Genomic DNA, 222,114 nt, shown 5'->3' with positions numbered 1-222,114 from the left:
TAGCCGGCCTGCTGGCCCGCCTGCAGGTGTACCGGCGCGGCGTTGTCTTGCGATGGCTCCAGGGCGACTGCGCCCTGGAACACGGCAACACGGCTCTCGCCGTCATCGAGGCGCACGCTAAAACGCGTGCCCAGCGCCGTGGCCGTGCCTTGCGGCGTTGCCACCAGCAGCGGACGGTAGGGGGACGTTGCTTCGTGGGCGCTGGTGACGAGGATGGCGCCCGCGCGCAGCACGATGCGCCGTTCTTCAGCGCCGTACGCCACGTCGATGGCGCTGGCCGTGTCGAGCACCACTTGCGTGCCGTCGGCCAGCGCGATGGCGCGCGTCTCGCCGACAGATGTGCGGTAATCGCCGGCGGCGCGCTGCCACAGGCCCGTTTCGTGCGCCAGCAGGGCCGTGCCGCCGCCCGCCGTGATCAAGCCCAGCAGCTGCAAGGCGCGCCGGCGTCCGACTGTGTGACGCGGCGCTGGTGCCAGAGTGCCGCGCGCCACTTCGCGCGGTAACGCTTCGAATTGCCGGGCAAAGCGCTGCAGCCGGGCCCAGGCCCGTTCGTGTTCGGGATGGGCGGCGCGCCAGGCGGCGCAGGCGTCGGCATCGGCCGCGCTGGCGTCTTCCGCCCACAGCCGCGCCATCCACTCGGCGGCGCGCTGCAGCACGGCGGGGGCGATGGGCGCGCTATCGAGCTGGGAACTCATGCGAATTGCGCCGCGCAGCAGGCCAGCAAGGCGCGGGCGATGTATTTTTCCACCGACGAGACGGAAACGTCGAGGCGCGTGGCGATGTCGGCGTAGGCCATGCCTTCCAGTTTGCACAGCAAGAAGGCCTCGCGCACTTTATGCGGCAAGCTGGCCAGGATGGCGTCGATTTCCATCAGCGCCTCGACGATCAGCGCGCGCATTTCCGGCGTGGGCGCGGCCGCTTCCGGCTGCGCGGCGATGGCGTCCGCGTAGGCTAATTCGATATGCCGGCGGCGGAACAGGTCAACCACCAGGCCGTTGGCGATCTGCGCCAGGTGCTGGCGCGATTCGTCCGGCTCGGGTGCGCGGCCGCGCGCGAGGATGCGCAGATAGGTGTCGTGCGCCAGGTCGGCCGCATCGAAAGCGTTGCCCAGCTTGCGGCGCAGCCAGCCCTGCAGCCAGCCGTGGTGGTCGCTGTAGAGCACTTCGATTTGCCGGTGCAGTTCCAGTTCGGGGCCTAGCATGCCACCTTTCCATGCCATGGTCCGCGGGACAGTCCGGCCTTGATGCGATTGAGAATTGTTCGTATTGTAGCCCGATTGCGCGCGTTTGTGGCTGGCTAGTGGCCGTCCAGCAACGCTGTCAGGCTGAAATCAGCTTGATATCGGCCACCCGCTCCACCAGCCAGACGCACGCCACCAGCGCGATGGCCAGCGAGCCGACGGTCAGCACTTGCCGGTACAACCATGTCTTGCGCAGCAGCCAGGCGAGGGGCAGGAAGGCGGCGACGATGGCCAGTTGGCCGATTTCCACGCCCACGTTAAAGCCCAGCAGGCTGGCCAGCAATGAACCCTGCGGCAAGCCCAGGTCGCGCAGCACGCTGGCAAAGCCGAAACCGTGGATCAGGCCAAACGCGAAGGCGGCCACCGGGCGCTTGCCACGGAACAGCGGCAGCAGATTGTTCAGCGCGGCCAGGATCACGGAAGCGGCAATGGCCGATTCCACCCAGCGCGAGGGCAGTGACACGAGCGAGAGGCTGGCCAGGCTCAAGGTGATGGAGTGGGCGAGTGTAAATGCCGTGATGACTTTGAAAACGTCAAAAAATGCCGCATTCAAACCCAGATGCGAGGTCTGGGGTCGGACCCTCAGGGTCCGACCCCGGTTTTCTGCCGTGGGGTTTAAGCGCTTTTGTTGCTCGCTTATACCAGGCAGCAGCACGGCCGGCAGCAGCAGCGACAAGAGAAACAAAATATGATCGTAGCCGATCCAGATATGCCAGATGCCGTGCTTGACGTAGGCGCCGAACTGCGCCAGGCGGTCGGGCGCGGCAAGGGAAAGCGTCTGGCGCGGGCTGTCCGGGTCGAAGATGGCCGTTTGCGTGGAACCATTGCTATCAATCTTGAACAGTCCCTTGTGCTGCGGATCGAGGTCCGCGAACAGGGTGTAGCCGATGGTGAGGCTGGCCGGGGCAGCACCGGGACAGCTGGCCTGGAAGCGCAGCACGCTGTAGGCGCCGTCCGTATGATGGTCGATCAGCTGCTCGACGGCTTTCAAGGGGCACACGCCCTGGTCGCTGGCCACTTGCAGGCGCTGCAAGGCGTAGGCGGCGATGGCGGCGTGGCGCGCGCGGATTTCATCCCACGTCAGCGCGCCGTCGCCATTGCCATCGAGGCCGATGGCGAAATCGAGGTCGCGCAGGGCGATATCCCATTGCCCGTCGATCTGCTGGCCGTGCACGGCCAGGCTCAGGTAGCTGTCGCTGGGCTTGTGGGCTTGCGCGGGCGCGAGCCACATCCACAGGAGCAAAACCATGCAAGGCAGGCGCAGTTTCACAGGGCACCCACTTTCTTTGCACTACTGAGTTTCTGCCCATCCTGCGGCCCCAGCTGCCTGACGAGCCGCTGCAGGGCCACGTCTTCCACACCATTCGCTGTGATCCAGGCCAGTACGGGCTGTGCCGCCGAATAGTTGCGCGCGGCCAGCGCTGCTTCCAGCAAGATGCGCATGTCGGGCACTTCCTTCTGGATGGCCCAGTTTTTTTGCGCCAGTTGCAGGGCGGCCGGCACATCCTGTTGCACAAACAGGGCGAAACGGGCTTGCTCGCGCTGGTGCACGGTGTCGCCGCGCTGCATGGCGGCGTTGAAGCGGGCCGCCAGTTCCGCTTTCGCCGCCAGGAAGGCTGCCTGCTGGCCGGGCAGCGCTTGCAGGGCCAGCGCGTAACGCAGCAGCAGGGCGTCGATGCGCTGCTGCTCTTTCAATAGTTTGACGACTTCCTGCGGGCGCTGGCGGTCGAGCAGGAAATCCGCGTAGGCGCCCAGCAGATAGCTGTCGCGCGGCTGCTGCGCCAGCGCCCTGGTGTAGCGCGCTTCGGCCAGCGCCCACTCTCCGCGCCGCGTGGCCATTTCCGCCAGCAGGGTTGCGGCCCAGCTTTCCAGTTCGGGCGCCGCGCCGGCGCTTCTTTGCAGGGTCAGATCCAGCAATCGCTCGCTGGCGGCGGCGCGGCCCGTGACGCTGGCGATATTGGCAAGGCAGGTGACGGTGACGAGCTGCGTTGTCAAGGCCGACAGCCGGGCGCAGCTGGCCGTCGCCTTCGCGTAGTCGCCCTGCACGGTGAGGACTGTCGCGCGCGTCAGCCAGGCCTGGCCGTTTTGCGGCTGCTGCGCGATGACGGCGTCGAGGTCTTGCAGGGCGGGGCCGAAATGGTGGGTGCTTTGCAAAATGGTGGCGCGCAGCAAACGCACGGGGACGGGCGGCGCAGCCTGCCGCCACCACGGTGCCAGCGCCGCTTGCGCATAACCGAGGTAACGCGGATCCGTGTCGCTGCGCGCCAGGGCAATGTAGCGCTGCGCCAGGCCGCTGGCCAGGGCCAGGTCTTGCGGGGTGGTATTCAATTGCTGGCGCAAGGCGCGCAGTTCAAGTTGCGTGGCGTCGGCGCGGCGCGGCAGCTGTTCGATGACGGCGCCGCCATCTTTCGGCGTGTAGGGCGCGGCCCATGCCAGCAAGGGCAGGCAGGCGCACAACAGGGAAATCGGTGTTTTCATCGTGGACGCCATCGACGGTGATTGGTATAGGCGCCGGAGAGCTCACTCGCCGGCGCCCGCACGTTACAGTGGTACCGGCTCCGTATTGTCCGGAGACGTCGCCATGATGGCGTCGATGCCCACGCCATCCTTGTCATCGCTGGTGGTCAGGATGACGTTGCTGACGGCCACATAAAATGCGTCGAGCAGGACGACGGGAGGGGGATTGATGCCACCGCTATCGCCGCCGTGGCTGCTGCTACCGCCGCCACCGCAGCCGGCCAGCAAGGCCGTGAGCGCCAGGGCGCCGCATGCATAGAGCTTTTTCATCGCGTTCTCCTGGTTACAGCTGCGGCGAACCGGCCACGGGATTTTTCAGGTAGGGGAAGCCTGCCGTGAACGACGTTTCGTCAAGGAAGGCGCCATCCGTGAAGTGCAGGCCGCCGGCCGGTGCGTCGGCCGGGGCGCAGCCGATGTTCAGGGTGCACAGCTTGCCCATGGCCACGCGCAGCACCACGTCCACCACGTCGTCGCCGGGGCGGCGGCCGTTCGGGAAGCCCGCGTTATCGCCGCCGATGACGCCGAGGCGGTTTTGCGCACCGACGTTGGTGGCGGCGATCGAGGTATTCAGGCGCAGCATTTCGGACGCCGTCACGGTGACGGGCTGGTTCACGCCCTTGATGCCCGTCAAAAAGGTGGCCACCAGGTCGTTGCGGGGGAAGTTGGTGGGCGCCTTGGCGCCGGCCGAGCCGTACAGCACTTCCACCAGGGCTGGCGCCGTGGGGTTGGTGACGTAGTCGGCAAATTGCGCGTCGCCCGACGGCTTGCTGGCGTTGAAGCGGTCCTTGTCCTTCAGGCCGATGACCAGTTCATTTACCAACGGCATACCCAGGCGCGACACTTGCACCCACGCGCCGCCTTCCTTCGAGGCCGCGGTGGCCGTGCCGGGAGCCGGGTTCAGCAAGCGGCCCTGGCGCAGGCTGGCCGTGGTCCAGCCGCCGATGACGGGGTCGGCGCCGGCGGTCAGGCAGGCGGTCGGCACTTCCATCTCGATGGCCGTGACGTTTTTCTTCGCCAGGTCATCCTTGGCAGCGGACTCCGCATTCGCGGCAAACTCCGTGGCGGGCGCCTTGATGTTGATCAAGTCGAACGTTTCGCCCAGGTTCACCACGAACGGGTCCTTGCGCTGGCCGACGAACAGGCGCGCCGGCGTGGCGCAGCCGGGAATGTTGACGGCGTACACATGCTGCGCGGCATACGCGGCGTAATTGGGGATGGCCTTGTTGCCGATATTGTCGACCGGCTTGTCGAAGGTCGTGCCGCCGCCGCTGGCGTTGGTGACGCTGCTGCGCGTGCCCGTGCGGCGGTCGCCCCGCACCACCGTCACGCTGTAGGTTTCGCGCACGTTCAGGCCGGCCGGGTTGACGGAATCGATGGCGCCGCCGTTGATGACGAGCGGAATCGAGACTTTCTTGCCGCCTACGGTGAACTGGCCATCCTTGATGGTGTTGGTGAAGCGGAACTGGAAGGTGAGGTCTTCCTTGCCGTCGCCGTTGTTGTCGATATGGATTTCATACAGGGCGTTCGGGTCCATGGCGAAGTAGTTCGGGCCGCCGTACGCGTCTTGCAGGGGAATATAGTCGGCCACCAGGGTGGTGTAGGCGCCGCGCCCCGTTTCATAGCTGCGGAACATATAGAAGTCGGTGGCGTCGACTTTGGGGTTTTGCGTGATGAACGGCGCTTCGCGGTGGCTGGAAGCGAAGGCCGATGGCGCGATGGCCAAAGCCAGCAGGTTGCCCAGGAGGGCGGCGCCCAGTGCGGTTTTCGAGTGTAACAATGACATGTCGATTCTCCCTGATTGTTATGTGCATACGTAGGACTAGCGGGAATTACGGGGCTGCATCAGTTGTACGGAGCGCCAGCGCGATCAGATTCATTCCTTGCAAATTAATTTTGGGCAGCGGAATGAACGGCCGTCGATCGCCAGGGGCTGGCGCACGAGGTCGAATCTACGTGGATATTGCACGTCAGTAAGAAAAAATATTTTGTGGACAAGAAGAGACGCCGCCACCAGTGATGGCGATAGCCTGTTGCGCTATGTCGCGGCGTTTGCGAAGGCGTGTACGGGGCGCGTGGGAATGCGTGAGTATGCGGATATGGAGACGATAGACGCTCGAAACCCGCTTGACCGGCGCCCCGCTTGCGGGGAGAGTGTGTTTACCAGGCCAGCACTTTGGGCCCGATGGCCGCGCCGATGGCGGTCGGCACCAGCATGCCCAGCACGTACCAGAAGCCGACGAAGCTGGCCGCCAGTTCCGGGCAATGCAGGCAATACACGAGCGCTGCCATTGCGCCGGCGGCAAAGCCGGCCGCAGCGCCGGCCAGGCGCAAGCGCGTGGGCGCCAGCTGGCGCATCAGGCGCAGCACGGCGGCAAGGATGGGCAGCGACAGCAGGGCGATGAGCAAGGGGCAGCTGCGCCAGGTGGCGCCCCAGAACAGTTCCGCCCGTTGCTCGGGTGGCGCTTCGCTCAGGACGATGGCGCCCAGCGCCCACATCAGCAGCAAGGGCATGGCGAGCAGCAGGAGCAGGGCGCGGGTGGTGGCGCCCGGCACGCACAGGCGGCGGCTGATGTGCCAGGCCGCCAGGGAGAGGCAGATGACGAAACCGACCTTGATCCAGAAGTCGGGCAGCAGGGCCAGCTGTTCCAAATTGGGCCGTACGCCCAGCAGCATGGCCATCAGCGCCACGCTGGCCAGCAGCCCGGCGCCCAAGGTGGACGCGGCGCGCCAGTGCGTGCCCGGCGGCGGCGCGGCCGCCACGTCGGGGCCGCTGGCCAGCATGGTGATCAAGTCATCGGTTTTCATGGTGTCGTTATCCTCAAGTTGGCTGCCAGTGCTTTCAAGCCGCGATGCACGGCCACTTTGACGCTGGCTTCCGAAATCCGCATGGCGGCGGCCGTGTCGCGCACGGACCAGCCGTCGAGCTTGGTGTGCACGATGGCGTCGCGCTGCTGCGCGGGCAAGCTGGCCAGCAGCTTGGCCAGGTCGCGGCTGGCCTCGGCCGCCTCCGCATCTGCGCTGGAAAACAGTTCCTGCGCGCTATCTTCTTCGTCGTACGGCAAGTGCTGCGCCTCGCGCCGCCCATGCCGGCGCAGCCAGTCGATCAATTTATAGCGCGCAATCGCATGAATCCACGACGTCAGCGGCACGCCCGTGTCATACGTCAGGCGCTGGTTGTGGATGGCCAGCAAACATTCCTGCACCAGGTCTTCCACCTCATCCGGCCAGCGCTGCAGGCGTCGCCGCAGGAACGCGCGCAAATGGCCGCTGGTGGCTTGCAAGAAACTGCGGTAAGCCGCCGCATCGCCATCGAGTCCGCGCAGCATCAAGCCATGCAGCCGCAGTTCCGTGCCATGCAGGTGTTCGCTTACAGGTATTCGTTGCATGCAGGCCTTTGGTGACAGGCGTTGAAAAAAATAAATTCAAAAATAATGGAGGGTGGCTGTAACCAATCCGGCCATCGCGGCGAATTGACAGGCAAGCACGTTTCTTCATTCACGCTTCTTATTTCAATATACCGGGTAACGACCATGGACATCAAGCACCGCCTTGCAACACTGCTTTTACCCGTCCTGAGCGCGGCCGTGGTCGCCCCGGCCATGGCGCAAATGGCGGCCGGCCAGCGCTGCGCCGTGCAAAGCGGGCCACAGACGGCGGCGCTGGTGGAGCTGTACAGCAGCGAAGGCTGCTCCAGCTGTCCGCCTGCCGACCAGCGCCTGAGCGCCTTGCGCAAGGAAGCGGGAGCGGCCAGCCTGATCGTGCCGCTGGCCTTGCACGTCACCTACTGGGACCAGATCGGCTGGACGGATCCGCTGGCGCAGGCGCAATTCGACGCGCGCCAGGCTGAATTGCTGCGCCACCAGCCGCGCCACGTGGCCTACACGCCGCAGTTTTTCGTCGGCGGCACGGAATTGCGCAGCTGGGATACGCAACTGCCGGCCGCCATCCGCCGCATCAACGCCACCGCCGCGCCCGTCAAGATTGACCTATCCGCCACGCCGGGGCCAGGTGGCAAGCTGCTGCTGGAAGCCCATGCCAGCGCGCCGGACGCACAGACGGGCGGCCAGCTGTACGTGGCCATCAGCGAAAGCGCGATCGTCTCGAAAGTGCTGCGCGGCGAAAACCGCGGCGCCACCCTGCAGCACGATGCGGCCGTGCGCCTGTGGCTGGGACCGGTTGCGCTGGCGCAAGGCCGCGCCCAGTTGCGCCGAGAAGTCAAGCTGCCCGCTAGCTGGCGTCCGGAGCAGCTGCAAGTGGTCGCCTTCGTGCAGCGCAGCGACAGCAGCGCCATCCTGCAAGCCGTCAGCACGGCATCCTGCGCGAAGGGAGCGATGTGATGAACGGACAAGCAAACGTGATCCACCCCGCCTGGCTGCGCATCACGCACTGGCTCAATGCCGTGGCCGTGGTCGTGCTGGCCACCAGCGGCTGGCGCATTTATAACGCGGCGCCATTCTTCCCGTTCGAACTGCCGCGCGCGCTGACCCTGGGCGGCTGGCTCGGCGGCGCGCTGCAATGGCATTTTGCCGCCATGTGGCTGCTGGTGGCCAATGGCTTGCTGTATCTGATTATCAATATCGTCTCGGGACGGCTGCGGCGCCAGTTCTTTCCCCTGTCGCCGCGCCTGCTGCTGGCCGATTTCGCCGCCGCGCTGAAGGGCAAGCTGGCCCATGCTGACCCGCGCCACTACAACATGGTGCAGCGCGCCGCCTACCTGTTCGTCATGCTCGACTGCATCGTGCTGGTGCTGTCCGGCCTGGTGCTGTGGAAATCCGTGCAATTCCCCCAGCTGCGCGAGCTGATGGGCGGCTACGAGAGCGCGCGCCGGGTCCACTTCATCGCCATGGCGCTGCTGACGGGCTTTGTCGGCGTGCACCTGCTGATGGTGGCGCTGGTGCCGCGCACCCTGGTCGCCATGCTGCGCGGCCGCTAAGGAGATGAGCATGAAAAAAACCATCCTCGTGCCAAGGCAGGGCCAGGCCATGCTGGCCGACGCCTTGCGCCAGATCAAGCAGCCGTCGCGCCGTTTGTTCCTGCAGCGCAGTTTGACCCTGGGCGGCCTGTCCTTGCTGACGGGATGCAACGCCAGCGACCCGTCCGCCATCGAGACGGCCCTGACGGCGGTGTCGCGCATGAATGACACGGTGCAGGGCTGGCTGTTTGATCCGAACAAACTGGCGCCGACCTACCCGGACTCCATGATCACGCGGCCGTTCCCCTTCAACGCCTATTACGGCGAGGATGAAGTGGAAGAGGTCGATGGCGACGCCTGGCGCCTGGAGTTGAGCGGCTTGATCGCCGACAAGAAGCCGTGGACCTTGCCGCAGCTGCGCGCCTTGCCGCAGGAAACGCAAGTGACGCGCCACATTTGCGTGGAAGGCTGGAGCGCCATCGGCAAGTGGGGCGGCGTGCCGTTTTCCCACTTCCTGAAGCGGGTCGGCGCCGACACGACGGCCAAATACATCGGTTTCAAGTGCGCCGACGATTATTTCACCAGCATCGACATGGCCACGGCCCTGCACCCGCAAACCATCATGGCCCTGACGTATGACGGCCAGGAATTGCCGCCCAAGTATGGCTATCCGATGAAATTGCGTATGCCGACCAAGCTGGGCTACAAGAATCCCAAGCACATCCAGGCGATTTTCGTGACGAATTCCTACCCGGGAGGGTATTGGGAGAATCAGGGCTACAACTGGTTCGGCGGATCTTAGGAAGACCGGGGAGCCGGCCAGTGCGGCGTTGCATTGCCTTGTCGTACTAATCGTACTGCCTGCGCCAATGCGCCTGGCCCTGACCACCTCCCGGCCTTCCTGTTATTTAGCAGCAAGCAACACCTGTAGCACAGCAACAGCTTTACCACCGGGCAATCTCGCCCATCCAACATTGAGACAAGGACATATCATGAAAACCACCATCACCGCCATTATCGCTTCCGCCATCTTCATGTCGGGCGCCGCTTTCGCCCAGGACGCCATGAAAAAAGATGCCATGGCCAAGGATGCTTCGGCCGACGCCATGCACAAGGATGCGATGGGCAAGGACGGCATGAAGAAGCCGATGGCCAAGAAGCACATGAAGAAGGATCACATGGCCAAGGATGGCATGGCAAAAGATACCATGGCGAAAGACGGCATGGCCAAGGGCGAGATGAAAAAGGATGAAATGAAAAAGGATGGCATGGCGAAGGATGCGATGGCCAAGTAAGGTGGAAGCCCGGTGCCGTCAACGTGACGGCGCCGGGCCTGGTTTGCGCTCCCCCTGCGTTTGCGTCAGACCAATCTTGCAATAATATTATTCTTGCTACGCTTCAAGATGCGAAGTTGCCAATTGGTGTAAGCTGGCTGTCTCGCGTTTTCCCCGCTTGCAGAATCATGAACGAACCATCGCTTGCCGCGCTGTCCCCCGAAGCACCTCCCTCCGACAAACCGATACGCCGCCGCTCGCTGTTCGCCGCCTGCAGCGCGCATGCCGTGCATGACGGCTTGACGGACGTCATTTACGTGCTGTTGCCCATCTGGCAGGCGCAGTTTGCCATCAGCTATGCCATGGTAGGCCTGTTGCGCGGTTCCTACTCGGGCATGATGGCCGGTTTCCAGCTGCTGGCCAGCCGCATGGCCAGGCGCTGGGGGCGCGAACGCCTGCTGGTGGGCGGCACGGCGCTGGCCGGGGTCGCCTACCTGATCGCAGGGCAGGCGGGCGGCTTGGGCGTGCTGCTGTTCGCGCTGCTGCTGGGAGGCCTGGGCGCCAGCACCCAGCATCCGCTGGCCTCGTCCATCGTCACCGATACGCACGAGGCGGGCGGCGGCGTGAAGGAGGCACTGTCGCACTATAACTTTGCCGGCGATATCGGCAAGACCCTGATTCCCGCGCTGGTGGGCTTGCTGTTGCTGGTGTGCAGCTGGCAAGCCAGCGTTTCGCTGCTGGGCTTGCTGGGGCTGGCTGCGGCGGGCTTGCTGTGGTGGCTGCTGCCGAAACCGGGCGAGCTGCAAGCCGGCGCAAAGAAGGCGGGCAAGATCATCGTAGGCAGCGGCTCGAAAGGCAGCTTTCGTGCGCTGCTGGCCACGGGCACCCTCGACAGCGCCGTGCGCATGGGCTTTCTCACCTTTTTGCCATTCCTGCTGAAAAGCAAGGGCGCTGGCACGGCCGGCATCGGCGTGGCCCTGTCTCTGCTGTTTGTGGGCGGCGCCTTCGGCAAGCTGCTGTGCGGCTATCTGGGTGCGCGCATCGGCATGATGAAGACCGTGTGGCTGACGGAATCGATGACCTCGCTGCTGATCGTGCTGGCCCTGTGGCTGCCGCTGGCCGGCGTCATGGCCATGCTGCCCCTGCTGGGGCTGGCGCTGAACGGCACCTCGTCCGTGTTGTACGGCGCCGTGCCGGAACTGGCTGAGCCCGGCAAGCGCGAGCATGCGTTCGCGCTGTTCTACACGGGCAGCATCGGCGGCGGCGCGCTGTCGCCCGTGCTGTTCGGCGCGCTGGGTGACCATACGAGCGTGCCGACGGCCTTGCTGGCGCTGGCGGCCGTGTTGCTGCTCACTTTACCGCTGGCGTGGAAAGTGCAGCGGGGCCTGGCGCACGGCGGCACCACATGACACCACGCATGACGCTGCCATTGCCGCGCGATAAACACGATACGCAGCATGCGCAAGCCCTGATCGCATTGCCATGGGACGACATTGCTCCAGCCATGCCGCAGATCCTGGAATGGGTGCAAGACGCGAACTGGCCCGTGGCCGCCGTGCTGCTGCCGTATCTGGCCGGCATCGGTCCGCGCTTGGCCCCGGATGTGAAAACGGTGCTGGCCGGCAATGACGAACAATGGAAGTATTTTATTTTGCAGGGCATCGTGCGCCATTCTCCCGGGCTGGCGGCGGCCTTGAATGGGGAATTGACCCGCCTCGCCCTGATGCCAACGCCAGGTGAGGTGGAAGAGGGCGTGGTCGAGGTGGCCCGGGCGATTTTGGGGATATCCAAGGATTTTTAATGAATTGTTCAGATAATGTATCGACGGCCACGGCGGACGCGGCCAGCCTGATTGCCTGCATTGAACGCGAGTTCGCTGGTACGCAGCGCGCGGAAACATCTTTGCGCCAATTTCTCTTGACGGATAAATATGGTATGTCGGAGGACATCAGCGAGAGGGAATGGGTTGCAAGCGGCAAGGATCGAGTCGATTCGATCTGGCAAGAGATTCCCGATGCTGAAATCGAGGAGGGCGAAGGTTTGCTCGCCCATATGGAGGCTGAGGAATTTCTGTATTACTTGCCGGCATACATGCGCTACGCTGTGGCATATCAGCATCGGGCAAGCTGGGAAACAGATGTGCTCGGAATGACAGTGCATGCGCTTTCACCGTCTGAAAAGAACCGGGATTCGCGCGCCTATGCGATCGCGAAGTACGCTGGCTTCAATGCGGCGCAAAGACAGGCCGTCGTGCAATTCCTGACGTTTGTCGCACAGGTGGATGAGAGCCTGCCTGGACAGTATGCCCTGGCCGCCCTGGCAAATTACTGGCAAGCCGATACTGCGTGACTTGCCCGCCAGCACCACCATCGTCTACACTCGCCGCATGAAAAATTTTGAAAAGCGGCGCGACCGCTATGACTTGTTCCGCGCGTTCGACAATCCCCTCGTCAACATCAACTTCCAGCTCGACGTGCCGGACTTCCGACCGTACTGCAAGGCGCAGAATATCCCCGTGTTTCATTTTTTCCTGTTTTGCCTGCTCAATACGGTCAGGGAAATCGACAACTTCATGTACCGCATCTACCAGGGCGAAGTGATACGCATCGACGATTTCCCCGCCTCGTACACCGTCATCAACGGCGATGATAACCTCAACTACACGCGTTTCACGATGACGGACCAGCTCGATGTATTCATCGCGCGCAGCCTGGAAGCCAAGCGCCTGGCCGAAGCCAGTTCCGCGCTGATCAATACGGGCGAGGGCGAGACCGAGCGCGAGCAGCGCAACAATATTTTCATCACCTGCCTGCCCTGGTTGGAACTGGCGGCCATCGAGCACCCGATCTACCGCCACCGCGATGCCGACATCCCGACCTTTACCTGGGGCAAGTTCGGCCCCGCGCAGGACGATGGCCGCATGCGGATACCGTTTTCCGCGCAAGCCCACCATGGCTTTGTCGATGGCTACCATGTGCAGAAACTGGCGCAGGCGCTGGCGCGGCGTATCGCCGCCATCATTGCCTAAGCTAGATAATCGCTGGGCGCCTGGCCCAGCACGCGGCGGAAGGCGGCCGTAAAGGCGCTGGGGCTGGCATAGCCGAGGTCGAGCGCGATCCTGGTGACGGCTTGTCCGTCGGCCAGCCGCGTGATGGCCGCCAGCAGGCACGCTTGCTGGCGCCATTGGGCAAAGGCGAGGCCCGTCTGGGCGCGGAATTGGCGCGTAAAGGTGCGCCGGCTCATGCCCGCCTGCGCCGCCATCGCATCCAGGCTGCTGTCCAGGCTCGGTTGCCGTAGAAATTCCGTGCACAGCCGCGCCAGCCGGGGCTCCTGCGGCAGGGGCGCGCTCAGGGGCAGCGGCTGGGCGGCGGCAATCTCATCAAGCAGCAAGGCCATCAGCCGCCCCGCCCGCGATTGTTCCGCATACAAGGCCTCCACAGTCACGGCCTCGGCCAACAACTGGCGCAGCAGAGGCGAGGCGTCCAGGACCTGGCAGTGGGACGGCAAGCCGCTTCCGGCGATGGCGGGCGCGTCGATAAACACGTTGTGCATGGTCACGGCGCCGTGCATGCGCATGCCGTGGACGAGCTGGGCCGGTACCCAGCAAGCGCGCTGCGGCGGCACCAGCCAGTTGCCTTGCGGCGTGTGCACGCTGATGACGCCCCGCGCCGCATACGCAAATTGCCCACGCGCATGGTTGTGGCTGGGAAAGACGGCATCAGCCGCATAGTCGCGCGCCGTGGCGATCAAGGGCCGCGGCACTTCCGTATAAAAATCATCCATGGCCCATACTCTACAGTATTTGACCTGGCATCGAAGGCGGGCCGTTTAAAGACCGCTTACCATGCACTCTTTTTCAGGAGTGAGCATGCACAATACTTATCACCGCGTGGGCCATGGCCCGCATGCCGTCATCTTCCTGCACGGCTGGTTTGGCGACGCGCACGCATTCGCGCCGATGGAAGTGGCCCTCGATGGCGCCAGTTTCAGTTATGTCTTCATGGACAATCGCGGCTATGGCGGCATGCGCGGCGCGGCAGGAACATACTCGATTGACGAGGTCGCCCGCGACGCCCTGACCCTGGCCGATGCGCTGGGCTTGGACACCTTCAGCGTGGTGGGGCACTCGATGGGCGGCATGGCGCTGGAACGGCTGGCCTTGCTGGCGCCCTTGCGCCTGCGCAAACTGGTGGCCGTGGCGCCCGTGCCCAGCTGCGGCGTGGACTTTGACGCGGCGGCTCGCGCGACGTTTCTCGCGGCCGTTGATAGCGTGGCGGCGCGGCGCGCCATCATCGACCGCAGCACGGGTGGGCGCTTGCCTGCCGCCTGGCTGGACTGGAAGGCGCAGTATTCGTGGGAAAGGTCGGATCCAGCCGCGTTTGGCGCCTATTTCCTGGCCTGGAGCGGGACGGATTTTAGTGAGGAAATCAAGGCAGCGCGCGTCGAATTGCCCTTGCTGGCGCTGGTGGGAGAGCACGATCCCCGTTTCGATGCGGCCCTGATGCGCCGCACGTATCTGGCGTGGTACCCGCAAGCCCGGCTGGAGGTGCTGGGCAATGCGGGACACTATCCGATGAATGAAACGCCGCTGGCCCTGGCGGCCAGCATCGAGACATTTTTACTACAGTAATTACGCTGCCTTGCTGCGCAGGCGCAGCAGGCTCAGGCCCAGCAAGACGAAAGCGCCGCCCGTGATGCGGTTGAACAGCTTGGCGCGGCCCGGCGTGGCCAGCTGGGTTTTCAGCAGGCGCGCCAGGTTGGCGTAGAACAAGTGGGCCAGCATGGCGCAGGCGACAAACGAGGTCGTCAGCACGGTGAACTGGATGGCCACCGGTTCGCCCGGCGTGATGAATTGCGGGAACAGTGCCGAGAAGAACAGGATGGCTTTCGGATTGGTCAGCGCCACCGTCAAGCCCTGGCGGAACAGTTTCCAGAACGAATTTGGATTCGCCGCGCCGGCCACCACAGGGGCATCGGCCACGACGCTGGTCTTGCTGCGCCATTGCTTGATGCCCAGATACACCAGGTACAGGGCGCCAGCCAGCTTCAGCAGCATGAAGGCCGTGGCCGAGGTGGCCAGCACGACGCCCATGCCGGCCATGGCCACGCCGGAAATGATGAACAAGCCAAAACCATTGCCCATGCTGCTGATCATCGCGCGGCGCGGGCCGACAGCGATGGCATTCGAGATAGCCAGCAAGACGGCCGGGCCGGGAGAAAACGTGACGAGCAGGGCGACGCTGCAGAAAAGCAGCCAGTTCGAGAGATGCATGGGTGTTCCTGGGTGGGGCCGAAGCCGGATTGAGAGTCAAAACACCTGTATTGTACGAAGTTTTCGGCTCCCGCGTCAGCGGCCCCGGCTTGGATCAAGCTCAAAGTCAGGCAAACAGGCTGGCGACGACGTGGTTGATGGCGGCGCCACCGGCGATCAGCCAGCAGAACAGCAGGCCGGCCAGCAGCAGCGGCTTGATGCCGGCGCGGCGGATGGCCGACATATGCGTCGTCAAGCCCAGGGCCGCCATGGCCATGGCCAGCAGGACCGTATCGAGTTCGGTAATGGTGGCGACGGTGCCCGCTGGCAGCAGGCCCAGCGAATTGACGGCCACCACGCCGATGAAGATGAAGGCGAACCAGGGAATGGCCAGCTTGCTGGATTTATCGTGGCTGCCGCCTTTGGACTTGCCACGCGCCAGCACGGACGACAGGATGACGAGGAACGGCGCCAGCATCATCACGCGCACCATCTTGGCGATCACGGCCGCATTCGCCGCCTCTTGCCCGATCGACTTGCCGGCAGCCACCACTTGCGCCACTTCATGCACAGTCGAGCCGATGTACACGCCAAACGCGGTGGGCGTGGCGCCCAGCACATGCCAGCCTTGGTTCAACTGGTACAGCAATGGGTACAGGAAAATGGCGATGGTGCCGAACACCACGACGGTGGAGACGGCGACAGTCACATCTTCGCTGCGCCCCTTGACGACGGGTTCCGTCGCCATCACGGCCGCCGCGCCGCAGATCGAGCTGCCCGCGCCGATCAGGATGGCGCTGTTGCGTTCCAGCTTGAACACCTTGGTGCCAAGGAACATGGCCAGGCCAAACGTGGACGCCAGCACCAGCGCGTCGATGGCGATGCCGGCCAGGCCCACCTGGCCAATATCCTGGAAGGTCAGACGGAAACCGTACAAGATGATGCCAAGCCGTAATAATGTCTGCTTGGAAAAAGCCACGCCCGCGCCGCAGGTGGGTGCCAGGCGGCCATACACGCTGTTGCCTAGCACAATGCCCAGCATGATGGCCAGGGTCAGGGCGCTCATGCCGTGGCTTTGCATCCATTCCAGTTTGCCCAGTTGAATGGCGCCATAGGCGAGCACGCCGCTTAGCAGCAGGCCGGGTAGAAGGCGGCCGTAGCGGTCGCTGAAATTGCTTGTGTTCGTCGTTGAGAGGGATGCCATGCCGTACTCCATATTCTTGTTGCGTATGGCTCGACTGTACAGTTCGCGGATTAAATGGTAAAACGGATTGTTTTTGTATGATTAACCTGATAAATAGGTAGATGGAATGTCGCTAACTTTGCGCCAGTTGCAAATTTTCCTTGCCGTGGCGGACACGGGCAGCACCAGCGCGGCTGGCGAGCTGATTGCGCTGTCGCAATCGGCTACCAGCGCGGCCCTGAATGAACTGGAAACCTTGCTGGGCGCGCAACTGTTCGACCGGGTGGGCAAGCGATTGCTGCTCAATGACAATGGCCGCCTGCTGTTGCCCCAGGCGCGGCAGATGCGCGACGGGGCTGCCAGCATCGAGCGCCAGTTCGCGGGCGCGGACCCGTCCGTGCCCGTCAGCCTGCAAATCGGCGCCAGCACGACGATAGGCATCTATCTGTTGCCGCAGATTCTGGCGCAGGCGGCGCAGCAATACGGGCGCAGCATCCCGCAAGTGACGATTGCCAACACTGCCGACATCGCGGCTGCCGTGGCGGAATTCCGTGTCGATATCGGCCTGATCGAAGGGCCGTGCCACGAAGCGGGTTTGCTGGTGGAACCGTGGCTGACGGACCAGATGTTGATCGTGGCCGCGCCCACGCATCCGCTGGCGCAGCTGCGCCATCTGCTCAGCTTTACGGAACTGAACCAGGCGGGCTGGCTGCTGCGCGAAACGGGCTCGGGCACGCGCGAAGCCGTGGAGCAAGCCTTGGTGCCATATCTGCACTATCTGCGCGCCGCTGGCGAGTTCAGCAATTCGGAAGCCATCAAATATGGCGCTGCGGCGGGCTTGGGCATCGCCTGCCTGTCGCGTGTTGTCGTGGCAGATCTGCTGGCCAGCGGGCAACTGGTGGAACTGGAGACCATGCTGCCACCATTGGAGCGCAACTTTTATCTGATCCGCCAGTCCAAGAAGATACTTTCACCGCGTCTGGCTGGTTTCCTGGAATTGTGCCGCCATGCCTCGCGCATGGCTTGACTGTTTTTCATATATGGAATAAATTCCCGTATATGGAAAATTTGCTGAGCATAGAGAACGATACGGAACAGCGGCTGGCGGCGCGCCTGAAACAGTTGCGTGTGGAGCGGGGCTGGTCGCTGGACCAGCTGGCCACTGCCAGCCAGGTCAGCCGCGCCACCCTGTCGCGCCTGGAAAATGGCGAAGTCAGCCCGACAACCGTCGTGCTGGGCAAGTTGTGCGCCGCGTATGGCTTGGCCATGTCACGCCTGTTGCGCATGGTGGAAGACGATTTCCCGCCGCTGCTGCGGCGGGCCGAGCAAAGCGTGTGGACGGACCCAACCACGGGATTTATCCGCCGCTCCGTCTCGCCGCCGGCGCGCGCGCTGGCGGGCGAAGCGCTCGAATGCGAGCTGGGCGCTGGCGTGACGATCAGTTATGCCGCCTCGCCCCGGCCCGGCATGGAACACCATCTGTTGCTGCAGGATGGCAAGCTGAACGTGACGGTCGACGGCCGCTCGCACGACTTGCTGGCCGGCGACTGCCTGCGCTACCAGTTGCACGGCCCCAGCGCATTCATGACGCCGCCAGACAGCGGCGCCCGCTATTTTCTCTTTCTTGTCTGAGGTCAGCATGCGCGCATCGCTACGCCACTTTTCATCCACCGATATTCGTGAGCGCCTGCCGGAATTGGGCGCGCTGCTGCAGGCATGCGTGCACGACGGCGCCAGCATCGGCTTTATCTTGCCCTTTGACACGGCGGCCAGCCAAGCGTTCTGGATGGATAACGTGTTGCCGGCTGTCACGCGCGGCGTGCGCCTGCTGCTGGTGGCCGAAGTCGATGGCCGTGTGGCTGGCGCCGTCCAGCTGGACTGGGATACCAATCCCAACCAGGCGCACCGGGCCGAAGTGCGCAAGCTGCTGGTTGGGCCTGCCTTCCGCCGCCAAGGCCTCGCGCGCCAGCTAATGCAGGCGCTGGAAGAGCAGGCGCGCCTCTTGCCGCGCAGCCTGCTGACACTGGACACCCGCAGCAGCGACCATGCGGAACCGCTGTACTTGTCGCTCGGCTATGTGGTGGCCGGCAGCATCCCCGGCTATGCGCTGGCGCCGGCCGGCGACCGGCTGGACGCCACCACGGTCATGTACAAGCAGCTATAAGTTGGGGCGGCGCAGCGATAGGTGGGGAACTCAGGCTTTCAGCCGCGCTCTAACACCTACGTCAGGCCGGCTTGCCGGCGCTGTGACAGCGTGAGTGGTCTGTGCTACCAGGCTGATGCCGGTCGCGGCCTGGGCGGGTGTCTGGTCACGGCTCAGCTTGAAGATACCCACCGTGCCCGACAGTAGCGTGGCGCGCTGCTGCATGCTGGCCGCCGCCGTCGATGCCTGCTCCACCAGGGCCGCGTTTTGCTGCGTTACCTGTTCCATCTGCACGATGGCCGCATTGACTTGTTCGATGCCGGACAGTTGTTCGCCGCTGGCCATGCTGATTTCGCCCATGATGTCCGTGACGCGGTGCACGCTGGCCACGATCTCGCGCATGGTGGCGCCAGCCGTGTCGACCAGGCGCGCGCCCGCGTCGACCCGCTCCACGGAGTCGCCGATCAGCTGCTTGATTTCCTTGGCCGCATTGGCCGAGCGTTGCGCCAGAGTACGGACCTCAGCGGCCACGACGGCAAAACCGCGCCCCTGTTCGCCGGCCCGCGCCGCTTCCACGGCCGCGTTCAGGGCGAGGATATTCGTCTGGAAGGCGATGGCGTCGATGACACCGATGATGTCAACGATCTTTTTCGACGAAGCGTTGATCGAGCTCATGGTATCGACCACTTGCGCCACCACCGTGCCCCCTTTGCCGGCCACAGCGGCCGCCGATTGCGCCAACTGATTGGCTTGCCGTGCGTTATCGGCATTTTGCTTGACGGTGCCAGTCAGCTCGTCCATCGAGGCGGCCGTGCGCTCCAGCGAACTGGCTTGTGCCTGCGTGCGCTGCGACAAGTCCAGGTTGCCGGCGGCAATCTCGCCCGAAGCGCCCGCGATGTCGTGCGTGCCGCCGCGCACCTCGCCCACGATCGTGATCAAGCTGGCATTCATGTCTTTCAGCGCTTGCAGCAGTTGCCCCACTTCATCGCTGGAATCGACGCGGATATGCTCGCTCAAGTCGCCGCCAGCCACCTTGCGGGCCACTTTGACGGCATGCCGCAAGGGCCGCACGATGCCGCTGCTGATGAACCAGGCCGTCGCCAGGCTCAGCACGCCGCCGACCAGGCCCAGCACAATGATCAGCACGCTGGTATCGTGCGCGCGGGCCATGGCCGCCTCGGCCGCCGAGCGCATCTGCGCCGATTGCGTGGCGATCTGTTGGTCGAGCTCGCGCAGGGCAGGCTGTTCCTGCGTGCTGTTGCGCGTGGCCTGTAATTGCGCGATGCGCGCATAGCGCTGGTTCACGCTGCTGTCGATTTCCCCGCTCACGGCCGACAGCTGCCACGTGCTGATGATCACCACCACGGCCAGTAAAAGCGATGCGAGCAAAAAGCCTGTGGTCAGGCGCACACCGATACGTATGTTTGAAATATTCATGTCCCCTCAGCTGTTGTCCCATGGTGGCCGTCTTCCATGCCTGCGGCATGAGGCGGCGCTTGCCCCTGAAGTTGCTGGGGTGAAATGAGTGTAGCAGCGCGGTACTAAGTAATCTATAAATATTTCCATATTGGAATTAGTCACTGCCTGTTTAGCAACAGCGGCACGGCCTGTTGCCAGATAAAATCACCCGTCTGATTACAGACGCTTCCTACCTCAATAGCCGGCATCGTCCGACTGGCATGTGCCGGTGTTCCGCCTACACTGTTACTTGTACAGACCCTTGACGGGGCATTTCTTCTCACAGGAGGCTGATATGGCGAATATCCAGGCAGGATCGGACGGAGCGGCAAAACAGGAAATGACGGCCAAGCGCCTGAACGTGGTCGACTGGATCTCGATGATCCTGTTGATCGTGGGCGGCTTGAACTGGGCGCTGGTGGGCTTGTTCGACATCGACATCGTGGCCCGCATCCTGGGCGCCATGTCGACGGCGTCGCGCGGCGTGTACGTGCTGGTGGGGCTGGCGGCGCTGTATTCCATCTATCTGTGCGTGCGCAAGTTGCCAGCCAAGCCCTAGACGGGAGGTCGCATGCCTGTTGGTGCCAGCCCCAAGCGCGAACGCGAATTCAAGCAGCTTGAAAAAGAGTTCAAGCAGGAAGGGCGCTATCCAGGCCGCGAGGAAGAAGTCGCCGCCCGTATCGTGAACAAGCAAAGGGCGCAGGCGGGTGAAACGCAGAAGGCGCAAGGCCGCCAGCGTGATGAAAAGCCTGCGGCCAGGGTTGCCGACGCAGCGGCGGCGCGCGACTTGCCGATTGCCGGATACCAGCACCTGACGGTGGCGCAGATACGCGATAAGCTGGACGGCCTGTCCGCCGCCCAGTTGCACCGCCTGCGCGACTATGAAGCGGCGCACAAGAAGCGCAAGGGTGTGCTGCAAGCGCTGGGAGCTCTGGCGTAATGGGCTTGAGGAGGGCTTGAGGCGGTGTGCCTGTGTGCTTACTGCGTGCGCAGATAGGCCAGCAGGTCGGCCACTTGCTGGGCGTTGCCGATGCCCCAGAAACGCATGTTATTGCCAGGAATGAAATCGCTGGGGGCTTTCAGGAAGCCGGCCAGGTTTTGCTCGGTCCAGACGATATTCGCGTTTTTCATGGCCGCCGAGTATTTATAGTCGGTGGTGGCTCCCGCTTTGCGGCCGATCACGCCTGTCAGCTTGGGACCGAAGCCGCCGCGCGCCGATGGCCCCACCTGGTGGCAGGACGCGCACTTGCGAAACGCGGCCTTGCCTGCTTCGGCATTGCCCGTGAGGGCGACCGCAGCGGCTGGCGCGGCCGCGTTGGCCATGGCGATTGGCGCCAGCAGCAAGGCTGCAGCGCTTAAAGGGGAGAGCCAGCGAAAAAGATATATGGATGTCATCGGTGAGGCGGAAGTGCGCAATATGGATATGGCGAGCGATGACGCATTTTACAGGCGGGCATCAAAAGCTGCCTGTCAGCTGGGCAGCGATGCCAGGACGCGGCACAGGCTACGCTGCAGGAGTTGCTGCCGGGTAGAGTGAATTCCGCTAGCGCTTGCCGCCCTGTGCGCCTAGCGCCGCCATAGCCGACGCAAACACGATGCAGGCGATGGCCAGCCACTGCGTCAGACTCAGCAATTCTCCCAGCACGGCCATGGCAGCCAGCGCGCTGACGGCGGGCGCCGCGCTGCTGAACATTCCAAATACGCCTTGCGGCAAGCGGCGCAGGGCAAAGATTTCCAGCGAATACGGCAGGGCGCTGGACAGCATGGCAATGGCCAGGCCCATCAAGGCAATCGATGGCGCCAGCAAGGCCGTGCCCGAATACGCGACACCGATGGGCACCGTCACCATGGCCGCCACCGTCATGCCCCAGGCCACGGCTTGCCCGCCCTGCAAGGTCGAGGCGCGCTTGCCGAAGATGATGTACAACGCCCAGCACAGTGCCGCCCCCAGCGCGTAGGCCACACCGACGGGGTCCAGGCTGCCCGGGCTGCCTTGCAGGGGCAACAGCAAATACAAGCCGAACACGGCACAGGCCACGGCCAGCAAATCGCGCGGCCGCCGCGACGACAGCATGGCCACAGCCAGCGGCCCCGTCACCTCGATGGCCACCGCAATGCCGATCGGTATCAGCGCAAACGCCCGGTAAATCAGCAAGTTCATCAGCCCCAGCACGGAACCGTAGACCAGCAAGTTCAGCACATCCTTGCGCGTCAGGCGGTAGCGCCACGGTCGGAAGATCGCCAGCAATATCAGCGCCGAAAACCCCACCCGGTACGCCGTAATCCCTTCCACGCCAATGACAGGAAACAGATTCTTCGCAATCGCCGCCCCCAGATTGACGGAAATCTGCCCTCCCAATACGGCCAGGGAAGGGAGCAAAATGCTGTCGGGGAGGGAAGAGGTCGAGGCGGGGGAGGTCATGGGACGCCATTTTAATACGCAACGGGCCGCCAGTCGCTGGCAGACATGCAAGCGACCGTAATTTATTGGCCTGTACTGGCAGCCGATATTGCAGATGGATGGAGATGCCAGTCGTTTTGGTGTTTACCGCCGGCATGGCAGGGTATTTCCATGTGGGCGAAACGCGTTCTCCTTCATTAAATATCGACATAGCGAGGCAGCAAGTCCTGCTCGACCAAGCCAATCTCAATGGCGTTGGCGATCCTGACATGCTCGGGGTTCTCATCAGAAAAAGGCTCGTCGGTGACGCTGACGATAATGGTGCCGATCTGTTGGTCATCACCTTGCTCGTCTATCGCCATCACAGGGATCAAGGCGCGGGCTTCTGGCACTTGCTGGACCGTCAGTACACGCGGCAAGTACAACATCCAGCCCGCACCCGGACGATCCTTGAAGACTTGTTTTTTAAAATACTGATTACGTGCAACCGTGATCAAGACCGGCCGTAGGGAGCCACCGATAATGGACAGCAGTTCTTTCACGCCATCAATGCCGAGCCGTCTGGCGGCTTGACCATAATCGCTGATCTTGAAAGTCCGTGAGGGCCAGTCACTGTCGCTGAACCCAAGCGCCATACTTGCGCCCTCACCGTCTCCGAGCTCGCCATTCCAGGCACTGAGATATCGAAATTGCTCATCCTTGAACTCGGCCTCGAGTACGGCTTCGGCCGCAGTGGTGAGTTCTCCCGAAGCATCGAAAACCGGATACAGAAACGACTCTGCTTCTGTCTCCTGCGACAGAAACCAATTCTTTCCAAACGCCTCCGTTTTTTGCAAGAAGCGGATAATCGTCGCGATTTTCTGGACGGAAGGTCGGAACGCAATGGATGGGTTTGCTGCATCGCGTTTGAACAAGGATTTTATTATCATAATATTATTTTGTGTAATAAGTGGTAATACCCAGTGCACTTAAATTGGGCAGCTTGTGTTCATACGCGAGCGGCGTGTGAAAGTGCCAAGTCTGCGAGGCAGGCGGGTTACAAGTCCTGCTATCAACCCCATTTCGTGCCAATCAGGCAGCCATTAATCCTTGCTTGCAATCGCGTGCGGCAGGCGACAGTTTGCGAGAGTCGCTCTCGTGGCGATATTTATCCTTTAATATTGTCACAATGCTTGCAATTGAGAAAGATATATTGCAAAATTGTTTTTTGAAAAAGTCTAACACCTCATGCTCAAGCTGTGGTGCGCCATTTGCATTATTCGGAGCACCCTTTTCGCTGCTGCACTGGTCGTCGGGACGGCTGTGCATGTGTCATGCTATTGTAAAAAAAGGAGCAGTAAAATGAGTAAGGTTGGAAAAATTGCCGTGGGTCTCGCTGTTGCCATCATTTGCGTTAACTCGTTTGCGGCTCAGGGGCGGTGGACTGAAGGTTTTGGGCAGGGAAATCTCGAGTACTTTATCGATCAGGATGGAATGCGGCTGTATATTGGCTGTCCAACGCAAGATGGCAGTGCAGATTCCCAATCGAGCGTATCGCTTTCGCAATTGAATAATAATAAGGAAGTTGAGAAATTTACCGTTGACGTCAATGGCGTTTCTTATGATGGGCCATTCAGCGCCGACAGCCGCGCAGGTGATAATAACTTCATTTCTTTGCTGGAGAATCTGAGGAAAGGAAATGCCGTTGTGAAGTTTAATGGGAAGGCAATAAAAATTCCTAAAAGTAACGCAGCCAAGATTATTCCTGTTTATGGCAAGAAATTTAGCTGCAATCTTTCGATGTAGACTGTTACTGTCCAGTCCCATTTGATCATGTCCTGCGTCGCGCTCAGCGTGGTATGCAGTGTATGGGCCCGGTGCGAATGGTTTTGTACATCGTCCCGCTTGAGCCACTTGGCAGTCGTGCACGGGTGATATTGAAGACCTTGGCGGCTATGCGCTCGGACAGTCCGGAGTCCTTGATTTCCTGCCGGATCTTCGGGGTGGTGCGGGCTTGGGGATGAATGCGTGAGCTCATGGACTGAAGTTTATGCGATGTGCTGCAAGCGATGGGACGATCTTGGTGGCAAACCGCCTATCAACTCGTCAAGCACAGCTCCGGCACGGAACAGGGCCATGCTGCGACGAGGAATATGATCACATGGAACTAAACAGCTGGCGCATGTCACGGCATGGATGCCGTATGGAATCGGGACCATTTCGCTCGGCAAGACGCGCAGCGAAGAGCTGCTTGCCTATTGCAAGGCCTATGCATTGAACGCTGATGCCGATCTCAGCGAAATGTGACCATATTGGCAGAGCGCTTCGCTAATCTGCTGGCCTGTCGAGCAGAGCATTAACGTGTCAATCAGGAGTAGAAGGGCAATGCATATATTTAGTATCGGCGACACCAATTTTGAAGTGGATGTCGCGAAATCCCGGATCAGCCTTGAGGCGCGCGCCGATGGCATGTGGGAAATCAATATCACGATCGAGGCCGACGACGACGTGTTCATGCGGCTGACGGAAGACGACGATGCGCCTTGGTCGTGGGCGTTGTATCCGCCGTCCTTCATTTTGCACGGTTTGTTCGTGGAGGGAACGGATGCCGCGCCCGTGCATAGGCTTGCCGTCGATGCAGGCAATACGCAGTGTGAATCCGCTCTTTACATGATGGAATACCGTGACGTAGCTGATCTGCGCCTGGAGGAATTGTCGGCGCAACGCCTGGCAGTGACGGGCAGCGTGGACTTTTTTGGCAAAAGTCTGCCTTTTGCCATCGATATGCCGCGCACAAGATAGCGGCAATTTTTAATATCGCTATCGGACATGGGGCAGCCTTGACTGGCCGCCCCATGCTCATTACTCCAGCTTCAAGGCCTTCGCCACATCCCCCCACGCCACATATTTGAAATTTTGCGGCCCATCGGGCAGGCGCTTGTAGCCGTCCTGGATCACCAGCATGCCTTGCGCATACGCGCCGCCCAGGTTGGCGGAGGTGACGTCGAGGCCGTCCGTTTCCGAGGTGCCGTCGATGCCGGCGGGCAGGTTGAAACCTACCTTGAAGCGGCCGCGCACCTTGTACGGCGCTTGGGTGTCGAGCACCACGTAGCTGCTGTCGCCCTGGCTGGAGACGATCAGGTAGCCGCTGTCCGGCTTGGCGCCCGGCTTGCGGTAGATGGCCATGCCTTCCACGTCGGCCGTCAGGATCGCTCCCACGGGCAAGACCATGGTGAGGGCGTCCGGCTTGGCGGCGTCGGCCGAGGTGGTCCAGACGCCGCGCGTTTCCTCGCCCAGGAACAGGCGGGCGTTGGCATCGTCGGCCACGCAGCCTTCCGGTTGCGTGGCGACCTTGAAGCTGCGCAAGAGGGTGGCGCTGAACTTGTTGCCGCTCATGCCGCTCATTTCAACCTTGTATTGCTGGAAGGTGCCGTCCTTGTCGTTGATGAACGCTTGCACGCCGCCGCTGGCCGGCTGGTACAAGCACATGCCGTAGATGCTTTTCAGACCGGTAGGGAAACGGCCCGCTTCCGCCACGATGCCATCGGCGCTGATGGTGAACAGCATCATGCTGTTGTCGTCGCGCTGGGTGGCCACGGCCAGGTCGACCTTGTTGCCATTCAATTGGATATTCTGCCGCACATCGACATTGTTCAGGCGGCCTACTTCCAGCAGCTGCGTCTGCTTGCCTTGCAGGTCGTAGACGAGCAGTCCTTGCTTCTTGTTGGTGCCGAGGATGCGTGCATTGGCGGGGTTGCTGGACAGCCAGATGGCCGGATCATCGGCCGCGTCGCCCTGGCGCGCCATCGGTTCCGTCTGCGCTTGCGGGGCGATGATGTCCACCGCAGGCTGCGTTTCCGCCTTGCCCGTCCATTTCAAGGGCCGCGCTTGCCAAGCGTTCTTGCCGCGCAGCAGTAGCGAGTCCTTGTCCAGCGCCAGCTGGCTGTCACCCTTGCGCACGTTCAATGCGACGGCTTGCGGCGGCAGGGCGGTCCAATTGCCGCCCTGGCGTGCCAGCAGGTGCAGCTTTTCCGCCTTGCCGTCGAGCACGGCCACGCCACCCGGCAGCACGGCCAGCGCGCCAGCACCGCCGTCCAGCTGGCCATACGGCTTGCGCAGCGCCACCACTTCGCGCTTGCCCATGCCTTCGGAATCGGCGTCATACGCCCACACGCCCATGTTGGACTCGCTCACCAAGAGGCGCTGAGCGCCATCGTCGACCCGGCAATGTTTGGCATGCGGCGGCAAGGCCAGCTTGCGCACCAGCTGACGCTGCTCGCCCTGCATCACCCACTGTTCCGCTTGCCCATCCTTGCCGATCAGGAACAGATGATCGAGCTGCTGGGCGTCGCGGTACAAACACGACGCTTCCACGGAAAAGGTGGGGACGGGAAACGGCGCCAGCTTGACCAGCTTGCCAGCCTGCACGTCCACGGAGACGGGCAGCGGGCGCTGCGTGTCAGCTTCCAGGAACACGGCCAGTACTTTATTGCCGTCGCTGCGCGTGTCGAGCTGCTTGGCGCGCACGGCGATGCGGTCCTGTTCCTGGCCGCTTGCATTGAACAGGCGCAAGCCATGCTTGTCGAGAAGCAGCCAGCCGCCGCCGGGCAGACGCGCCAGCTCTTCCGCTTCCTGCGTGAAGGAAGGAACAGTATGGACAGGCGCGGCTTGCGCCGTAGCCGCGAGGCAAAAAGCAGCCAGCAAAGCGCTGCAGAGTACGGTTTTTTTCATGGTAGGTAAAATCATCATCAGAAGGCGCTGGCTTTCAGGCTCACTTTGAAAGTGCGGCCGTATTGTTCGTTCTGCACGTTGTATTGCTTCGTGCCCTGGTAGACATAGTATTTCTCGTTGTTCAGATTAGCCGCCTCGAACATCAGCTGGAATTGCTTGTTGATCTGGTACGACAGCGAGAAATCAAGTTGCTTCTGGCCGGCGACGATATGGTCCTGGCTTTGATCGAGGATGTCGTTGCCCATTTCCAGCAGATACGGCGACTTGTAGTTGAGGGCCAGGCGGGCGCTCACCGGTCCCGTTTCATAGCCCAGCATCAAGTTCATCACCTGGTTCGACTGGCCCGGCAGGCGGATGTCGCGGTTCATCTGCTGCTTGCTCGCCTTGTCGAAGCGGCCGATTTGCGCGCTCGACGTGCTCAGGGTGCCGTTCACGCCGACGAGGAATTTATTGAACGGCGCCGGCAGCATGCGCAGCGGCTGCATGTAAGCCAGTTCGATGCCTTTGACTTTGGCCGCGTCGCCATTCGCATACGAGGTGGCCGTCGTGTAGCCCGTCCATTGACCCGTGCCGGCCAGGTTGGTCGTGTACGTAAAATTCTTGATGTCCTTGTAGAAACCGTAAGCCGACATCACGCCGTCGTTGCCCAGGATTCTTTCAATACCGAGGTCCAGATTGTTTGCTTTCAAGGGTTTCAAGTCCGGATTGCCGATCACGGCTTCCGTGTTGCTGGCCAGGCTGATGCCCGGTGCCAGCTGGCTGAAGTTGGCGCGCACCACGGCTTGCGTCCACGCGGCCCGCACGCTGGTCTTTTGATCGAGGTCATAACGGGTTTGCAGGTTCGGCAGCCAGTTGGTGTACGAGCGTTCGCGCGTCAAGGCCTTGGCAATCCCCGTGCTGTCCACCTGCGAGCCGGCCGCTTCAAAGCTGGTACGTTCGGCGCGCACGCCGCCGAGGATGTGCCAGGCGTCGAAGTCGTAGCTGTTTTGCACATACATGGCGTTGATGTCTTCATGCATGCGGTAATCATTGATGATCGATTCCGTGGCCAGGCGCGCCTTTGCGCGGTCCAGGCCGGCGACTCTGGCGCGGATCAGGGCCGGGTCCAGGGCCACGCCGATGTTGCCCAGGTCGTAGTCGAGGGTATGGCCTTGCACGAAATTGCTCATCGACGTGGAGCCGGCGCCCCAGTAGTTGCCGCTCGATGCCTTGCTGCTGTTATACGCCCATTGATCCGTGTCGTTGGTTTTTTCGCGGCGGCTGACTTTCGCGCCGAATTTCAGGGTGGCGATGTCGAACTTGCGCGCCAGGTCGATGCGTGCATGGTGTTCATTGTCCTTCGAGTAGCGCTTTTGCAGCGTGATGGCATTGAGCGCGTAATTGGCCGGGTCGTACAGCGATGCGGGGCCGCTCAACAATGGTTGCTCGGTGCCATTGAAACTGATGCTGGCGAAATTGCTGGTGCCCCGGAAACGGCCGTCGTTCAGGGATTCCGGCGTGTCCTCGGTGGCGCGGCTCATGCCGCCTTTCACGTCCAGCGTCCAGTCGCCCGATTTCTGTTGCGTGCCCAGCACGAGCGAGCGTACTTGCTGCGTGTATTTGCGCTGGCGGATGCGGCGCTCGGCGCGCGCGCTGGCCGTCTGCTCTTCGGCCAGGCTGCCGCCCGCGATATTGCTGATGGTCAGGCGGTCGCGCACTTCATTGTCGGAAAATTCGCTCACAAAAGAGCGCAGGAACCAGCTGTTGCCCGCTTCGGGGCGATAATCGAGATTGACGGCCAGGGCGCCGCGCTTGCGCACGGGCAGGTAGTCGCGCAATTCCAGGCCCGACAATTTTCCCTTGCTCCAGGCGCCGCCCGTTTCCACGTCATCGGAACCGAACGAGCGCTTTTCCGCGCTCAGGCCGGCTGCGACGCCCAGCTTGCCGTTGAGGAAACGCTGAGCCCACAGAGCGCCGCCGCTGGGGCTGGTTTTGCCCGTCTTTTCGTCATAGCTGGCGCCCACGTTGGCCGACAGCAGCTTGCCCGGCAAGTCGAAGGCGGACAGCGATTTGACTTCGACGGTGGCGCCCAGCGAGTTGGCGTCCATTTCCGGCAGCAAGGTTTTCGAGACTTCCAGTGTGCGGATCAAGCCGGCAGGCAGGATGTCGAGCGCCACGGCGCGGCGGCCCGCTTCCGGCGACGGCACCAGCGCGCCGTTGATGGTGACGGCGTTCAAGTCCGGTCCCAGGCCGCGCACGGTGATGTAGCGGCCTTCGCCCTGGTCGCGCTGGACGGATACGCCGGGCAAGCGGGCCAGCGCTTCGGCCGCGTTTTTGTCCGGCAAGCCGCCGATATCGTCGCTGCTGATGACGCTGATGATGTTGTCGGCTTTCTCTTGCGCGGCGATGGCGTTGCGCAGACTGGCGCGCTGGCCGCTGACGACCACGGTGGCGGCCGGCTGACCATCCTCACCTTGCGCTTGCGCATGGCTTTGACCGCTGAAGACGGCCATGATGCCGAGGGCCACGGCCGTCAGGCGCAGCGGAGAGGGGAACGAAGTGTGCATGGTTTTCATGAAGGGCTCGGTTAGGGGAAGGAACCGGGCGGATTCTAGGCAGCAAATATGACGGTTGCGTGACAGGCAAGGGCTAGCCACCCTGAAAACAACGGCATGCGAACGCTTTGCGGCCGGAATGCTGCCGCCATGAGCTGAAATGACCTGCCGGCGCAGGGCGCATGGGATGCGGCTTGCTAGATTTGCAGCAGCTGCACTGCTAATGATGAGCCGTTTGCACCTGCCGCACGGGCGTGGGGCATGTCATCGTGCCGTCATGGGCGGGCGCTATCGTGGCGACAGCACCACTTTTAAAGGTTTCCCCACATGCTGCCATTGCACCGTAACAGCCTGATTGCCGCCGCACTGGCCTTGCCCCTGTTCTTGTTCCTGTACGCCACACTGGGGCACCTCAAACCGATTGCCATCTGGAAGTGGATGGATATCGTCTGCGAAGGCGGCACGGCCGTCATGGCGGGGGTCTGGTTTTTGTTTACCCTCAGCAGCCGTCCGCGCGGACTGGTGACGAGTTTGATCGCAGGCGGCCTGTGCGCCATCATGCTGGGCTCCTGGGCCGATTGCCTCGATGAATTCTTTGCCGTCGATAAGAGCGCCGTGTGGGATAACTGGCTGGAAGCCTTGATTCCGTTTGGCATGCTGGTGCTGACGATCGGCATGTATTACTGGCGCCAGGAACAGTTCCGCCTGAACGAGCACCTGCAAAAGCGCGAACGCCTGTTCCGCGACCACCGCGCCTTCGACCGCATCACGCAGCTGGCCGACGCCAGCTATCTGCGCACGCAGATGCGCCTGGAGCAGGAGCGCCGGCCCGGCCTCGATTGCGCGCTGGTCTTGCTCGACATCGACAGCTTTCATTTGATTAACCGCGAATACGGCCACCGCGAAGGCGACCGCGTGCTGCAAGCCGTCGGCCACATGCTGCTGTTGAACTTGCGCAATGACGATTTGCTGTGCCGCTATGCGGGCGACCGCTTCGCCGTGCTGATGCCCGGCGTATCGCGCGAGGATGCGGCCGTGAAGGCGCGCCACCTGTGCGCCATGGTGGGGCAGATGCGCCACCACGCCAACGACAACCGTGAAATCCGCCTGAGCCTGCGGCATGCCTGCTCGCTCACCGATGGTGTGCCGGAAGTGGTGCTGGCCGAGCTGAGCCGGGCAGTGGAAACGCCGCGCTCCGGTGCCGGGATCAGTGCCGCCGCGCCTGCCTGATGCCGCTGAACCAGCAAGGCGATCCCAGCATCGCTGCCCACCATCAGCCGGCGCTGGTGCTCGATTACGCGCGCAGCCGCGAGCTGGCTGTGGCGCCGCTGCTCAAGGGTACGGGTCTCGATGGCGGCGAGCTGCCGTCTGTGGAAAGCCAGGTCAGCGCCGCGCAATACCTGCAATTGCTGGCCAACGTGGCGCGCGGCCTGGACAGTGCCGACACCAGCTTCATGCTGGGCCAGCAAATGCTGCCTGGCCATTACGGCGCGGCCAGCCACGCCTTGCTGCAGGCGCAGAATCTGCGCCAGGCCTTGAGCATCCTGTGCGATTTCCATACCTTGCTGTGTCCGCTGTTACAGCCGCGTTTGCGCGAAGCGGGCGACATGCATGTGCTGTACTGGGTCGATGCGTTCGGCGCGCCGAGCCAGCTGCCTTTTCTGGTGGAGATGCACATGACGGCGCTGGCGGCCATGTGCCGCTGGCTGGCCGGAGAATCCCTGCCGTGGCGCTTCTGCTTCAACCGCGCGCGGCCCCGCCACGTGGAGCAGCATGAAGTGCACCTGGGCCAGGCGCTGCGTTTCGATTGCCAGGTCGACGCCATGCTCATCGACTCCAGCTGGCTCGACAAGCCCTGGCCACGCGGCAATGCCACGGCTGCCGCGCTGGCCTTGCGCGCGGCGGCGCTGGCGCCCGTGCCCGCCGCCAGCCTGCTCGGCGCGCTGTACGACTATCTGCTGGCGAACATTCGCTGCGCGCCCACGCTGGAGCGCACGGCGCAGGAATTCGGCGTCAGCCCCGCCACCCTGAAGCGCCACCTGGCGCGCCATGGCACGCATTTTCAGGCCGAGCTGGACCAGGTGCGCGCGCACAAGGCGATTTATCTGTTCCAGGCGCATGGCTACGACAACGATGCCGTGGCCGCCTACCTTGGCTTTCATGATGCCACCAACTTCCGCCGCTCGTTCAAGCGCTGGACGGGGCAAACGCCGCAACTATTGCGTCACGCGCTGGCCCTGTTCGTCGCTGGATGAGAACGCCGATCAAAACCTACTGCGCGTCGTGACTTACGGCCTGCGATGCTCACTGTGCTAGAGCACAGTTGCGCTTCTCGGCCGCAATTCACTTCCGCTCGCTACGGTTTTGATGGGCGTCGCCCATTCCATGTGGGGCGCGCGGGTTTTGTCGGGCGTTGCGCGCCAGCGCCACGGACAGTCGTTCCTGAGGGAACAATTGCCCGTTCTGCTACATCCATAGTACACTCGATCAGAGAGCGAACAGACGCGCTTTGAGGCGCTCCGGCACGGCGTCACGCGACGCCGCAATACCGCCATTTTGATGGCGGTGCCGGCGGCAAACGACCGGTGTGCCGTGCCTTAACCCAGCCTGGAATCTGGTGTCACCAGTGTGGTGCGCCGGGAACCGGGCAACTTGATAATGCTCAATCGTGTATTCACAATCGCAGATCGATCCAGTCGTCAGTTTCCGCAACACCCAGGGTGAGGCGGTGCGTGGCACGATTTTCAACTTGCAGCGCAATTCGCTGGTCATGGAAATCTACAATCCATACTCGATTGTGCAGGTCAGCGAAGTGCTCAATGACGTGACGGTGCGCATGGGGGCGAAAAACGCCTACGTCGGCAAGGCCGTCGTCATCAGCAGCGTCAATACGGGCCTGACCGCCATCGTTTCCGTGACCCTGATCGACGAGTGGCGCGAATTGAGCGACGTGGTCGTCGTCAAGGGCGCCGTATTGAAAGAGTCCAGCGCCTTTGTCGCCGGTTGGGGCGAACGCTTCCGCATCCGCCGCGACTACCAGATCGTCGTCAACGAAATGCGCGCCTTTTTGTCGGAAGTGTCGCGCTGGGTCGAGCAAGTCGACTTGTCCGACTCGCTGCCGAAGGAAAACGGCCGCCTGCGCCCCGACATCTTTGACGAGCTGGCCCTGCCGCTGATGGAGCAGACCCAGCTGTACCTGCGCCAGCTCGAGGTGGAAGCGTCGCTCGTCGAGGAAGAGCGGGCGCCGGCCCACCGCGCCTTCGCCCAAGCCGCGCTGCACCCCTTGATCCTGCGCGCACCGTTCGTCTTCCGCACGTTTACCAAGCCGCTCGGCTATGCGGGCGACTACCAGATGGTCAACCAGCTGCTCGACGATCCACGGCAAGGGCCGAGCACCTATTTTCAGATCGTCAATGCGGCCTTCCTGCAGGCGGCCGTGGCCACGGCGCACCGCAACCGCATCGATATCCTGACGGAATTCCTGTCGCAAAAGGCGGCCGCGGCGCGTGCGGCAGGGCGTGTGTATAAAGTGCTCAACGTGGGCTGCGGCCCGGCCATTGAAGTGCAGCGTTTCCTGGAAACTTGTCCGGACGCGCAATGGCTGGCCTTCGAGCTGGTCGACTTCAGCAGCGAAACCCTGGACTGGACGCGCGCGCGGTTGACCACCATCATGCAGCGCACGGGAAGAGTGGTCGAGATCGATTATGTGCACGACTCCGTGCACAACCTGCTCAAGCGCCGCCATGGCTCGGGCGTCACGGGCTTGCCCGGCAGTTTCGACGCCGTGTATTGCGCCGGCCTGTTCGATTACCTGTCCGACAAGGTCTGTGCGCGCCTGCTGATGCACTTCGCCTCGCGCGTGGGGCCGGGCGGACGTTTGCTCGTCACCAATGTGCACGCGAACAATCCGGGCAAGTTCGGCATGGAGCATTTGCTCGAATGGCATTTGATCTATCGCAATGAAGAGGGCCTGTCAGCCTTGCTGCCCGAGCACGCGACGGATCCGCTGATCTACGTCGATCCCACGGGCGTGAATGTGTTCGCGGAAGTGAGCATTCCTTGATGGACACTCCAGGCCTGCACGCTGGCTACACGGCCGTTTTGCGCGACTTCCGCCTGGAATTCAGCCGTGGCGGGGCCTACACGGGCATCGTGCTGATCCTGCTGGGCATGGGCCTCGATTCTGCCCTGTATCCGGACAAGCAATCGGCATTTACCAGTGCGCGCATCCTGGTGTCCGTGCTGATTTTTTGCGTCGTGCTGGCCATGCGCACGCGCTGGGCGCAAGACCGCATCCAGGGCCTGACCTTTGTCTGGCTGATCCTGCCGCAAATCATGATCGCCTGGATGATCGCCGTCACGGAAGGCGCCACCTCGATCTATTATGTGGGCATGACCCTGGCCATCTATTCCTCGGGCATCGTGCTGGCTTTCGGGCTGTGGCAAAACATGGTCTTCGGCGCCATCTCCTGCCTTCTGTACGTGGCTGCCTGCGCCTGGCATGCGGGCGGCTTCGACCTGGCCGGCACGTTTGTCGTCAACTGTCTGTTCCTCATCATGTCGGCCAGCATCAGCGCCGTATTTACCTATTTTAACGAGCGCGCCCGCTTCATGCTGTTCCAGCTGAAGGCGGAAGTGGCGCAAAAGAATACGCAACTGGAAGAAACGAATAAGAGCCTGGCCGATATCAAGGGGCAGATGCTGCAGCAAGAGAAAATGGCCGCCATCGGCACCCTGGCCGCCGGCATGCTGCATGAAGTCAATAATCCCGTGAATTTCTGCATGATGGCCATCGAGGTGGCCATCGAAGACCCGGCCGCCAAGCAAAGCGCGCTGGTGAGCGAATGCCTGGCCGACGCCAAGCAGGGCATGCTGCGCGTGCAGCACATCGTGTCCGACTTGAAAACCTTTGCCTATCGCAAGAGCGGCAACCAGCTGGAGACGGGACACTTCCAGTTTCGCAGCGCGCTCGACGCGGCCATCCGCCTGGTGGGCCATGAAACGAAAAATGTCAGCATCAGCCACGACTTGCCGGTCGATACCCTGGTGCGCGGCGACGAGGCGGCCATCGTGGGCGTGCTGATCAACTTGCTGGGCAATGCCGTGCTGTCCATGCGCAAGGGCAATGCGCCGCCGTTCGAGATCCGCATCACGGCTCACTGGGACGACAACCGCCTGCGCATCAGCGTGCGCGACAATGGCCCCGGCATCGCGCCGGAAAACCTGGCGCGCGTGTTCGAACCGTTCTTCACCACGCGCGAAGTGGGGCAGGGCCTGGGCCTGGGCCTGAGCATCAGCTATGGCGTGATCGAGCGCCACGGTGGCACTCTCAGCGCCGAAAGCGAGCTGGGCGTGTGGGCCAGCATGAATTTCGACTTGCAGCGCTCCGATTGGGAGGGCCGCTAGCATGGACAGCGATAGCCGCGCCAGCGTCCTGTACGTGGACGACGAAGCGCTTGCCTGCAAGTATTTCGAGCGCGCCGTCGGGCCCCGCTACCGGGTGTTGACGGCGCAGAGCGTCGATGCGGCGCTCGCTCTGCTGCAGGACGAGGCCGGCCAGATCGACGTGCTCGTCACCGATTACCGCATGCCGGACCGGCTGGGCAGCGAGTTGCTGCAGGAAGTGGCGCAGCGCTATCCGCACATCGTCTGCATGCTGGTGACCGCGTATGCGGACAAGGATGTCCTGCTCGAACTGATCAACGGCGGCTCGCTGTTCCGCCTGCTGGAAAAGCCGCTCGACCTGGCCGCCATGCAAACGGCGCTGGAACTGGCCGTGCAGACGGGACGCGAGCGCGCCGCGCGCCGCCAGGGCCTGGTGGCGATGGAAGAATCGCTGGCCTTCCTCGCGCATGAATTGAACACGCCGTTGGCGGCCATCGCCAATTTTGCGCGCGGCATCGCGCGCCGCGCGCAGGCGGAGTCCGCACCGCAGGCCGAGATCGGCGAAGCGGCCGCCTTGATGCATGACAATGCGCGTTATTGCCTGTCCGTGCTGGCCAGCTTTATCGACACGGTGCGCCTGGCCAGCGCCGGGCCCGGCATGCAGGGCGGACGCCGCGCCGGCAGCGCGCGCCAGTTGCTGGACGCCTTGCTTGACAGCTATCCCTTGAGCGCGGCACAGCGCGCCGCCATCACGGTCGACGTGGGCGACGATTTCTCCATCGCCGAGTCGCCCAATTGCGTCGCCCTGATTTTATCGTCCGTGCTGGCGAATGCCTTGCGTTCGGCCGGCGAGCAAGCCCATCCGGCGATCGGCATCCGCATCGACGCCGGCCGCATCACGGTGCGCGACAACGGCGCCGGCATCGCCCCCGAGATCGTCGAACAGCTGTTGATCGACCCCGTCAGTGCCAGCGGCGGCGAAGGCAAGGGCTGGGGCATGGTGTTTTGCCACCGCATGATGCAGTCGTTCGGCGGCAACCTCGATATCGCCACCGAGTTTGGCACTTCCACCACGGTAACCCTGAATTTTCCAGTACATATAAGGAACGAGCATGATTGACGCCAATCTGCGTTTGCCGGCTCAGCGTGAGTCGGCGCAAGGCTTGCCGACGATACTCTATGTCGATGACGAGGCCAACGCCCTCAAATACTTCCAGCGCGCCATCGCGCCGCTGGCCGACGTGCTGACGGCCACCTCGGTCGAGGAGGGCAAGCGCATCCTCGACGAGCAAGCCGACCGTATCGCCGTGCTGGTGTCGGACCAGCGCATGCCCGGCGCCTACGGCAACGAATTGCTGTCGTATTGCTGGGACCGCCATCCGCACATCGTGCGCATTTTGACCACCGCGTATTCCGAGCTGGAGCACACGGTGGAAGCCGTCAACCAGGGACAGATCCACCGCTACATCCAGAAACCGTGGGATATCGCGGCCCTGCGCATGGAACTCAAGCAGGCACTGGAACTGGCGCGCTTGCGCAACGAACACGCCCAGTTGCTGCGCGAAAAGCTGATGGTGCGCCAGCGCCAAGCCGTCGCCAACCGCATCGGCACCCTGTACGCCCTGTGCGCCAGCCTGGCCGGTCCGGAACAGCAGTTGCCGGTGGAAGCGTATTTGTCGGCGGCCCTGACGGCCGGGGTCACGCCGCCCGAGCCGGACTGGCTGTTGATGGACTATGCCGACCTGGTCAGCTCGGAAGCCTTCCGCGGCACGGCGTTTGCCGCCGCCGTGCGCCAGCAGCTCGACACGCTCGAGCGCGAGCATCCGGGGCGCGGCGTGGAGCATGTGATCGACATGCTGCTGCCCGTGGTGGGCGCGGCCCTGCAAAACCAGGGCGGCACGGCGCTGTTTCTCGACGGCCGGCTGCTGACGGAATTCCTGGAAACGCCGACCACGGCGCCTGTCTCGGCCCTGCACTCGTTCTGGCTGGCTACCTTGCTGTGGCTGGCGCGGCGCGGCTGGTCCTTGCAGCTGAGCAAGACGGAACTAGGTTTGCAAGGCAAGATGGTGCAGGCTGAACCGGCACTCACGCCGGACCACCTGGCGGCCTGGATCGAGCAGTTCTGACCGGATGTCAAGTAAAACAGGGCCGCGCGGGCCCTGTTTCTGGTGGCGGTGAGCGGGCTTAGCGCTCCGCCGCCGCCTTCAGGCTGTTCAATCCTTTTTCAAAATCTTTGCCGATCATGGTATCCATGCTGACGAAGACCGTCATGACCTTGCTGACGTAAGGGCTGGGGCCTGTCATGGTCCAGTTCACCCTGGTGCCGTCGCCTTCTGGCGTCATGGTAAAGGTGGTGGTGTTGTGGCTTTCGAACGGTTTCAGGAAGTCGAGCTTGATGACGGTGCGTTCGGGCTGGGCCGCTTCCGTGATTTCCATGCGGCCGGCGCCCACCTTGTCATTGCCCGTCCAGGCATATTGCGCGCCCAGGCCGTTGGCCGGACCCGTAAACGTGCGGCGCATGGCCGGATCGAGCTTTTCCCACGGCGACCAGGCGGCCCAGTAATGGAAGTCCGTGATCAGGGCGGCGATTTTCTCGGGCGGTGCCTTGATGGTGATTTCGCGCTGGACACTGAAGGTGTCGGGTTTGGTGGTGGCATAGCCGAGGATGGCGGCGACGACGACAACGATCAGCAGCAGGGTTTTTTTGATCATATGCTCTCCAAATCTTGAATGGTCGATGCGAACGAATCAAGGCAATCTTAGCAGATATGAATGGCTGTGCGCGGCCTGTTGGCCTTTATTTGCGCCAGCGCGTGGCAGGGCCGCATGCGGCCTTGCACAGGGGCGCACGGCAGGATTGTGGTAGGGCGCCCGTGTCCGCTAGAATGCTGGCCTGCAAAGATTTCAGAGGGAAATATGATTCAACGATCGATCGCCAGGCTGACTCTGGCGTGCGGCTTGCTGGCGTCCGCCTTTGCCGCGAACCTGGCGCATGCCGATGCCTGTCCCGCCCATTACGTCGATGGCCGCAAGCCGGAAATCACCAACCCCAAGCTGGACGTGGCAACCAAGGAACTGTGCTACAACGTGTTTGGCGTGATGCACTCGGGGATTACGCGCACGCCGCTGTGGTCGGCTGAGCACTTGACGGCGAACAACCTCGAAGCGGCGCAGGATTTGTCGCGCGAAAATTCCTTCCATGCCGAACGCAAGCTGCCCGCCGCCCAGCGCGCGGAACTGGCCGACTATGCGCGCAGCGGCTTCGACCGTGGCCACATGGCGCCCAACGGCGACATGCCGGATCGCCAGAGCCAGCGCGACAGCTTTACCCTGGCCAACATGGTGCCGCAGGATGCGCGCAACAACCGCTATGTATGGGCCGGCATCGAGGGCGCCGTGCGCAAGATGGCAAAGAAAGAGGGCGATCTGTACGTGATCACGGGGCCGGCTTTTATTGGCGGCAACCTGCGCAAGGTGGGAAGAGTCATCGTGCCCAGCCATTTGTACAAGGCCGTGTACAGCCCGCGCCAGCGCGCTGGCGCCGCCTATTTCATAGAAAACGTCGATACCAAGACGTATGAGGTGCTGAGCATTGCGCAACTGGAAGACAGGATAGGCATCGATCTGTTACCGTCGCTGACGCGCCAGCAAAAACTGCGCATGCTGAGTTTGCCCAAGATCAATAGCAAGTCCAGGAAATAACAAGACCGTCGAAAAGGAAATACCATGTGCGCAAAGAAATTCGTCCCGTATGCCAATGAAAGCGATGTGCTGGAGATTGGCAACCTGAGCATCGAAAACCGCATCGACCGCATCAGCATCAGCGGCGACATCGACCTGACCCTGGACAAGCCGGGCCTGGCTCTGGCGAAACAGCTGCAAAAACTGCTGGCCGACGTGGTGGCCCAGCTGGAAAAGCAGGAACTGCCCGACCAGCTGCCGCCGCCCGAGGTGACGTCGGTGGCCAATCCCTTCGAGTGACGCTGGCGGGAAGGTCTACTGTGCCGCTTTGGCGGCGCGATAATAGCCTTTCCTGCTGATCTCTTCCGGCGCGTTCGCCACTGCATACGCGCTCAAGGCGATGGCGATGGCCGAGTATTGCTGCGCCGCGCTGAAGGGCAGCACCTTGTCATACGTGTCGAGCAGCGTGTGATGCACGCGCGCATAGTCGAAATCGCCGAGCACGGTAAATTTCGGCGTCGGCACGCCATGCAGGCTGAAGACGGCGTCATCGCTGCCGGCCCGCGCGTTCATTGCCTTGCTGGCATCGCGCGGCACGTCATTGATGCTGGCGGCGAAGCCGAACACGGGGTGGATGTCTTGCAGCGCCCGTTCGACCCGGCCAAACACGGGTTGCCAGACCGTGGGAATCGCGATGCCGTCGATGGCGCCGGGCCGGCCGTCGCGGTTGAGCATCATGACGATATTCTTCAATTCACCCGCATGCCGCTCGGCGAACGCGAACGATCCCTTGCGGCCGATTTCCTCCGCGCCGAAGGCGACAAACATGATGGTGCGGCGCGGCTTCGCTTCCGATAACGCCAGCAGGCGCATCGCTTCGAGCATGGTGGACACGCCGCCGCCATTGTCGGCCGCGCCCGTGCCGCCATCGTAGCTGTCGAGGTGGGCGCCGATCAGCACGATTTCCTCGGGCTTGTCCGTGCCGGGAATGCGGGCGACGACGTTGTGATACGTCACCGGGCCAGGATAGAACCAGTTGCGGATGTCAAATTCCAGCGTGACGGTTTCGCCGCGCGCCAGGCGCTGGCGCATGTCCGTGTACTGTGGCGCGGCCAGCTTGATGTCGGGCAAAGTCGGCAGGGCCGCCCAGGTGGCGGGCGCGGCGCTGGCGGCATACAGCGGTTCTTCGCCGGACTGGATGGTGCCGAGGGCGCCAGCAGCCATCAGCACTTGCGTGATGGCCCTGGGCTTGTGGATGGTGCTGCCATCGCGCCCGCCGCCACCGTTTTCGCCGCCCGTCAGCACCCATTTTCCCTTGAATTGCGCGGCGCGTTGCCGCGCTTCTTCCACGGTAGACGGACCCACGATGGCCAGTCCCTGCTGCACGCCACCCGTGCCGGCCGTGTAGGCGGGTGTCGCCAGGCGCAGGGGCTGCACCTGGGGCGCCAGCATCGTGCCCGACCAGGGGCCGCGGTTGAAGCCGACGGGCATCTGGCCCGCTTCTTCCAGCTCGGCTTGCACGCCCCATTGCCGCAGTTGCATGCGCGCCCATTGCGCCGCATGCGTGTAGGCATCGCTGCCGGCCATGCGGCCGCCAAAGCGGTTGCTGAGGATGTCGAGCCACTCCATCGCGCGCGGCTCGCTGGTGCCCAGCGCCACAATCCGGCGCGCCGTGGCGTCGCCCGATGGCGACGATGCAGGCTGGATGACGGCATCCCTGCCGGACAGCGCGGTCAGGAAGGCGGGCAGCCTGTCGTGCTGGCGCGCCGCCAGCGCCGCATCCAGCTTGGCGGAACGGTGCCGCTTATCCTGGCGCAGCAGTGTTTCATAGGCGCCCAGCACGCCCTGCATGCCCGCCAGGTCGCTGGCGCCTTGCTGCCCGGCCTGGTCCGGATGTTCGATCTGGAAAGCCATCACGCTGGCCAGGTATTGAAACACCAGCGCCTCGCGGATAGTCGCCTGGCTGGCGATGGAGAGCCAGCTTTCCAGCGCGCTGGCCGGTAGCGTGAAGTCGGGAATTGCCTCGATCCATTCTGTTAGCCAGGCGCCGTCGCGCCGCTGCACGGCCAGGGGATCGCGCTGCGCCTCTGTTGCCATCCGCAGCACGCGCGCGCGCTCGGCCGGCGTGGAAGGACCGCGCGCGCCGCCATTGGCCACGGGCGGCGCGGCCAGCAGCGCCGGCGGCACATAGCGTTCCTGCAGCCGCGTGCCGCTCACGGGCTTGGGTTCGTTCTCATCGGTTTCGACCAGGCGTTCGCCGCTCAGCACGTCGCCCTTGGCTTGCAAGGTCCAGCGTATCGTCACCTCGGTGCTGACCTCCTTGCCGTTGCGCCCAGTGCTGACGCGCTTGCCGCTGTGCCGGAAGATGGTGCCGGCGGGGCCGGCCGTGCCATGCACCGTGCGCGGCGGCGTGAGCTGGCCCCGTTCGTCGAGCCACGCGATCGTCGCGCGCAAGCCGCCTGGCTCTTCGCTAATGTCGAGTATGCCCGTGTCGATCAGGTCGGCCTCGACGCCATTTGTCGTGGTCGTGCCCGTCGCCGTCTGGAATTGCCACTGTCCGGCGAGGGCCGGCGTTTGCGCGTACAGGGTGCCCGGCAGGGCGGCAACAGCGAGGACGCAGGTGGCGTAAAGGCGGGGAGGGAACAGGTGCATGGATATCCTTGTCGTGGTTTTCGCTCGGGAAGAGTCGAAAAACAGTATGCGGATAAGCAGATTGCCAAGATGCTACTTTCCGACCAAGGCCGGGATTGGCAGACTGAAGGCGGGTTTGGCCGGGCCGAAGAATAGATCAACCTCATCCGGCAAGCTGCGTCGGACGAGGTTGATCTGGCACAAACTTACTTGGCGAAGGCCTGCGCCGCCGGTGTCACGGTGACGGCTGACGGCTGGATGTTCAGCTTCATCGCGCCGATGACCTTGTCTTCATCGAGCAGGGCCTGCGGCTTGTTGCCGTCGTACTTGATGGGAGAAAACGCGTCACTGACGAGCTTTTCCTTCAAGCCGGCCCCATCCTTGGCAACGATCACCACGGACAGGTTTTTCGCCGACAGATGTTGCTTGATGGCGCGGTTGACGTCTTGTACCGTCAGCTTCGACAAGCCGTCACGCATCAGCTTGGTAAATTCCGGCGTGCCATACCATTGCGAATCGAGCGCATAACCGAGTTGCTGGTCCTGCGTCGACGTCATGACGAAGACGTTCTTCATCAGGTAGTCGCGCGTGGTGGCGAAGTCATCCTGCGTCAAGCCGTTGTCGATGAGTTTGCCCAGTTCCGTCAGGGCCACGCGCAGCGCGAAGTGGGCGTTGTCCGGCGCCACGGGGCGGATCCAGATTTCGAACAGCTGCGCCTTGCGGCCCAGGTTCGGGTTCGGGAAGAACTGATACATGCCGCGCGGGAAGGCTTCGATGTATGCATAATCGCCATAGTTCATGCCGCGCAGCTCACGGATGCGCTGGTACAGATAGGAATTCGAGGCGCGGTGCTCGCCCAGCCACGTTTTCGCCAGCCACAGGGCCGGGAAGTCCGGGTGCGTGCGCGTCACGTCGAGCGGCAGGCCGAAGGAAATCGCCGTGGCGCGCGTGTTTTTCTCGATGATTTCCACTTCCAGGCCGTTTGCCTTGCGGCCCGCGGGTTTCACCGTGGCCGGCAAGCCGGAGCCGGCCGGCAAGCTTGCCAGCGCCTGCGTCAGCGACGCCGTCATGGCGTCGGAGACGTCGCCGGAAATGCCCACCTTGACGGCGCCTTGCGCATATGCGCTCTTCCAGAACTGTTTCACGTCGTCCAGGGTGATGGCGTCGATGCCGGCAAGCGTGCCCAGCACAGGGTGGCCGTACGGCGTGCCCGCGTACACATTCGTTTGCAGGCGTTCCTTGGCGAATTCTTCTTCGTTATTGTCCTTCAGGTCCAGCAGCAATGCATTCTTTTGCGCATCCTTCAGGCGGCGGAAGTCGTCTTCGCGGAAACCCGGCGAGAGCAGCAGCGGCAGGGCGATGGCGTTGAACTGCGTCCAGTTATCCCGGTGGATGGAGCCCGTAAACGTCGTCATTTCCTTGTCCGTCTGCTGGCTGAAACTGCCGGCCAGCGGGAACAGGGCCTGGTTGACCTCGTCTATCTTGCGTTCGGACGAACCACCGGACGCCACCATGGCGGCCGTCAGCGCGGCCAGGCCTTCCTTGCCTTGCGGATCTTGCGCGGAACCGGCCGTAAACAGCAGCTTGTAGCGGATCTGCGGCAGCGCGGATTTTTGTACGAGCACGTCGAACTTTGCGGTCGAGACGGCCGGCAGCAGGCTGGCCAGTTTAGGCGTGGTGGCGATGGCGGCCGCCATCGGCTGGTGCGACAGGGTCGTCACCACCAGGCCCTCATCCGTCAGGTATTTGCGCGCGGCCGCCTGCAGGTCGGCTGGCGTGAGCGTATCGATCAGGCGGTAGTACTGGTTGATGGTGGCGTACGAGCGGTCGAAATGCACGAACGACGCCAGGGTGCCGGCGATTTGCTCCGTGTTGTCGAGCGAGCGTATCAAACCGTATTTTTCGGCCGACTTGGCGTCCGCCAGGTCTTTTTCGCTCACTGGCGTATCGCGCAACTGGGCCACGGTTTTCAGGATGGCGTCGCGCACATAGACGGCGTCGTCGATGTTTTTCACGCGCGCGCCCAGCACGGCCAGGGTCGGGTCGACCCGGTCCGGCGTCATGTCGAACAATTGGTCGACCTTCTGCTCGTTTTGCACCAGGCGTTTATACAGCGGCGAGGTGCGGCCGAACGACAGCGACAGCAAGGTTGCCAGCGCGGCCTGGTCCTTGTCCTTCACGGAAAACGCGGGCGCGTGGAAGCCCACGGCCACCCACGGCAGGGTCGGCGTGGGCCAGGCCACGTGTTTGTAGACGGGGCCGCGTGGCGCGGGTTCCACGGGCACGGCCGTCTGCTGCTTGCCACGCTGCCAGGTGCTCCAGTATTTTTCCACCAGCGCGATGGCTTGCTGCGGCTCCACGTCGCCGGCGATGATGATGGTGGTGCGCTCGGGACGGTACCAGCGGTCGAAGAAGATCTTCGAGTACGCGTACTGGTTCGGCATGTCTTCGATGTCCTGGATAAAACCCATCGTCGTGTGCTTGTAGGTATGCGTCGTGTAGGCGCTGTCGCGCATCACTTCGAACAGTTTCGAGACGGGATTGGCGCTGTTCTTGTTGTATTCGCCCAGCACGGCCCGCGATTCCGTCTTGAACGCGTCTTCCGCATAGTCGAGGTGCTGGAAGCGGTCCGCCTCCACCTTCAGCACGGTTTCCAGGTCTTGCTTGGCAAACGTCGTGTGGTAATTCGTCAGGTCGTCGCTCGTGTACGCGTTCTGGCGCGCGCCGGCGCGGGTGATGACTTCCTGGTATTTTTCGGGCGGATAGGCCTTGGTGCCGCGGAACATCATGTGCTCGAAGAAGTGGGCAAAGCCGGACTTGCCCGGCTCGACTTCATTGCGCGAACCCGTCTGCACGGGAATCTGCAGCGAGACCAGGTTGGGGAAACCGGTCGGCACGATGATGATCTTTAATCCATTGGCCAGGGTCTTTTCCGTCGCCTTGAACGGCAGCAAATCGGCTTTGCTGGCGGTGGCGCTGTGGGCGGCGGCCGGTTTGACGGGCGCGGCGCCCAGGTTCGACGCGGCCATGGCCGACAGGGCCAGGGCGAAAGCAGGTAATAAAGCAGGCATGATTCTTGACACGGGGGCTCCTTCTTTTCTTGGAATGTGGAAAGTGCAACGCCGCAGCATAGAATATTCACGCCGCCCTGCATAGGGGCTAAAAGTCGGGCCGCAGGATGCGTGTCGTGAGATGGCTGAGAAAATCGCGCCGGGTGGGCAGGAACATGCGGATATACACGATGCCGTGCGCGCGGTCATGGTGGTAGATCACGCGGATCTCCTCGCACAGGCGTTGCCGCACATCCATGCCGACTTCGCGGGCGGCCTCGACGGGCGTGCCACTGTCGGGAAAGGCTTTCAGATCAGCGAATAATTGCCGGAAAGCGGCGCTGAACTGCGCCTGGGCGGCGGTCGTATGGCGCGCCTTGAAGTCGCTGCGCAGCTCATTGAAATCGGCTTGCGCGCTGTTCAGCACGACGATGCGCGCCATCTCAAGCCTGGTCAAGGCTGGACAGGAAGTCTTCTTCGGACACCACGTCGCCGCGCGCGATTTCCTGGTTACCCATGGCGATCAATTTCATGAACGCATGCTGTTCCTGCATCTGCCGCGCTTGCCGCTTGCCTTCCTGGTAGGCGTGCATGGACAGCACGACCATCTTCGCCTCGCCATTTTGCGTGATGATGATGGGCTCATCCTGGCCAGCGTCAAAGCCGTTGACGATTTCCGTCGTATTTGCCTTGAGATAGGAGATCGGCTTGATGCGTTCCTTGAGGTTCATGGCGGCTCCGAATGAGATAAACTGCGATACGACCAAATATACACCAAATTTGGTCGTGTTACTTGGACGCGAATTTGTTGCTTACGTCAGCGTCGTTTCCGGCAGGCTGATGCGGTTGCGGCCCAGGTGCTTGGCGCGGTACAGGGCGCAGTCGGCCGTGTGGATCAGCTGCCCCAGTTCCGTGCCGGGGCCGGGCAGGGCAGTGGCGGCGCCGATGCTGACGGTGACGCAGGCACTGGCACTGGCGCCATCGGCGCGCTTGCGCGGAAGTTGCAGCCGCTCCACGCGCTGGCGGATGCGTTCGGCCACGATGGCCGCGCCCTTGAGCGACTGGTTCGGCAGGATGACGGCAAATTCTTCACCGCCGTAGCGGGCCACCAGGTCGTTCGTGCGCATTTCGCTGGCCACGGCGCCGGCCACCTTGCGCAGGCACAGGTCGCCGCCCTGGTGGCCGTGGTTATCGTTATATTCCTTGAAATTATCGACATCGACCATCAGCAGCGACAGGGGCTGGCCCTGCCGCTGGGCGCGCTGCCATTCGGCCAGGATGGTGTCGTCGAAGCAGCGCCGGTTGGCCAGGCCCGTCAGGCCGTCGCGCGTGGCCAGGCGCTCCAGTTCGACGTGCGCGCGCTTTTCATCCGTCATGTCGCGCAGGGTTTCGACGACCGCTATCAGTTCGCCGTGATTGCCATAGATGGGGCTGGCATCGACGGCCAGGTAGCGCCGCCGTCCCGTGCGCGGCATGTCGCACCAGTTTTCCGCGCACAGATTGCTGCCCGTGCTGCTGCGGTATTGCTGCTGTGCATGCAGCGCGCGCATGTCGCCGCCGCGCCCGGCCAGCAGCAGGTCGGCCAGGGTGGGGCGTTCGTCGTTGTAGAAGCAGCGGCCCGGCTCGCGCGTGCGCAGCACTTCGGCCGCGGGCACGCCCGTCAGCTGCTCGCAGGCGCGGTTCCAGATCATCACCTGGCCATGCACGTCGAGGACAAAGGTGGGCACCACCAGCAATTCCATCATCTTGACGGCGAAACCCTGGGCTGCATCGCAGGGTGCAGCGCTGGCCTGTGCATGGCTATCCGGCATGTAAACATCCTTCTTGGGGTGAATGGGGCTGGCTCGCTGGCCATGATGCAGCGCAGCGAGACGGGAGATGTTGATATTGAGCAATATTTTCAGCGATGCGCCATCGCTTCGTCGTGGCAGCCAGGCAAAGGCAGCGACACGCGCAAGGTGGTGCCGGCGCCGCTGAGGCTTTCGATGTGCAGGCTGCCGCCGGCGGCGGCCACGCGCTCATGCATGCCGGACAGGCCGCAACCGAGGCGCGGTGGAGAACCCGACAGCCCGACGCCGTCGTCGCTGATGCGGCATGCCAGGGTGGCGCCCGTTTGTTGCAGGCTCAGCTGGACATGCGTGGCGCGCGCATGGCGGGCGATGTTCGCCAGCGCTTCCTGCAGCGCGTGGTACAGCAGGGGGCCATGCGCGTTGCCGGCGGCGGCGTCGAGTTGGTAATCGCAGTTGCAATCGATACCTGTGGTGCGCTTGAAGTCCGCCAGCAAGCCGTCGCACGCCGCCTGCAGGCCTGCGTCGAGGGCGGGCGGGCGCAGGTCGTGGATGACGCAGCGCAGCGCCGCGATGCTGAGGTCGACATTGCGCGCCATCACGGCCAGTTGCCGCGCCAGCAAGGGCGCCGCGTCATGCGTGCTGGTCTGCAGCATGGCCAGGTCGAATTTCAGGGTCAGCAGATGCTGGCCCAGGTCGTCGTGGATGTCGCGCCCGATGCGCAGGCGTTCCTGTGCGCGCGCCTTGTTTTGCTCAGCGGCCAGGCGCGCCTGTTCGGCGTCCGCACGCAACTGTTCCAGCGCCTGCAGGCGCAGCGCCAGGCGACGCTGGCGCCACAGCAGCAGCGCCAGCGCAGCGAGCAGGATGGCGCAGGCCAGCATCAAAGGGCCGGGCCTGCCATCCAGCGGGCGCGGCCCGGCGGCATGGCCGGCGTGCAGGGAAGCGACTGCGATGGCCGCCAGGCAGACCAGAATGCTCAGGCGGTACGGCGGACGTATCCAGCGTTGCAGCATCTCCATGCTCCCCAAAAATGTTTTCCATCAGGCAATGTTATTACAGAAAATATATTAACTTGGGGCTATTTATATTGTCTAAACGCAAAAGCTACGCAGTTATGCCCGCCAATGTGGCTTTCTGGTCCGCTGGATGCCGCGGCGGCAGGTGGCGGGCACGGCATTTGCACGGGAAGTGTCGTGGCGGCATATAATAGAGGGTTGTCAATCGGCTTTTGCGGTGACGGCGCGCTGCGCCGGCCTCGATGCGTTCGCCCTGCGCGATGACGCCAGCCAGCTCTTAGGAAATACAGTGACTTATAGCATCAAAGAGATTTTTTACACCCTGCAGGGCGAAGGCGCGCACGCGGGCCGTCCGGCCGTGTTTTGCCGCTTTTCCGGCTGCAACCTGTGGACGGGCCGCGAAAGCGACCGCGCCACGGCCGTGTGCCAGTTCTGCGACACGGATTTTGTCGGTACCGACGGCGAACTGGGCGGCAAGTTCAAGACGCCGCAGGAACTGGCCGCGCTGATCGACAGCCTGTGGCCGGCCAGCTACGCGCCGAGCAAATACGTGGTGTTTACGGGCGGCGAACCGCTGCTGCAACTCGACACGGCCCTGATCGCCGCCATGCACGCGGTGGGCTTTACCATCGCCATCGAAACCAACGGCACCTTGCCCGTGCCGCCAGGCGTGGACTGGATCTGCGTCAGCCCGAAGATGGGTTCGACACTGGTCGTGCACAAGGGTAACGAAATCAAGGTGGTCATTCCCCAGTTCCAGCAAGACCTGGCCGCCTACGAACAACTGGACTTCGAGAACTTCTTCGTGCAGGCGATGGATGGTCCTTTGGCCGCGCACAACATGAAGCTGGCCATCGAAACGTGCAAAAGCAACCCGAAGTGGAAGCTGAGCCTGCAAACCCACAAACTCCTGCAAATTCCTTAAATACTAGTATCAATACAATAATATGCTGACTATCACACGCAAGCTCGAATTCGACGCGGGCCACCGCATTCCCGACCACAAAAGCCAGTGCCGCAACCTGCACGGCCACCGCTACACAGTGGAAATCACCCTGGTCGGCAAGGTCATCGAAGCGGAAGGCAATTCCGATAATGGCATGATCATGGACTTTTCCGACGTGAAAACCCTGGCCAAGCAGCACCTGGTCGACGTCTGGGACCACGCCTTCCTCGTCTACGAAAAAGACACGGCCGTGCGCGACTTCCTGGCCAGCCTGCCCGACCATAAGACCGTCGTCATCGACCGCATCCCGACCGTGGAAAACCTGGCGCGCATCGCCTTCGAGATCCTGAAAGCGGCATTTACCGACCACTTCGGCACGGGCTTGCACCTGCATAAGCTGGTGCTGCATGAAACGCCGAATTGCTGGGCAGAAGTGACCGATGACTGAAACGCACGCTGGCGCGCAGGACGCGCGCTACATGCAGCTGGCCCTGGAGCAGGCCCAGCACGCATGGGACCTGGGTGAAGTGCCCGTCGGCGCCGTCGTCGTCAAGGATGGCGAAGTCATCGCCGTCGGCTACAACCAGCCCATCGGCCGCCACGACCCCACGGCGCACGCGGAAGTGATGGCGCTGCGCGCGGCCGCTGAAAAGCTGGGCAACTACCGCTTGCCCGGCTGCGAGCTGTACGTGACCCTGGAGCCGTGCGTGATGTGTTCGGGCGCCATGCTGCATGCGCGCCTGGCGCGCGTGGTGTACGGCGCGGGCGACCCGAAGACGGGCGCCTGCGGTTCCGTGCTGAACCTGTTCGAGCAGCCGGCCCTGAATCACCAGACGGCGATACAGGGCGGTGTGCTGGCGGACGAGTGCGGCGCTTTCCTCAAGCGTTTTTTTGCCGAGCGCCGCCGCGCGCAGGCGGAAGCGCGCAAGCTGGCCAATCCGCCGGCCTGCTAGCCAGGTCTTGCCAGCCATGCCAGCCATTGCGGCTGGCATTTTTTATAACTGTTGCGAAATAACATCTGTATAGACCACTTTGCCATTCTCAAATGAGAATGATTCGTGTTACAGTATTGTTTTCGCCAGCAAACTTTCCTTATGTATCGTTAACACTTTCGTTATCGATCCGGGTTCAAGAGCCAGCCTTTACTCTTAGACCGGATCATCATGACTACTGTGCCTACGCAGCGCCTCGCTGCCCCCGTTGTTCCTGCCGCCCAACTGCCTGCCCGCCGCCATAACCTGGTGCTGCGTGCCGCCTTGCTGGGCCTGTTCGCCGCGCCGCTGCTGCCTGCCATGGCGCAAACGGCCGCCATCAACGCGGGCACGGCCGCCCAGGAACCGGCCAAGCTGCCTGTCTTCCCGGAAATCGTCGTCAATGCCAAGCAGGATTACGAGCGCCGCGCCGGCACCAAGACGGTGATCCGCAGCGACTACCTGGAGCGCCGCAACGTGACGGACATGGCCGGTATCGTGCGCTATCAGCCGTTGATCAGCACGCCAATGGCGGCCTCGGGCGGTGGCGGCATCTGGGATGGCGCGGGCAATACCGGTTACAACATCCGGGGCCTGGAAGGCAACCGGGTCAGCCTGGAACTCGATGGCATTTCCCTGCCGGATGCCGCACCGAAGCCGGACAGCACTAACATGAACGCCTTCGGCATGGGCCGCGATTATTTTGATCCAGAAACTTTCCGCGAAGTGCGCATCGATTCGGGCACGACGGCCGTCAGCGGCGCCAATCCCGGCCTGGGTGGTGGCGTGGCTTTCATCACCAAGTCGCCCGAAGATTACCTGGGCGACGGGGTGGATCATTACGTGGCCTATAAATACGGCCGCGCGACCGCCGACCGCAGCAATGCGCACACCCTGACGGGTGCGGCCAAGATCGGCACCAGTCTGCAAGGCCTGGCCGTGTACGTGCACCGCGACGGCGAGCAGCTGGACAGCCGCGGTAGCGCCGCCGTCAACCCGGATGACTGGCATTCGAACGCCTTGCTGTCGAAGCTGGTGTGGACCTTGCCGGGCGAACAAAAGCTGGACTTGACGGTCGACATGTTCGAACGCAAGAACAAGCGCGACCTCAACAATAAAGTCAGCGCCATGTACCCGGACGGCGTGCAGCAGGATTCCACCACCAAGCGCACCCGCGTCAGCCTGGGCCACGAGGTGGTGCTGAAGGATTTCTCCCTGTTCGACCGCCTGACCTCGAAAGTCTACCTGCAGAACGCGAAGATCGAGGACAAGAGCAAGGGGCGCTATGTCTACCGCGGCAACTCCCTGCGCGCCATCGACACCAGCTTCAAGAATGACAGCATCGGCTTGAGCTCGGAAGCGTTCAAGCAGCTCAACGCGGACAACGCGCTGCTGTACGGCGTGCAGCTGGAACAGGCCAAATCGCGCCGGCCCTGGATGGAAGACCGCACCCTCATCGCCACGGGCGAGCACCAGATCACGCGCAAGAACCGCATGGCCGACATGGATGTCACCAAGCTGGCCCTGTACGTGCGCGATGACCTCAGTTTCGACCTGGGCGGCAAGAAAGCCGTGCTGACGCCGGGCCTGCGTGCCGACTACCGCAAGCTGGAGCCGAAAAACCTGCAGAACTACCTGATCGGCGTGCCGAATGCGGCCAAGGAAGTGCGCAAGGAAAGCGACACCTACTTCACGCCGAGCCTGAGCCTGTCCGTGGAAGTGCTGCCGCAAATGCAAGCCTACGCCACGTTCACGCGCGGCACGCGCCTGCCGACGGCGATCGAACGCACGGGTACCTATGATTCCATCAGCTATACGGGCACGGGGAATGGCTATGCCGTGCTGGGTAATCCGAATCTGGGCAAGGAAACCAGCAAGGCGTATGAACTGGGCCTGAAAGGCGACGTGACCAGGGGCTTGAGCATGCAGGCGTCCGTCTACCAGACGGAGTACAAGAACATGATCGAGTACGTGGCGCAAGAGCTGGATCCGGTGAATTACCCGACCCTCACCCAAGGCCTGTTCCGTCCGGAAAACATTGGCAATGCGCGCACCTGGGGTGCCGAGCTGAGCCTGCACGCGGAGCTGGGCACCTGGTTGCCAGCCATGCAGGGCTACCGCGTCGACCTGGCCACGGGCGTGGCTAAGGGCCGCTCCTTCAATACCCTGACGGGCGAGAGCGGCGGCCTGGCCTCGGTGGCGCCGGCCAAGACGGCGCTGACCTTCGGCTATGACCATACGAACAAGTTGTTCGGCCTGGAACTGACGGCGCTGCATGCCGGCGAGAAACAGGCGCCGAACGATTTGCTGACGGGCGGGACCGCGCCGCGCTTCAAGGTGCCGTCGTACACCATCTTCGACCTGTCGACCTACTGGAACGTGCACAAGAACGCCAAGATCATCGTCGGCGTGTACAACTTGACGGATCGCAAGTACTGGGATTACGCCGCCGCGCGCAGCCTGGCCGCCGGCACCACGGTTGCCAGCCGCGCCGAGATCGAGCGCTACACCAAGCCGGGCCGCAACGTCGCCGCCAGCCTCAGCGTGAACTTCTAAATTTTTACCGGGGAGGGGTGCTTGCCCCTCTTTTTTTCCATGTTTGATTGAATGGTCTCTCTATGAAGTTATCCAAACTCGTTCTATCCCTGCTAGGCAGCCTGCTGATTGCAAACGCATATGCGGCCCCAGCCACCTTGGCGGAACGCTGGTCCACCTTGCGCACGGAGCAGCCGAAGCTGCAGATCCGCGACGCGGCGCGCGCGCTGGGTGTATCCGAAGCGCAATTGCTGGCAACCAACATCGGCAAGGGCGTCACGCGCCTGCAGGCCGACGGCAACCAGCCGCGCGAAATCATGCGCGCCGCGCTGGACTTGGGGCTGGTGCAAGCGATCACGCGCAATGAAAACGGCGTCATCGAAACGACGGGCGTCGCCAGCAAATTCAAGCAGGCGGGCGACAAGTCCGAGCAGGCCGACGCCAAGGACCCGGAAACGGAAGCGCGCCAGCGCAATATCGCCGGCGGCTACCTGGGCGGCCAGATCGACCTGCGTTTCCACTTTGAAAACTGGAAATACGCATTTGCCGTGGAACAAGCGGGCCGCGATGGCAAGCCGACGCGCAGCCTGCAATTCTTTGACGCCAACGGCACGGCCGTGCACAAGATCTACCTGCGCAACGAGCCGGGCGTGGCCGTCTACGATAAATTGGTGGCGACCTTCCGCCTGCCCCAGCAAAGCGCGGAGCTGAACGTGCTGGCCGTGGCGCCGAAAGCGGCGGAAAAGCCGGATGCCGAGATCGACGTCAAGGAATTCCAGCTGGCCTGGAAAGACATGACGGACGTGCACCAGTTCGCGCAAATCATGCGTGAATTCCACCTGACGCGCGAACAGGCGCTGCGCCTGGCGCCGGCCGGCGTGGTCGAGCGCGTGACGCCGCAAGCGCTGCGCACCCTGCTGGAAAACGCGGCGAAGGACAAGGTCGCCATCATGGTGTTCCTGGGCAATGAAGGCTTGACGCAGATCTACAGCGGCAAGATCGAAAAAACCATGGCCGCCGGCGGCTTCTTCAATGTGCTGGACCCGGATTTCAACCTGCACATCCGCGACACGGCCCTGCGCAGCGGCTGGGTCGTCAAGCGCGGCGGCGTCACTTCCGTCGAATTCTTCGACAACGACGGCACGCAAGTGGTCTCCTTCTTCGGCGTGCGCGAGCGCGGCAAACCGCAGCCGCAAAGCTGGGTTGACCTGGCCGATTCCTTGCCTAAGGCAAAGTAAGCAGCACCGTTGTTCAACACAGTTGCCGCGCGCCGTACCGGCGCGGCAACACTTCAGTGTGGGTGCCGCGTGCCGGTCTCATGTCTGAAGCACAATAGTGGTATGCTGATTGCAAGGCCGCAGCGATCGTGTCTGCGTGCTGGTTCCTGGAAGAGAGGCAATCATGGCAACCATCATGGCGAACGGCCTCAACATAGCCTATGAAAGCCACGGCGACCCCGACGATCCGTGCGTGCTGCTGGTCATGGGCCTGGGCATGCAACTGATCGCCTGGCCGGCGGACTTCGTCGAAGGCATCGTCGAGCAAGGCTTTCGGGTGCTGCGTTTCGACAACCGCGACAGCGGACTGTCGAGCAAGATGGCGCTGGCGGGCAAACCGTATCTGCCGCTGGCCTACGTGAAAAACCTGCTCGGCTGGCCCCTCAAAACTTCCTATACCCTCAATGACATGGCGGACGACGCGCTGGGCTTGCTGGCGGCCTTGCGCATTGCGCAGGCGCATGTGATCGGCGTGTCGATGGGCGGCATGATCGCGCAAGTGATGGCGGCGCGCGCGCCGCAGCAGGTGCTCAGCCTGACCTCCATCATGTCGAGCAGCGGCCGGCGCGGCTTGCCCGGCCCCACGCGGGCGGCGCGCAATGCGCTATTGCAACGTCCGAAACGCAATGCCAGCCGCGCCGAACTGATGGCGCACATGGCAGCCACCGTGCGCGTCATCGGCAGTCCCGCCTACCCGGTCTCGGAAAAATTGCTGTACCAGCGCATCGAAGCGGCGTTGCAGCGCGGCAGTTGCCCGGAAGGCGTGGCGCGGCAGATGGTGGCCATCGCCGCCTCGGGCGAACGCACGGCCTTGTTGCCGAGCATTAGTTGTCCGGCGCTGGTGATCCATGGCGCGGCCGACCCCTTGATTCCCGTCGCCTGCGGCATCGATACGGCGGCGCTGATTCCGGGCGCCCGGCTCGAGGTGATCGAAGGCATGGGACACGACATGCCGCCCCAGCTGATCGAGCGCCTGCTCGCCTTGATCGATGTGCATCTGCAAGGTAAGATGGCGCCCCAGATGCGCTCCCAGCCAGCTTAAAAGTAACTCGGCGCGCCCACAACTTTTGAAGGCACGGGCATTTTGAAGACACCTGAGATTGGCATCGCCATCGTCGCACCGGGCGGTTATGCGCCCGACGCGGCGGCTTTGGAGCGCGGCATCGCCCGCTTGCAGGCGCAAGGCGCCACCGTCCACAATTACTACGACCACGAGCACATATTCCAGCGCTTCGGCGGCACGGATGCGGGCCGCCTGGCACAGCTGAACGCGGCCGCTGCCGACCCGGACGTGCAGGTGGTGCTCGCCTTGCGCGGCAGCTACGGCATCAGCCGCATCCTGCCCGACATCGATTTCGACCGCATGGCGGACAGTGGCAAGCTGTTTGTCGGCTATAGCGACTTCACGGCCTTCCACATGGGCTTGATGGCGAAAACGGGCCGCGCCAGCTTTGCCGGCCCCATGCTCTGCGACGATTTTACGCGCGACGAACCCGAGCAATTTACACTGGATCAACTGTGGTCGTGCCTGGCAGGTCCCACGCACACGGTCACGGGCACGGCGGCGGGCAATCCGCAGGTCGAAGTCAGCGGCAAATTATGGGGCGGCAACCTGGCGATGCTCGTGCATCTGCTCGGTACGCCGTACTTCCCGGAAATCGATGGCGGCATTTTGTTCCTGGAAGACGTCAACGAACACCCTTACCGGGTCGAGCGCATGCTGCTGCAATTGCTGCACGCGGGCGTCATCGGACGCCAGCAAGCCGTGGTGCTCGGTGATTTTTCCGCCTATAAATTGAGCCCCATGGATAACGGTTATGATTTCGACGCCATGCTGGCCTATGTGCGCCAGCGCCTGCCCGTGCCCGTGCTGACGGGGCTGGAATTTGGCCATATCCGCCGCCGCGTCACCTTGCCGTTCGGCGGCCACGCGCGCCTGCAGTCGGATGCGTCCGGCTTCAGCTTGCAGGTGACCGATTACCCGACCCTGGCGCGCCCCTGAACTCCCTGAACTCCATTAGCGCCAAGCCCGGCAGGTTGCTGCAGCTCGACGTGCTGCGCGGTCTTGCCGTGTTTGGCATCCTGCTGGTGAATATCTGGGGCTTTGCCTGGGGCACGATTTCCTTGCGCTACGGCACCTTGCCGGCGCAGCCGCCTGTGCTCGACCAGCTCGTCATTTTCGGGATTGCGGCGCTGGCGCAATTCAAGTTCTATCCCATCTTCGCGTTTCTGTTTGGCGCCGGTTTTGCCCTGCAGACACGCTCCCTGCAGCGTCAGCTGGGCAGCTGGGAGCAGGCGCAAGCTGCCTATCGGCGCCGGCTGCGCTGGCTGCTCGTGGTTGGTCTGCTGCACGGTTTCCTCATCTGGAGCGGCGACGTGCTGACCTCGTATGCCGTGGCCGGCATGCTGATCCTGCCGCTGGCATCCGCCAGGCTCAGCCGCATACGCAACCGCGCCTGGCTGGTGGCCGCCGGTTTTCTGCTGTTCATGTGCCTGTTGATTCCCGTGGGCCAGCAGGGCGGCGCGCCGGACATCGCGCGCGACCTGCAAGGCTTTGCGCAGCGTTACGCCACCTACACGCAAGGCAGCGTATGGGCCGTGGCCAGGCTGCGCGCCAACGATTTCCTCGTCTCCTTGCTGTACGCCACCGTCATGCTGCCGCATATCATCGTGCTGTTCCTGCTGGGCATCTTGTCCGTGCGTTGTGGCTGGCTGACGCAGCCGCAGCGCCACCAGCGGCTGTGGCGCCGGGTGCGCGCCGTGGGACTGGGCCTGGGCTTGCCGTTCAACCTGCTGGCGGCCGGGGCCGTCGCCTGGCAGGTAGTCGATCCGTATCAAACCGTGTTCGATACGGCCCTGTTCGAAGTGGGCCTGTTCGCCGGCGGCCCCGTGCTGGCGGCCGGCTACGTGGCCGCGCTGATGCTGGCCGGCCCCTTCATGCTCCGCTGGCTCGGCGCATGGCTGGCGCCCGTGGGACGCATGGCGCTGAGCAATTATCTGCTGCAATCCTTGATCGGCACCTGGTTGCTGCAGGGGCCGGGCCTGGGCTGGGGCGCCCGCTTGCGTCCGGCCGAGATGCTGGGCCTGGCCGTGCTGATCATGGCGGGGCAGGTGCTGCTCAGCCGCTACTGGCTGCGGCATTTCCGCCAGGGGCCGATGGAAGCGCTGTGGCGCCGTCTGGCGCGATTGCCCGCCTGAGTTAGTCGCCCCAGTCGAACGCGCTTTGCGCTGCGGCCGGTGGTGGCGGTTTGGGTTTGGCCGACGGCACCAGCGGATTGTCGACGGCATGCCACTCGAATAGTTCCACGTCCAGCATGCAGGTGCGCGCCAGGTGCAGGGCTTGCTCGGGTGTCAGGGCGGGATCGAGCCAGCGGTGCGCGTCTTCCTGGCTGACGGCCACGGGGCGGCGGTCGTGGATATCGACCATGCCGCCCAGGCTGTCGGCCGTCACCAGCACGAAGCCCGCTTCCTCGCGATTGACCTTGTATGGCCCGAACTGGGCCAGCGCCAGCAGGAACAGGGGCGCGCGGTCCTTGCGGTGGATGTGCCACGGTTGCTTGCTGCCTTTCTCTCCCGTCCATTCATACCAGCCATGTACGCAAACGATGCCGCGCCCCGCGCGCAGCAAGGGTTTCCAGTAGGCGCCGGCGAGTTTTTCCAGGCGGGCATTGATGGCGATGGGGATTTTTTTCTTGCCGGGAGCGGGTGTGGCCGCGGCTGCCCAGGCGGGCCGGTAGCCCCAGAAGACATCGTCGACCCTGTGCACGCCATCCTGGATGTGCAGCACGGGCCGGTACGTGCCGGGCGACACGTTCAGGTGCGGCTCGGCTTCGCTGTCGAATACGGCGTCGGTCCAGCCGAAGGACGACGCCAGCACGCGCGCCGTGTCATTTTGATCGAATCGTCCACACATGGCGAAATCATACCCGATCGCCGGGCGCTGCGCGGGCAGGCGCGTGCGCGCTTCCTGTGTGTGATCAAACGTACAGACTGCCAGCGGCGCGTGGCGCACAGTAGGGACCAGTCAGCTTCCTGACGCTTCTTGCACCGGAGGAAATATGTCTTTTGAAAATCCCACCATCCATAAAGGCTTTATCATCAGCGCCACGGCCAGCCAGCGCCGCGATGGCCGCTGGGTCGGCTCGTATGTGAGCCAGAACCAGGCCTGCGGCGCGTATGCGGACACTTGCGACTACGACGATTGCAGCAATGAAAAAGAGGCGCAGCAACTGGCGCTGTCCATCGGCTGGCGCCTGGCCGATGGCGTGTCGGCACGTTGAAACGGCCTTAGCGCTTGCCCCGCAGGGCCAGCAGCAGGCCGGCCAGGGGGAAGAGCAGGGTAGCGCCCAGCCGTACGGAGGTCAGTGAAGCGGTCTCCACACCCAGCACATGTGGCAAGGCCAGCAGCAACAGTGGGACGGGCACGGCAATGGCAAAGAAAAACAGGTACCACGAATAGCCATTCTTCTTGGCCAGCAAGGCGATCAGCGCGCAGCCGACGAGGAAGACCAGCGGCAAGTTCACATATTCCATTGTTCTGTGTTTTCATCCGGGAAAGCGCGTCATTATACGCGCCGCCAAGGCGTCCGGATGGGCATGCCGGCGTCAGTTGCCGACGAAATCCGGCGGCTGCGGTGCCTGCTTTCCCGCGAGCGGCGCATCAGCCGGCAGCAGCGCCTTGATGGCACCGTTATAGATGAGTTCCTGGGCATACGCCGAGGCCTCGATCAAGGCCGCATGCACGGACTTGAAACTGCTGGGCGTTTCAACCAGCACCGGCTTGGCGTACACCTGCTGCGTATCGCCGCGCTTGCTGATCAAAATCATGCCCCGGTAGCGCCCATCCTTCTCCAGCGCCCCCGTCACATGAAATTCATAGCCCCTGATCTGGTGTTTTTGTCCCTGATCCATGTCTCCCGCCTCCAGACCTGATTGTCGTGGCCCGGACCTTTTTATGCGTATTGAACAGCTGAGTGTTTGATTTGGCTCAAGACCGCCAATTCAAGCAACGGTTCAACTAACGTCTCGACGGCCGCCGCAAGCGTAGCGAGCGGAGGGGATGTGTGGCTGAGAAGCGCAACCGCACTTTGGTGCGGTGAGCATCGCCAGCCGCAAAGCCCCCCGCGCAGTAGCTTGCGGCAGCCGTCATCACCCCGCGCGAATGGCTCGGATCTGCTGGGCGGTTTCCTCGATCTCCCGATACGCTTCCTGGATATAGCCATTGATCGGATGCTCATCCATCCACTCGAAATAGGCGCGCTCGTCGTGTTTGATGGCAAATGGGATGTGGTGGTCGCGTATCGATTCAGCCGTTTCGCGCACCAGCGAGGCAAAAAGCAGCTCAAGAGTTTCCATGATGGTCACCTTGCGAGACAGGAATGCAGAGCCTTGAATGTAGCACAAAGCGCGTCGCCAGCCACGCTGCTGCCTGTGGCGTGCGCGCCCGTTGCCCGGCCCGTCATCAGGCCGGATGGCCGATATGCTCGTACAGGATCACGCAGCCGATGACGATCAGCACCAGGCCGCCCACCAGTTCGGCGCGCCGGCCCGCCACCGTGCCCAGCACGCGGCCCAGCATCACGCCCAGGGTCACCATGACGAAGGTGGAAAAACCGATGGCGGCGGCAGTCACGACAATATTTGCGCCCAGCAAGGCCAGGCCAGCGCCCACCACCATGGCGTCGATGCTGGTGGCCAGGCCCGTCACGGCCAGCACCCAGAACGAGTGCGACTGGGCCGGCGCCTCTTCCTCGTCGGCATCGGACAGCGCGTTGCGTATCATCAGCAAGCCGATGATGCCCAGCAGGCTGAAGGCGATCCAGTGGTCCCACGCTTCCACGTAAGGTGCGGCCACGCTGCCCAGGGCCCAGCCGATGATGGGGGTGATGGCTTCGATGACGCCAAAGATCAGGCCCGTGCGCAGCGCCTCGCGCCATTGCGGCTTGTGCAGGGCGGCGCCCTTGCCCACGGCGGCCGCGAAGGCGTCGGTGGACATGGCAAGCGAGAGGGCGGCGGTGGCGGCGAAATTCATCGTTGGCTTTCAGTAGAACCTGGCTGGGATGTGTGTATAAACTGCAAACCCGGCGATTTTACCCCAGGTACAGCACTACCAAGGAGGCCAGCAGGCAATACGCGCCAAAGAAATGCCAGCGCCCTTGCTCGAGCCAGCGTGACAGCCAGCGCAGGGCCAGCAAGCCGGCCAGGAAGGACAGCAGCATGCCCAGCAGGCTGGGGCCGAGCAGGTGCAGCAGGCTGTTGCCGTGTTCCAGATGGTCCAGGCTGCCATTTGCCACGGCCTGGTAAAAGCGCCAGCCTTCCTTGACCAGCACGGCCGGGGTCAGCACGACGGCCAGGGCAAAGCTGAATTCCTCGGCGCGGCGCTGCGGAACGCCCATGGCGATGCCGGCGGAAATGGTGGCGCCCGAGCGGGAAAAGCCGCGGAAAGGCAGGCACAGGCCTTGCACGGCGCCGATCACCATCGCCTTGCCGATGGACAAGGTGCCATGCTGGCGCGCCTGCAGGCGCGACGACACAATGATCAGCACGCCGGCGGCAGCCAGCGCGGCGGCCATCAGCTTCGCGTTGCCAAACAGGTGTTCGATTTCAAAACCGGGCGCATCCTTGCTCATGACGTGCGTAATGCCCTTCAGCAATCCGAAGCCGACGATGCCCGTCAGGGCCGTGGCGGCCGCGAGCAGCAGGACATTGCTGCGGAAGGCGCTGGCCGAACTGAAATACGTGGCGCGCCAGGATTTCCAGAAATACACGATGACGGCGAACATGGTGCCCGTATGCAGCATCACCAGCAGCATGGTCAGCTCCGGCGAGGTGGGATCGAGGCCCATCCATTTTTCCGCCATGATGACGTGGGCGGAACTGGATACGGGCAGCAGCTCGGCGAAGCCCTGGACGATGGAAAGTATAAATAATTGCAAGAAGCTCATGGGTATCGGACTCGGGCGGGGAAAGCAGGGCCGCCGATTTTACCCGCCCGGTCCTGCGGCTACGTCCCTCGCCAGATTACAGTTTGTCCATGTTTTATTGCCCAGCCGGCGCCTGCGGCTTGAAAACGCTGCGGAACGCCTTCAGGGCTGCCGGGTGATAGATCGTGCCGTGGGTTTCTTCCGGCATCTTTTCCAAATGCCATTGCAGGCCGCGCGGTGCCTGTTTCTCCAGCACGTCGGACAGGCGCTGCACTTCGATGGCGATGCCCGCTTCGCTGCTGGACGCCAGATACAGGCTGTGCTTGCCTGGTTTGCCCTTGGCTATCAGCCCTGCCGCCTGGCGCGGCAGGGCGCCGTGGTTCCACCACAGGCTGGGGTCGAAGGCCAGGTAATGGTCGAACAGCTGCGGTTCCAGCAGATAGGTTTCCACCACGAACAGGCCGGCCAGCGATTCGCCGACGATGGCCGTTTCGCCCGTCGTGCGGTAGCGGCGCTTGACTTCCGGCATCAGTTCGTCGCGGATGAAGGCCCGGTAGGCGGACGCGCCACCCACGACGGGGGCGATCTTGCGGTCTTCGGCGCTGTCCGTCGGGCCCGTCAAATCGCGCCGGCGCTGCGTGTTTTGCATGCCGACCAGCATGAAAGGGCGCATCGTGCCATTCGCTACCGACACTTGCAGCAAGCCGGCCACGTGCAAAAAATCTTCCGCGACGCCGCCGTCCGGCATGTACAGCACGGGCAGCGGTGCATCGGGCGGCGTATCCCAGGCGCGCGCCATGTACACATTGATGTGGCGCTTTTCTTTCAGCGCCAGCGAATCGATGCTGAAACTTTCGCCGATGACGAGCGGCGTGGCCGCGCTGGAGGAAGCGGTGGCGGCGGGCGCGGCATTGGCGAGGTGGAAGGGGCTGGACAGCAGCAGGGCGGCGGCGAGGTGCAGTGCAAGGCAGGAGCGGCGCATGGTTTCCCGTGATAAGTAGTGGAAAGATGGCATGTACGTGTATGGACGTGCCATCGGGCAATTCTATCTTATCTTTGATGCAGCATTACTTGATCGTCAAGAGTTTCCGCTCGCGCACGATACCGGCCTTGTCGATCGTGTAGGCGACCAGCAGGGCGCCATCCTCGGCGCAGGCATGGCAGGTGATCAGGGGCGTGGAAAACAGCACGCTCTGGCCGCCATCGCTGGTCGCCGTGCTGCCGACGAAGTCGGCGGGCGCAAACGGGACAGCGTCCGGATGGGCGGCGGCAAACGCGCGCCAGGCCGGCGTGGCGCGGTCTTCCTCGCTCACGGAGCCTTCGTCGACGTCGATGGCGGCGCCATCGCTGCCGATCAGCAAGGTGCCTTCATTCGTGTTGGCGCGGAATGGATAGGTGACGGTGGCCAGGGCCGCCTTGCCCAGCGGGCGCCAGGCGGAGATGAAGCCGGCGTTGTTTGCCTTCACCAGCATCCTGGCGGCGGCGATGGCTTGCGGACGCGCACCGCTGCGCTGCATGGTGCGCAACAGGCACACGTCGGGTGCGGTGGAAGATTGTTCGCTGCGGCAAGCCGATAGCGAGCGTTCCTGCCACACGGCGCGCGCATCGATGGGGCCGATGTGCTGGGGGCTGGCCGCCTGCGCGCTTGCCAGAGCCGAGAAAGCAAGTATGGCGCAGCCAAATACATGGCGGGAAAACTGTGTGGGCATGGGGAACTTTCTGTAGCGGAAACAATAGAGCCTCCGATTATAGGAGGGGGCCGGCGAGCTTGCCCACACGAAACGGCCTTGCTGGCAGCCGGCTTGCGCCTCGATCAGCGCTTTTTTGCCGCTGCCTGGCGCAAGGCCTTCGCTTCCTGCTTGTTGGGGATGTGCGGGCGCGTGGCCAGCTCCGCCTTGACGGCGGCGATGGCGGCGCCGAATAGCTGTTCAGCCTGCTCAACGCTGGCGCCCGCATAGTGCTGCTGGTTGGATTGGGCGGCACGCAGCCGGCGCAGCAGTGCCAGCAATTGCTTGCCGTGCAGGGCAGGCAAGTCCTGCGCCAGCACTTGCGCGCCCAGTGTGACCTCCACATGCTCGGGGGCGAGCAGGTGCAGCAAGGCCAGGCCTGCGGGCTGTGGTACGGGTATCAACTTATCCATCCGACCATTCTAAACGAGGTCAGGATTACAGGTAATCCCAGATTTCATCGAAGGTTTCGCGCGCGAAATCGTTGCGCCACGCTTCCGAGTTCTTTTCGCGGCTGACGCCAAACACGGCGCGCCACGTCTGCTTCGGCGAGCTCGTGTAGGTTGCGGCGATCTTTTGCAGGCCAGCCTTGCATTGCTCGACCTTGCAGCCGCTCTTCGCCAGTTGCTGGGCGGCAGGTGCCCATGCCACAGGCACCTTGACGACCTGGCATTCGAAGCTGACGGCGGCTGTCTGCATGCCGTTTTCCACCGTCACCGGGTCCGCCTTGGTGGCCTGGCAGGCGGCGCCATTCTTGGCGGCGATGACGTTCGCGGCCAGCTGTTCGGCGGCCGGCGTCAGGGCTGCGCGCATGGTCGCGGGGAACAGGTCGGCGATCAGTTTGCCCGTTTGCGTTGGGAATTTGGCATCCGCTTCCTTCAAGCCGCTGTACGACGCGTATTCGGCGCTTTGATGGCCCGCCAGGCGGGTCGGGCGCAGGTAGGCGTTGAGTTTGGCGACGCTGGCTTCATCCTGGTTGATGATGGTCTTGATGTACAGATTGGCTACGTCCAGCGGAGCCAGTTCCACGGCGTCGGCGGCGATGGCGGGCTGGGCCAGCGCCACGGCGGCGGCCATGCTTGCCGCCAGCAGGGCGGTGCGCGAGCTTACTTGTGTTTGTTGCATGTATTTTCTCCACGATTCAATGTAGGCGCCAAAAGATGCTTTAAAGAAATTTTGGCGCCCGCATTATAAATGGTGAAAGTCATAACGTTGCACACATTAGGCTTACGCCTTGCTGGCCGCTTCAAGCAAAGCCAGCAGCAGCTCCTTGCGCCGGCCTTGCGCCTTGCGCGCCAGGGTGGCCAGTTTTTCCAGCTTGCCCCAGACCGGATACAGCATGTGTTCCACCTGATAGTCTTCCAGTCCTTGCAGTTGCTGGCAGAACAGTTCCAGTTTCTCGACATCTTCCAGTTCCGCCTGGATTTTCACTTTGGCGTTATCCGTGCATGCGCGCAGGCAGGCCGCCAGCACGGGAACGGAGTCTGGCGTGACGCCATGCTTTTCAGCGAAGGCCGCCGTGAACTGATCCTGCACGCACTGATGTTCCTCGTCGACGTTCGCCATGTAGTGCTGCACCAGCGGAAAATAGCGAGCGTCGAGCAAGCCCAGCCCAAATGTGGCGTAGCTGCCTGGCATGCAGTTCTTTTCGCCTTCCGTATCGGCATAAAATTCGAATTGCTCGATGGCGGCGCGCGCATACGCTTCCAGCTGCGGCTGCAGGGCGGGCCAGGCGAGGGCGTTGGCAAAGAAGCGGTGCGTGTCGGATTTCGCCAGTCCCTTGAGCGGCAGATATGCCTTGACCTTCGATTTGAGCTTGATCTGGTAGCTTTTCGGAAAGCCGTTGTTCAGCAAATGCGTGACGAACGCCAGCGCCTGCGCATACGCGTCTTCCTCTTCCTGGACGATGGAGATGTTGATCGTGGCAAACACATCGTTGGCGCGGCATTCCAGCTGGGCATTTTTCAGGTGGATGGCGTCGGGCGCGAAAGTGCCGCTGCCTTCCTTGAGCATGCGCACGGCCCGTTCGCTGCCCAGTTCGCGCGCGATTTCCAGGAATTTCAGGCCCGTCGATTTGGCGTAGCTCGGTTCGTGGCGCAATATCATCACGGCGCCATACAGCAGCAAGTCGATCGGCGCCAGCACCTGCGCGTCTGGCGCCGCATCCGGCTTCAGGGTGTATTCCGCGCTGCGGTAGCTCGATTTCTGCACGTCATAGAACTGCGGCAGGAACTGCTTTTCCGCCCAGCCCGACACGGCCTGGATGATATCGCTGCGGTGTTCGGCCAGCGCTTGCGGCCGTGACTTGTTCAGTTGCTCGATGCGCTCGAATAGGGCGATCGTCCAGGCGATATCGGGCTGTGGAAACAGGTGGGGATCGAGCAGGTGGCGCGCCAGGAAAAACGTTTCCAGTTTTTTTGTCGGCCGCTTGCCGTGCTCGAGTTTTTGCGTGACGTAAGTATGTATGCGTTCGAGCAGGGTTTGGCGCTTGCCTTCGTTGACGTATTCCAGCAAGGTCAGGTGCAGCTTGCCCTGCGCCGTCTGGAATTTGCCGCGCAAGGTGAAGCGGTAGTCGATCATCGGCGTGTCCACCAGCGGTGCCAGACGGGCTTGCACCAGCGCCGTCAGCTGCGGCGCGATCAAGTCGCGCACTTGCGCATCGTCGAGGCGCGCCGGCGTGCGGGGCCGCACGTCGGCGTCCAAGCCCAGATCGATATCGTCGGCGGTGGTGCGGCCCGGTTTGTAATCGAGCAATAAGTCATTGAAGACACCGATTTGCAAGGTGGTCCGGTTCACGGCCTCTTCCAGGTCGGTGCGCTTCAGTCGCTCATCGAACCAGGCGTGGATGGCCGCCGTCATTTCTTGTGTTGCCTGCTCTAACAGTGTGCTCATTGACTTCCTTGCATTGCGCGCGGCAGCGCCATCGGTTGCCGTCACGATCATGTTTAATATAAAGCACTATTTTAGGTGGCCGGACCTGATCGCAACAAGGGCCGCACGGTTGTCAGGAGGGGGCGGTGAGGAAGCGCGCGTCGATTTCGTTGGACTGCGGTCCCACGGTGATCGTGGTATGCCAGCCGGAAGGCTTGTCGTTGCCATCAAACAAGGCGATGCGCGTGTGGACAAACAGGACCGAATACACGCCGGATTTCATGTCGCGGTTCAAGTCCCAGTGCATGAGTTCGATCGCTTCGCCCATGCGCGGCAGATGGGCGCCCGGCGGCAGCAGAATGTTCTGATTGATGAATTCCCTGCTCGGACCCGGTTCCTTGTGGCGCGGATCGATGTAACGGAACGAGACGCTGGTAACGATGTTGCTCATGCATGGCTCCTGCCTGGTGATGTATCCGATGACAATAGCACAGGGCATGGTCGGCGCGTGCACGGCGCCGGCACGCGCGCAAATGTGTACGGTAACAGACGGTAGCTTGCGTGTGCTACCGGTAGTCTTGTTGCTTGTCACTCATTATAGATTGCAGGAAACGTCATGATGCATTTATTCCTAGCGGAAAATCGCGCCGAGCTTGAGCGCCGTTGTCGCGAAAACGTCGCCAAGAGACCTCTGCGCTTGCCGACCGAGCGTCAGTTGCAACATGGCGTTCCCATCTTTCTCGATCAGCTGATCCGTACCCTGAGGGCGGAAGAAGCCGGCAAGATGGCGCAAAGCCTGGTCATTTCCGGTCCCGCCGATGGCAGTGCGCATGGCACATCGGAACTGGCCCACAGTGCAATGACGCACGGCGGGCAATTGCTGGCGCTCGGCTATTCGATCAGCCAGGTAGTGCACGACTATGGCGAGCTGTGCCAGGCTGTCAGCGATCTTGCCGTGGTCATGGAGGAGCCGTTCGCCGTCGAGGAATTCAGAACGCTGAACCGCTGCCTCGACAACGGCATCGCCGAAGCCGTGTCCGAATTTATCCAGCGGCGCGATGTGCTGGTCGCCAATGAACAGGCATTGGCACTGAACCAGCGCATCGGTCACTTTACCCATGAACTGCGCAATCACCTGGGAACGGCCAGCCTCGCCGTCGCGGCGCTCAAGCACGTTGGCATGGGTCTGTCGGGCGCGACTGGTGCCGTGCTCGACCGCAGTCTGGTGGGCTTGCGTACCCTGGCGGTGGGCGTCTCAAGCGCGAGGTGGAGGATAATGGCGCCGGCCTGCCGCCGGAGGCTGCGGACGATATTGCTGTGTCTTCATCATCGACCTGCCACAGCATGCCGATCCTGCGCCCACGTTTGCCACATGAACGGGAGCCACGGCCATGCCCTATGAAATCCTGCGCGACAGCATCGCGCTCGAGCAGGCGGGTGACGCCATCCGTTTCCATTTGACTGTTTTCGGGGCGGAAAAGACCTGCCGCATCACCGTCACCGCATTGCACAGCCTGGACCAGGGACAGGGCGGCGACTTGCTGGCCATCTTCGACACCCACCGCCTGCGCATCGGCCAGCGTGCCTTCGCGTACCTGAGCCGCGATCTGCTGGTCAGCGCCGTGGTCTTGCGTGCACTTGATTTCTAGTCACTTTTTCCTGTACCGATGCCCGTGTCCTGGCCAGGTATGGTATTTCCGCACAGATCGTCAAGTAAATGCAGGTATGGCTGGACGGAAATGTTACATCTGGGTATTCTGCGCATGATACTTATTTCTATACAGTTATTTCTATACAGAAAAAGGTAAGAGGGCGATTCGTGCCGGCGGGAACGCGGCGCGCGCTGCCACGCAAGGTCAGGCATGCAAAGGTGAAGTCGTCCGCCTGCTGAGCGAAACGGTCATGTTTCGGCTCGCGGCGGGCAGGGAACGGTGCTGTCATCTTTAAAATAGTAGGAGAGGTTGCTCATGGATGCAGAAAAGGATGTTGTGTACGGTACAGAAGATTTGTTGATGAGTTTGTGCAACTCGGTGGTTCGGGTGCTCAACGTTGCAACACAAAGTAAAGTCAATTATTCAGGCATGGTGCAGCGCATTACGAAGACTGGCCTGAAGCCGGACATCGGCTGTTTCGTCATGTTTGATGGTGGTTTCACGGGCCTGGTCGTGCTCAATTTTGCCGCCGATACGGCGATGGAAATCTACGAGCGCTACATGTTGCACATGGGTATGCCGAAGTCGGAGCTGGCCAACTTCTACACGTCGGACGAAGTGTCGAACATCATGGGCGAGCTGATGAACCAGATCGTGGGCGACTTCACGGGCAAGGTGCGGCGCGAGCTGCAAACGAACATCACCCAGAGCCAGCCGAAGATGCTGGTGCTGAACAAGCAGGTGATGCTTAGCGTCGACACGCCGCTGGACCGCCCGGAAATGCGCCGCGTCACTTTCTATACGGAAAAGAACAATATTTTCTATCTGGAACTGGCGATCGACCGTACCGAGTTCATCAAGTTGCACGATTTCGATTCGCGCGAAGTCGACGCCGACTCGCTGATGGATGGCGAATTCGCGAACCGCGAACGGGACGCCGCGCCAGCGCCTGCGGCGGAACCGGAAGACGACGACAACGCCGACCTGCTCAAATCGCTGGGCATGTAAGCCGATGTCGCTGACAATGGCTGGCGACAAGTTTACCGTCAGCCATTGTCGCATGCAGCCTACAAGGTCTTGCTCATGAATACCCGGCTCGTGCCTTCCGGGCTGCAGGCGATGTCGCCGAAGCGGCGCCAGCCGTGCCGCTCGTAAAATTCGGGCGCCTGGAAACTGATGGTGTACAGTACCGCCGAAGCGCAGCCGCGCCGGCGTCCTTCCTCTTCGAACTGCGCCAGTATCTGGCTGCCCAGTCCCCGCCCCCGCAAGGCGGCGGGCAAATAAAACAAATCGAGAAACAGCAGGCCCAGCGAGGTCCGGCCCATGGCGCCGCCCAGCACACGCTGGCTGTCGTGGTCGCGCACGACCACGCTCAATACCTGCCTGTCGCTATAGCCGGTGATGGTATCGTTGTAGGCGTTCAAGCCCTCGAGGATGGTTTGCTCGGCCTCCGCGTCGATCGTGGCGCTGACGCAGATGGTGTAGGGTAAGTCCTTGTGCGAATGTGCAGGCATACTGGGCAGGATAATAGTAAGTAACTGTATAAATATACAGTATTTCCCCTGTTCTCGCCCGTCTTATTGCGGCAATATCAATGTTTCCATCCGGCGTATGCCGACCATGCCCCTTTGCTGGCTGGCATCGAGCGACCAGTACTCGAGCGCATACGCATAGCTGCCATTGATGATGGTCAGCGATTCCTTCTGGCGTCCGTTGGGCGCCTTGTAATACAGGCGCCGCGCGGGCCTGCCGTCGACCGTGTGCTTGAACGACTGCGCCGACATACGGGCGCGCTTGCCCGTCTTGCCCGCCATCGACATGGCCGTGATCGTCACATAGGCCCGGTCCGGGCAGCGGGCCAGCAGGTGCGCGCCGCTGAGGATGGCGGGCTGCGCTTGTTCCAGCGGGAAACCGAACGGCTGCACGCCGACGATATCGTGACACCCCATCTGCTGCGCCAGGCCGGTCAAAGCGACCGGATCGAGCGCGCTGGTATAGTGTTTTTCAGCGGCCTGCGCCTGGCCCAGCGCCAGGCGGCGCTCCAGTTCGGCCAGCGAAATGTCGCTGGGCACGGGCAGCGGCGCGGGGGCGTCGGGATCGGCGGCCGTGGATGTTTCCGCCTGCATGCGCGCGGCAACGGAGTGGCTGCGCTCGGCGGCAGCAATCCCATCGTGGGCTGGGGTGGATAGCGCGGCGCAGGCAAGGCTGGTCGCCATGGTCAGTATAAAAGCATGTTTTGTGAGCATACAGCCTCATGAAGTTGAGCTGGTGCGTCAATTAGTTCTGCGCAGCAGCATGGATTAAGATTATATGCGTTCTGGCTTTGAGTGAAGTAAGGCATGTTAAAAAGGAATGAATTTAATGAAAAATGGAGCGAGTTTTGAAAGCTATGTCCACTTTGTATATCAGTCCATCTTAAACCTTAGAGGTGAGCGTATCCAGGTTTCAAAAAACACGAAGTTTAGGGTGGGTGAGCATGAATCTTATGAGATCGATATTTACTATGAATTCATTCACGCCGGAGTGCGACATCGCGTCGCTATTGAATGTAAGGATTGGAAGAAACCTGTCGACCAAGGACAGGTTTTACTCTTTCATCAGAAGATAAAAAATATTGGTGACGAATTAGTGGGCGTTTTTATATCAAAGAAAGGGTATCAGTCCGGAGCAATTGATGTTGGCAGCCGGCATGGAATCCTCATGCTCACGGAGAAAGATCTCCCTACGCTTGGACAGTTGGTTGGTAAACGGATCTTAGCGGCATTCATCCCTGAGGAAAATTGCGTTGGGGAGCCATTTTGGTATATTGCCGTACTTGATCAACACAACCAAGCTCCGGATGGTGACTTCTATGCCTTTCCTGAAAGTTTTCCCGTAAAACTGCCATTATTTATATCAAAGAAACATGCCGATGCGTACTTGGAATTGCTTCCGAATAGAAATGAACTAAAAGTCTACGGTATGCCGCAATATAAGTTGCGAGGTTTTCTTGCAGCCGCATTATTGCGCAACATGCCAATCGGACTTGTCATAGACCCTCCGGAGGCTGATGGCAAGCTGTGCCTACATCCAACCGATGCGGAAAGTATCAACCGTGATTTTTTAATGGAGCCGATCGTGCGGCCAGTAGAGCCGAAGGGGCTTCATCGATGGATTGCGATGTTGCGCCCGAATCGCCACTAAGCTTTTCTCCTCCCTTGTTGCTATCTTAATTGCATGAATTCAACATTGGGGATATTAATTATGTGCGATACCAATCTATTGAAGTTGCTTTTTTGAAGTTGAGAAATGGAAGTGAGATCAGCCGCAGTTATTGTTGTGATCGTGCCCAGCCTTCTTTACCTCCTCAGTCACTTTCCAGCCATCGCCGACGCAATCTCGATTGAACTGAGTTTCCAGCCCCATACGCCATGGCGCAGCAGGACCAGTGCGCCGTCCTGCGCATTACCGTCTTTTGCACGCACGACAAAGGTGTTCACGCCAGCATAGCCTGCCGAATACTCGGCCTTTTTCTGCGCGCCATCGGCGGGCGCGTCCGCCGTGTCGCTTGCTTGCGGACTGACGGCGCTCTTGTTGACCAGCGCGACGACGCCTGCCGGTGAAACCATGGTATCGACCATCTTGCCCAGCATGGCACTGGCAATCGACTGGCCCAGGGCGGCGAGCGGGTTGCCGCTGCCGGCAGTCGCTTCGATGCTGCGCGCCATGCTGGCCTCCAGCTGCGTCTTGACGCTGGCGCGCAAGGCGGGGAAGTCCACGTGTGCGGCCAGGGCTTCGGCGTTGCGTTCGGCCAGCGCAGCCTTGATCTGGTGCAAGGCGTAGTAGGGCGAGGCATAGGCGGTGGCGGCGATGGCAACGGCGGCCAGAGCGGCGGCGATGGTGATTTTTTTCAAGTGAGGCCTGTAAGGTGGAGGGAGAAAACGGATGCCGCGCAGCGTATCTGCTAAATGGGAATACGGCAATCGTATTTTCTTGCCATTATTTCTTTGCATTGATTTCCAACGTCCTGGCTGGCCCCCTATAGAGGGAAGAGGGTGGGTGCTGTATAATGGGTGCAAAGTACCTAACTAGCTGTTTTAACTGAATAAAGACCCAATATCACATGCTATCTACAGCAAATATTACGATGCAGTTTGGCGCCAAGCCATTGTTTGAGAATATCTCCGTCAAGTTCGGCGACGGCAACCGCTATGGTTTGATCGGCGCGAACGGCTGCGGCAAGTCGACGTTCATGAAGATCCTGGGCGGCGATCTGGACCCGTCGGGCGGCAACGTCATGCTCGATACCAACGAACGCCTGGGCAAGCTGCGCCAGGACCAGTTTGCCTTTGAAGATATGCGCGTCCTCGACGTCGTCATGATGGGCCACACGGAAATGTGGGCCGCCATCCAGCAACGCGACGCGATCTACGCGAACCCGGAAGCGACGGACGACGACTACATGCAGGCCGCCGAGCTGGAAGGCAAGGTCTCCGAATACGACGGCTACACGGCTGAATCGCGCGCCGGCGAACTGCTGCTGGGCGCCGGTGTCGCCATCGACCTGCATCAAGGCCCGATGAGCAATGTCTCGCCAGGCTGGAAGCTGCGCGTGCTGCTGGCGCAGGCGCTGTTCTCGAACCCGGACATCCTGCTGCTCGACGAGCCGACGAATAACCTCGATATCAACACGATTCGCTGGCTGGAAGACGTGCTCAACGAGCGCAACTCCACCATGATCATCATTTCCCATGATCGCCACTTCCTGAACCAGGTCTGCACCCACGTGGCCGACATGGACTACGGCACCCTGAAGATTTACCCAGGCAACTACGACGAATACATGTTCGCCTCGACCCAGGCGCGCAATCAGCAACTGGCCAACAACGCGAAAGCGAAAGACAAGGTTGCCGAGCTGCAGGAATTCGTGCGCCGCTTCGCCGCGAACAAGTCGAAGGCCCGCCAGGCCACGTCGCGCGCCAAGCAGATCGAAAAGATCAAGGTCGACGACATCAAGCCATCGTCGCGCGCCTATCCGTTCGTGCGTTTCGACGGCGAAAAGAAATTGCACCGCCTGGCTGTGGAAGTCGAGAACATCTCGAAAGGCTTTGACCGCCAGCTGTTCAAGAACTTCAGCATCATGGTCGAGGCGGGCGAACGCATCGCCATCATCGGCGCCAACGGCGCCGGCAAGACCACCATGCTGCGCTGCATCGCGGGCGACATCGCCGGCTTGCAGCCTGACCAGGGCCGCGTGAAGTGGGCGGAAAACGCCAACGTGGGCTACATGCCGCAAGATCCGACGGAAGATTTCGCCAAGGACACGAACCTGACCGACTGGATCGGCCAGTGGACGAAAGAGGGCGACGACGACCAGGCCGTGCGTTCCATCCTGGGCCGCTTGCTGTTCGGCGGCGACGATGTCAAGAAGGCCGTCAAGGTACTGTCCGGTGGTGAAAAAGGCCGCATGATGTACGGCAAGCTGATGCTGGGCCGCCACAACGTGCTGATGCTCGATGAGCCGACCAACCACATGGACATGGAATCGATCGAATCGCTGAACATCGCGCTGGAAAAATACGCTGGCACCCTGATCTTTGTGTCGCATGACCGCGAATTCGTTTCTTCGCTGGCGAACCGCATCATCGAGATCAAGGAAGATGAAGTGGTCGATTACCGCGGCAATTACGAAGACTATTTGAAGAGCCAGGGTATTGATTAATTTGTAGGGTAACGTTGCGTCGGATTACGCGCTGTGCGCTAATCCGACCTACGTCAGGTTGAGTTGGTCGCGTAGGTCGGATTAGCGGGGCCGCCGAGGTGGAGCGTAATCCGACAATCCAAGCCGGCGTTGCCAACCGCCAGCCACCCAGCACCACACCGACGCGCCGCGGTCCTTTCGTTCCGGCGCACCTGCTTTATTGCAATCGTGCCGGTCTATCCCGTTTTTGTTTGACACAGCCATGCAAACTTTAGCCATCAAATCCGTCGAGTACGAACATCCACAAGACGGAGCCAGCTGCACTGCCCACGCCTGGGCACGCACGCCAGCGACGCCTTCCCCGGCTGAAAAAGCCGAACTGATCACGCGTATCAAGCGCCTGCTGATCGAGCGCGAAGCCGTGCTCGTTGCCCACTACTACGTTGATGCTGACCTGCAAGACCTGGCCGAAGCCACGGGCGGCTGCGTCTCCGACTCGCTGGAAATGGCCCGCTTCGGGCGCGACCATCCGGCCAAGACCCTGGTCGTGGCCGGCGTGCGCTTCATGGGCGAAACGGCAAAGATCCTCAGTCCCGAGAAAACCGTGCTGATGCCCGACCTCGACGCGACCTGTTCGCTCGACCTCGGCTGCCCGGCCGACGAATTCACGGCCTTCTGCGACGCCCACCCTGACCGCACGGTCGTCGTCTACGCCAACACCAGCGCGGCCGTCAAGGCGCGCGCGGACTGGATGGTGACGTCGTCCATCGGACTCGATATCGTTGCCCACCTGCATGCGCAGGGCAAGAAAATCCTGTGGGCGCCCGACAAGCACCTGGGCGGGTATATTCAAAAGCAGACGGGTGCCGACATGCTGCTGTGGCAGGGTAGCTGCCTCGTGCATGACGAATTCAAGGGCATCGAACTCGATTTGCTCAAGGAAGAGTATCCGCAAGCCAAGGTGCTCGTGCATCCGGAGTCGCCCGCGAACGTGGTGGCGCTGGCCGATATGGTCGGTTCCACGTCGCAAATGATTGCGGCAGCGCAAACCATGGACACGGACACCTTCATTGTCGCCACCGACAACGGCATCCTGCACAAGATGCGCGCGGCTGCGCCTGGCAAACGTTTCATCGAAGCGCCCACGGCCGGCAACAGCGCCACGTGCAAAAGCTGCGCGCACTGCCCGTGGATGGCCATGAACGGCTTGCTGAACCTGGCGCAAACGCTGGAAAACATGCATAACGAAATCCACGTCGATCCCGCCGTCGGCCAGCTGGCCGTGCGCTCGATCAATCGCATGCTCGACTTCGCCGCCGCCAAGAAGGCGGGCCTCAAGCCGGGTGCGGACCTGGCAAAAGAAACCACATTGTTCCAAGGAATCGGTCCAGCATGAGTACCCTCGTTAATTCTTTCGCTCCTTTCGATGCGGCCCTGGCGCGCGCGTTCGAAGGCAATTTGCTGGCCGCCTTGCTGGAAGACGTGGGCCAGTGCGACCTGACGGGCGAGCTGGTGCCGCCCGACCATATCGTCACGGCACGTGTCATCGTGCGCGAAGCGGCCGTGCTGTGCGGCGCGCCGTGGTTCGAAGGCATCATGAAAAGCCTGGACCGCAGCATCGACATCGTTTGGCATTACGCCGAAGGCGACCTGATGACGGCCGACAGCGTCGTCTGCACGATTCAAGCGCCGGCGCGCGCCTTGCTCACGGCCGAGCGCAGCGCCCTCAATTTCCTGCAGTTGCTGTCGGCCGTGGCTACGGCCACGCGCCAGTATGTCGATGTGGTCGCCGGCACCAAGGCGTCCATTTTAGATACGCGCAAGACCTTGCCTGGCCTGCGCCTGGCGCAAAAGTATGCGGTGCGCGTCGGCGGCGGCAAGAATCAGCGCCTGGCCCTGTACGACGGCATTTTGATCAAGGAAAACCATATCGCGGCCGCGGGCGGCGTCAGCCAGGCCCTGGAAAACGCGCGCAACCTCGACGCGGGCGTGCCCGTGCAAATCGAGGTGGAAACCCTGGCGCAATTGCAAGAAGCGCTGGATGCGGGCGCCGTCTCCGTGCTGCTCGATAACTTCAGCAACGACATGATGCGCGAGGCCGTGGCCATCACCAACGGCCGCGCCTTGCTGGAAGCGTCCGGCGGCATCAACGTCGACACCGTGCGCGCCATTGCCGAAACGGGCGTGGACCGCATCTCGATCGGCAGCCTGACCAAGGATGTGCGGGCTACCGATTACTCCTTGCGCATCGTCGGCTGATGAAAAAAGCAGGGCGGCGCCTGCTGGCCCTGGCGCTGCTGTGGCCGGCGCTGCTTGTGCCATCGCAGGCGCCAGCCCGGGAGCTGCTGGCCGTGGGCGCGCAGTTCGAGCGCGTGTTCGAGTATCAAAACAGCGGTGAATATGGCGGACTGGGCGCGGAACTGCTGCGCCTGATGGCGGCGCGCACGGGTCACACCGTGCGTTTTCGCATGGTACCGTGGGCGCGCGCGCAAGCCATGCTGGTGCAGGGCCAGGCCGATATCCTGATCGGCCCCTACAAAACCCCCGAGCGTATCGCCAGCATGGCGTTTTCCGACAAGCCTTTTTACCAGGACCAGATGGTGTTTTATACGCGCCAGGACGCCAGCTTCGGCTGGGATGGCGACTACGCGGTGCTGAAGAACCGCCGGGTGGTGCTGCTCAATGGCTGGGCCTATGGCGCGGACTGGGAGCGCGTGCGGCCCGGCTTGCAGGCCAGCGTGGCCAACAACGTGGAAAATGGTTTGAAGATGCTGGTGCACAACCACGTCGACGTGTTCGTCAGCAACCGCCGCAATACCGATCCCGTCATCGCCCGTCTGGGCTACGGCCGCCAGGTGAAACCTCTGCCCAAAGTCATCGAGATACAAAACGGCTATTTCGCCTTCCCCCGTTCGCCCACTTTCGACAAGCTGCGCCTGCAGTTCGACCAGGAACTGAACAGCCTGATCGAGACGGGCGAGCTGAAACGACTGGGCAAGCGCTACGACGTCGGCGTGCCCTGATGGATGCGCATGCCGGCCCGCGCGGGGCGGCATGCGTGGATTCATTTACAGCTGGCGCGCCTCGAACGTATTGCACTGGGCAATCTGGCCGCTTTCAATGCCCTTGGTAAACCAGCGCACGCGCTGTTCCGAGGTGCCGTGCGTAAACGAGTCGGGCACGACGTGGCCTTGCGCCTGGCGCTGCAGCGCATCGTCGCCGATGGCCGTGGCCGCTTTCAGGGCCGCTTCCACGTCGCCCTGTTCCAGGATCTTGCGGTCGGCGTTCGCGTGGAAGGCCCACACGCCGGCAAAGCAGTCGGCCTGCAATTCCAGGCGCACGGACATGGCGTTGGCCTGGCGCTCCGATTGCGTGCGGCGCGCCTTGTCGACCTTCTCGGACAAGCCCATCAGGTTTTGCACGTGGTGGCCCACTTCATGCGCGATCACGTAGGCTTCGGCAAACTCGCCCGACACCTTGAAGCGTTGCTGCATCAGATTGAAAAAATCGAGGTCCAGGTAGACTTTTTGGTCGCCGGGGCAGTAGAACGGCCCGCTGGCGCTCTGGCCCGTGCCGCAGGCGGTCGGAATGCTGCCCGAGAACAACACCAGCTTGGGTTTCACATAGCTGCCGCCCTCGGCCTTGAACAGGGCGCCCCACGTGTCTTCCGTATCGGCCAGCACGGTTTTCACGAAACGGGCCATGTCGTCCGATTCCGGCGGCTGGCGCGCCGGTGCCTGGCTTTGCTGGGTGCTGATCTGGCCGCCACCGCCGCTGAGCAGGTTCAGCAAGGTCAAGGGATTGACGCCCAGCACATATGAACCGACGAGGGCGATGACGATGGTGCCGATGCCGATCGAGCGCCCGCCAAAACCAAAGCCGCCGCCACCGCCGCTCCCACCACCGTCTTCGCCACGGCGATCTTCCACATTGTCGCTTTCGCGATTGCCTTCCCATTTCATGATATCTACTCCTGCTGCGATTTGCGATTGATTGGTGACGCCGCAAGATGTCTCTTGCGGTGAATCTTATAACGAATCTTACGATTATCGCAGCAAACTGCGCCGCGACAGGAGCGACAGTGTTACGCTTTGCAACTTTCCAACCACATCACAACAGGTGCACGCATGGCGCTTGCCAACGATACACTTATTTCGCCAACGGCGGTGGTCCAGGCCCAACTGGACGCCTACAACGCCCACGACGTGCCGGCCTTGCTGGCCATCTACGCCGATGACGCACAGCAATTCCAGCATCCCGATACCTTGCTGGCGCAAGGCAGCGCGCAGATCGGCCCCCGTTTCACGGCACGTTTCGCCGCCAGCCGGCCGCGGGCGCAGTTGCTCAACCGCATAGCCTGCGGCAAGCTGGTGATCGACCATGAAATCGTCCACGGCGACACGGACGATGGCGTGTCGGCCCAGGAACTGGTGGCGACGTATGAAGTGGAGCAGGGCCGCATCAGCCGTGCCTGGTTCAGCTTTGGCGCTTTGAGCCGCTTGCGCGTGGCACTGCCGGCCGATGTACCCGCCATGAATGCGCTGATCGCCCGTTCCGGCGTGGAACTGAGCGCGGGATTTTATACGCAGGAACAGGCCGAGTCCGTCACGCGCCACGTGTTCGGCGTCGATACGCAGCTCGTTGCCGACCGGACGTATTTCGTCATCGAACGCGATGGCGCCATGCTGGCCTGCGGCGGCTGGAGCCTGCGCGCCACCCTGTATGGCGCCGACCGCGCCAAGAGCGGGCCGGACCCGCTGCTCGATCCGGCCAGCCAGCCGGGCCGCATCCGCGCCTTCTTTGTGGAGCCCAACGCCGCGCGCCAGGGACTGGGCAGCATGCTGATGCGCCATTGCGAACGGCAGGCCCTGGCCGCCGGTTTTACCGCCCTGGAACTGGCCGCCACCTTGCCCGGCGTGCCGCTGTACCTGGCCAGCGGCTTTGCCGTGACGGAAGAGTTTCATCTGGATTTGCCCGATGACATCAAACTGCCGCTGGCGCGCATGCACAAGCAGTTGTAAAACCATGTTTTACCAGGGCAGCGGCGCCTTTTCCCCGTTGGCGTGCTCGCCGTAGTATAGCGACGGCAGGAAGCGCGACAGATAGGTAAATTCGCTGTAGCAATGGCGCAGCAAATTGAGGCCCAGCACGTCGGGCACGTCGCGCACGGGATTCAGGCTATTGCGGCCCAGCAAGAAGCGGCTGCGCAGCACGCAGCCCGTGGGCGTGTCGCGCGTCAGGTGCAGCATTTCGCCATCGAGCGGATCGCCCTGCGGGTCCAGCTGTACATGTTCGCCAAAGCCGATGCGCGCGCAGATGGCGGCCGACAGGGCGCCGCTGTCCTGGGCCTGTTGCAGTTGCGCCGGATCAAATACTTCCTTCGGGTCATGGAACTTCAGCTTGGCTTTCACGGGCGGAATGTCGCCCAGCGATTCCACCGCCTCGATCGAGGCGCCGTAGTAATTTGCTCCCTTTTTCCACGCGCTGTTCCAGCCGTGATGGGCCACGTGATCGTGCGGGTGCCACCATTTGATGTGCTGCGTCGTCTCGAAAAACGTGAACCACCAGTCCAGCATGCGCCCGCTGCAGCCGTGCAGTTCCGTGCGCGCCGCCACCAGCAGGCAACCGTCGGGCAGGCGCGTGATGCCCGTTTCCAGGTGCAGGGGAAACGGGTCGAGCAAGTCGCCCGTGTTGGTGATGCTCCATGGGAATTCAATATGCTGCGTCATGTCCTTCTCCTTTGTTGGGGTGAGCCAATTATATATTAAAGAAACGTAAAGCGTTTCCAAAATATGTTTCAGTGTAAAATTGCTTATCGATCAAGCTGGGAGATGGCATGCAGGAAGAAGAGAGCAAGGCTGTGCGCGGACGGGGCCGTCCGGCGCGGCCGCCCGGGGAAGCGCGCGAGGCGGCCGTGCAGGCGGCCACCTGGCTGCTGCTGCAGGAAGGCTATGCGGCCACGACGATGGAAGCGGTGGCGCGCCACGCGGGTATGGCCAAGAAGTCGCTGTATCAGTACGCGGCCAACCGCGAGGAACTGGTCGCTCTGGTGGTGCGCGGCTGGACGGACGCCTTTTTGCCGGCCATGGCGCACGATGCGACCGCGCCCGCTGAGGTCTTGCCGTTATTGAAGGAGGTCTTGCAGACGATGGCGGCGCGCGTGCTGACGGCGGACGCCGTGGGCCTGTTCCGCCTGCTGTGCACGGAGTTTCCTGCGCGCGCCGATTTACTTGCCGTGTATCAGCGCAACGGCATCGAGCGGGGCACGGCCATGCTGGCCGAGTGGCTGCAGCGCCAAGCCACGCGGGGCCACGTGATGCTCGGCGATGCGTCGGAGCTGGCCGGCTTGCTGCTGGCGATGGTGATTGCTGAGCCCCTGCGGCAGATGGCGCTGGGTTTGCTGGCGCCCGTGCCGGCCTGGGATGCCGGCCCCCGCATCGACGCCGCCCTGCGTCTGCTGGGTGGATCGGCGTTCAAGGTGGCTGGTGCTTCAGCGCTTCGCGGTAGCTGAGTGCCGACAGTTGCTGGCGGTGCGCGTTGGCAAACGCCGTCACGGCCTCGGGCGCGTGGCGCGCATAATCGCGCAGGGCCCAGCCGATGGCCTTGCGGATGAAAAACTCGTCTTCATGGGCCAGCGCGAGGGCCGCGTCAAATAGCCAGCCGGCATCCGTGTCGGCGCGCCAGCCCAGCTGGTGCAGCATGGCGATGCGGCGCAGCCAGAAGTCTTGGTGGCGCAGCGCGTCATCCATGTGCGCATGGCCGTCGCCGCCGCGCTGGTGCGCCGCCTGCAACACCTCGCCGATGATGCCCGCCATGCCATCGACGCTGTCCCACCAGGCCCTTTGGCGCGCCAGTGCCAGCAGGGCGGGGAGGTGGCAGGCATCCAGTTGCCGCCGGTGCAGGGCCAACATGTCGAGCGCCACGTGCTGGTATTCGCGCTGCGGCTGCTGCCACAGCCGTTGCGCGTGTTCCAGCAAGGTCCCGGCATCAATGCCCTTCAAGCCCGCCAGCAAGCCCCTGGCGGCCATCCGCCGCTGCGGCGCGGCCACGCCAAGGAATATGAACTGGTCGCGCATGTAAGCCTGCATGGGCCCGGCACGAGCCGGGTCGGAGGCCGCTTCCAGCGCGATTTTTAATTCTTGATGTAGATTCATGGCATCTCCAGGCGTAAAAAAGGCGCTCCGTGGAGCGCCTTTTCATCTTCATCCGATATTACTGGATTTTTGCCTTCTTCATCAACTCATCGCGGTAAGCGGCGAGCTTCTTCTGTTGCAGCGACTCGGCTACTTGGCCCTTGACTTCTTCCAGTGCCGGCAGCTTCGTCGGACGGGTCTCTTCCAGCTTGATCACGTGGAAGCCGAATTGCGATTGCACTGGCGTTTGCGTGACCTGGCCTGGTTTCAGGGCAACCATGGCGTCGGAGAATGGCTTGACGTACGAAGCTGGGCTAGCCCAGTCCAGGTCGCCGCCATTGGCTGCGGAACCGTCTTTCGATACTTTCGCCAGTTCTTCGAACTTGGCGCCGCCTTTCAGCTTGGCGATGATGTCTTTCGCTTCCGCTTCGGTGGCCACCAGGATGTGGCGTGCATGGTATTCCTTGTCGCCGGCCTGTGCCTTGAACTTGTCGTACTCGGCCTTGATTTCAGCGTCCTTGACAGGGTTTTTCTTGACGTAGTCGGCCAGCAGGGCGTTGATGATGATGCTTTGACGGGCATTGTCGATCTGCGACTTGACTTCCGGACGCGTGCCGTAGCCTTGCTTGTCGGCTTCCTGGATCAGCACTTCGCGGCCGATCAGGTCTTTCTTGATGGCTTCGCGCAATTGCGGCGAATCCGCTTGCTTGCCTTGGGCGACGACTTGCTTGACGACCTGGTCGACGCGCGACGAAGGGATGGCCTTGCCATTCACGGTGGCCACGTTTTGCGCGAACGCAGGGATCGCTACAACGGCGACCAGGGCTAAGATCAGGCGGGCTGGCTTCAAAATCATGTTCATTCCTAATAAATATACTAAAAATCGATACGCGCGACTGCCGTGCAGTGCGCATTCAGGCGCAGAATACACGACCGGCGCCGAAAAGGGCGCCGGGGAGGTCAGTTCTTACTGAACTTTCGCTTTTTTGATCATTTCTTCCTGATACGCTTGCAGTTTCTTTTGCTGCAGCGCTTCGGCGATCTGTGGCTTGACTTCTTCCAGGGTCGGCAGTTTTGCCGCGCGGGTGTCGTCCAGCTTGATCACGTGGAAACCGTTAGGCGTTTGCACCGGGGTGTCGGTGACCTGGCCTTTTTGCAGTTTCACGAAGGCGTCCGAGAAGACTTTCGGGAAGGACGATGGGGCTGCCCAGTCCAGGTCGCCGCCGTTGTCGGCCGAACCGGCATCTTTCGATTGCTTGGCCAGGTCTTCGAACTTGGCGCCGCCTTTCAGCTTGGCGATGATGTCTTTCGCTTCCGCTTCGGTGGCCACCAGGATGTGGCGCACGTGGTATTCCTTGTCGCCGGTCTGGGCCACGAACTTGTCGTATTCCGCCTTGATTTCAGCGTCGTTGACCGGGTTCTTTTTCAGGTAGTCGCCGACCAGGGCGTTGATGACGATGGCCTGGCGTGCGTTCTCGATTTGCTGCTTGACGGCTGCATCTTTACCGAAACCTTTGTTTTCCGCTTCTTGCATCAGCACTTCACGGCCGATCAAGTCCTTCTTGATCATTTCGCGCAGTTGCGGCGAATCCGGTTGCTGGCCTTGGGCGACGACTTGTTTGACGACTGCATCAACGCGCGACGATGGGATAGGCTTGCCATTAACAACGGCAACATTTTGCGCAAAAACAGGTACCGCGACAACGGCGAGTAGTGCGATCAGCAAGCGGGCTGGCTTAAAAGTCATTATTAAATCCTGTTAGGGAAAGTTTCGTAAAAAACGCATGGAAAGAATCTATAACATGGCTCGGGTACGCCAAAACGCCATCCTTACACTACTTCGGACGGCGCCAGGGCCACAATCGCCAATGCATGTATCTCATTATGCATCATATCGTGCACGGAATCATACACCAGTCGATGGCGCATGACGAGCCTGAGCCCCTCAAATTGACTAGAAATTATGCGTAGATTGTAATGGCCTCCGCCCGAGGCGGCGCCAGCATGGCCCCGGTGGCGCGCCGAGTCGTCTTCCAGCACGCATTCCACAGGAGAAAGTGCCGTTTCCAGGCGGGTACGAATGCGCTCCATGCGCGTTGTCGTGTCGTTTGTCATCATGCGTCTTCCTTGATATGTTTGGCCAGGAACAGGGTTTGCGCCACGATGAAGGCAAAGAAAATGCCTGTCGCGCCAAACGCCTTGAAGCTGACCCAGGCGGCCATGTCGCCCTGGTACAGCACGAAGGCCACGAACAGGTTCAGTGCGCCCAAAAGGCCGAAGAAAATGATCCATGCGGCCAGCAGCTGGTTCCATACGGCATCCGGCAATTGCACTTGCGCTTCCATGGTCTTGCGGATCAGGTTTTTCTTGAAGCCAACATGCGCGATCAGCAGGGCCAGGCCGGACAGCCAGTAAATCAGGGTCGGCTTCCATTTCAGGAAGAAATCGTCATGCAGGTAAATGCTGGCGCCGCCGAACACGACAAAGATGAACAGCGACAGCCACAACATGCCGTCCACCTTGCGTCCGCGCAGCAGCAGATAACTGACCTGGCAGGCGGTGGCGATGATGCCGACGAGGGTGGCGAGTATCCACGGCGCCTGGTCGGCCTTGATCAGGCCGCCGGACACGAAGCCGGACAAATATTGCTGCACGAAATCGTGCGTGGCCGCTTCATACATGCCGCCCAGCTTGAAGGCGGCGAAGAAGGCGATCAGGGGGAATAGGTCGAATAGAAATTTCATGGCGAGACTTTACACTGGTCTTATTAAAATCATCTTAGGAATGGCTTAGGAGCAACCGAATCGCTCCCAAGCATTCCTGTGTCTCATGGCTGCGGATCGAAGCGCAAGGAGGCCGAATTGATGCAATAGCGCAAGCCGGTCGGCGGCGGGCCGTCCGGGAAGACGTGGCCCAGGTGGGCGTCGCAGACGGCGCAGATAATTTCCGTGCGCAGCATGCCATGGCTGCGGTCGGTGATTTCCGTCACGTTGGCAGGGTCGAGGGCCTGGAAATAGCTGGGCCAGCCGCAGCCCGAGTCGAACTTCGTATCCGAGGCGAACAGGGGCGTGTTACAGCAGACGCAGGTATAGACGCCGTGTTCATGGTGGTCCCAGAACTTGCCCGTGAAGGCCCGTTCCGTAGCGGCGTGGCGCGTGACTTCGTATTGCATCGAGTCGAGCATGGCGCGCCATTCGGCGTCGGTTTTCTTGACTTTATTCGTGGTCATAATGACTCCTCAGGATGAGCAACTGACTTCAAGGTGGCTGGCCCAGTCGGGCGGCAGGGCCGCATAGTGCTGGTGTTCCGGCTGTTCGTCAAATGGCTTTTGCAATATTTCCAGCAATGTCGCCACTTCCGTGTAATCGTGCTGCTGGGCTTTCTCGATGGCCACTTGCGCTAGGTAGTTGCGCAGCACGTATTTCGGGTTGACCAGGTTCATCGCCGCTTGCCGCTCGGCATCGATGCTGTGCTCTTGCAACAGGCGCGCGCGGTATTGCGCCGCCCATGTATCGAAGGCGGGGCGGTCGATGAACATGTCGCGCAGCACCGTGTCGTGCTCGGGAGCATCTACTTGCAGTGTCGACAGGGCGCGGAAGAAGTTGGTGAAATCCACGTGATTGGCTTGCATCAGCGCAAACATGCTGTCGAACAGCACCGTGTCGTCGTCTTGCACCGTGCGCAAGCCCAGCTTGGCGCGCAGCAAGGCATTCATCTTGTCCGCAAAGGCCGGCTGGTAGCTGTCCAGCGCCGCCTGCGCCAGTTCCACTTCTCCGATCAAGGGCAGCAGTGCCTGGCCCAGCGCATAGCAGTTCCAGTGGCCCACCTGCGGCTGGTTGGCGTAGGAATAGCGGCCTTGCTGGTCCGTATGGTTGCAAATGTGCTCGGCATCAAACGCTTCCATGAAGCCGAAGGGGCCGTAATCGAGCGTCAGTCCCAGAATCGACATATTGTCCGTATTCATGACGCCATGCATGAAGCCCACGGCTTGCCAGTGCGCAATCATGTGCGCCGTGCGCACGCACACTTCGGCCAGCAAGGCTTGATATGGATTTGATGCAGCGCGCAAGTGGGGGTAGAAGCTGTCGATGACGTAATCGGCAAGGATTTTCAGCTCGTCCGGCTGCTTGCGGTAAAACCAGTGTTCGAACGAGCCGAAGCGAACAAAACTTGGCGCCATGCGCGTCACGACGGCGGCAGTCTCAACGGTTTCGCGCATGATGCCTTGCTGCGAACCCATGATGGACAGCGCGCGCGATGTAGGTATGCCGAGCGCCGCCATGGCTTCCGAGCACAGGAATTCGCGTATGGACGAGCGCAGCACGGCGCGGCCGTCGCCCATGCGCGAATACGGCGTGGCGCCGGCGCCTTTCAGCTGCAGCTCCATGGGGCCGTGTTCGGTGGCGATATCGCCCAGCAGGATGGCGCGGCCATCGCCCAGCTGGCCGGCCCAGACGCCGAACTGGTGGCCCGAATACACGGCCGACAGGGGCATCGAACGCTCGGCAACGGCATTGCCGCTCAGCAGCGCCACATAGTCCGGCTCGGCCAGACGCGCCGCATCGAGGCCGATGAGGGCTGCGGCTGGCGCGCTGGCGGCCACGAAATACGGGGCGGGCAGGGGCGTGGGCATCAAGCGCGTATAGAACGCGGGCGGCAAGGCCGCAAAGGCGTTATCCAGTGGTAAGGTATGAGCGGTGATGGCAATTCCAGTCAAATTAGATGTGGCGGCAGGTAGCGCCAGCCTGGAGTGCGATTTTACCGCACGGCGCCAAGGCGCGTGGCGGGCGCTCTTGCAGGTGTTTGCATAGCAAGAAACGGAATCAAGAATTCCATGTTGCATCGCAATATCGAAATGCGTTGACGATTTCCGCACGACCGTACGAAACTAAGGAAAGTCTTTAAATTCCAACAACAAGCAAGTATTCACCCAGGAGAGACGATGTCGGCATTCCCCTTGAGTCCAGTGATGGGCCAGATGATGAATCAGCCCCTGCTGATTTCCAGCATTATCGAGTTTGCAGCGCGTCATTACGGGGGCAGCGAAATCATTTCGCGGCGGGTGGAAGGCGATATGCACCGCTACACCTACCGCGATTGCCACCAGCGCGCGCGGCGCCTGGCCAACGCCTTGCATGGCCTCGGCGTCGGCATGGGCGACCGCGTCGCCACGCTGGCCTGGAATGGCTATCGCCACCTGGAAGCATACTATGCCGTGTCCGGCTCGGGCGCCGTCTTGCACACGATCAATCCGCGCCTGTTTCCGGACCAGATCGCCTACATCTCGAACCATGCCGAAGATCAGGTCTTGCTGTTTGACCTGACCTTTTTGCCCGTGGTGGAAAAGATCGCCGCCGACTGCACCTTCGTGCGCCATTTCGTGCTGATGTGCGACCGCGAACGCATGCCCGCCAGCAGCACGATTCCCGATCTGCTGTGCTATGAAGACTTGATCGCCACGCATTCCGACGATTACACGTGGCCCTTGTTCGACGAGAATGCGGCCGCTACCCTGTGCTACACGTCGGGCACGACGGGCAACCCCAAGGGCGCCCTGTATTCGCACCGCTCGACCGTGCTGCACGCGTATGCCTCGGCCATGCCCAGCGCGCTGAACGTGCGCGCTTCCGACACCGTCTTGCCCGTCGTGCCCATGTTCCACGTGAATGCCTGGGGCTTGCCGTATTCCGTGCCCTTGTCCGGCGCGCGCATGGTGTTTCCCGGCGCGGCGCTCGATGGCAAGTCGCTCTACGAACTGTTCGAGGCGGAAAAAGTGACGTTTTCGGCCGGCGTGCCTACAGTCTGGCTGGGCTTGCTGAACCACGCCTTGCAGAATAATCTGCAATTTTCCACCTTCCGCCGCACGGTGATCGGCGGCGCGGCGTGCCCGCCGGCCATGATGGATACCCTGATCGACAAGTTCGACGTGGAAGTCATCCACGCCTGGGGCATGACGGAAATGTCGCCGCTGGGCACGGCGGGCGGCTTGCAAACCAAGCACCTGGACTTGCCGAAGGACGAGCAGCGCAAGATTTTGCAAAAGCAGGGCCATGCGATTTATGGCGTGGACATGAAGATCGTCGACGACGACGGCAAGGAATTGCCGTGGGACGGCATCAGTTATGGCCATTTGCTGGTGAAAGGGCCGTGGATCATTTCCTCGTATTACAAGAACGAGGGTGGCGAGGTGCTGCAGGATGGCTGGTTCCCCACGGGCGACGTGGCCACCATCGACACGGACGGCTACATGCAGATTACGGACCGCAGCAAGGACGTGATCAAGTCCGGCGGCGAGTGGATCGGCACCATCGACCTGGAAAACCTGGCCATGGCGCACCCGGCCGTGCTGCAGGCGGCCTGCATCGGCGTGTTCCACCCGAAATGGGACGAGCGCCCCGTACTCGTCGTCGTGCTGCGTCCCGGCATGACGGTCACGCGCGACGCCTTGCTGCAGTTTTTCGAGGGCAAGATCGCCAAGTGGTGGACGCCGGACGACGTGCTATTCATCGACGCCTTGCCCATGGGCGCCACGGGCAAGATCCAGAAGAACAAGCTGCGCGAGCAGTTCAAGGGGCACCAGTTGCCGGGGATGTAAAGCAGCCTAGGCAGCCTGCGGCAGCGCCGCCCCCAGTTTTTCCAGCAGATGATCGCACTGGAAGACGGACAGGGTCTGGCGCTGCGCCTCCGTGCCGATATCGATCATCTCATCCATTTCGCTGCGCAAGTCGTCGTGTTCACCCGTGCGGATGATTTGCGGCGCGGCAAAGCGCTGGCTGTCGGAAATGGTCATGATGTTGTCGACGTGGTCGACGAGAAAGCCGTAGCGCTCGTTGCCCCGTTCCACTATCAGAATCTTGCCGGTGCTATCGTCCGGCAAGGCCGGCATGGCGTATAACTGGCGCAAGTCGATGATGCTGATCATTTGCTGGCGCAAGTTGAGCATGCCGCGCATGCAGGCCGGCATGCCCGGCGGCGTGGTGATGGCGCCGCTGAAATCGATGATTTCGCGCACTTGCCCGATTTCCACGGCGAAGCGGGTTTCCACCGTAAACGTGATGTAGACGCGGCGCTGCGCCTTGCGCGTGGTGGCCGCCGTTTCCGTCTCGGCCGGATACAGGCGCGCGTGGCCGTCGCGCATCTCGACAATTTCCGCCTGCGACAGGATGCCCTTGTGGTCGAGGAAAATGATGTCGCCCAGCCCTTCTTTCGTGATGCAGCCGGCGAACATGGCGGCGCGCGCCTTGCTCAGCAGGGGAATCGGCAGCACTTCGTCGCCAAAGAAATGCACGATGCTGTCGACGGAATCGACGAGGAAGCCCACGGTCGTGTCGTCGAGGCGCACGACGATGACGCGCTGGTCGCCTGTTGCAGCCGTGCCGGACGCGGGCGCCTGCAGCAGGGCGCCGAAGTCGATGACGGCCACCTGGCTGCCGCGAAAATGCATGCGCCCCAGGCACAGCTCGCTGTTCAGCAGGGAGCTGTGCAGCTCCGGCACCCGGATGATTTCCTGAATGGCCAGCATTTCAAAGGCAAACGTGGCGCCAGCCGCATGGAAACTGACGCATTGCCGGCGTTCGCTTTGCGCATGGTAGCGGGCCGTGCTCAGCTTGGCGCCCGTCGCCTGCAGGGCCAGCACATGGGGCACGTTTTCAATGCGCAGCAGGGCGTGCGGGTCGAGCACCTGCAGCAGGCGCGCGCCGCCATCGAGCAAGATCGTGCCGGCGATGACGGCGTGGCTGTCGCCGGCCGCATATTGCAGGGCGCTGCGGGCGCTGGCGGGCACGCGCAGGATTTCGCCCGTATCCTGGAAGACGATGCCGATCAGCACTTGCTGGAAGTCGAGGATGGCGATCTTGTCCGTGGCGACGGCGCGCGGCGCCTCGGCACGGAACAAGCGGCCCAGGTTGACCACCGGAATGACGCTGCCGCGCAAGGTGAACATGCCTTCCAGATACGCGGGCGACAGGGGCAGGGCCGTGACTTTCGCCGGGTAGTTCACCACTTCGCGGATGCAGCTGGCGGGCAGGGCGAATTCATCGTCGCCCAGGTGGAAGGAGCCGAACAGTTCGGTGGCCGTGTCGCTTGCGCCCTGCGCTTGCAAGCCCGTCGCTTCATGCATATCCATATGCGCCTTCCTTGCGTGGAATTAATTCGGGTGGCGCCACCACATCGGTGACGGCATAGCTGTGATGGGCGCAATCGATCAGCAACTGGCGCCCGTGGCGGCCGCCCAGCGCGCAGAAACTCACCGCCAAGCCGCACTGGTCCAGGTATTTTTGCGCCGCTTGCGCGTTTTGCCGGCCCACTTGCAATCTCCCGTTGCGCGGACCAAACATGCTGGCGCCGCCCGCCAGCACCACTTCGATGTCGGCGTAATCGGCCTGGCGCACGCCCATCAGGCGCAGCAGCGAAGGCACCGCCTGGCTCACGTAGCGTGCCCCCAGGCCGCTGTCGGCGCCCGGCGCTTCCGGCAGCAAACAGTGGGCCAGGCCGCAGCACGGGCCATTCTTCCAGATGAAACCGATGCCGATGCACGAACCCAGCAAGGCTTGCAGCTGCTCGCCATGCGTGCCCACGCTAAGTTGCCCCATGCCAACATGGTGCAGCGGCAAGCCAGGGTCGATGATGATGCTCATGCGCTACCTGCCTTATAAATCATGGGAAACTCGAATTGATAGCCGGTACCGAGACGGGCGATGGTTTCCGACTCGCCCAAGATCAGCCGGCCTTCATCCTTCAGGCTCAGGCGCGCCTGGCGCAGCACGGTTTCCTGGTGCTCGGCATCGAAATAAATCAGCACATTGCGCAGGAACACCAGGTCGAACTGCCGTGCCGGACGCAATGCTTCCAGCAAATTATGCTGCGCAAAGCTGACGTGTTGCCGTAGTTCTTCATTGACCTGGACGCCATACGGTGCGGGCGTGAAATATTTTCGCAGCAAGTCCGGGTGCGACAGACGGATGCGCTCGACGGAGCGCCCGCTGTACTGGCCGGCCCGTGCCGCGCCCAGGATCTGCTGAGAAATGTCGCTGGCCAGGATCTGGTAGCGGAAAGCGGGCGTTTGCAGCTTGAATTGCTCGCACAGCATGGCGATCGAATACAGTTCCTCGCCGCTGGCGGCCGCCGCCGACCAGATGGCCAGGCAGCCGTCCGGATGCGCGCGGGCCCAGGCGGGCAGGTAGCGGTCGCGGAAGTAATCCCAGATCGACGGCGTGCGGAAGAACAGGGTGTCGTTGGTGGTCACCAGGTCGATGAAATGGTCCACCTCGTCGCGGTCGCTGGCCACGCGTTCCAGGTAAGCCTGGTAGCTGTGCAGGGACAGCGCCTGCAGCCGTGGCTGCAAACGCCGTTCCAGCAAGACGCTCTTGCGCGCCGTCATGGCGATGCCCGTATGCTGGCGCACCAGCGCGATCAGCGTCGTCAGCACCTCGGGCGTCAAGCTGGCCGCGTGGCTCATGGCCTACACCACGAAGCCGGAGACAGTCTGGTTCAGGCTGCCAGCGCGCTCGTTCAGTCCGTCCGTCGAGCGGGCGATGCTGTCGCAGTTGGCGGCCGACTTTTCCGTTTCCTCGGCGATGTACTGGATCGCCGTCGACACTTCGCGCGCCGTCAGCAGCTGCTCGTTGGCCGCGTTCGAGATATCGGAAATGGCCAGGGTGGTCTTCGCCACGCCCGAGACGATCTTGTCGAAGGCGTCGCTGGCCTGGCGCGAAATCTCGCTGCCGGTGGAAACGCGCTTGACGGATTCGTTGATCAGCTTGGAGATTTCCTTGGTCGCCTGCGACGAGCGCTCGGCCAGCTTGCGTACTTCGTCGGCAACGACGGAAAAGCCCAGGCCGTGCTCGCCCGCGCGCGCCGCCTCGATGGCCGCGTTGAAGGCCAGCATATTCGTCTGGTTGGCGATTTCGCTGATGACCTTGACGATTTCGCCGATGTCTTCCGACGAGCGATTGATCAAGTCCATCGCCTCGATCGACTTGGCGACGGCGCGCGCGCCCGCTTCCGCTTCCTGCTGTGTGGCTTTCGCCAGGGAATCGGCATTCGAAGTGTTTTCCGCGATGGAATTGATGGAAAACGTCAGGCCGTCGATGGAAGCATTCATTTCTTCCACCGTGGCGCCCAGCGCCTGCGTGCCCACGGCCACGCCCGTGGCCCGTTCGGCGATGGCGTGCGAGGCGTCGGCAAAGCCGTTGGCGGCCGACACCACGTTGCCGATCACGCCGCGCAAGTCGACGATCATCTTGCTGATGCCGCCGGCCAGCAGGTCGATCGGCTCGTCGCCCTCGGGCACGATATTGCAGGTCAGGTCGCCTTGCGCCGCGCGCGCCACCGATTCGAGCAGGGCGTTGACCTTGCGGCTGTCGTTGGCGGCCTTGGACTGGATGCTGTTTTCCAGGTTCACCTGTTCGCTGATGTCGATGGCGAACTTGACCACTTTATATGGCTTGCCGTTCAGGTCGAGGATGGGGTTGTAGGTGGCCTGTATCCACACCACCTTGCCATGGTTGCCCAGGCGCTTGTAGCGGCCCGCGTCGAATTCGCCGCGGTTGAGCTTTTGCCAGAATTTCTTGTACTCGGCGCTGCTCTCATACTCGGGCTCGCAGAACATGCGGTGGTGCTCGCCCTGGATATCGCTCAAGTCGTAATCCATGACGGCGAGGAAATTCTCATTCGCTTCCAGCACATTGCCCTGCATGTCGAATTCGATCACGGCCTGCGCCTTGCCGATGGCGCTGACCTTGCCTTCGTATTCGACATTGCGCTTTTTCAGGGCCGTGATCTCGGTAGCGAACTTGATGACTTTATACGGCTTGCCGTCCGCGTCAAGGATGGGGTTGTAGGAAGCGTTGATCCACACTTCGCGCCCATCCTTGGCGCGGCGCTTGTATTCGCCCTGGTCGAATTCGCCGCGTCCCAGCTTGGCCCAGAAGTTGCTGTATTCGTCCGTTTTGACATACTCGGGGTCGCAGAAGATGGCATGGTGCTTGCCTTGCACTTCCGCCAGGGTATAGCCGACGACACGCAGGAAATTCTCATTCGCATGCAAGATGGTGCCGTCGAGCTCGAATTCGATGACGGCCTGGACACGGTTCAATGCAGTGTTTATCGCTTGTAAGTCCAGATCCTGGGAGTGGCTGACATGGCTGGCTGCGTCCATAGTATTTCCTTCGGGGTGAGAAGAGGAATGGGAGCGATAAGGCTGCTGTTATTATTTTTTCTGCTATCGGTTTAAGACAAGGATTAAGGCAAGGATTAAGGTCGCGGTGTTATTGCATCAGCCGGCATCCGGTGATAATCGGTGAGAATGTGCGCGATGAACCGCGCCGATGTTCGCCATACGCATTGCCTATAGTAGATAAATTGTAGAGTATTGATTTGAATCAATAATTTATTATTCCCCAGCATCTGGCGAAAAACAAGGGGAGGGAATAAATAATCTAAAAAATGTCGCAATTGACCCCTGGCCGCATATAACAAACGCATTCTTTCACATAATAAAACGATGTTATTATTATTGTGCTTTTATTATTTAAATGAATATCCAAGTGATAGCTTCTACAGGAGCTTGCCGCTTGCAGCAGAATCTTCCCGCAAACGATGTTGTACCATGGCGTACCATGCTGGCACCGGACGCGCCACGACAAAAATAATACGAGCGTTCTTTTATGCGGTATAGTGAAGCTTCATCCCTTGCAACCACCTCATCGCTGAGCAAAAATCAATAAGGAAGAGACATGAGTGCTGAATATCAAGTGAACGGCGCCGTTGCCGTCATTACCCTGGCCAACCCGCCCGTCAATGGCCTGGGCCTGGCGACGCGCACGGCCGCCGTGGCCGGCATCCGCCAGGCGCTGGCGGACGAGGCCGTCAAAGCCATCGTCATCACGGGCGCCGGCAAGGCCTTTTCGGGCGGCGCCGACATCAAGGAATTCAATTCGCCCAAGGCGCTCACGGAACCGACCCTGCATACCCTGATCAACGTTGTCGAGCAATCGACCAAACCGGTCGTGGCGGCCATCCACAGCGTCTGCATGGGTGGCGGCCTGGAGCTGGCGCTCGGCTGCAACTACCGCGTGGCCGCGCCGGGCGCGCAGATGGCCTTGCCGGAAGTCAAACTCGGCATCTTGCCGGGCGCGGGCGGCACGCAGCGCCTGCCTAGAGTGCTGGGCCTGGAAATGGCGCTCAACATGATCGTTTCGGGCACGCCCGTCGCATCTGAAAAACTGGCCGGCACGGCCCTGTTCGACGAAGTCATCGCGCCTGGTGCCGATTTGCTGGCCGCCGCCGTGGCCTTCGCCACGAAAGTGGCCGATGTGCGCCCGCTGCCGAAAGTGCGCGAGCGCAAGGTCGATTACCCGAATCACGAAGCGTTTTTGCAGTTTTCGCGCAATACGGTCAAAGCCATGTCGGGTCCGTTCCCCGCGCCGCTCAAATGCGTCGACGCCGTGGCGGCCGCCGTGACGATGAAATTCGACGAGGGCTTGAAGTACGAGCGCGACCTGTTCATGCAGCTGGTGCAGTCGCCGGAATCGAAAGCCCTGCGCCACGCCTTCTTTGCCGAACGGGTCGCCAGCAAGGTGCCCGACGTGCCATCCGACACGCCCGTGCGCACGATCGCCAGCGCGGCCATCGTCGGCGCCGGCACCATGGGCGGCGGCATCGCCATGAACTTCGCCAACGCGGGCATCCCCGTGATGCTGCTGGAAACCAGGCAGGAAGCGCTGGACAAGGGCCTGGCCACGATACGCAAGAATTATGAAAACACGGTCAAGAAGGGCAAGCTGACGCAAGAGAAGGCCGAGCAGCGCATCGCGCTCGTTTCCGGCACGTTGGCGTATGCTGACATTGCGCAGGCGGACATCGTCATCGAAGCCGTCTTCGAGGAACTGGGCGTCAAGGAAACCGTCTTCAAGCAGCTCGACGCCGTCATGAAGCCGGGCGCCATCCTCGCCTCGAACACGTCTACATTGGACCTGGACAAGATCGCCGCGTTCACCCAACGCCCGCAGGACGTGATCGGCACGCATTTCTTCAGCCCGGCAAATGTGATGAAGCTGCTGGAAATCGTCCGCGGCAAGGAGACTGGCAAGGACGTGCTGGCCACGGCGCTGGCCCTGTCGAAAAAGCTGAAGAAAACCGGTGTCGTCTCGGGCGTGTGCGATGGGTTCATCGGCAACCGCATGATCGAGCAATACAGCCGCCAGGCCGGTTTCCTGCTGGAGGAGGGTTGTCTGCCGGAACAGGTCGACAAGGCGGTCGAGAAATTCGGCTTCGCCATGGGCCCGTTCCGCATGGGCGACCTGGCCGGCAACGACATCGGCTGGGCCATCCGCAAGCGCCGCTACGTGGAAAAACCGGAAGTGACGTATTCGAAGACGGCCGACCTGCTGTGCGAATTGAATCGCTATGGCCAGAAGACGGGCGCCGGCTGGTATGACTACAAGGCGGGCGACCGCAAGGCCTATCCGTCGGAACAGGTCAACGCCATGATCATCCAGCACTCCGCCGACATCGGTGTGGCGCGGCGCAAGATCAGCGACCAGGAAATCGTCGAACGCCTCGTGTATGCGCTCGTCAACGAAGGCGCGCGCATCCTGGAAGAGGGCATCGCCCTGCGCGCCTCGGACATCGACATGGTGTATTTGACGGGCTACGGCTTCCCGCTGTTCCGCGGCGGCCCCATGTTCTACGCGGACACGGTCGGCTTGCCGAACGTGCTCGACACGATAGCCGGCTACGCCAAGGGCCGCCACGGCGAAGCGTGGACACCGGCGCCGCTGCTGGTGACGCTGGCGGGCGAGGGCAAGGGCTTTAACAGCTGATGAGGCACGGTTGAAAAGATGTAGGTCGGATTAGCGAGGCTCGCCTCGCGTAATCCGACAACATTGTTGGCCGTAGCGGTGTCGGATTACGCGGCATGCCGCTAATCCGACCTACGTTGTTATTTCTTCTTCGCTACCATCTTGACCGCCTCGTTGACGATGACGGGGTTGTCTTTTTGGATGTAGTAGCCGGCGCCCGTGATGCGCTCGATGGCTGGCGCGCCGGACAGGCGCTGCCAATCTTTTTCCTGGGCCCGCACCACGTTCTCGAACGAACCCATTTCCTCGATGCCGAACTTGTCGCGCACCAGCAGCATGGCGGGCACGCGCAGCGGGCTGCTCATGTCGACGTGCTGCAGGCACTGCGTCTGGGCATCGAATTCGGCCGATTCCGTACTGTTGAACATGAGTTTGCGCCGCGTTTTGACGAGCATGGCGTAGGCGGACGCGTCCGTCTGCAGGCGGTTCCATTGCTGCGGGTGCGTGGGGTCGAGCAAGACCAGGCCGGCCACGTCCTGCGGGTACAGCCTGGCATACACATACTGGTACAGCCCGCCCAGGCCATGGCCGACCAGCACATACGGCGGCTTCAGGCCCGCTTGCGCCAGCAGGGCGCGCTGCTGGGCGGCAATGGTGCACGGGTCGCGCGGCGTGGTGGTTTTTTTGCTGTCGCCGTAGCCGGGACGGTCGTACACGAGCACGCGGTGCTGCCTGGCCACTTCGGGCACCACCTTGGCCCACACATCCTTGCCGTCGCCCATGGCCGACTGGAACACCACGGGCAAGCCGCTCTGGCCGCTCAGGGTGTAGGCGATGCTGGCGTCAGGCAGGGCGGCCGTGGCCGGCACGCCGGGCATGACCGGGGTCGATGGCAACAGGGAGCAGCCGGAAAAACAGCCTGCCAGCAGCAAGCCGGCGCTGGAGAGGAGCATGGTGCGCGCGGGGCGGCCGACGAATAGATGATGCATGAATCTCCTTCTTGGTGCACGGACCGGGGACGGGTATGGCTTGCCAGCCATTATAGGCAAAACGTATCGAAGTGGAAATGCCGAACAGAGGCGTATTTCCCGTCCTGTCAGCCGGCGTCGGCGCGATGGCAGACGGCTTCGATGCGGTTGCCGTCCGGATCGAACAAAAAGGCCGCGTAATAGCTGGCGTGATAATGGCGCAAGCCGGGCGCGCCCAGGTCGATGCCGCCGTGCGCCAGCCCCGCATGCCAGAACGCTTCCACGGCCGCGCGCGAGGGCGCCTTGAAGCAGCAATGACGGCGCGGCGCGTCGTCGGGCGTGGGGCCGAGGCGCACGGAAAAATAGCTGCGCCCGGGATGCTGCGCATCGCTGCGCTCGCCATAGCCTATCCATGCATCGGCATGGTCGCTGCCCACCTTGGGCACGGCGAGGGCGGCGAAGATGGCGTCGTAGAAGCGCTCGGCGCGTTCCAGGTCGCTGACGGTGAGGGAAACGTGGTCGAGCATGGGTACTCCGCTATAAAAACAAGGACGGCCATAGCATAGCCCGGATCAGGGCGGCCGTGGGCGGGAGTGACCGAGTGATACTGTTGCTGGCCGACTGCCGGTTAAGGGCGGCTGGCGAGCCGGGCCACGATGCTGCGGCTGAACAGTTGCACGCGGGGCGCGAACAGCATCACGGCGCAAAAGGCCACGGGCCAGGCGGCAAAGAAGGCATGGCGCCAGCGGGGCAGGAAGTCGGCCTGCAGGCCGATATTGAGCCAGGTGACCCAGGCGCTCATCAGCAGGGTCATGAGCAGCGACATCAGGAAGGCAAATACGCAGCGCAGGCGCAGGGCGTCGGACATGGTGCACTTTCAAAGTGTAAAGATACGCCAGCGTAACGACTTGCAGCAATCTATACTAGAGCCATATTTTTAATTTCAAATCCCGAAAATGCAATCATGCTCGACGATTTAGCCTTATTTGTCGCCATTGTCGAGGCGGGCAGCCTGCATGCGGCGGCCGTCAAGGAAAGCTTGCCCGCCGCGACCGTCACGCGCCGGCTGCAAAAACTGGAAAGCCAGCTCGGCTACCGCTTGCTCAACCGCAGCGCGCGCCGCCTGCAGCCAACGGCGGAAGGCTGGCAGTACTACGAGCAGTGCCGGCCCCTGGTCCATGCCTTGCGGCAAGCGACGCAGCAGCTCGACGCCAGCTTGTCGGCCGTCTCGGGCAGCATCCGCGTGCTGGCGCCCGTCAACTTCGCCAGCGGCTTGCTGACGCCGGCCTGGGTCAGCTTCATGCAGAAGTATCCGGACATCCGCCTGGAGCTGGAACTGTCGAACCTGCTGCAAGACCTGGTGGGCAGCGGCGCCGACCTGGCCATCCGCGTGGGCGCGCTCGACGATTCCTCGCTGATGCAGCGCCGGCTGGGCAGCGCCGCGCTGGTGATGGTGGCCGCGCCAGCCTACCTGGCGCGCGCCGGCGTGCCGCGCGACTTGCAGGAACTGGAAAAGCACGAGCTGATCGTGGCCGAGCCGCTGCGCAGCTGGCGCTTGCGGCGCCCTGGCGACGGCGCCGAAATGGTGATCGAACCGCAGGCGCGCCTGCGCGTCAACGAGATGCGCCTGGCCGTGGAGATGGCCGACGCGGGCATTGGCATCTTGCTGTGCCCACTGCTGCAATGCCGCGACGAAGTGGCCAGCGGCAGCCTCGTGCGCGTGCTGCCCGACTGGATGCCGCAGCCGCGTCACGTGTACGCCGTGTGGACGCAGCGGCGCTACCTGCCGGCCCGCGTGCGCGTCTTGCTTGAGCACCTGGCGGCGTTTGCGGCCGGCAATCCGCTGTTGAACGAGGAGGCCGGCGCCGATCAGCTCCTTGCGCCGGGTATCCTTTCCAATAAGTAATACCGAGCGCTTGTACTTTTCGTCAAGATCGCGTTAAGATAAAGCAGCCCGCTTATCCAGTGGGCAATCTGGTGTTTTTTCGCGCAATCCCGTCCCTATCCATGAGAGTAGCAATGAAATATCTGATCATTCCCTTCTTGCTGGCCATCACCGGCTGCGAAGTACTGTATGACGCGAACCGGGACAAGATCGGCGAGTACTGCAACAGCCTCAATAATTTTGACGACCGCAACGCCTGCCGCAAGCGCAACCAGACCAGCTACCAGGAATACGTGCAGCAGCGCGACCAGGTGAAAAAGAGCAAGAGCGACAAATAAGTTCGCCGCAGCAGACGCCACATACGCGGTACAAAAAAACAAACGCCGCTGACCAGTCAGCGGCGTTTTGCATTGCGGACCCCGGTCTTGCGACCGGGGCTTGCTTCAGATTAATCGTCAGCGTAGATATTGTTATCCTTCGTTTCCTTGACGAACAGGGTGCCGATCACGACAGTCGCCAGGGCGACGACGATCGGATACCACAGGCCGTAATAAATGTCGCCCTTGAAGGCCACCAGCGCGAAGGCCGTGGTCGGCAGCAAGCCGCCGAACCAGCCGTTACCGATATGGTAGGGCAGGGACATCGAGGTGTAGCGTATACGCGTCGGGAACATTTCCACCAGCATGGCGGCGATCGGGCCATACACCATGGTTACGTACAGCACCAGGATGAACAGCAGCAACACGACCATCGGCTTGTTGATCTGGTCCGGATCGGCTTTCGCAGGGTAGCCCGCTTCCTTGATGCCGGCGCCCAGTTCTTTCTTCAGCGCCACTTCGTGGGCCTTGCTTTCCGCATCGAAGTTCAGGCCGTCCGGCGTCATGACGGCGTTAAACGACGTAAATTCCTTCGTACCGATGCGCACCTTGGCGATGCTGCCGGCTGGCGCGTCTTCCTTCGTGTAGTTCACCGAGCTGTTCGACAGGAAGCCCGTGGCGATGTCGCACGACGAGGGGAATTTCTTGGTGCCCGTCATGTTGAACTGGAAGTGGCAGGAAGCAGGATCGGCGACCACCACTACTGGCGAGTTCTTCAGAGCCGCTTCCAGCTGCGGGTTGGCGAAGTGGGTCAGGCCGTTGAAGATCGGGAAGTAGGTGGCCGCGGCGATCAGGCAGCCGCCGAGGATGATGTACTTGCGGCCGATGCGGTCGGACAGGCTGCCGAAGAACAGGAAGAACGGCGTGGCCAGCAGCAGGGCGATGGCGACCAGCACGTTGGCCGTTGCCAGGTCCACTTTCAGGGTCTGGATCATGAAGAACAGGGCGTAGAACTGGCCCGTGTACCAGACGACTGCCTGGCCGGCGGTCAGGCCGATCAGGGCCAGGATGACGATCTTCAGGTTTTTCCACTGGCCGAATGCTTCCGTCAGCGGGGCTTTCGAGGTCTTGCCCTCGGCTTTCATCTTGGAAAACGCCGGCGATTCATTCATGGCCAGGCGGATCCACACGGAAATACCCAGCAGGATGACGGAGACCAGGAAGGGAATGCGCCAGCCCCATGCTTCGAAATCCTTCTCGCCGGTCGCCAGGCGGGTGCCCAGGATGACCATCAGCGACAGGAAGAAGCCCAGGGTTGCCGTCGTTTGTATCCACGCTGTGAACGCGCCGCGCTTGCCTTCAGGCGCGTGCTCGGCCACATAAGTGGCTGCGCCGCCGTACTCGCCGCCCAGCGCCAGGCCTTGCAGGATGCGCAGGATGACGAGGATGATCGGTGCGGCGATGCCGATGGAGGCGTGGCCCGGAAGCAAGCCGACGATGAAGGTGGAGCCGCCCATGATCAGAATCGTGATCAGGAAGGTGTACTTGCGGCCGATCATGTCGCCCAGGCGGCCGAAGACCAGCGCGCCGAACGGACGCACGATAAAGCCGGCGGCAAACGCCAGCAGCGCGAAGATGAAGGTGGTGGTAGGGTCGCCGATGAAGAATTGCTTGGCGATGATGGAAGCGAGCGAACCGTACAGGTAAAAATCGTACCATTCAAAGACGGTGCCGAGCGAGGATGCAAAGATGACCTTGCGTTCCTCGGGCGTGATAGGCGTGCCTTTGGTGGAAAATTTCCGTACGTCGGCCGGGCCGGATGGTGATGCCATGGTTTGTCTCCCTATGTTTTATAGTGAACTGGTGCCGCGGTCTTTTTGACCATTCTTGCAACAGCTGGAGGCGAGTGTGTTCTCCGAACCTTACGTCATGCTTGCTTGAAACTTACACCAAGCTTACAAATCGTTGTTCGTCCGAACTTTGCGAACGACCGTACTTAAATGTGCTATTCTCATTGCGCAGATACCTCACCCCATAATATCCCCACAAGGAGACACAGCATGAATGAAGCCGTCATCGTATCGACCGCCCGCACGGGCCTGGCCAAGTCCTGGAAAGGCGCGTTCAACATGACGCATGGCGCCACCCTGGGCGGCCACGTGCTGGCCGCCGCCGTCGAGCGCGCGCGCATCGAGGCGGAGGAAGTGGAAGACGTGCTGGTCGGCTGCGCCTTCCCTGAAGGCGCGACGGGCGGCAATATCGCGCGCCAGGTGGCGCTGCGCGGCGGCTGCCCCGTGACGACGGCCGGCATGACCGTCAACCGTTTTTGCTCGTCGGGCTTGCAGGCCATCGCCCTGGCGGCGCAGCGCATCATCGCAGGCGAAGGCGATATCTATGCGGCGGGCGGCGTGGAATCGATTTCTTGCGTGCAAAACGAAATGAATACGCATATGTACCGCGACGTCTGGTTGCAGCAGCACAAGCCGGAAGTGTACTGGCCCATGCTGCAGACGGCCGAAACCGTGGCCAAGCGCTACCAGATTTCACGCGAGCGCCAGGATGCCTATGGCGCGCAAAGCCAGCAGCGCGCAGCAAGCGCCCTGGCTGCCGGCCTGTTCGATGCGGAAATCGTGCCGATGACTACGATCATGGGCGTGGCCGACAAGGCCAGCGGCATGCTGGTCTCGCGTGAAGTGACGATTGCCGCCGACGAAGGCATCCGTGCCGACACGACGTATGACGGCGTGGCGAAGATCCGCCCGGCCATTCCTGGCGGCGTCATCAGCGCCGGCAACGCCAGCCAGTTTTCCGATGGCGCTTCGATGGCCATCGTCATGAATGCGAAAGTGGCCGAAGCGAAAGGTCTACAACCGCTGGGCATCTTCCGCGGCTTTGCCGTGGCCGGCTGTGAACCCGATGAAATGGGTATTGGCCCCGTCTACGCGATTCCGAAACTGCTGAAAAAGGCGGGCTTGACGGTGGCCGACATCGGCCTGTGGGAACTCAACGAAGCGTTCGCCGTGCAAGTGCTGTACTGCGCCGACACTCTGGGCATCCCCATGGACCGCCTGAACGTCAATGGCGGCGCGATTGCCGTCGGCCACCCGTACGGCGTGTCGGGCGCCCGGCTGACGGGCCACGCCTTGATCGAAGGCAAGCGCCGCGGCGTCAAATACGTGGTCGTGACCATGTGCATCGGCGGCGGGCAGGGCGCGGCCGGGCTGTTCGAAGTACTGTGATTTAAATTAAACCCAGTCTGCGGGCGGCTTCCAGGGCCGCCCGTTTGCATTGCGCGCCCGCTTCCTGCAAGACCTGCCGATAGCGGGTACAGTAATGCTTCATTAATAAACAAGCAGCCTGCCACCATGATCAAGCACATCGTTTTCTGGAAACTGTTAGACCACGCCGAAGGCGCCGACCGCGCCACGAACGCCTTGAAACTGAAAGCCTTGCTCGATTCCTGTTCCGACCTGGTGCCCGGCATATTGAAATTCGAAGCAGCCGTGGCCCAGCCGGGCCTGGAAGCCACCTACGACATCGTCCTGTACAGCGAATTCGCCAGCCGCGAAGCGCTCGATGCCTACCAGAACCATCCCGAGCACGTGAAAATCAAGCCGTTTTTTGGGGCAGTGCGGGAAGCGCGGCAATGCATGGATTACGAGATTTAGTCGTTACGCAACAGACACCCGGGGTCAGACCCGGCGGGTCTGACCCCAGCCTTCCGCTGATCTTCTCTATCGTCAAGGAGCATTCATGACCACCTATCAACGCATCGTCCTCGCCTCGCGCCCCGCCTCCACGGAGGAAGTGCAGCCGGCACATTTTCGCCTGGAAACTCAAGACCTTCCCGCCATGAAGGATGGTGAATTGCTGGTACGCAATCAGTACCTGTCGCTCGATCCTTACATGCGCGGGCGCATGAGTGCCAATAAAAGCTATGCGGCGCCGCAGGCTTTGAATGAAACCATGATCGGCGGCACGGTGGGCGTCGTGCTGGAATCGAAGCATCCGAAGTTCGCCGTGGGCGACACGGTGGTGGGAACCCTGGGCTGGACGGAAGTGGCCGTGTCGGACGGCACGATGCTGCGCAAGGTCGACACGACGCATATTCCTGCCTCCGCCTACCTCGGTTCCGTCGGCATGCCGGGCATGACGGCCTGGTATGGTTTGAATCAGATCATGGCGCCGAAAGCGGGCGAAACCGTGGTCGTGTCGGCCGCCAGCGGCGCCGTGGGCAGCGTCGTGGGGCAACTGGCGAAATTGAAAGGCTGCCGCGTCGTCGGTATCGCCGGCGGTGCGGACAAGTGCGCCTATGTGGTGAATGAACTGGGTTTCGATGCCTGTGTCGACTACAAGGCGGGCAATCTTGAGGCCGATCTGGCGGCGGCCACGCCGGACGGCATCGACGCCATCTTTGAAAACGTGGGCGGCGCCATCTTCGATGCGGCGCTGGCGCGCACCAATGCCTTTGGCCGCGTGGCCGTGTGCGGCTGGATCGCCGGCTACAACGGCGAACCGACGCCCCTCGACAATGCGCGCCTGATCCTCACCAACCGCCTGAGCGTGCGCGGCTTCATCGTTTCGGAACAGCCGGAATTCTGGCCGCAGGGACTGGCGGAACTGGGAACGCTGGTGGCGACGGGCAAGCTGAAATTCCGCGAATCCGTGGCCGACGGCCTGGCCAGCGCACCCGAGGCCTTCATCGGCCTCTTAAAAGGGCGCAACTTCGGCAAGCAGCTGGTGAAGTTGTAACCGGGCCGTCCTGAAAAGTGACCGGGCGCGCCCGGTAGCGCAGCAATGCTTTCAATAGATCGGGAGCGTGAAATCCTCGTCGATCCTGCGCACCTTGCTCGTGGCGTTCGCTTGCAACAGCGACTGGATCAGGGCGCTGCCGAAGCACCGTTGCAGCAGGTGCGCGATGGCGATGCCGAACCGCGTCCGCACGTGCATGAGCCGGATGAGGCGAGGGCTCAGCTCCCGCTGCGACCGCTCGGCATACGGGCGCAGGATGCGTTCGTATGCCTCGAAAGCCTGGGTGTGGGTCGCGCACCTCTTGATTTCCCCCGCCAGCACGTAGGCTCCCACCAGCGCCAACGCCGTGCCCTTGCCCGTAAATGGCGTCGGGCAGTGCGCCGCATCGCCCAGCAAGACCAGCCGGCCTTTTGACCAGGTGGAAGCTTGTACCTGGCTCATCGGCCCGAAGTAGAAGTCCTGGACGTTATCAAGCTCGGCGATGATACGATCGGCCACCTTGCCCCGGCCCACCAGTGCCGCCCGCAGCGTCTCGCGCGGCGACGGCGCCGTTGGACTTCGCAGGCCAGGCTCAGCGGCAGGAAAGGTCATCAGCACGGTAGTGTGCGTCAAGCCACCTGGCCTGAGGTTGATCATCGTCCCGCCTATGCCATTGACGGAGCAGGCCCAGAAGTCGTCTTCCGGCCGCCGGGGAATGTTGAAAAAAGCCATGTAGGCACCGAGGTAACGCATGCGCGTTTCAGCAGCCAGCGCCAGGTCTCTGGTCGGCGAGCTCACGCCGTCGGCGCAGATCACCAGTTCGAAGTCCTCTGCCGTGCCATCGGCAAAGATTGCCCGCACGCCATTTTCAATCTCTTCAACGGCACTGACGGACGTGCCAAAACGGTATTCGCAAGTGCCGTGGGTAGCATCGAACAAAATACGGGCGAAATCGCCGCGCAGGATTTCAAAATCGCAGGTCAGTCCGCCGATACTACCTTTGGGAAAAACAGCCACCACCTTGCCGGCCGCGTCGAGCCACTTCTGGCCGCACTCCAGCGTGTCGCGCGCCTCGACCTGTGATGTCAAACCCATGAGCTTGATGACCTGCTGCGCGGCATCCTTCACATCGATGTTCTGCCCGCCGACCCTGAGCGCGCCAGCCTTTTCGACAAGCACCACGGAGTAGCCGTACCTGCTCAGCCACCAGGCACACGCAGGGCCGGCGATGCCGCCGCCGCAGATCAGGATTTTCTTCGTTTGTTCCATGTGACAGCTTTCGTGGTTGTGATGTCAGCGTCCATGTTAGGCGCGCCACGTGTTGGTCACAATGAGCCAACAGGCCATGTTATATTGAATTCTTGCCACTGATACTGACCCTTGAAAGGTGCCTGATGCCTGTTTTCAGCGAAGACTCATCCGTCGAGTGGGAAGACCCCGACTGCGTGCCAAGGCCGGTGGTCACGCTTGGCGCCGTTGGCCGCGACATGGATAGCCGCAAGGAGAGGGATTTTCATCAGCATCGAAAAGGCCAATTCCTGCTCTGGATGCGCGGCGTGCTGACCTGCGAGGTGGACGGCGGCTTCTGGCTGGTGCCGCCAGGAAGCGCCATTTGGGTACCCGGTGGCACACAACATCGAATGGATGGGGCCGGCACGGTCGATTGTTACGTGGTGTATGTCGATCCTGCGGTGGGCGGCGCGTTGCCGCGGGAGTGCTGCACCTTGTCGACCACGCCGCTGCTGCGTGAATTGGTGATCCGTTCAGCGGCATTGCCGATGCGCTACGAAGAGGGCGGCATGGCGTCACGAGTGATGACACTGCTTCTCGACGAAATGGCGCTGGCGCAGCCCGGCCAGGTTCATCTTCCTCTGACGCCAGACAAGCGGCTACGCAAACTGGTCGAGTGGATCATGGCGCGTCCGTCCGATCCGGGCAACATCGAATCATGGGCGCAGCGGATGGGCATCAGTGCGCGCACGCTGTCACGCCTGGTGTCCCGGGAAACCGGCATGAGTTTTGGACGCTGGCGCAGGCAACTGCATATCCTGCTCGCCTTGCAATGGATGGCCAGGGGTGCCACGGTCCAGCATGTCGCAGAGGGCCTGGGCTACGAGAACGCGAGCAATTTTGTCGTCATGTTTCGCAAAATACTCGGTGAAACACCTGGACGTTACTTGAAATCGAACGCTTGAGCCGCACCACCTGCCAAGGCGTGGCAGGCCGTGCGACAATGGGGCCTGTTTCTTTCTACCGTACACCATGACCAAGCACACCATCCGCCTCGGCGACTGGGCCACCCTGGGCCCGGACGCCACTGCCATCCGTTTTGAAGTCTTTGTCGATGAACAGAAAGTGCCGGCCGAGATCGAACTCGACGACATGGACGCCGTCTGCCTGCATGCCGTTGCCTATGACGACTTTGGTGCCGCCATCGGCACGGGCCGGTTACTGCCCGATGGCCACATCGGCCGTATGGCCGTGCGCCAGCCGGGACGCGGCACGGGCGTGGGCGGCGCCATTTTGACTTTGCTGATGGAGAAGGCCCGCGAACGCGGCGATGCAGCGGTGGTGCTGAACGCGCAAACCGTGGCCGCGCCATTTTATGCGCGCCACGGTTTCGTGCAGCAGGGGGAACAGTTTGAAGAGGCGGGGATTGCGCATGTGGAGATGCGGCTGGTGTTTTAGGGTGTTGTCGGATTACGCGCGTAGCGCTAATCCGACCTACGACGTCAACGGTAGGTCGGGTTAGCGCGCAGCGCGTAACCCGACACCACCAGCACAATCAGTTCTGCGCGTGCGACTGGCGCCATTTGTCGAGAATCACCGCCAGCACGATCACGACACCTTTCGCCACATACTGCCAGAACGACGACAGCCCCAGAATCGTCAAGCCATTGTTCATCACGCCGATGATCAGGGCGCCGATGACGGTGCCCCAGACGGAACCCACGCCGCCCATTAGGCTGGTGCCGCCGAGCACGACGGCTGCAATCGCATCGAGTTCATAACCGGTGCCCCAGTTGCCGTTGGCCGCATACAGGCGGCTGGCCGACATGGCGCCGCCCAGGCCCGCGAACAGGCCGCTGATCGTGTAGACAAACATCAGCACGAGGCCAACCTTGATACCGGTCAAACGGGCCGCCTGGATATTGCCGCCGACGGCGTAGATATGCAGGCCCAGTGTCGTCTTGCGCAAAATAAACCACGTCAGCACGACGACGGCCGCCGCCAGCCAGATCAGCCAGGGCACGGCCAGGAAGCTGCCGTTGCCCATCCATTCAAAGCTCGGGATTTCCGTGTTCAGCACGCTGGTGCCGTCCGCCAGCAGGTAGGCGGCGCCGCGCAGGGCCGTCATGGTGCCCAGGGTCACGACAAACGGGTTCAGGCCGACGAGGGCGACCAGCACGCCATTGAGCGCACCCAGCAGCAGGCCGACGATGAGGAAGGCGGGAATCGAGAAGCCGGCGAACTGGGCCGACAGCGACATCAGCATGCCTGCCACGGCCGAGACGGCCAGCACGGAACCGACGGACAAATCGATGCCGCTGGTCAGGATGACGAAGGTCATGCCGGACGCCAGCACGATATTGATCGACACCTGGCGGAAGATGTTCATGGTGTTATTGCTGGTCATGAACGTCGACGTGCCGTCAGCCGAGAAATACACGGTCAGGCCGTACATGGCCAGGTAGAGCACCACCAGCACGGGCAGCATGCCCAGGCGGCGCATCAGGTTCGAGGCATTGAAGGGTTCGCCGGCGCGCGCGGCGCCGCTGGTGGTACTCGTTGTCATGTTAAATCTCCTGAATGATTATTTTTATGCCGCTTCTTGCAGGGTGGCATAGGCAAGGATGTTTTCCTGCGTGATGTCGTCACCCGTGACTTCGCCGGTGAGCCTGCCTTCGCACATCACCATCACGCGGTCGCAGATGCCTACCAGCTCGGCCAGTTCGCTGGAAATGCACAGCACGGCCGTGCCCGCGTCCGCCAGCTGGTGGATGATCTTGTAAATTTCGCTCTTCGCGCCCACGTCCACGCCCCGCGTCGGTTCGTCGAGGATGAGCACTTTCGGCGCGATGGCCAGCCAGCGCGCTAGCAAGACTTTCTGCTGGTTGCCGCCGGACAGTCCGCCGACGATGCCGTCCGGTCCCGATACTTTCACGTTGAGGTTGCTGATGGCCTCGCGCGTGAGCTGGGTCAGGGCGCCACGGTTGACCACGCCTGCCGTGGAGTGCTTGGACAGAATGTTCATCGACATGTTTTCCATGGCCGACAATTGCATGAACAGGCCCAGGCTCTTGCGGTCTTCGGGCAGGTAGCCGATGCCGTGGCGGATGGCCGCCAGCGGCCGGTGGATATGCACTTCCTGGCCGTCGAGCCATACTTGCCCCGATTGCTTCTTGTCCGCGCCAAAGATCAGGCGCGCCAGTTCCGTGCGGCCTGCGCCGACGAGGCCGGCAAGACCCGTCACTTCGCCCGCATGCAGGGCGAATGAGGCAGGCTTGACCTTGCCGCCGCCCACCTTGTCCACGCGCAGGCGCTCGGCGCCCCGGGTGGTGCGCCGCTGGTGCGAATAAAAGTCGTCGGCAGGGCGGCCCACCATCATTTGCACGACTTTCTTTTGATCCAGCTCATCCTTGCCCAGCTCGCCCACATAGGCGCCGTCGCGCAGCACCGTGATGCGGCGCGCCAGGCGTTCCACTTCGGCCATGCGGTGGCTGATGTAGAGTACGGCCAGACCCTTGTCGCGCTGCTCTTCGATGATGCGGAACAATTGTTCTGTTTCCCGGTCGGACAGGGCGGCAGTGGGCTCGTCCATGATCAGGATGCGGCTTTCGTGTACGAGGGCGCGGGCGATTTCCACCTGCTGCTGCTCGGCGATCGACAGGGTCGACACCATGGTGTCGGCGTCGAAGCGGGAACCGAGATCGGCCAGGATGGCGTTCGTGCGCGCGCGCATTTCGCCGCCCTTGACGGTCCAGAACGGCCCCTTCGGCTCGCTGCCCATGAAGACGTTCTGCGCCACCGTCATGTTCTTGGCCACGCTCAGTTCCTGGTAGATCAGGTTGATGCCCAGCGCGCGTGCCTCGCCTGGGTTGCGGATGCGGATCGGCTTGCCGTCGAGAATGATCTCACCGGCGTCCGGCGTGTACACGCCGGATAAAATCTTCATCAGGGTACTCTTGCCGGCGCCGTTCTCGCCCATCACGGCATGGATTTCGCCGCTGCGCACGGTCAGGTGCACGCCGCGCAGCGCGCGCGTGGCGCCAAAGCGCTTCTCGATGCCGCGCATTTCAAAAATAATATCGTCGCTCATGACTGTCCTTCCTTGCTTGTGAAACTGGCGCCGCCTGCCAACCGGCCAGCGGCGCCTCGTGGTTCAGGTCAGGCAGATCAGTTCTTTACCCAGCCCGTGTAGGTGGCGACGTTTTCCTTGGTGATGGCCGGGGTCGGCAACAGCACCATGGTCTGTTTCGGCGTGCGGCCGTTCATGATGTCGTAGCCCATCTGCACGGCGTCGGTCGCCATGCGGTACGGGTTTTGCGCCGAGGTGGCGGCAAACAGGCCGGCCTTGTTTTTCAGGGCGTTCTGGCCATCGGGCGCGCCATCGACTGCCGTGATCAGTTTCACGTCCGTGCGCTTCGATTGCTTGATCGCCAGTTCGGCGCCGATACCGGTCGGATCATTGATGGCGAACACGCCGTCGATCTTCGGATGGGCCGTCAGCAAGTTCGACATCACGGTCATGCCGCCGTCGCGGCTGCCGCCGGCGTTCTGGTTGTCGGACAGGATCTTGATATCCTTGAACGCGGCCAGGGTTTTCTTGCAGCCATTCACGCGGTCGATCACGGACGTGACCGGCGGGCCGTTCAGAATCACCACATTGCCCTTGCCGCCGATCTGCTTGGCCAGGTAGGCGCACGACACGTCGCCAGCCATAGTGTTGTCGGACATCACGGTGGCCGACGCGCCCACGGCGCCCACGTCGACAGCGATCACGACCACGCCCGCATTGCGCGCTTTCTTGATGGCTGGCGCGATGCCCTTGGAATCGACGGCGTTCAGGATGATGATGTCGGTTTTGTTGGCAATAAAGTTCTCGATCTGGTCCACCTGGGTGTTCAGGTCATACTTGCTGGAAACAGTGGTGACTTTCACGCCAGGGCCGCCCAGCTTTTTCGCGCTTTCTTCCGCGCCGCGGCCAATGGCGACAAAAAACGGGTTGGCCAGGTCGCCCACGCTCACGCCGATCGATTTCAGCGGTTTGTCAGCAGCGAAAGCGCCGCAGGCGGCGGACAGCAGCAGGGAGGCGGTAATGACTTTTTTCATGAGGATCTCCAAGGGTTTTTATTGTGAAAAACAAACGGTGCTACGGGTGAAAAAGGGTGCAAACTTATTGACTGCGTAATTTCTCGATCATGGCGTCCAGCTTGCCCGCATCGACGGCAAAGCCGCGGATGCCTTCGGCCAGCTTTTCGGTCGCCATCGGGTCGTCGTTCAAGGCGTAGCGGAAAGCGGCCTCGTCATACGTGACGGCCGGCTGCGCCGCGCCCAGGTCGCCGCCCAGCGCGCGCTCGAACGGCGCGTCGGATGCTTCGAGTTTGGCCAGCAGGTCGGGGCTGATGGTCAGCAAGTCGCAGCCCGACAGGGCCGTGATCTGGCCCACGTTGCGGAAGCTGGCGCCCATCACTTGCGTGGCGATGCCATGCTGTTTGTAGTAATTGAAGATGCGCGTGACCGACTGTACACCTGGATCGTTGGACAAGCTGCGCGCCGCTTCGTCCCATGCCGCGCCCAGCGATTTTTTATGCCAGTCGTAGATGCGGCCCACGAAAGGCGAAATCAGCCGTACTTTCGCGTCGGCGCAGGCGACGGCCTGGCAAAATGCGAACAGCAGGGTCAGGTTACAAAAGATGCCGTCTTTTTCCAGCTCGCGCGCCGCCTGGATGCCTTCCCAGGTGGCGGCGACCTTGATCAGCACGCGCTCGCGACTGATGCCGGCTTGCTCGTACAGGGCGATCAGGCGGCGCCCGCGGGCCACGGTGGCGTCGCGGTCAAAGCTCAGGCGGGCATCGACTTCCGTCGATACGCGACCCGGCACCACCTTCAAAATTTCCAGGCCGAAGCGCACCAGCACCTGGTCGACGATATCGTCCAGCGACGCGTTCTTGTGCGCGGCGACCGTGCTTTCCAACAAGGGCGCGTAATCGGGCTGCAGCACGGCTTTTAAAATCAGCGACGGGTTGGTGGTGGCGTCCTGCGGCGCGAAGCGCGCCAGTTGCAAAAAGTCGCCCGTGTCGGCGACGACGGTGCTGTGTTGCTTCAATAGTTGCAGCTGATTCATTACTCTTCCTTATCACTGAGTTGGTGCAAGGCTTGCACGGCGGGAAACAGGCTACGGTAGCGGCTGTAGCGGATGCTCAAGGCTGCGCTGTGCGCGGCATCGGGCAAGAAATTGTTTTTGATGGGCAAGCTAGTGGCCAGCAGCTGGCGCTGGCCGATGGCGGCAAAGCCCAGCTTGGCCGCGCCCAGGCTGGCCGACAGTTCGCTGTTGTGCAGGGTGCGCATTTCGCGTCCCAGCACATTGGCCAGCAGTTGCGCCCAGTACTGGCTGCGCGCGCCGCCGCCCACCAGCATGCAGTGGGGAACCACGGCACCCGTCGACGTGACGGCCGCCATGGCGTCGCGCAAGGCGAAGGCCACGCCTTCGAGCACGGCATAGCCGAGCTGCGCCGGTGTGCTGTCATGGCCCAGCTGCAAAAAGGCGCCGCGCACTTGCGGGTCGTTATGCGGCGTGCGCTCGCCAGACAGATACGGCAGGAACAGGGGCGAGGACGGGGCGATGGTGCTGTCGAGCGGCAAGAGCGCTTCCACCAGCGCCAGCAGGGCCGCCTCGTCGGGCTGGCCCAGCACGCCAGTGGCCCAGCGCAGACAGCTGGCGCCGGACAGGATCGCGCCCATCGCATACCAGCGGCCGGGCAGGGCGTGGCAAAAGCTGTGCACGCCGCCGGCCGGATTGCCCAAAGGCTGTTCGGTGACGGAAACGATGGCGGCGCTGGTGCCCAGCGAAATGAAACTGTCGCCGCCATTGACGGCGCCGATGCCCACGGCCGAGACGGGGTTGTCGCCGCCGCCGGCCGCCATCACCACGTTTGCTGGCAAGCCCAGCTTGTCTGCGACGGCGGCCAGCACGGTGCCCGTGGCGGCGTCGCCTTCGGCCAGCGCCGGCATCTGTTCCGCACGCAAACCGCAGGCGGCCAGCATGGGGGTGAACCAGGCGCGCCTGGCCTCGTCCAGCCACAGCGTACCGGCCGCGTCGGACATGTCGGTGACCTTGTTACCCGTCAATTGCAGGCGCAGGTAGTCTTTCGGCGACAGCACGCAGGCGATGGCGGCAAAGGCGTCAGGCTCGTGGGTTTGCAGCCACAGCAGTTTTGGCGCCGTCAGGCCCGCCATGGGCAGGCTGCCCGTCACGTCCGCATACGCTGGATAGTCGCGCGCCAGGCTGGCCGCTTCCGCTTCGGCGCGCGCATCGTTCCACAGGATGGCGGGGCGGATCACGGTGTCTTGGTCGTCGAGCAGCACGGCGCCGTGCATCTGGCCCGACAGGCCGATGCAGGCGATCTGTGCGTATTCCTGCGGCCAGCCGGCGCGCAGCTGCGCCAGGGCGTTGACGCAGGCGGCCCACCAGTCCTGCGGCGCTTGTTCGGACCAGCCCGGCAGCGGGCGGCTGGTGTCGACGCGCACGGACGCCTGGCCGCGCACGGCGCCAGTGCTGTCCATCAGCACGGTTTTCAGTTCGGAGGTACCGAGGTCGATACCGAGGGAAATCGCTGGATGCATGTTGATTTACTGTAAAAGGTCAGGGGCAGCCGCAGGAATTGCGTACGCGCAAGGTCGGCGACAGGCGCTGCACGTGCTGGGCACGGCCGGGATGGGCGATGCGCTCGATCAGCAGGTCGACGGCCATGGCGCCCAGCTCTTCGAGCGGCTGCGCCATCACGGTCAGGCGGGGGCTGAAGTAATCGGCCCAGTCGAAATCATCGAAGCCGGCCAGCGCGACGTCTTGCGGTACCGCAATGTGCGCGTCGCGCAAGGCATGCATGGTGCCGATGGTCATCAGGTTATTGCCGGCCACGATGGCCGTCGGGCGCTGCGGCAGCGCCAGCAGTTCGAGCGTGGCCGCGCCGCTGCGCTCGAGGTTGGAGTCGCCCGAGCGCAGCAGTTCCGCATCGAAGGCGATATTGGCGCGCTGCAAGGCCAGGCGGTAGCCGTCGATACGCTCGTGGGTCGTGGACAGGCCGGGCGCGCCGGCGATAAAGCCGATGCGGCGGTGGCCGTGGGCCGTGATCAGGTGGCTGACGAGCTGCGCCGTCGCCTCGATGTTTTCCACGCCCACCTGGTCGAACGGTTGTGGCGACATGCGGTCGACCAGCACGGAAGCGATCTTGTTGCTGTTTAAATAGTCGAGGGCGCGGTTGTGCGGATCGCCGGACGGCGCGAGCACGATGCCGTCGACCCGGCGCTGGTGCAAGTTCTGCACCACTTTGAGTTCCTGCTCGGGATCGTCATGCGTATCGGAAAACAGCATCATCAAGCCATGGCGCGTGCAGGCCGCCTCGATGGCGCGCACGGTTTCGCTGAAGTAATGATTGGTGAAGGCGGAAATGGCCACGCCGATGGTGCCCGACGAGGAACCGGCCAGCGCGCGCGCCAGCATGTTCGGCACATAGCCGATCTGCTGCATGGCCGCATTGACGGCGGCGACGGTTTTCGGGCTGACCTTGCGGGTGCCGTTGACTACGTGCGAGACGGTCGACAGCGATACGTCCGCCGCCCGCGCTACATCTTCCATGGTGGCCATGGTGTCTCCTGAGGTTTTTATTATTATTGTGTACTGCGATAGTGTGCGGCTGTGTCGCCGCGATTGAAGCTATCGTAAACAAAAGAAAGCGCTTGCGCAAGCGCTTTCTTTTTTGCGCGAACACATGCGGAGTGGCTTTTCGATGCAGACAAGGGGAAGCGTGCGTAGGTCGGATTAGCGCGCCGCAGGGGCGCGTAATCCGACATCGGGGACGGTGGTGATGCCGGTTGAGTGTGGTGGTGTTGTCGGCTTACGCGCTTGCGCGCTAACCCGACCTACCCCGACCTACGCATGATGCAAGGTGGCGTTATTGAATCACCAGCTCATGCAATTCGCCGGGAGAATCCGGGAACAATTTGACGACGGTGGAGGTGCGAGTGCCGTAGCCCGGCGTTTCGATGCAGACGGCGGACAGTACGCGCTCGAGGTCGAGTGGCACGCCCGTGTCCGGCAAGCGGAAGTCGGGCGCGCGCGTGGTGTCGGCCAGCATGTCGAAATACGCTTCGTCGGGCGCGCCCTGGCACAGCAAGCTGGCGAACTGGGCCTTGGTCTTCAGGACCTTCGGCCATGGCGCGTCGAGCAGCGCGTTGGACAGGCCGTAGATGCCCGGTTCCAGAGGCTGGCCATTGCGCGCATCGCCATCGCCCCGGTTGGAAAACCAGATCAGGGTATCCGCGTCGCCCAGCACCAGATTAAACCCGTTGTAGGCTTTGCAGCCGGGGCGGATTTGCGCGATGTAGTCTTGCGGCGACATGTTGCCAGCCAGATAGTCGGCTACGAGGGCGCCGCGCGAGGGGGCGTCCGGGTTGCGGTCTTGCGGGCTGCGGATATTCGTGATGGCGGCAAAGCGCGAGCTGCCGGCGCCGGCTTGCGTGATGCCCATCCAGCTGCCGCCCGCCTGCAGGTCGCGGCCCGCATACACTTGCGGGTGTTCGGGCCAGGCGCCGGCGGGGGCGCTGGCGCGTTCGTAAAATTCGTCGCGGTTGGCGGCGGCAATCAGCGGGATGTGCGGATTGACTTTCCAGGCAAAAACGATCAGGCACATGGAGGCAAATCCATGAACACTTCCGTATGGCGCGCGCCGGCCGTCAATGACAGCAAGCCCGCTTCCTCGGCTGCGCTGGCCAGCAGTTCCGTAAAGCCTTCGCCGACGACGGGATAAATTTCCATCCACGTCTGCAAGCCATCCTTGGCGTCAGGACGGCGCTTGAGTTGCGGCGCCACGCCTGAGGCGGCCGCAAGCTTGGCTTGCAAGGCGCGAACCCTGGCCTCCAGCGCTTGAGCGTGCTCTTCTTTTACTTGATAGTAAACATACAGATCTTTCATGGCATTCTCACAAGTCGAGTGCGTCTAGCACGTAAGGCATGGTCAGAAATTGCAAGGCGGCGCCCTGGGCCGAGCCGTAGCGCACGGCGCCGGCGGCGCTTGCACCTTCTTCGATGGCCCCCAGCTTCATTTCAACGAGGGCGTCGATGCCGCCCACGCCGTTCGGCGCCGCGTTGACGACCATGCCGCAAGGCTGCTCGGGGTCGCTGACGGCGAATAGTTCACCGCCGGCCACGACCGAGGGATCGGCGATGCTGACGAGGGTGGTGCGGCGCTTGAGCTTACCCAGGTACTGGCTGCGCGCGACGATTTCCTGGCCCGGGTAGCAGCCTTTCTTGAAATTGACGCCGCCCAGCAGCTCGAAGTTGACCATTTGCGGCACGAATTGCTCTTGCGTGGCGGCCGTGATCTGCGGGATGCCCGCGTGGATCTCGGACAAGCGCCAGGCGTCATTGCCGCCCTTGGCCAGCTGTTGCGTCAATGGGGGCCACACGTCGCGCGCCGTGGAGGCAGACGTCAGCCATTCATAGCGGGCGCTGCCAAAGGCATCGGCCTCGCGCAGCAGGGTGCCCAACTCATGCTCGACCTTGCTGAAAGGCGTGGCGGGCAGCGTGGGGAACCAGGCGGACAGGGCCGCGCTGGCCTTTTGGCCGCCGATGCCCAGGACGACTTGGTTCGCTTCGTCAAAGGATGCATCGTGCAGCTTGGCCTTGGCGCGCAGCACGAACATTTGCAGCCGCTTCTGGATGGCTGGCTGTATGGCGCGCGGCAATTGCAGATAAATGGTGGTGGCGTTGCGCCACATCAGGAAACTGGCCAGCAAACGGCCCTTCGGCGTGCAGTAGCCGGCCAGGCGCACTTGCTCCTGGCTCAGGTGTTCCACGTCGTTGGTCAGCTGGCCGTGCAGGAAACTGGCTGCCTCGTCGCCGTTCAAGCCGATCAAGCCCTGGTCCGTGATGGCCGCGACAAAACCTTCTTGCAGCTGGGGCACTGTCAGGGACTGGCCGAAATCATGGATAGGGGTGGCGGCGATGGGGGCGGTGCCGTCAGGCACGCCACCGGTGGCAGCGGGGCGGGCGCCTTGGGCGGTTAAAAATTGATTCCAGTTATTCATAATTTCCATTAGATCAGCGATTAAGCATTATCATTACGGGTTCATTATAGTGATGTCGCGCAAATTGCGTCGGCAGCGGCAAGATTGCCAGTGTTGGCGCCGCTTTGCGCGGACTTGCTTCACAAATGAACGATCATAACAAGCGCGCGTTGCCCGCCAGCGAGCGCATCACAAGAATCGGAACAATGGCTTTCTTTAAAAAACTTGTAGTCAGCTCAGTCATCGCCGCCATCGGCGTCGGTGGTACTTTTGTGTATTGGGCGCAGCAGCCCATCACCACGGACGGCGAGGCGATCCCGTTTACGATCAGCCCGGGCAGCGGCGCGCATGCGGCCGGCCAGCAAATCGCGGACGCGGGCGTGCCCATCGTGCCCATCCTGTTCAACATGCTGGCACGCATCGAAGGCAAGACCTCGAAGATCAAGGCCGGTTCCTACGAGTTGAAACCGGGCACCACGCCGCAGCGTCTGATCACGCAGCTGGCGCGCGGCGAGTTCGCGCAAGAGTCGCTGACCATCATCGAAGGCTGGACCTTCAGGCAGATGCGCCTGGCGATGGCCAATCACCCTGGCCTCAAGCACGATACCGTGGGCCTGTCCGACAAGGAACTGATGGCGAAGATCAGCCCGGAATATGTGCTGCCGGAAGGCTTGTTCTTCCCGGACACGTATCTGTTCGCCAAGGGCGCCAGCGAAATGCAGATTTTCAGGCAGGCGCACACGGCCATGATCGGCCGTCTGTCCGAAGCGTGGGACAAGCGCGATCCGGCCTTGCCCTATAAAAACCCGTACGAGGCGCTGATCATGGCTTCCATCGTGGAAAAAGAAACGGGGCAAAAGTCCGAGCGGGCCATGATCGCCGGCGTGTTCGTCAACCGCTTGAAAACAGGCATGCTGCTGCAGACGGACCCGACCGTGATCTATGGCATGGGCGACAACTACCAGGGCAAGATTCGCAAACGCGACCTGGAAGCGGACACCCCGTACAATACCTACACGCGCGGCGGCTTGCCGCCCACGCCGATCGCCCTGGCCGGCGCGCAATCGCTGACGGCGGCGCTGGCGCCGGCCCGCACGCAGGCGCTGTATTTCGTCGCGCGCGGCGACGGCACCAGCCAGTTCTCGGCCAACTTGCCCGACCATAACCGCGCCGTGAACCAGTATCAGCGTTAATATCATTACAAGATTAAGAGTTTCATGACACAACACTATCAACCCCGCTTCATCACCTTCGAAGGCATCGATGGCGCGGGCAAGTCGACGCATATCGGCTTTGTGACCGACTACCTGCAGCAGCGGGGCGTGAGCCTCGTTTCATCGCGCGAACCGGGCGGCACCAGCCTGGGCGAAAAGCTGCGCGAACTGCTGCTGCATGAAAAAATGCATCTGGAAACGGAAGCCTTGCTGATGTTCGCCAGCCGCCGCGAACACATCGCGCAAGTCATCGCACCCGCCCTGGAACGGGGCGAGTGGGTCATTTCCGACCGCTTTAGCGATGCCAGCTTTGCCTACCAAGGCGGCGGACGCGGCATGGACTTGCGCAAGATGGAAGCGCTGGAAGCATGGGTGCACCCGCACTTGCAGCCGGACCTGACGTTTTTGTTCGACGTGCCGCTGGCCGTGGCCAGAGCCCGCCTGGATGCCACGCGCGCGCTCGACAAGTTTGAGCAGGAGCAGGCCGACTTCTTTGCCGCCACGCGCAACGAGTACCTGCGCCGCGCAGCCCAGTTCCCCGGGCGTTTCCGCATCATCGATTCCACGCAAAGCATTGCCGATATTCAAGTGCAACTGGCAAAACTGCTGGATGTTTTGCTCGAGCAAAGCCCCGTAATACTCTGATTTAAAAGAATAAAATGACCAGTACTCTCTATCCGTGGCAACAGGACGCCTGGCAGCAATTGCAAGCCCTGCGCCCGCGCATGCCGCACGCCATCCTGTTCCATGGCGCGCAAGGCATCGGCAAGGCCGACTTCATCGAGCATTTCGCGCAGGCTTTGCTGTGCGAAGACGTGCGCGCCGATGGCCATGCCTGCGGCGCCTGCGCCTCGTGCGGCTGGTTTAGCCAGGGCAACCATCCCGATTACCGCCGGGTCCGTCCGGAAGCGCTGGAAGACGAGGTGGCGGACGACGGCGAAGAGGGCGAAGGCGCGAAGAAAAGTGCCAAGACCAAGACGCCGTCGAAAGACATCAAGATCGAGCAGATCCGCAATCTGGCCGACTTCATGAACATTTCCACGCACCGGCAAGGCTTGCGCGTGGTGGTGTTGTACCCGGCCGAGGCGCTGAACACGCCCGCCTCGAACGCCTTGCTGAAAACCCTGGAAGAGCCGCCGCCGGGCACTTTGTTCCTGCTGGCCTCGAACAGCCTGGACCGCTTGCTGCCGACGATCTTGTCGCGCTGCCGCAAATTCGCCTTGCCCATGCCCAGCCACGAGCAAGCCTTGACGTGGCTCAAGCAACAAGGCTTGAACGATGCGGACAGCTGGCTGCGCGAGCAGGGCGGCGCGCCGCTGGCCGCGCTGGCACAGTCCGAATCGGGCGGCCGCGAAGAAACGGAACAGTTGCTGCAAGTGCTGGCCAATCCCGGCGTGGAAGCGGCCCTGAAGGCAGCCGATAAATTGCAGAAGGCGCCGCTGGCGCCGCTGGTTGCGTCATTGCAGCGCTGGCTGTACGACGTGTTTTCCGTCAAGCTATCCGGCACCATCCGCTACTACCCGCGCCACCGGCGCGAGCTGGAAGCCTTGGCAGGACGCATCAACGTGAGCCGGCTGATGGCCGCCATCAAGGCCGCGAATGAGCGCCGGGCGATTGCCGAGCACCCCTTGTCACCGAAGCTGTTCCTGGAAGACATGCTGCTCGACTACGCATCCAGCTGCCAATAAAATCAAGCGCTTGCGTTATCAAGTTAATCCAGATTGTACGGTTCTTGGCCTGATTGGAATGGCTTAGCCGCAGGCGCGCGTGCAACTGCGGTATTGCACTTCGCACGCTTGCTGGCGTTCGGCGCGCCGGGCGCGGAAGGCCTGGGCTTCGGTGGGGCGCAGCTGCTCCGCTTGTGCGTCGACATTCCTGCCGGCCGCGACGTAGGGATTGCTGCTGGGCTTCATCGACAAGATGGGGCTGGTATCGTTTTCCGTGGCGCCTTGCGCCTGCGCGCGGCACTCCTGGCGCGCCGAGGCGCAGACGGGCTGGCATAGGCCCGCCTCGGCGGCAGGCTTGGGCACGCCGCGTTTATCCTGGGCATGCGCTTTCAGGGCCAGGCAGGCCAGCAGTATCAAAGGGCGGGTAACTTTCAGCATGAACACTCTCCACGTATCCGCATGCAACCCCATGGTTGCGCACCGGCAAGCCACTATACATCTTGATAATATTTTTGCCTACCAGGCATACCCGTTTGCCACGCCTGGCCCCCGGTGATACAGTCAGGACACTGGACAGCAACGGAGGCGGGCATGAAACGAGTCACTGGCATCGGCGGCATCTTTTTCCACGCGCAAGACCCGGCCGCGCTGCGCGCCTGGTACCAGCGCCACCTGGGCCTGGACGTGCAGCCGTGGGGCGGCGCCGCTTTCAGCTGGACAGACGCCGACGGCAAGCCGACTGGCGGCACCACCATCTGGTCCGTCGCGGCCAGTGACAACGAACAATTCGCGCCCGGCAAGGCATCTTTCATGATCAACTACCGGGTCGACGATCTCGACGCGCTGCTGCAAGCCCTGCGCGACGAGGGCTGCAACGTGCTGGAAAAGGCGCCCGATTCCGAGTATGGGCAGTTCGGCTGGGTCATCGATCCCGAAGGCAACAAGGTGGAGCTGTGGCAGCCGCCGGAGGGGCAGTAGGGCATTCGATCAGTTGCCACAAGTGGCGCATTGTGGCGGCACCGCAAAATAGACAGCCATATTTTTATGGCAAAGGGCAAGGAGTAGAGAACTATGGCCTGTTGGATTCTTTCACTTATGACCATTGGGTCAATTGGTTTTGGATTTACGTCAGCAGCGGCTTGGCTATATGCTAGCAACGTAAAAGTTACTCATGAACAGGTGATTGTTCAACGTAAAAAAGACGCTATTCTAACGGGCGAAGTGCCAGACTTGGGTGGGGTATCTCTCGATGGATGGGATATGTCTGCTACTTTCGCTGCTCAAGCTAAATGGAATTCTCGAGGCGCTGCTTTAGCTGCATGTGCTGTAAGTCTACAAGCGCTTAGTCAAGCCCTCAGTTGTGTGTGACCGTTATTAAGCCAAAACTCATTCTTTAGGCCTTACTAGACTCGAGTGATTTAGCAGATTCATCTGGTTTCTCTCAACTGTTTCCGGGCGCGCTGACAGACCAGCAAAGAAAGTGAAAGCTGTAGTGTACCTTGAGCAATCTCCTTCCCCCTGCCAGTTTTCCCGTGCTCCGGTACAATCCCGCCTTATGTATATCGATTCCCATTGCCATATCAATTTCCCCGAGCTGGCTGCTCGCATGCCCGAGATCCTCGCCAAGATGGCCGAGAACAAGGTGACCCATGCCTTGTGCGTGTCCGTCGATTTGCCGGACTTTCCACAGGTGCTGGCCTTGGCCGAGCAGTATCCGCATATCTTCGCCTCCGTCGGCGTGCATCCCGATTACGAGGACACGCCTGAACCGTCCGTGGAAGACCTGGTGCGCCTGGCCAACCATCCGAAGATCATCGCCATCGGCGAGACGGGCCTCGACTATTTCCGCCTGACGGGCGACCTGGAGTGGCAGCGCGAGCGTTTTCGCACGCACATCAAAGCTTCAAGAATCACGCGTAAGCCCTTGATTATTCACACAAGAGCGGCCAGCGAAGACACCATACGCATCATGCGCGAAGAGGGCGCTGGCGTGTCGGACGGCGGCGTGGCCGGCGTCATGCATTGCTTTACAGAGTCGCTGGAAGTGGCGCGCGCCGCCATAGCCATGGGATTCTATATTTCGTTTTCCGGCATCGTCACGTTCAAGAGTGCCAAGGATTTGCAGGCCGTGGCTCTGGAAGTGCCGCTTGAGCGCATCCTCATCGAGACGGATTCGCCGTACCTGGCGCCCGTGCCGTTCCGCGGCCGCATGAACGAGCCCGGCTATGTGGCCCACGTGGCGGAATACCTGTCGACCCTGAAAGGTATCCCTCTGGACCAGGTGGCGAAGCAGACGACGGATAATTTCTTCAAGTTATTCAATCAGTTGCCATAACTTCTTAAGGTCAGACATGATGAAAAAACTCGCGCAGGCGATGCTGCTGTGCTGCGCCACCGCCAGCCAGGCGGCGCCGGAACCGGACGCTTTCTTCCGCGCAGTGTCCGTGAATAACGTCAGCGGCGTGCGCAGCATGCTGCTTGACGGCGTGAATCCGAACCAGCCTGATGCGCAGCGCGGCGACATTCCCCTGGTGCTGGCCCTGCGCGACGATGCGGACCGGGTTTTCCAGGTACTGCTTGACGCGCCCGGCATCGACATCGAAGCCCGTTCGGCCAATGGCAACACGGCGCTGATGATGGCGGCCTACAAGCACAAGCAGGACGCCGTGAACGCCTTGCTGGCCAAGGGCGCCAAGGTCAACCAGAGCGGCTGGACGGCGCTGCACTATGCGGCCTCGGCGGGCGACTTGCCCATCATGAAGATTTTTCTCGACCGCGACGCCGTGGTCGATGCGCGCGCGCCCGCCAACGTCACGCCGCTGATGTTTGCCGCCCGCGAAGGGCAGGAGGGCGCCGTCAAGCTGCTGCTGTCCTGGGGCGCGGACGCCAGCCTGAAAAGCGACCATGGCTGGACGGCCGTGCAGTTTGCCCAGGCGGGCGACAAGCCCGGTGTAGTCGCCATCATCGAAGCGGCACAGAAGGCGCGCGCGGCACGTAAATAAGTCCATGTAAGCAATGCTTTAATTTCAATACTTTCCATGCCAGCGCTGAAACTGGCATGGAATTGCCTCTCACCTCAGCCCTTTGTTCTCCTTGCCGATTAACGATAATGATCGTGTCGCATTAATCAGGAGATACGTCGCATGGGTCATCACCTCACCGTCAGGCGCCGGCTGTATTGTCGCCGCCCCTCGCGCAGCCCGTGCGATATCACTGCTTTCTGGAATGACAAAACTGATCGGCCATCGGAGCCAGACTCCAAGAGGACAGACATGCTGAATGAACGAGAAATCGAGAGTTGTTACCTGGGGCAATTTATCCCCGTCCATTACCACCACAATATGTTGATGGACCAGAACCGCATGCACGGGTTCAAGTCGGCGATCGATTACGCGGTGAAGCCTGGCATGAAGGTGCTGGAGCTGGGCGGCGGCACGGGCGTGCTGTCGTGGTTTGCGGCCGCACGCGCCGACAAGGTGTGGTGCGTGGAGTTCAATCCGGACATGGTCAAGGAAGCGCGCAAGATGCTGGCGCTCAATCCCAACGGGGAAAAGGTCGAAGTCGTCCATGCGGACGCTTTCGAATACCTGCCGCCAGAGCCTGTCGATGTGGTCATTTGCGAAATGATCCATGTCGGCATGCTGCGCGAAAAGCAGGTGGAAGTGATCGAATCGTTCAAGCGCCGCTACCTGGCCCGCTTTGGCGGCCCGCTGCCCATCTTCCTGCCCGAAGCCGTCATCATGGCCGTGCAGCCGATGCAGCAGGAATACGATTTCGAGGGTTTCTATGCGCCCATCGTGCAATTCCAGGAAACCACGGCCATCCACCCTGGCGTGCTGGAACTGGCGCCGCCTTCCGTCTACAGCATCATCGACTTCAGCCAGCCGACGGACAGCGTGTTCGGCTTTGACGGCAAGTTTGTCGTCGAGCGCAGCGGCACCCTGAACGCCTTGCGTTTCGTCACCAAGAATATCCTGGCCGTGGTGCCCGAGCGCTCGACCACCATCGACTGGCTGAACCACTATATGTGCCTGCCGCTGGCCACGCCGGTGGCCGTGAAGGCGGGCGACGTACTGCAAGTGAGCTTCCAGTACCGCGCCGGTGGCTCGATCCCTTCGCTGGAAGCATCGATCCGCGCCCAGGTCATCTATGACGTGAACCTGCAGCCTGTCACGCAGAACGCCGTCTACGCGTAAGTGTCACTGATGCAAAGGCAACGCCGCAGCGATTTCGTCCTGCGGCGTTTGTCCATTCAGGGTATATTTCGTCTTTTACCCACTGGACAGCTTTACTATCATGGAACAGATCGATCAGCGTTACCTCGTGCAACAGAACAAAATCAGCGATGGCGAGACCAGGCCACCCGTGTTTGCCAAGGTAATGCGCAGCAAGGAAGGCGTGTTTGAAGGCGTGTCCTTCATCAAGTCCAAGGACAAGGCCACCATCATGACCATCGAAGATGCCAACCAGGCCATCAAATGGGCCACCAGCAAGAAGCCGAACGCGCATGAATACATCACGAAAGTGATTTGCGTCGGTCAATAAAGGTATCCACAGGCGCCGTTCATTCCCGTTTTTGCGCCGTTCATCCCCGTAGCGCGCAGTTCATCGCATGGCCGTTGCCGCCGTGGCGGCGCTTTACTATAGTGCTGTCACGGTAGCGGGGCAAGCACGGCTTGCTCCGCACATTTCATTCTAGGGGGAACGCGATGCTGGGATTCGTGCTGTGGTTGCTGCTCTTGCTGGTGTGCTGGCCCCTGGCCTTGCTGGCGCTCGTGCTGTATCCGCTGGCCTGGCTGCTGTTGCTGCCATTCCGTTTGATCGGCATTGGCGTGGAAGGCGTGTTCGAATTGCTGCGCGCCATCGTCATGCTGCCGGCGCGCGTGCTGGGCGGTGGCCGGCGATAAACCAGATATTTCCCATAAAAAATGGCGCCCTCGGCGCCATTTTTGTTTGCGTGACTGCGTTGCTTACAGGTCAACCATGAAACCGGCGCCGATCGATTTCTGCGAATAGTTGTAGTCGATCAAGCTCTGGCCATAGCCGGAGAACAGTTGCAGATAGCCTTTCAGGTTGGCCTTCAATGGGAAAGCCCAGCTGGCCTGCATGGAGCCATGCTTCTTGCTGAAATTGCGGCGCGCCGTCACGGCGTACTCGTGACCCTTGTTGCGGTAGCTCACGCGCAAATCGCCATGTCCCATGTAATCGGTGATGTCGATATTGTCATTGTCTGTCTTGCCATTGTCGAGGCGGTGCCAGATGCGCGTCGTGACGGCCAGGTTGTCCTTTTCCATACCCAGCTCGGCATACACGCGGTTCCAGCTACGCGACAGGGTCGACGTCTGGCCGTTGGACTGGTGCACGAGGCCGAAGTTCAGGTAATTGAATTCCACGCCCGCGAAATTCTTGTTGATCGGCATGACCAGCATCAGTTCCGGCTGGTAATTGGTCTCGCGGAACGGGCTTGAGGCCTTGCGGTTATACGCCTGCCAGAAACTTTGCTGCGTGTAGCCGAACCACATGTCGATCGGTGTGCCGGCGATGTCTTCCAGCAGCTTCATCTTGAAGCTCAGCTGGAAAGTCAGTTCCACATGCTGACTCTTGATGCCGCCTGGCGTGAAATCCTGGAACGGCTCGTCGTTCGAGGCGTCGCTGTAATTGGCCAGCAGCAGATAGGTGTCGCGGTGCGGGCGGAAGTTGAACAGGCCGCGCTTCGAGGCGTCGTTCAGTTCCCACGATTGCTGCGTGCGCGAAATCGGCGCTTCCGGTGGCGCAGCGCCAGCCTGCGCGATGGCGGGAATGGCGGCGTTGACGGCGTCCGGCGTGGCGACGCCCGGCGGACTGACTGGCGTGAGGGGCGCGACCTCGGCCGCTGCTGCCAGGGTGACGGCCGCAGTGGCGGGATCGCCGCCAGCCGCGATGGTGGCCTTTTCCGCCGCCTTGGCCAGGGTGTCGAAGCAGCCCAGGCGGGCGCTGGCGTCACCAAGCACGGCGCAACGCTGCATTTGCTGTTCCAGTTCGCCGGCCATGGCCAGCGCCGGCGATGCCAGCAGGGAAGAGAGGATTATTTTTCTTAGTTGGATAGTCATAAGCTGAGTAGGGCATGTCGTTCGGTGCGCACCTGGGCTGCTTGCCGGCGGCGTCGCCTTGCATGGCGGGATGCCATGCGTATTGATTTTTATTAATCTTTGTTGAATTAAAGTTCAAAAATTAAGGTCTTGGAAGTATAGCCGAATCTGCAATTAGCCCCGTGTCCCTGACGTGCGCAGCGCGGACAGTGTTGCGCGCTTGGTAAACGGCCCGCTGCCGTGCCGCCAAAATCGATGTCTGCTACACTGGAAAACCGGGCGCCGGGGCTAGCCATGGAGATTGTGATGACCCGCAAAACACCTATCGAGCGCTACCGCAACATCGGCATCAGCGCCCATATCGACGCCGGCAAGACCACCACCACCGAGCGCATTCTTTTCTACACCGGGGTGAATCACAAGATAGGCGAAGTGCACAATGGCGCCGCCACCATGGACTGGATGGAGCAGGAGCAGGAACGGGGCATCACCATCACCTCGGCCGCCACCACGGCCTTCTGGAAAGGCATGGCCGGCAACTTCCCCGAACACCGGATCAACATCATCGACACGCCCGGCCACGTGGATTTCACGATTGAAGTCGAGCGCTCGATGCGCGTGCTCGACGGCGCCGTAATGGTCTACGATGCCGTCGGCGGCGTACAGCCGCAATCGGAAACCGTCTGGCGGCAAGCCAACAAATACCGTGTGCCGCGCATCGCCTTCATCAACAAGATGGACCGGGTGGGCGCGGATTTCCTGCGCGTGCGCCAACAGATTGCCGACCGCCTGAAGGGTGTGGCCGTGCCCATCCAGCTGCCCATCGGCGCCGAAGAGCATTTCACAGGCGTGATCGACCTGTTGAAAATGCGCGCCATCACCTGGGACGACGCCAGCCAGGGCGTGCAGTTCAGCTATGGCGAGATTCCCGCCGAATTACAGGCGCAGGCGCAGGAGTGGCACGAGCACCTGGTCGAGCACGCGGCCGAAGCCACGCTGGACATGACGGAACGCTACCTGAATGGCGACACGTTCACGGAAGCCGAGCTCAAGCAAGCCTTGCGCGCGCGCACCATCCGCAATGAAATCGTGCCGATGCTGTGCGGCAGCGCCTTTAAAAACAAGGGCGTGCAGGCGATGCTCGATGCCGTCATCGAATACCTGCCATCGCCGATGGAAGTGCCGCCCATCATGGGCCATGACGAGCATGACAACGAAGTGGAGCGCCATCCGACGGACGACGAGCATTTTGCCGCCCTGGCTTTCAAGATCATGACGGACCCCTTCGTGGGGCAGCTGACCTTCTTCCGCGTGTATTCGGGCGTGGTCAATTCGGGCGACATGGTCTACAACCCGACCAAGAGCGCGCGCGAACGGCTGGGGCGCATCCTGCAGATGCATGCGAACGAGCGCAAGGAAATCAAGGAAGTGTATGCGGGCGACATCGCCGCCGCCGTGGGCCTGAAAGCCGTGACCACGGGCGACACCCTGTGCGCCATCGACCACATCATCGTGCTGGAAAAGATGATTTTTCCGGAACCTGTGATCTCCCAGGCGGTCGAACCCAAGACCAAGCCTGACCAGGAAAAGATGGGCATCGCCCTGAACCGCCTGGCGCAGGAAGACCCGTCGTTCAGGGTCCATACGGACGAGGAATCGGGCCAGACCATCATGTCCGGCATGGGTGAGCTGCACCTGGAAATTCTGGTCGACCGCATGCGGCGCGAATTCGGCGTAGAAGCCAATGTCGGCAAGCCGCAGGTGGCGTACCGCGAAACCATCACGCGCGCGGTGGAAGACGTGGAAGGCAAGTTCGTCAAGCAATCGGGCGGACGGGGCCAGTACGGCCACGTGGTGCTCAAACTCGAACCCTTGCCGCCAGGCACAGGCTACCAGTTCGTCGACGCCATCAAGGGCGGCGTGGTGCCGCGCGAATTCATTCCGGCCGTCGACAAGGGCATCGTCGAAACTTTGAAGGCGGGCGTGCTGGCCGGCTACCCGGTCGTCGACGTGAAGGCCACCTTGACGTTCGGTTCCTACCACGACGTCGATTCCAACGAAAACGCGTTCCGCATGGCCGGCTCCATCGCCTTCAAGGATGGCATGCGCAAAGCGTCGCCCGTGCTGCTGGAACCGATGATGCAGGTGGAGGCGGAAACGCCGGAAGAGTTCATGGGCAACGTCATGGGCGACCTGACGGCCCGCCGCGGCATGGTGCAAGGCGTCGACGACATCCCCGGCGGCGCGGGACGCATCGTCAAGGCCCTGGTGCCGCTGGCGGAAATGTTTGGTTACTCCACCACCTTGCGGTCGCTGACCCAGGGCCGCGCCACCTATACGATGGAATTCAAGCATTATGCGGCCGTGCCCAAGCATATCCTCGACCAGGTGGCATCTGCTGGCAAAGCCAAGTAGGTCGGGTAGGTCGGCTTAGGCCCTCCGGGCCGTAATCCGACACCATTGTTGGCCTGGTCCGTTGATGGTGTCGGCTTACGCGCTGTGCGCTAACCCGACCTACGCCCAAGATGGCGTGCAGGCCTTTCCCATTTTCGGCGTCACTGCTACATTAACTATCAGTCCACCAACACAGGAGAGAGCATGACCACCGCAGAACAGAAGCAGGATGGACAGCACCGCGACAGCAGCGACTTTGTCATCACACAGACTTTCGACGCGCCGCGCGAACTGGTGTTCCGCTCGTGGGTGGAGCCGGAGCGTCTGGCCCAGTGGTGGGGTCCCGTCGGCTTTGAATTGAGCGTGCTGGCGCTGGACTTGCAGCCGGGCGGCGTTTTCCACTACGGCATGCGCGCCGATAATGGCTACGAGATGTGGGGCAAGTTCACCTATCAGTCTATCGAAGCACCTGAACGTATCGTTTCCATCCTGTCGTTTGCCGACAAGCAGGGCAATGCCGTGCAGCACCCTGTCAGCGCCACTTGGCCGCTGGAATCGTTCAATGTCATGACGCTTACCGAGGAAAACGGCAAGACGACGATGACCTTGCGGTCAACGCCGCACAAGGCGACGGATGAGCAGCATCGGACTTTCCTGGAAGGGCATGAGTCGATGACGCAGGGGTTTAGGGCGACCTTCGCCCAGCTAGCACAGTACCTGGCGCGTGTTCAGTGAGTTTTTATTGAATGGCGGGCCAGAGCCGCGGGCCTGAGAAAATGTCCATGGCTGCGTTGCTTGGGCTCGCCGTACATGCGTACTGTCTTCGCCCGCGCGCCTTGCCCTGGCCATTTTTCAGGCCCGCTGGGCCGGGGGAGCCTTTGTTTGGGGCGGGGGCCTATTCTTTCTATCGCCGCCCTTTCGAAGGACAAAGATCACAAATGCCGCGAAGGATGGAAGTCTCTTCATATTAGGCGTGCGTCACTCCAGTCTGTAAGAGACCTTTAGTTGCTGCCTCTCCTACAAAACCCAGAAGCGAAAATGGATCTTCTGCCGGCATCGTATTACCGATTACACTGGACAAGGATTGCCCGACAACGACTTCCCAAGGCTTATTAGACCCAGAAATAGCAACTATCAGTTGTCGAATGTTTTTGATCTTGGTATTTCTTAAACGATCATCAGCGGCTAGGAGTTCCTGCAAGAGAGTGATATTTTGGTGTCCCGAGTTCTCATCGATCCAAATATTAGCAAGCTTTTGAAAACCTGCCCAGTCTAGGTTGAGTTTCGCTAAGCATTCAGTTGTTACGAGCGCATTCTCGATGGCGTAACACTGCAGTCGGAATCGCTCGACGCAGCCAATAGCAGGGATCTGTCCTGATACGCCATCGCCATCTCTCAAAGAATAAGCTTTGGGGTTGTCATAGACATTGACCAGCATTTTGTCGCAAAATCGTTCTAACTCAGATTGCTGGTCAACGGATTGCGCCAGTACCGGAAATACACGTATGCGTCCAGACGAAGACCTTGCAGCTTGCTGCCAAACTCGTTCGTCATCTTCTCCTTCCAAAATCAGAATGGGATCGTTGCTCAGGCTTAGTGAAAGTGGATGCCCAAAGAATGGAGCAACTTTCTTGAGGTTGTCGGAAATCGCCCCGAGAGTGATAATATTATTTTCAAATTCTTTCGTTCCCACCGCAACGAGCTGGCTGTTAGCCAGCGAGCAGACCAACGCTGTGCTGTGCGTTGCTATGTGGATGAATACGCGGTTTCTCGTTTCATTCGGCAGTGTGCGCAATAGTTCTAGCAGGTAGTGCCCGAATCGCGCCTGCAAATCAGGGTGCTGGTGTACGTCTGGCTCATCCAAGAGCAATATGTTGTCCTTGCTTGGGTCGACAGCCATGATGAAACTCATCACTTCAGAGGCAAGGGCGATCGTTTCTGATTCCCCGCTACTCAGTTCTCCTGGCGCAACGGGTGTTCCGTTCATGGTTCGAATCAGAAAATCACTACCGCCTTGCTCAATGAAAACATTACCTAACATGCGATTGATAGGCTCAAGGCAATCGATCTGAAAGCTTTTTCCACGGGCGTCGACATCTTGGAGTCGCCGAAGGTATGCTGTCTCAGCATTTCGTAGAGCAAGGTGTGACATAGCTTTAAAGCTGTTGCCATTTACCTGATTAGCGCGTCTGATTTGCCGAATCCAATTAGGATTGGTTGAGGAATTGCTATCAATATTGCCGTCTCGTTGAAAGGTTCCTGTTCTTTCCGGCGTAACATAATTCACGCGATATTTGGAATTTTCAGCCAGATGGCTGTCGATGGCACGAAGGAAACGAGATTTCCCCGCCCCGTTACGACCTAGAATTATGTTTATGCATTTCAGCCCCTTCAATCCGTAGGGAATCTCTTCATTATCTGTGAATGTAAAATCGGTCAATGCGGTACTCCTAATTTATTGTTAAAGGTCTAGGGCAGCAATGAGTCGCGCCGAGGCATCTATTATCATGCGACTTCGTTGTCATGAGTCTAGGAACGCATGCGCAAAATGCGTTAGACATCTGTTTCTCGCTTTGAAGATCTATCGCTGCGCTGATATGAACTGAATGAATCGTTTTCCTCGCTCAGTTGTTCGAGACTCCATCATTCCGTTTCCTGTCATCATTATGTGCAAGAATTGACCTTGTCCCATCAATCCATCGGCTTGTAAATCGCGCACAATTTGGTCGTAGATTTCGCGTTGGCCACGTAATTCTGAAACACAGTGCTCAAGGACGGTAAAAACTCCGCCTGCGCTCCATCCTGGGTTTTGAATTGCATGTTTACGCATCCACAGTTCTGGATTGTCGAGAACAGCTAGTACTCTTAAGTGCCATGGCGCGAGCTGGTCAATGAGCCGCAGGAATGTCAACTGCTCATCTTCCTGCGGTGCACCTGGCAGGGCTGCATTTAAAACTGCATTACGTAGGGCTTCGAGTTTTGCGTTCTGATGATTTCGAAGAGCAACCTGTGATGCTTGCATTACGACGGTAACAAAAGCCTCGTTGGAAGCTAGTTTTTCCGGCGTCAGACCCTCTATGCGCCGCTCTACTTCAGTCAGGACCTCCGCAAGTTGCTCTAGCCATGCTTCCTTTCGCCTCTCCAACGGTGACGCAAATAGATTTTCAAACGCCACTTGAAGCGGTCCACCTGCTGCTGGGACGAGCGAGACAATCGCTCGTCCGACCTCTCTTGCTACATCACCTTTGCTTCTTGCTACCGGTGGTTTTTCCATATTTGATTTCCCTGATTAGCAGTTGATAACCGTAGTTAATATGTTTGTAGTCGCATCCAGCACCCGTTCAGTTCAACCGGCAGGCACCGGTTGCCCTCCCGCATGGTTCACCTTCATTGCCCGGTTCGAAAACTGCGTATTCGCATGCATTGATCGCGTACCTTATTGATTATTGTCGCCCTCCATCCCCAACATCCCCCGCACCACCACCAAAATCATCCCCCAAGCATTCGACGTCGCCGCAATCTCGTCATAATGACTGGCGCCCGGCAAGATCAGCACCTCCGCATGGTCACCGACCTTCACAGCTTTCGCTGCATAGTCGTGCGCCACGCGGGGTGGGGAGATGGTGTCGAGCTCGCCTGTGATCAACACGGTGCGGCTGCCGTTGGGGATCAGGTCGGCGGCGTTGGTGTCGCTGTAGATGTCGGGGCGGTCGGTGCTGGCGCTGCCTGCCAGCTGGGCGATGTCGCGCTCGCAGCTGGTTTTGATTAGTTCTTTCTCATGGCGCAGGTCGGCCAGGCCGCCCAGGCTGACGATGTTTTTCACTGGCAGGAACTGGTCGCGGTACAGGGGGCTGGTCTTTGGCAGTTTTTCACGGCCGGCGATCCATTGCACCAGCTGGCCGCCGGCCGAGTGGCCCATGGCGACGATGCGGTTCACGTCCAGCTGGTATTGGGGTGCGTGCTGCTGCAGGCTGTCGAGCGCCGCGTGCATGTCTTCGTAGATGCCCGGATAGCCGCCGCCCGGCTCGTCCACGCGCCGGTACTCCACATTCCACACGGCGATGCCTTGCGCCACGAGGGCGCCGGCCACGTTGCGCATCTGCTTGATGCCGCCGAAGGCCACCGTCCAGCAGCCGCCATGCACGAGTACAACGACGGGGAACGGCCCGCTGCCTTCGGGCCGGAACAGCTGCGCGTACTGCGATGGCGCGGGGCCATAGGCGATCTGCGCCGTGGGTGGCGGGCCGTTCAGGGCCAGGTAGTCGTCCAGGCTCATGGGGGCGGCAACGGCGCCGTGGACCGAGGCGAGCAGGGCGGTGGCGATCAGGGAGGACGGCAAGGAAGTAGGCATGCTGGAATTCGCTTGAGAAGAGAGCAACACTTTAGCATAGGGCCGCAGGGTCGCAGAGATCAAGCAGTGCGCTGTTTTCCTCCTGCAAGAGGGTTGCCCCATGGTATATTCCGGGCATCAGTTTTCCCCTTATCGACACGGTGCACGCAAACAACATTCTTTCCTTGCTGGACGCCGAGCATAGTGCGCTGGGCAGCATCGCGGCCGGCGCTGACCTGGCCCATGCACTGGAGCACCTGTTGCTGGCGCTGCAAGACCTGGCCGACGGCGGCGCGCATGCCTGCCTCGTGCTGATCGACGAGGCCGACCGCTTTTGCGGCTTGTCCGCGCCCAGCCTGCCGCAAGACCTGTGCCTGGCGCTGCGACACGGCGGCGAGCAGCCATCCCCGTTCGGCACGGCCGCCTTTTCCGGCGCGCCCGTGTATTGCGGTGACATCACGCGCGACGTGCACTGGAGCGCGGGACGCAAGGAAGCCATGCTGCACGGCTACCGGGCCTGCTGGGTCTCCCCCGTCTTCGGCGCCAAGGGACATATCCTGGGCGTGCTGGGTCTGTTTTTCCCCGCGCCATGCCATCCCACGCAACCCGAGATCGAATTGCTGGCGCTGGCCGCGCGCGTGGCCGCGCATGTGATCGAGCGGGGCCAGCTGGAACAGGCGCTGCACGACAGCCGCGAACATTTTCATTACGCCATCGAACTGAACACGCAAGTGCTGTGGACGGCCGACGTCGACGGCAAGCTCGATTATGTGGCGCAGCGCTGGCGCGAATGGACGGGCGGCATCGGCCTGGGCACCAGCTGGCTGGACGCCATCCACCCCGAGGACGTGCCCCATTCCCTGGCCGCCTGGAGCGAAGCGGTGGGCAGCGGCCAGCCTTTCGACCAAGAAATGCGCGTGCGCCGGCAGGACGGCCAGTACCGCTGGGTGCATTCGCGCGCCTACTGCCGGCAAGACGAGCGCGGCCAGCCCGTGAAATGGTATGGCTCGTGCGAGGATATCGACGAGCACTGGCAGGCGCGCAACGCCTTGCTCGACAGCGAGGCGCAGTTCCGTTCACTCGCTTCCACCATGCCGAACCAGGCCTGGCTGGCGCATGGCAGCGGCGCCACCTACTGGGTCAACGAGCAAGTCTGCGACTACACTGGGCAATCGCTGAAGTCGCTCGTCACCAGCGGTTTTCGCCACTGCGTGCATCCGGACGATGTGCAGGCCACGCAAAAAAGCTGGGAACGGGCCGTCACCACCGCCAGTGCCTACGAGCACGAGTTCCGCATGCGCCGCGCCAGCGATGGCGCCTACCGCTGGTTCCTGGCGCGCGCCTTGCCGCTGTTCGACGAGGCGGGCACGGTGCTGCGCTGGGTGGGCACGAATACGGACGTGCAGGAACAAAAGAACGTGCTGGAAAAGATGGCTTACCTGAATTCCTCGCTGGAAGTGGAAATGGCCAACCGCACGGCCGACCGCGACCGCATGTGGCGCTTGTCGACCGACATCATGCTGGTGGCCGACCTGGCCGGCATGATCATCGCCGTCAATCCCGCCTGGAGCCAGATCCTCGAACGGCCGGAAATCGAATCGCTGGGCATGGACTTCATCAGCCTCGTGCATCCGGACGACCGCATGGCGGCCTTGAAGGATTTGTCGCGCCTGGCTCATGGCGCACCCACCTTGCGCATGGAAAACCGCTACCGGCGCCGCGATGGCGGCTACCGCTGGATTTCCTGGACGGCCGTGCCGGCGCAAAAGCTGATCCACGCCATCGGCCGCGACGTCACGGACGAGAAAGAGGCGCGGCTGGCGCTGGTGCGCAGCGAGCAAGCTTTATTGCAGGCGCAAAAGCTGGAATCGATCGGCAAGCTGACGGGCGGCGTGGCGCACGATTTCAACAACGTGCTGCAAATTATCTCGGGTAATCTGCAGTTGCTGAAGCTGACCGTGGCCGACAATCCGCAGGCGGCCAGGCGCCTCGCTTCGGCCGCCTCGGCCGTCGAACGGGGCGCCAAGCTGTCGTCGCAATTGCTGGCCTTTGCCCGGCGTCAACCTTTGCGGCCGCTGGTGACGGACCTGGGCCGTTTGCTGCGCCGCATGCACGAGCTGATCCGCCGCGCCCTGGGCGAAGCGATTGCCGAGGAAACCTTCATCAGCGAAGGCTTGTGGCATACCCTGGTCGACCCGAACCAGATGGAAAACGTGCTGCTGAACATGGCCATCAATGCGCGCGACGCGATGGACAAGGGCGGGCGCCTCACTTTTACCTTGAGCAACGTCACGCTCGATGCGGACTACGCCAGCCGGCATGCGGACGTGCTGGAAGGACAATACGTGCTGCTGACCATCACCGACACGGGCCATGGCATGGAGCGCGACGTGATCGACCAGATTTTCGAGCCGTTTTTCACCACCAAGCGCGAAGGCGAGGGCACGGGACTGGGCCTGTCCATGGCTTACGGCTTCATCCGCCAGAGCGCGGGCCACATCAAGGTGCACAGCGCGCCGGGCGCCGGCACGACGTTCAAGATATACCTGCCCCGTTCGCTGGAAAAGCTGGCCGAACCGCCACCGGGCCTGACGGGCCCCGTGCTGGGCGGCAGCGAGACCATCCTCGTGGTGGAAGATGATGCTCCAGTTCAACATACGGTGGTCGACATGCTGCGCGGCCTCGGCTACGACGTGCTGCATGCGGATGATGGCGCCTCGGCCCTGGCCCTGCTGGGCACGGGCGTGGCCATCGACCTGTTGTTTACGGATGTCGTCATGCCTGGCCCCGTCAGCAGCAAGGAACTGGCGCAGCAGGCCAGGCTGCTGCTGCCGGAACTGGCCGTATTGTTTACCTCGGGCTATACGCACAACGCCATCATGCAGGGCGGGCGGCTCGATCCGGGCGTGGAATTGTTGAGCAAACCCTACCAGCGCGAAGACCTGGCGCGGCGCATTCGCCATGTGCTGGCCGACCGCCGCCTGGTGGGCGCGCCCGACCCGTCCGGGCGGCGCATCCTGCTGGTGGAAGACAATGACGATGCGCGCGAAATGACCACCGAGATGCTCAATATGCTGGGGCACACCGTGCATGGCGTGGCCAGCGCCGAAGAAGCCTTGCCACTGCTGGCCATGCCCGGCCTGGACGTGCTGGTAACGGACATCAGCTTGCCCACCATGTCCGGCCTGGAACTGGCGCGCCATGCGCGCGCGCACTGGCCGCAGCTGGACGTGGTGTTTGCTTCCGGGCACGACTGGGGCGCCAGCCTGATGCAGGACGCCAGCGCGCGTTTCCTGCGCAAGCCGTTTGGCCTGGAAGAGCTGGCCGGCGCACTGAAGGCGCGCCGGCTCGACGTTTACTAGGCGGCTAAGGCGGCGGCAGCAAGGCTTGCTGCAATTGCTCGACGGTAAATGGTTTCACCAGGAAGCGCGCCTGCGGGTCCAGCACGCCGGAATTGGCGGGCGCGTGGCCGGTGGAAAACACCACTTCCAGCTGCGGATAGTCGCGCGCCGCAACCTCGGCCAGCTCGGCGCCCGACATCCGCGGCAGGCTGATATCGGTCAGCAGCAGTTCCAGTCCCGGCGTGCCCAGCAGTGGCAAGGCTTCTTCGGCCGTGCCCACGGCCAGCACCGTGTGTCCCAGCATGTCCAGCAGCTCGCCCGTCATGGCGCGCGCGTCGGCATTGTCTTCCACGAGGAGGATATGGCGTCCTACCGGCAGCGCCGGCGCAGGTTGCGGCGGCGCCAGCTGCGCGCGGTACTGGTGCAGGGCAGTCACGTGGCGGCCGTTGGCCAGCAAGTGGCGGATGCGCCGCGCCAGGTCTTCGCGCCGGTAGGGTTTGCTCAACAATTCCACGCCCGGCTCCAGGCGGCCGCCCTGCATCATGGCGTCCTGCGTGTAGCCCGAGGTAAACAGCACGGCCAGCTGCGGCAGCAGCACGCGGGCCTGGCGCGCCAGTGCCGTGCTGGCCACCTTGCCCGGCATCACCACATCCGTAAACAGCAGGTCGATGGGGACGCCGCTGCCGATGATGGCCAGCGCGCTTTCGCCATCGCTGGCGCGCAGCACGACGTATCCCAAGCCGCGCAGCATGTCCACCACCGTCGTCTGCACCTGCACGTCGTCTTCCACGACGAGGATGGTTTCCTTGCCGCCCAGCACGGGGCCGCCCAGCTGCAGCGGCAGCTCCGTTTCCGCTTCAAGCGAGCGCGGCAGGTAGATGCGGAAGGTGCTGCCATGGCCCGGCAAACTGTCCACCGTCAGGTGGCCGCCGCTCTGGCGCAGGAAACCGTAGGCCATGCTCAAACCCAGCCCCGTGCCTTCGCCTTCCTTCTTCGTCGTGAAGAACGGTTCGAAAATCTTGTCCAGCAGCTCGGCGGGAATGCCCGTGCCCGTATCCGAGACGGCCAGTTGCACGTAGTCGCCGGGCGCCACGTCCGCATGGCGGGCCGTGTAGTCGCTGCCCAGCACGCTGTTACTGAGTTCGATAGTCAGCTGGCCCTGGCCAGCCATGGCGTCGCGCGCGTTGATGGCCAGGTTGAGAATGACGTTTTCCAGCTGGTGCGGGTCGACCAGGGCGCGCCAGCAGTCGTCGGCCAGCAGCAAGCGCGTCTCGATGCTTTCGCCGGTGGCGCGCCGCAGCAGTTCTTCCGTCGCGCGCAGCAGCTGCGCCAGGTCCGTCACCAGCGGTTTCAAGGGCTGTCGCCGCGCAAACGCCAGCAGCTGGGCCGACAGCTTGGCGCCCCGCTCCACGGCGGCCGAGGCGCTGGCGATGCGCTTGGCAGCCAGCGGGTCGTCATCCAGGCCCAGCTGCAGCAATTGCAGATTGCCGGAGATAATTTGCAGCACGTTATTGAAATCATGGGCCACGCCGCCCGTCAGCTTGCCCAGCGCTTCGAGCTTTTGCGATTGCAGCAAGGCCATTTCGCTGTGGCGCAATGATTCCTGCATGCTGCGCAAAGTGTTTTGCGCCTCTTTTTCCACCGTGACGTGGCGTCCGGTGGCGAAGATCAGGTCGCCTTCGGGCGCCGCCACCCACGACAGCCAGCGGTGGCCGCCATCGCGGTGCCGGTAGCGGTTTTCAAAGCTGGGCATGGATTCCTTGCCAACTTGCAGCAAGGCCTGGCGCGTGGCGGCGGCATCGTCGGGCAGCACGAAGTCGAAGATGCTGCGGCCCAGCATTTCCTCGGGCAGCCAGCCCAGGATGGCGCCGGCGGCCGGATTGACGGCGGCAAAGCAGCCATCGGCATCGATGGCCACCATCAGGTCTTGCGCGCTGCGCCATAGCCGCTCGCGTTCGCTGTTGCGCGCGGCCAGGTCCGCTTCCAGTTTTTTTTCCACGGTGATGTCGCGCGCGCTGCAATACACCTTCTCGCCCTCGGGCACGGCGACCCACGACAGCCAGTGCCAGCCGCCCAGCTTGTGGCGGTAGCGGTTTTCGAAGCGCAGGGCCGGCTGGCCCTGGTTGGCCGCATCCCAGGCCGCATACGTGCGCGGCAAGTCGTCCGGGTGGATCAGTTCAAAAAATTTCGTCGTGCGGATTTCCTCCACGGACCAGCCCAAGGTGGCTTGCCAGGCGGGGTTCGAGTGTTCGAAATAGCCGTCGAGGTTAAGCACGCCCAGCAAATCGGGGCTGACGTTCCAGGTACGGCCGAATTCGCGCGTGCGCTCGGCCACTTGCGTTTCCATGCTGGCAGTCAGGGCGCGCAAACGCGATTCCGCCCGGGCGCGCAAAATGGTCGACCAGACCCGTTCCGACACTTGCACGGCCAGTTCGATCTCGTCCGCATGCCACAGGCGCGCAGCGCGGCTGTGCACGACGAACAGGGCCGCCAGCTGGCCATCCTTGGCAATGGGAATGTTCAGGAAGGCGCGGATGCCCAGGCGCGCGAACGTGGCCAGCGCGGCCGGCATGGCCGTGCGCGGGTCGCTGGCCACATCGCTGACGGCCAGCGCCTGGCCGGCGGCAAGCGCATCGGCCAGGCCGGCCGCGTAATCGCCGAGGAAATACTCGCCAGCGGCGCCCGGCGCGAGGCCATCGCTCCAGGCATGCTGCAGGGTGGGGCACTGCAGGGTCTGGTCGATATCGAAACAGGCCACTTGCTGGGCGCCCAGGCGCTGGCCCAGCAATTGCGCCGACAGGGACAGGATCTCGCCCGTGTCTTGCAGCAGGCGCAGCCGGCGTTCCAGTTGCAGCAAAAAGGCGACGCCGCTGGCGCCGGTCTGGCTGCGGGGAGCGGGAGTGCTGCTCATGGGGGCCTCAGCTGCCGGCCAGCGGCAGGGTGACGCTGAACAGGGCGCCATTGCCGGGTTGGCTTTGCAGGGTGATGGCGCCGCCGTGCGCATCGACCAGCTGTTTGGTGATGAACAGGCCCAGGCCCAGGCCGCCCGTGCGGTCCTGGTGGATGACGCGCTCAAAGGCGTCGAAAATGCGTTCCTGGTCGCGCGCGTTGATGCCGATGCCATGGTCGCGCACTTCGATGACGGCGCTGTTCTGCGTGTGCGCCAGGCTGATTTCCACGGGCTGGCCCTGGCCGTAGCGCACGGCATTGCTGATCAGGTTGACAACGATCTGCTCGACGCGGAAGGCATCCCAGAAACCCTGGATGGGCTCGAAGGCCATCACTTCCAGCACGCTGCCCGTCGTGGCCGCATATGGCGCCAGGTCGTCCGCCACGCGGCGCACGAGGCTGGTCAGGTCGACGGCTTCGCGGCGGATCGACAGCTTGCCGCTGGTGATGCGCGAGACGTCGAGCATGTCGTCGATCAGGCGCACCATGCTGCGGATTTGCCGCCCGTCGCGCGCCACCATCTTGCCCAGCTTTTCCGGCTCGAAAGCGGCCAGGTTGCCCCGTTCCAGGTTGACGGTGCGCATCTGCGTTTCCAAAAACAGCGTGTTCAGGGGCGTGCGCAGTTCGTGCGCCACCATGGACATGAATTCGTCGCGCAGGCGCAGCGAGCGCTGCAGTTCCGCCTGTGTGGCGCGCAATTCCTTCAATAACGCTTCCTGCTGCTGGCGGCTGTGCTCGAGCGCCTGCACCTGGCGCCGCGTTTCGCTGCGCTGCTGGTGCAGGGCCACGAAGACGTTGACCTTGCTTTGCACGGCATTGATGTCGAGCGGCTTGTGCAGGAAGTCGACGGCGCCGCTTTCATAGCCCTGGAAGGCAAAATTCATTTCCTTGCCGGCCGCCGTGACGAAGACGATGGGGATGTGGCGCGTCTTTTCCGTGCCGCGCATCAATTGCGCCAGTTCAAAACCATCCATTTCCGGCATTTGCACGTCGAGGATGGCCAGCGCGAAATCGTGTTCCAGCAGCAGGGCCAGCGCTTCTTCGCCCGAGGATGCCTGGTAGACGCTGCGGTCGCTCTCGCGGATCAGCGCATTGAGCGCGCGCAAGTTTTCCGGCAAGTCGTCGACGATCAGCAGTTTGGTACTTGTTTCATTCATCATGTTTCATTCCTGGCATGGCTTTGCCGTCCAGCGTAGTGGGAAGCGGCGTGCGAGGGCGCACGCTTGCGGTAGAGCTTTTCGGGACCCGGCAATGGCTCGAAGTCGGCGGCAAAGCGGGTGAAATGCGTGCTTTCCTTGCTGCCCAGGCCCAGGAAACCCCGGTGGCACAGCGAGTCGTGGAACAGGCCCAGGGCCCGCTCCTGCAAGGTTTTGTTGAAGTAAATCAGCACGTTACGGCATAAAATCAATTGCGTTTCAATAAACACGCTGTCCGTGGACAGGCTGTGGTCGGTAAAGTTGATACTGTCGAGCAGGCGCTGCTGGAAACGCGCAGTGGCATGTTCGACCGTGTAGTAATCGGCCAGCTGGCCCAGGCCGCCTGCGGCCAGGTAGTTGGCGCCGTACTCGTCGAGCCGGTGCAGCGGATACACGCCGCGCGCGGCCGTGGCCAGCGCTTGCGGATTGATGTCGGTGGCGTAAATCGTGCTGCGTTCGAGCAAGCCTTCCTCGTGCAGCACGATGGCCAGCGACAGCGCCTCTTCGCCCGTGCAGCAGCCGGCCACCCAGATGGTCGGCGATGGGTAGGTTTTCAGCACGGGCACGACCTGTTCGCGCAAGGCGAGGAAAAAAGCCGGGTCGCGGAACATTTGCGTGACGGGCACGGTCAAAATCTGCAGCAGCTTGCCAAAGGCGGCCGCGTCGTCGAGCACCAGTTGCTGCAAGGCGGGCACGTCGGCGCAATGCAAGCGTTCGAGCGCCTGACTCAGGCGGCGCCGCTGCGAGGGTAAGGAGTAGTCGCGAAAATCATAGCTGTAGCGCTGATAGATCGCTTCCATCAGCGCGTGCAGTTGCGCGTCCGTGGTGCGCAGAGACATCAGATGCGTTCCATTTTCGGCATCCACACGCGCAGCAGCGAATACAAGCGGTCCAGGTCGATCGGCTTGGCCAGGTAATCGGATGCGCCCGCCTGCAGGCATTCTTCCTGGTCATTCTTCATGGCCTTGGCCGTGATAGCGATGATGGGCAGCTTGTTGTAGCGGCCATCGGCGCGGATCAAGCGCGTCGCTTCCAGCCCATCCATGCCCGGCATCATGACATCCATCAACACCAGGTCGATATCGTCCACGCTGTTGAGCTTGCTGATGGCTTCGAAGCCGTTGCGGCCGATTTCCACCACTACGCCTCGCTGTTCCAGCGCATTCGTCAGGGCAAAGATATTGCGCACGTCGTCGTCCACCAGCAAAATCTTGCGCCCTTCAAACACGCGTTCGCGGCTGCGCACCTGCTGCAGCATGCCCTGGCGCTCGCTCGACAGTTCGGACTCCACCTTGTGCAGGAAGAGGGTGACTTCGTCGAGCAGGCGCTCGGGCGAACGGGCGCCCTTGATGATGATCGAGCGCGAGTATTTCATCAGATCCGCTTCTTCCTCGCGGCTCAGGTTGCGGCCCGTGTAGACGATGACGGGCGGGAACGAGCACAGCTCTTCATGTTCCATGCGTTCCAGTAACTCGTTGCCCTGGATGTCGGGCAGCTTCAAGTCGATGATCATGCAGTCGAAAATCTGCGTTTTCAGCAATTCCAGCGCTTGCTCGCCCAGGGCCACGGCCGTGATTTCCACGTCGTCGTCGCTGATCAGGTGGACCACGCTTTCGCGCTGGCGTTCGTCGTCTTCGACCAGCAGGATGCGCTTCATTTTTTGCGTAAACTTCGATTCGAGCTTGCGGAACACTTCCTTCAGCTGTTCGCGCGTGCGCGGCTTGGTGGCGTAGCCGATGGCGCCCAGCTGCATGGCTTCCTGGATCTGGTCGTTGCCGGACACGATGTGCACGGGAATGTGGCGCGTCAGCGGGTTTTCCTTCAATTGCTGCAAGACCAGCAAGCCCGGACGGTCCGGCAAGCCCATGTCGAGCAAGATGGCGTCGGGCAGGAATTCCTCGGCCAGGCGCAAGCCTTCGTCGGCGCCGTGCGCCACCAGGCAGCGGTATTGCATTTCATGCGCGAGGTCGAACAGGATGCCGGCAAACGACGGTTCATCCTCGATCACCAGCACGGAACGCTGGCCCGTCTTGACGGCCGGCACGCTATTGCGGTCATCCTCGAAGGTGGGCAGCGGCACGGGCTTGGCGGCGGGCGCGGCCTTGGGCGCGGCGGCCGCGGCGGGCGCTTGCGGCGCGGCGGCGGGCGCAGGCGCGGCTTCCACCTCACGCTCCGGCATGACGGCCGGCAGCACCAATGTAAACGTGCTGCCCTGACCGGGTGTGCTGGCCAGCTCGATGCTGCCGCCCAGCAAGGCGGCCAGGTCGCGCGAAATCGACAGGCCCAAGCCCGTGCCGCCGTAGCGGCGGCTGGTGGTGCCGTCGGCCTGGTGGAAGGCGTCGAAAATCTTGTGCTGCTGGTCGCCGGCGATGCCGATGCCGGTATCCTGCACCTGGAAGCGTACCTGGCCGGCCGCATCCGTGCTCACGTGCAGGGACACGGTGCCCGCATCCGTGAACTTGATGGCGTTCGACAGCAGGTTTTTCAGGATTTGCTCGAGGCGCTGGCGGTCGCTGACGAAGGACGGCGCGACGTCCGGCGCCACCTTGACGTCAAACACCAGTTTCTTTTGCTGCGCCTGGGCGCCGAACAGCATCTTCATGCTGCTGAGCAGCTCGTTGAAGGGCACGGCTTCCGGCGTCAATTCCAGCTTGCCTGCCTCGACCTTGGAAATGTCGAGGATATCGTTGATGAGGGTGAGTAAATCGTTGCCGGCTGAATAAATGGTTTGCGCAAACGTCACTTGTTCCGGCGTCAGGTTGCCGCTGGTGTTGTCCGACAGCAGCTTGGACAGGATCAGCGAGCTGTTCAGCGGCGTGCGCAGCTCATGCGACATGTTCGCCAGGAATTCGGATTTATACCGGCTGGCTCGCTGCAGCTCTTCCGCGCGCGCTTCCAGCTGGGCGTGCGCCTCGCCGATAGCCATGTTTTTCTGGTCCAGCGACAGCGCCTGCACGGCCAGTTGCTCGTTCGACTGCTCCAGCGCCGCCTTTTGCTCTTCCAGGTGCGCCTGCGACTGTTCCAGCACGCGCGACTGTTCGCCCAGCTCTTCATTGGCCGTGCGCAGTTCTTCCTGCTGCACTTCCAGTTCTTCATTCAGTTGCTGGGTTTCTTCCAGCACGTTTTGCAGGCGCTGGCGGTACAGGGCCGCTTCCAGCGAGGTGCCGACATTCGCGGCAATCAGGTTCAGCCATTCCTTGGCGCGGGCGCTGACGGGATGCGTAAAGCCCAGTTCGATGACGCCGTTGACGACGCCTTCGTTGTTGACTGGTGTCAAGACCAGTTCCAGCGGCGTGCCGCGGCCCAGGCTTGACGTCACGGTCAGGTAATTCTCGGGCACTTGCTGCACATGCTTGAGGCGCTTTTCGCGCGCCGTCTCGCCCACCAGGCCTTCGCCCAGCTTGAAGACTTGCTTGTCCTTCACGCCCTGATCGTTGAAACCGTACACGGCCGTGCGGCGCAGCCTGCCATCTTCGTCGACGACGTAGAGGGTGGCGATGGCCACGTCGAGGCGGTGAGCGAGGAAATCGAGCACATGCCGTCCCAGTTGCGGCAAGCCCAGCTGGCCGCTCGTATGCGCCGCCAGTTCCGTCTGCCCCGTGCGCAGCCAGGCTTGCTCCTGCAGCACGTCGTTATCCTTGCCGCGCTGCTCCAGCGCATCGTTGTAGATGTCGGACAGGCGCAGCAGTTCACGCCGTCCCAGGTAGGCCAGCAGGCCCGACAATCCCAGGCTGAGGATGAGGAACACGACGACGGCCAGCATGGTGCGGCTTTCGGCCGTATCGGCCCGTTCCTGGCGCAAGCGCTGCTCCATGGACAGGAAGGTGAGGAATTCGCGGCGGATTTCGTCAAATTCCAGTTTGCCTTCGCCCTGGCGCACGCGCGCGAGGAATTCCTGGTTGTTGCGGCGCTGGGCGATCACGGCTTCCGCGTAATCGAGCCACTGGCCTTGCAGCGCGCGGATGCGGCGCAAGCGGTCCACCTGGATGGGGCTGTCGGACACCAGATCCAGCAGGGTGGTCATTTCCACGGCGATCTTCGCCTTGCCCGATTTATACGGCGCCAGGAACGTCTCGTCGCCCGTCAGCAAATAGCCGCGCATGCCCGTTTCCAGGTCAACCGACAACTTCATGACTTCATTCGCATTGCCGATCACCCGTTCGGAATGCTCGACCGAACGCAGGGCCGAGAGCAGGTAGGCGATCAGGCCGACAAACACGAGGGCCGTGACGACCCCGATGACCAGCGGCAAGGTCACATTGCGGGCGAGGATGCGGCGAAAGCTGAAGGAGTCGATCGGGGTCTTGGTATTCATCATGTCCGTGTAAGGCTGTCGCGAAAAAATCAATTTTAATTGAAATGCAAGATTTCTGGTGGTCAAGCATAGCGTGCGTTAGCATAACAGCCTTGGGGCATTGTTCGCAGGCGCAAGGTAGTGCAAAGCGCGCCAGCGCACAGATGAAAGAATCCGGAAAATCAAGCTGGCCACGATTGAGGCGGATCAAAGAGATTGGTTGTTGACATCCTAATATGCAGGAGGTGGTGGCGCCCATGCGGCTGGCCACCGTGTGCAAACCAGACCATGCAGGAGGACATCATGGCTAATCATTTGATCCGTCGCGATCCGCAAAACCCGCTGGCACGTTTCGACCCGTTCAGCGACATGGAAGAATTCATGCACGACTTTTTCGCACCCGCCCTGCGCCTGCGCGATGGCGGTTCGTCACGCATGCGCGTCGATATTTCCGAAACTGAACAAGCTTATCAGGTGCAGGCGGACATTCCAGGCGTCAACAAGGACGATATCAAGGTGTCCATCGACGGCAACCGCGTCTCCATCAGTGCCGAACTCAAGGATGAAAGGGTGACCCGCGATAGCGGCGGCAAGACCGTGCGCAGCGAGCGCGAGTACGGCCAGCAATACCGCAGCTTCGTGCTGCCGCACGAGGTGGACGAGGCTGGCGCGCAGGCCCGCTACGAAAATGGCGTGTTGTTGCTGGACTTGCCGAAGAAGGAAGGCACGGGCGGCCGCCAGCTGGCGATACAGTGACGGTTTGAGGCATAAAAAAACGCCGGACGATGCCGGCGTTTCCTGGGGTGTTCCGGGTGACGGCACGCCGCCACCCGGATTGCCTCTATATGTCAGTCGCGGATTTCCAGCGCCCGGTTCAGGCTCAGGGCGGCCAGCGAGGCGACGGCGCCTGACAGCAGGTAGAAACTGACGTAGGCCAGGCCGAAGTTGGCCGACAGGCCCAGCGCCACGAGCGGGGCGAAACCGGCACCGACCAGCCAGGCCAGGTCGGACGTCAACGCCGCACCCGTGTAGCGGAAGCGGGCAGGGAAGTTGGCCGTCACGGCGCCGGCTGCCTGGCCATACGACAGGCCCAGCAGGCTGAAGCCGACGAGGATGAAGACGTCCTGGCCAAAGTTGCCGCCACCCATCAGGGTTGGCACGAAGGCGCTGAAGATGGCGATCAGCACGGCCAGTACGCCCAGGGTGGTGCGGCGGCCCACTTTATCGGCCAGCAAGCCGGAAATCACCACGCCGATGGCGGCCAGCACGGCGCCCAGCATCTGGATTTGCAGGAAGTCCGAGGCCGAACGGGTCTGGTAGACGGAAATCCACGACAGCGGGAACACGGTGACGAGGTGGAACAGGGCGTAGCTGGCCAGCGCGGCGAGGGCGCCGATCAGCACGTTGCGGCCCTGGCCGCGGCTCATTTCAAACACGCTCACGGGCTGCAGTTCGCGTTCGTCGAGCAGGCGCGCATATTCATTCGTCGACACCAGGCGCAGGCGGGCAAACAGGGCGACCACGTTGATGGCGAAGGCGACATAGAAAGGATAGCGCCAGCCCCAGTCGAGGAAGTCCTCATCCGTCAGGGTGGTCAGCATAAACCAGAACAGGCCGGCGGCGATCAGGAAGCCGGCGGGCGCGCCCAGCTGGCCCAGCATGGCGTACCAGCCGCGCTTGTTTTCCGGCGCGTTCAGGGCCAGCAGCGATGGCAAGCCATCCCACGAGCCGCCCAGGGCCACGCCCTGGCCGATGCGCAGCACGGACAGCCAGATGATGGCAGCAAAGCCCAGGTGCGAATACGTCGGCAGGAAGGCGATGCCGGCCGTCGACACGCCCAGCAGGAAGAGGGCGATCGTCAGCTTGGCGCTGCGGCCCATGCGGCGCTGGATCTCCATGAAGATCACGGTGCCGAACGGACGGGCGATGAAGGCGAACGAAAAGATCAGGAATGCATATAAAGTACCTTCCAGGCGTTCTTCAAACGGGAAGAAGACGCGTGGAAACACCAGCACCGAGGCGATGGCGTAGACAAAGAAGTCAAAGTATTCGGAAGCGCGGCCGATGATCACGCCGACGGCGATCTCACCGGGGTCGATATGCGATTCGACCGTGCCGGCCCCGCGTGCGTCGCGCAGGGAGTGGGGGGAAAAGTCGGCGGGTACATCCCCGCTGTGTATGCGCGTGCTGGACATGATGATCGTCTCCAATATAGTTTCGAGTTCGGCCAACGCGTAACATACCCCGGGTGTCTCACGCCCGGAGTAGGACTATTCAATAGATAGCTGTAGGAAAACTCCGCAACTACCGAGTGAAAATCCGAGCAAGGGGTAGGACAAAACGTCCAATTGCCAACGCGCTCCAGTGAGAATACAGTACCATATCTTCATCCCCTGTACTGGACTTTCCTGTATGTTTTCATTAAAAGTTCGTCGCGGACTGCTTCTTTTACCTCTCGCATTGTTGGCTGGTTGCAATACGGTGGTACTGAACGCGTCTGGTGACATCGCAGTTCAGCAAGGCAATCTGATTGTCATCTCGACATTGCTGATGCTGTTGATTATCGTTCCGGTAATCGCCCTGACCCTGCTTTTCGCATGGCGCTATAGAAAAAACAACACCGCGGCCAAATACGAGCCGGACTGGGACCACTCGACTCGCCTCGAGCTGATCATCTGGGGCGCGCCCCTGCTGATCATTATCGTGCTGGGCCTGCTGACCTGGATCAGCACCCACACCCTCGATCCATACCGCCCATTGAGCCGTATCGACGCCAACCGCCCCATTCCTGCCAGCCACAAGCCGATGATCGTCGAAGTCGTGGCCCTGGACTGGAAATGGCTGTTCATCTACCCGGAGCAAGGCATCGCGTCCGTGAATGAACTGTACGCGCCCGTCGATCGTCCGATCCGCTTCAAGATCACCGCCTCGTCCGTCATGAACTCGTTCTTCATCCCCGCACTGGCAGGTCAGATCTACGCCATGCCGGGCATGGAAACGCAGTTGAATGCCGTCATCAACAAGCCTGGTGTCTATAAAGGCTTCTCCGCCAACTACAGCGGTGCCGGTTTCTCGGGCATGCGCTTCAAGTTCCATGGCGTGAATGATGCGGACTTCGACAAATGGGTGGCATCGGCACGTGCCGGTGGCGGCGCGCTGAACCGCGACGACTACCTGTCGCTGGCCCAGCCTAGCGAACGCGATCCGGTGCGCCGTTACAGCGCCGTGCCTAGCGATCTGTACAAGGCAATTCTGAATCGCACCATCGTTTCCGACGCCCTGTGCGTGACGCCGGTCGAGCCATACAAATTGACGATGGCAAATAGCCCGGTAGCGGCCGTAACGGCAGTAGTCGCTAGCGATGCAGTAGTTGAAAAGGGCGTTCAAGCCAAGTAACGACTGCATGAATCCCGCAGCGCATTGCGCTGCAGATACTGGCGCCGCTTGCCTGGCGCCTCCCTTTTTTCTCTGAGAGTAACAATGCTAGACCATATTGATCTGACGAAGCTTATATTCGGCCGTCTGACTTGGGATGCAATTCCATTTCACGAACCTATCCTGCTGGCGACCTTTGCGATGGTTGCCCTGGGCGGTATCGCACTCGTTGCGGCACTGACGTATTTCCGCGTCTGGGGTACCCTGTGGCGCGACTGGATCACCAGTATCGACCATAAAAAAATCGGTATCATGTACATGATCCTGGGCCTGGTCATGCTGCTGCGCGGCTTTGCCGACGCGCTCATGATGCGTACCCAGCAGGCGATCGCCTTTGGCGACAATGCCGGCTTCCTGCCACCGCATCACTACGACCAGATCTTCACCGCCCACGGCGTGATCATGATCTTCTTCGTCGCGATGCCTTTCGTGACGGGTCTGATGAACTACGTGGTGCCGCTGCAAATCGGCGCGCGCGACGTGGCTTTCCCATTCCTGAACAACTTCAGCTTCTGGATGACCACCATGGGCGCCGCCCTGGTCATGGCTTCCCTGTTCGTCGGCGAATTCGCCCGCACGGGCTGGCTGGCGTATCCACCGCTGTCGGGCATCGTCGGCAGTCCGGACGTGGGGGTAGACTATTACATCTGGTCCTTGCAGATTGCCGGGGTCGGGACGCTATTGTCCGGTGTCAACCTGATCGCCACCATCGTCAAGATGCGCGCGCCAGGCATGACCTGGATGAAAATGCCCGTCTTCACCTGGACCGCACTGTGCACCAACATCCTGATCGTCGCCGCTTTCCCGGTACTGACGGCTGTGCTGGCCATGCTGTCGCTGGACCGCGTTGCAGGCTTTAACTTCTTCACGACGGAACTGGGCGGCAACGCCATGATGTACGTCAACCTGATCTGGATCTGGGGCCACCCAGAGGTCTACATCCTGATCCTGCCACTGTTCGGCGTGTTCTCGGAAGTCGTCGCAACCTTCAGCAGCAAGCGCCTGTTCGGCTACGCCTCGATGGTGTACGCCACCTGCGTCATCATGATCCTGTCGTACCTGGTATGGCTGCATCACTTCTTCACCATGGGTTCGGGCGCCAGCGTCAACTCCTTCTTCGGCATCACGACGATGATCATTTCGATCCCGACGGGCGCGAAGATCTTCAACTGGTTGTTTACCATGTACCGCGGCCGTATCCGCTTTGAACTGCCTATGCTGTGGACGATCGGCTTCATGGTCACCTTCACCATCGGCGGCATGACCGGCGTATTGCTGGCCGTACCACCAGCGGACTTCGTGCTGCACAACAGCCTGTTCCTGATCGCCCACTTCCATAACGTGATTATCGGCGGCGTGGTCTTCGGTGTATTTGCTGCGATCAACTACTGGTACCCGAAAGCCTTCGGTTACAAGCTTGACGTGTTCTGGGGCAAGTGCTCGTTCTGGTTCTGGTTCGTCGGCTTCTACCTGGCCTTCATGCCGCTGTACGTGCTGGGCCTGATGGGCGTGACCCGTCGTGTCAACCACTTCGAAGATCCATCGCTGCAAATCTGGACCATCATCGCCTGGTTTGGCGCCGTCTCGATCGCACTGGGCATCGCTTCCATGCTGATCCAGTTCTTCGTCAGCTACCGCAACCGTCACGCTCTGCGCGACGTGACCGGTGACCCATGGGGTGGCCGTACGCTGGAATGGTCGACGTCGTCGCCACCGCCAGACTATAATTTCGCCTTCACGCCACAAGTGCACGAACTCGATGCATGGACTGACATGAAGAAACACGGTTACCAGCGTCCGACGTCCGGTTTCACGAAGATCCACATGCCGAAGAACACCTGGGCTGGTTTCGTGATCGCCGCACTGAGCGCACTGGTCGGTTTTGGCCTGATCTGGCAAATGTGGCTCGTCGCCAGCATCGGCTTCGTGATCATGATGGTCACCATCATCGTCCATACCTTTAACTACAAGCGCGATTACTACATTCCTGCGGAAGAAGTGGTCCGTACCGAAGACGCTTATACTAAATTGCTGAGCAGCCATGTCTGATACCATCGCCCATAACACCGGCGCCGCTGGCGCCGCACCAAGCACGCGCAGCTACTTTGTGCGCGAGCACCACCCGGAAAACGGCAGCCTGCTGGGTTTCTGGCTCTACCTGATGAGCGATTGCCTGATCTTCGCCTGTCTGTTCGCCACGTACGCCGTGGTCGGCCGCAGCTATGCGGACGGCCCGACGGGCGCCGCGCTGTTCGACCTGCCGCTGGTGGCCGTCAACACGGCCATGCTGCTGCTGTCGTCGATCACCTACGGTTTCGCCATGCTGGCCATGCAGCGCAAGCAATTGCGCAGCACCCTGGTCTGGCTGGGCATCACGGGCCTGTTCGGCCTGGCCTTCCTGTCGCTGGAAATGTATGAATTCATTCATCTGATCCACGAAGGCGCCGGTCCGCAGCGCAGCGCGTTCCTGTCGTCGTTCTTCGCCCTGGTCGGTACCCACGGCTTGCACGTGACGTTCGGCGTGATCTGGCTCGTGACCCTGATGTTCCAGTTGAACAAGCATGGCCTGACCCCGGAAAACGGCCGTCGCATGATGTGCCTGTCGCTGTTCTGGCACTTCCTGGACGTCATCTGGATTGGCGTCTTCACCTTTGTCTACCTGATGGGAGTGCTGCCATGAGCGACCACCACACACACGGCGATAGCCACCACCATGACAACCACGATCATGGCAGCCTGAAAAGCTACACGATCGGTTTCATCCTGTCGGTGATCCTGACGGCCATTCCGTTCTGGCTGGTGATGACGAAAGCCATCACCAACTCGGGCACCATGGGCCTGGTCCTGCTGGCGTTCGCGGCTGTTCAAGTAGTGGTGCACATGGTGTACTTCCTGCACATGAACACCAAGTCCGAAGGCGGCTGGAACATGATGGCGCTGATCTTCACGATCATGATCGTGGGCATCGCCATGGCCGGTTCGCTGTGGGTCATGTACCACATGAACCACAACATGATGCCGGATCTGATGCCTGAGTACATGCATACGAAAACGGCTCCATGATGAGTAATACGCGCCCAAGCAACACCGGGCGCGCCCCTGGCGCCGCATCGCAAGATGCCGCGCCAGGCCCACGCGGCATGGTCGTGCAGTATTCAAAAATTGCATTGGCCTTGCTGGCGGGGATCTTGTTTGCCGGTTTCTGTGCCCTGGGCACCTGGCAAGTCAAGCGCCTGTTCTGGAAGCTTGACCTGATCGAGCGCGTCGAACAACGCGTACATGCGCCCGCAACGGACGCACCTGGACCCGCAGCCTGGGCCAGCATCACGCAGCAAACGGATGAATACCGCCATGTGCGACTCTCCGGTACCTATCTCCCCATTTTCAATACCCTGGTGCAAGCAACGACGGCACTGGGCAGCGGTTACTGGCTGATGACGCCCTTGCGTCTGGCCGATGGCAGCACCGTACTGGTCAACCGCGGCTTCGTGCCGAAACGGGAAAGCATCGCCGCCAGCACGCCGGCCGGCATCGTGCACGTCGACGGCTTGCTACGCGTCAGCGAGACGGGCGGCGGTTTCTTGCGCGAAAACAGTCCTGCCACGCAGCACTGGTATTCGCGCGACGTGGCCGCCATCGGCACCTCGCACATGCTGAGCAACGTGGCGCCGTATTTTGTCGATGCGAAGGCCAAATCGGAAACGGCCAGCGACGCCCCCGTCGGCGGCCTGACCGTGATTTCCTTCCACAACAACCACCTCGTGTACGCCTTGACGTGGTTCGCGCTGGCCCTGATGGTGGCCGGCATCACGTGGTGGCTCGTGCGCGAGGACAAGCGCCGCCGCGCGCGCCGTAGTGCCGGTCTTCAAGAGAGTGACCATGCCGGGCAGGATTGAGATCCTGCCCAACCGCGAAGTCTTAGAGCGCGGTGCGGTGGCGGCCGAGATGGAACATCCGGCCGGCCACCAGAACATGAAGTTGCTGATCCAGCTGCGCTGGCTGGCCGTGATCGGCCAGATCAGCACGATCTTCGGCGTGGGCGTGGGACTGGGCATCGCCTTGCCCGTGCCCTACATGCTCGAAGTGCTGTCCTGCCTCATCGCTTTTAATCTTGCCAGCCTGCTGCGCTGGCATGAACGCCAGCCCGTTTCCAACACGGCCCTGTTCCTCGCTCTGCTGGTCGACGTCACCGTGCTGACGGCCCAGCTCTACCTGAGCGGCGGCATCAGCAACCCGTTTGCCTTCCTGTACTTATTGCAAGTCATCCTCAGCGCCGTGCTGCTGGAAGTGTGGTCGACCTGGATCATGGTGGCCATCACGAGCCTGTGCCTGGCCGGCCTGGCCTTGCTGCCCGGCCCCTTGATCCTGCCGATCGACCCGGAGCGGGGCTTTTCCAGCCTCTACGTGCAGGGCTTGCTGATCTGTTTCATCCTCAACGCCGCCTTGCTGGTGGTGTTCATCACGCGCATCAACCGCAACCAGCGCGCCGGCGACGCCAAGGTGGCGGACTTGCGCCAGCGCGCGGCGGAGGAAGAGCACATCATCCGTATGGGTTTACTGGCCTCGGGCGCCGCGCACGAGCTGGGCACGCCGCTGGCAACACTCTCCGTCATCCTCGGCGACTGGCGCCGCATGCCGGAACTGAGCAAGAATAGCGAGTTGCTGGAAGAAATCACGGAAATGCAGGCGCAGTTGCAGCGCTGCAAGAGCATCGTCAGCGGCATTCTGCTGTCGGCGGGCGAGGCGCGCGGGGAATCTTCCGTGAAAACGACGATCAATACCTTCCTCAACGACCTGGTCGACGAGTGGCGCACCAGCCGCCCGATCCAGGGTTTCGAGTACGATAACCGCATCGAGCACGACGTGCCCGTCGTCTTCGATTCAACCCTGAAGCAAACCATCTGCAATGTGCTCGACAATGCGCTGGAAGCATCACCCGAGTGGTTGCGTTTCGAAGCGACGCGCGAAGCGGACGCCTTGCACCTGGTCATTACCGACGCGGGTCCGGGCTTCGAGCCGTCGATGCTGACGCACCTGGGCAAACCGTACCAAAGCAGCAAGGGCAAGCCCGGCGGCGGTCTTGGTTTGTTCCTGGTGGTCAATGTCGCGCGTACCCTGGGCGGCACGGTGACGGCGCGCAACCGGGTGCAGGGCGGGGCGGTGGTGCACCTGGCCTTGCCGCTGGCGGCCATCAAACTGGAAAGAGAAAGCGACCACCATGCAGGATGACCGTCTGTTACTGATCATCGAAGACGACGCCGCGTTTGCCCGCACCCTGGGCCGCTCGTTCGAGCGGCGCGGCTACCAGGTCATCCTGGCCACCAATTTCGACGAGGCGAGCGCCTTGCTGGAGCAGCATTGCCCCGACTACGCCGTCGTCGATTTAAAACTCAATGGGAATACCTCGGGCCTGGCTTGCGTGCAGATGCTGCACCAGCACGACCCGGACATGCTGATCGTCGTGCTGACCGGCTACGCCAGCATCGGCACGGCCGTCGAAGCCATCAAGCTGGGCGCCTGCCAGTACCTGGCGAAACCGTCGAACACGGACGACATCGAAGCGGCCTTCGGCCATGTGGCCGGCAACGCCGACATCGAACTGACGAACCGCGCCACCAACATCAAGACCCTGGAATGGGAACGCATCCACGAAATGCTGGCCGAGACGGATTTTAATATTTCGGAAACGGCCCGCCGGTTGGGTATGCACCGGCGCACCCTGGCGCGCAAGCTGGAAAAGCAGCGGGTGAAATAGTCACCGCGCAGTTTGGGTGGCGTCGAACGTCAGCTCGACAACGCTGTCGTCGCTCCAGTCCTGCTCGCGCAGCGGCGGCGTAAACGACGCGCCGCTGAAGGGCACGGGCGCGCTTTTGCCGTTGTCGCTGATCGTCGCGGCCGTGATGTGCCGTGGTTCGGTAAAGCTGTAGGTGCCCTTTTGCGACACGAAATTGCAGGGGCCGCCCAGCGCGCCCATCGCCGTGCGCATGGCGAAAGGCAAGGTGTCCTTGTCGATGGCCCAATGGACTTCGCACGCCAGCCGCAGGTCGCCCAGGCGGCGGATGGTGTCGCTGGTGGCCGCGCTCCTGACGTAGGGTATCCACCGGACCGAGCCAGCCTTGCGGTTCACGCTCAGCTCGGCTTTCTCATACAGCGGACCCGGCTCGACGGGCAAGCTGAAGATATTGCGCTCTCCCAGCGGGATCGCCATCCCTGCCTCGTCGCTTTCCAGCCGCAGGGCGATGGCGTGCATGTCGACCTCGGCGCGGCGCGGCTCCAGAATGAAGCGCAGCTGTGCGCCAGGCGCCAGACCATGTTTTTCCTCGAAGCGTTTGACGCCCTTGAGCATGGCACTGTAGGGTTTCCAGTCAGGATCCCGGATGCCTTTGACATTGACGGAGGCCGCCGCCTCCTGGCCGGCTGGCTCCGTGGCTTGCGGCGTGTTCTCCCGGGCCTGGACCGCGGCGGCGCATAAACACAGCAGAAGACCAGCTATTGCACGCATATTCATCCTGTTCATTTGACTCCCAAGTAATCGTAATCCCAGCTTGGCAGAGTGTAGAAAAAAACACAGGCGCCAGGTGGTTTTTAAGACAGGATGTCAATCGGGATGAATGGAGTGCCTGAAATTGCCGTTTTCCGGATTCGCCATCAATGATCCGCAGCTTTGATGGCGGTGCCCGAAATGACCAATGCCTCGTGCTCATAGGCGCCCAGATGGCCATAATGACCTTTGGGACTGAGATAAGCGACAATATGCACAAGCGGCTGCTCATAGGCTGAATTGGGCGCCACCAGGCCAACGTCCCGCCATGCAACACTGCCGAAGGAATTTAGCCACCATGGGCCAGCGTCACCAGGGTCAAGCTGGGCCGGCTGGAACATGCTCTTTTCAAAGCCTCGCGACCAGACGCCATCGCGTTCGATGATACGGTAGCCATAGCCTGCCATGATATTGGCGTGTTCGGATGGATGGTCGCGCCAATAGCGTTGACCATTCGTGTAGGCATCACGCATGACGTCTGATTGCGTGAGAATTCCACCGTATGGATGAGTCAAGCCTTGAAAGAACCACTGCGCATATTCGGCTGGCGGCGTGGATGCTTGCTTGTTCGCCGCCTCTGATTGCGCAAACGCATGCGCATATTCAAGAACGATCTGTGGAATATTGTCAGCGTTTGCCTTGCCGGCAAGGGCGGTTATGAATAGCAGGAGTGTTGCAATATATCGTCGCATCGCGTTTCGTCTTTCCATTGTTAATGTCTAGGCAGGCTCCCGCCATTCCATTTTCTGCACCTGGATATGCGGATGGCTTTCCAGCGCTTCCCATTCCGGCAAAAAGACAAAGCCCTGTTTCTGATAAAACGCGGCCGCGCGCGCATTTTCCGGCGCCACGTCGAGCACCAGGCGAGGATGGCCATTGTTCACGGCGCATTGTTTCACGGCGTCGACCAGGCCCTGCGCCACGGCCAGGCCCCGATATTCGCGATGCACCCACATGGCGATCAGATGGCACTCGCCATTGCCGGCCACCACTTGCGCGGCGAGGCCAATGGGTTTGTCTCCATCAAAGGCGAGGAAAAACGTGCGCTGCGGCGTGCTGACGGCGCGCTGCTGCCAGTCGGCATCGGAAAAACCGGCCGCGCTGGCGTGGCTGGCGCCAAAGGCCGTGGGGGCGTCGAGCAGGGCGGCCAGGCGCGCAGCTTTCAGGGCGGGCCAGTCGCTGGCGGTGGTGGGACGGATGAGAATATTGTTCAAATCTTCAGGATTCCTCAGGCGACAAGCTCAGTCATAGCTGTCATTGGCAATATTAACAGCATCGCTGCCGTGCCGGCTCCCTGATCGTATTTATCGAGTGCAACTCAGGACTGGTCCCACACTTCGATGGTCAGCAGTTGACCGGGTTCACATGCGGCAATGCGGTTCTGGTGCACGGTAATGCAGCCGGGCCAGCCCGTCAGCTGGCCTTGCGGAAATTCGCCATCCTGCGCTTCGGCGATGCCCGCCTGCAGCAGAGGCACGACGACGTTCGCCAGCGCCGTGTAGCGGTTGGGAAAGCCGTTGAAGGCCAGCTGGGTCGCCTTGCCTTGCTGGCATAGTTGCGCGATCCAGTCCGCACCGAACAGGCCCGCTTCCCACGTGGCGAGAAAAGCTTCCTTGTTGACTTTCGTCATATCGGCCATTTGCTCCGGCGTTTCTGTCGAGATAATGGTCCACCAGCCTGACATGGGTTGTCCTTGTGAAAAGTGAAAGTTAACGGGTCATGGCGCGGCGCAGCAGGTAGCTGAGGCCGTCGACGGTGGCCACCATCAGCAGCATGGCGACGATGACTGTAGCGGCGTTCTGCATCTGGAACAGCGACAGATGGTATTTCAGCATCTGCCCCAGGCCGCCCGCACCGACGACGCCGAGGATGGCGGCGGCGCGGATATTGTTTTCCCAGCGGTACAAAGTGTAGGACATCATCTGCGGACTGCATTGCGGCAAGGTCGCGTACAGAAATGCCACGGCGGGCCGCGCGCCGTTGATGCGCAAGGTGGCGGCCGGCAAGGGTGGGCAGTTTTCGAAGGCATCGGCAAACAGACGGCCCAGCACGCCTACCGTGTGCAGGGCCAGCGCCAGGGTGCCCGCGAACGGGCCCAGGCCGGCGGCGATCAGCAAAATCGAAGCCCACACCAGTTCCGGGACCGAACGCAGCACGTTGAGCACCGCGCGCGTGGCGTTGCGCGCCAAGGAACCAAAGCGGCCGCTGGCGGGCAGGGCCAGCAGCGCACCCAGGAGAGCGGCGATGACCGTGCCGATGGCCGACATGGCCAGGGTTTCAAACGTGGCGATGCCGACTTTCATCAGGAAGGGGCTGGCCAGCTCGGGCGGGGCGAAGCCGTGCAGGAAGTCGGCGCTCGTGCGCACGGCGTCGGCGCTGAAGAATTCGCCCCATTTCAGGGGCAGGGTGGCGAAGCTGGCGATGACCAGCAGCAGCAAACCGGCCAGCAAGACCCAGGTCGACCAGCGCACGGGTGCAGGCGCGGGCATCGCGGCGAAATTCGGATGCTTCATGCCAGCCTCCGGCGCAGCATGGCGGACACGGCATCGGCGCCCGCCACCAGTAGCACGAACACCATCAGCATGGTGGCCAGTTCGCTGCCCGCCATCATTTTCATCGATTCATCCATGCGCTGGCCCAGGCCGCCCGCGCCGACAAAGCCCATGACGACGGAGCCGCGGATCGCGCATTCCCAGCGGTAAATCGTGTATGACACCAGTTCGGCGGCCGATTCGGGCAAGGCGCCGTACAGCAAGGCTTTCAGGCGGCCGCTGCCATTGTGGAGCAGGGCGTTGCAGGCGGCCGCATCCGACGATTCGAGGATTTCCGCGTAGACCTTGCCCAGCATGCCGCAATAGGTGAGGGCAATGGCGATCACGCCGGCCGTCGGCCCCAGGCCGACGATGCGCACTAATAATAAAGCCCAGACCAGTTCCGGCACGCTGCGCAGCAGCACCAGCAGCGCACGCACGCAATGGCGCACGCTGGCGGCCAGCGGCGACACTCGGCCTGAGCCGATGCGCGAGATCGACAGGCGCTCCGTCACCAGCAGGGTCAATGGAATGGCCCCCAGCATGGCCAGCGCCATGCCGGCCGTGGCCATGGCGATGGTTTCCCAGCTGGACACAGCCACCAGTTGCAAAAATTCCAGCGAGTGGGCGGGCGGCACGAAGCTGGCGATGAATTGCCAGGTGGCCGCCAGGCTTTGCGCATCCCATAAAATCCACGGCTTGAACTCGGCCTGCACCAGCATCGGCCACAGCACGAGCAGCGCCACGGCCGTGATGGTCAGGCGGCCGCGCCAGGCAGGGTCCCGCGGCATGGCGTGGTTGGCACTCTTCAGCAAAGGGGCCTCGCGGCGTCCAGGTTCGTTTCCACAGCCTCGAACTGCGGTGCCGGATCGGCCTTGTTGCGGTACAGCTCGGCGATCATGGCGTCGCTGACCTCGCTGCTGGGCGCATCGAACACGATCTTGCCATCGCGCAGGGCGACGATGCGCGTAAAGCAGGCGCGGCCGATTTCCACCTGGTGCAGGCTGCAGATCAGGGTGGCGTTGCGCGCCGTCGCTTCCGCCTGCAGCACATGGATCGTCTGCAAGGCCAGTGTGGGGTCGAGCGCGGACAAGGGTTCGTCGACGAGGAACACTTGCGCATCCGACACGAGTGCGCGGGCCATGCCGCAGCGCTGGCGTTCGCCGCCGGACAGGCGGTCGACTCTTGCATACAGTTTGTCCTGCAAGTTGAATTTACCTAAAGCTTCCCACGCGGCGCGCGGGTCGACGGGCGCCAGCAGCGAGCGCATCGCCGTCCATAAACTCCATTGCGGCAAGCGGCCCGCCAGCACGGCGTTGACGACACGCTGGCGCGGCGGCAGCGGCGGCGTTTGCGGTGCCAGGAACAAGCGCGCGCGCAAGCGGTGGCGTTCGGCGCTGCCGATCTGCCACGGTGAAGTGCCCAGGATGTTCAATGTGCCCGATTCCGGACGTAGCGCGCAGGCCAAGGTGTGCAGCAAGCTGGTCTTGCCGGCGCCGGAGGGGCCGATCAGGGCGATCTGTTCACCTTGGGCCACGTCCAGGCTCAGCTCGCGCAGGGCCAGCGCATTGCCGGCGGCGCCCGCGTGGTGGACGGAGACCTTGTGAAGTTGGAATGTCATGCGATGTTTCGGTTTTTTTGGGGCGGTGTCGGATTACGCGGCTGCGCCGCTAATCCGACCTACGCCATACAACGGACAGCGTAGGTCGGATTAGTCCGCAGGACGTAATCCGACAGGTTCGGCAATAAAGTTACTTCAACAACTTCGCATCGCGCGCAGCCGCTTCGATATCCTTGTAGTTCTCGGCCTTGGTCGGGATGAACTTGGTGGCGCGCTGCAGTTCGAGGATTTCCTTGCCTTCGGCCGTCGATGGATCGAGCGCCAGGAAGGCGTCCGTCAGCTTCTTGCGCACGACGGGGTTCATGTCGGCGCGCACGCTCCAGTTGTAATCGTAGTAGCCCGGTGTCGTGTAGAACACGCGCACCTTGCTTGGATCGACTTTTTTCGCTTCGACCAGCTTTTCCCATACGGAAATGTTCAAGGTACCCGCATCGACCTTGCCGCCGGCCACTGCCGCCACGGTGGCGTCATGCGCGCCCGAGAACGCGATACGCTTCATGTCCGTGTCCGGATTGATCTTGGCGGCCAGCAAGTAGTAACGCGGCATCAAGTGACCGGAGGTCGACGATTCCGAACCGAACGTGAAATTCTTGCCTTTCAGGTCCGACAATTGATTGATGTCCTTGCTGGTGGTCACGAACACCGAGCGGAACTTCGTGTCTTCCTCGCGCTGCACCAGCGGCACGATCTTGCCGCCGCTGCGCACGTTCGCTTGCACGAAAGTAAAACCGCCGAACCAGACCATGTCGAGCTTGTTGTTGATCAAGCCTTCCACGGAGGCCGCGTAATCGGTGACAGGCGTAAATTCCACCTTCATGCCCAGCTTTTTCTCCAGGTAGCTGCCCAGCGGCTTGAATTTGCGCTGCAACTCCGTCGGCGCTTCGTCGGGAATGGCGGACACGCGCAACACTTGCTGCGCTTGCGCCAGGCCGCTGTGGATGGCCAGGGTGGCGGCAACGGTGGCCAGGATGGCGGGGAATTTTGAGAATGTGGTCATGGGACTACCTTTAAAAAAATTGTTCATTAATATACGGAAACCCCGGTCGTGCCTTCCAGCATCTCGCCGATAACGACGGCGTCGGCAAAACCTTCGGCGCGGAAAATCGCCAGCACTTGCTCGACGGCTTCCGGCGCGCAGGCCACCAGCAGGGGGCCGGCCGTTTGCGGGTCCGTCAAAATCGCCTTGTCGATGGCGCTCAGGCTGTCGGCCAGCGCCACTTGCGCGCCGTAGCCTTGCCAGTTCCGGCCGGAGGCGCCCGTGATGTTGCCGTTGTGCGCCAGTTGCTGCACTTGCGGCAGCAGCGGCACATCATTCATGGCGATGCGCGCCTGCAACTTGGCGCCGCGCGCCAGTTCCAGGGTGTGGCCCAGCAAGCCGAAGCCCGTCACGTCCGTCAGCGCATGCACGCCGTCGAGCAGGGCCAGTTTCTTGCCCGGGGTATTCAATTTGGTGGTGTTGGCTATCAAGGAGGCATAGCCATCCGCGTCGAGCGCGTTTTTCTTCAGCGCGGCCGACAAGATGCCCACGCCGATCGGCTTGCCCAATACCAGCTTGTCGCCGGCGCGCGCGCCCGCATTGCGTTTCACTTGCGACGGGTGCACGAGGCCCAGCACGACGAGGCCATAGATCGGCTCGACGGAATCGATGGTGTGGCCGCCCGCGATGGGGATGCCGGCCTGGGCGCAGATGGTTTCGCCGCCTTTTAATATGAGGCCGATGGTTTCCACGGGCAGCTTGTTGATCGGCATGCCGACCAGGGCCAGCGCCATGATGGGCGTGCCGCCCATGGCGTACACGTCGGAAATGGCGTTGGTGGCGGCGATGCGGCCAAAGTCGAACGGATCATCAACGATGGGCATGAAGAAGTCCGTCGTGGCGATCAGCGCCTGCTCGTCGTTGAGCTGGTAGACGGCCGCGTCGTCCGAGGTTTCTATTCCGACCAGTAATTCCTTCGGCAGGGGAAAGCCGCCGCTGCCCTTTAAAATATCGGCCAGCACGCCCGGCGCAATTTTGCAGCCGCAGCCGCCGCCATGGGAAAATTCGGTCAATCGGATCGGTGTATCGGATGTTGCTGCGCTATCGGACATGGTCTTCATCCTGCTGAAATAAGTAATTAAGTGGCAAGCCAGGCATCATGCGGCGCTGGCGGTACGGTGTTCGCCGACGATAGCACATAATGCGCGCGCGGCTTGCTCAAAGGCATGTTCTGAAATATCGGGCAAGACCAGTGGCGTCGCCTGGGCGTAGCGGCTGAAGTTGCGGGCAATCGATTGCCGGTAAACGGGGTCGTAATGCTGTACCAGCAGTTCTTCCACCAGCTCGGCCATCCGGCCAGACGTGGCCAGCTGCTGCCAGTGGGCGATTTTCTCCTTGCCATGCAGCTGCGTCAGCAGGGCCAGCTGCACGTTCAGGCGCGCCGGGTCGCCGACGAAATGGTCATAGTCCTGCATCAGCAATTGCACGCGCTGGTCTGTTGCCAGCCGGACGTCCGTACAAGCGGCCGCGCGCATCTTTTCCATCAGCGCATCGGGCACGCGCAAACGGCCCACTTTCTTGCTTTCCGATTCGATGAAGACGGGCAGTGCCGGGTCGAAAGTGCGCAGTTGCTGCCACAGCGCGCTTTCAAACGCTTTTTGCGATGGCTGGTCTTCCTCGGGCAAGCCGCCCAGCACGGAACCGCGGTGGGCCGCCAATTGCTCCAGGTCGATCACTTGCGCGCCTTGGCTGTCCAGCACTTGCAGCAAGCGGCTCTTGCCGCTGCCCGTGGGACCGCACAGCACGTTGATGAAGTCGAAGGGCTCGGGCAGGGTGGCCAGCTCGGCGTTCACGTGGCGCCGGTAATCCTTGTAGCCGCCCTCGAGCTGCGTGACGGGCCAGCCGATGCGCGCCAGGATGTGCGCCATGGCGCCGCTGCGGTTGCCGCCGCGCCAGCAGTAGACGAGCGGCTTCCAATGCTGCGGCTGACCGAGCAAACCCTCTTCGATATGCCGCGCGATATTTTTCGCCACCAGCGCCGCGCCCAGCTTCTTCGCTTCGAAGGCGCTCGTCTGCTTGTACAAGGTGCCGACACGCACGCGCTGCTCGTCGTCCAGCACGGGCAGGTTGATGGCGCCCGGCAAATGGTCTTCCGCGAACTCGGACGGGCTGCGCACGTCGATGATGGCATCGAACTCGCTCAAGCGGGGCAGGATATCGCTGAAAGGCTGAACTGCGGGGTATTTCATCGTGGCGCGGGTGCTGGCAAGGGGAAAGACGTATTATCCCCGATAAACGCCCGTGCCGTCAGTCCCTGCAAGCAATGGATGCCAGGCGCTTCAAGCGGCATCCGTGCCCAGAGCGGCCAGTTCCGTGCTGGCGGCCGTCGCCATCAAGGCAATGACGACCGCGGCATCGCCCGCGTCCAGGTCGCCGCTGACCTCAAGCAGGTCGCTGACGAGAAAATTGACGGCATTGCGCACGCCTGAAATGCTGCTGGCGAGGCCCTGGCAATCCGTGCCCAGCTGCTGGCACGCCGCCTTCATGCCATTGAAGGCGCCGATCTGGCCATTCAAGCCGCCGATCTGGCCTTGCAGGTCGCTGACATCGGATTTCCATTTCAAGTACAGACCGAGGGCCACGGCCAGGCCGGCCAGGCCGAACGGACCGAGCGCCAGCAGATAGTAATAGCGCTTTTGCGCCGCATCGAGTTCGCTTTGCGCGTCGCCCAGTTGTCCCTGCAAGCTTGTCACCTGGCTTTGCAGGCCCGCTTCGACACCGGCAAGCTGGTTGAAATACCCCATCAATTGCGCCGTTTGCGCCGTCAGCGTGCCGGCCGTGGCGTTGGCTGTGCCTTGCAGCTGCTGTGCCTGCTGCTGCAGGGCCGACATGGCCGCCTTGATATCAGGCAGCGGCGCCTGCGCCGAGAGCATGCTTTGTACTTGCGCCAGTTGCGGCGTTGCCGTCTGGACGAAGGCGGCAACAGCCTGCTGCAGCGCGCGCGTTTGCGCCAGCATGGGTTGAATCAAGGCATTGCATCCTGCCTGGATCTGCTGGGCGGCTGGCGGCAAGCCGCCGAGGGCTGCGATCCGCTGCTGCGCGGCCAGCAGGTTGGCGAGGGTTTGCGTCAGCAGGCCGGCCATGGCGCTCACGCCGCTGCGGCGACGGCCGCTTCGCCCACCGTCTGGCCCTTGGGCGCGACGATGCTGGTAACGCCCGTCATCTGCCCCTTGATGGTGGTGATGTCCGTGGTGACGGCTTGCATTTCCGTGTTGGCGGCCGTCAGGAACAGGGTGCGGATGGTGTCCGTGTTTTGTATGCCTTGCTGCAGATCGCTGATCAGGCTGCCCAAGTCGCTGCTGAGGAATTCCCACGCGTTTTCCATCTGCGTGGCCGATTGCACGGCTGCCTGCACCTGGTTCGACAGGCTGGCATAGCCGCTGCTGATGCCGGTGGCCAGCTTGACTTCGGCTGTCAGCGACGCTTCCTGTCCCAGCAAGGTCGCCTTTTCATCGTTCAGGTTTTTCAGGGTGATGGCCGAGGCCACTTCGCCGCCTATGCCGGCGGCCACGACGGCAACACCGGCCACCACCAGCGGCGTCGACGTGCCTGCCGTGACGAAATCGGCCACGCCCCCGACGACGACCATGAAGGTGCCGCCCACGATGGCCAGGCCGCTCAGCACGGTACCGGCAATGGCGCCGTCGATCTGGCCCTGGATGGTGCCGAGCTGGCTGTTGATGGAGCTGAGCACGCCATTGTCGCCATTCACGGCCGCGTTCAGGTCGCTGACGGTGGTGGAGAACGAGGCGGAATCCGTGGTCAGGTTGTCGTGCAAGGTCTGCAGGGCGCTGACGACGCCGTTCGCGGCCGTCTGGTATTGCTGGGATTGCTGTTGCAGCGCCGTCAGGGTGGCGATCCATTGCGCCTCGGTCGAGCCGGTAGGCAAGGCCGTCAGCACGGCATTGTTGAGCGCATAGTAATTGCCGATATTGGCGATGTTGGCAATGATCGTGGGCTGGATGACATTCAGGTAGGCGGTGGCGTGGGTTTGCGCCTGACCCAGGCCATCGTTGATTTGCGACTGGTATTTCAGCAAATTGGCGTCGCCCGAAAAATCCACGCTGGGCTGTTCGTTGATGCTGTTGGCGTAGGTTTGTATCAGCAGTGCTTGTGAACATTGCGCTTTGTTGGCGGTGCTGATGCCTTGTGCTGCCTGGTTTTGATTCGACATGCGCGGCTCCTCGGATGGATCGTTGTGGGGACAAGCGGTGGCGCACCGTTCAGGACGCGCCTGTCATGGTTTGCTCCAGCGGCGCCAGACTGGCGGCCAGCAGCTGCCACGCCGTGTTGGCGTAATCGAGCTGCCCGCCCAGCGTCTCGGCGTCGGCATTGCTGGCCATGCCGGCGACGGCGTCGGCAAAGGCGGCCAGGCCGGCGCTGACGCCCGTCGCCGGCGGCGCCTGCGGCGACTGGCCCCAGTCCTCGGCCAGCATCTGGGCCGTATCGAGTGCGCTGTTGAACGCGCTGGTGAACTGGCTGTTCTGCACCTGCACCACCTTGGCCACGGCCACCAGCGCATCGGCGTCGGCCAGCTGCTGGTAGGCGCTGGCCAGCAGGGCATTGTTGGCGTTCAGGGCCGCACGGGCCTGCGCCGTTTCGGCCACCCCCTGTTCCGCCGCATCGATGCCTTGCACCACGAAGTCGCCCGATGGCGCGGTCTTTCCATCACCCTGGGCGTCGCTGATGGTGGTCATGGTCTTGACGATCAATTCCGTCACGGCAGCGCCCGTCTTGTTGGCGCCGGCGACGATATCGGCGATATTCGTGTTGATGGCGGCCTTCAGCTGGTCAATGCTGGCCGATGACGCGCTGGCAGCGGCGCCCAGGGCGGCGATGGTGGCTGACAGCGCCGTATTGAAGCCCGCGTTGAGCGGCGCCAGTTCGCCGGCGATGACGCGCATGTCGCCCGACAGCGCCTGGGCTTGCTGGTTGATGTGTCCCGATTGCACCGCCAGTTGCCGGTAGACCTGCGCGATATCGGCGCGCGCGGCGGCATCCTGCGCCGCTTGCGCCAGCCGGGGCCGTTGCAGCTGGTAGGCGGCGTCCCATAGCGCGGCAAAGGCCGTCGCCTGGCTCAGCAGACCGATGTAGGCGGGCAGGATGCGGTCGCCGGCGGTTATCGCCCGGCTCTTCATTTGCGACTGGAACTGGCTGACCTGATAGGCCAGGCCGGCATCGACTTGCGCGTCAAGGTCGAGATTGGCTTGCTGCTCCAGCAGATTGGCGGCCGTCTGCGTGAACAGGAACTGGTCGCTGGCGGAAAAATAGTCGACTTGCAAGGCTTGCGGCCCTGGATTGGATGTGCTTGCCATAGGGTTTCCGGGATGGTGGGCGAACGAAACTCCACCCACTATCGCCCAACCCGCGCTTGCCGCTTTGACCTGCCGCAATCGCGCCGAGGGAACGTTAAGCGAGCAAGCGCCCCAGCAGCGGCGCCAGCAGCACCGTCACGACGCCCGAGAAAATCATCGTCAGGCTAGCCACGGCGCCTTCTTCCGTGCCGACCCGGCGCGCCACGGACAAGCCAAAGCCGTGCGCGGCCGCGCCATAAGGGGCGCCACGGGCGATGCGCATGCGCAAGGGCAGCAGTTTCAGCAGCGGTTTGCCCAGCATCAAGCCGAACAAGCCCGTCATCACCACGAAGATGCCCGTCAGCTGGGCCGAGCCACCCATGTGGCGCGACGCTTCCAGCGCGAACGGCGTCGACACGGACCGCGCCAGCAGGCTGCGCGCCATGTCGCCGTGCACCCCCAGCAAGCGGTCCAGCAGCAGGGTGGCGGCGACCGAGGCGACAATGCCGGCGCAGCTGCCCAGCGACAGGGCCAGCCAGTGTTTGCGGATCAGCTTGCGCTCCTGGAAGATGGGCAGCGCAAACGCGATGGTGGCCGGGCCCAGCAGCCACGGCAGCCAGCGCGTTTCGCCGAAATACGTGGCGAACGGCGTCGAGGTCGCTTGTACGATGACGATCAATATCGCCGAGGTGCAAATGGCGGGCGTGAGCAAAAAGTGCGGATGGCGGCGGTGCAGCGCCTGGTTGGCGTAGAACAGCACCAGGGTCAGCAGCAAAAACAGCAGGGACAAGAGCACGGTGTTCATGCTTGCGCCCTGGCTGTGCGCTGGCGCAGCAACTTTTGCAGGCGCAACTTGCGTTCATAGCGGCAGACCCATTCCACGGTGAACGCCGTGACCAGCATCACGCTGGCAAAGCCCAGGCCGATATTCACGAACAGCATCAAGCCCTGTGACTTCAGCAGCTGCGTAAATTGCACCACGGACACGACCAGCGGAATGAAGAACAGCAGCATGTTGGCCAGCAGCCAGTTCGCGCCCAGTGCGATGGCGGCCGGCCGCACCCAGCCGGCCAGCAACAGGGCCACCAGCACGAACAGGCCCACGACGCCGCCGGAAAACGGCAAGTGCAAGGCGGAAGCGGCCGCATCGGACAGCCACCAGGCGGCGATCAGCACGCCCACTTGCCACACGGTCTGCGCAGGCTGGCGCCAGACGGGGACGGAAAGTGGGGCGGTAGTGGAATAAGGGACGGCTTTCACGGCAGGCTTTCTGGCGGCAGGGGGAAGTTTTCATTGTAGGGATCCCGCATCAAAAGATAAAATGACTTAAACTCATGATTATCATTCGATATTGGAATGCATCATGGATATCCGCTCCTTGCGGTACTTCGTCGAAGTGGTCGAGCAAGCCAGTTTTACGCGCGCGGCCGCCAGGCTGCACGTGACGCAACCCACCGTCAGCAAGATGGTCGCCCAGCTGGAGCAGTCGCTGGACCTGGCCTTGCTCGACCGCGCGGGCAAGCGCTTCACCCTGACGGACGGGGGCCAGGTAGTGCTGGCGCGCGCGCATGAGTTGCTGGCCCTGCACGCGGAATTAAAAGTGGAATTGCGCGACCTGCAACATCTGGAGCGGGGAGAGCTGAGAGTCGGCGTGTCGCCGCAAACCCATTCGACCCTGGCGCCGTGGCTTGCCGAATACCACCAGCGCTATCCCGGCATCGAGCTGAAGATGTATGAAAGCGGCACGCAGGCGATCGAGCGCGACTTGCGCACGGGCACGGTGGAACTGGGCACCATGCTCGACTACCCTGGCAATGCGGCCACCTGGCAGGATTTCGAAGCCTTGCCCCTCGTGCGCTCGCCGCTGTGCCTGCTTGCCGCGCCCGGCTCGCCGTGGCAGGGACGCGCTTCCGTGGCCCTGGCCGAGCTGGCCGACAGTCCCTTCATTTTCTATGGCGCCGCTTTCGCTCTGAACGACATCGTGCTGGACGCCTGCCAGCGGGCCGGCTTCGCGCCGCGCATCACGGGCCGCAGCGGCCAGTGGGACTTCATTGCTTCGCTGGTACAGCTGGGCGTGGGCATCTGCCTGCTGCCGAAGATGTATTGCGACACGCTCGATGCCGCCCAGTTTGACGTGATTCCCCTGGACGGTCCGCCCGTGGAGTGGAATCTGATGCTGGCCTGGCGCCGCGGCGGGCGGCTGTCGTTTGCCGCGCGCGCCTGGCTGGAGCTCGTCAGGACGCGCATGGCGGACGCGGCCCGTTTACAATAGGCGCTCGCCAACCACCGTCAAGAATATGAAGAATATCGGTAAAACAAGTGTGAAACGCACGGCAGGTTCGCTGCTGCTGGGATTGTTGTGCACCGTGGGCCTGATGAGCGAAATGGGCTACGCCCAGGCGGCCATTCCCGTGTATGGCTATTTCGTCAAGAATACCTATCCGCACGACCCCCAGGCGTTCACCCAGGGCTTGCTGTTCAAGGATGGCCACCTGTATGAAAGCACGGGCCAGAACGGCCAGTCCTCCTTGCGCAAGGTGGAATTGGCGACGGGCAAGGTCTTGCAGAAAACCATGCTGGACAAAACAGTGTTTGGCGAAGGCATCACGGACGTGGGCGATGAAATCCTGGGCCTGACCTGGATTTCGCAGACCGGCTATGTCTTCGACTTGAAGACCTTCAAATTGAAACGCAAATTCAGTTACCAGGGCGAAGGCTGGGGCCTGGCCAGCGACAGTCAATTCGTCTACATGAGCGACGGCAGCTCCGCCATCCGCGTGCTCAATCCGAAAACCCTGGCCGAGGTGCGCCGCTTCGAGGTGAAGGCGGAAGGCCGCGCCATCGAGCGCCTGAACGAGCTGGAAATGGTCGACGGGGAATTGTTTGCCAATGTGTGGGGCGCGGACGTGATCGCCCGCATCGACCCGGCCAGCGGCAAGGTTGTCGGCTGGATCGACCTGACGGGCTTGCTGCCGCCCGGGCAGCGGGGCACGGCCAACCCCGACGCCGTGCTCAACGGCATCGCCTGGGATGCACGGGGCAAGCGCTTGTTTGTCACGGGAAAACTGTGGCCCAAGCTGTTCGAGATCGAGCTGATCGAAATCCAGCGCCGCTGATGTTTCCAATTGGGCAGTGTTGCTGGCGAGGAATCGTTTAGAATTCTGATTCTTCGCCCCGTGCGACCTTTACAGGATGCCATGCTGTCCCTCTCTTTATGCCGCCTGGCGGCCTCCGCCAGCTTGCTGGCCGCTGTCCTGCCCGCCGCGCAGGCGCAAACATCCTACGTGCCGGTGATGAAGCAGTACGGCGACTTTGTCGTCACGCGTGACCGCCACGACCCGCTCGTTACCTTGACTTTCCGCCGGCACGGCTACTGGCCCGGCGGCGCACGCGAGGTGGTGGAAGTGCGGCCGATCAAGGCCACGCGCGAAGGCCAGCCCATGCTGCTGGCGTTTACCAAGGGCTATACGGGCCAGGGCACGATATTGATCGGCGTGCAGAATGGCGAGCCGCTGATGCGCCCCATCAGTCCCATGCAGCGCGACAACATGGTGCGCACGGAACGCGACCCCGAATGGGGCGTGCCGCAGCCGGGCAACAGCGAGGTGCTGCTGTTTCCCCGCGACGGACGCGCGCTCGATACGGGCACGGGCGAATTGCTGTGGTTTGACGTGCCAGGCAACGTCAGGGGCGATTATCCGCATGCCATGCTCGTCTCCGTCTCACCCGACGGGCGACGCGGCGCCTATCTGACGAATACGCTGACGAAGGTGGGCATCATCGTTGCCACGCGCGACGACGGCGTGGCCGGTGAGCTGGCCTTACCGCCGGACACCTATCAACGGTGGCTGAAGCCCTTGTCGGACGCCGCTTCCGCGCAGGCGGGCGCCGCCATCAAGGCGCGCCAGGGCCGCACGGATTCGATCCGCATCCGGCGCGAGCTGGAACTGGCCTGGTTCGGCCAGCAATTTCAATGGAAACAAGGCAAGAACGGCTTGCAAGTGACGGGGCTGGGCCTCATTTCCGCGCCGCCGGAAGGAAAACAGCCATGACAATATGTAAACTGATCGCCGGCTGCTTCGCCGCCTCCTTGCTGGCCGGCTGCGTGCACGGCGAAACGTTCCCCAAGGATTATCTGGCGCAAGATATCGACAAGCAACAAGCGTTGCTGAAACTGGACGTGGTCTTCGGCAAAGAGCCCGATGACAAGCTGACGTCGCGCGTGACGGCGCGCAATACCGTGGAATACGCGGGTGCACCGCATATCGTCGTGCCGTTTTACCAGAAGGGACTTGGCTTCGACCAGGGGTTTGCCGGCACCTATATCTTTGGCGTCGTGTATCCCGTTGCCAAGGTCGAAACGGCCACGGCCAGCAGCCGCGTCTTCGGGCAGAAACTTGAGGGTCAGCAACAGGGCAGCCCCCGCTACCGTTTCCGCGTACCAGGCAAGGCGCAGTGGAACAGCAATGAAACCTTCATGCTGAGCTTTGAGCGCAAGGGCCGCCGCGAAGAAATCACTTTCCGCTTCAGCAACGAGCAAAGCTGCTCGACCGCCTTCCTGGCCACTACGCCACTCTATGGCTTCCCCATCAAGGTCGTCGCCACGTTCAAGGAGAACAAAGGTTGCCTGAAAGTGTGCGACAGCCGCGACCAGTGGCCGGGTTTTTGCGCCTTCCAGCCGCCGCCGGCAGCCTGATCGGCCTGCTGGGCAATTCCTGCGGACGTAAAAAAGGCCGATGCAAATCGGCCTCGATGACAACGGTAGGTGTTGCTTAGCGGTAGAACGCTTCGACTTTGCCCTTCAGCTTGATCTGCAGCGGACGGCCGCGGCGGTCGAGGGACTTGGTGGAAGCAACCTTGATCCAGCGTTCGCTGATGCAATATTCTTCCACGTCAAGACGCTCCTTGTCGTTGAAGCGGATGCCGACGTCGTTCTCGAACACGGCTGCAACGTGGTAAGGGCTGCTAGGGTCGATCGACAGGCGATCGGGCAATGGGGGTAAGGTGGTGGTATCGTTCATGGGCGTAATTATCGCCCAGAATGCCGATCCAGACAACGGCCTTTCGCGCGCAGCCTATCTGGCCGGGGGCGAAATGGCGGGCGCGGCCGTGTGCGGGGAGGGTGGTGACAGCGATGACGCAGCGTGCTGCGTTCCGCTCGGGTCGGCCAGCTGGATGGTCGTGCCGTGTTGCCAGGCATCGGCGCCGGCAATGATGGCGAGCGCGGCGATGTCGGCCCGCTGGCGGCGTTTTTCGGCGGAATCGATGCGGAAGCGGCGGTCGCGCGCGGCGACCATGGCGGCGTCGGCCTGGCCATCGCTTGTAAAACCCATCATCAGTTGCGGCACGCCCAGCGGCAAGGTCTTGTGCAGATCCGTGTGCCAGGTATGCCAGGTCTTGCCATACGTGGCGACGAGTTTTTGCATCAAGGCCTTTTCGGCCACGGCGGGAATGCCGGGAGCGATCAGCTGGCCTGATTTCACTTCATGCACATGGCTGTGCCACAGCGCTTTTTCCGCCGCCGGCAAGCCCTGGTACAGTCTGGCGCTGACGATGTATTCGACACCCATCAGCTTGGCGTCCTTGACGTTGCCATCGTAGATCACGCACTGGATCAGCTCTTCGTTGACGATGGCGCAATAGTGGTGCGCTTCCATCTGACCGCGCAGATTGCCGTTGTAAAAATGAAAACCGTCAAGATAGGCGTTCAGCGCCGCGACGGGCGGTCGCGCTTGCAATGCGTCGGCGCCAGCATCGAGCACGCGCGTGGAGACTCCGGCCGGCGCGCCGGGCGCCTCCACGTTTGATGCCGTATTCCTGGCGCCGCAGGCGGCAAGGCCCATGCCCAGCCCGGCGCACAGCATGGCCGTCAGTGCTTTCATGTTGAGAAGGCGCCTCTGGCCATGCCACCGGGATCAGGATTTATCGTCATTCTTGTGGCTTTGACGTCCCGCTTCCACATGCTGCTCATGCGTACCGCCGCGCGTGCCGGTGCCGGACCCCGATTGCTGGCCCGACTGTTGGCCCGATTGCTGCGAGCCCGACTGCTTGTCGCCGTCATTCTTGTGGCTTTGGCGGCCTGCCTCGACATGCTGCTCGTGCGTGCCGCCCTGGGTGCCGCCCGACGATTGGCGGGTGCCGGATTGCTTGTCCGACTGCTGGCTGCCCGATTGGCCCGATTGCTGTTTGTCCGATTGGCTGCCGGATTTGTCGTTGCTGTTCGAAGTCATGGTCGTGTCCCCTATGGTTGGTTTGGCTGGTTTGCATGATCATCCGGTCCAGCATGGGCTGCACCGTTGAAACCATTCTCGCTGCCTGCGTCGGGCTTAACCATAGGGACACCACTTGTCACCACGTAGGAAAACTCTGTGGTGGATGACAACCATTTCAATAGTGCATTATTTCGTGGTGCCCTTTACAGGGTTGCCGTACTCTCATGCAACTGCTGGAATTGCGACAGCTGCTGCTGCATCAGCCGCGCATACTGGCCGCCCGCGCGCAGCAGCTCGGCGTGCGTGCCTTGCTGGCAAATCCGGCCTTTGTCCATGACGACGATGCGGTCCGCTTTCACGATGGTGGAAAAGCGGTGGGCGATGATGATCGTGGTGCGGCCTTGCATCAAGGTATCGAGCGCGAGCTGCACCTGCTGTTCGCTGGCGGCGTCGAGCGCACTGGTGGCTTCGTCCAGGATGAGGATTTTCGGCGCGCGCAGGATGGCGCGGGCGATCGCGATGCGCTGCTTCTGTCCGCCCGATAATTGCACGCCCCGTTCGCCCACGAGGGTCTCATAGCCGTCCGGAAAGGCGTCAATAAAATCGTGGGCGTGCGCCAGGCGCGCCGCCGCCTGCATCTCTTCGCGCGTCACGGCGCGGTCCGGTACGGCAAAGGCGATATTGTCCGCGATGCTGCCGGAAAACAGCGCCGGTTCCTGCTCCACCACGGCCATCTGGCGGCGCAGCTGCGCCACGCCCAGCACGCCCGCATCGATGCCGTCGAACTGCAGGCTGCCCCCGTCAAGCTGGTAATGGCCCAGCACCAGGCTGGCGATGGTGGACTTGCCCGCGCCCGAGGCGCCCACCAGGGCGATTTTTTCGCCCGCGCGTATCGACAGGCTGACGCCGTCGAGGGCTGTGACCTGCGTGCGCTCGGGGTACGAAAAGCGCGCGTCGCGCAGCGCGATATGGCCGGCCAGAGGCGGCTGCGGCGCCGCTTCGGGCACGGTGCGGTGGCTGCGCAGGATCTCGAAGATGCGGTCGGTCGAACCCATGGTGCGCATCCACGTGTTCCAGAATTCGCTGATGGAGCCGGCCGTGTCCGTCACCATGCTGGCATAGATGACGAAGGCCGTCAGCTCGCCCACGCTCAGGCGGCCCTGGCCGATCAGGTGGGCGCCGAAGCACAGGGTGGTCAGCAGGGCAACAAAAGCCAGCAAGCCCTGCGCGCCCTGGAACACGGCCAGCAGGCGCGTACCGGCCAGGGACACGTCCAGCAATTGCCGCATGGCTTGCGCGTAGCGGGCCATGGCGCCGCCTTGCTGGTTGAACGCCTGCACCAGCCGGGCATGGGCAAAGTATTCCTGCGCCACCTTGCCGCTGGCGGCCAGGGTGGCGGAAATGGCCCGCGAACGCTGCCGGTAATTGCTGCCTGATAATTTGCCGAGATACAGGCTGATGGGAATGAACAAGGCCAGCGGCAGGCTCAGCATGGGTGACAGCTGTAGCAGCATGGCGATGCCGCCCACAAAGACGCACAGCGAGCGCAGGGCATTGGCCGCGCCGATGGTCAGGCTTTCATGCAGGGCCGATACGTCGGACGTGAGCCGGCTGTTCAGCTCGCCGCCATGGTGCTTGTCGAAGAAGGCGATGGGCTGGTTGATCACCACGTCGAACAGGCGCCGGCGCACGCCCATGACGATCATGTGGCCGCTCGATTGCAGCAAATAGAAGCGCGCGCTCGTGACCAGCGCATACAGCAGGCTGAAGGCCAGCATGGAGGCGACCATGCCCGGCGTGACGCCGCGCCGGGTCAGTTGCGCCACGTTGTCGATGAAATACGCGATGGCCTGCGGAAAGGCCAGCTGCGCGCCCACGGTGAGGACCATGCACAGCAAGCCGGCGGCGACGCGCCAGCGCACGGGATACAGCAGGCGCAGGCGTTCAACATGCGGGCCGAAGTTCAGAAGGCTCATGCGGCGCGCTCCTGTGCCGTATCGCCTGCCAGTTGCTCGACAAGGGCCAGCCAGTCTTCATCGCCGATCAGGCCGGCCGCTTCCACCGTGCCCTCGTGATTGACGAACACATAGGACGGCGAACTCATCAAAGGATTCACGCGCCGGTAGTCGCGCAGCGTGAGCCGCGCCGTGGCCGCCCGCAAGGCCTTGCCGGGCAAAAAGGCGCGCAGCCGGCGGGCCGGCTCTTCGCTGATCAGCCACAGGGCCAGGCCGGCCTCGCGCGCCAGCGGCAGCAGCTGTTCGATGCCGGCCAGCTTTTCCCCGCATTTCGGGCAGCGGCTGGCGAGGAACAGCAGCACGGCCGCCTGGCCGCTGGCGCCCGGCTGGAAATGCGCACCGCCAGCCAGCGGACGGGCTTGCACGGCAGGCAGGGGCTGGCCCGGCACCAGCGCCGTGGGCGCGAGGCGTTCGCGGCGGCTGGCGCGCAGCACGGCCAGGGTCAGCCAGATGTTGCCGGCGAGCGCAAACGCCAGCGCCGCCAGCACCAGTTGCAATGTCGTGGAATCCATCAGCCGGCCTTTGCCAAGGTGGCGATGTCGTGCAGAGAAATCACGGTCACGCAGACGATGGCTGCCAGGCCGGCGGCCAGAATGGAGGTGGCGGCGGGCAAGGATGCCGTCTGCGCGAATGCGAAATAGGCGACGTTAATGGCGACCGCCAGCACGTTGCGCAGCAGGTCGTATTGCGAGACGGGCCGCGCCGCTTCGCCAAAGCAGCTGCAGCGCACCACGCTGTGCGTGAAGTAGCGCCAGGCCAGCACGGCCGTGAGGGTACTGAGCAGCAGTAATGACAGCAGCATGGGCAGCTGCGTGCCGCCCGCCAGCAGCCAGCCGGCCAGCAGCAGTTCCGTTGCCACCAGGGCTGGCGCAGCGAATTGGGCGGCGGCGGGCGGCACGCCGAACGAGGTGGCCAGGTTACCGCGGAAGGCAGCATAACTGCGCAGCTTGCCTACGCTGGCCGCCAGCAGCAGCAAGGCGATGACATGGCGCGCGATATCGGACAAAAAAGGGAGAGCTGTCAGCATTGCGTGCTCCACACCGGCGCGTAGCCGCCCGGACGCTGGCACCGCAGCTGCACGCCGTCGCGCGATGCCAGCAGGGCATCGTTCCACGGCTCGTCGGGCGCGCTGCGCAAGGCGCCACCTATGCTCGCCTGCAATTGCGTCGAGATGGTCCAGCCCAGCCGTTCGGTGTCGGCATCGCGCGCCATGTTCAAGCCCAGCTTGGCCAATTCCTCGCGCGTCAAGGCATAGTTGTGCGAGTGGTAGCCCGTCACCAGTTGCGCGACGATGGCGCGCCGGGCCTCGGGTATGGCATCAGGCAATTGCCAGGCCAGCAATTCCTCGCCGATCTGCGTCAGCTCCAGGGTGGTGCGGTAAAAGGCCGTCAGGGAAGGCGGAAAGATGCTGCCGCACAGCAGGGACAGCGATTGCTGGCGCGCCTCGCTGGCATCCACGCCGAACCACTGCTGCGCCATGTCGCCGAAGACCTTGATGTCCAGGCTGGACATGGAGCCGCCGTCGGCGCCATCGAGCTGCGGGTCGATGGGCGAGAACAGCGCCAGGTCGCCGGCGATGATCTCATCGGCGCCCAGGGTCAGCAGGGTGGCGGCCGACTGGCAGTGGAAGGGCACGACAAAGCTCAGGTGACGGGCATGCTGGCGCAGCAGGATGGCGATGCGCCGCGCCGCGTTGACGATGCCGCCACGGCCGTGCAGCACCACATCGAGGCGCGCCACGGGCCCGATGCCCTGGCACAGCTCGTACAGGGCGGGCAGCAGCTCCATGTCCAGGTGCGAGGCGGCCAGGACGATGGCGCGGCTGTCGCGCGCAAGCTCCAGTTCGCGCAGCCGGAGAGGGATCTGGCTCAGGTCTGGCTGTGGCATACGGCTCCTTCGATCAGGGTTGCGGCCACGCTTTCCAGCATGGTCAAGGCGGGCACCAGTTGTTGCACATACAAAAATTGACCAACAGGGTTGTTTTCCAGGAAAACGTACTCGCCGTCAGGCGTGACGATGAGATCGAGCGCGCCATACTCGAGGCCATAGCTGTGCACGAAAGCGAGGCATCGCTGCTGTATTTCCGCTGGCAAGGTGCATGCTTCATAGCGGATGGGGGCTGACATATCGCGCGAATCGATGGCCGTGCGGGCATCGTCCTGGGAATACAGGCGCGCGGCAAACAGTTGCTTGCCGATCACGGTGATGCGCAGTTCGTATTGCTTGGCGATATATTCCTGGAACTGGCAGCTCAGTTCGCTGACGGCGTCCAGGCTGTCCAGCATGGCATCGTCGACAATGGTGGTGCCGATGCCGGCGCTGACCCTGTCGACGTCCTCGACCGTTTCGGCGGCCAGGCTGGGCGTGGACATGCTCTTGAAAATGATGGGCCCGTTGATTGCCGCGCGGAAAGCGCGCACGTCGTCGGGCACATTGGTAATCACGGTGGCGGGCACGCGAAAGCCCATGCGCGCGGCCCGCGCAAGCTGTTCGCCTTTCCATTGGGCGCCGCGCAGGGCCAGCGGATGGCTGAGCCAGTAGCAATCGAGCCCGTACAGGATGCTGAAGATGGCTTGCTCCGTTTCCAGCTGGGCGTAGGCGCGTTCCTGCAGCGTCAGGTCGGCGCTGGCGTAGGCATAATCGGCCGCCTTGCGCAGCCAGACGGCGCCAACTTGCTGCAGCTCAAGCCAGTCGCCATCGGGCAAGTGGCGCAGGCGCGCGCTGGCGCGGCCGTCCAGCAGGCGCTGGCACAGCTGGTAATCGCGGGGAAAGGCGTCGAGATCGATACGGAAAGGAGCATGGCCGCGCGCGGCGAGGATGGCTTCGACCAGGTCGGCGTGCAGATCGCCGCTATGGCTGATAATCAAAACCTTTTTGTGCATGTCGGGGAGGCCGCGGTAAGGGGGAATCAAAAAAGCCTTGCCGTGGCAAGGCTTTCAGCTGGTGTACGTATCAGCAGAACTCGCCGCCGTCACTCGAACCGATACGCGAATAGCGGTATTGCTCCTCGCTGTCGACCGCCGTGCAGCCGGCTACGGCGACACCGTCGCGTACTTTCCAGGGCGCAGGAAGCGCCGGCTTTTCTTCTTCCTTCTTTTCCGCCAGTTTGAATGCGAACAGTTTGGTTTCTTTATGCATGGGATCCTCTATTAATGGTTGTGTTCCGATTTTTACCGATAAATACTGATTATAAAAATGGAATCTGCAATTGAAAGGTGTTTATGTATTCATTGCGCGCAGAGAAGCCGTGCCGGAATAGGCGCCAGCGCCAGTTTGAATATAGCGGAATAGATGAAACCCCCACGCGGGCGGGGGAATGGGGCGCCGGGAATCAGCAGTACTGGCCGCCGTCGTTCGGCTGGAAGCGCGATGAATCGCGGTATTGGTCACGGGTGCCGACGGCGGTGCAGCCGGCTACGGCGACGCCGTCGCGCACCTTCCAGACGGTGGCGGGCGCTACCTGTTTTTGTACCTGTTTTTCAGCCAGTTTGAATGCGAACAATTTGGAGTGGTTCTGTTTTTGCATTGTACTATCCTCTTGTGATGGTTAAGTACTGCTTGCGCTGTATGCCATGGTATATGGCCATTCGATATTAGCGCCTGAATAAATAAGCGTCAACTTGAAAATCAATCGTATCCGCGATTATATTTTTCAAATACTCACCAAATATCACGCGAGCCATTTATGTTATTGCAGTGCGATAAATAATAAGCGCGGCACTTTAAATAATCGGCACGGTGCTTTATTATTGCCAGCAAACGGATCGGCCATGCCCGCGGCGAGGCACTATAATGGCGCCTGTTGAATGGATAAGGCACAACGTACTCTATGGAAATGGCCATCACAGACAGCTTGCGGCAGCTGGCATACGCGCAGGCCGCCGCCTTCGTGCAGACGCTGGACGGGCGCGATCCTGTTGCGCTGCAACGCGACTGGGGTCTGTCGCTGGCCGTGGCCGACGAGATCATCGACATGCTCGACAGCTATTTTGCGGCGAGCCAGGCATTGTCCCTGTCGCCGCTGGCGCAAGCCTTCGTGCCGGGCAAGGGCGGCCGTCCCGGCGTCGACGTATATGCCACCGACGCTGGAGCGCTGGGCCTGGAATGCCGGCTGCTGGCCGATGGCAAGCCGGGCGAAGCGATCCTGCACCTGGAAATGTCCGGTCACGATGGCGCGCTGCGCCTCCACTACCAATATATCGGATCCTGAAAACCCTATGACTGAACTGATCAGCGAAACACAGCAGCGCATCTGCGACAAATTCGGCTTGCCGGCGCAAGCCCCCGAACCCATGGTGGCCCTGGCCATCGGCAGCCTGGACCAGTCGCCCATCTATGGCACGCGCGTCGTGCTGCCGGAAAACGGCACCATCAGCTGGTTCATCCACTGCGGCGAACACGACGATGCCAGTGGCTTTTACCAGCCCCTGCATGCGGAACACCTGCACGAGATGCTGCCGCAGGTGGTCGATTACCTGGCCTTGCCCAGTGGCGCCAGGTTCATCCTCGACCGCGAAGGGTACGAGGACGTGTGGCTGGAAGAGTAACTTTCCGACCGGCAAGATTGTCGTTGACGTTGATAAATAGGTATGGGATGCTGCGGTTCCGTTTTCCACCGTCGAAAGCCGCATCGTGAAGCCACGTCTGCCGTCCGTCCTGTTCGCCCTGGCGCTTGCCGCCGCCCCCGCCAGCCATGTGCAGGCGTCCACAGCGGAACACGAAATTGCCGCCTTCGTGCGCAGCGAAATGCAGGAGCGCCAGATTCCAGGGCTGCAACTGGCGGTAATTCAAGGTGGCAAGGTTGTGCTGAAGCGCAATTTCGGCCTGGCCAGCCTGCAATACCAGGTTCCCGTGACGGAGACGAGCCTGTTTTCCATCAATTCGGCAACGAAAGCGTTTGCGGGTGTCGCCGTACTGCAGCTGGTGCAACTGGGCAAGATCGACCTGGCCGCGCCCATCGGGCAGTACCTGACGGGGCTGCCTGTCGCCTGGCAAGCCGTGACGGTGACGCATTTGCTCAACCACACCTCGGGCTTGCCCGACGTGCTGGACCAGCGCAGCGGCAAGCTGGTGGGGCCGCAGCCGGACGATGCCGAGGCGGCGTGGACAGCCGTACAGGCGCTGCCCGTGGAAGCTGCGCCTGGCCAGCGCTTCCGCTATAACCAGACCAATTATGTGCTGCTGGCGCAATTGGTCGAGCGGCTAGGCGGAATGCCCTTTAGCACTTTCGTCCAGCGCGGGCAGTTTGACGTGGCCGGCATGCCGCATAGCGGTTTTGGCGACGCGAAGGACGTGGTGGCCAACAAGGCCAGTTCCTACGTGCTGGACCGGGGCGGTAACGGTTACCGCAATGTGATCGAAGACTTTCCCGTGTTCATGCGCGCCGGCGCTGGCATCAACAGCAATGCGGGCGAACTGGCCAACTGGCTCATCGCGCTGCAGTCCGGGCGCTTGCTGGTGCCCGCCAGTGTGGAACGGCTGTGGCAGCCGACCAGCTTGAATGACGGCAAGCCGGCGCCGTGGGCGCTGGGCTGGCCCACCATCGGCCGCGATGGTCACCGCGCCGTGGCCGGCATCGGCGGCGCCCGCTCGGCCTTTTATGTGTATCCCAACGATGGCCTGGCCGTCATTATCCTGAGCAACCTGGCCGGCGCCCAGCCGGAACAGCTGATCGATACCGTCGCCGGCTTTTATCTTCCCGCCCTGCGCCAGCAGCGCGGCGGGGCATATGCCGCGCACTTGTTGCGCAACAAAGCGGCCAGCGCCGGTTTCGATGGACTGGACAAGAAACTGGCGGCCATCCGGCGCCAGCATGGCTTGCCGGAACCCACGGAAGATGACTTGAATGCCTGGGGCTATCGCCTGCTGGGCCGGCAGCAGCCGAAACAGGCGGTGGCAGTCTTCGAACTTGGCGTGCAACTGTATCCGCAAGGGGCGAATGGCCACGACAGCCTGGCCGAAGCGTACGAGGCGGATGGCGCCAAGGCGCAGGCCGTCACGCATTACCGCCGTTCGCTGGAACTCGATCCGGGCAACACGCACGCCGCGGCGCGCCTGCGCGTGCTGGGCGCCAACTAGCCGGGCGTCTTGCCGTGTTCGGCGCCGTGCATGGCCAGGTAGGCGTTCAGGTTGTCATCGGCGATGCCCAGGGCGCGCAAGACTTCCTTGGTGAAGCTGACAGGCGCCGTGCCTGGCGCCGTGATGACGCGCTGGTCGGCCACGGCCCATGGCACATCCTGGTACAGGGCGGCGCCCGCATAGCCGGTTGTCGTCAGGTTGTCGGCGCAATTCGAGGTGTGGCGTACGTTGTCGAGCACGCCAGCCTGCGCCAGCACGCGCGTGCCGTCGCAAATGCCGGCCAGCACGATATTCCTGTCGCGCGCCGCGCGCAGCAAGGGGGAGATGTCGGGCGCCTTGCCGCTTTGCCAGTGGCTGCCGCCACATACCATCAGCAAATCGAGTTCATCGAGCACAATCTCTTCCAGCGCCAGTTGCGGCGTGACCAGCATGCCGCCGGACGAGGTGACGGGCAAGCCGCCGGGCGTGGCGAACTGCGTGTAAAAGCCGTAATACAGGCGCGCCGTGGAATTGAGCAGGGCGGTTTCCCAATCGGCAAAGTTCTCGGTCAGAATGGTGATGGCACGTGTCATGAAAAGTCCTGTCGCAGGTGGAGATATCAATAGTAATACAGGCTCGCTAGCCTGCTGGTGCCGAAATCATAATGAACGGTACTGACAGTTTCTGTCAGGAGCGAACAGCCTGCGCAACAATTGCTGGCCCGCTGGAGTAATGAAAAAGGCCCGGCGCCGCCGCTGTGTGCGGCGGGACCGGGCCCCTGGAGTATGGCGGATGACTCTTGCGGATTACTTCTCGGCGAACGCGCGCTCGACAACGAAGTCGCCAGGCGTCGAGGTATTGCCTTCCTTGAAGCCACGCGCTTCCAGCATTTCCTTCAGGTCGCGCAGCATGTCCGAGCTGCCGCAGATCATCACGCGGTCTTCGGCAGGGTTCAGTGCCGGCACGCCCAGGTCTTCGGCCAGCTTACCGTTTTCGATCAGCTCCGTGATGCGGCCCATGTTGCGGAAGTCTTCGCGCGTCACGGTCGGGTAGTAGCGCAGCTTGTCGCTGACCATTTCGCCCAGGAATTCGTGTTTCGGCAGGTGCTCTTCCAGCAAGTCGTGGTAAGCCAACTCATCGACCTGGCGCACGCCGTGCACGAGGATCAATTCGTCGAAGCGTTCGTAGATGTCCGGATCGCGCACGATGCTGAGGAAAGGCGCCAGGCCCGTGCCCGTCGACAGCATGTACAAGCGCTTGCCTGGCAGCAGGTAGTCGGACACCAGGGTGCCCGTCGGCTTGCGGCCGACGATGACGGTGTCGCCCACTTGCAAGTGCTGCAAGCGCGACGTCAATGGACCGCCCGGTACCTTGATGCTGAAAAATTCCAGGTGGTCTTCGTAATTGGCGCTGGCGATACTGTAGGCGCGCAGCAAGGGCTTGCCATCGACGCGCAGGCCGATCATGGTGAAATGGCCATTCGAGAAACGCAGCGACGGGTCGCGCGTGGTGGTAAAGGAGAACAGGGTATCCGTCCAGTGGTGCACGCTTAAAACGCGCTCTTCATTCATCGAACTCATAGTATGTGTTGGCTGGTCAAAAAAATGGTTAGTTGCTGGCAACTGCTGGCAAAAGTGAAACCCTGTGTAGGCCCAGACGCTATTGTACTGGCCTCCAGACGAAATTGTTACCGTCTATCGCCGCCATTGCTGCCGCACGCGGTGCCGACATTATAGTGCGAATGGCAAGCCGGGGCTGGAAATGGGCCGGAAATGGGCGGTGGGCATGCGGACTCTTGACCTGGCTCACTTTTCTGCGGCACGCCGCCAGCGCTGGCGGATGGCGGCATTGGCCGGCTCGGACACGTAGCGGGCCACGAGGGCGGCAGCCAGCGCCGTTGCGGCCAGGAACAGCGCCAGCCACGGCAGGCGCTCGGCGTAGGCCAGGCCCGCCTTGTCGACCACATTGCGCATGCCGGCCAGCACGATGATATGGAACAGATAGAGTTCGTAGCTATGGCGGCCCAGCCATTGCAGCGGGCCGGGCCGTCGCTGGCTGGCCGGTCCGGCCGCCACGCTGCCAAGGATGAAGGCGGCGCTGGCCACGGCGACCAGGGTAAAACCGAACACCTCATGGCCGCCGATGCCGCGCACATACACGGCCGCCAGGGCCAGGCCCGCTGTCCAGCGCAAGAGTCGCCCGATCCGCGCGCCAGGTTGCCAGCGTTGCGTCAGCATGGCCGTCAGGCAACCGATGGCGATGGCGTCGAAGCAGGCGATATAGCCGTACATGAAGTCAATCTCGTTGTCCGCATGCAGGCTGCGATACACGGGGCCGGCGACGATGGCGGCGCCGCACAGCAGCATGATCGCCTGGCGCCGGCGCAGGATGCGGCATGACAAGGGCAGCAGCAGATAAAACATTTCCTCGACGGACAAGGACCAGTACACATTCAGGCAGTAATTGAAATAGCCGGCGCTTTGCATCAGCACGTTATGCCAGAAGGTCAGCACGGAGGCGATGGCGATGACGAAATAGCTGGCGGGCAAATCCTTGCCGCCGTCCGAGTTGGCAAAGTAGGGCACGTCCAGCACGCCCAGCAGCACGATGATGGACAGCGCCAGCAGCAGCGATGGCAGCAGGCGGGCAATGCGGTAGAGATAAAACGCCGCCAGGTCGATGCGCGCCAGGTCGCCCCAGCGCTGCAGCGAGGTCGAGGTGATCAGGTAGCCGGAAATGACGAAAAACATGGTCACGCCGTAATTGCCCTGGTAGGCGGCGCGCAGCAGCCAGGCGGGCAGGATTTCGAGCGGGCTGTTCTTCAAGCCGTAGGCGAGGGCGAAGTGCAGCAGCAGCACTCCCAGGATGGCGGCGCCGCGCAAGGCGTCGATATGGTGGTTGCGGGTATTCAATGGTTTCCTTGTCAGCCGGTCTGGTGACTAATGGGGCAATTATGCGACATGTGTCGCTTGCCGGTCAACGATTTTACAGATAGTCGGTAGCGAATGCGGCAACGGGGCACGGGCAGGGAAGTCTTGCGTGTATGATATTGCCGAACAGAATTGTTGGGCATCTGTCATCTTGCGGGAGCGCTTCTTGTGCCTGCCAGCCCATGAATCTGCGTGCACGATTCCTGCCGCCACGATGCCTGACCCACAGCGAAAGGTAATAAAGATGTATAAAACAGTGCGCGACTTGTTCCTGCATTTCAAGGAAGCCGTCCCATTCCGCCTCGTCCCCGCCCTGATCTGCACCGCTTTGCTCGTGAGCATGCTATTGCTGCCGGCGCCGGACGGCTTGACGCCCAAGGCCTGGGGCCTGGTGGCGATTTTCCTCACCACCATCCTGGCGATCATCCTGAAAGTCATGCCGATCGGCGTGATGGCCATGATGGCCATCGTCATCGTGTCGCTGTCGCAAGTGACGTCGACCTCGTCCAAGGGCGCCATCACGGATGCGCTCAGCAGCTTTTCGAATCCATTGATCTGGCTGATCGTCGTGGCGATCCTGATTTCGCGCGGCCTGAAAAAGACGGGACTGGGCAGCCGCATCGGCCTGCTGTTCATTTCCTTGTTGGGCAAGCGCACCATGGGCATCGGCTATGGCCTGGCCATTTGCGAACTGGTGCTGGCGCCATTTACGCCCAGTAACACGGCGCGCGGCGGCGGCATCGTTCACCCCGTCATGAAATCGATCGCCAACGCTTTCGATTCGGACCCTGCCAAGGGCACGGAAAAGAAAGTCGGCACCTACCTGGCCCTCGTCAACTACCACGCCAACCCGATCACCTCGGCCATGTTCCTGACGGCCACGGCGCCCAACCCGCTGGTGGTCGACTTCGTGGCCAAGGCCAGCGGCCAGAGTTTCCACCTGACGTGGACCACCTGGGCCCTGTGCATGCTGTTGCCGGGCCTGGTCTGCCTGCTGCTGATGCCTTTGATTATTTATTGGCTGTCGCCGCCGGAACTCAAGGCCACGCCGGACGCCGTCACCTACGCCAAGGCGGAATTGAAAGGCATGGGCCCGCTGTCGCCGTCGGAAAAAGTCATGCTGGGTACCTTCGCCCTGTTGCTGCTGCTGTGGGCCAACGTGCCCGCCATGCTGTTCGGTCCCGCGTTTTCGCTCGATGCGACGGTGGTGGCCTTTGTCGGCCTGTTCGTGCTGATCATCACGGGCACCATCGACTGGGATGACGTGCTGTCGGAAAAGAGCGCCTGGGACACTTTGGTGTGGTTCGGCGCGCTCGTCATGATGGCCGAGCAACTCAACAAGACGGGCGTGATCGCCTGGTTCTCGGCCGGCATGAAGGCGGCGATTGTCGCCAGCGGCATGGACTGGCTGCCGATCGCCGGCGTCCTGGTGCTGGTGTTTGTCTTCTCGCATTACTTCTTCGCCAGCACGACGGCCCACATCAGCGCCATGCTGCTGGCCTTCCTGACGGTGGGCCTGCACCTGATCCCGGCCGAATACCACGTACCGTTCATGCTGATGATGACGGCCGGCTCGGCCATCATGATGACACTGACCCACTATGCGACGGGCACCTCGCCCATCATCTTCGGCAGCGGCTTCGTGACCATGGGCAACTGGTGGAGAGTCGGCTTCATCATGTGCGTGGTGGAACTGCTGATCTTTGCCGTCGTCGGCACGACGTGGTGGAAGGTGCTTGGCTACTGGTAAGTGGTAAGTGGTCAGGCGGCGCGGTTGCCGATCTCGATGCCATGCGGACCCACGGGCGGGCGTTGCACGCCCGATTCGAAGCGCTGGAAGGCTTCGCGCAAATGGTCTTTCAGCAAGGTTTCGTCCCAGGGCTTGGTGATGAACTTGTACACCGAGCCTTCGTTGATGGCCGCCGTGACCGAATGCAATTCGGGGTAGCCGGACAACATCACGCGCACGATCTCCGGATAGATACCCTTGATGCGGCGCAAGAGTTCGTTGCCGGACATGCCCGGCATGCGCGCATCCGTGAGGATCACGCCCACGGCATTGGCGGCCACCAGTTCCAGCGCTTCCTGCGGCTTGCTGGTGCTGAGTATCTGGTAGCCTTCCTTGCGCAGCGAGCGGCGCAGGGCGGACAGGATATGCTCTTCGTCGTCCACCAGCAGCAGCACGCGCTGCGGCGCTTCGGCATGGCAGTTCTCGGGCGGCAGATGGGTGCCCGCATGCAGCATCAGATCCATCTCGGCGCCCGGCAGCGGGCGGCTGAAGTAATAGCCTTGCATGGCGTCGCAGCGGTTGGTATTGAGAAATCCCAATTGCCCCTCCGTTTCCACGCCTTCAGCCACCGTCGTCATGTGCAGCGACTTGGCCATGGCGATGATGGAGCGGGTCAGCGACGCGCCATCCACGCTGTCGGTCACGTCGCGGATGAACGATTGATCGATCTTGACCACGTCGATGGGGAACTGCTTGAGGTAGGACAGGCTGGAATAGCCGGTGCCGAAGTCGTCCAGCGACAGGGTGACGCCGATTTCCTTCAACTGTTCCAGCGCCTTCACCACGAGGTCGCGGTTTTGCATCAGCACGCTCTCCGTCAGTTCCAGTTCCAGGCAGTGGGCCGGCACGCCGCTGTCGGCCAGCACTTCGCGCACCAGCTGCGGCATATCGGCCTGGCGGAACTGGCGCGCCGACACGTTGACGGCCATCGTCAGGTGCGTAAAGCCGTAGGCATGCCAGACGCCCAGCTGCGCGCACGCCGTGCGCAGCACCCATTCGCCGATGGGCACGATCATGCCCGTTTCCTCGGCCAGGGGAATGAAGCGGTCCGGCGGCACCAGGCCGATGCCGTCGCGGCGCCAGCGCAGCAGCGCTTCCATGCCATAAATCTTGCCGCTGGTGAGGTCGACCTTGGGCTGGTAGTGCAGTTCCAGCTCGCCCAGCGCCAGCGCCTGGTGCAGCGCGTGTTCGATTTCGGCCCGCTCCTCCACCAGCACGCCCATCTTGTGGTTGTAGAACTGGTAGCCGTTGCGGCCCTTGTCCTTGGCGCTGTAGAGGGCGGCATCGGCCGTCTTGAGCAGCATGTCGCCGCTGTCGCCGTCGGACGGAAACACGCTGGCGCCGATGCTGGTGCTCACGTGCAGGGTATGCTCGCCCAGCACGAAGGGATCGGCGAACACCGCCAGCACTTTTTGCACGATCTGTTCAGCCGTCACGATGTCGGGCAGGTCCGTCAGCAGGAGGACGAATTCGTCGCCGCCCTGGCGTGCCACGGTGTCACCCTCGCGCACCGCCAGCTTCAGCCGCCGGGCCACTTCCCGCAGCAGCGCGTCGCCCACCGGGTGGCCGTAGCTGTCGTTGACGAACTTGAAACGGTCGAGGTCCAGCATCAGGGTGGCCAGGTGCAGGCGGGTGCGGCGGGCATGGGCGATGGCCTGGCCGATGCGGTCGTTCAGCAACTGGCGGTTGGGCAAGTCCGTCAGCGCATCGTGGTTGGCCAGGTATTCGATGCGCAATTGCTGCAGCTTGCGTTCCGTGATGTCCTGTACGGTGCCGCGCATCAGCAGCACCTGGCGGCCTTCGCGCACGGCTTCGGCCTGGTGAAAGACGATGCACTCGCCGCCGTCCGGCTGCAGCACCTTGTGTTCCAGGCCGTAGCTGGTGCCGTTCGCATGCAGTTCCATGAAGGCATCGAGCAGCAGCGGTCGCTGGTCTTCCGGCAGGCATTGCAGCAGGCGGTCGAAGCTGGTGGGCCCGGAATCGGCGTCCAGGCCCAGGATGCGCAACAGCTCCGGCGACCAGTAGCCGTCACCGCCGGCGACCCGGTATTCCCAGTTGCCGAGGCGGGCCAGCGCCTGCGCGTGGTTCAGGCTTTCCTGGATACGGCTCAATTCGGTGAGCGCGCTGCTGGCCCGCAGCAGGTAGCGCAGCCGGTGCGCCAGCAGCCGCCATTGCATCGGTTTGGAGATAAAATCGCTGGCGCCCGCTTCCAGCGCCTGCTTGATGGAGTCATCGTCGTCGTTGCCGGTCAGCACGACGATGGGCACATGCGCGCCGCCGGGCAAGCGGCGCAGCTGCTGGCAGCATTCGAAGCCGCTCATGCCGGGCATGGCGACGTCGAGCAGGATCAGGTCGGGCACGCCGCGCTGAAAGGCGGCCAGCGCTTCCAGGCCGCTGGCCGCTTCCTCGATGCGGAAGCCTTCCGGTTCCAGCGCTTCCGTCACCAGGATGCGCGTCATGGTGTCGTCATCGACCACCAGGACCAGTGCTTGCGGGGGCAGTGCGGTATTCATATGGCTTCCTTCTCAATGGCCAGGGCGGCGAGGACACGGTCGAGTTCTTGCTGGATGCCGCGGATATGGTTGAGCGCGCTGCCGACGTCATTGCCGCGCGCGTATTGTTCGATTTCACGGCAGGTGGCCGACAAGCCCAGCGCGCCCACGTTGGCGCAGCTGGACTTGAGCGTATGCGCCGCCAGCTGCAGGGCCGCGGTATCGCTGGCCTCGGCGGCCACTTCCAGCTGGCCCAGCAGGCGCGGCGCGTCGCTGTAGAACAGGTCAATGATGCGGCCCAGCACGTCGGGACGGCCGGGACGCCGCATGGCGCGCAGGTTTTGCAGGGCGGCGGCGTCGAGGATGGAGGCCGATTCCACCGGCGCCGCCTCCGTGGTTACTGTAGGCGTCTCGGCTGTGGCCGGCGCGGCGGGCGACGGGCGCCAGCGGGCCAGCATCGCCAGCAGGGCGGCGCGCGTGTACGGCTTGGCCAGGTAGTCGTCCATGCCCGCGTCCAGGCACAGTTCGCGGTCGCCGAGGATGGCGTTGGCCGTCAGGGCAATGACGGGTGTGCGGACACGGCCTTGCTCGGCCTCCATGCGGCGCAAGCGCCGCGTCGCTTCAAAGCCGTCCATTTCCGGCATCTGGCAATCCATCAGGATCACGTCGAACGGGTAGCGCTCCCACAGGGCCAGCGCGCGCCGCCCGTTGTCGGCCGGCGTCGCTTCGTAGCCGCTATCTTCCAGCATGGCCAGGGCGATTTCCTGGTTGATGGCGTTGTCTTCCACCAGCAGCATGCGCAGCGGCGCCTGGCCTGCGTCTACGGTGTCCGCTGGCGCGGGCACGGCAGGCAGGGCAGCACTCGTTGGCGCCAGGGTAGTGTAGCCGCACACGGCTTCGATGCAGTGGCGCAGTTCCAGCGCCCGCACGGGCTTGGTCAGACAATATGCCACGCCCAGCGCCGTTACCTGGCGCAACTCGGCCGAGGCATCGAGTGAACTGAGCATGATGATTTTCAGGGCCGCCAGGCCGGCGTCGGCCTTGATCGCCCGCACCAGCTCGGGGCCATCCATGACGGGCATGCGCATGTCGATGATGGCCAGGTCGAACGGGCGCCCGCCGCGCAGCGCGCCTTGCAGCAGGCCCAGCGCTTCGGCCCCGTCGGCGGCGCTGGCGGCGGCCATCTGCCACTCGATCGCATGCTGCAGCAGGATCGTGCGGTTGGTGGCATGGTCATCCACGATCAGCACGTGCAAGGCGCCCAGCGACACGCGCGGCGGCGGCGCCGGCGGCGCGTCCTCGGGCGCCACGGTGCCCACGGCAACAGTGACGGCAAAGCTGGACCCCTGGCCCGCCACGGATTTGAGCACAATGTTGCCACCCATCATTTCCACCAGCTGCTTGATGATGGCCAGGCCCAGGCCCGTGCCGCCGTATTTGCGCGACGTGGTGCTGTCGGCCTGGCGGAAGGGCTGGAAGACGGCGGCGGCCGCCTCCGGCGCCATGCCGATGCCCGTGTCGCGTACTTCCAGGCGGATCTGGCCGGCGGCGGGACAGCTGACATCGACGGAAATCTCGCCCCGTTCGGTAAACTTGGTGGCGTTGTTGAGCAGGTTGGTGAGGATCTGGCGCAGGCGCACGGGGTCGCCGCGCACGTGCTGCGGCACGTCGGAGGCGATGCGGCAGGTAAATTCGATGGCCTTGCGCTGGATGCCGTTGGCAAACAGGGCCACGACATCGTCGATCACCTGGCGCAGGTCGAAGGGGATATGTTCGAGCACCAGCTTGCCCGCCTCGATCTTGGAAAAATCGAGAATATCATCGATGATGCTCAGCAGGCTTTCGCCCGAGCGGTGTACCGTGTGCACGAAACGCTGCTGCTTGGGACTGAGTTCCGTGCGCTGCAGCAATTCCGTCATGCCCAGCACGCCATTCATCGGCGTGCGGATCTCGTGGCTCATCTTGGCCAGGAATTCCGACTTGGCGCGGTTGGCGGCGTCGGCCTCGGCCTTGGCCTGCTTGAGCGCCAGGTCGCGCTGTTCGACGTGCTCGAGCATGCCGTTAAAGCCCATGATCAATTGCCCTAGTTCATCGCTGCCATGCTGCGCCACGCGCACGGACAGCGGTTTGCCGCCGCGGATATGGGCAATCGCATGGGACAGGTGCGCCAGCGGCCTGGCGATGGAAGCGCTGATCAGCCCCGTGATGGCCACGCAGGCCAGCAGCAGAATCAGTCCGATGCCGAGAATCAGCACGAAGGCATGGCGCACGCCGTCGCGCACCTGGGCCACCGCGTCCTGCTGCTGCCCCGTGATGCGCGCCACTTGCTGCGCCGAATAGGCGGCCTGTTCGCGCTCGAAGGCGCGCACGTGGTCGATGACCTCGTCCAGCGCCTTTTCGCTGTCCAGTACGCTGCCCTTGGCTTGCACCAGCCGCTGTCCCGACCGCTCGACCTTGTCCAGGTAAGTGTTGACGCCGCGCGTTTCGGCCAGCAAGCCCAGCTGGCCTATGCTTTGCAGCAAGGTTTGCATGGTGGCCATGTCGCCGTGCAGGGCGCTGATGTGCAGGGCGATATCGTCGCCCAGGCGCGTGACGTCGCCGGCGGCCGTGGCCAGCATGACTTCGCCCACGCCGATGCTGATGGCGTCGACGGCCAGGTTGATTTCGCCGCTGGCGTCCTCGATGCGGGCCGAAGTACGCATGTAGCGGTTGGCCTGCGCCAGGCGGTTGCGTCCGATGGCCAGCTGCAGTTCGATGGGATCGAGTTCCTCGGCCAGGCGCAGGAGCGTGGAGGCCAGGGTGGCGCTGACTTGTTCCTTGAGCGCCGCATAGTGCGCCTGCTGCGCCGCGCTGGCGCCGCCCTCGGCCAGCAGTCCGGCGCGCAAGGCCAGCAAGCCGGTGGCGGGATCGAGCATCTGGCGCGCCGTGGCCAGCAGCTTTTCCCGCAGCGCCTGCTGGGCCGGGCTGATGCCGCGCTCGCCGCTTCCCGCCAGATGCGCGACGGCCGCCGTCAGCCGTTCGCGCAAGGGGGCGATACGAAAACGGTTCTTCACGGCCTCCGTTTCGGCCAGCGCAATCTGCATGTCGAGGATGCTCTTGCGCAAGTCGGTCAGGTAGCGCGCGTTCTCGTTCAGGCGCTGGCTTTCCAGCTGCACTTCGGCGGCGGTGGCCTGAGCCTGGCTGTCGACCAGGCGGATCTTGCCGCGCGCACCCTTGGCGGCGGCCTTGATCTGCGCCAGCACCTGGCGCATTTCCGTCGCCTGCGCCTTGTAATAAGCCTCGTTTTCCAGGCGTTTGCGCACGGCCACGCGCATGCGCTGGAATTCCTGCTCGAAGGCCGAGTGGTAGCGGGGCGTTTGCAACTCGCCGTGACGCCGCAATTGCTGGCTGATGCTCTCGGCGGCTTGGATATTGGCGACGATCTTGCTTGATACCTGCTCCAGCTGCGCCAGGTCTTCCGCCTTGCCCAGCTCGAAAAAATCCGACGCCATGTCTTGCACGGTATAGCGCAGGCGCAAGACGTCCGTGTACAGCGGCACGGTCCGGTCGGTCAAGCCGTGCACATGGGTTTCGATGCCTTTCACCAGCAGCAGGCTGGCCGCCGCCATGGCCGCCACGCCGGCCAGCAGGACGCTGGTACTGATGATCAGCTTGGTCCTGATTTTCATGCCAGGCTCCAGGTCGCGCAGGGCAGGGGAGCGCGCATCACTTCGCGCCAGGGTCCGGGTCGGCCGGAACGATCCTGCCGTCGGCGATGCGGGTCAGGAAGACGGCTGTCGACGCCTGGTGGTTGTCGGGCCGCAGCGTCACCCGCATGCCGCCCAGGTCGAGCCGGTCAAACGTTTCGAAGCTCTGGATCAGGCGCTCGCGCGTGAGGTCGGCGCCCGCGCCGCGCAGCGCCGCCACCATCAGGGTGGCCGAGATGCAGCCTTCAAAACTGACGAAAGACAGCCTGGCCGCCGGCACATGCCTGGCCAGCAGCGCGGCGCAGTCGGCGGCAATCGGCAGCGTGCGGTCTTCCGGCAGCGGCACCACCTGGGAAATGACGATGTTGTCGCCTGCCTTGCCCAGCAATTGCAGCAGGCTGTCCGTGCCGACAAACGATACCGTGGCCAGGGCCGCCTTCAGCCCGGTCTGGCTTGCCTCGCGCACGAACGCGGCCACCGGCGTGTAGGGCCCGGCCATGATCACGGCTTGCAGGTCGTGTCCGATCAGGGCCGCCAGTCCCGCCTTGACGGCCGTCGTGCCGCGCTGGAAGGAACCCTTGGCGACGAGTTCCATGCCGCGCCGTTGCAGGGCGCGCACAGTGCCGTCGAGTACGGCATTGCCGAAGCCGTCGTCCTGGTACAGCACGCCAAAGCGCTTGACGCCGCGGCTGGTGAAATACTGCACCAGGGCATCGGATTCATCGTCATAACTGGCGCGGAAGTTGATAATTTCATGCACCACGGGGCGGCGCAAGGTCATCGCCCCCGTAAACGCGCCCACCAACGGCACCTTCATTTCCCGGACGATAGGGATGACGGCGTTGGTGGTCGGCGTGCCCACGTTGCCGAACAGGGCGAACACCTGTTTTTCCTCTACCAGCCTGAGCGTTTCGCTGATGGCGCGGTCCGGATCGTAGCCATCGTCGGCAACCACCAGTTCGATGCTGCGGCCATGGATGCCGCCGCGCTGGTTCGCTTCCTGGAAAACGGCCGTCGCGCCGTCGAGCATGGCTTTCCCCAGCCCGGAGGCCGCCCCCGTTTGCGCATTGACCATGCCCAGCCGGATGTGCGTATCGGTGACACCCGGTTCGGCGGCGTGGACCATGCCGGCCACGAGGGTGATAGCGAGCCAGCAGCATTCCGGGAAAACGCGCATGAGCTACCTTTATGGAGGTTGACCGGTATCAAGAGGCACACGGTTGACAACGAGTATGGAGTAAATTGCCAACGAAAAACTCACACATAGTCACAGCGCGGAAAGCAGTTCAAATATGCCTCAAGACTCAGGTAGTTGCACCACCACCTTGCCCCGTGCGCGGCCCTGCGCCAGGTAGGCCAGCGCCTGTTTCGCCTCAGTAAAAGGAAACACCTTGTCGATGACGGGGCGGATGCTTCCCGCCTCGAGCAGGGCGGCGATCTGTGCCAGCTGGCCGCCGTCGGGACGCACGAAGTGAAAGGCATAGCTGGCGCCGCGCCGCTGCGCCAGGCCGATGATCTTGCGGCTGAGCAAACCAAACACCAGTTTCAGCACCACGTTCATGCCGCGCGCGCGGGCAAAGGCGGCGTCCGGCGGGCCGATCAGCGACACGACGTGGCTGCCCGGTTTGACGATGTGCAGGGCTTTTTCCAGCCCGTCGCCGCGCACCGTGCCCAGTACGGCGTCGTAATCGCGCAGCACCTCTTCGAACGGCTGTTGTTTGTAGTCGATGACTTCATCGGCGCCCAGGCCGCGCACCAGTGCCACGTTCGCCGTGCTGGTGGTGGTGCCCACGCGGGCGCCCAGGTGTTTGGCCAGCTGGATGGCGAACGTGCCGATGCCGCCGGAACCGGCCGGGATGAACACTTTCTGGCCGGCCTTGAGTTGCATGCGTTCCTGCATGGCTTGCCACGCCGTCAGGCCCACCATGGGTATCGACGCCGCCTGCACGAAATCGAGGTTGGCCGGCTTCAGCGCGGCCGCCTGTTCCGGCACGACGGCGAATTCGGCCAGGCTGCCGTGTGGCGTGTCGAAAATACTCGCATACACGGCGTCGCCCACTGTAAAACGCGTGACGCCGCTGCCGACGGCCACGACCACGCCGGCCAGATCGCTGCCCAGGGTGGCCGGCAAGCGCATTTTCAAGATCGGCTTGAAGTCGCCCTTGGGAATCAGATTGTCGATGGGGTTCAGGCCCACGGCGTGCACCCGCACCAGCAATTCGCCGGGACCGGGCGTGGGGCGGGGCAGTTCCACAAATGCCACGTGATCGGGGCCGCCGTATTTTTTCAGTTGCAGAGCTTGCATGCTGTTCTCTTTGTCAGGTTGAATGAAATGCCCGCGTTCACGCCAGGCGCAGGTCCTTGCGCAAGCCGGCGTCCAGCAGCGACGCCGGCATGAAACGGCGCATCAGGCGCAGGCGCGCGGCCAGCGGCCCGGCCGTGTAGCGCAATTTTGGCTCGCTTGCCTGCGCCGCCGCCAATACGCTGTCGGCCACGATGGCAGGGTCATCGGCGCCGGCCATCAGCGTTTGCAGCCGGCTTGTGACGGCCGCGCTGACTTGCCGGTAGGCCGACAGCGGCGTATCGGGCGCCAGCAGATTGGCTTCGAACGTGGTTTTCGTATAGGCCGGTTCGATGACGCTGGCGCGGATGCCCCAGCCGCGCACTTCATGGTCGAGCGATTCAGTGTAGCCTTCGATGGCGTGCTTGGTGGCCGAATACAGCGCGCCGTAGGGCATGGGCAAAAAGCCCACGACGGAACCGATATTGAGGATGCGTCCGCCGCCCTGGGCCCGCATGTGCGGCAGCACGGCCAGGGTCATGCGCACGACGCCAAAGAAATTCGTCTCGAAGATGGCGCGCGCTTGCGCGATGGAACTTTCTTCGGCGCCGGCCGGGGCCACGCCGAAGCCGGCGTTATTCACCAGCAGGTCGATGCGGCCCTCGCGCTGCATTACCTCTGCCACGGCGGCAGCGACGGACTCCTCGCTGGTGACGTCGAGCGCCAGCATGGCGTATTGCTGGCCAGGGAGCTGCGCGCCGCTGCGGCTGGTGCCGTACACGGTATAGCCCGCTTGCGCCAGGCGCCGGGCCGTGGCCGCACCGATGCCGGACGAGGCGCCGGTGACCAGGGCAATCTTCTTGTTGTTCATGATGTTCCTTCAGTGGTTGACAGCGTGGAATACAAAATATGACGATCATCATATTCTGGTTTGAAAAAACCCCGGGACGGATCAAGGCCCAGGGCGGTACGGCTAAGCTGGTGTCTGAAACTGCGCCAGGGTGGCCGCGCACAGCGCGTCCGACAGGGCCGGCTCGTCGACGGCGCGCGCCAGAATGGTGGTGCCGATCATGGCGCATACCGTCGCCATGGCCTGTGCGTGCGCTTCCGGCTGGCCCCAGTTTGGCATCTGGCGCGCGAACAGGTCGATCATTTCCTTGATGTGGATGGTGGCGGCGCGGCGCACCTCGGGTGCCTGGCGCGGCATTTCCGAACCCAGCGCCGAGACGGGGCAACCCACCTCGATGGCGGCGATGTGTTCGGGCGACAAATACGCGGCCAGCATGGCCTGCAGCGCCTGGCCAGCCGGGGCGGCGGCCGCCACCCGGGCTGCCAGCGCCACCGCTTCGGCGCCCGCGCGGTCGCCCGCTTCGACCAGCAGGGCGTCGCGCGAGGCGAAGTGCGCATAAAAGCCGCCGTGCGTCAGGCCCGCTTCCTTCATGATGTCGGCCACGCCCGTGCCCGCGTAGCCGCTGCGGCGGATGGCGCGCGTGGCCACTTCGACGATGCGTTCGTGGGTGGCTTCCTTGCGGCTTTGCGCCGAGGGTTTCTTGTTGGGTAAGTTCTGCATGACGGTCATCATATCGTACTTTTCAACACCGTGCACGCGACCAGCCGCGGCAGACGTTTCACCGCCGCGGCCGGTAGTTGAGGAGGGACTAGCTCTTCAGGCTGCAAAAGCTGGCATAGTGGTCCTGCGTGTAATAGCGCTCCACCAATTTGCGTTTCCCCTTCGGTGTCTGCACAAGCAAGACCGCACGATGCGAACCGGCTCCGCCATCGCCGCCGATCCCCAGATAGTATTCATAATAAACCTCGTCCTTGCCGGCGGCGGGAAGGCGGCCCTCATTGTTATTGAAGACGGTATTGCCGGGACCACCGGCGACCGCGCTCGTTTTCGCATTGCGGTAGGCGTCATATTCGCTGTTTTGCGGCGTGGGCAGGGTTTTGCTTGGCTCCCTTTTGCCGCAGTCGGGGATTTTCGCCGCAAAGGCGTGGGAAGAGAGCAGGGCGCCTGCCACAATAAGACCCAGCGACCAGCTAGTTGCGCGTGAAGTTTTCATCGATATGCTTTCGTTGGTGGAACGTTCAATGGATGGGTTGCTTCCGATACGGCCAATGTCCGGCTGGCCGGCATAAATCTCTGCAATAGCGAATATAGTTAAATTTTTGAAAATATTACTATTCAATTGTCACGCACCGTTGTTGAACAGCCCCGTAGTCCAGTCGATGAACGCCCGCATCGCAGGGGAAAGAAAGCGCTGGTGGGGGTAGAGCAGCGATACCGGCACGGGCGCCGGCCGCCTGTCGGCCAGCACCTCGACCAATGTTCCGGCCTGCAAATGGCCGCTTACGAGGATCTCGGCCAGCTGCATCAAGCCGTGGCCGGCCAGGCCCAGCTCGATGTACAGCCCCGTCTCATTGACGGCGACCGTGCCGGGGAGGGGAACGGTGATACTGGCCCCGTCGTCGATGAACTGCAGCTCGCCGCCGCGCCGCGGCGTGCTGGAAAAGTAGTGGACGGCCCGGTGTCCATGTACATCTTCCAAAGTTGCGGGAACGCCGTGCTCGGCCAGGTAGGACGGCGCCGCGCAGGTGATCCAGCGCAGTTCGCCCAGCCGGCGCGCGACCAGCGTCGAGTCTTCCAGGCTGCCGGTGCGGATGACGCAATCGACGCCTTCCTGTATCAAGTCGACCTGGCGGTCATTGACGCCGATCATCAGGTAGATATCGGGGTAGCGTTGCTGGAATTGCGCCAACTGGGGCAGGATCACGGCTTGGGCGATGCCGCCAGGCATATCCACGCGCAAACGTCCTTGCGGGCGCTCGCTGGAACCCTGCAGGCTCGCTTCGGTGTCGGCGATCAGGTCGAGTATCTCTCGGCAACGATGAAAGTAGCGTTCGCCCTCCGGTGTCAGGCTGAGGTTTCTGGTGGAACGGTTCAGCAGGCGCGCCTGCAAATGTTGTTCCAGCCGCTTGATGATGCCGGTGACCGACGAGGCAGGCAAGCCCAGGGTCTCTGCCGCGCGCACAAAACTCTTGCTCTCGACCACGCGGAGGAATACCTGCATTGCTTGTACGCGGTCCATGTCTTGTCTTGTCTTGTTGGCAGTAGGGGAAACGGCACTATAACCCAACATTGTTCGGTTTTTCCGCATGCTGAAAACGCGGGGCGCCACTTTTCCCCCGTGCTTGCCTGCACTAGACTGCGTGCAATCCACTACCTATGGCAGGAAATCACGCATGTCTGAACAAGTCTCCCAATTGCTGGCTCCGCTGGCCCCAGTCCCGCACAAGATGCTGATCAAAGGCGCCACCATCATCAGCATGGATGGCAATGTCGGCAATGTACCCAGGGGCGATATCCTGATTGCCGATGGCACCATCGCCGCCATCGGCCAGAACCTGCAAGCCGACGACGCCGAAGTGATCGATGCCGCAGGGATGATCGCCATTCCAGGCATGGTCGATACCCACCGCCATTCCTGGGAAGGCCAACTGCGCCGCATCAACCCGAATGCGGCAACGCTCGAGGACTATTGCAACGCCACGCATTTTTCGTTCGCCAAATACTACCGGCCGCGCGACATTTACGTGGGCAATGTGCTCACGGCTCTGGGCTGCATCGACGCCGGCATCACGACCGTGGTCGACAATTCCCACAACAGCCGCACGGCGGCGCACTCCGACGCGGCGGTCGACGCGCTGCTCGATGCGGGCATCCGCGCCGTTCACGCCTCGGGGGCGCCCGTGTCGGGCGACTGGGATGAGGCGCATTGGCCGGGCAACCTGGCGCGCCTGCAGGCCAGGTATTTTACGAATCCCGACAGCCTGGTGACGCTGGCCATGATGGCGCAGCTGGAACCGGCGCAGTGGGCCGTCGCACGTCAATTGGGTATTCCCATCGTGACCGAGTTTTTTGGCGGCGGCATGGCGGCCGAACTGGAAAGCTTGCACCGGCAGGGACTGCTCGGCAGCGACAATATCTTCAATCACTGCACTTGTCTGCCGGAATCGGGCTGGCGCATCTTGCGCGAGGCTGGCGTGCGCGTCAATGTATGCCCGCGTTCGGATGCCCACTACGGTATCGAGGATGGCATGAACGCCTGGCAGGCGGCGCACCAGCACGGCATACGTCCCGGCCTCAGTGTCGACAACGAGACCTCGTACAGCGGCGACATGTTCATGGAAATGCGCGTGGCGTTCTACCTGCAGCGGGTGATGGGGCATCACCAGGGACATCGCCATGCGGCCGCGCCCACCGATGCGTTCCGCTTGCTGGAAGCTGCCACGATCGACGGCGCCGCGGTGGCGGGGCTGGAACAGCGCATCGGGAGTTTGACGCCAGGCAAGCAGGCCGACCTGGTGCTGATACGCACCGGCGACCTCAATCTTTACCCGGTCAATAACGCCATCGGTACCGTCGTGCACGCTGCTGAGCGCAGCAATATCGATACCGTCATCATTGGCGGGCGCGTGCGCAAACGGGGCGGCGTCGTGCTGGGCGTCGATCAGGCACAACTGCGCGCCGCGATCGACGAATCCTGTGCCCACCTGTTCAATGCCGCCGGTTACGAGCCCGATCTGTTTGCCGAGTCGTTCGCGCCGATCCACCAGGCGTAGGCAGCGCCCGCTGGACGCTGCCGTGCCCCGACTGCAGGATCAGGCCAGCTTGCGCTTGCCTGCGGAAACGCGGTTCCAGCCATAGCCGGCGACGATGATGGCCACGATGGCCGCCTGCGCCAGCAGGGTTTCCAGGGTAGGCAGGATGCCCAGCAGGTCGACGCGGATGAAATCGACGGGGCTGACGCCAACCCAGCCCGCTTCCTGCAGCGCGGCCACGCCTTTGCCCATCAGGATCACGGCCAGCACGGCCACGAAGGCGGACGTCCACGAGAAGAACTTGCCAATTGGCATGCGGGCGCTGGTGCGCAGCAAGGCCCAGGCGATCACGACCAGCAGCACGATGGCCACCAGGAAGCCGCCCAGCAAGGCGCCGCCATTGCCGTCCGCCGCCAGGGCGGAATAGAACAGCACGGTTTCAAAGACTTCGCGGTAGACGGCGATGAAGGCAAGGGCGAACAGACCCCAGGCGGAGCGCCGCGTCATGGCCGCCGTGAGTTTCTCGTGCAAATATTCCTGCCAGCGCCCGGCGCTGCTCTTCTGGTGCATCCACAAGCCCACGCTCAGCAGGACCAGGGCCGCGAACACGGAACCGAGTCCCTCGCTCACTTCCCGGCTGGCGCCGCTGATGGTGACCAGATACGTCGCCGCCACCCACGTCAGTCCGCCCGCCACCAGCGCGCTGGCCCAGCCCGCATGCACGTAGGCCAGCACGTCCTTGCGCTTGGCCTTGCGCAGGAAGGCGATGATGCCGATCACGATCAGCAGCGCTTCCACGCCTTCGCGCAGCAGAATCGTCAGGGCGCCGACGAAGGTCGTCATCGGGTCGGCCTTGGCGTCGCCCAGTTCCGCTTCCACGTGGGTAAACAGTTGCTGCAGTTTTTCACCGGCCGCTTCGGCATCGGCCACCGTGCCCTTGGCCACGGCGGAGCGGTAAGCCAGCATGGCGTTTTCCACGGCCAGCAGCAAGGATTTGTTGCGCGCGCCGACCATCGGCTCGATCGGCTCGAAGCCGTCCAGGTAGGCCGACAGGCCCAGGCGCGTGGCGCCCGCGCGGTCGCCCGCATGCATGGCGGCCAGGCTTTCGGCCAGGCGCAGACGCGACAGGGCCAGGCCGGCCGGCTTGTGCGCCTCGGCCTTGTCGGCATGGCTGCGCAAGTACGCCGTCAAGGCTTGCGCCTCGTCCGCGCCCAGCTTGGCGGCCACGGCTTCCTGCGTCAAGGTCGTCACGGCGGCCAGGTCCGCGTACAGTTTTTTGCTGCGCGGATCGTCCTGCCACAGCTTTTCGCCGCGCGCGCTGGCCGCCGCATCGTGCGACATGCCGCCGATATAGAAGGCCAGATCCCAGCGCTCGTTCTCGGACAGCTGGCCGAAACTGGCCATCGAGGTGCCGGCCACGCCTTGCGAAATGACCTGGTACAGCGCCATCAGGCTGCGCGACTGCGCCCGTTCGCCATCCGTGAAGGCGATCGGTTTCGGCTCCAGGCTGGCCGCCAGCGGACCATCGCCGCCGCCGGCCACGCCGTGGCAAGAAGCGCACTGGGCCGCATACAGAGCCGCGCCGCGCGCCAGGTTCGGCAGCACTTTCGGTGCCACGGGGATCGGGTAGGCGGCGATCAGCAAGCCATTTGCGTGGTGCGCCAGGCGCTTGACTTCCGCGCCGTCCGCCTTGGCGACGACGGCTTTGCGCAGGTCGGCGATGGCGGCGGCAATGGCCGCTTGCGAGGCGTGGGCGGGCAGGGCGGCGATCTGCGTCGTCGCGTTGTCCGTAAAGTCGAGCATTTCGGCGTATTCCGCCTCGCTGACCACTTTACCGTGCTCGACGGCGCCGCTGTAATCGACGGCAACGTAGTCAATCAATTGCCACAATTGCTTGGCGCCGGCGCCAGCATCGGTCGCTTGCGCGTGCGCGCCACCGGCCAGTAACAGGCTGAGGCTGGCGGCCACGAGCGGGTAGCACGCGAGCCATTTCTTGATAGAACTGAACATGATTCTCATTCTCATTTGTCGTTAACCCGGCGACTATAGGACAGACCGCGCAGGGTGTCAACGGCGCACGGGCCTTGTCCTGGACGATATTGCCGGTCAGGCGCCGAGCTGCTGTAGAGAATGGGAGGGGGAAGGCGGCTTACTGGCCGGATGCCTTCGCGTACAGGCCCTTGGCGACGGCGCTGTCCATGCCGTGCAGTTTCAGGCCACCCTTGACCACCCGAAAGTTCAGCGTCTGGAAGGCTTGCCCCCTGAGCCATTGGGCGTCGGTGACGGCGAATGCGGCGAGGCGTTCCTGCGCCCGCTCGGCTGGCACGGCCAGCCATTGATAATCGGCTTTGGAACCCTGGCGGCGCAAACCGGCCCGCACCCAGTGTTCCGACGCCGGCATGCGGACGATGGCGTCGCCGTTCGCCACACTCACGGCCGTGGCCGTTTTGCCGCTTTGCGCTTCGAACTTCACTTCCACGTCGGCCATCGGTCCCACTTGGGGGAAACCGACGATGGCCACCCACGTGCCCGCTTCGGCGGGTTTCTGGATGCGCATTTCCGATTCCTCGAACACGCGAAACTGCGGCTCCTTGCCGCCGTCGCCCGCCACCAGGGTTACCATGTCGCCGGCCACGCGCCACTCGCCGCTGGCTTGCTCGTCGGTATTGCCATAACTGAGCGTCCATTCGAACTTGCCATCCTTTTTCAGCAGCAGTTCGGAGCCCACTTCCATGACGCCTTGCAGATAATAGTGTCCGGGCAGCGAAGTCGCGGCGGGTTCCGCCGCGTTGGCCGCGCCAGCCGAAAAGGACAAGGCGAGGGCGGCGCAGGCCAGCAGGCCGGAGAGGGATTTCTTCATCGGTAGGTCCTCGGTGTGTCTTTATGGAATGCCATCATAGCAACATAAATTTACTTGCCGTCGCACGACACACCGGCATGCCGGCGTCGCGCTTACTTGCCGCTGAAATCGAGCACCACGCGCGAGGCAACCTTGCCGTGCTCCAGCCGGCTGAAGATCTCGTTGATGGCCGACAGCGGCTGCAATTCCACGCCGGCCTTGACCTTGCCCGTGGCGGCGAAGGCGAGCGCCTCGGCCATGTCCTGGCGCGTGCCCACGAAAGAGCCGCGTATCGTCACGCAATTGGCGACGACGTCGAACAGCGGCGTCGGGAAGTCGCCCGGCGGCAAGCCCACCAGCACGCAGGTGCCGCGTTTGCGCGTCATGGCCACGCCTTGTTGGAAGGCATCGATCGACGGCGCCGTGATCAGCACGCCGTGGGCGCCGCCCCCGGTCGCTTCGCGCAAGGCCGCGACGGGGTCGCCCTGGCGCGCATTGATGGTCACTTCGGCTCCCAGGGCGCGCGCATGCTCCAGCTTGCCTTCATCGATGTCGACGGCCGCCACGCGCAAGCCCATGGCCACCGCATATTCGATGGCCAGGTGGCCCAGCCCGCCGATGCCGGACACGGCCAGCCACTGGCCCGGCCGCGCGCCCGTTTCCTTGATGCCCTTGTAACTGGTCACGCCGGCGCAGATGATGGGCGCCGCCTGCACGGCGGATAGACCCGCCGGAATGTGCGCGACGTAGCGCGGGTCGGCCAGGATGTACTCGGCAAAGCCGCCATTCTTGGTGTAGCCGCCGAATTGCGCCTCGGCGCACACGGTTTCCCAGGCTGCCAGGCAATGTTCGCAATGGCCGCACGCCGAGTACAACCAGGGCACGCCGACCCGGTCGCCCAGCTGCACTTCCGTTACGCCCGTACCCACGGCCACCACCAGGCCGATGCCTTCGTGGCCGGGAATGAACGGCGGCGTCGGCTTGACGGGCCAGTCGCCGCGCGCCGCATGCAAGTCCGTGTGGCACACGCCGCACGCTTCCGTCTTGACGAGGATCTGGCCGGGGCCGGGCACCGGCACGGGGACGTCGCGCAGCACCAGCGGCTGGCCCAGTTGCTCGACAACGGCGGCTTTCATTGTTGTGGGTATCATATTATTCCTTGTGAAGTGGCTAATGCGTAGTGGAGGATGCTGGACGCAGGGTGCAGAACAAAGTCTTGCGAATGATCATATTCTGCTGCACACGATACGAAAATTGATTGATCCACATCAACTTATACGGGAAGCGATGGCATGTGCTCAGATGGAAAACAAGCTTACATTAATTCCATAATTCGACTATTATGGAATAATTGAAGAAGGAAACCACCATGCATGACTTGCCCAACATCAGCGCGGCCCACCTCGACACGCCGACCCTCGATAAACTTGCGCCGCTGGCGGTGGCGACGCATGCGCCGCGCATCCTCTTGCTGTACGGCTCGCTGCGGGAACGCTCGTTCAGCCGTTTGCTGACCCTGGAAGCGGAGCGGCTGCTGCGGCATTTCGGCGCCGAGACGCGGGTGTTCGACCCGCATGGCTTGCCCATGGTCGACAGCGTCGGCCCTGACCATCCCAAGGTGCGGGAACTGCGCGAACTGTCGCTGTGGTCGGAAGGGCAGGTGTGGTGCAGCCCGGAGCGTCATGGCGCCGTGACGGGCGTGTTCAAGTCGCAGATCGACTGGTTGCCGCTGGAAATGGGCAGCGTACGCCCCACGCAGGGACGCACCCTGGCCGTGATGCAAGTGTCGGGCGGCTCGCAATCGTTCAACGCCGTCAACGGCTTGCGCGTGCTGGGTCGCTGGATGCGCATGGTGACGATCCCGAACCAGTCGTCCGTCGCCAAGGCATACCAGGAATTCGACGACAACGACCGCATGAAGCCGTCGCCATACTACGACCGACTGGTCGACGTCATGGAGGAATTGTATAAATTCACCCTGGTGGTGCGCGACCGTTCGGATTACCTGACCAGCCGCTACAGCGAACGCAAGGAATCCATGCCGGCAGACGTGTGCGCCCTTGCCGCGGAGGCCATGGTGCACGAGGCGCCGGGCAAGTAGGCTATCAATGGTCTATTAATAATGACTTCCAGCAATGTTTGACTTGGAAAAGTCAATTCAAAAGCCGCTATGCATCCTGCGGCGATACTGCCGGTTCCGGATGGCGGTGTCCCATTGCTGTATCAGCAGCGCCAGGGCAGGCGCCACCTGGGCCGGGTCTGCTTGCCCTGGCTCAGTCGTCGCAGCTGATACTTCACCATCGCCATATACGCGATCAACTGTGGCGTGCAAGGATCATGGAAAGCATGGGTATAGCCGGTAAAAATTATCTACCAGGCTGGCTTCGCAGGAAGTGGCCGCGTTTTCCGGTGGTCATGAACGCCCATCAGGGGAAGGGGCTAAGCAGTAGATTTGTTCGCGCCAGTGATGATTCGGCCAATCTCGTACAGCGCGCCCATACGATAATTCGACACCGGAGCCAGGCGAGCCTGAGAAAGGGTGTCGATGTAGTATTCACCATCGCAATGGACCCTAGACAGTAGTGGCGTGAGGTCACACACATCAGTCGGCGTAGCTTCACCCTCTCCGCTCAAGATACCCGCCGCGATCGAGTGATTGCCACCGTTGACGATCCCGAAGTTCCATGGAAGGATCAGCGCGATCGAGTGATTGCGATCCTGCTCCCAGTTTCCCATTTTTTTTCCTTCTCCAATAAACGCCAAGGCGTCCGTGAAACGGTCGCGCTGCCAAGGCGTCGTCAGCACTATATCGCGCGAGAACTTGATTCGATAGCTCTTTGCCTCGTGTCGCAGGCAATCGCGCTCTTCAAATATAGAGAAAAAACTGTCCTGAGAGAATAGTCGCCATATTGCTATTTCACCAACTGCGGCGTGCTCCATGCGTTCAGCGACCGACAAAATGTGCTCTGATTGCAGCGGGCGAAGGATGGCGGTAACTAGAGAGCGCAGCCCAGCGGGATTTACCTTGTGAATCTCATGCGCTTGGCCGACCAAGAGTCGAAATGCATTCAGTTCGTCATCGCTGACTCCGCTTTTGGATGTTCTTTTCAACGTCGAAGTGCGATCTGCCGACAGAAGATCGCGGAACCAGCTCAAGATAGGCAGGATGGCCTTGTATACAGTAGGGCGGCTGCTAACGGACGGACTATCAACGCGTTTCGGGGCGCGATCCATACTAAGCATAAGAAATCCTCATCAAGCAGGTAAAGTCAGGTTATTCAAATATACCTGAAAAGATTTCCATATGGATATGTTTGACAGTTAAAAGAAACTTAAACTGCCTATACAATAAAATAATCATAAACAATATCATTATGTCGTGGTTATTGAAGAACAGGCCCGTGGTGCATTTCATTTTCATGTAGCCGTCGCTGGGCGGCAAATGTACGCGCTGCTGCGCTCCATCTGGCAAGGCATCCTGGGACGCGGCCCGAGCGGTGAACAGATGGGGCAAGTCCACGTCCGCGATCCGCACCGTTTCGGATTTGGCGTGGCAGGAGCGCACAAGATCGCCAGCTACATAGCGAAATACTGCGGCAAGGAAATGCAGTGCAGGGCGCTTGACCAGAAGCGCTACTTCCGCTCCAGGGGCATCGTGGTGCCGGAAATCGATGTATGGCCGGTACCGTTTTGTACAAACATGCCGCGCGCGGCGCAGGTCGCATTCCAGGCGTTATCCGGTCATTGCATGGACGGCCTGCAGACCTGGTGCAACAACAATCTCGGCGTCGTGTACCTGGCGACCGCACCGGGGTTGCCACAAGTGGTGGACGATTGTCCGTTCTGACAGTTACTCCACCTTAATTGAAGAGGAAGAGGGACGTGACATGGCAAATTTTGATAAAAATTCACTGCGGATACTGGCGCAATCGAGGATGAGTTTCGCAATCAGTACTGGATAATCCGCAATTCCAGGCGTACCAACTGGCGGGCGGTCAACCGGACCAGGGTGCTTGGCGATTTCATGTACATGCTTGGAGTACCGAAATGGGCGGTGCAACAGGCACGCGACTGTTTGCGTTTACGTGTATGTGAACGATCCTTTAAAGATGATATTCGTTGCCATGGGCTGTGCGCTCGCGCCCAAAGAGGTGATTTTAATGTGTGATTTGATTGAAAAAGAAGATAAAATAAAGAAAGCATATTTTTAATCTATTTAAAATTACCTTTTGAAATTTGGATACATATCATATGAAATTTATAATTATTAAAAGATCCGTTTCCCCTCCCGCAACTGGAAAAAATACAGTTTACTTAAAGGTGGACAACTGGAATGATTATTCTTTTGTTACTCAATTTTTCATGTTGGTACATGATGAGAATGGAATACTCAGAAATATTGGAAATGTGAAAATCGGTTTCAAAGGACAAACTATAGATATAGAGACCTATGTGAAAATTGGAGAGGAATTTGAATTTTTGAATGAAGATTTTTTTTCATTGGGACTAGATACAGATTTTTATAGAAATATAAATTCACTTTCAAATGAATTAAAAGTCAGAATTCTTAAATCATTAAGAGATATAGTTTTTAATCCACAAATAATTAGCGAAATTAGCGAAGAGAGAGTATTTAGCATATCTTTCCTCAGAGGTATAAGTTTGTCGGTTATAAAAGGTCAGTTTGCGAGAGTTTTAGACGGGAAGGCAGAACTAACAGATTATAAGTTCAAATATGTTAGGCCAGAGATGGATGATATTTGCGCAATCGATCTGGCCTTTAATGTTTCAGTAGGTTCTATGCCAAGCACTAACATTCACGCCGTGATTGGGAGAAATGGAGCAGGAAAAACCACCATCCTAAATGGAATGATTACTGCGATTACTAACAAAAATTCCACTGCGAAATTTTTTGATTATGGCGTTTGGAGTTTAGGTGAGATAGCTGCTGATTATTTCAGTAGCTTGGTCTCCGTTTCATTTAGTGCGTTTGATCCGTTCAATCCACCAAAGGAACAATCAGATCCTGCAAAAGGTACATGCTACTTTTACATTGGCTTAAAGGATGAAAACGATCTTGATCGCCAACGTACAATTTCTGAGTTGAGAGATGACTGCATTGAGGCACTGATAAAATGTTTTTATCAAGAAGGGAAAACAAAGCTTTGGCTAGCCGCCATTGAAAAACTTGGATCGGATGAAAATTTTTCGTCCATGAAATTAGAAAGACTTCATTCTGCTTATACTAAGACTCGAAGGAATCTAATTGATGATGCGCAGTCCGACTCCAGCAGGTTTAAAAAAGAATATAAAGCGCTAGCATTACCTTTTTTGGCGTACATGAGTTCTGGACATGCGATTGTATTGTTGACGATAACTAGATTGGTAGCAACAGTTGAAGAAAAGACCCTAGTTCTACTTGACGAGCCAGAAAGTCATTTACATCCACCATTGTTGTCAGCACTAATACGTGCCCTAGCAGATTTGCTACATGAAAAAAATGGTGTCGCAGTGATTGCGACACATTCTCCCGTTATTTTGCAGGAGATACCAAAATCATGTGTTTGGAAAATTTATCGTGTTGGAGATAGCGTTACTTGTTATAGGCCTAATATTGAAACATTTGGGGAAAACTTGGGCCTACTTACTAGTGAAGTCTTTAGCCTAGAAGTGGAAAGATCAGGCTTTCACGACCTACTTGCGAGTTCCGTAAAGACAGGAAAAAGCTATGATGAAATCGTCAGAGAATATAATAATCAACTTGGCTTTGAGGCCAGAGCGATATTAAAGGCATTGGTTGCTGACCGTGATAGGGGACTTTAGAAATGATGCGGCTCAAAAATCCAGTGCATGAATTTGATAAAACAATCGATGAATGTTGCTCCGGAATTACTGGAAACAAAATCTTATTTGATAAGTTAAGTAAGAATAAAGGGTATTTAATTAATCAAGGTCTTAGCTATTTAGAGTTTGCAGCCAAAGGTGAGCTTTATTTGATTCCGCATATCGATAGCTCTAATGATGACAATCCTAAAGTAATTAGTGAGTTACGTAGAGCAGATTTGGTAAAAATATATGATCAGTATTTTGTTGCCGGCGCCAAACCGGCCAGGAAAATATATGAGTCAATACTAAGTGCCGCGAAGGAGCAATGTCCTTTCTGTGGTGGAATTGGCGTGCCGCGCAATCTTGATCACTTTTTGCCAAAAACACATTTTCCGCAATTCTCACTATTCCCGCGAAATTTAGTTCCAGCTTGTCGTGACTGCAACATGGATGGGAAAGGACAAAAATTTTCTAAAAATGCGGAGGATCAAATAATTCAACCTTACTTGGATAATGATCGTTTTTTTGTCGAGCAGTGGATTTTCTGCAGATACCATTTGGGAAATGGGGCAGTGCCTGGGGATTTCGAATATTTTGCTGATGCGCCAACAAATTGGCCAGAAGTTGATAAGAAACGAGCAGAGAAACATTTTTCTGATTTTGATCTTGGTAAAAGATATGGGATAAAAGCTGCGGAACGGCTTGGGTTAGTCCTGCGTCAGGTACAAACTTTAAAAGATAAAAATCTTGATGCTGAAATTAAGTCTATTATTTTTCAACCCCCAATAGACGCGGCGCCATTTCCAAATCACTGGACTGTTGGGATGCACCAAGCACTAATGAAAGATTTGATTTAAGTGAGGTCTATTTTTTCTGGTTTGATATGTATTAGGTCAATCCGGATGGTACTACATCATCCGGTTTTTGAAGCTTATTTAAAACGGTCACTATAAAAATGGTAACTTGAGAGTACTAACAGTAGCTCCCGCCTCGATCCATCATTTTACATAATATAAATTATGCGAAGTTATGGATGAATTTCGTAAAGCCCCCATTTTGCCAACTCCCCAATCGCAAATGCGATTTTCCCTATCCGCGAGCCGCTGTCGCGGCCGCTGGATTCCTTCGCTTGAACACGCTACATGAAATACGGCTTGTCCCCGTCCGTGTTCGGTTTGTTCACGCCCAGGTTGGCGTGCTGGTGCAAGTCTGGCGCGTCGATGATGCTGGCGATCAGGTCTGCCACGCTCTTGCGCGATACCACGGTGCCTTTGAATGGCGCGTGGCGCGTCGTCAGTTCGTAGTCGACTTCATCCTCGTCCGTCATCCAGGCTGGGCGCACGATGGTGTATGCCAGGCCCGACGCTTCGATGGCGTCGGCGGCGCGGCGGAATGGTTTCAGGTGTTCCGCCAGCCTGGCGTTGTTCCATGCGCCGAATTTGCCGGGAACTTCGTCGTAGATGCCCATCGACAGGACGAAAATCAGGCGCTCGACACCAGAGGCCTGCATGGCGGCAATGATGCTGTTGGCCTGGTCTTCCATGTCGTCGCCCACCAGATTGGCGTAGATCAGGTCGTGACCGGGCATCGTTTGCCGCAGCAATGCCTGGTCCAGCACGTCGCCGGCCAGCACGGTGCCGTTGGACGGGACTGGCGTGGGCAGCTTGCCAGGATTGCGCAGCAGCAGCGTCAAGGCGATGTTGTCACGACCCGCCAAGGCGCGGATGACCCACTGCGCCACCTGTCCGCCTGCACCCAGTATCAATATCTTTTTCATGATTGTCGCTTTCGCCACGGCACGCTGCCATGCAGGAAGTTACAGGTTTTCTTTGAAGAAAGGAACCTGGCGCTTGAAAAAGCGTCGCCCGCTCAGGCGTGCCGGCCCGGCGCCTGGTCTTGTGGTAAATTGCCGTCCGTAAGCAGTATTTTCAAGACCTACAATATCAATGAAATCAGGCATTTACCGACTATTTCGCATGAGAAGTCTCAAGCTACATGCACGCACGGCGCTAGCGTCTTGCCGTCGCGTCCTGTCCCTCGCCGGCGCGCTGGCCATCGCGGCCGCCTTGTCCGCCTGCGCCAGCAAGCCTGGTCCTTGGCCTGCGCGCGCCCTGCCTGCATCGGCTGCCGTGACGGTCGACGCCACGCAATTCCTGTCCAGAAAACAGCTGCTGGACTGGCAAGTCGACCTGGATGAACGCCGCCTGCGCGCCACCGGATCGCCCCGGCATGAAGCGTATATCGACGCCCTGCATGAACGCCTGGCGCGCGCCGGTGTCAAACAACTGCGCTTCGAGTCCGTCAGCTTCCGGCAATGGTCGGTGCAAATGGACGACTGGGGCCTGGAAGTGCTCTACGACGACAGAGTTGGCGTATTGTCCACGGTCGGCTACATCCCGTATTCGGGCGTAACGCCGCCGTCTGGTATTACGGGCCGCATCGCCTATCTGGCGCCGGGGGCCAGGCCCGATGCCAGCCTGGCCGGCAAGCTGGTGCTCGTCGACATGCCCGCCGTGGCGTGGACAGGCCAGGCGTTTCACCAGACCGCCGTGCACGTCCACGATCCGCACCACGCCATGGGGCCGGACACGCCGTATGCACGCCAGTTCCAGATGCTGGGGCCGTTCATCACCCTGCTGGACAGCCTGCAGGCGGTCGGTGCGGCGGGCGTGATCGTCATTCTCGATACGCCGCCCCTGACGGCGGCTGGCCTGTATGCGCCCGGCGATGGCAAAGTGCGCCAGTTGCCCGGCGTGTTTATCGACCGCGACGGTGGCCAGCGCCTGCGCGAAAGCGTGCTGGCAGGCACGGCGCCCGTGCTGCGACTGACCATGGCTGCCACCGTGCGGCAGGTGCAGACGCGCAATCTGATCGGCATCATCCCCGGCAAGTCCGAGGAATTGATGGTGCTGGGCAGCCATACGGATGGCACGAACGCGCTGGCAGACAACGGGCCGAACGCCATCGTCGACATGGCCCAGTACCTGACGCGCCTGCCGCAGGACAGCTTGCCGCGCAGCGTCATGCTGTTAATGATGAGCGGCGACCTCGCCGGCGGTGTAGGCACCGAACAGTTTCTCGAACGGCACGAGAACGATGGCTTGATGCAGCGCATCGCCGTGATGCTCGCTATCGGGAACCTGGGTGCGCTGGAAGTGCTGCCCGACAGCAACGGTTATTTGGCTCCCACGGGCAGGTTTGAGCCGGCTGCCGTGTTTTCGCCCCGCACGTCGGCCCTGATGGAGGCGTCCCGTGCCATGTTGCAGCAGGCCGATGCGGCGCCAGCGTTCGTATTACCTCCTATCAAGCCCGGCTCGAAGTATGCCGGCTGGCCTGGCGCGGGCCAATATGTACGCGCTTCGCGGCGCATTCCCACGGTGCATTACGTCACGCAACCGACCTATTGGCTCAACTATGGCGTCGACGCCGTGACCCGGGCGGATTACCGGCTGATGCAGCGCCAGACCGTGGCCTTGACGCAAATGCTGCTGGACCTGTCGCGTGTGCCGCATGCCGATTTGCGCGAGGAAACAGCGCCGTAACCGCCGCAAGACCTTGCCTGGCATCCACCTCCCTTCCCCGCCCTGCTCCCGGCACCATTTCTGGCACCATACCAGCACACTGGAAAACAGGCACTGGTATGGCCCACATCGCCCGTCATATGGGGAAAGACGGCAACTGGTATTGTGATCTTGCGCAAAGAACAAAACCAGTTGACTACCACCTGCAATGCTTGCACTCTGAAAAATCGGACGGTGTCCAGCCGCCCGGCCAAAAAAATACACAAGGAGATGCAATGAACCGGACAGTCATGAATACCCTCATCCTTACCCTCTTCGGGGGAACGTTGGCCGCCTGCGGTGGCGGCAGCGGCGACGCATCCAGCGCAAGCGCTAGCCAGCTGCTGGCCGCCTCGGCCCAAGCGGTCGCCTGCTACACGCCGTGGAACAGCGGCACGGCCTATAACGGCGGCGGCCAGGCCAGCTACAACAACGTGAACTACACGGCCAACTGGTGGACGCAAGGAAATAACCCGTCGACCAGCAGCGGCGGCGCCGGCAGCGGCCAGCCCTGGACGGCGGTGGGCGACTGCGGCACGCCGACACCTACGCCAACGCCGACACCCACTCCTACGCCAACTCCGACACCTACCCCAACACCTACGCCGACTCCCACCCCGACACCGACTCCAACTCCAACACCGACGCCCACCCCGACACCGACTCCAACTCCAACACCGACGCCCACCCCCACCCCCACCCCCACGGGCCTGGCGAAACACGCGCTGATCGGTTACTGGCACAACTTCACCAACCCCAGCGGCGCCACGTATCCGATCAGCCAGGTCAGTGATGACTGGGACGTGATCGTCGTCTCCTTCGGCGACAACGCGGGCGGCGGCAATGTCAGTCTGACCATCGATCCGGGCGCAGGTACGGAAGCGCAATTCATCGCCGACGTGGCGGCCAAGCGTGCGAAAGGCAAGAAAGTCATCCTGTCGCTGGGTGGGCAAAACGGCTCCGTTTCCGTCGGCAACACGGCCGAAGCGACGAATTTCACCAACAGCCTGTACGCCATCATCACCAAGTATGGCTTCGATGGCATCGACCTGGACCTGGAAAACGGCGTGGCGCAAGGCGCAGCCATCCAGACCTACCTGCCGATCGCCGTGAAAAACCTGAAAACCAAGGTCGGCAGCAGCTTTTACCTGTCGATGGCGCCGGAATGGGTGTATGTGGAAGGGGGCTACACGAGTTATGGCAGCATCTGGGGCGCCTACATTCCCATCATCAACGCCCTGCGCAGCGAGCTGACGGTGCTGCACCCGCAGTATTACAACAATGGCGATATCTACACGCCATACGCTACCGGTCCCATCAAGGCCGGTTCGGCCGACCAGCTGGTGGCCACGGCGCGCATGCTGATCGAAGGATTCAATTATGGCGGCAATACCTTCGCAGGCCTGCGTCCGGACCAGGTGGGCTTTGGCGTGCCGTCGGGCCGCAGCTCGGCCGGTTCGGGTTTCACGACGAATGCCGACGTCAGCAATGCCTTGAATTGCCTGACGCGCCTGCTCAACTGCGGCACCATCAAGCCGCTGCAGGCGTATCCGGACTTCCGCGGCGTGATGACGTGGTCGATCAACTGGGACCGCCACGACAACTATAATTTCTCCGTGCCCACGAAGACCGTGCTGAAAACCCTGCCGTAACAACCCTGGCTCGACTGCGCATGGGAGCTTTGCCGCTCACATGCGCAGCAGCGCCGCGCCCAGCAGGCGCATGTGCAGCGCCATGCCCTGGCGCAGCGCCTCCCCTCCCCCTTGCGTGTGCTTGATGCCATCCATGGTCGCCACCAGCAAGCCGGCCACCTGCACGGCAGTCGCGTCGACCCGGCGCAGCGCGATGTCGCCCGCCGCTTCGGCCTGATCCAGCGCACCGGCCAGGGATGCCACCAAGGTTGCCCGCGCCGTCAGGGTGATGTCGGCAGCCAGGCTCATATTGGCATCGAACAATTCCTGCCCATGGGCGCTGGCTGAAATTTCCGCCATCAAGCCTTGCTGGAATGCCAGCAGCGCCATTTCGATGCGCGTCAAAACGGGGCCGGGTTCGGCCAGCGCCGCGGTCACGTGCGCCATGACGGTGGCATGGGCCCGTTCGGAACCGGCGCGAAACACGTCTTCCTTGTTCTTGAAGTGCAGGTATAGCGCGGCGCGTGACATAGTGGCCGCCTGCGCGATGTCGAGCATGGACGTCTTGCGGTAGCCGTAGCGGCAAAACACGCCGAGGGCTGCGTCGAGTATGCGCTGGGTTTTATGGGTATCGGTGCTCATGTAGCCATGTTGACACTATGGTCATATAGTGTCAACATGGCTTTTGGACAAAAACCGTCAAAGTGTCGATCACCCACCCGAACAGGACTGTCATGACCGATTTCAATGCAGCAATGGATAACGAACAGCAAATAGAACTGCTGCGCCACACGGAACGCAGCCGCTTGCGCGCCCTGGTGGCGGCGGATACCGACGCGGCGCGCATCCTGCACGCGGATGATTTTCAGCTGATTACACCCATCGGCAGCATGCTGTCGCGGGAAGAATATCTGGGCGCCATCGCGGCGGGTCAGATGCGCTATCTGAGCTGGGAACCGGGAGAGATCGCCGTGCGCCTGCACGGCGATGCGGCCGTCCTGCGCTACCAGGCCCAGCTTGAAATCAATTTCGGCGGCCTATCCGTCCCCCGCTCGCGCTATTGGCATATGGATAGCTACGAATGGCGCGAGGAGCGCTGGCAAGCCGTGTGGTCGCAGGCGACGGCGATACGCTGAACGCTGTAGCGGGATGTGCCCACAGCAGGGGCAATTGATATTTCACAAACCATAGCTTCAATCTATGAGTCCGGTTGAAATATTTTACTTCCTTTTGTAAATGAGAATCGTTACTATCTAAATCAAGGATAAGCGAATTCAACAGAAAGGAGCCTCCCTTGTTCACCGCCATCAAAACATTCAGCCAGGTCTGCACGCATATGTCGATCGCCTTCGGCCTCGCCTACTTGCTGACGGGGTCCCTGGCACTCGGAGGCCTGGCCGCAATCATCGAACCGATCATCAACGTGGCCCTGTTGCCTTGGCATGAAAAAGCCTGGCACGCGATTCGCCGCCGCTACGCCGCCAGCCGCCTGGGCTTTGCCGCGCTGGCCGGGGAAAAGCTCAGCCAGACGAGCCTGCACATGGGCGTGGCGTTCGGCGTCATGTACTGGGCCACGGGTTCCATGGCCTTCGGCGGCTTGCTGGCCGTGGTCGAGCCGATCTGCAACGTGATCGTCCTGCCCTTCCACGACCGGCTGTGGGAAAAAGCCCGCTTTCGCCTGGAAAGTCGCGGCGCGGCGCCGCTGGCGACGCTGCCCACCTGATATTTTTCACCCAAGAACAAGGATTGGGGCCGGACCCGGCGGGTCCGCCCCCAGCTTCTTGCCGCAGGCCAAAGCCGATATGGCGGCCGGTTTCAGCCACCTTCATGGCATGCTTACACCTTGCCCGCCCACACGGGCGGCCTTTTTTGCACCCACGGCGCCGCCCGTTCCAGCTGCCCCGCCAGGCGCAGCAGGATCCCATCGTTCGCATACCCAGCCATGAACTGCATGCCGATCGGCAAACCGTCATCCGACATGGCGAGCGGCACGGACATGGCCGGCAAGCCCGCCACGTTGGCCAGCGGTGTGTACGGCGAATGCTCGAACAGGCGCGCCGTCCAGCCCAGGCCGTCAAGCTGTTCCTCCTTTTCACCATAGCGCCCCAGCTGCCACGGCAAGTCCGGCAAGGTGGGCGTCAGCAGCACGTCGTACTGGCCGAACAAGGCGCCGGCCTGGCGCGTGACCATGTTGCGCACGTCGAGGGCCGCCACGAAATCGATTGCCGACACCGTTTTGCCATGGCGGTAGCAGGCCAGGGTCGCCGCTTCCAGGGTGTCCAGCGACACGGCGCGCCCGCTTTCCTGCGCCAGGGCATCTATCCACGGCACCAGATTGGCGCACCAGATGCTGGCGTTCGCGTGCACGAAGGCTTCCCACGACACGCCCAGCGCGGGCGCCACTTCTTCCACATGGTGGCCCAGGCTTTCCAGCAGGCGCACGGTGGCGTTCAGCGCGGCATCGATGGCGGGCACGGGCTGGGCGCCGTTGCAGGCGGCGCGCTGCACGGCGATGCGCAGCTTGCCTGGCGCCACGCTCACCTGCGACAGCCAGCTGTGGCCGGGCGCAGCCGTCACATATGGCTCGCCCGGCAGCACGCCCTGCACGCAGTCGAGCAAGGCGGCGCTGTCGCGCACGGTGCGGCTCACGCCCAGCTGCACGCCCAGGCCGCTGAAGATCTCATCCATGGCGGGGCCGTTCGAGACCCTGCCCCGGCTCGGTTTCAGGCCGAACAGCCCCGTCGACGCGGCCGGCACGCGGATGGATCCGGCCGCGTCCGTCGCATGGGCCAGCGGCACGATGCCGGCCGCCACGGCCGCCGCCGCGCCGCCGCTGGAGCCGCCCGCGCTCAAGTTCAGGTTCCAGGGATTGCGCGTAGCACCGTACAGCACGGGTTCCGTGGTGGTGGCAAACGCCATTTCCGGCGTGCTGGTGCGGCCAAAGGTGGCCAAGCCAGCTGCGCGAAACTGCGTCATCAGGTGGGAGTCAAGTGTGGCAACATGGCCGGCGCCCAGGCGGCTGCCCGCTTCGCTGCGCTGGCCCGCCATGGTGACGGCCACATCCTTGATCAGGAACGGCACGCCGGCGAACGGCGCCGCGTGGTCGATGGCGGACAGATCCGCCGGCCACAGCTCGACCACGGCGTTGATGTGCGGGTTGACGGTGGCGCAGGCGCGCACGGCGGCGTCGTGCAATTCGGCGGCGGAAACGGCGCCATCGCGCATCAGCTGGGCCAGTCCTAAACCATCAAAGCTTGTATATTCATGGAGTTGCATCAGTTTATTCCTGTAATGGATGAAGAGTGGATATCACAGGAACTACTCTAGGGCTTGCGCTATCATATTGGAAATGAATAGTTGATATACAAGGTATAGCCATGAGCAATTTACACAAGCTGGACTTGAACCTGCTGCTGACCCTGAATGCCTTGCTGATTGAACGCAACGTCACGCGGGCGGCGGCGCGGCTGCACCTGAGCCAGCCTTCCGTCAGCGTGCAGCTGGGCAAGTTGCGCGCCGCTTTCGACGATCCGCTGCTGCTGCCCGGCCCGCGCGGCATGCTGCCCACTGCGCGGGCGCTGGGCCTGTTCGCGCCCTTGCAAGCCGTGCTGGCCCAGCTGGAGCAAGTCTTGCAGCCGGAGTCTGTGTTCGAGCCGGCCACGGCCGAGCTGTGCTGGAATCTGGCGGCGGCCGATGCCACCGAATACGCGATTTTGCTGCCCATGCTGCCGGCTCTGCGCGCGCAGGCGCCGTTGTCGCGCATGGCCGTGTTCGAAGCCGTGCCCGCACGCATGGCGCACGATCTGGAAAGCGGCCAGGTCGACCTGGGCTTTTTGGCCCGGGAAGAAGCGCCGCCTGGTTTACGCCACCGCACCCTGTTTACCGAACACTACGTGCTGGCGGGCCGCCACGACCACCCGCTGCTGCAGGCACAGCCGGGCCTCGATCAATTTTGCGCGCTGGAATTCATCGTCGTCTCGCCCAACGGCGGCGGTTTCCGCAGCAACGTCGATACGGCGCTGGAACTGTTGGGACGAACGCGCAAGGTGGTGCTGTCCGTGCCGCACTTTCTGATCGTCCCACCCTTGCTGGCGGCGTCCGACATGGTGGCCCTGCTGCCGTCGCGCCTGCTGAAAAATGCGCTGGGCGGTCTGCGCACGTGGGAACCGCCCGTCAGCCTGCCCGACTACGAGATGGCCATGGTGTGGCACGAGCGCATGCACCTGGATCCGGCGCACCGCTGGCTGCGCGAGCGCATCATGGCCTTCTGACCCCTATGCCGCCTTCGGCTTGAGCATGCCTTCCACGATGCCCAGCACGGTCTGGCGCGGCAGCAAGCGCGGCAGCCAGGCCAGCAACCGGTTAGGCCGGCCCGCCACATGGCTGCTGCGGCCCCGGTCCAGCGCCCGCAGCGCTTCATCGACGACGGCTTGCGGATCCATGCGCTTTCCCACGGCCGCTTCGGGCGCGGCCACCACGTCGAAGAAGGCCGTCTCGGTTGCGCCCGGGCACAGGGCCAGCACGCGCACGCCGCGGCTGCGGTTTTCCGCCCACAGCGCTTCCGAAAACGACAGCACGAAAGCCTTGCTGGCGCCATACACGGCCATGTAGGGATCGGGCTGCAGGGCCGCCGTGGACGCCACGTTGATGATGGCACCCCGTCCTTTTGTCAGCATGTGCGGCAAGACGCAGTGCGTCATTTCCATGAGCGCCGTGCAATTGACGGTCACTTCGGCCGTCTGGCGCGCGAGATCGATGCTTTCGAAGCGGCCGTGCGTGGCGAAGCCCGCGTTATTGATCAGTACGTCGGGCGCCATGCCCATCGACCAGGCTTGCGCATGGGCTTGTGCCGCGGCGCCGGGCTGGCTCAGGTCGGCCACCAGCGCGTGTGCGCGGATGCCGTGGCGCTGGGAAAGTTCCTTGGCCAAATTGTCGAGCACGGCGCCGGAACGGGCCAGCAACAGCAAATGGGCGCCGCGCGCGGCCAGGGTTTCCGCAAACACGCGGCCGATGCCGGACGAGGCGCCCGTGATCAGCACGGTCTGGTTGGTGAAATTGAAAGCGGTCATGGCAGTGGTGTGGAGTAGATGAGGTTTTCACTGTAAACTGTCGACTTTAGTCCACGGTCAAGCGTGGAACGCAAAAAAGTGCGCATGGCTGCGTTGCATTGGCTTGCCGTACTAACGTACTGTCTGCGCCAATACGCCTTGCCCTGCACATTTTTCGCGTTCCACAAATTAGTAGAAAGTCAAAAAACTATGCGCATCGGAGAAATCACCCGCCTGACGGGCGTCAGCAAGGACACCGTGCGTTTTTACGAGCGCCAGGGGCTGCTGGATGAAGCGCCGCAGCCGGGTCTGACGAACAACTATAAAGAGTACTCGGCGCAAGCCTTGCGGCGCATCGAGCTGATCGGTCACGCCAAGGCGCTGGGTTTTACCTTGAAGGAAATTGCCGAAGTCATTGCCGTCTGGCAGGAAAATGCGCTCGATGCGCAGACCAAACGAGCTATGCTGGAAACGAAAATTGCCCAGATCGACGACAAGGCCCGCTCGATGGCCGTGCTGCGCGCCGGCCTCGTCGATGCGCTGGCCAAGGTGGAGACGGGCTGCACCGATGCGGCGCCAGTGCGCGTAGACGAGAATAAATACAAGGAGAATCAATGAGCAACCATTACACGCGCTACCGCCACCTGGCGATCGAGGGCGCCAAGCCTGCCCCCACGGCGCAGCAGATCGCCGTCATCGAAGCTTTGCTGGAAGCACCGTTGCCGCCCGCCTTCCTGGCGTTCTTGCAAGTGGCCAACGGCGCTTATTTTGATTACACCAGCGATGTGCCGGACGGTAATGGCGGCGTAGAAAAAATGGGCTTCAATACCTTCTTCAGCGCCGAAGAAGGCGATTTCTGCGATGAAACCTTGGTGGGAGAAATTCGCGCCGCGCGCAAGCATACGGACATGCCGGCGCGCATCCTGCCGTTCGCCCGCGATGGCGGCAATTCCATGGTCTACCTGGACCTGACCGAGGAAGGTGGCGGCCGCGTGCTGGCCTATGTGCAGGAATTGCCGGACTGGACGGGCAAGCGCGCCCACGGCCTGATGGAACTGGCGCCCTCGTTCGACGCCTGGCTGGACAGCCTGTACATCGACCGCGACACGGTACTCGACGAACTCGAACACAGCGTCTCGGAGCCATCGCACCTGGACGCGATGGCGGAATGGCTCGATATTGGCATGCCCGGCTGGCGCCGCGATGCCGGCATCGCGGCCTTGTTCACTCTGAAACAAGTTGAATTGTGCGCTAACGAACAGGACTAGTCCTACGGGGATTATCGTGCGTGTCCTATGGGTGTGCGCAGGCTGCTGGCTTAACATTGTCATCAGCTTGCAGAAAAAACCACTCATGCACCCATGATATGAAAGGATTTCCCATGCCTATTCCTACCACCAGTTCCCGTACCCCCTCCCTGAAAAGCGTAGCCATCGGCGCCGCCGTGGCGCTGTTGAGCGGCATTGCCATCAACAGCATCGCCGCTGCCGCGCCGGGCGCGTACGACAAGCAATTCCTCAGCAAGGCCGCCGATGCGGGCAGTACGGAAATTGCCGCCAGCAAAGTGGCGCAAAGCAAAAGCAGCAATGCGCAAGTAAAGGCATTCGCCGATGCCATGGTCACGGATCACACGAAAGTGGCTGACGAGCTGAAACAGCTGGCCAGCAGCAAGCAGATCGAGGTCAGCGACCAGCCCGGCAAGAAACACCAGGCGCAGATTGACAAGCTGAGCCGCCTGGAAGGTGCGCAGTTCGACAAGGAATATGCGGCCAGCATCGGCGTGGCCGCGCACAAGGACGCCGTGAAACTGTTTTCGGATGCCAGCCAGAAGGCGAGCGATCCCGACATCAAGGCTTTTGCCGCGAAAACCTTGCCAGCGTTGCAACATCACCTGGAAATGGCGAATACCTTGCATGCGGCGGTGGGCAAATAACCAAGTTGACGGCAAGCATGTCTGCTCTTGACATACAATGCCGCAACTTCGTTTTCGGCCATGCCATGACCTCATGCAGCTACTCAAGAAAACCGGCCTGATCGCCGCCGCCTTCCTGCTCATCATTGTGCTGGCAGGCTGGCTCTTCATCAAGGTAAGCGCGGCGCGCAATGCCACCGTCTATGCACAGCAGTGGAACGACCAGGGCACGTGCGTGATCAAGACCTATGTACCGCATTACGGCAACGGCGTGCCGCAGAACATCGTGCGCGCGCTGAGCACCTCCACCTTCTTCCGCGTGTACCACAAGGATGGCACTTTGCTGGAAAGCACGGAATGGGTGCTGGACATGCATGAAGACGGCATCCTCGACTATGCTCGCTGGGGCCAGAACCAGAATCGCGCCATCTACCCGACCGACCTGGGCCACGAAGGCTGGACCTTGCCAGAATGCGCGTAAACGGGGGAACCATCATGCAAGAACTAAAACAAAAGGCGCTGCGCGGCCCCTGGAGCGACGCTCTCTACGTTCCCACCTTGTACCATTTCCTCAGCCCTTTCGACGTGTATGACCGCGAACACACCCTGGGCGTCGAGTTCGACACCTGGGACATGAACGATCCAGCCCAGCGCGCGGCGCTGATACGGCGCGACATCACCTCGCAATACAAGGAGCTCAGCTACCGCCACCGTCACGCGCTGGTGGCCGTGCTGGCGCAAGCCTTGCAAGACCCTGCCTACGATTTCCAGGCCATCCTCGAACACGACCCCGAGAGCACATACGCCCTGCCCGTGCTGTGGGACGAAATGGACGACCCGCGCGCCTTCTTTGCCGATATCCACCGTCTGGTGCGGCAAGATTGGCGCGACGATCTGGCGCGCGCGGCGGCGGAAGACCCGGCCAGCTGGTAGCGCGGCACTGGCGCCACACTATCGACACGATAGCCTGCGCCTGCCTTCCCCCTATGACATATCGATTGCGGCATCGTGCACGCAACGTTGCAAAAACGCCCGTCTGAAAAAATATCTGTTGCACCAGCGCATCTTCGCTGGCATCGCGCTACCATGCACCGTCGGCATTCCGATAGGCGCCGCCTCACCGCGCCGGTTCCCCACCGGCGTCCCTCTGCCGCAATGTGAAGGAGATTCTCATGCCCAAGTTCGCCCCTGCCATGTGCCTGTCGCTCATGCTTGCCGCCGCTACTCTGCCGTGTATTGCCAGCGCTGCCGAAGGCGGCGCCACGCGCGCCGACGCGGAAGCCATGGTCAAGAAAGGCGTGGCCTACATCAAGAGCGCCGGCGACGCCAAGGCGTATGGCGAGATCACGGCCAAGTCGCCGCAATTCATCCTGCACGACCTGTACCTGGTCGTCTACAAACTCGACGGTACGGTCGCCGCGCATGGCGCCAACCAGAAAATGGTGGGCAAGAACTTGATGGAGCTGAAGGATATCGACGGCAAGGCTTTCGTCAAGGAACGAGTCGACCTGGCCAAGAGCAAGGGCACCTTCTGGCAGGAATACAAATTCACGAATCCGGAAACCAAGAAGATCGAACCGAAGGCGATGTACTGCGAAAAGCTGGCCGAGACCGTCGTCTGTGGCGGCATTTACCTGTAGCCAGCCGCCGCGCCGCCAGTGCCGGGATGGTTTTCCACTCTCTTGACGATATGGGTTCCGATGAAAATCGCACAGAAGATGTTGATCGTCCCGGTGGTCGCGCTGGCTTGCCTGCTGGCCATGGGGGCCTTGTCCTACTTCGCCATGCAGCAGAACGAGCAGCGCATGCGCGAACTGAAAGACGTGACCCTGACGGCCGAGCGGCTTGCCAATCAGCAAGCCATTGCCCTGGGCCAGGTGCACGCCGACGTGTATGCGAAGATCGCCATCGCCGCCAGCCTGTCGGAGGAACAGTTCAAGCAATTCGGCGCGCAAACGGATGGCCAGCTGAACGCCATCGCGCAAGGCTTGAAGGAATTGCAGAAATTCTCGGGCGCCGCCACGGAAGCGGGTCAGGCGCTGCCCGGCATCGAGCGCTACCGTGCCAGCGTGGCGCAAGCGCTGGATCTGGCGTCCATGGATCCGAATACGGGCGTGGCGGCGATGCAAAATGCCGCCGGACACTACCAGCAAGTGCGCGGACAGTTGCGCCAGGTGCTGCTCAACCTCGACCACCGTACCGTTGATGCCTTGCAGGAAACAAAAAATGCGGGCCAGCGCGCCGGCTGGCTGTCGCTGGGCACCATGGCCGTCGGCTTCGCCCTGCTGGCCCTGATCGCCACCTGGGTGGCGCGCTCCGTGGTGCGGCCCATCGATGACGCTTGCCGCGCCGCCGAATCGCTGGCCGCCGGCGACTTGACCACACGCATCGAGGCGCAGGGCGACGATGAAGTGGGCAAGCTGTCGCGTGCCCTGGCCACCGTGCTGAAGAACTGGAACACTTTATTGGGCGAGATACGCCAGGCGGGCTCCACCATCACGGTGGAAGCGAGTGAAATCGCGCTCGGCAATGCGGATTTGTCGGCCCGCACGGAGTCGCAGGCCCATTCCTTGCAAGAAACGGCAACATCCATGCACGCCCTGACCGATACCGTGCGCGAGAATGCCAGCCACGCGCACCAGGCCAATCAGATGGTGTTGTCGACGTCGAACGTGGCGCTGGAAGGCGGTCGCGTGGTGGGCCAGGTGGTCGAGACGATGGGTTCGATCAAGGCCAGTTCCGGGCGTATCGTCGACATCATCGCCGTCATCGACGGCATCGCGTTCCAGACGAATATCCTCGCCTTGAACGCGGCCGTGGAAGCGGCGCGCGCGGGCGAACAGGGGCGCGGCTTTGCCGTCGTCGCCACCGAAGTGCGGGGCCTGGCGCAGCGCTCGGCCACGGCGGCGCGCGAAATCAAGCAGCTGATCGAGGATTCCGTGGCCCGCATAGAAACGGGCAGCGAGCTGGCCGACAGCGCCGGGCGCACCATGGGCGATATCGTTGCCTCCGTCCAGCAGGTGACGGAAATCATGAACGACATCACGGCGGCCAGCCAGCGCCAGAGCAAGGGCATCGAGGAAGTCAACAATGCCATCACGGAAATGGATGAATTGACCCAGCGCAATGCCGCCCTCGTCGAGCAATCGGCCGCCGCCGCGCAAAGCATGCAGGACCAGGCGCATGATTTATTGCGCGTGGTCGACGCCTTCCGCCTGGGTGATGGCGGCCCGCCTTTGCTGCCGCGTTAGCGCCGGTCCGGCATGGCGGCCCTGGCACAGGCCAGCATTTTCCTGCCCGCCGCGGCCAGCGCGGGCTCCTGATCCGTCTGCAAGGCGCTGCCCCGGCTGTTCTGATCGTCGTAACTGCCCAGCATGGCAGCATACAGCGAGGCCTGGTCCTGCAAACGCCAGGTGGCGCTGCGGGAATTGCCGGGCGTCTCAGGCATACTGGCGCTGAAGTAACTATACAGGCCGCCGATCTGCTTCTTGTGCAGCCATTCCATCAATTGCACGATGCGGTACTGTTCCAGCAGGCTCAATTTGCTGACATTCACGCTGGACAAGGCGTAATACAGTTCCAATCGGGCCATCCAGTTGCCCTTTGCGCCGGCCGCCACCAGCCCTTCCCAGGCGGGGCCGGAGCGCACATCACGCACGGCGCGCGGCGCGCCTATCCAGGCATCGACAAAGGCTTGGTCCGGCACGGGGCCGTAGTCATCGGGCGCACGGCAGACGAACTGACGCGCATCGGGCCCGCCATCCTTGAGCGCGTCGCCAATCTGTTTGGCAATCTTGTCGCCGATGCCCAGCAGGCGCTTGCCATAGCTCTCTATCGTCCAGCTCGAAGGCAAGCGCCCCAGCCAGGCCAGAGCATCGTCGTTGGCGCGGGCTTGCACCGCATAGGCGGCGATCCTGGCCTGCATCTTGGCTTCTTTCTGCTGCTCCGCCAGCTTGCGCGCATCCTGCTCTTCATCATGGCGGCTCGTGGTTTTGGCCAGTTGCATGCATTGCTGGAAGGCATCTGGGGCGCCCTGCCAGCATTGCGCCGGGACCTTCAGTTGCCAGCGCATGCTGACGGTTTTCAGGATATAGTTTTCTTCCCCCTCCTCCGCCTTGACATAGGCGCGGCCGTCCGCCTTTGTCACGCCTTTGCTCAGTTGCTTGCCGCCAACCGTGCTCCAGGTATACGGGTCATCGTCTTGCGGCACGCCGGGCGCGGCGTACAGGGTCAGGTAGTAGCTGGCTGCGGCGGGCGCATCGGCCGCCTGGCAGAGTGGCGACAGCAGGGATAAGGTCAGTAAAGTCTTTTTAGGCAACAGTTTCAGCATGCAGCAATCGTTCAATGAAGTTCGGTATGGCAGGCGCAGTCGTGGCCGCTGGCGGCCTCGGACAGGTTTTGCAGGATGGCGCAGTCCTGCGACGGCTGCGGCTGGTCGCATTGGTGGCGCAAGGTCACCAGTTGCTGCTGCAATATTTGTAAATTCGCCATTTGCTCGGCGATGCGCAAGATGTGGTGGTCGAGCAATTCATTGACGCTGTGGCAGCCTTCGGCCGGGTTGTTCTTAAATTCCAGCAAGGCGCGGATGTCCGTCAAACCGATCTGCAGGGAGCGGCAATGGCGGATGAATTGCAGCCGTTCCTGGTGTTCTTCGCGGTACTCGCGGTAGCCGGCGCTATTGCGCCCCGGTTCCTGCAGCAAACCCGCCTTTTCATAGTAACGCACAGTTTCCACGTCACAATCTGTCCGTTTGGCCAGTTCTCCGATACGCATGGCATCCCCTTTTCATTCTTTCATGCAAATTCTGCTTGACCCTGTAGCGGCTACAGGCTTTCTAATGGAAGCATACACGAAACCGGAAGGACGAATGCGATGCCACACGATAGCCATACTCATACGCACGACCACGCGCACAAGCATGACCATAAGCACGACCATGAGCACAAGCATGACCATGCACCCAAGGCGGACAGCTGCTGCTCCAGCCAGCATGCGTGCTCGTCCACGCCTGCCGACGCGTCCGCACCGGCCCTGCCCAGCGCAGCCATCGCCGGCGCGAGCACGGCCAAATACCGTATCGCCAACATGGATTGCCCCACGGAAGAACGGCTGATCCGCAACAAGCTGGGCAATATGGCTGGCGTCGTGGGCCTCGATTTCAACCTGATGAACCGTGTGCTCGACGTGCACCACACGCTGCCTACACTGGCCACGGTGGAAGCGGCCCTGCACGGCATCGGCATGGAAGCGATCCCCATGGCAGCGGACGCCGCCGTTGCGCGCGACCCGAACGAAGGCAGCCTGAGCACTCTGCAAAAAGGCTTGCTGGTCGTCTCCGGCCTGGCTGCTGCTGCCGCCGAAGCGCTGGCCTGGACCACGCATGAAGACAGTTCGCCCCTTGTCATTGCCCTGGCCCTGCTGTCGATTGCCACGGGCGGCTGGCCGACCCTGAAAAAGGGCTGGATTGCCCTGAAAACGTTCACGCTGAACATCAATTTCCTGATGAGCCTGGCGGTTTTCGGCGCCGTCGCCATCGGCCAGTGGCCGGAAGCGGCCATGGTCATCTTCCTGTTCGCCATTGCCGAGCTGATCGAAGGCTTGTCGCTGAACCGGGCGCGCAATGCCGTGCACAGCCTGATGCAGCTGGCGCCCGACACGGCGACGGTGGCCGACGCCAGCGGCGCCTGGCAGCCAGTCTCCGTCGCCACGGTGGCCATTGGCACCCTGATGCGCGTGAAACCGGGCGAGCGCATCGCCCTTGACGGCATCGTGCAAAGCGGCGAGTCGTCCGTCAACCAGGCGCCGATCACCGGTGAAAGCATGCCGGTAGACAAGGCCGTGGGCGACGTCGTGTATGCGGGCACCATCAATGAACGGGGCTTGCTCGACGTCACGGTGACAGCCAACAGCGGCAACAGCACCCTGGCGAAAATCGTCAAGGTGATCGAGGAAACACAAGGAAAACAGGCGCCCACGCAGCGCTTTGTCGACAATTTCGCCCGCTACTACACGCCGGCCGTCGTCGTCTTCGCCATCCTCGTGGCCGTGCTGCCGCCCCTGCTTTTCGGCGCGCCCTTCATGGACTGGATCTACAAGGCGCTGGTGATGCTGGTGATCGCCTGCCCGTGTGCGCTCGTCATTTCCACCCCGGTCACGGTCGTCAGCGGCCTGACGGCGGCCGCGCGGCGCGGCATCCTGGTGAAAGGCGGGCAATTCCTGGAGACCGGTTATCGCATCAAGGCCATCGCCGTCGACAAGACGGGCACCTTGACCATGGGCAAACCGGCCGTCACGGACGTGGTGGCGCTCGAGGGCAGCAACCGCGACGCCATCCTGCTGCTGGCCGCCAGCCTGGACGCGAACTCGGCCCACCCCCTGGCCGCCGCCATCGTCAAGGCCGGTCCGCCCGCCGGCAGCCACTTGCCCGTGACCCAGTTTACCGCCCTGCATGGACGCGGCGTGCAAGGCAGTATCGATGGCCAGACGTATTACCTGGGCAATGCCCGCCTGATGACGGAATTGAAGGTCTTGACGCCGGCACTGCAAGCCATCCTGATGCGGCTGGAGCAGCAGGCGTACACGGCCATGGTATTGGCCACCTCGGCCGGTGCGCTGGGCGTGATCGCCGTGGCCGACGTGCTGCGCCCGACGGCGGCGTCCGCCATCGCCAGACTGAATGCGCTGGGCGTTACCACCGTGATGCTGACGGGCGACAATGTGCTGACGGCGCAGCGCATCGGCGATGAAGTCGGTGTCAGCCTGGTCAAGGCGGAGTTGCTGCCGGAAAACAAGCTCGATGAAATCAAGGCCTTGCAGCAGCAATTCGGCGTGGTGGCCATGCTTGGCGATGGCGTCAACGACGCCCCGGCCCTGGCGCAGGCCGACATCGGCTTTGCCATGGGCGCGGCCGGCAGCGACACGGCCATCGAAACGGCGGACGTGGCCCTGATGGATGATGAACTGGGCAAATTGCCTGAATTCATCAGCCTGAGCCAGCGCACGCGCAACATCCTCGTGCAAAACATCAGCTTTGCCATCGGCATCAAGGCCGTGTTCTTCGGCCTGGCCTTGGCCAGCATGGCAACCTTGTGGATGGCCGTGTTCGCCGACGTGGGCGCCAGCCTGCTGGTGGTGGCGAACGGTCTCAGGCTGTTGCGTGGCAGCAAGGCCAAATAAATCCACGTGGAAAACTTTCCATCTGGACAATTGGTGTAAAAAACGCTACTTTGGCAGCTGTTCCCCACAGCCGCCAAAGTAGCCGATGACCTTACTGCCCCGCCTGACCCTGCTGGCTGTACTGCTTTCCAGCGCATCCTTGCATGCCGAACCGATGTTCTTCACCCCCTGCTCCGATACGGCCGCCCCCGGCAGCCTGTGCTCGGGCTTGAACGTGCCCGGCAGCTACGATGACCAGGGCCGCGCCGTGGGCGATACGGACGCCATGCACGTCTTCGTGCGCAAGTTTGCCGCCGATGTACCTGCCGGCAAACCCGCCAAAGGCACCCTGTGGCTGGTGGCGGGCGGTCCCGGCGAATCGGGCGCCTCGTTCTACCGCTTGCTGCCCACCTTGCGCCGCAGCTTTCCCGGCTTTGAATTCCTCATCCCCGACCACCGCGGCACGGGCCATTCTTCGCGCCTGTGCAAGGTGGAAGAGTCGGAACAAAGCCCCGGCGGCCGCGCGCTGGCGGGCGCCGAATGGGGCAGCTGCTTTGCCGGCCTCAACCTTGTACCGGAATACGCGGGCCAGTTTTCCATCACGATGGCGGCGCGCGACTTGCAAGCCCTGATCGAAGGCGAACGCAAGGTCAAAGGCAAACAGCCGCCCGCCTATGTATACAGTGTGTCGTATGGCACGCAACTGGTCTTGCGCACCTTGCAGCTGGGACCGCTGCCCGTCAAGGGCGTCATCTTCGACTCCTTGGTGCCACCGCAAACGGATGCGCGCTGGGATTTGAGCCAGCGTTCGCACGTGGTCAACACGGTCGGCATGCAGGTGCTGGCCGAATGCGACGCGGATGCGGCTTGCCATGCAGCACTGGCCGAGCCGGCCGCGACCTTGTACCGCCGCGTGCTGGACAAGACGCAAGCGGACCCCGCCCTGCTGGCAAAAATTCCCGGCAAGAACCTGAAAAACTTCCTGGGCGGCATGCTTGACGTGCCAAACGCCCGTGTCCGCATTCCGTATCTGCTGCGCGAGCTGGACCATGGCGGCGAGACGGAACTGGCGTCCGTACGCGTTACCTTGACGCAGGCGGCAGCCAGCCTGGGCAGCTATCCCCAGTCGCCGCTGTCGATTCCGCTGGTTAGCATCATCAGCAATTCGGAAAACAATCTGCAGCCATCGCTGCGCCCCAACTGGGCCGCCGCCGACATCGACCGCGATGAGGCGGACTTGCTGTTTACCAGTCCCCTGCCCCGCATCCTGCTGGGCGGCGGCTTGCCGAC

General features: G+C 62.0%; 223 protein-coding genes (2 of these 223 cut by a window edge). 100 read left to right on the top strand and 123 right to left on the bottom strand.

The annotated features are described in order from the left end of the window. From KO539_RS12120 to KO539_RS12085, 8 genes are all read right to left on the bottom strand, one after another. A protein-coding gene (locus tag KO539_RS12120; protein WP_219309561.1) for a FecR domain-containing protein crosses the window boundary here: on the bottom strand, positions 1–695 show its 5' portion. 292 nt of this gene lie to the left of the window's left edge; the window shows 695 of its 987 coding nt (coding positions 1–695); its start codon is at positions 693–695; its stop codon lies off the left edge, out of view. Beyond that, positions 692–1,201: a sigma-70 family RNA polymerase sigma factor gene (locus KO539_RS12115; protein WP_219309559.1), complete on the bottom strand. Its 510-nt coding sequence runs from the start codon at positions 1,199–1,201 to the stop codon at positions 692–694. Before KO539_RS12115 ends, KO539_RS12120 begins: the two co-directional genes overlap by 4 nt. A 118-nt stretch (positions 1,202–1,319) precedes the next feature. Next, a complete protein-coding gene (locus KO539_RS12110) occupies positions 1,320–2,489 on the bottom strand; it encodes a HupE/UreJ family protein (protein ID WP_219309550.1) in 1,170 nt (389 codons plus the stop codon). A gap of 17 nt (positions 2,490–2,506) precedes the next feature. Further along, a complete protein-coding gene (locus tag KO539_RS12105; RefSeq protein WP_219309548.1) occupies positions 2,507–3,718 on the bottom strand; it encodes a tetratricopeptide repeat protein in 1,212 nt (403 codons plus the stop codon). A gap of 63 nt (positions 3,719–3,781) precedes the next feature. Beyond that, positions 3,782–4,027 (bottom strand): hypothetical protein, encoded by a 246-nt coding sequence (locus KO539_RS12100; RefSeq protein ID WP_219309546.1) that lies wholly within the window; start codon positions 4,025–4,027, stop codon positions 3,782–3,784. 13 nt (positions 4,028–4,040) lie between these two features. Further along, a complete protein-coding gene (locus tag KO539_RS12095) occupies positions 4,041–5,540 on the bottom strand; it encodes a DUF4331 domain-containing protein (protein WP_035819270.1) in 1,500 nt (499 codons plus the stop codon). Positions 5,541–5,914: 374 nt separating this feature from the next. Then, positions 5,915–6,562, bottom strand: a complete 648-nt coding sequence (locus KO539_RS12090) for an NrsF family protein (RefSeq protein WP_219309544.1) — start codon at positions 6,560–6,562, stop codon at positions 5,915–5,917. Next, positions 6,559–7,143, bottom strand: a complete 585-nt coding sequence (locus KO539_RS12085; RefSeq protein WP_219309542.1) for a sigma-70 family RNA polymerase sigma factor — start codon at positions 7,141–7,143, stop codon at positions 6,559–6,561. Before KO539_RS12085 ends, KO539_RS12090 begins: the two co-directional genes overlap by 4 nt. A 144-nt stretch (positions 7,144–7,287) precedes the next feature. Between KO539_RS12085 and KO539_RS12080 the strand changes: the two genes are divergently transcribed. The 8 genes from KO539_RS12080 to KO539_RS12045 all read left to right on the top strand — a co-directional run bounded on the left by KO539_RS12080 (position 7,288) and on the right by KO539_RS12045 (position 12,971). Beyond that, entirely contained in the window at positions 7,288–8,094 is an 807-nt protein-coding gene (locus tag KO539_RS12080; protein ID WP_219309540.1) for a DUF1223 domain-containing protein, read from the top strand. Continuing rightward, entirely contained in the window at positions 8,094–8,690 is a 597-nt protein-coding gene (locus KO539_RS12075; RefSeq protein WP_219309538.1) for a cytochrome b/b6 domain-containing protein, read from the top strand. The genes KO539_RS12080 and KO539_RS12075 overlap by 1 nt, the downstream gene beginning before the upstream one ends. 4 nt (positions 8,691–8,694) lie before the next feature. Continuing rightward, positions 8,695–9,471 carry a molybdopterin-dependent oxidoreductase gene (locus KO539_RS12070; RefSeq protein ID WP_219309536.1) on the top strand — a complete coding sequence of 259 codons (777 nt, stop codon included), beginning with the start codon at positions 8,695–8,697 and terminating at the stop codon, positions 9,469–9,471. 190 nt (positions 9,472–9,661) lie between these two features. Further along, positions 9,662–9,964, top strand: a complete 303-nt coding sequence (locus KO539_RS12065) for a pentapeptide MXKDX repeat protein (protein WP_219309534.1) — start codon at positions 9,662–9,664, stop codon at positions 9,962–9,964. 167 nt (positions 9,965–10,131) lie between these two features. Next, positions 10,132–11,352 (top strand): MFS transporter, encoded by a 1,221-nt coding sequence (locus tag KO539_RS12060; protein ID WP_219309531.1) that lies wholly within the window; start codon positions 10,132–10,134, stop codon positions 11,350–11,352. 8 nt (positions 11,353–11,360) lie between these two features. After that, the gene (locus KO539_RS12055) at positions 11,361–11,744 is read left to right on the top strand and encodes a DUF5071 domain-containing protein (protein WP_219309529.1); all 384 of its coding nucleotides are present in this window, start codon (positions 11,361–11,363) and stop codon (positions 11,742–11,744) included. Next, positions 11,744–12,292 carry a DUF6714 family protein gene (locus KO539_RS12050; RefSeq protein ID WP_219309519.1) on the top strand — a complete coding sequence of 183 codons (549 nt, stop codon included), beginning with the start codon at positions 11,744–11,746 and terminating at the stop codon, positions 12,290–12,292. The genes KO539_RS12055 and KO539_RS12050 overlap by 1 nt, the downstream gene beginning before the upstream one ends. Beyond that, positions 12,246–12,971: a CatA-like O-acetyltransferase gene (locus KO539_RS12045; protein WP_257626244.1), complete on the top strand. Its 726-nt coding sequence runs from the start codon at positions 12,246–12,248 to the stop codon at positions 12,969–12,971. The genes KO539_RS12050 and KO539_RS12045 overlap by 47 nt, the downstream gene beginning before the upstream one ends. Here the strand turns inward: KO539_RS12045 and KO539_RS12040 are convergent. Further along, a complete protein-coding gene (locus KO539_RS12040) occupies positions 12,968–13,726 on the bottom strand; it encodes a helix-turn-helix domain-containing protein (RefSeq protein WP_219309517.1) in 759 nt (252 codons plus the stop codon). The two genes, KO539_RS12045 and KO539_RS12040, sit on opposite strands and share 4 nt — an antisense overlap. An 85-nt stretch (positions 13,727–13,811) precedes the next feature. Here KO539_RS12040 and KO539_RS12035 point away from each other — a divergent pair, with 85 nt between their 5' ends. Next, the gene (locus tag KO539_RS12035; RefSeq protein WP_219309515.1) at positions 13,812–14,573 is read left to right on the top strand and encodes an alpha/beta fold hydrolase; all 762 of its coding nucleotides are present in this window, start codon (positions 13,812–13,814) and stop codon (positions 14,571–14,573) included. Here the strand turns inward: KO539_RS12035 and KO539_RS12030 are convergent, their stop codons facing one another. After that, positions 14,574–15,215, bottom strand: coding sequence for a LysE family translocator (locus KO539_RS12030; protein WP_034755914.1), 642 nt, complete (start codon positions 15,213–15,215; stop codon positions 14,574–14,576). It lies immediately after the preceding gene. A 106-nt stretch (positions 15,216–15,321) separates the two neighbouring features. Further along, positions 15,322–16,398, bottom strand: coding sequence for a YeiH family protein (locus KO539_RS12025; protein ID WP_257626243.1), 1,077 nt, complete (start codon positions 16,396–16,398; stop codon positions 15,322–15,324). Between the two features lie 106 nt (positions 16,399–16,504). Here KO539_RS12025 and KO539_RS12020 point away from each other — a divergent pair, with 106 nt between their 5' ends. Genes KO539_RS12020 through KO539_RS12010 form a run of 3 tightly spaced genes read left to right on the top strand, consistent with a single transcriptional unit; the run spans position 16,505 to position 18,541 of the window. Continuing rightward, complete coding sequence (locus KO539_RS12020) at positions 16,505–17,404, top strand: LysR family transcriptional regulator (RefSeq protein ID WP_219309512.1); 900 nt, start codon at positions 16,505–16,507, stop codon at positions 17,402–17,404. 32 nt (positions 17,405–17,436) lie between these two features. Beyond that, positions 17,437–18,009, top strand: coding sequence for a helix-turn-helix domain-containing protein (locus KO539_RS12015; RefSeq protein WP_219309510.1), 573 nt, complete (start codon positions 17,437–17,439; stop codon positions 18,007–18,009). Between the two features lie 7 nt (positions 18,010–18,016). Beyond that, on the top strand, positions 18,017–18,541 hold the full coding sequence (locus KO539_RS12010; RefSeq protein ID WP_219309508.1) for a GNAT family N-acetyltransferase: 525 nt from the start codon (positions 18,017–18,019) through the stop codon (positions 18,539–18,541). A gap of 30 nt (positions 18,542–18,571) precedes the next feature. Here KO539_RS12010 and KO539_RS12005 read toward each other — a convergent pair whose 3' ends face one another. Beyond that, the gene (locus tag KO539_RS12005; protein WP_219309506.1) at positions 18,572–19,957 is read right to left on the bottom strand and encodes a methyl-accepting chemotaxis protein; all 1,386 of its coding nucleotides are present in this window, start codon (positions 19,955–19,957) and stop codon (positions 18,572–18,574) included. Positions 19,958–20,273: 316 nt separating this feature from the next. Between KO539_RS12005 and KO539_RS12000 the strand changes: the two genes are divergently transcribed. Next, positions 20,274–20,537, top strand: a complete 264-nt coding sequence (locus KO539_RS12000) for a DUF378 domain-containing protein (protein ID WP_081922454.1) — start codon at positions 20,274–20,276, stop codon at positions 20,535–20,537. A gap of 12 nt (positions 20,538–20,549) precedes the next feature. Continuing rightward, complete coding sequence (locus KO539_RS11995) at positions 20,550–20,918, top strand: hypothetical protein (RefSeq protein ID WP_219309504.1); 369 nt, start codon at positions 20,550–20,552, stop codon at positions 20,916–20,918. A gap of 38 nt (positions 20,919–20,956) precedes the next feature. On the opposite strand, the gene KO539_RS11990 is transcribed toward KO539_RS11995, so the two are convergent. The 4 genes from KO539_RS11990 to KO539_RS11975 all read right to left on the bottom strand — a co-directional run bounded on the left by KO539_RS11990 (position 20,957) and on the right by KO539_RS11975 (position 23,687). Beyond that, positions 20,957–21,301, bottom strand: a complete 345-nt coding sequence (locus tag KO539_RS11990; RefSeq protein ID WP_233516100.1) for a cytochrome c family protein — start codon at positions 21,299–21,301, stop codon at positions 20,957–20,959. 220 nt (positions 21,302–21,521) lie between these two features. After that, the gene (locus KO539_RS11985) at positions 21,522–22,400 is read right to left on the bottom strand and encodes an EamA family transporter (protein ID WP_199534278.1); all 879 of its coding nucleotides are present in this window, start codon (positions 22,398–22,400) and stop codon (positions 21,522–21,524) included. A gap of 176 nt (positions 22,401–22,576) precedes the next feature. After that, a complete protein-coding gene (locus tag KO539_RS11980; RefSeq protein ID WP_219309500.1) occupies positions 22,577–23,293 on the bottom strand; it encodes an immunity 52 family protein in 717 nt (238 codons plus the stop codon). Between the two features lie 157 nt (positions 23,294–23,450). Then, entirely contained in the window at positions 23,451–23,687 is a 237-nt protein-coding gene (locus KO539_RS11975) for a hypothetical protein (protein WP_219309498.1), read from the bottom strand. Between the two features lie 33 nt (positions 23,688–23,720). Between KO539_RS11975 and KO539_RS11970 the strand changes: the two genes are divergently transcribed. Continuing rightward, positions 23,721–24,164, top strand: coding sequence for a hypothetical protein (locus KO539_RS11970; protein ID WP_219309487.1), 444 nt, complete (start codon positions 23,721–23,723; stop codon positions 24,162–24,164). Positions 24,165–24,743: 579 nt separating this feature from the next. Beyond that, complete coding sequence (locus KO539_RS11965; protein WP_219309486.1) at positions 24,744–25,160, top strand: hypothetical protein; 417 nt, start codon at positions 24,744–24,746, stop codon at positions 25,158–25,160. Positions 25,161–25,220: 60 nt separating this feature from the next. On the opposite strand, the gene KO539_RS11960 is transcribed toward KO539_RS11965, so the two are convergent. Both KO539_RS11960 and KO539_RS11955 read right to left on the bottom strand, forming a co-directional pair. Then, positions 25,221–27,089, bottom strand: a complete 1,869-nt coding sequence (locus KO539_RS11960; protein ID WP_219309484.1) for a phytase — start codon at positions 27,087–27,089, stop codon at positions 25,221–25,223. Positions 27,090–27,106: 17 nt separating this feature from the next. Next, positions 27,107–29,644: a TonB-dependent receptor gene (locus tag KO539_RS11955; RefSeq protein WP_219309482.1), complete on the bottom strand. Its 2,538-nt coding sequence runs from the start codon at positions 29,642–29,644 to the stop codon at positions 27,107–27,109. A 306-nt stretch (positions 29,645–29,950) separates the two neighbouring features. Here KO539_RS11955 and KO539_RS11950 point away from each other — a divergent pair, with 306 nt between their 5' ends. The 6 genes from KO539_RS11950 to KO539_RS11925 all read left to right on the top strand — a co-directional run bounded on the left by KO539_RS11950 (position 29,951) and on the right by KO539_RS11925 (position 37,134). After that, on the top strand, positions 29,951–30,853 hold the full coding sequence (locus KO539_RS11950) for a GGDEF domain-containing protein (RefSeq protein WP_219309480.1): 903 nt from the start codon (positions 29,951–29,953) through the stop codon (positions 30,851–30,853). Further along, the gene (locus KO539_RS11945; RefSeq protein WP_257626242.1) at positions 30,853–31,878 is read left to right on the top strand and encodes an AraC family transcriptional regulator; all 1,026 of its coding nucleotides are present in this window, start codon (positions 30,853–30,855) and stop codon (positions 31,876–31,878) included. The genes KO539_RS11950 and KO539_RS11945 overlap by 1 nt, the downstream gene beginning before the upstream one ends. A 413-nt stretch (positions 31,879–32,291) precedes the next feature. Then, entirely contained in the window at positions 32,292–33,686 is a 1,395-nt protein-coding gene (locus KO539_RS11940) for a class I SAM-dependent methyltransferase (protein ID WP_035819223.1), read from the top strand. After that, positions 33,686–35,029, top strand: a complete 1,344-nt coding sequence (locus KO539_RS11935; RefSeq protein ID WP_099402082.1) for a sensor histidine kinase — start codon at positions 33,686–33,688, stop codon at positions 35,027–35,029. Before KO539_RS11940 ends, KO539_RS11935 begins: the two co-directional genes overlap by 1 nt. Position 35,030: 1 nt before the next feature. Beyond that, entirely contained in the window at positions 35,031–36,128 is a 1,098-nt protein-coding gene (locus tag KO539_RS11930) for a hybrid sensor histidine kinase/response regulator (protein ID WP_219309478.1), read from the top strand. Beyond that, entirely contained in the window at positions 36,121–37,134 is a 1,014-nt protein-coding gene (locus tag KO539_RS11925; protein ID WP_051958603.1) for a response regulator, read from the top strand. Before KO539_RS11930 ends, KO539_RS11925 begins: the two co-directional genes overlap by 8 nt. 58 nt (positions 37,135–37,192) lie before the next feature. Here KO539_RS11925 and KO539_RS11920 read toward each other — a convergent pair whose 3' ends face one another. Then, positions 37,193–37,720: an SRPBCC family protein gene (locus KO539_RS11920; RefSeq protein WP_219309476.1), complete on the bottom strand. Its 528-nt coding sequence runs from the start codon at positions 37,718–37,720 to the stop codon at positions 37,193–37,195. Positions 37,721–37,924: 204 nt separating this feature from the next. Between KO539_RS11920 and KO539_RS11915 the strand changes: the two genes are divergently transcribed. Then, positions 37,925–38,710 (top strand): DNA/RNA non-specific endonuclease, encoded by a 786-nt coding sequence (locus KO539_RS11915; RefSeq protein ID WP_219309474.1) that lies wholly within the window; start codon positions 37,925–37,927, stop codon positions 38,708–38,710. Between the two features lie 24 nt (positions 38,711–38,734). Beyond that, positions 38,735–38,989 carry a hypothetical protein gene (locus KO539_RS11910; protein ID WP_035819202.1) on the top strand — a complete coding sequence of 85 codons (255 nt, stop codon included), beginning with the start codon at positions 38,735–38,737 and terminating at the stop codon, positions 38,987–38,989. 15 nt (positions 38,990–39,004) lie between these two features. Here KO539_RS11910 and KO539_RS11905 read toward each other — a convergent pair whose 3' ends face one another. The 6 genes from KO539_RS11905 to KO539_RS11880 all read right to left on the bottom strand — a co-directional run bounded on the left by KO539_RS11905 (position 39,005) and on the right by KO539_RS11880 (position 47,176). Beyond that, positions 39,005–41,341: a M20/M25/M40 family metallo-hydrolase gene (locus KO539_RS11905; protein ID WP_219309472.1), complete on the bottom strand. Its 2,337-nt coding sequence runs from the start codon at positions 41,339–41,341 to the stop codon at positions 39,005–39,007. Between the two features lie 185 nt (positions 41,342–41,526). Then, on the bottom strand, positions 41,527–44,391 hold the full coding sequence (locus tag KO539_RS11900; RefSeq protein ID WP_257626241.1) for a pitrilysin family protein: 2,865 nt from the start codon (positions 44,389–44,391) through the stop codon (positions 41,527–41,529). Between the two features lie 88 nt (positions 44,392–44,479). Continuing rightward, positions 44,480–44,827, bottom strand: coding sequence for a type II toxin-antitoxin system RelE/ParE family toxin (locus KO539_RS11895; protein WP_219309468.1), 348 nt, complete (start codon positions 44,825–44,827; stop codon positions 44,480–44,482). Then, a complete protein-coding gene (locus KO539_RS11890; RefSeq protein ID WP_035819195.1) occupies positions 44,814–45,101 on the bottom strand; it encodes a type II toxin-antitoxin system Phd/YefM family antitoxin in 288 nt (95 codons plus the stop codon). The genes KO539_RS11895 and KO539_RS11890 overlap by 14 nt, the downstream gene beginning before the upstream one ends. Before the next feature lie 81 nt (positions 45,102–45,182). Further along, positions 45,183–46,181, bottom strand: coding sequence for a diguanylate cyclase (locus KO539_RS11885; RefSeq protein WP_051958595.1), 999 nt, complete (start codon positions 46,179–46,181; stop codon positions 45,183–45,185). An 89-nt stretch (positions 46,182–46,270) separates the two neighbouring features. Then, positions 46,271–47,176, bottom strand: a complete 906-nt coding sequence (locus KO539_RS11880) for a sensor histidine kinase (RefSeq protein ID WP_219309466.1) — start codon at positions 47,174–47,176, stop codon at positions 46,271–46,273. 286 nt (positions 47,177–47,462) lie between these two features. On the opposite strand from KO539_RS11880, the gene queE reads away from it, so the two are divergent. The 8 genes from queE to KO539_RS11840 all read left to right on the top strand — a co-directional run bounded on the left by queE (position 47,463) and on the right by KO539_RS11840 (position 56,100). After that, entirely contained in the window at positions 47,463–48,098 is a 636-nt protein-coding gene (queE, locus tag KO539_RS11875; RefSeq protein WP_219309464.1) for a 7-carboxy-7-deazaguanine synthase, read from the top strand. Between the two features lie 22 nt (positions 48,099–48,120). Further along, positions 48,121–48,567: a 6-carboxytetrahydropterin synthase QueD gene (queD, locus tag KO539_RS11870; protein ID WP_035819191.1), complete on the top strand. Its 447-nt coding sequence runs from the start codon at positions 48,121–48,123 to the stop codon at positions 48,565–48,567. Continuing rightward, positions 48,560–49,072, top strand: a complete 513-nt coding sequence (tadA, locus tag KO539_RS11865) for a tRNA adenosine(34) deaminase TadA (protein ID WP_035819189.1) — start codon at positions 48,560–48,562, stop codon at positions 49,070–49,072. The genes queD and tadA overlap by 8 nt, the downstream gene beginning before the upstream one ends. A gap of 210 nt (positions 49,073–49,282) precedes the next feature. Next, positions 49,283–51,646, top strand: a complete 2,364-nt coding sequence (locus KO539_RS11860) for a TonB-dependent hemoglobin/transferrin/lactoferrin family receptor (RefSeq protein ID WP_219309463.1) — start codon at positions 49,283–49,285, stop codon at positions 51,644–51,646. Between the two features lie 62 nt (positions 51,647–51,708). Continuing rightward, complete coding sequence (locus KO539_RS11855) at positions 51,709–52,863, top strand: hemin-degrading factor (RefSeq protein WP_219309460.1); 1,155 nt, start codon at positions 51,709–51,711, stop codon at positions 52,861–52,863. 163 nt (positions 52,864–53,026) lie between these two features. Next, complete coding sequence (locus KO539_RS11850; RefSeq protein ID WP_099402069.1) at positions 53,027–53,944, top strand: alpha/beta fold hydrolase; 918 nt, start codon at positions 53,027–53,029, stop codon at positions 53,942–53,944. A gap of 42 nt (positions 53,945–53,986) precedes the next feature. Then, positions 53,987–54,904, top strand: a complete 918-nt coding sequence (ldcA, locus tag KO539_RS11845) for a muramoyltetrapeptide carboxypeptidase (protein ID WP_219309452.1) — start codon at positions 53,987–53,989, stop codon at positions 54,902–54,904. Positions 54,905–54,954: 50 nt separating this feature from the next. Then, positions 54,955–56,100, top strand: coding sequence for a DUF418 domain-containing protein (locus KO539_RS11840; RefSeq protein WP_374106392.1), 1,146 nt, complete (start codon positions 54,955–54,957; stop codon positions 56,098–56,100). A 1-nt stretch (position 56,101) separates the two neighbouring features. Here KO539_RS11840 and KO539_RS11835 read toward each other — a convergent pair whose 3' ends face one another. Then, positions 56,102–56,815, bottom strand: coding sequence for an SOS response-associated peptidase (locus tag KO539_RS11835; RefSeq protein ID WP_219309451.1), 714 nt, complete (start codon positions 56,813–56,815; stop codon positions 56,102–56,104). Positions 56,816–56,960: 145 nt separating this feature from the next. Here KO539_RS11835 and KO539_RS11830 point away from each other — a divergent pair, with 145 nt between their 5' ends. After that, complete coding sequence (locus KO539_RS11830; protein ID WP_035819178.1) at positions 56,961–57,182, top strand: hypothetical protein; 222 nt, start codon at positions 56,961–56,963, stop codon at positions 57,180–57,182. Positions 57,183–57,189: 7 nt separating this feature from the next. On the opposite strand, the gene KO539_RS11825 is transcribed toward KO539_RS11830, so the two are convergent. The 11 genes from KO539_RS11825 to KO539_RS11775 all read right to left on the bottom strand — a co-directional run bounded on the left by KO539_RS11825 (position 57,190) and on the right by KO539_RS11775 (position 64,874). Further along, a complete protein-coding gene (locus KO539_RS11825; protein WP_035819175.1) occupies positions 57,190–57,435 on the bottom strand; it encodes a hypothetical protein in 246 nt (81 codons plus the stop codon). 72 nt (positions 57,436–57,507) lie between these two features. Next, positions 57,508–57,813: a hypothetical protein gene (locus KO539_RS11820; RefSeq protein ID WP_219309449.1), complete on the bottom strand. Its 306-nt coding sequence runs from the start codon at positions 57,811–57,813 to the stop codon at positions 57,508–57,510. A gap of 237 nt (positions 57,814–58,050) precedes the next feature. Continuing rightward, entirely contained in the window at positions 58,051–58,257 is a 207-nt protein-coding gene (locus KO539_RS11815; RefSeq protein ID WP_219309447.1) for a hypothetical protein, read from the bottom strand. 106 nt (positions 58,258–58,363) lie between these two features. Continuing rightward, a complete protein-coding gene (gene mntP, locus KO539_RS11810; protein ID WP_070218395.1) occupies positions 58,364–58,933 on the bottom strand; it encodes a manganese efflux pump MntP in 570 nt (189 codons plus the stop codon). Between the two features lie 58 nt (positions 58,934–58,991). Continuing rightward, the gene (locus KO539_RS11805; RefSeq protein ID WP_176389797.1) at positions 58,992–59,846 is read right to left on the bottom strand and encodes an undecaprenyl-diphosphate phosphatase; all 855 of its coding nucleotides are present in this window, start codon (positions 59,844–59,846) and stop codon (positions 58,992–58,994) included. Between the two features lie 94 nt (positions 59,847–59,940). Then, complete coding sequence (locus KO539_RS11800) at positions 59,941–60,807, bottom strand: alpha/beta hydrolase (protein ID WP_219309436.1); 867 nt, start codon at positions 60,805–60,807, stop codon at positions 59,941–59,943. An 85-nt stretch (positions 60,808–60,892) separates the two neighbouring features. Then, complete coding sequence (locus KO539_RS11795; protein ID WP_219309427.1) at positions 60,893–61,534, bottom strand: hypothetical protein; 642 nt, start codon at positions 61,532–61,534, stop codon at positions 60,893–60,895. Positions 61,535–61,638: 104 nt separating this feature from the next. Further along, a complete protein-coding gene (locus KO539_RS11790) occupies positions 61,639–61,965 on the bottom strand; it encodes a hypothetical protein (protein WP_219309425.1) in 327 nt (108 codons plus the stop codon). Between the two features lie 25 nt (positions 61,966–61,990). Continuing rightward, entirely contained in the window at positions 61,991–62,677 is a 687-nt protein-coding gene (locus KO539_RS11785) for a hypothetical protein (RefSeq protein ID WP_219309423.1), read from the bottom strand. 102 nt (positions 62,678–62,779) lie between these two features. After that, positions 62,780–64,444, bottom strand: a complete 1,665-nt coding sequence (locus KO539_RS11780) for a DUF6138 family protein (protein WP_219309421.1) — start codon at positions 64,442–64,444, stop codon at positions 62,780–62,782. A 112-nt stretch (positions 64,445–64,556) separates the two neighbouring features. Beyond that, positions 64,557–64,874: a hypothetical protein gene (locus KO539_RS11775; RefSeq protein ID WP_219309419.1), complete on the bottom strand. Its 318-nt coding sequence runs from the start codon at positions 64,872–64,874 to the stop codon at positions 64,557–64,559. A 165-nt stretch (positions 64,875–65,039) separates the two neighbouring features. Between KO539_RS11775 and KO539_RS11770 the strand changes: the two genes are divergently transcribed. From KO539_RS11770 to KO539_RS11760, 3 genes are all read left to right on the top strand, one after another. Continuing rightward, positions 65,040–65,825, top strand: a complete 786-nt coding sequence (locus KO539_RS11770; protein ID WP_219309417.1) for a hypothetical protein — start codon at positions 65,040–65,042, stop codon at positions 65,823–65,825. Further along, positions 65,815–66,072: a DUF1488 family protein gene (locus tag KO539_RS11765; RefSeq protein ID WP_219309415.1), complete on the top strand. Its 258-nt coding sequence runs from the start codon at positions 65,815–65,817 to the stop codon at positions 66,070–66,072. The genes KO539_RS11770 and KO539_RS11765 overlap by 11 nt, the downstream gene beginning before the upstream one ends. A 318-nt stretch (positions 66,073–66,390) precedes the next feature. Then, entirely contained in the window at positions 66,391–67,083 is a 693-nt protein-coding gene (locus KO539_RS11760) for a DUF3334 family protein (protein WP_219309413.1), read from the top strand. A gap of 59 nt (positions 67,084–67,142) precedes the next feature. Here KO539_RS11760 and KO539_RS11755 read toward each other — a convergent pair whose 3' ends face one another. Together KO539_RS11755 and KO539_RS11750 are read right to left on the bottom strand one after the other, a co-directional pair. Next, positions 67,143–67,589 carry a GNAT family N-acetyltransferase gene (locus tag KO539_RS11755; protein WP_219309406.1) on the bottom strand — a complete coding sequence of 149 codons (447 nt, stop codon included), beginning with the start codon at positions 67,587–67,589 and terminating at the stop codon, positions 67,143–67,145. Positions 67,590–67,652: 63 nt separating this feature from the next. Continuing rightward, positions 67,653–68,321 (bottom strand): hypothetical protein, encoded by a 669-nt coding sequence (locus KO539_RS11750; protein ID WP_219309404.1) that lies wholly within the window; start codon positions 68,319–68,321, stop codon positions 67,653–67,655. Positions 68,322–68,427: 106 nt separating this feature from the next. On the opposite strand from KO539_RS11750, the gene KO539_RS11745 reads away from it, so the two are divergent. Next, positions 68,428–69,258: a restriction endonuclease gene (locus tag KO539_RS11745; protein ID WP_219309402.1), complete on the top strand. Its 831-nt coding sequence runs from the start codon at positions 68,428–68,430 to the stop codon at positions 69,256–69,258. A 167-nt stretch (positions 69,259–69,425) separates the two neighbouring features. On the opposite strand, the gene KO539_RS11740 is transcribed toward KO539_RS11745, so the two are convergent. Then, complete coding sequence (locus KO539_RS11740) at positions 69,426–69,968, bottom strand: DUF2939 domain-containing protein (protein ID WP_225241390.1); 543 nt, start codon at positions 69,966–69,968, stop codon at positions 69,426–69,428. A gap of 209 nt (positions 69,969–70,177) precedes the next feature. Here KO539_RS11740 and KO539_RS11735 point away from each other — a divergent pair, with 209 nt between their 5' ends. The 4 genes from KO539_RS11735 (at position 70,178) to KO539_RS11720 (ending at position 74,778) form a co-directional block, all read left to right on the top strand. Next, complete coding sequence (locus KO539_RS11735; RefSeq protein ID WP_034756044.1) at positions 70,178–71,776, top strand: ABC-F family ATPase; 1,599 nt, start codon at positions 70,178–70,180, stop codon at positions 71,774–71,776. Positions 71,777–72,017: 241 nt separating this feature from the next. Continuing rightward, a complete protein-coding gene (nadA, locus tag KO539_RS11730; protein ID WP_035819150.1) occupies positions 72,018–73,151 on the top strand; it encodes a quinolinate synthase NadA in 1,134 nt (377 codons plus the stop codon). Next, on the top strand, positions 73,148–74,014 hold the full coding sequence (nadC, locus tag KO539_RS11725) for a carboxylating nicotinate-nucleotide diphosphorylase (protein WP_219309399.1): 867 nt from the start codon (positions 73,148–73,150) through the stop codon (positions 74,012–74,014). Before nadA ends, nadC begins: the two co-directional genes overlap by 4 nt. Then, complete coding sequence (locus KO539_RS11720) at positions 74,014–74,778, top strand: ABC transporter substrate-binding protein (protein WP_219309388.1); 765 nt, start codon at positions 74,014–74,016, stop codon at positions 74,776–74,778. The genes nadC and KO539_RS11720 overlap by 1 nt, the downstream gene beginning before the upstream one ends. A gap of 45 nt (positions 74,779–74,823) precedes the next feature. On the opposite strand, the gene KO539_RS11715 is transcribed toward KO539_RS11720, so the two are convergent. Next, complete coding sequence (locus KO539_RS11715; protein WP_219309386.1) at positions 74,824–75,717, bottom strand: neutral zinc metallopeptidase; 894 nt, start codon at positions 75,715–75,717, stop codon at positions 74,824–74,826. 165 nt (positions 75,718–75,882) lie between these two features. Here KO539_RS11715 and KO539_RS30200 point away from each other — a divergent pair, with 165 nt between their 5' ends. After that, a complete protein-coding gene (locus KO539_RS30200; protein WP_257626240.1) occupies positions 75,883–76,776 on the top strand; it encodes a GNAT family N-acetyltransferase in 894 nt (297 codons plus the stop codon). Between the two features lie 9 nt (positions 76,777–76,785). Here the strand turns inward: KO539_RS30200 and KO539_RS11700 are convergent, their stop codons facing one another. Further along, positions 76,786–77,484 (bottom strand): DAPG hydrolase family protein, encoded by a 699-nt coding sequence (locus KO539_RS11700; RefSeq protein WP_035819138.1) that lies wholly within the window; start codon positions 77,482–77,484, stop codon positions 76,786–76,788. 107 nt (positions 77,485–77,591) lie between these two features. Between KO539_RS11700 and KO539_RS11695 the strand changes: the two genes are divergently transcribed. Next, entirely contained in the window at positions 77,592–78,266 is a 675-nt protein-coding gene (locus KO539_RS11695) for a TetR/AcrR family transcriptional regulator (RefSeq protein WP_035819135.1), read from the top strand. On the opposite strand, the gene KO539_RS11690 is transcribed toward KO539_RS11695, so the two are convergent. From KO539_RS11690 to KO539_RS11660, 7 genes are all read right to left on the bottom strand, one after another. Continuing rightward, positions 78,229–78,909, bottom strand: a complete 681-nt coding sequence (locus KO539_RS11690; RefSeq protein WP_219309384.1) for a DNA alkylation repair protein — start codon at positions 78,907–78,909, stop codon at positions 78,229–78,231. The genes KO539_RS11695 and KO539_RS11690 overlap by 38 nt on opposite strands. Positions 78,910–78,967: 58 nt before the next feature. Continuing rightward, on the bottom strand, positions 78,968–79,744 hold the full coding sequence (locus KO539_RS11685; RefSeq protein WP_034756072.1) for a peptidylprolyl isomerase: 777 nt from the start codon (positions 79,742–79,744) through the stop codon (positions 78,968–78,970). 111 nt (positions 79,745–79,855) lie between these two features. Next, positions 79,856–80,635 carry a peptidyl-prolyl cis-trans isomerase gene (locus tag KO539_RS11680; protein ID WP_131686481.1) on the bottom strand — a complete coding sequence of 260 codons (780 nt, stop codon included), beginning with the start codon at positions 80,633–80,635 and terminating at the stop codon, positions 79,856–79,858. Between the two features lie 83 nt (positions 80,636–80,718). Further along, positions 80,719–81,006: a BolA family transcriptional regulator gene (locus KO539_RS11675; protein ID WP_219309383.1), complete on the bottom strand. Its 288-nt coding sequence runs from the start codon at positions 81,004–81,006 to the stop codon at positions 80,719–80,721. Further along, positions 81,003–81,632 (bottom strand): septation protein A, encoded by a 630-nt coding sequence (locus KO539_RS11670; RefSeq protein ID WP_219309381.1) that lies wholly within the window; start codon positions 81,630–81,632, stop codon positions 81,003–81,005. Before KO539_RS11670 ends, KO539_RS11675 begins: the two co-directional genes overlap by 4 nt. A gap of 83 nt (positions 81,633–81,715) precedes the next feature. Beyond that, positions 81,716–82,117: a peptide-methionine (R)-S-oxide reductase MsrB gene (gene msrB / locus KO539_RS11665; RefSeq protein ID WP_035819122.1), complete on the bottom strand. Its 402-nt coding sequence runs from the start codon at positions 82,115–82,117 to the stop codon at positions 81,716–81,718. A 9-nt stretch (positions 82,118–82,126) separates the two neighbouring features. Next, entirely contained in the window at positions 82,127–83,605 is a 1,479-nt protein-coding gene (locus KO539_RS11660; RefSeq protein ID WP_374106391.1) for a YdiU family protein, read from the bottom strand. 225 nt (positions 83,606–83,830) lie between these two features. Between KO539_RS11660 and KO539_RS11655 the strand changes: the two genes are divergently transcribed. Next, positions 83,831–85,483, top strand: coding sequence for a 3-(methylthio)propionyl-CoA ligase (locus KO539_RS11655; RefSeq protein WP_257626239.1), 1,653 nt, complete (start codon positions 83,831–83,833; stop codon positions 85,481–85,483). Positions 85,484–85,489: 6 nt separating this feature from the next. On the opposite strand, the gene KO539_RS11650 is transcribed toward KO539_RS11655, so the two are convergent. Genes KO539_RS11650 through KO539_RS11635 form a run of 4 tightly spaced genes read right to left on the bottom strand, consistent with a single transcriptional unit; the run spans position 85,490 to position 90,046 of the window. Continuing rightward, entirely contained in the window at positions 85,490–87,013 is a 1,524-nt protein-coding gene (locus KO539_RS11650; RefSeq protein ID WP_257626238.1) for a chemotaxis protein CheW, read from the bottom strand. Then, the gene (locus tag KO539_RS11645) at positions 87,000–87,524 is read right to left on the bottom strand and encodes a chemotaxis protein CheD (protein ID WP_219309379.1); all 525 of its coding nucleotides are present in this window, start codon (positions 87,522–87,524) and stop codon (positions 87,000–87,002) included. The genes KO539_RS11650 and KO539_RS11645 overlap by 14 nt, the downstream gene beginning before the upstream one ends. Beyond that, on the bottom strand, positions 87,521–88,345 hold the full coding sequence (locus KO539_RS11640) for a protein-glutamate O-methyltransferase CheR (protein WP_219309377.1): 825 nt from the start codon (positions 88,343–88,345) through the stop codon (positions 87,521–87,523). Before KO539_RS11640 ends, KO539_RS11645 begins: the two co-directional genes overlap by 4 nt. A 3-nt stretch (positions 88,346–88,348) precedes the next feature. Beyond that, positions 88,349–90,046 carry a PAS domain-containing methyl-accepting chemotaxis protein gene (locus tag KO539_RS11635; RefSeq protein WP_219309375.1) on the bottom strand — a complete coding sequence of 566 codons (1,698 nt, stop codon included), beginning with the start codon at positions 90,044–90,046 and terminating at the stop codon, positions 88,349–88,351. Positions 90,047–90,623: 577 nt separating this feature from the next. On the opposite strand from KO539_RS11635, the gene KO539_RS11630 reads away from it, so the two are divergent. Further along, positions 90,624–92,711: a 3-hydroxyacyl-CoA dehydrogenase NAD-binding domain-containing protein gene (locus KO539_RS11630; RefSeq protein WP_219309365.1), complete on the top strand. Its 2,088-nt coding sequence runs from the start codon at positions 90,624–90,626 to the stop codon at positions 92,709–92,711. Between the two features lie 119 nt (positions 92,712–92,830). Here KO539_RS11630 and KO539_RS11625 read toward each other — a convergent pair whose 3' ends face one another. The 3 genes from KO539_RS11625 to KO539_RS11615 all read right to left on the bottom strand — a co-directional run bounded on the left by KO539_RS11625 (position 92,831) and on the right by KO539_RS11615 (position 94,526). Further along, positions 92,831–93,679, bottom strand: a complete 849-nt coding sequence (locus tag KO539_RS11625) for an alpha/beta fold hydrolase (RefSeq protein ID WP_219309364.1) — start codon at positions 93,677–93,679, stop codon at positions 92,831–92,833. 107 nt (positions 93,680–93,786) lie between these two features. Then, complete coding sequence (locus KO539_RS11620; protein ID WP_219309362.1) at positions 93,787–94,185, bottom strand: VOC family protein; 399 nt, start codon at positions 94,183–94,185, stop codon at positions 93,787–93,789. 101 nt (positions 94,186–94,286) lie between these two features. Continuing rightward, entirely contained in the window at positions 94,287–94,526 is a 240-nt protein-coding gene (locus KO539_RS11615) for a DUF2798 domain-containing protein (RefSeq protein WP_035819102.1), read from the bottom strand. Between the two features lie 96 nt (positions 94,527–94,622). Here KO539_RS11615 and KO539_RS11610 point away from each other — a divergent pair, with 96 nt between their 5' ends. Then, complete coding sequence (locus tag KO539_RS11610; RefSeq protein WP_219309360.1) at positions 94,623–95,564, top strand: LysR family transcriptional regulator; 942 nt, start codon at positions 94,623–94,625, stop codon at positions 95,562–95,564. A 113-nt stretch (positions 95,565–95,677) separates the two neighbouring features. Next, entirely contained in the window at positions 95,678–95,881 is a 204-nt protein-coding gene (locus KO539_RS11605) for a hypothetical protein (protein ID WP_099402044.1), read from the top strand. A 110-nt stretch (positions 95,882–95,991) separates the two neighbouring features. On the opposite strand, the gene KO539_RS11600 is transcribed toward KO539_RS11605, so the two are convergent. Then, the gene (locus KO539_RS11600; RefSeq protein WP_219309358.1) at positions 95,992–97,692 is read right to left on the bottom strand and encodes an MFS transporter; all 1,701 of its coding nucleotides are present in this window, start codon (positions 97,690–97,692) and stop codon (positions 95,992–95,994) included. Positions 97,693–97,920: 228 nt separating this feature from the next. Here KO539_RS11600 and KO539_RS11595 point away from each other — a divergent pair, with 228 nt between their 5' ends. The 3 genes from KO539_RS11595 (at position 97,921) to KO539_RS11585 (ending at position 100,612) form a co-directional block, all read left to right on the top strand. Next, positions 97,921–99,099, top strand: coding sequence for an acetyl-CoA C-acyltransferase (locus KO539_RS11595; RefSeq protein WP_219309357.1), 1,179 nt, complete (start codon positions 97,921–97,923; stop codon positions 99,097–99,099). Between the two features lie 126 nt (positions 99,100–99,225). After that, on the top strand, positions 99,226–99,528 hold the full coding sequence (locus KO539_RS11590; RefSeq protein WP_099377195.1) for a Dabb family protein: 303 nt from the start codon (positions 99,226–99,228) through the stop codon (positions 99,526–99,528). An 85-nt stretch (positions 99,529–99,613) separates the two neighbouring features. Then, positions 99,614–100,612: an NADP-dependent oxidoreductase gene (locus KO539_RS11585; RefSeq protein ID WP_219309355.1), complete on the top strand. Its 999-nt coding sequence runs from the start codon at positions 99,614–99,616 to the stop codon at positions 100,610–100,612. 51 nt (positions 100,613–100,663) lie between these two features. Here KO539_RS11585 and KO539_RS11580 read toward each other — a convergent pair whose 3' ends face one another. Next, positions 100,664–101,860: an FAD-dependent monooxygenase gene (locus KO539_RS11580; protein WP_219309353.1), complete on the bottom strand. Its 1,197-nt coding sequence runs from the start codon at positions 101,858–101,860 to the stop codon at positions 100,664–100,666. Between the two features lie 125 nt (positions 101,861–101,985). On the opposite strand from KO539_RS11580, the gene KO539_RS11575 reads away from it, so the two are divergent. Further along, entirely contained in the window at positions 101,986–102,786 is an 801-nt protein-coding gene (locus KO539_RS11575; RefSeq protein WP_219309351.1) for a helix-turn-helix domain-containing protein, read from the top strand. Positions 102,787–102,853: 67 nt separating this feature from the next. Beyond that, on the top strand, positions 102,854–103,279 hold the full coding sequence (locus KO539_RS11570) for a GNAT family N-acetyltransferase (protein WP_219309349.1): 426 nt from the start codon (positions 102,854–102,856) through the stop codon (positions 103,277–103,279). Positions 103,280–103,376: 97 nt separating this feature from the next. Here KO539_RS11570 and KO539_RS11565 read toward each other — a convergent pair whose 3' ends face one another. The 9 genes from KO539_RS11565 to KO539_RS11525 form a co-directional block, all read right to left on the bottom strand. Further along, positions 103,377–104,387 (bottom strand): ribose ABC transporter permease, encoded by a 1,011-nt coding sequence (locus tag KO539_RS11565; protein WP_035819084.1) that lies wholly within the window; start codon positions 104,385–104,387, stop codon positions 103,377–103,379. A 24-nt stretch (positions 104,388–104,411) separates the two neighbouring features. Continuing rightward, the gene (locus tag KO539_RS11560) at positions 104,412–105,911 is read right to left on the bottom strand and encodes a sugar ABC transporter ATP-binding protein (protein ID WP_219309347.1); all 1,500 of its coding nucleotides are present in this window, start codon (positions 105,909–105,911) and stop codon (positions 104,412–104,414) included. Between the two features lie 77 nt (positions 105,912–105,988). Then, on the bottom strand, positions 105,989–106,924 hold the full coding sequence (locus KO539_RS11555) for an ABC transporter substrate-binding protein (protein WP_077404737.1): 936 nt from the start codon (positions 106,922–106,924) through the stop codon (positions 105,989–105,991). A gap of 64 nt (positions 106,925–106,988) precedes the next feature. Further along, positions 106,989–107,939 (bottom strand): transaldolase, encoded by a 951-nt coding sequence (gene tal, locus KO539_RS11550; RefSeq protein ID WP_219309345.1) that lies wholly within the window; start codon positions 107,937–107,939, stop codon positions 106,989–106,991. Further along, positions 107,939–109,426: a xylulokinase gene (xylB, locus tag KO539_RS11545; RefSeq protein WP_219309817.1), complete on the bottom strand. Its 1,488-nt coding sequence runs from the start codon at positions 109,424–109,426 to the stop codon at positions 107,939–107,941. The genes tal and xylB overlap by 1 nt, the downstream gene beginning before the upstream one ends. Before the next feature lie 31 nt (positions 109,427–109,457). Then, a complete protein-coding gene (locus tag KO539_RS11540) occupies positions 109,458–110,459 on the bottom strand; it encodes a LacI family DNA-binding transcriptional regulator (RefSeq protein WP_219309343.1) in 1,002 nt (333 codons plus the stop codon). 307 nt (positions 110,460–110,766) lie between these two features. After that, complete coding sequence (locus tag KO539_RS11535; RefSeq protein ID WP_219309341.1) at positions 110,767–111,504, bottom strand: NRDE family protein; 738 nt, start codon at positions 111,502–111,504, stop codon at positions 110,767–110,769. Next, on the bottom strand, positions 111,495–111,785 hold the full coding sequence (locus tag KO539_RS11530) for a DUF4936 family protein (protein WP_219309340.1): 291 nt from the start codon (positions 111,783–111,785) through the stop codon (positions 111,495–111,497). The genes KO539_RS11535 and KO539_RS11530 overlap by 10 nt, the downstream gene beginning before the upstream one ends. Before the next feature lie 7 nt (positions 111,786–111,792). Then, positions 111,793–112,908, bottom strand: coding sequence for a folate-binding protein YgfZ (locus tag KO539_RS11525; protein ID WP_219309338.1), 1,116 nt, complete (start codon positions 112,906–112,908; stop codon positions 111,793–111,795). A gap of 176 nt (positions 112,909–113,084) precedes the next feature. Here KO539_RS11525 and mltG point away from each other — a divergent pair, with 176 nt between their 5' ends. The 3 genes from mltG to KO539_RS11510 are packed head-to-tail and all read left to right on the top strand — an operon-like array spanning position 113,085 to position 115,780. Further along, positions 113,085–114,071: an endolytic transglycosylase MltG gene (mltG, locus tag KO539_RS11520; RefSeq protein ID WP_219309337.1), complete on the top strand. Its 987-nt coding sequence runs from the start codon at positions 113,085–113,087 to the stop codon at positions 114,069–114,071. Positions 114,072–114,095: 24 nt separating this feature from the next. After that, positions 114,096–114,737, top strand: coding sequence for a dTMP kinase (gene tmk, locus KO539_RS11515; RefSeq protein WP_219309335.1), 642 nt, complete (start codon positions 114,096–114,098; stop codon positions 114,735–114,737). Between the two features lie 14 nt (positions 114,738–114,751). Beyond that, on the top strand, positions 114,752–115,780 hold the full coding sequence (locus KO539_RS11510; RefSeq protein WP_219309333.1) for a DNA polymerase III subunit delta': 1,029 nt from the start codon (positions 114,752–114,754) through the stop codon (positions 115,778–115,780). A 63-nt stretch (positions 115,781–115,843) separates the two neighbouring features. Here the strand turns inward: KO539_RS11510 and KO539_RS11505 are convergent, their stop codons facing one another. Further along, positions 115,844–116,197 carry a hypothetical protein gene (locus KO539_RS11505; RefSeq protein ID WP_219309331.1) on the bottom strand — a complete coding sequence of 118 codons (354 nt, stop codon included), beginning with the start codon at positions 116,195–116,197 and terminating at the stop codon, positions 115,844–115,846. 153 nt (positions 116,198–116,350) lie between these two features. Between KO539_RS11505 and KO539_RS11500 the strand changes: the two genes are divergently transcribed. From KO539_RS11500 to KO539_RS11470, 7 genes are all read left to right on the top strand, one after another. After that, positions 116,351–116,737: a VOC family protein gene (locus KO539_RS11500; protein ID WP_219309329.1), complete on the top strand. Its 387-nt coding sequence runs from the start codon at positions 116,351–116,353 to the stop codon at positions 116,735–116,737. Between the two features lie 93 nt (positions 116,738–116,830). Beyond that, positions 116,831–117,127: a hypothetical protein gene (locus tag KO539_RS11495; protein ID WP_219309327.1), complete on the top strand. Its 297-nt coding sequence runs from the start codon at positions 116,831–116,833 to the stop codon at positions 117,125–117,127. Positions 117,128–117,314: 187 nt separating this feature from the next. Continuing rightward, positions 117,315–118,094, top strand: a complete 780-nt coding sequence (locus tag KO539_RS11490) for a TatD family hydrolase (RefSeq protein ID WP_219309325.1) — start codon at positions 117,315–117,317, stop codon at positions 118,092–118,094. 16 nt (positions 118,095–118,110) lie between these two features. Next, complete coding sequence (locus tag KO539_RS11485; RefSeq protein WP_219309324.1) at positions 118,111–118,761, top strand: ankyrin repeat domain-containing protein; 651 nt, start codon at positions 118,111–118,113, stop codon at positions 118,759–118,761. A 270-nt stretch (positions 118,762–119,031) separates the two neighbouring features. Continuing rightward, positions 119,032–119,955, top strand: coding sequence for a methyltransferase domain-containing protein (locus KO539_RS11480; protein WP_219309322.1), 924 nt, complete (start codon positions 119,032–119,034; stop codon positions 119,953–119,955). A gap of 100 nt (positions 119,956–120,055) precedes the next feature. Continuing rightward, positions 120,056–120,304: a hypothetical protein gene (locus KO539_RS11475; protein ID WP_035819046.1), complete on the top strand. Its 249-nt coding sequence runs from the start codon at positions 120,056–120,058 to the stop codon at positions 120,302–120,304. 164 nt (positions 120,305–120,468) lie between these two features. Next, positions 120,469–120,666 carry a hypothetical protein gene (locus KO539_RS11470; RefSeq protein WP_034784591.1) on the top strand — a complete coding sequence of 66 codons (198 nt, stop codon included), beginning with the start codon at positions 120,469–120,471 and terminating at the stop codon, positions 120,664–120,666. A 63-nt stretch (positions 120,667–120,729) separates the two neighbouring features. Here the strand turns inward: KO539_RS11470 and KO539_RS11465 are convergent, their stop codons facing one another. Beyond that, positions 120,730–121,848 carry a phospholipase A gene (locus KO539_RS11465; protein ID WP_307789086.1) on the bottom strand — a complete coding sequence of 373 codons (1,119 nt, stop codon included), beginning with the start codon at positions 121,846–121,848 and terminating at the stop codon, positions 120,730–120,732. 285 nt (positions 121,849–122,133) lie between these two features. Between KO539_RS11465 and fusA the strand changes: the two genes are divergently transcribed. Both fusA and KO539_RS11455 read left to right on the top strand, forming a co-directional pair. Next, on the top strand, positions 122,134–124,242 hold the full coding sequence (gene fusA, locus KO539_RS11460; RefSeq protein WP_219309320.1) for an elongation factor G: 2,109 nt from the start codon (positions 122,134–122,136) through the stop codon (positions 124,240–124,242). Between the two features lie 183 nt (positions 124,243–124,425). Next, positions 124,426–124,956: an SRPBCC domain-containing protein gene (locus KO539_RS11455; protein WP_219309318.1), complete on the top strand. Its 531-nt coding sequence runs from the start codon at positions 124,426–124,428 to the stop codon at positions 124,954–124,956. Between the two features lie 232 nt (positions 124,957–125,188). Here KO539_RS11455 and KO539_RS11450 read toward each other — a convergent pair whose 3' ends face one another. From KO539_RS11450 to KO539_RS11440, 3 genes are all read right to left on the bottom strand, one after another. Continuing rightward, a complete protein-coding gene (locus KO539_RS11450; protein ID WP_219309316.1) occupies positions 125,189–126,661 on the bottom strand; it encodes an AAA family ATPase in 1,473 nt (490 codons plus the stop codon). 141 nt (positions 126,662–126,802) lie between these two features. Next, the gene (locus KO539_RS11445; protein ID WP_176389083.1) at positions 126,803–127,495 is read right to left on the bottom strand and encodes a hypothetical protein; all 693 of its coding nucleotides are present in this window, start codon (positions 127,493–127,495) and stop codon (positions 126,803–126,805) included. Between the two features lie 162 nt (positions 127,496–127,657). Then, the gene (locus tag KO539_RS11440) at positions 127,658–128,572 is read right to left on the bottom strand and encodes an alpha/beta hydrolase (protein WP_219309314.1); all 915 of its coding nucleotides are present in this window, start codon (positions 128,570–128,572) and stop codon (positions 127,658–127,660) included. A 140-nt stretch (positions 128,573–128,712) separates the two neighbouring features. Between KO539_RS11440 and KO539_RS11435 the strand changes: the two genes are divergently transcribed. Next, complete coding sequence (locus KO539_RS11435; protein WP_374106389.1) at positions 128,713–131,913, top strand: PAS domain-containing protein; 3,201 nt, start codon at positions 128,713–128,715, stop codon at positions 131,911–131,913. A 4-nt stretch (positions 131,914–131,917) separates the two neighbouring features. On the opposite strand, the gene KO539_RS11430 is transcribed toward KO539_RS11435, so the two are convergent. Genes KO539_RS11430 through KO539_RS11415 form a run of 4 tightly spaced genes read right to left on the bottom strand, consistent with a single transcriptional unit; the run spans position 131,918 to position 140,352 of the window. Then, complete coding sequence (locus KO539_RS11430; RefSeq protein WP_219309312.1) at positions 131,918–134,803, bottom strand: PAS domain-containing protein; 2,886 nt, start codon at positions 134,801–134,803, stop codon at positions 131,918–131,920. Between the two features lie 7 nt (positions 134,804–134,810). Continuing rightward, complete coding sequence (locus KO539_RS11425; protein WP_225241362.1) at positions 134,811–136,001, bottom strand: hybrid sensor histidine kinase/response regulator; 1,191 nt, start codon at positions 135,999–136,001, stop codon at positions 134,811–134,813. Beyond that, positions 135,998–136,876 carry a protein-glutamate O-methyltransferase CheR gene (locus tag KO539_RS11420; RefSeq protein WP_219309310.1) on the bottom strand — a complete coding sequence of 293 codons (879 nt, stop codon included), beginning with the start codon at positions 136,874–136,876 and terminating at the stop codon, positions 135,998–136,000. The genes KO539_RS11425 and KO539_RS11420 overlap by 4 nt, the downstream gene beginning before the upstream one ends. Beyond that, on the bottom strand, positions 136,876–140,352 hold the full coding sequence (locus KO539_RS11415; RefSeq protein ID WP_219309308.1) for a response regulator: 3,477 nt from the start codon (positions 140,350–140,352) through the stop codon (positions 136,876–136,878). Before KO539_RS11415 ends, KO539_RS11420 begins: the two co-directional genes overlap by 1 nt. 282 nt (positions 140,353–140,634) lie before the next feature. Here KO539_RS11415 and KO539_RS11410 point away from each other — a divergent pair, with 282 nt between their 5' ends. Then, a complete protein-coding gene (locus KO539_RS11410) occupies positions 140,635–141,087 on the top strand; it encodes an Hsp20/alpha crystallin family protein (RefSeq protein ID WP_219309306.1) in 453 nt (150 codons plus the stop codon). Positions 141,088–141,179: 92 nt separating this feature from the next. On the opposite strand, the gene KO539_RS11405 is transcribed toward KO539_RS11410, so the two are convergent. Continuing rightward, positions 141,180–142,526, bottom strand: coding sequence for an MFS transporter (locus tag KO539_RS11405; protein ID WP_099402010.1), 1,347 nt, complete (start codon positions 142,524–142,526; stop codon positions 141,180–141,182). Between the two features lie 217 nt (positions 142,527–142,743). Here KO539_RS11405 and cyoA point away from each other — a divergent pair, with 217 nt between their 5' ends. The 7 genes from cyoA to KO539_RS11370 all read left to right on the top strand — a co-directional run bounded on the left by cyoA (position 142,744) and on the right by KO539_RS11370 (position 149,521). After that, positions 142,744–143,727 carry a ubiquinol oxidase subunit II gene (cyoA, locus tag KO539_RS11400; RefSeq protein ID WP_071653323.1) on the top strand — a complete coding sequence of 328 codons (984 nt, stop codon included), beginning with the start codon at positions 142,744–142,746 and terminating at the stop codon, positions 143,725–143,727. Between the two features lie 84 nt (positions 143,728–143,811). Beyond that, complete coding sequence (gene cyoB / locus KO539_RS11395; protein ID WP_099402009.1) at positions 143,812–145,815, top strand: cytochrome o ubiquinol oxidase subunit I; 2,004 nt, start codon at positions 143,812–143,814, stop codon at positions 145,813–145,815. Then, on the top strand, positions 145,808–146,446 hold the full coding sequence (cyoC, locus tag KO539_RS11390) for a cytochrome o ubiquinol oxidase subunit III (protein WP_034788486.1): 639 nt from the start codon (positions 145,808–145,810) through the stop codon (positions 146,444–146,446). Before cyoB ends, cyoC begins: the two co-directional genes overlap by 8 nt. Then, complete coding sequence (cyoD, locus tag KO539_RS11385; protein ID WP_034748058.1) at positions 146,443–146,829, top strand: cytochrome o ubiquinol oxidase subunit IV; 387 nt, start codon at positions 146,443–146,445, stop codon at positions 146,827–146,829. The genes cyoC and cyoD overlap by 4 nt, the downstream gene beginning before the upstream one ends. Further along, positions 146,826–147,662, top strand: coding sequence for an SURF1 family protein (locus KO539_RS11380; RefSeq protein WP_219309304.1), 837 nt, complete (start codon positions 146,826–146,828; stop codon positions 147,660–147,662). Before cyoD ends, KO539_RS11380 begins: the two co-directional genes overlap by 4 nt. Continuing rightward, positions 147,646–148,995: an ATP-binding protein gene (locus tag KO539_RS11375; protein ID WP_034748064.1), complete on the top strand. Its 1,350-nt coding sequence runs from the start codon at positions 147,646–147,648 to the stop codon at positions 148,993–148,995. The genes KO539_RS11380 and KO539_RS11375 overlap by 17 nt, the downstream gene beginning before the upstream one ends. Further along, positions 148,985–149,521: a response regulator transcription factor gene (locus KO539_RS11370; protein ID WP_099402007.1), complete on the top strand. Its 537-nt coding sequence runs from the start codon at positions 148,985–148,987 to the stop codon at positions 149,519–149,521. The genes KO539_RS11375 and KO539_RS11370 overlap by 11 nt, the downstream gene beginning before the upstream one ends. Here the strand turns inward: KO539_RS11370 and KO539_RS11365 are convergent, their stop codons facing one another. From KO539_RS11365 to KO539_RS11295, 15 genes are all read right to left on the bottom strand, one after another. Further along, entirely contained in the window at positions 149,522–150,268 is a 747-nt protein-coding gene (locus KO539_RS11365) for a hypothetical protein (RefSeq protein WP_219309302.1), read from the bottom strand. Positions 150,269–150,414: 146 nt separating this feature from the next. Beyond that, entirely contained in the window at positions 150,415–151,017 is a 603-nt protein-coding gene (locus KO539_RS11360) for a hypothetical protein (protein WP_219309300.1), read from the bottom strand. A 9-nt stretch (positions 151,018–151,026) separates the two neighbouring features. After that, the gene (locus tag KO539_RS11355; RefSeq protein WP_219309298.1) at positions 151,027–151,521 is read right to left on the bottom strand and encodes an N-acetyltransferase; all 495 of its coding nucleotides are present in this window, start codon (positions 151,519–151,521) and stop codon (positions 151,027–151,029) included. A 104-nt stretch (positions 151,522–151,625) separates the two neighbouring features. Next, positions 151,626–151,991, bottom strand: coding sequence for a hypothetical protein (locus KO539_RS11350; RefSeq protein WP_176389072.1), 366 nt, complete (start codon positions 151,989–151,991; stop codon positions 151,626–151,628). 25 nt (positions 151,992–152,016) lie between these two features. Then, positions 152,017–152,820: a phosphonate ABC transporter, permease protein PhnE gene (gene phnE, locus KO539_RS11345; protein WP_225241351.1), complete on the bottom strand. Its 804-nt coding sequence runs from the start codon at positions 152,818–152,820 to the stop codon at positions 152,017–152,019. Further along, positions 152,817–153,629: an ABC transporter permease gene (locus tag KO539_RS11340; protein ID WP_219309296.1), complete on the bottom strand. Its 813-nt coding sequence runs from the start codon at positions 153,627–153,629 to the stop codon at positions 152,817–152,819. Before KO539_RS11340 ends, phnE begins: the two co-directional genes overlap by 4 nt. Positions 153,630–153,646: 17 nt before the next feature. Further along, the gene (locus tag KO539_RS11335) at positions 153,647–154,459 is read right to left on the bottom strand and encodes a phosphonate ABC transporter ATP-binding protein (protein ID WP_219309294.1); all 813 of its coding nucleotides are present in this window, start codon (positions 154,457–154,459) and stop codon (positions 153,647–153,649) included. A 130-nt stretch (positions 154,460–154,589) separates the two neighbouring features. Next, the gene (locus KO539_RS11330) at positions 154,590–155,456 is read right to left on the bottom strand and encodes a putative selenate ABC transporter substrate-binding protein (RefSeq protein WP_099377113.1); all 867 of its coding nucleotides are present in this window, start codon (positions 155,454–155,456) and stop codon (positions 154,590–154,592) included. Positions 155,457–155,482: 26 nt separating this feature from the next. Next, the gene (gene selD, locus KO539_RS11325) at positions 155,483–156,547 is read right to left on the bottom strand and encodes a selenide, water dikinase SelD (protein WP_219309292.1); all 1,065 of its coding nucleotides are present in this window, start codon (positions 156,545–156,547) and stop codon (positions 155,483–155,485) included. Positions 156,548–156,592: 45 nt separating this feature from the next. Further along, on the bottom strand, positions 156,593–157,684 hold the full coding sequence (gene mnmH, locus KO539_RS11320; protein ID WP_219309290.1) for a tRNA 2-selenouridine(34) synthase MnmH: 1,092 nt from the start codon (positions 157,682–157,684) through the stop codon (positions 156,593–156,595). Between the two features lie 90 nt (positions 157,685–157,774). Next, complete coding sequence (locus tag KO539_RS11315; protein ID WP_219309288.1) at positions 157,775–158,587, bottom strand: hypothetical protein; 813 nt, start codon at positions 158,585–158,587, stop codon at positions 157,775–157,777. Beyond that, positions 158,584–159,669, bottom strand: coding sequence for an HBL/NHE enterotoxin family protein (locus KO539_RS11310; protein WP_072453575.1), 1,086 nt, complete (start codon positions 159,667–159,669; stop codon positions 158,584–158,586). The genes KO539_RS11315 and KO539_RS11310 overlap by 4 nt, the downstream gene beginning before the upstream one ends. A 49-nt stretch (positions 159,670–159,718) precedes the next feature. Then, a complete protein-coding gene (locus KO539_RS11305; protein WP_219309286.1) occupies positions 159,719–160,810 on the bottom strand; it encodes a hypothetical protein in 1,092 nt (363 codons plus the stop codon). Positions 160,811–160,904: 94 nt separating this feature from the next. After that, a complete protein-coding gene (locus tag KO539_RS11300) occupies positions 160,905–161,594 on the bottom strand; it encodes an LrgB family protein (RefSeq protein ID WP_219309284.1) in 690 nt (229 codons plus the stop codon). Further along, on the bottom strand, positions 161,591–162,049 hold the full coding sequence (locus KO539_RS11295) for a CidA/LrgA family protein (RefSeq protein ID WP_219309282.1): 459 nt from the start codon (positions 162,047–162,049) through the stop codon (positions 161,591–161,593). The genes KO539_RS11300 and KO539_RS11295 overlap by 4 nt, the downstream gene beginning before the upstream one ends. 103 nt (positions 162,050–162,152) lie before the next feature. On the opposite strand from KO539_RS11295, the gene KO539_RS11290 reads away from it, so the two are divergent. From KO539_RS11290 to KO539_RS11275, 4 genes are all read left to right on the top strand, one after another. Further along, positions 162,153–163,061, top strand: a complete 909-nt coding sequence (locus tag KO539_RS11290; protein WP_219309281.1) for a LysR family transcriptional regulator — start codon at positions 162,153–162,155, stop codon at positions 163,059–163,061. A gap of 49 nt (positions 163,062–163,110) precedes the next feature. Continuing rightward, complete coding sequence (locus KO539_RS11285; RefSeq protein WP_235211669.1) at positions 163,111–163,905, top strand: glutaminyl-peptide cyclotransferase; 795 nt, start codon at positions 163,111–163,113, stop codon at positions 163,903–163,905. Between the two features lie 81 nt (positions 163,906–163,986). Continuing rightward, positions 163,987–164,841 carry a hypothetical protein gene (locus tag KO539_RS11280; protein WP_051958565.1) on the top strand — a complete coding sequence of 285 codons (855 nt, stop codon included), beginning with the start codon at positions 163,987–163,989 and terminating at the stop codon, positions 164,839–164,841. Beyond that, entirely contained in the window at positions 164,838–165,485 is a 648-nt protein-coding gene (locus KO539_RS11275; RefSeq protein ID WP_219309279.1) for a hypothetical protein, read from the top strand. The genes KO539_RS11280 and KO539_RS11275 overlap by 4 nt, the downstream gene beginning before the upstream one ends. A gap of 76 nt (positions 165,486–165,561) precedes the next feature. On the opposite strand, the gene KO539_RS11270 is transcribed toward KO539_RS11275, so the two are convergent. From KO539_RS11270 to KO539_RS11225, 10 genes are all read right to left on the bottom strand, one after another. Then, positions 165,562–165,810: a DUF3297 family protein gene (locus KO539_RS11270; RefSeq protein WP_010398340.1), complete on the bottom strand. Its 249-nt coding sequence runs from the start codon at positions 165,808–165,810 to the stop codon at positions 165,562–165,564. 54 nt (positions 165,811–165,864) lie between these two features. Continuing rightward, complete coding sequence (locus KO539_RS11265) at positions 165,865–166,671, bottom strand: OBAP family protein (RefSeq protein ID WP_219309277.1); 807 nt, start codon at positions 166,669–166,671, stop codon at positions 165,865–165,867. 33 nt (positions 166,672–166,704) lie between these two features. Further along, on the bottom strand, positions 166,705–167,019 hold the full coding sequence (locus KO539_RS11260) for a hypothetical protein (RefSeq protein WP_035818984.1): 315 nt from the start codon (positions 167,017–167,019) through the stop codon (positions 166,705–166,707). 185 nt (positions 167,020–167,204) lie between these two features. Beyond that, a complete protein-coding gene (locus KO539_RS11255) occupies positions 167,205–168,977 on the bottom strand; it encodes an ABC transporter ATP-binding protein (protein WP_219309275.1) in 1,773 nt (590 codons plus the stop codon). Beyond that, entirely contained in the window at positions 168,974–169,528 is a 555-nt protein-coding gene (locus tag KO539_RS11250; protein WP_219309273.1) for a redoxin domain-containing protein, read from the bottom strand. The genes KO539_RS11255 and KO539_RS11250 overlap by 4 nt, the downstream gene beginning before the upstream one ends. Next, positions 169,528–170,043, bottom strand: coding sequence for a MauE/DoxX family redox-associated membrane protein (locus KO539_RS11245; RefSeq protein WP_219309271.1), 516 nt, complete (start codon positions 170,041–170,043; stop codon positions 169,528–169,530). The genes KO539_RS11250 and KO539_RS11245 overlap by 1 nt, the downstream gene beginning before the upstream one ends. Then, on the bottom strand, positions 170,037–170,903 hold the full coding sequence (locus tag KO539_RS11240) for a hypothetical protein (protein WP_219309269.1): 867 nt from the start codon (positions 170,901–170,903) through the stop codon (positions 170,037–170,039). The genes KO539_RS11245 and KO539_RS11240 overlap by 7 nt, the downstream gene beginning before the upstream one ends. Then, positions 170,885–171,898, bottom strand: a complete 1,014-nt coding sequence (locus KO539_RS11235) for a RimK family alpha-L-glutamate ligase (RefSeq protein WP_099401991.1) — start codon at positions 171,896–171,898, stop codon at positions 170,885–170,887. The genes KO539_RS11240 and KO539_RS11235 overlap by 19 nt, the downstream gene beginning before the upstream one ends. Positions 171,899–171,968: 70 nt before the next feature. Then, complete coding sequence (locus KO539_RS11230) at positions 171,969–172,154, bottom strand: hypothetical protein (protein WP_035818970.1); 186 nt, start codon at positions 172,152–172,154, stop codon at positions 171,969–171,971. 193 nt (positions 172,155–172,347) lie between these two features. Then, positions 172,348–172,542: a hypothetical protein gene (locus KO539_RS11225; RefSeq protein ID WP_035818969.1), complete on the bottom strand. Its 195-nt coding sequence runs from the start codon at positions 172,540–172,542 to the stop codon at positions 172,348–172,350. Between the two features lie 309 nt (positions 172,543–172,851). On the opposite strand from KO539_RS11225, the gene KO539_RS11220 reads away from it, so the two are divergent. The 3 genes from KO539_RS11220 to KO539_RS11210 all read left to right on the top strand — a co-directional run bounded on the left by KO539_RS11220 (position 172,852) and on the right by KO539_RS11210 (position 175,094). After that, a complete protein-coding gene (locus KO539_RS11220; RefSeq protein ID WP_219309267.1) occupies positions 172,852–173,226 on the top strand; it encodes a hypothetical protein in 375 nt (124 codons plus the stop codon). 7 nt (positions 173,227–173,233) lie between these two features. After that, positions 173,234–173,563, top strand: coding sequence for a hypothetical protein (locus KO539_RS11215; RefSeq protein WP_219309265.1), 330 nt, complete (start codon positions 173,234–173,236; stop codon positions 173,561–173,563). Positions 173,564–173,648: 85 nt separating this feature from the next. Continuing rightward, positions 173,649–175,094: a serine hydrolase domain-containing protein gene (locus tag KO539_RS11210; RefSeq protein WP_219309255.1), complete on the top strand. Its 1,446-nt coding sequence runs from the start codon at positions 173,649–173,651 to the stop codon at positions 175,092–175,094. Here KO539_RS11210 and KO539_RS11205 read toward each other — a convergent pair. From KO539_RS11205 to KO539_RS11195, 3 genes are all read right to left on the bottom strand, one after another. Beyond that, positions 175,091–175,666: a type 1 glutamine amidotransferase family protein gene (locus KO539_RS11205; RefSeq protein ID WP_219309253.1), complete on the bottom strand. Its 576-nt coding sequence runs from the start codon at positions 175,664–175,666 to the stop codon at positions 175,091–175,093. The two genes, KO539_RS11210 and KO539_RS11205, sit on opposite strands and share 4 nt — an antisense overlap. Before the next feature lie 213 nt (positions 175,667–175,879). Then, positions 175,880–176,653 carry a ferredoxin--NADP reductase gene (locus tag KO539_RS11200; protein ID WP_035818959.1) on the bottom strand — a complete coding sequence of 258 codons (774 nt, stop codon included), beginning with the start codon at positions 176,651–176,653 and terminating at the stop codon, positions 175,880–175,882. Positions 176,654–176,878: 225 nt separating this feature from the next. Then, positions 176,879–177,985, bottom strand: a complete 1,107-nt coding sequence (locus KO539_RS11195) for an acyltransferase (RefSeq protein WP_219309251.1) — start codon at positions 177,983–177,985, stop codon at positions 176,879–176,881. Positions 177,986–178,247: 262 nt separating this feature from the next. Between KO539_RS11195 and KO539_RS11190 the strand changes: the two genes are divergently transcribed. Then, entirely contained in the window at positions 178,248–179,753 is a 1,506-nt protein-coding gene (locus KO539_RS11190) for a DASS family sodium-coupled anion symporter (RefSeq protein WP_219309249.1), read from the top strand. Positions 179,754–179,764: 11 nt separating this feature from the next. Here KO539_RS11190 and KO539_RS11185 read toward each other — a convergent pair whose 3' ends face one another. The 8 genes from KO539_RS11185 to KO539_RS11150 form a co-directional block, all read right to left on the bottom strand. Continuing rightward, the gene (locus KO539_RS11185) at positions 179,765–182,305 is read right to left on the bottom strand and encodes an EAL domain-containing protein (RefSeq protein WP_219309247.1); all 2,541 of its coding nucleotides are present in this window, start codon (positions 182,303–182,305) and stop codon (positions 179,765–179,767) included. Beyond that, a complete protein-coding gene (locus KO539_RS11180) occupies positions 182,302–185,952 on the bottom strand; it encodes a response regulator (RefSeq protein WP_219309245.1) in 3,651 nt (1,216 codons plus the stop codon). Before KO539_RS11180 ends, KO539_RS11185 begins: the two co-directional genes overlap by 4 nt. Before the next feature lie 37 nt (positions 185,953–185,989). Beyond that, entirely contained in the window at positions 185,990–187,147 is a 1,158-nt protein-coding gene (locus tag KO539_RS11175; RefSeq protein ID WP_257626236.1) for an ABC transporter substrate-binding protein, read from the bottom strand. 120 nt (positions 187,148–187,267) lie between these two features. After that, positions 187,268–188,275 (bottom strand): NADP-dependent oxidoreductase, encoded by a 1,008-nt coding sequence (locus KO539_RS11170; protein ID WP_219309238.1) that lies wholly within the window; start codon positions 188,273–188,275, stop codon positions 187,268–187,270. A 37-nt stretch (positions 188,276–188,312) separates the two neighbouring features. Further along, positions 188,313–189,122 (bottom strand): oxidoreductase, encoded by an 810-nt coding sequence (locus tag KO539_RS11165; protein ID WP_219309236.1) that lies wholly within the window; start codon positions 189,120–189,122, stop codon positions 188,313–188,315. Between the two features lie 102 nt (positions 189,123–189,224). Next, positions 189,225–189,833: a TetR/AcrR family transcriptional regulator gene (locus KO539_RS11160; RefSeq protein WP_099401982.1), complete on the bottom strand. Its 609-nt coding sequence runs from the start codon at positions 189,831–189,833 to the stop codon at positions 189,225–189,227. A gap of 76 nt (positions 189,834–189,909) precedes the next feature. Beyond that, entirely contained in the window at positions 189,910–190,440 is a 531-nt protein-coding gene (locus tag KO539_RS11155; RefSeq protein ID WP_152598688.1) for a ribonuclease domain-containing protein, read from the bottom strand. A 3-nt stretch (positions 190,441–190,443) separates the two neighbouring features. Further along, entirely contained in the window at positions 190,444–191,340 is an 897-nt protein-coding gene (locus tag KO539_RS11150; protein ID WP_219309234.1) for a LysR family transcriptional regulator, read from the bottom strand. 154 nt (positions 191,341–191,494) lie between these two features. On the opposite strand from KO539_RS11150, the gene KO539_RS11145 reads away from it, so the two are divergent. Further along, complete coding sequence (locus KO539_RS11145) at positions 191,495–192,874, top strand: amidohydrolase family protein (protein ID WP_219309232.1); 1,380 nt, start codon at positions 191,495–191,497, stop codon at positions 192,872–192,874. 39 nt (positions 192,875–192,913) lie between these two features. Here KO539_RS11145 and KO539_RS11140 read toward each other — a convergent pair whose 3' ends face one another. The 3 genes from KO539_RS11140 to KO539_RS11130 form a co-directional block, all read right to left on the bottom strand. Continuing rightward, the gene (locus KO539_RS11140; RefSeq protein WP_219309231.1) at positions 192,914–194,863 is read right to left on the bottom strand and encodes a cytochrome c/FTR1 family iron permease; all 1,950 of its coding nucleotides are present in this window, start codon (positions 194,861–194,863) and stop codon (positions 192,914–192,916) included. Between the two features lie 139 nt (positions 194,864–195,002). Then, positions 195,003–195,713 carry a hypothetical protein gene (locus KO539_RS11135; protein ID WP_219309229.1) on the bottom strand — a complete coding sequence of 237 codons (711 nt, stop codon included), beginning with the start codon at positions 195,711–195,713 and terminating at the stop codon, positions 195,003–195,005. Positions 195,714–195,805: 92 nt separating this feature from the next. Continuing rightward, on the bottom strand, positions 195,806–196,840 hold the full coding sequence (locus tag KO539_RS11130) for a zinc-dependent alcohol dehydrogenase (protein ID WP_219309797.1): 1,035 nt from the start codon (positions 196,838–196,840) through the stop codon (positions 195,806–195,808). A 221-nt stretch (positions 196,841–197,061) separates the two neighbouring features. Between KO539_RS11130 and arsH the strand changes: the two genes are divergently transcribed. Then, positions 197,062–197,793 (top strand): arsenical resistance protein ArsH, encoded by a 732-nt coding sequence (arsH, locus tag KO539_RS11125; protein WP_219309227.1) that lies wholly within the window; start codon positions 197,062–197,064, stop codon positions 197,791–197,793. Between the two features lie 338 nt (positions 197,794–198,131). Here arsH and KO539_RS11120 read toward each other — a convergent pair whose 3' ends face one another. Further along, entirely contained in the window at positions 198,132–198,935 is an 804-nt protein-coding gene (locus KO539_RS11120) for a DUF6710 family protein (RefSeq protein ID WP_219309226.1), read from the bottom strand. Between the two features lie 199 nt (positions 198,936–199,134). Here KO539_RS11120 and KO539_RS11115 point away from each other — a divergent pair, with 199 nt between their 5' ends. The 3 genes from KO539_RS11115 (at position 199,135) to KO539_RS11105 (ending at position 202,375) form a co-directional block, all read left to right on the top strand. Further along, the gene (locus tag KO539_RS11115; protein ID WP_219309225.1) at positions 199,135–199,539 is read left to right on the top strand and encodes a hypothetical protein; all 405 of its coding nucleotides are present in this window, start codon (positions 199,135–199,137) and stop codon (positions 199,537–199,539) included. A 404-nt stretch (positions 199,540–199,943) separates the two neighbouring features. Next, a complete protein-coding gene (locus KO539_RS11110; RefSeq protein ID WP_219309224.1) occupies positions 199,944–201,515 on the top strand; it encodes an AAA family ATPase in 1,572 nt (523 codons plus the stop codon). 2 nt (positions 201,516–201,517) lie between these two features. Then, entirely contained in the window at positions 201,518–202,375 is an 858-nt protein-coding gene (locus KO539_RS11105; RefSeq protein WP_219309223.1) for an HNH endonuclease, read from the top strand. A 281-nt stretch (positions 202,376–202,656) separates the two neighbouring features. Here the strand turns inward: KO539_RS11105 and KO539_RS11100 are convergent, their stop codons facing one another. Beyond that, positions 202,657–203,295, bottom strand: coding sequence for an SDR family oxidoreductase (locus KO539_RS11100; RefSeq protein ID WP_219309222.1), 639 nt, complete (start codon positions 203,293–203,295; stop codon positions 202,657–202,659). A gap of 199 nt (positions 203,296–203,494) precedes the next feature. On the opposite strand from KO539_RS11100, the gene KO539_RS11095 reads away from it, so the two are divergent. Continuing rightward, positions 203,495–205,060: a M28 family peptidase gene (locus KO539_RS11095; protein WP_219309221.1), complete on the top strand. Its 1,566-nt coding sequence runs from the start codon at positions 203,495–203,497 to the stop codon at positions 205,058–205,060. Positions 205,061–205,329: 269 nt separating this feature from the next. Then, on the top strand, positions 205,330–206,730 hold the full coding sequence (locus tag KO539_RS11090; RefSeq protein ID WP_257626234.1) for a chitinase: 1,401 nt from the start codon (positions 205,330–205,332) through the stop codon (positions 206,728–206,730). Positions 206,731–206,766: 36 nt separating this feature from the next. Here KO539_RS11090 and KO539_RS11085 read toward each other — a convergent pair whose 3' ends face one another. After that, a complete protein-coding gene (locus KO539_RS11085) occupies positions 206,767–207,351 on the bottom strand; it encodes a TetR/AcrR family transcriptional regulator (RefSeq protein WP_219309220.1) in 585 nt (194 codons plus the stop codon). Positions 207,352–207,443: 92 nt separating this feature from the next. Here KO539_RS11085 and KO539_RS11080 point away from each other — a divergent pair, with 92 nt between their 5' ends. Next, entirely contained in the window at positions 207,444–207,845 is a 402-nt protein-coding gene (locus KO539_RS11080; protein ID WP_219309219.1) for a nuclear transport factor 2 family protein, read from the top strand. A gap of 158 nt (positions 207,846–208,003) precedes the next feature. Further along, positions 208,004–208,432, top strand: coding sequence for a DUF2061 domain-containing protein (locus KO539_RS11075; protein WP_035818911.1), 429 nt, complete (start codon positions 208,004–208,006; stop codon positions 208,430–208,432). A 113-nt stretch (positions 208,433–208,545) separates the two neighbouring features. Here the strand turns inward: KO539_RS11075 and KO539_RS11070 are convergent, their stop codons facing one another. Beyond that, positions 208,546–209,985 (bottom strand): amidase, encoded by a 1,440-nt coding sequence (locus KO539_RS11070; protein WP_219309218.1) that lies wholly within the window; start codon positions 209,983–209,985, stop codon positions 208,546–208,548. A 101-nt stretch (positions 209,986–210,086) separates the two neighbouring features. Between KO539_RS11070 and KO539_RS11065 the strand changes: the two genes are divergently transcribed. Beyond that, positions 210,087–210,980 carry a LysR family transcriptional regulator gene (locus tag KO539_RS11065; RefSeq protein WP_219309216.1) on the top strand — a complete coding sequence of 298 codons (894 nt, stop codon included), beginning with the start codon at positions 210,087–210,089 and terminating at the stop codon, positions 210,978–210,980. Positions 210,981–210,983: 3 nt separating this feature from the next. Here the strand turns inward: KO539_RS11065 and KO539_RS11060 are convergent, their stop codons facing one another. Continuing rightward, on the bottom strand, positions 210,984–211,778 hold the full coding sequence (locus tag KO539_RS11060) for an SDR family oxidoreductase (protein WP_099401968.1): 795 nt from the start codon (positions 211,776–211,778) through the stop codon (positions 210,984–210,986). A gap of 189 nt (positions 211,779–211,967) precedes the next feature. On the opposite strand from KO539_RS11060, the gene KO539_RS11055 reads away from it, so the two are divergent. The 7 genes from KO539_RS11055 to KO539_RS11025 all read left to right on the top strand — a co-directional run bounded on the left by KO539_RS11055 (position 211,968) and on the right by KO539_RS11025 (position 216,920). Further along, the gene (locus KO539_RS11055; RefSeq protein ID WP_219309215.1) at positions 211,968–212,375 is read left to right on the top strand and encodes a MerR family transcriptional regulator; all 408 of its coding nucleotides are present in this window, start codon (positions 211,968–211,970) and stop codon (positions 212,373–212,375) included. Continuing rightward, a complete protein-coding gene (locus tag KO539_RS11050) occupies positions 212,372–213,025 on the top strand; it encodes an SMI1/KNR4 family protein (protein WP_219309214.1) in 654 nt (217 codons plus the stop codon). Before KO539_RS11055 ends, KO539_RS11050 begins: the two co-directional genes overlap by 4 nt. A gap of 113 nt (positions 213,026–213,138) precedes the next feature. Next, positions 213,139–213,690 carry a DUF4142 domain-containing protein gene (locus tag KO539_RS11045; protein ID WP_219309213.1) on the top strand — a complete coding sequence of 184 codons (552 nt, stop codon included), beginning with the start codon at positions 213,139–213,141 and terminating at the stop codon, positions 213,688–213,690. A gap of 73 nt (positions 213,691–213,763) precedes the next feature. After that, positions 213,764–214,150 carry a hypothetical protein gene (locus tag KO539_RS11040; protein WP_219309212.1) on the top strand — a complete coding sequence of 129 codons (387 nt, stop codon included), beginning with the start codon at positions 213,764–213,766 and terminating at the stop codon, positions 214,148–214,150. Between the two features lie 14 nt (positions 214,151–214,164). Next, entirely contained in the window at positions 214,165–214,602 is a 438-nt protein-coding gene (locus KO539_RS11035) for a hypothetical protein (RefSeq protein ID WP_219309211.1), read from the top strand. A gap of 239 nt (positions 214,603–214,841) precedes the next feature. Further along, on the top strand, positions 214,842–215,309 hold the full coding sequence (locus KO539_RS11030) for a cache domain-containing protein (RefSeq protein ID WP_307789077.1): 468 nt from the start codon (positions 214,842–214,844) through the stop codon (positions 215,307–215,309). Positions 215,310–215,369: 60 nt separating this feature from the next. Further along, on the top strand, positions 215,370–216,920 hold the full coding sequence (locus tag KO539_RS11025; RefSeq protein WP_257626233.1) for a methyl-accepting chemotaxis protein: 1,551 nt from the start codon (positions 215,370–215,372) through the stop codon (positions 216,918–216,920). On the opposite strand, the gene KO539_RS11020 is transcribed toward KO539_RS11025, so the two are convergent. Both KO539_RS11020 and cadR read right to left on the bottom strand, forming a co-directional pair. Continuing rightward, positions 216,917–217,999 (bottom strand): hypothetical protein, encoded by a 1,083-nt coding sequence (locus tag KO539_RS11020; protein ID WP_219309210.1) that lies wholly within the window; start codon positions 217,997–217,999, stop codon positions 216,917–216,919. The genes KO539_RS11025 and KO539_RS11020 overlap by 4 nt on opposite strands. An 11-nt stretch (positions 218,000–218,010) precedes the next feature. Further along, positions 218,011–218,442, bottom strand: a complete 432-nt coding sequence (gene cadR, locus KO539_RS11015) for a Cd(II)/Pb(II)-responsive transcriptional regulator (protein WP_035818887.1) — start codon at positions 218,440–218,442, stop codon at positions 218,011–218,013. A 99-nt stretch (positions 218,443–218,541) separates the two neighbouring features. Here cadR and KO539_RS11010 point away from each other — a divergent pair, with 99 nt between their 5' ends. Together KO539_RS11010 and KO539_RS11005 are read left to right on the top strand one after the other, a co-directional pair. Beyond that, positions 218,542–220,845, top strand: a complete 2,304-nt coding sequence (locus KO539_RS11010) for a heavy metal translocating P-type ATPase (RefSeq protein WP_219309209.1) — start codon at positions 218,542–218,544, stop codon at positions 220,843–220,845. Between the two features lie 85 nt (positions 220,846–220,930). Continuing rightward, positions 220,931–222,114: the 5' portion of an alpha/beta fold hydrolase gene (locus tag KO539_RS11005; protein WP_219309208.1), read on the top strand. It continues 262 nt past the right edge of the window; only the first 1,184 of its 1,446 coding nucleotides appear in the window; the start codon lies at positions 220,931–220,933; the stop codon falls past the right edge of the window.

The organism is Janthinobacterium sp. NKUCC06_STL, from assembly GCF_019345455.1.
GTDB classification, from domain to species: Bacteria; Pseudomonadota; Gammaproteobacteria; order Burkholderiales; family Burkholderiaceae_D; genus Janthinobacterium; species Janthinobacterium rivuli.
This window is presented reverse-complemented; position numbering and strand designations above follow the sequence as displayed.

What these genes read in the sequence shown, in the direction of transcription:
- KO539_RS11720 (WP_219309388.1), top strand. Translation starts at nt 74,014, where the DNA reads ATGAAAAAAGCAGGGCGGCGCCTGCTGGCCCTGGCGCTGCTGTGGCCG.
- KO539_RS11160 (WP_099401982.1), bottom strand. Translation starts at nt 189,833, where the DNA reads ATGATGACCGTCATGCAGAACTTACCCAACAAGAAACCCTCGGCGCAA.
- KO539_RS11425 (WP_225241362.1), bottom strand. Translation starts at nt 136,001, where the DNA reads ATGATGAATGAAACAAGTACCAAACTGCTGATCGTCGACGACTTGCCG.
- KO539_RS11815 (WP_219309447.1), bottom strand. Translation starts at nt 58,257, where the DNA reads ATGGAAACTCTTGAGCTGCTTTTTGCCTCGCTGGTGCGCGAAACGGCT.
- KO539_RS11140 (WP_219309231.1), bottom strand. Translation starts at nt 194,863, where the DNA reads ATGTTCAGTTCTATCAAGAAATGGCTCGCGTGCTACCCGCTCGTGGCC.
- KO539_RS11995 (WP_219309504.1), top strand. Translation starts at nt 20,550, where the DNA reads ATGCCTGTTGGTGCCAGCCCCAAGCGCGAACGCGAATTCAAGCAGCTT.
- KO539_RS11500 (WP_219309329.1), top strand. Translation starts at nt 116,351, where the DNA reads ATGAAACGAGTCACTGGCATCGGCGGCATCTTTTTCCACGCGCAAGAC.
- KO539_RS11900 (WP_257626241.1), bottom strand. Translation starts at nt 44,391, where the DNA reads ATGCCTGCTTTATTACCTGCTTTCGCCCTGGCCCTGTCGGCCATGGCC.
- KO539_RS11370 (WP_099402007.1), top strand. Translation starts at nt 148,985, where the DNA reads ATGCAGGATGACCGTCTGTTACTGATCATCGAAGACGACGCCGCGTTT.
- KO539_RS12095 (WP_035819270.1), bottom strand. Translation starts at nt 5,540, where the DNA reads ATGTCATTGTTACACTCGAAAACCGCACTGGGCGCCGCCCTCCTGGGC.
- KO539_RS12035 (WP_219309515.1), top strand. Translation starts at nt 13,812, where the DNA reads ATGCACAATACTTATCACCGCGTGGGCCATGGCCCGCATGCCGTCATC.
- KO539_RS11690 (WP_219309384.1), bottom strand. Translation starts at nt 78,909, where the DNA reads ATGAATCTACATCAAGAATTAAAAATCGCGCTGGAAGCGGCCTCCGAC.
- KO539_RS11305 (WP_219309286.1), bottom strand. Translation starts at nt 160,810, where the DNA reads ATGGCAAGCACATCCAATCCAGGGCCGCAAGCCTTGCAAGTCGACTAT.
- KO539_RS11035 (WP_219309211.1), top strand. Translation starts at nt 214,165, where the DNA reads ATGCAAGAACTAAAACAAAAGGCGCTGCGCGGCCCCTGGAGCGACGCT.
- KO539_RS11260 (WP_035818984.1), bottom strand. Translation starts at nt 167,019, where the DNA reads ATGACTTCGAACAGCAACGACAAATCCGGCAGCCAATCGGACAAACAG.
- KO539_RS11915 (WP_219309474.1), top strand. Translation starts at nt 37,925, where the DNA reads ATGATTCAACGATCGATCGCCAGGCTGACTCTGGCGTGCGGCTTGCTG.
- KO539_RS12040 (WP_219309517.1), bottom strand. Translation starts at nt 13,726, where the DNA reads ATGGATGATTTTTATACGGAAGTGCCGCGGCCCTTGATCGCCACGGCG.
- KO539_RS11480 (WP_219309322.1), top strand. Translation starts at nt 119,032, where the DNA reads ATGCTGAATGAACGAGAAATCGAGAGTTGTTACCTGGGGCAATTTATC.
- KO539_RS11455 (WP_219309318.1), top strand. Translation starts at nt 124,426, where the DNA reads ATGACCACCGCAGAACAGAAGCAGGATGGACAGCACCGCGACAGCAGC.
- KO539_RS11185 (WP_219309247.1), bottom strand. Translation starts at nt 182,305, where the DNA reads ATGAATACCGCACTGCCCCCGCAAGCACTGGTCCTGGTGGTCGATGAC.
- KO539_RS11885 (WP_051958595.1), bottom strand. Translation starts at nt 46,181, where the DNA reads ATGCCGGATAGCCATGCACAGGCCAGCGCTGCACCCTGCGATGCAGCC.
- KO539_RS11115 (WP_219309225.1), top strand. Translation starts at nt 199,135, where the DNA reads ATGTACGCGCTGCTGCGCTCCATCTGGCAAGGCATCCTGGGACGCGGC.
- KO539_RS12100 (WP_219309546.1), bottom strand. Translation starts at nt 4,027, where the DNA reads ATGAAAAAGCTCTATGCATGCGGCGCCCTGGCGCTCACGGCCTTGCTG.
- KO539_RS11105 (WP_219309223.1), top strand. Translation starts at nt 201,518, where the DNA reads ATGATGCGGCTCAAAAATCCAGTGCATGAATTTGATAAAACAATCGAT.
- cyoB (WP_099402009.1), top strand. Translation starts at nt 143,812, where the DNA reads ATGCTAGACCATATTGATCTGACGAAGCTTATATTCGGCCGTCTGACT.
- KO539_RS11070 (WP_219309218.1), bottom strand. Translation starts at nt 209,985, where the DNA reads ATGCAACTCCATGAATATACAAGCTTTGATGGTTTAGGACTGGCCCAG.
- KO539_RS11700 (WP_035819138.1), bottom strand. Translation starts at nt 77,484, where the DNA reads ATGACGCAGCATATTGAATTCCCATGGAGCATCACCAACACGGGCGAC.
- selD (WP_219309292.1), bottom strand. Translation starts at nt 156,547, where the DNA reads ATGTCCGATAGCGCAGCAACATCCGATACACCGATCCGATTGACCGAA.
- KO539_RS11630 (WP_219309365.1), top strand. Translation starts at nt 90,624, where the DNA reads ATGAGTGCTGAATATCAAGTGAACGGCGCCGTTGCCGTCATTACCCTG.
- KO539_RS11610 (WP_219309360.1), top strand. Translation starts at nt 94,623, where the DNA reads ATGCTCGACGATTTAGCCTTATTTGTCGCCATTGTCGAGGCGGGCAGC.
- KO539_RS12045 (WP_257626244.1), top strand. Translation starts at nt 12,246, where the DNA reads ATGCCCTGGCCGCCCTGGCAAATTACTGGCAAGCCGATACTGCGTGAC.
- KO539_RS11695 (WP_035819135.1), top strand. Translation starts at nt 77,592, where the DNA reads ATGCAGGAAGAAGAGAGCAAGGCTGTGCGCGGACGGGGCCGTCCGGCG.
- KO539_RS12065 (WP_219309534.1), top strand. Translation starts at nt 9,662, where the DNA reads ATGAAAACCACCATCACCGCCATTATCGCTTCCGCCATCTTCATGTCG.
- KO539_RS11820 (WP_219309449.1), bottom strand. Translation starts at nt 57,813, where the DNA reads ATGGATCAGGGACAAAAACACCAGATCAGGGGCTATGAATTTCATGTG.
- KO539_RS11975 (WP_219309498.1), bottom strand. Translation starts at nt 23,687, where the DNA reads ATGCACAGCCGTCCCGACGACCAGTGCAGCAGCGAAAAGGGTGCTCCG.
- KO539_RS11930 (WP_219309478.1), top strand. Translation starts at nt 35,031, where the DNA reads ATGGACAGCGATAGCCGCGCCAGCGTCCTGTACGTGGACGACGAAGCG.
- KO539_RS11790 (WP_219309425.1), bottom strand. Translation starts at nt 61,965, where the DNA reads ATGGATAAGTTGATACCCGTACCACAGCCCGCAGGCCTGGCCTTGCTG.
- KO539_RS11950 (WP_219309480.1), top strand. Translation starts at nt 29,951, where the DNA reads ATGCTGCCATTGCACCGTAACAGCCTGATTGCCGCCGCACTGGCCTTG.
- KO539_RS11855 (WP_219309460.1), top strand. Translation starts at nt 51,709, where the DNA reads ATGAAGTTATCCAAACTCGTTCTATCCCTGCTAGGCAGCCTGCTGATT.
- KO539_RS11800 (WP_219309436.1), bottom strand. Translation starts at nt 60,807, where the DNA reads ATGCGCCGCTCCTGCCTTGCACTGCACCTCGCCGCCGCCCTGCTGCTG.
- KO539_RS11485 (WP_219309324.1), top strand. Translation starts at nt 118,111, where the DNA reads ATGATGAAAAAACTCGCGCAGGCGATGCTGCTGTGCTGCGCCACCGCC.
- KO539_RS11220 (WP_219309267.1), top strand. Translation starts at nt 172,852, where the DNA reads ATGGCCATCACAGACAGCTTGCGGCAGCTGGCATACGCGCAGGCCGCC.
- KO539_RS11415 (WP_219309308.1), bottom strand. Translation starts at nt 140,352, where the DNA reads ATGAATACCAAGACCCCGATCGACTCCTTCAGCTTTCGCCGCATCCTC.
- KO539_RS11275 (WP_219309279.1), top strand. Translation starts at nt 164,838, where the DNA reads ATGACAATATGTAAACTGATCGCCGGCTGCTTCGCCGCCTCCTTGCTG.
- KO539_RS11280 (WP_051958565.1), top strand. Translation starts at nt 163,987, where the DNA reads ATGCTGTCCCTCTCTTTATGCCGCCTGGCGGCCTCCGCCAGCTTGCTG.
- KO539_RS11825 (WP_035819175.1), bottom strand. Translation starts at nt 57,435, where the DNA reads ATGGAATATGTGAACTTGCCGCTGGTCTTCCTCGTCGGCTGCGCGCTG.
- KO539_RS11175 (WP_257626236.1), bottom strand. Translation starts at nt 187,147, where the DNA reads ATGCGCGTTTTCCCGGAATGCTGCTGGCTCGCTATCACCCTCGTGGCC.
- KO539_RS11540 (WP_219309343.1), bottom strand. Translation starts at nt 110,459, where the DNA reads ATGGCCACCATGGAAGATGTAGCGCGGGCGGCGGACGTATCGCTGTCG.
- KO539_RS11245 (WP_219309271.1), bottom strand. Translation starts at nt 170,043, where the DNA reads ATGCTGACAGCTCTCCCTTTTTTGTCCGATATCGCGCGCCATGTCATC.
- KO539_RS11225 (WP_035818969.1), bottom strand. Translation starts at nt 172,542, where the DNA reads ATGCAAAAACAGAACCACTCCAAATTGTTCGCATTCAAACTGGCTGAA.
- KO539_RS11785 (WP_219309423.1), bottom strand. Translation starts at nt 62,677, where the DNA reads ATGCAACAAACACAAGTAAGCTCGCGCACCGCCCTGCTGGCGGCAAGC.
- queD (WP_035819191.1), top strand. Translation starts at nt 48,121, where the DNA reads ATGCTGACTATCACACGCAAGCTCGAATTCGACGCGGGCCACCGCATT.
- KO539_RS11410 (WP_219309306.1), top strand. Translation starts at nt 140,635, where the DNA reads ATGGCTAATCATTTGATCCGTCGCGATCCGCAAAACCCGCTGGCACGT.
- KO539_RS11850 (WP_099402069.1), top strand. Translation starts at nt 53,027, where the DNA reads ATGGCAACCATCATGGCGAACGGCCTCAACATAGCCTATGAAAGCCAC.
- KO539_RS11060 (WP_099401968.1), bottom strand. Translation starts at nt 211,778, where the DNA reads ATGACCGCTTTCAATTTCACCAACCAGACCGTGCTGATCACGGGCGCC.
- KO539_RS11505 (WP_219309331.1), bottom strand. Translation starts at nt 116,197, where the DNA reads ATGCTGAAAGTTACCCGCCCTTTGATACTGCTGGCCTGCCTGGCCCTG.
- KO539_RS11670 (WP_219309381.1), bottom strand. Translation starts at nt 81,632, where the DNA reads ATGAAATTTCTATTCGACCTATTCCCCCTGATCGCCTTCTTCGCCGCC.
- KO539_RS11590 (WP_099377195.1), top strand. Translation starts at nt 99,226, where the DNA reads ATGATCAAGCACATCGTTTTCTGGAAACTGTTAGACCACGCCGAAGGC.
- mntP (WP_070218395.1), bottom strand. Translation starts at nt 58,933, where the DNA reads ATGAATTTCGCCGCCACCGCCGCCCTCTCGCTTGCCATGTCCACCGAC.
- KO539_RS12020 (WP_219309512.1), top strand. Translation starts at nt 16,505, where the DNA reads ATGTCGCTAACTTTGCGCCAGTTGCAAATTTTCCTTGCCGTGGCGGAC.
- mnmH (WP_219309290.1), bottom strand. Translation starts at nt 157,684, where the DNA reads ATGAAATACCCCGCAGTTCAGCCTTTCAGCGATATCCTGCCCCGCTTG.
- KO539_RS11350 (WP_176389072.1), bottom strand. Translation starts at nt 151,991, where the DNA reads ATGTCAGGCTGGTGGACCATTATCTCGACAGAAACGCCGGAGCAAATG.
- KO539_RS11090 (WP_257626234.1), top strand. Translation starts at nt 205,330, where the DNA reads ATGAATACCCTCATCCTTACCCTCTTCGGGGGAACGTTGGCCGCCTGC.
- KO539_RS11340 (WP_219309296.1), bottom strand. Translation starts at nt 153,629, where the DNA reads ATGCCGCGGGACCCTGCCTGGCGCGGCCGCCTGACCATCACGGCCGTG.
- nadA (WP_035819150.1), top strand. Translation starts at nt 72,018, where the DNA reads ATGCAAACTTTAGCCATCAAATCCGTCGAGTACGAACATCCACAAGAC.
- KO539_RS11960 (WP_219309484.1), bottom strand. Translation starts at nt 27,089, where the DNA reads ATGAAAAAAACCGTACTCTGCAGCGCTTTGCTGGCTGCTTTTTGCCTC.
- KO539_RS11635 (WP_219309375.1), bottom strand. Translation starts at nt 90,046, where the DNA reads ATGGACGCAGCCAGCCATGTCAGCCACTCCCAGGATCTGGACTTACAA.
- KO539_RS11055 (WP_219309215.1), top strand. Translation starts at nt 211,968, where the DNA reads ATGCGCATCGGAGAAATCACCCGCCTGACGGGCGTCAGCAAGGACACC.
- tadA (WP_035819189.1), top strand. Translation starts at nt 48,560, where the DNA reads ATGACTGAAACGCACGCTGGCGCGCAGGACGCGCGCTACATGCAGCTG.
- KO539_RS11645 (WP_219309379.1), bottom strand. Translation starts at nt 87,524, where the DNA reads ATGAGCATCATCATCGACCCTGGCTTGCCGCTGCACCATGTTGGCATG.
- KO539_RS11190 (WP_219309249.1), top strand. Translation starts at nt 178,248, where the DNA reads ATGTATAAAACAGTGCGCGACTTGTTCCTGCATTTCAAGGAAGCCGTC.
- KO539_RS11640 (WP_219309377.1), bottom strand. Translation starts at nt 88,345, where the DNA reads ATGAGCCACGCGGCCAGCTTGACGCCCGAGGTGCTGACGACGCTGATC.
- KO539_RS11680 (WP_131686481.1), bottom strand. Translation starts at nt 80,635, where the DNA reads ATGACTTTTAAGCCAGCCCGCTTGCTGATCGCACTACTCGCCGTTGTC.
- KO539_RS11970 (WP_219309487.1), top strand. Translation starts at nt 23,721, where the DNA reads ATGAGTAAGGTTGGAAAAATTGCCGTGGGTCTCGCTGTTGCCATCATT.
- KO539_RS11780 (WP_219309421.1), bottom strand. Translation starts at nt 64,444, where the DNA reads ATGAGCACACTGTTAGAGCAGGCAACACAAGAAATGACGGCGGCCATC.
- KO539_RS11265 (WP_219309277.1), bottom strand. Translation starts at nt 166,671, where the DNA reads ATGAAAGCACTGACGGCCATGCTGTGCGCCGGGCTGGGCATGGGCCTT.
- KO539_RS11945 (WP_257626242.1), top strand. Translation starts at nt 30,853, where the DNA reads ATGCCGCTGAACCAGCAAGGCGATCCCAGCATCGCTGCCCACCATCAG.
- KO539_RS11965 (WP_219309486.1), top strand. Translation starts at nt 24,744, where the DNA reads ATGCATATATTTAGTATCGGCGACACCAATTTTGAAGTGGATGTCGCG.
- KO539_RS11085 (WP_219309220.1), bottom strand. Translation starts at nt 207,351, where the DNA reads ATGAGCACCGATACCCATAAAACCCAGCGCATACTCGACGCAGCCCTC.
- KO539_RS11465 (WP_307789086.1), bottom strand. Translation starts at nt 121,848, where the DNA reads ATGACTATCCAACTAAGAAAAATAATCCTCTCTTCCCTGCTGGCATCG.
- KO539_RS11120 (WP_219309226.1), bottom strand. Translation starts at nt 198,935, where the DNA reads ATGCTTAGTATGGATCGCGCCCCGAAACGCGTTGATAGTCCGTCCGTT.
- KO539_RS11290 (WP_219309281.1), top strand. Translation starts at nt 162,153, where the DNA reads ATGGATATCCGCTCCTTGCGGTACTTCGTCGAAGTGGTCGAGCAAGCC.
- KO539_RS11925 (WP_051958603.1), top strand. Translation starts at nt 36,121, where the DNA reads ATGATTGACGCCAATCTGCGTTTGCCGGCTCAGCGTGAGTCGGCGCAA.
- KO539_RS11335 (WP_219309294.1), bottom strand. Translation starts at nt 154,459, where the DNA reads ATGACATTCCAACTTCACAAGGTCTCCGTCCACCACGCGGGCGCCGCC.
- KO539_RS12050 (WP_219309519.1), top strand. Translation starts at nt 11,744, where the DNA reads ATGAATTGTTCAGATAATGTATCGACGGCCACGGCGGACGCGGCCAGC.
- KO539_RS11910 (WP_035819202.1), top strand. Translation starts at nt 38,735, where the DNA reads ATGTGCGCAAAGAAATTCGTCCCGTATGCCAATGAAAGCGATGTGCTG.
- KO539_RS11240 (WP_219309269.1), bottom strand. Translation starts at nt 170,903, where the DNA reads ATGCCACAGCCAGACCTGAGCCAGATCCCTCTCCGGCTGCGCGAACTG.
- KO539_RS11595 (WP_219309357.1), top strand. Translation starts at nt 97,921, where the DNA reads ATGAATGAAGCCGTCATCGTATCGACCGCCCGCACGGGCCTGGCCAAG.
- KO539_RS11475 (WP_035819046.1), top strand. Translation starts at nt 120,056, where the DNA reads ATGGAACAGATCGATCAGCGTTACCTCGTGCAACAGAACAAAATCAGC.
- arsH (WP_219309227.1), top strand. Translation starts at nt 197,062, where the DNA reads ATGCATGACTTGCCCAACATCAGCGCGGCCCACCTCGACACGCCGACC.
- KO539_RS11080 (WP_219309219.1), top strand. Translation starts at nt 207,444, where the DNA reads ATGACCGATTTCAATGCAGCAATGGATAACGAACAGCAAATAGAACTG.
- KO539_RS12075 (WP_219309538.1), top strand. Translation starts at nt 8,094, where the DNA reads ATGAACGGACAAGCAAACGTGATCCACCCCGCCTGGCTGCGCATCACG.
- KO539_RS11565 (WP_035819084.1), bottom strand. Translation starts at nt 104,387, where the DNA reads ATGACAACGAGTACCACCAGCGGCGCCGCGCGCGCCGGCGAACCCTTC.
- KO539_RS11050 (WP_219309214.1), top strand. Translation starts at nt 212,372, where the DNA reads ATGAGCAACCATTACACGCGCTACCGCCACCTGGCGATCGAGGGCGCC.
- KO539_RS11835 (WP_219309451.1), bottom strand. Translation starts at nt 56,815, where the DNA reads ATGTGTGGACGATTCGATCAAAATGACACGGCGCGCGTGCTGGCGTCG.
- KO539_RS11235 (WP_099401991.1), bottom strand. Translation starts at nt 171,898, where the DNA reads ATGCACAAAAAGGTTTTGATTATCAGCCATAGCGGCGATCTGCACGCC.
- KO539_RS11380 (WP_219309304.1), top strand. Translation starts at nt 146,826, where the DNA reads ATGATGAGTAATACGCGCCCAAGCAACACCGGGCGCGCCCCTGGCGCC.
- KO539_RS11530 (WP_219309340.1), bottom strand. Translation starts at nt 111,785, where the DNA reads ATGAAAGATCTGTATGTTTACTATCAAGTAAAAGAAGAGCACGCTCAA.
- KO539_RS12030 (WP_034755914.1), bottom strand. Translation starts at nt 15,215, where the DNA reads ATGCATCTCTCGAACTGGCTGCTTTTCTGCAGCGTCGCCCTGCTCGTC.
- KO539_RS11525 (WP_219309338.1), bottom strand. Translation starts at nt 112,908, where the DNA reads ATGGAAATTATGAATAACTGGAATCAATTTTTAACCGCCCAAGGCGCC.
- cadR (WP_035818887.1), bottom strand. Translation starts at nt 218,442, where the DNA reads ATGCGTATCGGAGAACTGGCCAAACGGACAGATTGTGACGTGGAAACT.
- KO539_RS11830 (WP_035819178.1), top strand. Translation starts at nt 56,961, where the DNA reads ATGTCTTTTGAAAATCCCACCATCCATAAAGGCTTTATCATCAGCGCC.
- KO539_RS11555 (WP_077404737.1), bottom strand. Translation starts at nt 106,924, where the DNA reads ATGAAAAAAGTCATTACCGCCTCCCTGCTGCTGTCCGCCGCCTGCGGC.
- KO539_RS11065 (WP_219309216.1), top strand. Translation starts at nt 210,087, where the DNA reads ATGAGCAATTTACACAAGCTGGACTTGAACCTGCTGCTGACCCTGAAT.
- KO539_RS11150 (WP_219309234.1), bottom strand. Translation starts at nt 191,340, where the DNA reads ATGGACCGCGTACAAGCAATGCAGGTATTCCTCCGCGTGGTCGAGAGC.
- KO539_RS11985 (WP_199534278.1), bottom strand. Translation starts at nt 22,400, where the DNA reads ATGACCTCCCCCGCCTCGACCTCTTCCCTCCCCGACAGCATTTTGCTC.
- KO539_RS11760 (WP_219309413.1), top strand. Translation starts at nt 66,391, where the DNA reads ATGGATGCAGAAAAGGATGTTGTGTACGGTACAGAAGATTTGTTGATG.
- KO539_RS11375 (WP_034748064.1), top strand. Translation starts at nt 147,646, where the DNA reads ATGCCGGGCAGGATTGAGATCCTGCCCAACCGCGAAGTCTTAGAGCGC.
- KO539_RS11860 (WP_219309463.1), top strand. Translation starts at nt 49,283, where the DNA reads ATGACTACTGTGCCTACGCAGCGCCTCGCTGCCCCCGTTGTTCCTGCC.
- KO539_RS11095 (WP_219309221.1), top strand. Translation starts at nt 203,495, where the DNA reads ATGAGAAGTCTCAAGCTACATGCACGCACGGCGCTAGCGTCTTGCCGT.
- KO539_RS11420 (WP_219309310.1), bottom strand. Translation starts at nt 136,876, where the DNA reads ATGTCTCTGCGCACCACGGACGCGCAACTGCACGCGCTGATGGAAGCG.
- KO539_RS11795 (WP_219309427.1), bottom strand. Translation starts at nt 61,534, where the DNA reads ATGCCCACACAGTTTTCCCGCCATGTATTTGGCTGCGCCATACTTGCT.
- KO539_RS12000 (WP_081922454.1), top strand. Translation starts at nt 20,274, where the DNA reads ATGGCGAATATCCAGGCAGGATCGGACGGAGCGGCAAAACAGGAAATG.
- KO539_RS11010 (WP_219309209.1), top strand. Translation starts at nt 218,542, where the DNA reads ATGCCACACGATAGCCATACTCATACGCACGACCACGCGCACAAGCAT.
- KO539_RS12015 (WP_219309510.1), top strand. Translation starts at nt 17,437, where the DNA reads ATGGAAAATTTGCTGAGCATAGAGAACGATACGGAACAGCGGCTGGCG.
- KO539_RS11890 (WP_035819195.1), bottom strand. Translation starts at nt 45,101, where the DNA reads ATGAACCTCAAGGAACGCATCAAGCCGATCTCCTATCTCAAGGCAAAT.
- KO539_RS12110 (WP_219309550.1), bottom strand. Translation starts at nt 2,489, where the DNA reads ATGGTTTTGCTCCTGTGGATGTGGCTCGCGCCCGCGCAAGCCCACAAG.
- KO539_RS11715 (WP_219309386.1), bottom strand. Translation starts at nt 75,717, where the DNA reads ATGAAATGGGAAGGCAATCGCGAAAGCGACAATGTGGAAGATCGCCGT.
- KO539_RS11575 (WP_219309351.1), top strand. Translation starts at nt 101,986, where the DNA reads ATGCCTGTTTTCAGCGAAGACTCATCCGTCGAGTGGGAAGACCCCGAC.
- KO539_RS11605 (WP_099402044.1), top strand. Translation starts at nt 95,678, where the DNA reads ATGAAATATCTGATCATTCCCTTCTTGCTGGCCATCACCGGCTGCGAA.
- KO539_RS11255 (WP_219309275.1), bottom strand. Translation starts at nt 168,977, where the DNA reads ATGAGCCTTCTGAACTTCGGCCCGCATGTTGAACGCCTGCGCCTGCTG.
- KO539_RS11180 (WP_219309245.1), bottom strand. Translation starts at nt 185,952, where the DNA reads ATGAAAATCAGGACCAAGCTGATCATCAGTACCAGCGTCCTGCTGGCC.
- KO539_RS11770 (WP_219309417.1), top strand. Translation starts at nt 65,040, where the DNA reads ATGATGCATTTATTCCTAGCGGAAAATCGCGCCGAGCTTGAGCGCCGT.
- KO539_RS11470 (WP_034784591.1), top strand. Translation starts at nt 120,469, where the DNA reads ATGCTGGGATTCGTGCTGTGGTTGCTGCTCTTGCTGGTGTGCTGGCCC.
- KO539_RS11755 (WP_219309406.1), bottom strand. Translation starts at nt 67,589, where the DNA reads ATGCCTGCACATTCGCACAAGGACTTACCCTACACCATCTGCGTCAGC.
- KO539_RS11445 (WP_176389083.1), bottom strand. Translation starts at nt 127,495, where the DNA reads ATGGAAAAACCACCGGTAGCAAGAAGCAAAGGTGATGTAGCAAGAGAG.
- KO539_RS11805 (WP_176389797.1), bottom strand. Translation starts at nt 59,846, where the DNA reads ATGAGCTTCTTGCAATTATTTATACTTTCCATCGTCCAGGGCTTCGCC.
- KO539_RS12105 (WP_219309548.1), bottom strand. Translation starts at nt 3,718, where the DNA reads ATGAAAACACCGATTTCCCTGTTGTGCGCCTGCCTGCCCTTGCTGGCA.
- fusA (WP_219309320.1), top strand. Translation starts at nt 122,134, where the DNA reads ATGACCCGCAAAACACCTATCGAGCGCTACCGCAACATCGGCATCAGC.
- cyoD (WP_034748058.1), top strand. Translation starts at nt 146,443, where the DNA reads ATGAGCGACCACCACACACACGGCGATAGCCACCACCATGACAACCAC.
- KO539_RS11495 (WP_219309327.1), top strand. Translation starts at nt 116,831, where the DNA reads ATGGCCTGTTGGATTCTTTCACTTATGACCATTGGGTCAATTGGTTTT.
- KO539_RS11490 (WP_219309325.1), top strand. Translation starts at nt 117,315, where the DNA reads ATGTATATCGATTCCCATTGCCATATCAATTTCCCCGAGCTGGCTGCT.
- KO539_RS11045 (WP_219309213.1), top strand. Translation starts at nt 213,139, where the DNA reads ATGCCTATTCCTACCACCAGTTCCCGTACCCCCTCCCTGAAAAGCGTA.
- KO539_RS11920 (WP_219309476.1), bottom strand. Translation starts at nt 37,720, where the DNA reads ATGATCAAAAAAACCCTGCTGCTGATCGTTGTCGTCGTCGCCGCCATC.
- msrB (WP_035819122.1), bottom strand. Translation starts at nt 82,117, where the DNA reads ATGACCACGAATAAAGTCAAGAAAACCGACGCCGAATGGCGCGCCATG.
- KO539_RS11570 (WP_219309349.1), top strand. Translation starts at nt 102,854, where the DNA reads ATGACCAAGCACACCATCCGCCTCGGCGACTGGGCCACCCTGGGCCCG.
- KO539_RS11675 (WP_219309383.1), bottom strand. Translation starts at nt 81,006, where the DNA reads ATGATGACAAACGACACGACAACGCGCATGGAGCGCATTCGTACCCGC.
- KO539_RS11165 (WP_219309236.1), bottom strand. Translation starts at nt 189,122, where the DNA reads ATGAACAACAAGAAGATTGCCCTGGTCACCGGCGCCTCGTCCGGCATC.
- KO539_RS11990 (WP_233516100.1), bottom strand. Translation starts at nt 21,301, where the DNA reads ATGGCCAACGCGGCCGCGCCAGCCGCTGCGGTCGCCCTCACGGGCAAT.
- KO539_RS11360 (WP_219309300.1), bottom strand. Translation starts at nt 151,017, where the DNA reads ATGGAAAGACGAAACGCGATGCGACGATATATTGCAACACTCCTGCTA.
- KO539_RS11735 (WP_034756044.1), top strand. Translation starts at nt 70,178, where the DNA reads ATGCTATCTACAGCAAATATTACGATGCAGTTTGGCGCCAAGCCATTG.
- KO539_RS11905 (WP_219309472.1), bottom strand. Translation starts at nt 41,341, where the DNA reads ATGCACCTGTTCCCTCCCCGCCTTTACGCCACCTGCGTCCTCGCTGTT.
- KO539_RS11655 (WP_257626239.1), top strand. Translation starts at nt 83,831, where the DNA reads ATGTCGGCATTCCCCTTGAGTCCAGTGATGGGCCAGATGATGAATCAG.
- KO539_RS11040 (WP_219309212.1), top strand. Translation starts at nt 213,764, where the DNA reads ATGCAGCTACTCAAGAAAACCGGCCTGATCGCCGCCGCCTTCCTGCTC.
- KO539_RS11510 (WP_219309333.1), top strand. Translation starts at nt 114,752, where the DNA reads ATGACCAGTACTCTCTATCCGTGGCAACAGGACGCCTGGCAGCAATTG.
- KO539_RS30200 (WP_257626240.1), top strand. Translation starts at nt 75,883, where the DNA reads ATGGCGCTTGCCAACGATACACTTATTTCGCCAACGGCGGTGGTCCAG.
- KO539_RS11030 (WP_307789077.1), top strand. Translation starts at nt 214,842, where the DNA reads ATGCCCAAGTTCGCCCCTGCCATGTGCCTGTCGCTCATGCTTGCCGCC.
- KO539_RS11135 (WP_219309229.1), bottom strand. Translation starts at nt 195,713, where the DNA reads ATGAAGAAATCCCTCTCCGGCCTGCTGGCCTGCGCCGCCCTCGCCTTG.
- KO539_RS11310 (WP_072453575.1), bottom strand. Translation starts at nt 159,669, where the DNA reads ATGTCGAATCAAAACCAGGCAGCACAAGGCATCAGCACCGCCAACAAA.
- KO539_RS11955 (WP_219309482.1), bottom strand. Translation starts at nt 29,644, where the DNA reads ATGAAAACCATGCACACTTCGTTCCCCTCTCCGCTGCGCCTGACGGCC.
- KO539_RS11100 (WP_219309222.1), bottom strand. Translation starts at nt 203,295, where the DNA reads ATGAAAAAGATATTGATACTGGGTGCAGGCGGACAGGTGGCGCAGTGG.
- KO539_RS12025 (WP_257626243.1), bottom strand. Translation starts at nt 16,398, where the DNA reads ATGGCATCCCTCTCAACGACGAACACAAGCAATTTCAGCGACCGCTAC.
- KO539_RS11430 (WP_219309312.1), bottom strand. Translation starts at nt 134,803, where the DNA reads ATGAGCAGCACTCCCGCTCCCCGCAGCCAGACCGGCGCCAGCGGCGTC.
- KO539_RS12010 (WP_219309508.1), top strand. Translation starts at nt 18,017, where the DNA reads ATGCGCGCATCGCTACGCCACTTTTCATCCACCGATATTCGTGAGCGC.
- KO539_RS11170 (WP_219309238.1), bottom strand. Translation starts at nt 188,275, where the DNA reads ATGCAAGCTCTGCAACTGAAAAAATACGGCGGCCCCGATCACGTGGCA.
- KO539_RS11620 (WP_219309362.1), bottom strand. Translation starts at nt 94,185, where the DNA reads ATGCTCGACCACGTTTCCCTCACCGTCAGCGACCTGGAACGCGCCGAG.
- KO539_RS12090 (WP_219309544.1), bottom strand. Translation starts at nt 6,562, where the DNA reads ATGAAAACCGATGACTTGATCACCATGCTGGCCAGCGGCCCCGACGTG.
- KO539_RS11685 (WP_034756072.1), bottom strand. Translation starts at nt 79,744, where the DNA reads ATGATTTTGAAGCCAGCCCGCCTGATCTTAGCCCTGGTCGCCGTTGTA.
- KO539_RS11205 (WP_219309253.1), bottom strand. Translation starts at nt 175,666, where the DNA reads ATGACACGTGCCATCACCATTCTGACCGAGAACTTTGCCGATTGGGAA.
- KO539_RS11200 (WP_035818959.1), bottom strand. Translation starts at nt 176,653, where the DNA reads ATGAGTTCGATGAATGAAGAGCGCGTTTTAAGCGTGCACCACTGGACG.
- KO539_RS11615 (WP_035819102.1), bottom strand. Translation starts at nt 94,526, where the DNA reads ATGTCCGACGCCCTGCGCCTGCGCTGCGTATTTGCCTTCCTGATGTCG.
- KO539_RS11625 (WP_219309364.1), bottom strand. Translation starts at nt 93,679, where the DNA reads ATGCATCATCTATTCGTCGGCCGCCCCGCGCGCACCATGCTCCTCTCC.
- KO539_RS11250 (WP_219309273.1), bottom strand. Translation starts at nt 169,528, where the DNA reads ATGGATTCCACGACATTGCAACTGGTGCTGGCGGCGCTGGCGTTTGCG.
- KO539_RS11560 (WP_219309347.1), bottom strand. Translation starts at nt 105,911, where the DNA reads ATGAGCGACGATATTATTTTTGAAATGCGCGGCATCGAGAAGCGCTTT.
- KO539_RS11650 (WP_257626238.1), bottom strand. Translation starts at nt 87,013, where the DNA reads ATGGATATGCATGAAGCGACGGGCTTGCAAGCGCAGGGCGCAAGCGAC.
- phnE (WP_225241351.1), bottom strand. Translation starts at nt 152,820, where the DNA reads ATGAAGCATCCGAATTTCGCCGCGATGCCCGCGCCTGCACCCGTGCGC.
- KO539_RS11110 (WP_219309224.1), top strand. Translation starts at nt 199,944, where the DNA reads ATGAAATTTATAATTATTAAAAGATCCGTTTCCCCTCCCGCAACTGGA.
- tal (WP_219309345.1), bottom strand. Translation starts at nt 107,939, where the DNA reads ATGAATCAGCTGCAACTATTGAAGCAACACAGCACCGTCGTCGCCGAC.
- KO539_RS12055 (WP_219309529.1), top strand. Translation starts at nt 11,361, where the DNA reads ATGACGCTGCCATTGCCGCGCGATAAACACGATACGCAGCATGCGCAA.
- KO539_RS11880 (WP_219309466.1), bottom strand. Translation starts at nt 47,176, where the DNA reads ATGGAGATGCTGCAACGCTGGATACGTCCGCCGTACCGCCTGAGCATT.
- KO539_RS11330 (WP_099377113.1), bottom strand. Translation starts at nt 155,456, where the DNA reads ATGACCACATTCTCAAAATTCCCCGCCATCCTGGCCACCGTTGCCGCC.
- cyoC (WP_034788486.1), top strand. Translation starts at nt 145,808, where the DNA reads ATGTCTGATACCATCGCCCATAACACCGGCGCCGCTGGCGCCGCACCA.
- KO539_RS11775 (WP_219309419.1), bottom strand. Translation starts at nt 64,874, where the DNA reads ATGAGCAACATCGTTACCAGCGTCTCGTTCCGTTACATCGATCCGCGC.
- KO539_RS11580 (WP_219309353.1), bottom strand. Translation starts at nt 101,860, where the DNA reads ATGGAACAAACGAAGAAAATCCTGATCTGCGGCGGCGGCATCGCCGGC.
- cyoA (WP_071653323.1), top strand. Translation starts at nt 142,744, where the DNA reads ATGTTTTCATTAAAAGTTCGTCGCGGACTGCTTCTTTTACCTCTCGCA.
- KO539_RS11365 (WP_219309302.1), bottom strand. Translation starts at nt 150,268, where the DNA reads ATGCGTGCAATAGCTGGTCTTCTGCTGTGTTTATGCGCCGCCGCGGTC.
- KO539_RS11405 (WP_099402010.1), bottom strand. Translation starts at nt 142,526, where the DNA reads ATGTCCAGCACGCGCATACACAGCGGGGATGTACCCGCCGACTTTTCC.
- KO539_RS11745 (WP_219309402.1), top strand. Translation starts at nt 68,428, where the DNA reads ATGAATTTAATGAAAAATGGAGCGAGTTTTGAAAGCTATGTCCACTTT.
- KO539_RS11535 (WP_219309341.1), bottom strand. Translation starts at nt 111,504, where the DNA reads ATGTGCCTGATCGTTTTTGCCTGGAAAGTCAATCCGCACATCCCGCTG.
- KO539_RS11750 (WP_219309404.1), bottom strand. Translation starts at nt 68,321, where the DNA reads ATGCTCACAAAACATGCTTTTATACTGACCATGGCGACCAGCCTTGCC.
- KO539_RS11935 (WP_099402082.1), top strand. Translation starts at nt 33,686, where the DNA reads ATGGACACTCCAGGCCTGCACGCTGGCTACACGGCCGTTTTGCGCGAC.
- KO539_RS11230 (WP_035818970.1), bottom strand. Translation starts at nt 172,154, where the DNA reads ATGCATAAAGAAACCAAACTGTTCGCATTCAAACTGGCGGAAAAGAAG.
- KO539_RS11145 (WP_219309232.1), top strand. Translation starts at nt 191,495, where the DNA reads ATGTCTGAACAAGTCTCCCAATTGCTGGCTCCGCTGGCCCCAGTCCCG.
- KO539_RS11020 (WP_219309210.1), bottom strand. Translation starts at nt 217,999, where the DNA reads ATGCTGAAACTGTTGCCTAAAAAGACTTTACTGACCTTATCCCTGCTG.
- KO539_RS11215 (WP_219309265.1), top strand. Translation starts at nt 173,234, where the DNA reads ATGACTGAACTGATCAGCGAAACACAGCAGCGCATCTGCGACAAATTC.
- KO539_RS11765 (WP_219309415.1), top strand. Translation starts at nt 65,815, where the DNA reads ATGCCCTATGAAATCCTGCGCGACAGCATCGCGCTCGAGCAGGCGGGT.
- KO539_RS11025 (WP_257626233.1), top strand. Translation starts at nt 215,370, where the DNA reads ATGAAAATCGCACAGAAGATGTTGATCGTCCCGGTGGTCGCGCTGGCT.
- KO539_RS12080 (WP_219309540.1), top strand. Translation starts at nt 7,288, where the DNA reads ATGGACATCAAGCACCGCCTTGCAACACTGCTTTTACCCGTCCTGAGC.
- KO539_RS12070 (WP_219309536.1), top strand. Translation starts at nt 8,695, where the DNA reads ATGAGCATGAAAAAAACCATCCTCGTGCCAAGGCAGGGCCAGGCCATG.
- KO539_RS11600 (WP_219309358.1), bottom strand. Translation starts at nt 97,692, where the DNA reads ATGGCATCACCATCCGGCCCGGCCGACGTACGGAAATTTTCCACCAAA.
- KO539_RS12005 (WP_219309506.1), bottom strand. Translation starts at nt 19,957, where the DNA reads ATGAATATTTCAAACATACGTATCGGTGTGCGCCTGACCACAGGCTTT.
- KO539_RS11585 (WP_219309355.1), top strand. Translation starts at nt 99,614, where the DNA reads ATGACCACCTATCAACGCATCGTCCTCGCCTCGCGCCCCGCCTCCACG.
- KO539_RS12115 (WP_219309559.1), bottom strand. Translation starts at nt 1,201, where the DNA reads ATGCTAGGCCCCGAACTGGAACTGCACCGGCAAATCGAAGTGCTCTAC.
- KO539_RS12060 (WP_219309531.1), top strand. Translation starts at nt 10,132, where the DNA reads ATGAACGAACCATCGCTTGCCGCGCTGTCCCCCGAAGCACCTCCCTCC.
- KO539_RS11440 (WP_219309314.1), bottom strand. Translation starts at nt 128,572, where the DNA reads ATGCCTACTTCCTTGCCGTCCTCCCTGATCGCCACCGCCCTGCTCGCC.
- mltG (WP_219309337.1), top strand. Translation starts at nt 113,085, where the DNA reads ATGGCTTTCTTTAAAAAACTTGTAGTCAGCTCAGTCATCGCCGCCATC.
- KO539_RS12085 (WP_219309542.1), bottom strand. Translation starts at nt 7,143, where the DNA reads ATGCAACGAATACCTGTAAGCGAACACCTGCATGGCACGGAACTGCGG.
- KO539_RS11300 (WP_219309284.1), bottom strand. Translation starts at nt 161,594, where the DNA reads ATGAACACCGTGCTCTTGTCCCTGCTGTTTTTGCTGCTGACCCTGGTG.
- tmk (WP_219309335.1), top strand. Translation starts at nt 114,096, where the DNA reads ATGACACAACACTATCAACCCCGCTTCATCACCTTCGAAGGCATCGAT.
- KO539_RS11270 (WP_010398340.1), bottom strand. Translation starts at nt 165,810, where the DNA reads ATGAACGATACCACCACCTTACCCCCATTGCCCGATCGCCTGTCGATC.
- nadC (WP_219309399.1), top strand. Translation starts at nt 73,148, where the DNA reads ATGAGTACCCTCGTTAATTCTTTCGCTCCTTTCGATGCGGCCCTGGCG.